Raw genomic sequence first — 230,686 nt, forward strand, 5'->3', positions numbered from 1 at the left:
AAGCGTGAATGAAGCCAATATCATTCAGGCTTTAAGTGGGGCGGTGGGGCTAGTGGGAGCGGTGCTAGTTACAGCGAGCCAAACCCCTAAAGTGATCTTAAGGAGGCATTTAAAACACATGCAAAAACAAGGGGTAGTGATAGACGTGGCTTGCGATTTAGGGGGGTGCATAGAGACCATACGCCAGACAAGCCATTCTAACCCGGTGTATGTGGAAGAGGATTTGTTGCATTATGGCGTGCCGAACATGCCAGGGATTGTCGCTAAAACGAGTTCTACGGCTTATAGCCATGCGAGCGTGCCGTATTTGTTGTATTATTTAGAGCATGGCTTGAAGGGTTTTTTAACAGCCAACACTAAGATCGTGGCGAACACCCTTGGAGGCTTGAGCGCTTATAACAGCTATATCACCCAAGAAGGCATCGCTAAAACCTTCAATCTAGCGTTCAAATCGCCTTTAGAGGTTTTAAAGGAGCTTTGAAGCGAGCTTTAAAAAGAGCATGGCGATAAACCATGCGTCTTAATGCGTAGAAATATTTCAAAAAAAAAAAAAAACACTTTTTAATGTTATAATCTATCCTAAATCATACAAGGGGTTTTTATGGCAAACGAAAGCATTAAAGGCGAAGCTTGTCAATTAAAAGGTATTTTAGCTACAGAATTTGATTGTTATTACCAAATCCCTATCTACCAACGCCCTTATCAATGGACAGAAGAAAACTGCAAAAAGCTTTTAGACGATTTGCTTTCTAGCTATGAATACTATAAAGAAAGCGGTTATTTTTGCGGCTCATTAGTTTTAATCGCAATTGGCACAGATTCCGAAACCAACGCTACAACCTATGATGTTGTAGATGGCCAGCAACGCTTAAGCACTTTCATTCTGCTGGCAAAAGTTTTAGCCACTCTCTATAATAATGAAGTTTTAAACAATAAAACTAGCAAAGATTTTTTAGAAAAGAGTTTGGGCGATACTGATGGAGAAAAAAGAAAGCGGTTGACTTTTAATACTATAGGGCTTAACGCTAAAGATGATTTTCAAGATGCCTTAGATTTTTTTGACGATCTTGATGCAAGCAAGGGTAAAAATAGCAAGAGCAACGACCCAAGCAAAGGTAAGAACAACTACTTAAAAAATGCGATTTGTTTAAAAAACTATCTTAAAGAGAAAGAGATTGAAAACATTAACGCTTTTATTAAGTGGCTGTATCTTAAGGTCACATTTATCAAAACCACTTGCCCCAATATAAGTATGGCGTTAAGGATTTTTAGTGTTTTAAACGCTAGAGGTTTGGCTTTGAATGCGACGGATATTTTTAAGGGAGAATTGTTAAAACACGCTAAAGAGCATGAGCGAGAAGAATTTGTGTCTCGTTGGAATGATTTAAGCCAAAAATGTTCAGATAATGATTTAAAAATAGAAACCTTATTCAGCTGGTATTTAACCTATCTCAATCCGGTAACTTCTAGAGAAAAAATGGAAAAAAGGCTCGTTACTTGGTTTAATAAGCTTAACAAAACCCCATTAGAATACCTTAAGGGCGTAGAAGATTTCTATAACGCTTATTGCGAGATATTAGAAATGCAAGATCGGCATGCCCATTTGCTCTCGTATAAAGACGATGATTATTTGTATGTTATTTTGTGCACTAGTTTGTTACACCGCTATAGCGATCAAGACATAGAGGCTTTAAAGGAATTGTTGGTCAAGTTTTACTACCAAGATTGGGTTGCAGGGCAGACAAAATCCACACGCAGCCAAACTTGTTGCAATATCATTGATGCCTTGAAAGAAAAGAAAAGCGTAAGATACATCGCTTCTATTGTTGTAAAAAAATATTTAGATGATAAAAATATCACGCAACGCTTTAAAGAAAACCTACAAGACAACAACTTATACACGAAATTCTACTTCGCTGGTAAATCCGTCAAAAAAAATTCATGGCTCAAACCCGTTCTCATTTTAGTGGAATATTTCGTGAGCGACGATCCTAAACCTAAACGCATTCAAATGGATAAAAATTTGCATGTTGAACACATTTTATCTCAACAACCTGGTCCTTCAAGCCAGTGGGTTAAAGACTTTAGCGAAGAAGAAAGAGGATTATACACGCATTCTTTAGCCAATCTCACGCTTTTAGGAGGCACGAAAAACGCTCAAGCTTCAAATTTGGATTTCAAAGAGAAAAAAGAAATCTATATGGGAAACGCTGTCAAGCTAGGTAAGGACAAGCGAGGTAGGGAACAAACTTTTAAGGTGATGACTTGCTATAAGATGACCATAGATGTTGCACAATACACAGAATGGACGCCCACAAGCTTAGAAAAAAGAAAAGAAGAGTTGATTAAACGTATTGAGAGCGTTCTAGCACTCTAGGGACGCACCCCTAGAAAGTGAACACATAATTCACATACCACGAATACACGCGCCTAAACCCTATATCCAAATTTTTTGCAGTGATATAGGGGTTTTTCTTTAGCATGGGGAATTTCACGCCCGCTTCAATACTGGAATGCTTTAAGATCCTTAAGCGAGCCCCCACATTGAATAAAAATTGGAAAGAAGTGGCTTTTTTGCTCACAAGGGCTTGTTCCACTAAAATGCCCTCAAAACTCGGTGTCGCCATAAGCCATGAATTGCCGGCCAATTGCACCCCACCAAAAGCCCCCAAACTCATGATGCCATTATTAATGACATTAACCATCACATCCATAGCCCCCCCATAAGTGAGCATGTTTGGCTCAAAAATTTTGGGATCGGCGAGGCTCGTTAAACGATTGATTTCTTGTTTCCCAAGAATTTGACCCGCCAATTGTGCCACTTCGTTGTTATAATTAGGATTTTTAAGCCTAATAGAATTAGCGTGGGCGTAATCAAAAAACCCATAAGCGCGCAAGCCAAAGTATTTCCCAAAGAAAAACTGATACCCTAAAAGCGCGTCAAAGCCCTTGATCGTAGCGTTAGTGGCTTGTTTTTGAGAATTAATATCCGCATGCATTTGGGCTTGTCCTTGCAAATAACCCGCCCCTAAAAAAACGCCATTGCCATCCATGGCTAATAGCGCGTTCATAGAAACAATCAAAGCTAACAAAGATTGAGAAAAAATTTTTTTCATGTGTGATTCCTTAACATAATGTTTACATTCCTAAAAAGAATACCCAAAAAACAATTAAAAACGATTAAAAAATGAAACATTAATAAAAATAAAAACTTTTCATGAATTTTACATAAGATGATAAAAAAGCGGATAAAATCCCCTTTTTTAAAATTTTGTTTCAAGCTTTAAGCTACAATATACGCATGAAAGATTCACATCAAACTATCGGCGTGTTTGTGCGGCCCACCCATTATCAAAACCCTCTTTTTGAAGAGCTAGAGCGAGCTAAAGAATGGGTTTTAAAGCTTTTAGAAGATGAAGGGTTTGGAAGCTTTATGATTGATAGCCTTGATGGAGCACAAGATGAACGATTGGTAGAAAAAGCTGATGCGTTTTTATGTTTAGGGGGCGATGGCACGATTTTAGGGGCTTTAAGAATGACGCATTCTTACAATAAGCCATGTTTTGGGGTTAGGATTGGGAATTTAGGGTTTTTGAGCGCGGTTGAATTGAATGGTTTGAAAGATTTCTTACAAGATCTCAAGCACAACAGGATCAAATTAGAAGAGCATTTGGCTTTAGAGGGCCGTATTGGAAAAACCTCTTTTTATGCGATCAATGAAATCGTGATCGCTAAAAAAAAAGCTTTAGGGGTTTTAGACATCAAAGCATGCGCGGGCCATACGCCCTTTAACACCTATAAAGGCGATGGGCTTATCATTGCCACGCCCTTAGGCTCGACCGCTTATAATTTGAGCGCTCATGGGCCTATTGTGCATGCCTTAAGCCAGAGCTATATTTTAACGCCCTTGTGCGATTTTTCTTTAACGCAACGCCCTTTAGTGTTAGGAGCGGAATTTTGTTTGAATTTTTGCGCTCATGAAGACGCTCTTGTGGTCATTGATGGGCAAGCCACCTATAATTTGAAAGCCAACCAACCCCTATACATTCAAAAAAGCCCCACGACTACCAAACTCTTACAAAAAAATTCAAGGGATTATTTTAAAGTGCTTAAAGAAAAGCTCTTATGGGGGGAAAGCCCTAGCAAAAAAAGATAAAAAAGGGTAAAAAACATGCGAGATTTCAATAACGCTCAAATCACACGCTTAAAAGTGCGTCAAAACGCTGTTTTTGAAAAATTGGATCTGGAGTTTAAAGACGGCTTGAGCGCGATTAGTGGGGCTAGTGGGGTGGGAAAAAGCGTTCTTATTGCGAGCCTTTTAGGGGCGTTTGGGCTTAAAGAGAGCAACGCTTCAAACATTGAAGTGGAATTGATCGCGCCTTTTTTGGACACTGAAGAATACGGCATTTTTAGAGAAGATGAACATGAACCCTTAGTCATCAGCGTGATTAAAAAAGAAAAAACGCGCTATTTTTTAAACCAAACAAGCCTGTCTAAAAACACGCTCAAAGCGTTATTAAAAGGTTTGATCAAACGCCTATCTAACGATAAATTCAGCCAGAATGAACTCAACGATATTTTAATGCTCTCCTTATTAGATGGCTATATTAAAAACGAAAACAAGGCGTTTAGCCCCCTTTTAGACGCACTTGAAGAAAAATTCACCCGCTTAGAGAAGCTAGAAAAAGAAAGGCGGTTATTAGAAGATAAAAAGCGTTTCCAAAAGGATTTAGAAGAACGTTTGAATTTTGAAAAAATGAAATTAGAGAGGCTGGATTTAAAAGAAGACGAATACGAACGCCTTTTAGAGCAAAAAAAATTGCTCTCTAGTAAGGAAAAATTGAACGATAAGATCGCTCTGGCGTTAGAGGTGCTAGAAAATACCCATAAAATCACGCATGCTTTAGAGAGCGTGGGCCATAGCGCAGAATTTTTAAAAAGCGCTTTGTTAGAAGCGAGCGCTCTGTTGGAAAAAGAGCAGGCTAAATTAGAAGAGTGCGAGCGTTTGGATATTGAAAAAGTGTTAGAAAGGCTTGGCATGCTAAGCGGGATCATTAAGGATTACGGGAGCATTGCGCATGCTAAAGAACGCTTAGCGCATGTTAAAAACGAATTGCATAATTTAAAAGAAATTGATAATTATTGCGAAACTTACCACAAAGAAATAGAGCAGCTAAAAACCGAATGCTTGAAATTGTGCGAAGAAATAAGCGGCTTTAGAAAAGAGTATTTAGCCGGTTTTAACGCTCTTTTAAGTGCTAAAGCGAAAGATTTGCTCCTAAAAAGCCCTAGTTTGATCTTAGAAGAAGCCCCCATGAGCGAAAAAGGCGCTCAAAAACTCGTTTTGAATTTGCAAAATTCCCAATTAGAAACCTTAAGCTCTGGAGAATACAGCCGTTTGAGACTGGCGTTCATGCTTTTAGAAATGGAGTTTTTAAAGGATTTTAAAGGCGTGTTGGTGTTAGATGAAATGGATTCCAACCTGAGTGGTGAAGAGAGTTTGGCGGTCTCTAAAGCCCTTGAAACCTTGAGCAGCCATTCGCAAATCTTTGCCATTTCGCACCAAGTCCATATCCCAGCGCTCGCTAAAAACCATATTTTAGTTTTCAAAGAAAACCATAAAAGCCTTGCAAAAACCCTTAATAACGAAGAAAGGGTTTTAGAAATCGCGCGCATGATAGGGGGGAGCGAAAATATTGAGAGCGCGATTTCTTTCGCTAAGGAAAAATTAAAGGCACAAGAATGAAATTTTTTCTTTTAAAGAAATTCAGCGAATTTTTAAACATTCAAACCCATTTCTCCCTCAAACGCTTGAGTGCGTCTAGTTTTTTATTAGAGACTTTTTCTAAAGAAAAACACGCCTTTGTTGTGGATTTGAATGCGCCTTATATCGGTTTGTCTAAAAAACCGCTAGAGAGCGTTTTAAAAAACACTTTAGCGTTAGATTTTTGTTTGAATAAATTCACTAAAAACGCCAAAATTTTACAAGCAAACATCATTGATAACGATCGGATTTTAGAAATCAAGGGCGCTAAAGATTTAGCTTATAAGAGTGAAAATTTTATTTTGCGTTTAGAAATGATCCCTAAAAAAGCCAATCTCATGATTTTAGATCAAGAAAAATGCGTGATAGAAGCCTTTCGTTTTAATGACAGGGTCGTTAAAAACGATATTTTAGGGGCATTGCCTCCTAATATTTACGAGCATCAAGAAGAGGATTTGGGTTTTAAGGGATTGTTAGACATTTTAGAAAAAGATTTTTTATCCTACCAGCATAAAGAATTAGAACACAAAAAAAATCAAATCATCAAGCGATTAAACGCCCAAAAAGAACGCTTGAAAGAAAAATTAGAGAATTTAGAAGATCCTAAAAATTTACAATTGGAAGCGAAAGAATTGCAAACTCAAGCCTCATTGTTGCTCACTTACCAGCATTTAATCCATAAGCATGAAAGCCGCGTGGTTTTAAAGGATTTTGAAGATAAGGAGTGTGCGATTGAAATTGATAAGAGCATGCCCTTAAACGCTTTTATCAATAAAAAATTCACTCTCAGTAAAAAAAAGAAACAAAAATCGCAATTTTTGTATTTAGAAGAAGAGAATCTAAAAGAAAAAATCGCCTTCAAAGAAAATCAAATTAATTATGTTAAAGGAGCGCAAGAAGAAAGCGTTTTAGAAATGTTTATGCCGGTTAAAAATTCTAAAATCAAACGCCCGATGAGCGGGTATGAAGTGCTGTATTATAAGGATTTTAAAATCGGTTTAGGGAAAAACCAAAAAGAGAATATCAAGCTTTTACAAGACGCAAGAGCGAATGATTTGTGGATGCATGTAAGAAATATTCCCGGATCGCATTTGATCGTTTTCTGCCAAAAGAACGTGCCCAAAGATGAGGTCATTATGGAATTAGCCAAAATGTTGATTAAAATGCAAAAAGATGCGTTTAATAGTTACGAAATTGACTACACGCAACGAAAATTTGTCAAAATCATCAAAGGAGCTAATGTCATTTACTCAAAATACCGAACTATTAGTCTAAAGGACACTTAAACACTTAAGGAGGTTAGCATGGGTGTTTCAGCTTTAGGCAATGTAACTTATATCAACCAAAACGCTCCTTTAAATTCTGCTATCCAACAGGGTGCAAGAAGTGATATGTTGGATTTAGCGCAAAGCTTTCAAAGCAAGCTTGAATTAGCCCAAGAAACAAGGGCGTTAGAAAACATGCAAGCTATTAGCGATAAAGACTCTAAAGAAGGCTCCAAAAACCGCTATCCAAACAGCCAAAGGGCTAAGGCGTTTGGCTTGGAAGAAGAAGAAATTGAATTGTGGCATGAAGAGCATTTGTTGGATATTGTGGGGTAAGGTATCGCAAATAATCCCCCTATCCTTTTATGGGTTTTTGCTATAAAACGATAAAAACAAAGCGGCTAAAACCCTACCTTTTAAACATTAAAGTTTTGAGCGTCAATACTGGTTACAAAGTGATATGAGCGTCAAAAAAGCGTTTTTTAAGGTTTTGTATTTGGGGGTGTTGTGTTCATGTGGGGGGTTAATGGCAGAACAAGACCCTAAAGAGCTTATGCTTTCAGGTATAACTATTTACACAGATAAAAATTCCACTAGAGCCAAGAAATATTTTGAAAAAGCTTGCGGATTAAACGACGCTGATGGTTGCATAATCTTAAGAGAGATTTATTCTAAAGCTATAACGAGAGAAAATGCAAGAGAAAGCATTGAAAAAACTCTTGAACACACTGCTACTGCTAAAGCTTGTAAATTAAACGATGCCAAAGGGTGTTCTAAAACAGGAGAGGCTTATTTTTTCGGTGAGGGCGTAACACAAAATTTTAAAAAAGCTTTTCAGTATTACTCTAAAGCTTGCGAGTTAAACGAGGCTCTGACATGCACGCTTGTAGGAGAGTTTTATCGTGATGGTGAAGGCGTAACAAAGGATCTTAAAAAAGCTTTTGAATATTCTGCCAAAGCTTGTGAATTGAACGATGCTAAAGGGTGTTACGCTCTAGCAGCGTTTTATAATGAGGGTAAGGGCGTAGCAAAGGATGAAAAGCAAACGACAGAAAACCTTGAAAAGAGTTGCAAGCTAGGATTAAAAGAAGCATGCGATATTCTCAAAGAACAAAAACAATAAAATCCTAGCCCTAACCAAGCCCCATTAAACAGCTTTCGTTTAACTGGTTGCTTTTATGATATTTAACAAGCCCTTTGTCCTCTCAAAAAGAGAAAACGGCGATGGAATCTCTTGGTATCTGGCTCTTGGGGGTCTTTTGATTAGGGTGTTAGCGCATTTGGAAAAATCAATCAAATCCATTGTCGTTTTGATGTAGCTGGGCAAGTTTAACAGGCATATTTCAAAGAGTTTATAGCTCGCTAAAGCGTCCGCATAGGCTCTGTGGCTGACTTCTATGCCAAACCCTAAAAGCTCTTTTAAAAAGCTCAAAGAATAACGCATGGACAAAATAGCGCGTTTGGATAAATCCAGAGTGCAAAGCTTTAAATTCAATAAAGGACAATGCAATTTTTCTACAAAATAACGCCCTAAAAAGTTGTAATCAAAATTAGCGTTGTGGGCCACAAACACGCTATTGCCTAAAAAAAGCCGCAGTTCTTGCAAAGCTTCATGCGCGCTTGGGGCGTTTAGGGTGTCTTCATAAGTGATGCCTGTAAGCTCATCGATATAATCAGGCACGCTTTTGACTTTCACAAGGGTTTCAAAACGATTGATGATTTCCCCCCCCTTCACTTGCACGGCCCCGATTTCTAAAATCTCATGTTTTAGGGGGCAAGAGCCGGTGGTCTCTAAATCAATAAAGGAAAAAACCTCATCTTTAAGGGGGGTTTTAAGGTTTTTGAGCGTGATTAAATTTTCGCTCGTTTCTACGAAATTAAGCCCACACGCTTTTAAATATTCCAAATTGATTTCATCATAAATAAGGCGAGAGAGCGATTTTTCTAGCATGCTTAAGCTTAAATCCTGGTGCTTTAAGCGAGCGATTAGGGCTTGAATGTCTTTATGCAAGAGACTGTCTGACATTCTGTAAGCCTTCAATAGCCAGCTTACGATCTTTAGATTTAAAAATATAACTCCCTGAAACCACCACATCCACGCCCGCTTGTTGGAGTTCAAAGATATTTTTATCATTCACGCCCCCATCCACTTCTAAAAGACAGCTAGGGTTGTAGCGTTTGATCAATCCTTTAACTTTCAAGCACTTTTCTAGCACCAGATCTAAAAACTTCTGCCCACCAAAGCCCGGATTCACGCTCATTAAAAGCACTAGCCCCACGCTTTCTAGCAAATATTTAATGCTTTCTTCATGCGTGTGGGGGTTTAGAACAATGCCTGGCGTGATGCCTAGATTTTTAATGAGTTGCAACACCCTGTGAGGGTGTTTTTCATTTTCTGCATGAATGCTAATGATTTGCGGGTTTAAAGGAGCGAATAATCCCACAAAAAAGCTCGCATTTTCTACCATTAAATGCACATCTAAAGGCACTTTGCTTATTTGAGTAACCTTCTCTAAAACCACAGGCCCCATCGTTAAATTAGGCACATAATGCCCATCCATCACATCCACATGCAAAAAATCAGCGTTACTCACGCTCTCTATCTCTTTGGCTAAATGCATAAAATCAGCGCTCAAAAGGCTCGGAGCTACTTTCAAAATACTTCCCTATTTTCAATGTTTTCAAGTAAAATATTAGCATCTTTAATCAAATCATAAAAGGGTTTTTATGGATTACAAACATTTTAAAGGCAAGCATGCAAACATCGTTATAGAAATCATCAGTCTTTTAGAAAAAGGGGTTAAAAAAGCCCAAGAGATTTTAGAAAAACCAGACGCTGGGAGTTACACTAAATTAGAAAACAGCAGTGGGGATACGCCTATTAAAGCGGATTTAGCCCTAGATAAGTTTTTAGAAGAAAATTTTTTGAGTTTAGAAAACATCAAAAGCGTTTTTAGCGAAGAAAAAGAAACGCCTGTTACTAAAGAAAACGGCTCTTATTTGATCGCTTATGACCCACTAGACGGGAGTTCAGTGATGGAGGCGAATTTCTTAGTAGGCACGATTATAGGGGTTTATGAAAAGGATTATAAGGCGCAAAATTTAGTTGCAAGCCTTTATGTGGTTTTTGGGCATAAAATAGAGTTAGTGGTGGCTTTAGAAGAAGTTTATCGTTACGCCTTTTACCAAAACAAGTTTCATTTTATAGAAACCATCGTTTTAGAAAATAAGGGTAAAATCATCGCTAGCGGAGGCAATCAAAAAGATTTTTCTTTGGGCTTAAAAAAGGCTTTAGAAGGGTTTTTTGCAGAAAATTACCGCTTACGATACTCAGGATCTATGGTGGCTGATGTCCATCATGTGTTGGTTAAAAAGGGCGGGGTGTTTTCCTACCCGCAAAAGAAATTGCGAAAGCTTTTTGAAGTTTTTCCTTTAGCCTTGATGGTTGAAAAAGCTAAAGGGGAGGCGTTTTATTTTGATAAGGGGGTTAAAAAGCGTTTGCTAGAACAAAGCGTGGAAAGCTACCATGAAAAAAGCGAATGCTATTTAGCCAGCCCGCATGAAGCTCACATTTTAGAAAAATATTTAAAGGGAGAATGATGCAAAATAGCGTTAAAAAATTAGAATATGAAGAGCGTTTTAATGACGCTCTTTTGAAATTGCAAGCATGCCAAGAAGAAAAACAAGTAGCGAGTTGTTTGAAATGCGAAAAGGTTTTGAATTGCAAGATCCGCAACAGCTATGTGGATGCGGCTTATGAGAGCATGAGTTTAGGCGAAGCGGGCGGGTTTGATTTCAACTAAAATGGGATTAAAATGGTTAGTAATACTACCTTGCAAAAGAATTTAGACGCTTTTTACACCCACCCCAAAATCGCGCGATTTTGCTTGGATTTACTAAAAGATCTCATCGCTCAAAATCTAGGGCTAGACTTAAACGCATTCCATTTTTTAGAGCCAAGTGCAGGGAGTGGGAACTTTGTTGATGCATTAAAAGAATTAGGGATTGCTGATTGGGACGCCCTTGATATTGCCCCTAAAGCTCAAGGCATTCAAAAAAAAGATTATCTGTTGGAATTGATTGAGTTTGATAAAAAGCGTGTCATTGTTGGCAACCCTCCTTTTGGGCATAGAGGGAAATTGGCTCTAGATTTTTTAAACAAATCTTTAAACGAAGCGCCTATCGTAGCGTTTATTTTGCCCAATTTATTCAAACGCTATTCCATTCAAAAACACATTGATAAGCGTGCAAAATTGGTTTTAAACGCTGATTTGGAGAAAAACGCTTTTATTTTTAATGAACGGCCCTATGACGTGAAATGCGTTTTTCAAATCTATATGCATAAAAATATCGCCCTAAATCTTAAAGACGAACGCATCATTGCACCCCCTAAAATCCGCCATAATGACTTTATTACTTATATTCATAACAACACGCCACACACCCTTAAATATTTCAACAAAGAAAAATACCAATGGGATTTTGCGGTGGTGAGACAAGGCTTTTATGATTACAACGAAAAGATCACCAATGCAAATTTACTGATTAAAAACCGACAATATTTTTTCATCAAAGCCCATTCTAAAGAAGCTTTAAGGATTATCCATAAAATTGATTTTAACAAACTCGCTCATAAAAACACGCAAGTTTTAGGGTTTTCTACTTATGATTTTGTGGAAGAATATTGCAAATTAAAGGAAATGCATGCTTGAAAAAGTGTTCCAAGAAATTACCAATAAAAGAAAGTTTTTTGCAAGTTCTAGCACAGGGGAGCAGTTTGAAAACCAATTTAGGAATGAATTAAAAAAACACTTTAGCGAAATCAATGGCGATTTAACAGAAAAATTAAGCCATATTGAAGAAAAGCCTAATAAAGAAATCAAAACCGCTTTTAACCAACTCAAAAAGCAAGTTTTAGAAAAAAACCACCCAGACACTCTTAAAAACCCTTTTTCAAACCTTACAAGCCATTTTTTGTACCAGCCTTTTGGCTCACAAAATTACCCTGATTTTTTGGTTTTTATTTTTGATTATGTGGTAGGGATTGAAATCAAGTTTTCTAAAAACGATAAGGGTGAAAAAAACCTTCAAACTTCTCGCCCCATGTGGAATTCAAACCTACCTAAACCCAATGCGATTTATGTGTATGGAGTCGCTAATGCAGACATCACTTTTTTTAAAGGCTCAGATATTTTGAGTTATGAAACCAGAGAGGTCCTGCTCAAGTATTTTGATACTTTAGATAAAGATGAAGAGAGTTTGAAAAACGCCTTAAAGGATTTAGAAAACCCTTTTGGGTTTGCCCCCTACATCAGAAAAGCTTATGAGCATAAAAAGGAATTTTCTAACCACCACCAGATTGAAAGCTTCTTTTCGCCTAACCACATTTTAAGAGAACAGAATGTCTTAGAATTTTTGAAAACGCTCACTCATTAGCATATTTATTTCCCATTTATCTATTTCTTGTAAAATACAAGTTTATTTTTAATATAAAGAAATTGATGATCAGTCTTAAAAACGAGATTAAATAAAGAAAGTTGAAAGGTTAGAAGAAACAACCTTTAAAGGTTGTTTGCTAAAATCTCACTTCATTTGCAAAGCCACTTCTTCAGCGAAATTTTCTGCCTTTTTCTCAATGCCTTCGCCCAATTCAAAACGCGCATACTCAGTGATTTTTAAATCATCATCCCACTCTTTGGAACAATCAGCGATGACTTGAGCGATAGTTTTTTTATCGTCCATGACATAGAATTGCCCTAAAAGGGTCAGGCGTTGATCAATAAGGGTGTTATCAGCGATAAATCTTTCCATTTTTCCAGGAACGATTTTATCCCAGATTTTTTCAGGCTTGCCTTGTGCTTTTAATTCGTCTTCAAAAGCTTTTTTTTGGTGTGCTAAAACTTCATCGCTCAATTCAATGCGGCTCCCAAAAGTGGGGATATTTTTCAAAGGTTTGCCCAAGCGTTTAGCCTCTTCATTGTCTTTTTCAATTTCAGCGATCAAGGCTAAAGTTTCTTTTTTGACAAAATCAAGGCTAAAGTCTTTGCAATCTAGCACTTGAGGTTTCATCGCTGCGGCATGCATAGCGATGTTTCGGGCTAATTCAACCACTTTTGGAGCGTTTTTCTCGTTATTGTATTTCATGGTGATTAGCACGCCCACTCTGGCGTTAGAATGCGCATAACCATTGATGATATGAGAGCTAGGGGCTTTTAAATGAGCGATTTTCCTCACTAAAATGTTTTCACCAATCACAGCGATTTGAGAGTGCAAATATTCTTCAAAAGGCTTGTTGTCTAACGGGCTTTTAAGCAGTTCTTCTGGGGTATGAATGTTATGGGCTTTGATCGTTTCTAAAGTTTTTTTAACCAATTCCTTAAAGCCCTCATTTTTAGCCACAAAATCCGTTTCGCTATTGATTTCCACCATCATTGCGCTTTTAAAATCAGGCGCAACTTCTAAAGCGACTACGCCCTCAGCAGCGATCCTATCGGCCTTTTTAGCGGCTTTACTCAAGCCTTTTTCGCGCAAGAAATCAATGGCCTTTTGCAAATCCCCAGCCACTTCTACAAGGGCTTTTTTGCAATCCATCATGCCCGCATCGGTTAAATCCCTTAATTTTTTGACTAATTGAGCGCTAATTCCTGACATTATTCGGCTCCTTGAGTGATTTCTTTTTGGATTTCAGCGAGCATTTCTTCTTTTTCTTCATTGCTCACGAACTCTATCTCTTCGCTATTCTCATCCGCATGGACGATTTCTTCTTGCATGAGTTCTCGCCCCTCTAAAATCGCTTCGCTCATTTCTTTACAGAACAATCTAATAGAACGGATCGCATCGTCATTTCCAGGAATGGGGTAATCCACTAAATCAGGGTCGCAGTTAGTGTCTAAGGGGGCCACGATAGGGATATGGAGTTTCCTTGCTTCAGCGACAGCGATTTTTTCTTTAGCCACATCAATCACAAAAATCATATCAGGGATTTTTTTCATGTGGCGCACCCCGCCAAGATACTTGTCCAGCTTTTCTTTTTTCCTTAAAATCATGAGCTTTTCTTTTTTAGTCAATAGATCAATTTGACCGCTATTTTCCATTTCTTCAATGATTTCTAATTTCCTAACCGATTTTCTAATGGTGCTAAAATTAGTCAGCATGCCACCAAGCCAGCGGTAATTGACATAAGGGACTTGAATGCTTTCAGCAAATTCTTTCAAAGTCTCATTGGCTTGTTTTTTAGTGCCTACAAACATGATGCTCTTGCCTTGAGCGCTCGCATCGCGCACGATATTATAGGTGTATCTAAAATAGCGCAAGGTTTTTTGCAAATCAATAATATGGATATTTTTCCTAACGCCAAAAATGAATTTTTTGGTTTTAGGGTTCCAACGCCTTGTTTGGTGTCCAAAATGCACACCGCATTCTAATAAATCTTTCATGGTTACCATGAGAATTCTCCTTAAAGTTATTTTGGTTCTCTTCCTCCATGCTCATTTGATTCTTAAATTTCTTAAGAACACCTAAATACAAGGATTAGCATGTGTGAATTTGACGCTGTCTTTGCCTTTGTTCCTATTAAAATGATAGAAAAAACGACAAAACCCTATGATTATAGCAAAAGATTAAGGTTTTTTAGCTTAAGTAAAAAAGGCTTTTAGGCTATAATAAAGACAAAATAGAAATTTGGGGTAGCTCTAATGGATACAAAAAGACAATGCATGGCTTTAAAGGCTTCAGCAGGGAGCGGGAAGACTTTCGCTTTGAGCGTGCGGTTTTTGGCCCTATTGTTTAAGGGGGCTAATCCTAGCGAGATTTTAACGCTCACTTTCACTAAAAAAGCCACCGCCGAAATGAAAGAGCGCATTTTAGACTATTTAAAAATTTTGCAACAAGAAAACCTTGAGAGCGAAAAAGAAAAATCCCAAAATATCCTAAAAGAATTAGAAGAAAAATACCATTTAGACCCTAGCTTGGTGCGAAATAGCGCTCAAAAAATCTACCAACGCTTTTTAAACGCTGAAATCAGAATCAGCACCATTGACGCGTTTTTCCAAAGCATTTTAAGGAAATTTTGCTGGTTTGTGGGGTTGAGCGCGAATTTTGAAGTCAATGAAGACACAGAAGCACACCAACGACAACTTAATGAGGGTTTTTTGAGCGCTTTAAATAACGAACAGCTTGAGGAATTGAGCGTTTTTATCGCTCAATGCTTAAGTTATGATAGTTACACGAGCGATTCTATTTTAGAGCGGTTGCGTTTTTTAAAAAACAAGCTCTATTTATTTGATCCTAATAAGAAAGAGCCTGTATTTGATGAAGAGGGTTTTTTAGAAAAACTAAGGAGCTTAAACAAACAAATTCAAAGCATAGAAACAGTGTCAGATAGGGCTAAAGAAGCCATTAAATGCGATAGTTTTAGGGGATTTTTAAACAGCTCTTTAACCTGGCTTGAAAAAAAGAGCGAATATCTCTATTTTAAAAAACTCAAAAATGAAATCCCTACCTTAGAGAGAGAGTGCGAAGAGATTGAAAACGATTTAAAACGCTATTATGAAGCCAAAGAAACCGCAATATTTAAAAAATTCCCTAAATTCATCCAGCTTTATGATAACGCCACTTCTAAAATCCAAGCCTTAGATTTTGACGCGATTAAAGATAAGGTCCATGTTTTATTGAATGGTTATGAAGAAATGCCGGCGGAGTTTTTTTATTTCAGGTTGGACAGCAAGATCGCACACATTTTGATTGATGAATTTCAAGACACGAGCTTGAACGATTATAAGATTTTAGCCCCTTTTATTGATGAGATTAAAGCCGGGATAGGGCAAGCTAAATGGCACAGGAGCGTGTTTTTTGTGGGCGATGTCAAGCAGAGCATTTATGCCTTTAGGGGGAGTTTTAGTTCCTTGTTTGAAAGCGTTTCTAAGGATTTTTACCACGATAATTTACAATTCAACCACCGCAGTGCGCCTTTGATCATTAATTATGTGAACACCATTTTTAAAAAGGCTTATCAAGATTCCCCCACCGCTTATTTGGAACAAAAATACCCTAAAACTTCTCAAAATAAACATGCTACAGACGGCTATGTTAAGGTCTCTTTAGTGGCTGATGAAAGAGAATTGTTATTAGACCAGGTCTTACAAGAAGCTAAAAATCTTTTAGAACATCGTATTGATCCTAAAAACATTACCATTTTATGCGCCACTAATGACGACGCTTTAGAAATCAAAAATTATTTGCAAGAGTATTTGAGCGAAATTTGCCCAAGCACGGAATCTAGCGCAAAATTGTCTCAATTTGTAGAGTCTAAAATCATTAAGAACGCTTTAGAATACGCTCTAGCGGAAGAACCTTACAAGCCCTTTTATAAGCACAGCGTTTTAAAACTCGCTGGATACTTGCATGATGATGCGATCGCTTTAGCTGGTTTTAACCCTAAAAAAGAGAGCGTGGCAGGCTTTGTGTGGAAGGTGATGGAGCAATTTGAGCTTTATGGAGAGCCTGCGCAAAGCTGTTTGGAATTGGCGGTTGGGTGCGAAGACGCCGATGGATTTTTAGAAAAATTAGAGGCTAAATCGATCGCTTCTTTCAATTTAAAAGGCGCGCAGATCATGACCATTCATAAATCTAAAGGCATGCAATTCCCTTATGTGATCGTGTGCGAACGCTTGGGCAAGCCTAATTCAAATCACTCCAATCAATTCCTTGAAGAATATGACGGCGCAGAGCTTCTTCGCCTTTATTACAGAACGAAAAATCGTGAGGTGGTGGATAAAGATTACGCTAGGGCTTTAAATAAAGAAGAAGCGGCCAAAGATTGCGAAGAAATTAATGTGTATTATGTCGCATTCACTAGGGCTGAGTTAGGGTTGATTGTCGTGGCCAAAGACAAAAAAGAAAGCAAAAAAGAAAGCAAAAACAAAACAATGTGCGAAAAATTGGATCTTTTGCCTTTAGAAGAGGGAGAAATCGCACCGGTTATTTCTTCTCAAAAAGAGCCTTTAATTACAAGCGCTCTCATCAAGCCCCATGCCTATGGCGAGCAAGTCCAAGAGATAGAAGAAGAGCCAGATAGCGATTATGAAAAGAATAACGACCAGGAAGCGATCAATTTTGGTATCGCTTTGCACAAGGGATTAGAATACCAATACGCTTATAATATTCCTAAAAAAAGCGTTTTAGAATATTTAAACTACCATCATGGTTTTTATGGTTTGGATTACCAAGCGTTAGAAGAGAGTTTAGAGCTTTTTGAAAACGATGCAGAGATACAAGCTCTTTTTAAAAATCATGCCTTAAGGGGTGAAACGGCTTTTTTATTTGAAGGGGTTGTGTCTAGGATTGATGTTTTGTTGTGGGATAAGGGGCAAAATTTGTATGTTTTAGATTATAAAAGCTCTCAAAATTACCAACAAAGCCATAAGGCTCAAGTGTCTCATTACGCTGAGTTTTTAAAAACTCAAGCCCCCCATTTTAAGATACAAGCGGGCATTATTTACGCTCATAAAAGACTGCTTGAAAAATTATGGGTCTGAAATTAAAAATTTTAAGGTTGTCTATGAATCTCAAAAAAACAGAAAACGCGCTCAGTTTGACGCTTAAGAACTTCATTAAAAGCGAGTCTTTTGGAGGGATTTTCCTCTTTTTGAACGCTGTTTTAGCGATGGTGGTGGCTAATTCGTTTTTGAAAGAAAGTTATTTTGCGCTATGGCACACCCCTTTTGGGTTCCAAATAGGGGATTTTTTCATCGGCTTTAGTTTGCACAACTGGATTGATGATGTTTTAATGGCGTTATTTTTTTTAATGATAGGCTTAGAGATCAAGCGAGAATTGTTGTTTGGGGAATTATCCAGTTTCAAAAAAGCTTCTTTCCCTGTGATTGCGGCTCTTGGGGGTATGATAGCTCCAGGATTGATTTATTTTTTTCTTAACGCCAACACGCCCTCTCAGCATGGTTTTGGGATCCCTATGGCGACGGATATTGCGTTCGCTTTAGGCGTGATCATGCTTTTAGGCAAGAGGGTGCCAACCGCTTTAAAGGTTTTTTTAATCACTCTAGCAGTGGCTGATGATTTGGGGGCTATTGTGGTGATCGCGCTCTTTTATACCACGAATTTAAAATTCGCATGGCTTTTAGGGGCTTTAGGGGTGGTTCTTGTTTTAGCCGTATTGAACCGCCTGAATATCCGCTCGCTCATCCCTTACTTGCTTTTAGGGGTGTTGCTTTGGTTTTGCGTGCATCAAAGCGGTATCCATGCGACGATCGCTGCGGTGGTTCTAGCTTTTATGATACCGGTGAAAATCCCTAAAGATTCTAAAAATGTAGAGCTTTTGGAATTAGGCAAACGATATGCAGAGACGAGTTCAGGAGCGCTTTTGACCAAAGAGCAGCAAGAAATCTTGCACTCTATTGAAGAAAAAGCGAGCGCTTTACAAAGCCCTTTAGAAAGATTGGAGCATTTTTTAGCCCCCATCAGCGGGTATTTCATCATGCCTTTATTTGCGTTTGCAAACGCGGGGGTGAGCGTTGATTCTAGCATCAATTTAGAAGTGGATAAGGTGCTTTTGGGGGTTATTTTAGGGCTTTGTTTGGGCAAGCCTTTAGGGATTTTCTTAATCACTTTTATAAGCGAAAAGCTTAAAATCACCGCGCGCCCTAAAGGCATCAGCTGGTGGCATATTTTAGGGGCTGGGCTTTTAGCAGGGATTGGCTTTACCATGTCTATGTTCATTTCTAATCTGGCTTTCACGAGCGAGCATGAGAACGCTATGGAAGTGGCAAAAATTGCGATTTTACTCGGATCTTTGATTTCTGGGATCATAGGGGCTTTGTATTTATTCGCACTAGACAAAAGAGTAGCTTTAAAGAAATAGTGAAAAATGCTATAATTTGAGATTAAAACATCTTTTAAGGAAATTAAATGGGACAAACTAAAGAAATTATAACGACGCTTTTACCCTTTTTGGTGTTGTTTCTTATTTTTTATTTTTTGATCGTTCGCCCGCAACGCCAGCAACAAAAAAAGCATAAAGAAATGATAGAGGGCTTGACTAAGGGCGATAAAATCGTTACTCAAGGAGGGTTCATCGTTGAGGTGCTTAAAGCGGAAGCGAATTTTTTTAACGTGAAGCTCAATGATGACACCACCGCTAAACTTTCTAAAAACTATGTAGCGTTCAAATTAGACGAATTGGATCAATTTGGTTTGGCAGAGCCTATAGTTATCCAACAAGGCAGAGAAGAAATTTCGGCAAAATTATCTGGTGCTAAGACTTTGAAACAACGCCAAATAACAACTGAATGAAACTTTTTAACCCTCGTTTAATCGTTTTTGTTTGCGCGCTTCTTTTAGGGGTAGGGTTTTCTGTGCCTTCTTTACTAGAGACTAAAGGCCCTAAAATCACTTTAGGTTTGGATTTAAGGGGGGGGTTAAACATGCTTTTAGGGGTGCAAACCGATGAGGCTTTAAAAAACAAGTATTTAAGCTTGGCGTCCGCTTTAGAATATAACGCTAAAAAACAAAATATCTTGCTTAAAGACATTAAATCCAGTTTAGAGGGGATCAGTTTTGAGCTTTTAGATGAAGATGAAGCGAAAAAATTAGACGCGCTTTTAGTGGAATTGCAAGGTCATAGTCAGTTTGAAATCAAAAAGGAAGCGGGGTTTTATAGCGTGAAGCTCACCCCTTTAGAGCAAGAGGAATTGCGTAAAAACACGATCTTGCAAGTGATAGGGATCATTCGTAACCGCTTGGATCAATTTGGTTTGGCAGAGCCTGTAGTTATCCAGCAAGGTAAAGAAGAAATTTCGGTGCAATTGCCCGGCATTAAGACTTTAGAAGAAGAACGGCGCGCTAAAGACTTGATTTCAAGATCCGCTCATTTACAAATGATGGCAGTGGATGAAGAACACAATAAAGATGCGATGAAAATGACGGATTTAGAGGCTCAAAAATTAGGCAGCGTGTTGTTGTCTGATGTGGAAATGGGGGGTAAAATCTTACTCAAAGCGATCCCCATTTTAGATGGCGAAATGCTTACGGACGCTAAAGTGGTGTATGATCAAAACAACCAGCCGGTGGTGAGCTTCACGCTGGATGCGCAAGGGGCTAAGATTTTTGGGGATTTTTCAGGCGCGAATGTGGGCAAACGCATGGCGATCGTTTTAGACAATAAGGTTTATTCAGCCCCGGTGATCAGGGAGCGTATTGGTGGTGGGAGCGGGCAAATTAGCGGGAATTTTAGCGTGGCTCAAGCGAGCGATTTAGCGATCGCTTTAAGGAGTGGGGCGATGAGCGCGCCCATTCAAGTTTTAGAAAAAAGGATTGTAGGCCCGAGTTTAGGGAAAGACAGCATTAAAACCTCCATTATCGCCCTCATTGGAGGTTTTATTTTAGTGATGGGCTTTATGGCGCTTTATTACTCCATGGCTGGGGTGATCGCTTGCATGGCGTTAGTGGTCAATCTTTTTTTGATCGTGGCGGTCATGGCGATTTTTGGAGCGACGCTGACTTTACCTGGAATGGCAGGGATTGTTTTAACCGTGGGGATTGCCGTGGATGCTAATATCATTATCAACGAGCGCATTAGAGAAGTGTTAAGAGAAGGAGAGGGTGTTGTTAAGGCGATCCATTTAGGCTATATCAATGCGAGTCGGGCGATTTTTGATTCCAATATCACTTCCTTGATCGCTTCGGTGTTACTATACGCTTATGGCACAGGAGCGATCAAAGGCTTTGCCTTAACCACAGGCATTGGGATTTTAGCCTCTATCATCACCGCTATTATAGGCACGCAAGGGATTTATCAAGCCCTTTTACCTAAATTAGCCCAAACGAAAAGCCTTTACTTTTGGTTTGGCGTGAATAAAAGAGCTTAGGAGGTTTTATGGAATTATTCAAACAAGTTAGAATCTTAAGCTTCATGCGTTATTCCAATTATGGGGTGGTTGTTTCAGCGATCTTGGTGCTTCTAGCGTTAGGGCTTTTGTTTTTTAAAGGGTTTTCTTTAGGGATTGATTTTGCGGGGGGGAGTTTGGTACAGGTGCGTTACACTCAAAACGCCCCCATTAAAGAAGTGCGCGATCTTTTTGAAAAAGAAGCTCGCTTCAAGGGCGTTCAAGTGAGCGAATTTGGCTCTAAAGAAGAAATTTTAATCAAATTCCCTTTTGTAGAAACGGCTGAAAATGAAGATTTGAACGCTATCGTGGCCAATATTTTAAAACCCAGCGGCGATTTTGAAATCCGTAAATTTGACACCGTGGGGCCTAGAGTGGGGAGCGAATTGAAAGAAAAGGGCATTTTGTCGCTGATTTTAGCCTTAATGGCGATCATGGTTTATGTGAGTTTCCGCTATGAATGGCGTTTCGCTTTAGCGAGCGTTGTTGCACTTGTGCATGATGTGATTTTGGTGGCAAGCTCGGTGATTGTTTTTAAGATTGATATGAATTTGGAAGTGATTGCGGCTTTGCTCACTTTGATTGGGTATTCCATTAATGATACGATCATTATCTTTGATCGAATCAGAGAAGAAATGCTCTCTCAAAAAACCAAAGATGCCACTCAAGCCATTGATGAAGCCATTTCCAGCACGCTCACGCGCACGCTTCTAACTTCTTTAACCGTGTTTTTTGTGGTGTTGATTTTATGCGTGTTTGGGAGTAAGATCATCATTGGCTTTTCATTGCCCATGCTAATAGGCACGATTGTAGGGACTTACAGCTCTATTTTCATCGCCCCTAAAGTAGCGTTATTGTTAGGCTTTGATATGGGTAAATACTATGAGAATGAGGCTAGAAAAATCAAAAAAGCTCAAGAGAAAGAAAAAATGCGCCGTCTGTATGAGGGCGGTCAAGTTTAAGGAGTTTCTATGGATTGGGGTCGGGTCATTCATGTGCTGTTCAGCCTTATTTCTTTAACGACCATTGCAGGGTTTTTGTATGAGCCTAATACGGTAGTATTATTTGTAGCGTTAGCTTTAAACCTTATTTCCGTTACGCTCAAAATTGGGGTGATCAAGCGTTTCGCTTCAGAGCTATTGGCCAGCTCTTTAGCTACCGTGTTGCACCTCATACCGGCGTTTGTGTTTTTACAGATTTTGAATAATTTGGTTACCGCTTACATGCTCATGATTGGGGCTTTGATTAGCAACGCTTTCAGCCTTATCTTTTTGTTGATTGAAAGCGTTGTAACGAGCGAAACGGATTAAGGGGTAGTTGATGGATTTTATCAATATAGAAAAAAAATGGCAAGAATTTTGGTGGAAAAATAAGAGTTTTGAGCCTAAAGACGATTTTAACCTCCCTAAAAAATACATTTTGAGCATGCTGCCTTATCCTAGTGGGGAAATCCACATGGGGCATGTGCGCAATTACACTATTGGGGATGCGTTGGCACGTTATTATCGTTTGCACCATTATAATGTGTTACACCCTATGGGGTTTGATTCTTTTGGGATGCCTGCAGAAAATGCGGCCATTAAGCATGGTATCCACCCTAAAACTTGGACTTATGAAAACATTGAAAACATGCAAAAAGAGTTTGAAACTTTAGGGTTTTCTTTTTCTAAAAACAGGGAATTTGCCACTTCAGATCCGGATTACACGAAATTTGAACAGCAATTTTTCATTGATTTGTGGGAAAAGGGGCTAATTTATCGCAAGAAAGCCATGCTCAATTGGTGCCCTAACGACAAAACCGTTTTAGCTAATGAGCAAGTCATTGATGGGAGGTGTTGGCGTTGCGACACAGAAGTCATTCAAAAAGAACTCTATCAATATTATTTGAAGATCACAAACTACGCTGAGGAATTGCTCAAAGACTTAGAGGCTTTAGAAAACCATTGGCCTTCTCAAGTCCTAATCATGCAAAAAAACTGGATAGGGAAATCTAGCGGGTTGCAATTTGGTTTTAAAATCGCTGATGAGTGCTTGAAGGCTTGCAATGGCATTCAAGAAATTGAAGTTTTTACCACAAGAGCGGACACCATTTATGGCGTAACTTACATTGCAATCGCCCCAGAACACCCTTTAGTAGAGCATGCCATTAAGCAAGTGAGCCAAGAAGATTCAAAGATGATTAAAGCGATTTTAAACACGACTCAAAGAGAAAGAGCCTTAGAGAAAAAAGGAGTATTTTTAGGTATTTATGCTATCCACCCTTTAACGAAGCAAAAAATCCCTGTTTGGGTGGCTAATTTCGCTCTAGCCAATTATGGCTCTGGAGCGTTAATGGGCGTGCCAGCCTGCGATGAAAGGGATTTTGAATTCGCTAATCTTTATCATATCCCTATTAAAGTGATCACCCAAAGTTCTCAAAGTTTGCCCCACACTAAAGAAGAGGTTTTAAAAAATAGCGGGGAGTGGAGCGATCTTTCTAGCTCAGTGGCCAGAGAGCAAATCATCGCTTATTTTGAAAAAGAAAATCTCGGTAAAAGGGTGATCAACTACCGCTTGCAAGATTGGGGGGTGAGCCGTCAAAGGTATTGGGGAGCGCCCATTCCTATGATTCATTGCAAAAATTGCGGGATTGTGCCTGAAACCCAACTGCCGGTAACTTTACCTGAAGACATTGTGATTGATGGGGAGGGCAATCCGTTAGAAAAGCATGCGAGTTGGAAATTCGCTCAATGCCCTAAATGCCACAAAGACGCTTTAAGAGAAACAGACACTATGGATACTTTCATCCAATCCAGTTGGTATTTCTTGCGTTACACCACGCCCAAAAATCAGCGTGAAAATCAAGCGTTTGATCAAAATTACTTGAAGTATTTCATGCCGGTGGACACTTATATTGGCGGCATTGAACATGCGATTTTGCACTTGTTATACGCGCGCTTTTTCACTAAGGCTTTAAGGGATTTGGGCTATCTTCATTTAGATGAGCCTTTCAAACAGCTTATCACTCAAGGCATGGTTTTAAAAAATGGCGCTAAGATGAGCAAATCTAAAGGCAATGTCGTCAGCCCTAAAGAGATACTTAAAAAATACGGGGCCGATGCCGCAAGGCTCTTTATCCTTTTTGCTGCCCCACCGGCTAAAGAATTGGAATGGAATGACAGCGCTTTAGAAGGTGCGCACCGGTTTATCAAGCGCTTATACGATAAGGCTAACGCCATTACCCCTACCACTTCTAAGCCTGAATTTAAAGAAGTGATCCTGAATGAAACGCAAAAACTAGCTCGTAAAAAAGTCTATGAAGCGTTAAAAAAATCGCATGAAATTTTCAATAAGACTGAAAGCGCTTACGCGTTTAACACTTTGATCGCAAGCTGCATGGAGGCTTTAAACGCTTTGAACGCACAAAATAATGAGCAAATTTTATGCGAGGGTTATTTTGTGTTGTTGCAAATCTTAGAGCCTATTATCCCGCACACCGCATGGGAGTTGAGCGAGAGGCTTTTTAAAAGAGAGAATTTCAAGCCTATAGCGATCGATGAAGACGCTTTGATAGAAGACTTTATGACTTTAGGGCTTACCATTAATGGCAAAAGGCGCGCGGAATTGAAAGTCAATATTAACGCCAGCAAAGAAGAAATTATTGTTTTGGCTAAAAAAGAATTAGAGAAATATTTAGAAAAGGCGAGCGTTAAAAAAGAAATTTATGTGCCTAATAAGCTTGTTAATTTTGTTATCGCATGAGGGCTTTACTTTTTTTTATTTTATTGCTTTGGTTCAAGGGCTGTGGGTATAAACCCATCGCCGCTTACGCTCAAAACGCTTTAGGCGATAGCGTATATGTGAAACTCATTGTGAATTTGCCTAACCCTGAAAACTCCGTAGAGTTTAAGGATTTGATGAATCGTTTAGTCGTGCAACGCTTCCAAAACCGCCTAGCGAGTGAAAAAGATGCGGATTCCATTATTATTATAGAAATCACGAACGTAACCGATACGAGTATCACGCAAAATAAAGAAGGCTTTACGACTTTCTATCGCGCAACCGTGTCTGTGAATTACACCTATGATAATAAAAGAGGCACACAAAAGACTTTTCAAAATAGCGGGTATTACAACTACGCTGTGAATTTGCAAGACCCCCTTAACACCTACCAGAACCGCTATTATGCTATCAATCAGGCTGTGGAACAAACTTTGACTAAATTTGTGGCTCAAATCGCTTATGAGGGGAAATTCAATAATGAAAAATAGCTCTTTGAATGGATTAAAGGCGTTTTTAGAAACAAAGCCTAAAGAATACCACAAGTTTGATCCTAGCCGTTTCATTCAAATTTATAAAGATTTTAAGAACGCTTTTTTTGAGATTCAAGCGAAAGTCATTCATGTGGTAGGGACTAATGGCAAGGGCAGCACAGGGCGGTTTTTAACTCTTTTATTGGCCGATCAAAATTTTAAGGTGTTGCATTTCACCTCCCCTCATGTTTTTGAATTTAGGGAGCGCTTTTTTTTGAATGATTCTATTGTTAAAGAAAGCGTTTTAGAAAACGCCCACCAGCAATTGCAATCGCACGCTTTCAGCAGCGCTTGCTCGTATTTTGAATACGCTACCTTACTAGCTGTCATGCTCGCTAAAGATTGCGATTATTTGGTTTTAGAAGCGGGGCTTGGGGGGGAGTTTGACAGCACGAACGCTTTAGAAAAAACCCTAAGCGTTTTCACTCCCATTGATTACGATCATAAGGAATTTTTAGGGGATAGTTTAGAAAGCATTGCGACTACTAAATTAAAAGCGATGGGCTCTCTTAGTATCATCGCTCCCCAACAAGAACTGGTTTTAAATATCGCTCAAAAGATCGCCAAAGAAAAACACGCGCAATTGATTGTGGTTCAAAATGAAATTTCAAAAGGAGTCATGGACTATATTGAACGCCACCATTTAGCCTATTTTTTAGCGATGAATTTAGAAGTGGCCCTAAAAGCGTTTGAAACGCTATTGCCATGCAATAAACAAGAAGTTTTAAAAAACCTAAAGCCCCTAAATTTAATCGGCCGTTGCGAGCTTTTAAGCCCTAATATTTTAATAGACGTGGGGCATAACCCCCATAGCGCTAAAGCCTTAAAAGAAGAAATCAAACGCATTTTTAACGCTAAAATCATTTTAATTTATAACTGCTATCAAGATAAAGACGCTTTTTTGGTGCTAGAAATTTTAAAGCCTGTCATTAAAAAGGTTTTGATTTTAGAATTGCATAATGAAAGAATTATCCAATTAGAAAAACTTAAAGGGATTTTAGAAACTTTAGGGTTAGAACACGCTTTGTTTGAAGATTTGGAAGAAAATGAAAATTATTTGGTGTATGGCTCATTTTTGGTAGCCAACGCTTTTTATGAACGCTATCCAAAGAAGAGGGATTGATGCCGCAAAACCAGCTTGTGATCACCATCATTGATGAATCAGGCTCTAAACAGCTCAAATTTTCTAAAAATTTAAAACGCAACCTCATCATTTCTGTTATCATTCTTTTATTGATCGTAGGGCTTGGCGTAGGGTTTTTAAAATTTTTAATCGCTAAAATGGATACGATGACAAGCGAGAGGAATGCGGTTTTAAGGGATTTTAGGGATTTGTATCAAAAAAATTACACTTTGACAAAAGAGATTAAAAACAAGCGAGAAGAGCTTTTTATTGTGGGGCAAAAGATTCGTGGGTTGGAATCCTTGATTGAAATCAAAAGAGGGGCCAATGGGGGCGTGCATCTCTATGATGAAGTGGATTTAGAAAATTTGAATCTGGCTCAAAAACATTTAGCGCTCATGCTCATTCCTAATGGCATGCCCTTGAAAACTTATAGCGCTATCAAACCCACCAAAGAAAGGAACCACCCCATTAAAAAAATTAAGGGCGTTGAATCCGGGATTGATTTTATCGCGCCATTAAACACGCCTGTTTATGCGAGCGCTGATGGGATTGTGGATTTTGTGAAGACCAATTCTAATGTGGGGTATGGGAACTTGGTGCGCATTGAACATGCGTTTGGTTTTAGCTCCATCTACACGCATTTAGATCATGTCAATGTGCAGCCTAAAAGCTTTATCCAAAAAGGGCAGTTGGTTGGCTATAGCGGGAAGAGCGGTAATAGCGGCGGTGAAAAATTGCATTATGAAGTGCGCTTTTTGGGTAAAATTTTAGACATGCAAAAATTTTTGGCATGGGATTTGGATCATTTCCAAAGCGCTTTAGAAGAAAATAAATTTATTGAATGGAAGAATTTGTTTTGGGTTTTAGAAGACATTGTCCAGCTCCAAGAGCATGTGGATAAAGACGCGCTAATAAGCCAGTAAGGATTTTGGTGTTTTTAGACAGGCGTTTGATTGTGATGGTTACGGACTCTAAAGGGAGCCGTTATATTAATGTTCATATCTTATTCCGTCAAATTGGCTTGTATGCGCTGTTGAGCGTTGTGGGATCTTTATTGTTTTTAGGCATTTCGTTACTGGTTTTAAATAAAGAGATTAAAAATATTGACAAGCAGCATGCTTTAATCACTAAAGAATTTGAGAAAAAAAAAGAGACGAATGAAAAGCTTTCTTTGCAAATGGATGAATTTTTAGACGATTTGCAACTTTCAGGGGAACGCATCAACGATTTAGAAGAAGTGGTGGGAGTGAATAAGCCTGAAGAAGAAAAAGAAGAGAGCAATTTTTCCAGCCGCCTGGATGTCGCTGGGATTACCGGGCTTCAAAAAAGCTTTATCATGCGCCTTATCCCTAATGACTACCCGCTAGAATCCTATCGGCGCGTTTCAGCCGCCTTCAATAAAAGAATCCACCCTATTTTGCATGTGTTGCACAACCATACCGGGCTTGATTTAAGCACCGCTATTAACACCCCTGTGTATGCGAGCGCGAGCGGGGTAGTGGGGTTAGCGAGCAAAGGGTGGAATGGAGGGTATGGGAATTTGATTAAAGTTTTCCACCCTTTTGGTTTTAAAACCTACTACGCCCATTTGAATAAAATCGTCGTAAAAACGGGCGAATTTGTCAAAAAAGGGCAGTTGATTGGGTATAGTGGTAATACAGGGATGAGCACGGGGCCGCATTTGCATTATGAAGTGCGGTTTTTAAATCAGCCCATAAACCCCATGAGTTTCACCAAATGGAACATGAAAAATTTTGAAGAAGTTTTTAATAAAGAAAGGAGCATCAGATGGCAATCTTTGATAACAATAATAAATCGGCTAATGCAAAAACAGGACCAGTGACTATCATCGCTCAAGGCACAAAAATAAAGGGTGAGCTTCATTTGGATTACCATTTGCACATAGATGGCGAATTAGAGGGGGTGGTGCATTCTAAAAGCACGGTGGTGATCGGACAAACCGGCTCGGTAGTGGGTGAGATTTTCGCTAATAAATTAGTAGTCAATGGCAAGTTTACTGGCACGGTGGAAGCGGAAGTGGTAGAAATCATGCCTTTAGGGCGCCTTGATGGTAAAATCTCTAGCCAAGAGCTTGTGGTGGAAAGGAAGGGGATTTTGATTGGGGAAACTCGCCCTAAGAATATTCAAGGGGGGGCGTTGTTAATCAATGAGCAAGAAAAGAAGATTGAAAATAAATAGGGAATGATCCAATCTAGCCTTTATAAAGCCTTAAATGAAGGCTTTGATTATCAAATACTCGCTTGTAAGGATTTTAAAGAATCCAAGCTCGCTAAAGAAGTCATAAGCTATTTTAAGCCAAATACCAAAGCCATTCTTTTCCCGGAGTTTAGGGCTAAAAAAAACGACGATTTGCGTTCGTTTTTTGAAGAATTTTTACAGCTTTTAGGGGGTTTGAGGGAGTTTTATCAGGCCTTAGAGAACAAGCAAGAAACTATCATCATTGCCCCTATTAGCGCTTTATTACACCCTTTACCCAAAAAAGAACTTTTAGAGAGCTTTAAAATCACTCTTTTAGAAAAATATAACCTTAAGGATTTGAAAGACAAGCTCTTTTATTATGGTTATGAAATTTTAGACTTAGTGGAAGTGGAAGGCGAAGCGAGCTTTAGGGGGGATATTGTGGATATTTATGCGCCCAATTCTAAAGCGTATCGCTTGAGTTTTTTTGACACGGAGTGTGAGAGCATTAAGGAATTTGACCCTACCACTCAAATGAGCCTTAAAGAAGATTTGTTAGAAATTGAAGTCCCCCCCACGCTTTTTAGTTTGGACGAACCATCTTATAAGGATCTGAAAACAAAAGTGGAGCAAAGCCCCTTAAATAGCTTTTCTAAAGATTTGACCAGTTTTGGTTTGTGGTTTTTAGGAGAAAAAGCGCAAGACTTACTAATCGTTTATAAAAGCGTTATAAGCCCTAGAGCTTTAGAAGAAATTCAAGAATTAGCGAGCTTAAACGAATTGGATTGTGAGTGTTTCAAATTTTTAAAGGTTTTAGAAAACGCGCAAGGTTATGAAGATTTAGAAATCCATGCGCATGCCCTAGAAGGCTTTATCGCTTTGCATTCAAATCATAAAATCACGCTCCTAGCCCCCAATAAAACGATTTTAGACAACGCGATAAGCACACTTGAAAAAAGCAGCATGGAATGCGTGATCGCCCCCTTTGTGTTAAATTTTAAAACCCCTGATAGGATTTTTATCTCGCTCAATTCTTTTGAAAGGAAGAAAAAACGCCAAAAATCCAAGCTCGCCTTGAACGAATTGAATCCGGGTGAATGGGTGGTGCATGATGATTATGGGGTGGGCGTGTTTTCTCAATTAGTCCAGCACAGCGTTTTAGGGAGCAAGAGGGATTTTTTAGAAATCGCTTATTTGGGCGAAGACAAACTGCTATTACCGGTAGAAAACTTGCATCTCATCGCTCGCTATGTGGCGCAAAGCGATAGCGTGCCGGTTAAAGACCGGCTAGGGAAGGGGAGTTTCCTCAAACTAAAAGCTAAAGTCAGGACTAAGCTTTTAGAGATTGCTAGCAAGATCATTGAATTAGCAGCTGAACGCAATTTGATCTTGGGTAAAAAGATGGATGTGCATTTGGCGGAGTTGGAAGTCTTTAAATCGCATGCGGGGTTTGAATACACCAGCGATCAAGAAAAAGCCATCGCTGAAATTTCAAGGGATTTAAGCTCTCACAAGGTGATGGACAGGTTATTGAGTGGGGATGTGGGTTTTGGGAAAACGGAAGTGGCGATGCATGCAATTTTTTGCGCGTTTTTGAACGGCTTTCAAAGCGCTTTAGTTGTGCCTACCACTTTATTAGCGCACCAGCATTTTGAGACTTTAAGGGCGCGTTTTGAAAATTTTGGCGTTAAAGTGGCTCGTTTGGATCGGTATGCGAGCGAAAAAAACAAGCTTTTAAAGGCGGTGGAATTAGGGCAAGTTGATGCGCTAATAGGCACGCATGCGATTTTAGGCGCAAAATTCAAAAACTTGGGCTTAGTGGTGGTAGATGAAGAGCATAAATTTGGCGTGAAACAAAAAGAAGCTTTAAAAGAATTGAGCAAAAGCGTGCATTTTTTAAGCATGTCTGCTACGCCTATCCCGCGCACTCTAAACATGGCGCTCTCTCAAATTAAGGGCATTAGCTCTTTAAAAACCCCACCCACAGACAGAAAGCCCAGCCGCACTTTTTTGAAAGAAAAGAATGACGAGCTTTTAAAAGAGATTATTCATAGAGAATTACGCCGTAACGGGCAAATTTTTTACATCCATAACCACATCGCTAGCATTTCAAAAGTCAAAACCAAGCTAGAAAATTTAATCCCTAAACTCAAAATCGCCATTTTGCATTCCCAAATTAACGCTAACGAGAGCGAAGAAATCATGCTAGAGTTTGCTAAGGGGAGCTATCAGGTTTTGTTATGCACTTCTATTGTGGAATCAGGGATTCATTTGCCTAACGCTAACACGATCATTATAGATAACGCACAAAATTTCGGGCTGGCTGATTTGCACCAATTAAGAGGGCGTGTGGGGAGAGGCAAAAAAGAAGGCTTTTGCTATTTCCTCATAGAAGATCAAAAAAGTTTGAACGAACAGGCTTTAAAACGCTTGCTCGCTTTAGAAAAAAATTCGTATTTGGGCAGTGGGGAGAGTATCGCCTATCATGATTTAGAAATCAGGGGGGGCGGGAATTTGCTTGGGCAGGATCAGAGCGGGCACATTAAAAACATCGGTTATGCGCTCTATACGCGCATGCTTGAAGACGCAATTTATGAATTGAGTGGGGGGAAGAAAAGGCTTGAAAAAAGCGTAGAAATCCAACTTGGCGTGAGCGCTTTTTTAAACCCTGAACTCATCGCAAGCGATAGTTTGAGGTTGGATCTATACCGCCGTTTGAGTTTGTGTGAGAATGTAGATGAGGTGGGGCAAATCCATGAAGAAATAGAAGACAGGTTTGGTAAAATGGACGATTTGAGCGCTCAATTTTTGCAAATCATTACGCTTAAAATCTTAGCCAACCAGCTTGGCATCCTTAAACTTTCTAATTTCAATCAAAACATCACCCTTACTTATAACGATGAAATAAAAGAAAGCCTGAAAGCCCCAAGCAAAGACGATAACGATATTTTAGAAACCCTTTTGAAACATTTGCGCGCTCAAATTTCTTTAAAACGGCGTTAAAAAGCGTTTGATTTTAGTCTCAATTTGTTATTTTAAAAAAATTATTAAGAGAGTTTGTTGTAAAATAGGGATTTGCTAGGCCTTTAGTCGTTAAAAGGTAATTATCATTAAGGAGTTTTTAATCATGGCAGATATTCAAAGGCGTGATTTTTTAGGAATGAGCCTTGCTAGCGTTACAGCTATAGGGGCGATAGCGAGTCTGGTAGCGATGAAAAAGACTTGGGATCCTCTCCCAAGCGTTGTTTCAGCTGGTTTTACAACCATAGATGTGGCGAACATGCAAGAAGGGCAGTTTTCCACGGTGGAATGGCGTGGGAAACCGGTCTATATCCTCAAGCGTTCTAAAAAAGAGGGCTTTAATGAAAAGCGCGATTTTAAAATTGGCGAGAGCGTTTTTACCACAGCCATTCAAATTTGCACGCATTTAGGGTGTATCCCCACTTATCAAGATGAAGAAAAAGGCTTTTTATGCCCATGCCATGGGGGGCGTTTCACGGCTGATGGCGTGAATATTGCCGGCACCCCCCCTCCACGCCCTTTTGATATTCCGCCCTTTAAAATTGAAGGCACTAAAATCACTTTTGGTGAAGCCGGGGCTGAATACAAGAAAATGATGGCTAAAGCGTAAGGAGAGTTCCATGGCAGAGATAAAAAAAGCGAAGAATTTAGGCGAGTGGCTAGACATGCGTCTTGGCACTAACAAGCTTGTTAAAGTGCTAATGACAGAATATTGGATCCCTAAAAATATTAATTTCTTATGGGCGATGGGGGTGATTTTATTAACCCTTTTTGGCGTGCTTGTGGTCTCAGGGATTTTCTTGCTCATGTATTACAAGCCTGATGCGAAAATGGCGTTTGATAGCGTGAATTTCACCATCATGCAAGAAGTGGCTTATGGCTGGCTTTGGCGCCACATGCATGCCACGGCAGCGAGCATGATTTTTGTCATCATTTATATCCACATGTTTGTTGGCATCTATTATGGCTCTTACAAAAAGGGCCGTGAGATGATTTGGATTAGCGGGATGATTTTGTTTGTGGTCTTTAGCGCGGAAGCCTTTAGCGGGTATATGCTGCCTTGGGGGCAGATGAGCTATTGGGCCGCGGCGGTTATCACGAATTTATTTGGGGGCATTCCTTTCATTGGGGCTGATGTGGTGGAGTGGATTAGGGGGAATTATGTTGTGGCGGATTCCACTTTAACGCGCTTTTTCATGCTCCATGTGTTTTTACTGCCCATTGCGATCATTCTACTTGTTGGGGTGCATTTTTATTCTTTGCGCATCCCGCATGTCAATAACCAAGAAGGCGAAGAGATTGACTTTGAATCAGAAGAAAAGAAATTCATTGAAGGCAAGAAAAAAGAATCCAAAGTCATTCCTTTTTGGCCGGTATTCTTGTCTAAAGATATTTTTGTGGTTTGCGCGTTCATGGTCTTTTTCTTTTACTTGGTGTGTTACCACTATGATTTTGCGATGGATCCTATCAACTTTGAAAGGGCTAACAGCCTTAAAACGCCGTCTCACATTTACCCTGAATGGTATTTCTTATGGAGCTATGAAGTCTTAAGGGGCTTTTTCTTTAGCGCTGATTTAGGGCTAATGGCCTTTGGCGTGGCGCAAGTGATTTTCTTCTTACTGCCCTTTTTAGACAGAAGCCCTGTGGTCGCTCCCGCACACAAACGGCCAGCGTTTATGGTGTGGTTTTGGCTTTTAATTATTGATATGATTGTTTTAACGATCTATGGTAAATTGCCTCCGCTTGGGATCGGTAAATACATCGGCTTATTTGGTTCAATCACTTTCCTAGCCCTTTTCTTTGTGGTATTGCCCATTATCACTATCGCTGAGAGCAAGAAACAAGGGGGTGTTAGATGAAAGAATTTAAAATTCTAATCATCCTTATTGTGGTGATAGGCGTGATTTATTATGGGGTTGAGCCCTATGCGCATTCGGTGATGCACCCTAAAGTCGCTCCGGCGGATTTTGCTTTCAAGGATTTAGAGCCGATGGATTTAAAAAATGGCGACGCTAATAAGGGCAAACAGCTTGTAGCCGAAAATTGCACCGCTTGCCATGGCATTAAATCCCAAAACATTCCAGCCCCTATGGATAGCCTTAGCGCGAGTAACTCTTTTGGGGTTGTGCCACCGGATTTAAGCCATGTGGCGGGGGTTTTGAATTTGAATTTCTTAGCCCACTTCATCAAAGATCCTGTGAAAACAGCGAAATTGAGCCATAAGTTCAACGATGAAAAGCCCTATCCTATGCCGGCGTTTTCTCAATTTAGCGATAAAGATTTGAGCGATATTGTGGCGTATCTCACTTCTATTTTGCCTAAAAATTTGAGCGATAAGGAAGTGTTTGCACAAAGCTGTCAAAGGTGCCATAGCCTAGATTACGCTAAAGATAAGGCCTTTAGCGATCCTAAAGATTTAGCCAATTATTTAGGCTCTCATGCGCCTGATTTGTCCATGATGATTAGGGCTAAGGGCGAACATGGCTTGAATATTTTCATCAACGACCCGCAAAAGCTTTTGCCTGGCACGGCTATGCCCAGAGTGGGATTGAGTGAACAAGCTCAAAAACAAGTTATCGCATATTTGGAAAAAGCAGGCGATAGGAAAAAACATGAAAGGAATACTTTAGGGATTAAAATCATGATTTTCTTTGCGGTGCTGTCGTTCTTGGCTTATGCATGGAAAAGAAAAGTTTGGAGCGAAGTGCATTGAATTAAAAAAAGGGGGGGAGTATCTTATAATCTTTTTATGGTCAGTCGTTTATTAGGGGAATGATTGGAACGCATTTTCTAGGCATGACGACAAAAAACTTATATCAAGGTTTATTGAAATTGATATGAGAAAACTCGCTCAAGTGGGGCTGACTTTAATCTCTTAATGGAGTGGTTTGATGATTTTAGATTCTAAATTTTTTGTGTTCATTCTTTTTAATGCGCTTTCAGCATGCTTTCTCTCTTCAGTGAGCGTTGGTTTTATTTTCAAAGCGCTCTTGTATAGCTTTATATGGCTTTTTATTGTTTATTATGCGATTAGTTTTATTAAGAACAGGTTTGTAACAGAAAGCCTAAAAAGTTTTATATTAGTTTTAGGGATTGTGTTTAGCTGTATAGATATTTTTGGTTCGTATTATTTTCATTTGCCTTTGTCTAATGAGCTGGGTAATATTTTATTCACCACGCATTATAAAGAGAGCTTAGAATTCCTCCATGCCTATGTTTATCCGCATTGGTATTTTGTGATAGGGTTTATTTTAATAGCTATAGGTTCTCTAAAACTATTCAGTCTCGTTCCTAACAAACCAATTCCTTTAAAAATGGCTAGTATTTTAAGCGTTTTATTTTTGATTGTAGAAGCGCCACACGCTATAAAAACCATCAAAAAATATAAAGAAGATGAAGCGTTGTTGAACGCTGATGGGACGATGGAATACATTGCTTTGGCTAAAGGAGCGTATTATTTTGGTAGGAATATTAGCAGTTTGAGAGAAAGCCACAACTCCAGTCAGGCTTTAGAAAAAGCTTCTTACCCTAAAGATTACTTAGTCAAAAATACAGGGAGTGTTGAAAATGTGGTGTTGGTTTTTGGCGAGAGTTTGAACAGAAATTTTATGGGTGTTTATGGCTATCAAGCCCCTACAACCCCTTATTTAAGCGCTTTAAAAGAAAAAGGTTCGCTTTTAGCGTTTGATAATGTGATCAGCCCGGCTTTTTATACGGATAAAAGTTTCACCATGCTTTTAACTTACGCCAATAGGGATAATCTCAACCAAAAAGCATGGTATCAATATAAAAATCTAGCCCATATCCTTAAACTGACCGATTACAAAAGCGTTTGGATCACCTCTCAAGGCTATGGACTCATGTGGGGCAATAGCTATTATCAAGTGGCTAAGCGTTTTGATACTTATATAGAAAATGATAAGCCTTATGATGAAAACCTGGTCGCTCTTTTCAAGCGCTATTATGATAACGAGAGAGAGAGAGAGTAAAAAGCGTAAAAATTTTGTTGTTTTTCATTTGATTGGCAATCATTTTGAATATAAAAACCGCTTTCCTAAAGAATTTTCCCGTTTCAATCCCAACAACACTTCTTACTTTTCAAAAAACAAGTCTTTGCGGGTTACAAACAATGCTGATAAGCAAGTTGTAACCGATTATATTAACAGCGTTTATTATAATGATTATGTTTTGCATTCTTTGATTGAATTGTTTAAAGATAAGGATAGTCTCGTTATTTATCTAAGCGATCATGGCGATGACATGTTTGAATTAAGCGCCTTTAATACCCATGAATGCTCAAATGCCAGCGTAGAAATCCCATTTTTAATCTATATGAGCGATGCATTCAAACAAAAACACCCCCAAATGGTAAAAAGTTTTGAAGAAGCTTTACACAAGCCTTTCATGAGCGATGATTTATTGCATACCTTGTTGCCATTGGCAGGAATCATAACCAAAGATCATGAAAAAACGAGGGATTTGTTTAATGAGAATTACAACGATAAACGCCCAAGGAAGCCATGCGATAATAAGGTTTATCCCATGAGTAAATGAGCGGTATTATAATGGTTTGATCTTTGAGCTTAAAAAAGCCATCAAGCCTTGCTTGTCATGGTATGGGTGGTTATGACTTAAAAACAGAGTCAATCTAATTTAAGCAGATTCTTTCGTATCCATTCCAACAAATTTGATACAAGTTTTCCTTATCTTTAAATTCACGCTCTTTTAAGTGGAGTAAAACGCTCTTTTTTTATCCCTTTGAATTGGCTTGAGCGATCCTTTAAAAAAGCTCAAAAATTCTTATTGATAAAATTTATTCCTTTTGAAAATCCGTTTTTGCTATCTTAAAAAGCTAAACACCTATTAAAAAACTTTAATCATTTATTCAACATTATATATGGTTAGTCTAAAGCTTCTTCTTTGGAGTTTGGGTTAAAAAGAGCCTTTTATTTTATTTTAAAGCGGTTTTTTTCCAAAGCGTTTTGAATCGCAATAGAGGGCGATAGATAATTGTAACGCACTAGAATTTCGGTGATTTCTTTAAAAATGGGGGCTGCAATCTTGCTGGCGTAATATTCTTCCTTGCCATGCGAGCCTAAGATAACCACGCCGATAGTAAAAACCTGCCTTTCATCTTCAGCGAACCCAAAAAAAGAGCTGTTGTAGGACTCTGCGCTATAACTCCCGTTTTTGGCAACCCTAGCCGTGCCGGTTTTTCCCCCTATGTATAGCCCTTCAAATTGAGCGTTTTTGCCTGTGCCATAACGCACCACTTTGATTAAGGTTTCTTTCATTTTCCTAGCGCTTTTGGGGCTAATGACTTGAAAAGTGGGTTTGGGGCTAGGGATGTAAATATCGCCATTAGGAGCGGTTTCTCGTTGCACTAAATAGGGGGTAGTCAATTTGCCTTCATTAGAAAACACCGCATAAGCCCTTAAAAGCTGCAAAAAAGTCGCGTTCAACCCATAGCCATAAGAGACGCTGCCCTTTAACACTTCACGCTTGAAAGCGGACAAAGGAGGGATCTTTCCTGTGGCTTCTAAGGATAAATCAATGCCGGTTTTTTGAGAAAATCCATAGCCTAAAAGCCCGTTATAGAAATCCTCCGGGTTGAGATTTTTGCTGATTTTTATCATGCCCACATTGCTAGATTGGATCAAAACGTCTTCCACAACGACTTTTTTACTAGGGATAAAGTCGTCTTTAATGGTGTATTTTCCTAATTGGTAATAGCCATGGTTTAAATCAATGCGTTCTTTGGGGTTGATTAAATTCTTGTCTAACAGCAGAGAATAAACAATGGGTTTGATCGTGCTGCCTGGCTCAAAAACCTTTTCGGCAACGCTCAAATTCAAGCTTTCATAATCGCTGGTTTTAATGGCGTTAGGATTGAAGCGCTTGCTTGAAGCTAGCGATAAAATTTCCCCGCTTTTAGGGTTAATGATACCCACTAGGATTTCTTTAGCCCTAAGTTTGTCTTTAGTTTTATCTAATAGGGTTTCAATTTCTCTTTGGAGTTTTAAAGGAATGCTCAAATACACCTCATAGCCATCAAGCCGTTCAACCTCTGTGTAAGAGTGGTTTTGGATAAAATTAAAACTCACATCTCTTTTGCCTGTTCTTATGCCATTTTGTTGGGCTTTAAGCAAGTGATCTTGAGATTTTTCAACGCCTTTTTTACCGGTAGTTAAAGTGAGTTTGTCTTCTTCTTGTTTTTGCACATAGCCAATGATTGGCTCTAGGCTATTTTGATAAGGGTAATGCCTAGAAACGCCGCTCATTTCAATGTTTAACCCTTGTTTTTGCCACACTTTATCGTGCGCGTCTTTGAAATTTTGAAAAACCCCAAAGGTTAAAAATTTCTTATTCAAGTCTCTAATATTAGCGGCCATATTGGGCGTGAGATCATAGGCTAGAATAATATAGCCTTTCGTATTGATGGCGTCTTTTAAGGACTTTTTAGGGATATTGCTATAAATAGAAAGGAAATCAATGAAAAAATCTTCTTTATCCGGGTTTAAAAACCTTGTATCAAAGCCCAGTTTGAAAAGGGTTTGCGAAGCGGCCAGGCTGTAGTTGTCTTGACTATAGATAGTCCCCCTAGCCGCAGTGTCTTGTTTGCTCATCACTAGATTAGGCATGTTGGCTTGCGCAAAAAAAGCTTTTTTAAAAGCGACCATCAAAAAAATAAAAAAAAGCAACAAAAAGATTAGTGCCGTAACCGCACCCTTGTCTCTTTGGATTTTTAGAAATTGCTCTGGGTTGAAGTAAGGATCAATATTCTTATTATCCATAAGCGCTTACTTGAAAATGGCGTGGCGTTGGATTTTCACAACGCACGGGAGTGTGGATTTTTGATGATGAAATCTATTAAAATGAGATGTAGCAACAACAAACCCTCTCTTTAAAAAAGACCAAGCGATCATTTAAAGAGACGCCACTTAAGAGATTAGATCTGCGTTCTCAAAAGTTCTTTATAAGCGCTGATCGCTTTGTTACGCACTTCAAGCATGAGTTTCATGCTCGTTTCGGCCTTCCCTATGGCGATAGCCGCTTGGTGTAAATCCTTAATCTGCCCTGTCGCCATGTCGGCTAAGGCTTTATCAGATTGCTCTTGAGTGTTGTTAAGCTCGTTGATAGATTGTTTCAAGAGCTTAGAAAACTCCCCACCTTTTTGTTCTTTAAAGGCGTTACCCGATTCTTCTCTTTTAGTCCTGTTGTCCGTGTTAAGCTCAGAGAAAGGACTCAATAAGCTTTTATCATTGTGTATGGCTTGCATAGAACCTCCTTAAGCTCTTTTTTAAAAATTTAACTCTATTAAATATCCTATTCATTTCTGTATTCTACGAATCTTTGGCTAATACTACCTAAATTCCCTTATACTACCATAAATTGTTACAAATCATTCAAGTTTGTAACATGCCAATCGCGTTTTGCGCCATGTTTTTAGCGCTTTGGAAAGCTGCAACATTGGCCTGATAGGCTCTGGTCGCTTCCACTAGATCCGCCATTTCAACCACCGCATTCACATTGGGGTAAGCCACATAGCCTTGAGCGTTAGCGTCAGGGTGGCTCGGATCGTATTTCATCAACGGCTCGCTATCATCGCGCACAATCTTATCCACCACCACGCTTGTAATGGGGATTAAGGGGTTATCATCGCCTTCATCTAAGGGGTCTTCATAGGGGGTGATTTGATTGTTTTGGGCGATTTTTTGGTTTAAAATCTCATTGAAATCAAAAGCCCTAAACACCGCTTCTTGTCTCCTATAAGGGCCTCCTTCGCTCGTGCGCGTGGTGTTAGCGTTAGCGATATTAGAAGAAATCAAATTAGCTCTTAAGCGTTGGGCGGACAAGCCATAACCGCTAATATCAAAAGAAGATAAAAACATGCTTTTCTCCTAATTATAAATTCTTACTAGAGTCAATGGCGTAATTGATCACGCCTCGATACTTTTTTAAGGCTGAACTCAAGGCTAAATACATGGTAGAGTTCTTGCCCATTTCGCTCGTTTCTATGTCTAAATCCACGCTGTTGCCATCATTTTTAGCCAAATGCCCGTCTCTAAAAAAAAGACTCGCCCCATCTTTAGCGCTATTTTCAAAGTCTAAATGCCTAGGGTTAGTGTGGGCTAAAGGCAAAACTTTACTGGATTGGTTTTCAAAAATTTCTGCTTTTTTCTCCGCTAAAACGCTTTCAAAATCCAAATCCTTTGGCCTGTAAAAAGGGGTATCCACATTAGCGATGTTAGAAGCGATCATATCCTGCCTTAAAGCCCTATAATCTAGCGCTTTATAAACCAATCCAAACGCTTTAGAAAAATCCATCAAAACCCCTTTTTAAACCCTTGCAAATTTTTAGCATGCAAAAAACATTCCAAAAATAGCTCATTTCCTCATCAAAGAATGCGATCAGCTCAAAGCATGCTCAAGCTTGAGCGATAAGCCAATTCAGAGCCATTATAGTGTAAAATACCCCTAAAATACCTTAAAATAACGCCTATTCAAAAAACCAAAATAAGGAAACCCTAATGACTACAGACAGAAACCTGTTTTTTTGCGCTTCGTTGTTAATTTTTTTAGGGGTATTGATGAGCTATTCGCTCTCAACTTACACCACAGTGGTGCTGTATCATTATGGAGAATTCCATTTTTTTATACGACAGCTTTTAAGCGCGATCATGGGCATTATTATCATGTGGGGGTTGTCTAGGGTTGATCCTAGCAAGTGGTTTAGCCATTTGGGGTTTTTTCTCCTTTTTGTCCCATCACTACTCATTATTGGCATGTTTTTTTTGCCAGAAAGCCTTTCCAGCAGCGCAGGGGGGGCGAAGCGCTGGATCCGTTTGGGATTTTTCTCTCTAGCGCCTTTGGAGTTTTTAAAGATTGGTTTTACCTTTTTTCTTGCGTGGAGTTTGTCCCGCACCTTTGTGGCAAAAGAAAAGGCTAATGTCAAAGAAGAACTCATCACTTTTGTGCCTTATTCGTTTGTGTTTGTGGCCTTAGCGATTGGGGTGGGGATTTTGCAAAACGATTTGGGGCAGATTGTTCTTTTGGGGGCGGTTTTAGCGGTGTTATTGGTCTTTTCTGGGGGGAGCGCGCATTTATTTGGCTTGATCGTTTCAGGGGCGTTTGCGATCAGCGTTTTAGCGATTGTTACAAGCGAACATAGGATTTTACGCCTAAAATTATGGTGGTCTAATTTACAAAATTCGCTTTTCACACTCTTGCCGGATAAATTAGCGAACGCTCTTAGAATAAGCGACTTGCCCGAATCCTATCAAGTCTTTCATGCAGGCAATGCCATGCATAATGGGGGGTTGTTTGGGCAAGGGCTTGGGCTAGGGCAAATCAAGCTTGGGTTTTTGAGCGAAGTGCATACGGACATGGTCTTAGCTGGGATCGCCGAAGAATGGGGTTTTTTGGGGCTATGCGTTTGTTTTATTTTGTTTTCTGTTTTGATTGTTTTGATTTTTAGGATCGCTAACCGCTTGAAAGAGCCAAAATATTCGCTATTTTGCGTGGGCGTGGTGTTGCTTATTAGTTTTTCTTTGGTGATCAACGCCTTTGGGGTGGGCGGGATTCTTCCGGTTAAAGGTCTAGCGGTGCCGTTTTTGAGCTATGGAGGGAGTTCGCTTCTAGCGAATTGTATCGCTATAGGGCTTGTTCTAAGCCTAGCGCGATACACGAAGGGCTAAAAATACCAGCCCCTTTTTAAAAATCAGTGCCATAAGAATGACTCAATTTCTGCATCATTCAAATCAAAAACCACCTTATAATAGTCTTTGACTATCGCATTAATATCCACGCCCTTAAAGGCTTCAGGGTGGGCTTTTAAGGCGATAAAAAGACTAATGAGCGGGGCTCTAGGACCGCCAATATCCATTGTGGGGAGTTTATAGACTTGTTTGTTTTTGATGGCTTTGATAGTAGCAAATTTGGGGTTGTTTAACACGTCTTCAGGCGTGAGTGGGCTTACCCACCAAATGAAAATGATTTCAGGGTTTTCTTTAACGATTTTTTCCACGCTAATATCAGCGCGCCCAAACTTAATGTATTTCAAGCCAAAATTGTCTATGCCCCCTTTTTCTAAAATGTCTGAGCTAATGGCCTGATGGCCGCTGATTTTATTGGCTTTGTGGAAAAGCTCCACCCCTTTTTTCTTTTTAACATTTTTCAAACGCTCAGCAATAAAGTCCAAAGTTTCTTGCATTTTGGCGAATTTTTTAGAAGCGTCAATTTCTAAGACCGCAGCTTGAGCTTGCATGGCCTGCATGGCCTCTGCGATCGTTGTCTCTTGGAAAGAAAGGAATGATATACCAAATTTTTTCGCATGCTCTACCGCTTTAGGGTTGCCCACAAAGGTTACCACAAGATCGGGGCTAAGTTTTTTTAAAAGCTCCACATTTAGCGCGGCTGTATGATCGGTGCTCATGTGTTTGACGCGTTTAAGATCTTCGCCTTTGAGAGTGGCTTTAACAATGTCATCCTTAAAAGCGTAATCCGAAACGCCTACAACCCTATTCCAAACATTAAGCATGGCAGGCACTTCTACATAACTCCCTATATAGGCTATTTTAGAAACAGGAAGCTTTATCGTTTGCTCCCCGAAATAATCCTTGACTTTGACTTCTTGCACTGAAGCGTTGCACACATTCAATAATAATGAAGCGACAAGCACGCCTAAAGAATAAGAAATGAAGGCTTTTTTAAAACGAGTAACTAACATAACGATCCTTTTGTATGATTTATAAAGCGATTATAACACCATTAAGAAAATAACAATAGTAAAAATGAAACTATTTTTCATAAAATCTTAAAAGATAAAGGTAAGATAAAAATAGGGAAGAAAATTTTAGTTACAAGGCTTGTTTTAAGCCTAGTGCGATACACAAAGGGCTAAAAAATATCAGCCCTTTTTAAAAATTAATGCCATAAAAAGGGTTCAACTTCTGCATCATTCAAATCAAAAACCACCTTATAATAATCTTTCACCATCGCATTAATATCCACGCCCTTAAACGCTTCAGGGTGGGCTTTTAAAGCGATAAAAAGGCTAATGAGCGGGGCTCTTGGCCCGCCAATATCCATTGTGGGGAGTTTATAAACTTGCTTGTTTTTAATGGCTTTAATAGTAGCAAATTTGGGGTTGTTTAACACGTCTTCAGGGCTAAGCGGGCTTATCCACCAAATAAAGATAATCTCAGGGTTTTCTTTAACGATTTTTTCCACGCTAATGTCAGCGCGCCCAAACTTAACGTATTTCAAGCCAAAATTGTCTATACCCCCTTTTTCTAAAATGTCTGAATCGAGGGCTTGATGGCCGCTGATTTTATTGGCTTTATGGAAAAGCTCCACCCCTTTTTTCTTTTTGACACCTTTCAAACGCTCAGCAATAAAATCCAAAGTTTCTTGCATTTTAGCCAGTTTTTTAGAAGCGTCAATTTCTAAGGCTTTAGCTTGAGCGTCAATATCTTCCATGACTTCTGCAATGGTTTTTTCTTGGAAAGAAAGAAATAATATACCAAATTTTTTCGCATGCTCTACCGCTTTAGGGTTGCCCACAAAAGTTACCACAAGATCAGGGCTAAGCTTTTTTAATAATTCCACATTCAACGCCGCCACATGATCACTGCTCATGGATTTAATGCGTTTAGGGTCTTTGAGGGTGGCTTTAACAATATCAGATTTAAAAGCGTAATCCGAAATGCCCACGACCCTATCCCAAGTATGGAACATAGCAGGCACTTCTGCAAAGCTACCCAAGTAGATTATTTTAGAAACAGGAAGCTTGATGGCTTGATCCCCAAAATAATCCTTGACTTTGACTTCTTGCACTGAAGCGTTAGCCACGCCTAATAAAAATGAAACAATGAGTGCACCTAAAGAACAAGAGATTAAAGCTTTTTTAAAGCGAGCGATTAGCATGACAATTCCTTTCGTATGATTTATGAAGCGATTATAACACTATTAAGGAAATACAAGCAGTGAAAATGAAACTTTTTTTCACAAAATCTTAAAATTTAAAAGGAAATATCCTTTCATTAACTTTTTAAGATTATACTCCACCATGTTTCCGCTGATTGAGTGGAAAGCATAGTTAAATTAAATCTGTTTTAGGTTTAATTTTGATCCAACAAAATTTTAAAACACTTAAGGAGTTGTATATGTTAGTTACAAAACTTGCCCCCGATTTTAAAGCACCTGCCGTTTTAGGAAACAACGAGGTTGATGAACACTTTGAGCTTTCTAAAAATTTAGGTAAGAGCGGTGCGATTCTTTTCTTTTGGCCAAAAGATTTTACTTTTGTATGCCCTACAGAAATCATTGCGTTTGACAAAAGAGTGAAAGACTTCCAAGAAAAAGGCTTTAATGTGATTGGCGTGTCTATTGACAGCGAACAAGTGCATTTCGCATGGAAAAACACCCCTGTGGAAAAAGGCGGTATTGGTCAAGTAACTTTCCCTATGGTGGCTGATATTACTAAGAGCATTTCTAGAGACTATGATGTGCTGTTTGAAGAAGCGATCGCTTTGAGAGGTGCTTTTTTGATTGATAAAAACATGAAAGTAAGACATGCAGTGATCAATGACTTGCCATTAGGTAGGAATGCAGATGAAATGCTTCGCATGGTAGACGCTCTCTTACACTTTGAAGAACATGGTGAAGTATGCCCAGCAGGCTGGAGAAAAGGCGATAAAGGTATGAAAGCGACTCACCAAGGCGTTGCAGAATATCTTAAAGAAAATTCCATTAACCTTTAATGGTTCAATTCGCTGTTTGATCAAGAGAAACTTCGTTTTTCTTGATTGAATCCTTTTCTTTTTATTCTTTGCCAGTTTCTAAAATTTTCGTATCGTTTTATCTTTTTATCATTTTTGAATTAATTTTTTAATAAAGGGGTTTTTATGAATGCATTCAAGCGTATTATTAGTGTAGGGGTAATTGCTTTAGGTTTGTTTAACCTTTTAGACGCCAAACACCACAAAGAAAAAAAAGAAGACCACAAAATCACTCGTGAGCTTAAAGTGGGCGCTAACCCTGTGCCGCATGCGCAAATCTTGCAATCAGTCGTGGACGATTTGAAAGAGAAAGGGATCAAATTAGTGATCGTGTCTTTTACGGATTATGTGTTGCCCAATTTAGCGCTCAATGACGGCTCTTTAGACGCGAATTACTTCCAGCACCGCCCTTATTTGGATCGGTTTAATTTGGACAGAAAAATGCACCTTGTTGGTTTGGCCAATATCCATGTGGAGCCTTTAAGATTTTATTCTCAAAAAATCACAGACATTAAAAACCTTAAAAAAGGCTCAGTGATTGCTGTGCCAAATGATCCGGCCAATCAAGGCAGGGCGTTGATTTTACTCCATAAACAAGGCCTTATCGCTCTCAAAGATCCAAGCAATCTATACGCTACGGAGTTTGATATTGTCAAAAATCCTTACAACATCAAAATCAAGCCTTTAGAAGCCGCACTATTGCCTAAAGTTTTAGGGGATGTGGATGGGGCTATTGTAACAGGGAATTATGCCTTGCAAGCAAAACTCACCGGAGCCTTATTTTCAGAAGACAAGGACTCGCCTTATGCCAATCTAATAGCTGCTCGTGAGGATAACGCGCAAGATGAAGCCATAAAAGCGCTGATTGAAGCCTTACAGAGTGAAAAGACCAGGAAATTTATTTTGGATACCTATAAAGGGGCGATTATCCCGGCTTTTTAAACGCAAAAACGCCTCTTTATCTTAAGATAAAGGGCGTTCATTCCCATAAAAATCTTGTGTGAGCCAGTTACAATTGGTTAAGATAGCCAAGTTCATAGAGCTTATTGCTCATTTCCACTAACAAGCCCCCCAGTTTTGACCCCCCTTCCCCATGTTCTACTAAAATAGTGATAGCGTATTTGGGTTTTTCATAAGGCAAAAATGCGGTAATCCACGCATGGGATCGATGGAAATATTCCATATCCTTTTCTTTCATGCGATTGACGATGTTTTGAGCGATTTCTACGACTTGCGCGGTGCCGGTTTTACACGCTAAAGTAACCTTAGAACCTCTTGTGGAATGATAAGCCGTGCCGTCTTTATGGTTGCACACTTCATACATGCCCACGCGCAAGGCTTGGAGCTTCTTTTTTTGAAAGCTATTCAGGGGATCTTTAAGCGGCTGTTTGTTGTTGATAGCAAAATGAGGCGTCGCCAGTTTGCCTGTCGCAATGAGTCCCGTATAGGCTAGCACTTGTAAGGGCGTGGCTAAAAAAGAGCCTTGCCCAATAGCGGTAATGAGCGTGTCCCCAACGCGCCAATCTTGATTGAAGCGTTTGAGTTTCCACAAATTATCCGGCACAATCCCCACAAATTCATTCGGCAAATCAACGCCCGTTTTTTCCCCAAAGCCCACTTCCCTTAAAGTTTTAGAGAGTTTTTCTATAGAGATTTCAAGCCCAAACTTATAAAAATACACATCCACGGACTCCCTAATGGCTTTATACAAATTGGAATTGCCATGCCCTGTTTTTTTCCAGTCCCTGAATTTGCGCTTACCCACTTCAATAAAAGGCGGTGTGGGTATGGTGGTGTTTTCTGTGATATGAAGGTTTTCTAAAAAGCTTAACCCCACGCCCATTTTAACCACAGATCCCGGCGGGTATAAAGCGTTAGCGAAGCGGTTTAATAAAGGGTTATAAATATCATCTTGAAGTTTTTGCCATTTGTCTTGACTGATCCCGCCTACAAAATCGTTCAAATTGTATTCAGGGTAACTCCCTGCAACGAGCAATTCCCCATTTTCTGCGTTCATCACTAAAATAGCCCCCCTTTTATTTTCAAAGAGCTTGTCCGCTTCTTTTTGCAAGCGTTTGTCTAAACTCAATTGCAAGTGGTTATTGGCACTTGGCGGCACGACTTCTAAGGTGGCTAATTCCTGATTGAGTGCATTGACATGCATGATTTTATAACCCACCTTGCCTTGTAAAAGCTTGTTGTATTCTTTTTCAATGCCGGTTTTGCCTACAATCTGGCTGTATTGATTCTCTTCATCGTCTTTTAAATCTTGCAAACTTGCCACCCCCACATAACCTAAAACATGCGAAGCTAAAGCGTTATTAGGGTAGTAACGCTTGTCTAAAGGGCGCACAAAAATGCCTTGAGTTTGGATGAGTTTGGTATAAAGGGATTGCATGGTGGCATAGGGAATGAAGCCCACCACTTTAATGAGGTTGTGGTTATAAAGCGAATTTTCTTTTTGGTAATTGTTTAAAAGCGTTTCTTTGGAAAAATTAGGGAAAAACTTTTGGATCACCTCAATTTTTTCTAAAAGCTCTTTTTGTTTCAATCTGCTGGGCAAAAACACGCCAAACACCAATTCATTAATGGCTAAAAACTCATGGTTTCTGTCTGTAATATTGCCCCTTGTAGGGACTAAAAATTCTTTTTTGGTCATGTTGCGTTCGGCCAATTTTTCATAGTATTCTTGATTTTTAACGCTTAGAATAAACAGATTTAAGATTAATAACCCCCAAACCCCTATAAAAACAAAGAGTAAAAGCTTATAGCGAAGACTTTTCATTTAAACCCCACAAAGCACCCTCTATGAGCGCAAAAAGAGCGAAAAGACCTAGCGTTTTCAAGCCCAAAGACACAGAAAAAAAGCGCGATAAATAAAGGTAATAAACCAAAAACGCATGCAAAGTTTTGAATAAAAAGCCGTCATTAAAAAGCTTTAAAGAGTTTTTATAGACGATTTGATGGTAGATTAAAAACAATAAAGCCAAAACGCCTAAAGTCTTTAAATGCATGCTCTCAAACCAAAACAAACAACCAAACACGCTCAAACTGGGTAAAAAATGATCGTATTTTTTCGCATAAAACAAGAATAAAAACCCAATCATCGGGGGCAAAAAAGGTATTAAGTCTCTCAAAAGGCTATAAAAATAAAAACCAAAGATCCCTAAACATAAGAAAAAAAAGGAATCTTGTTTTAAAGAGAGCATTCTTGTGGCTTATAAAGGGTTAGTGAGCAAGTATTTCAAAAGGGTTTGGCGCACTATTTCAAGGGTTGGGTATTTTGAAGAAAGAGCGTTAAAATGGGCGCTATTGATTAAAAAAGGTTTAGGAGCGTTTAAAAAAAGGCGGTGTTGATTGTTTTTATTCAACTTGTCAAATTTCGTAAAAAGAGAGAGGTAGGCTTGATCGGGTCTTAAAAGGGCTTGAATGCTTTCTTTAGCGTTTTTGTCAATTTCTAAATCCAAATGGCGCGCATCTATCAAATGGATAAAAAGCTTGATAGAAACCCTAACGCTCAACAATTCCCATAAAAACCCCTCCCATTCTTTTTTCAAGCTTTTAGAAACTTTAGCGTAGCCAAACCCGGGCAAATCAATCGCATTAAAGGTTGTCATTAAAGCGTTTTCTTTATCTTCCCAAGTGGTGGAAAAAAAATTCGCTAAACGGGTTTTTCCCGGCGTCGCTGAGCTTTTGGCGAGGTTTTTCCCTAACAAGGTATTAATAAACGAGCTTTTGCCTACATTGCTGCGCCCTAAAATGACCATTTCAGAAGTCAGGCTCGCAGGGCATTGCGAAAGATTGCTAGAAGAAGTGAGAAAATGAGCGTCTTTAATGACAATCATGGTTTTGCCTTAGCGCCTTTCTTCTTCAATTTAGCCTTACGATTTTCTTCATTAATGTCTTCCATATCAAACACAAATTTAGCGGGCCGTTTCGCGCTCCCCAACACATCAGCATAACCCTTGGTTTTGTTTAAAATGATTTCATCGCCGGTGATGACATTAGATTTCCCCACTTCTCTAACCACCGCATTTTGTAACAATTTGTATTCCCCATTCAGTGCGTTATAAATGAGCTTGTCAGCGCTCCCGCTGATTTCACGATTGTCCTCTGTAAAGATGTTAAAATGCGTGTTCCCTGTGGCTTCATAGCGCTCTGGCTTTCGTTTATCATTTAAAAACACGCTCACCTTATCCGCAAACAACCGGTCTTTACCTTTTTTGATCTGCACATTGCCTTGAATAACAGCAGTTTTGGTTTTGTCGTTCGCTACAAATTGGTTGCCGGTAATCTCTAAAAGCTCTCTTTCTTTTTTCAAGCCTTTATTCTCTAATTTTTGAGCGCTCATCACGCTTAAAATACCAAAACAACACACAAGAACACACCACCAACGCATTAAAATCCTCCTTTGAAAGTGGGGAGTTTTTTCTTTTCTTTTTGGCTTTGTTTGATTTCATCTAAAAACAAATTGGCTTGAATGCTTTGAGCTTCAATAATAGCTAATGCATGCGAATAAGAAATGTCAAGCCCTTCAACCTTGCTATCCTTTGAAGTGAGAATGAAACGGCCCTTGCCTTTAAAATTTTGCTCCTTATGGTTATAAATCCCTGTTTCACTCCAAAAACTAGAATCGTCGCTTCTTTTATAGGTAACCCCATTAGGGAAGAAATACAAATCCTGCTGCCGTTTGGCTTTGGGGGATTCAACGCTTTCTATCGTGTCTTCATCATAGCGCTTGATTTTAGAATCAAAAAAGATCTCATGATCATCGTATTGTAAAGCTTTTTTGCCCTCTATGGACAGATCAAGGATTTTATCGTTGACTTGAAACGCTTTAAAATTTTCTAATTCAATTTTAGGGATATTTTCTTTAGAGACCACGCTAGTGGGTTGGGAACGCAAAAAGAAAAAAACTAGCCCTATCGTGATGAAAGACAAAACCACAAAAAAGTTTAAAACGCTATTAGAGGTAAAGCTTGAGCGCTTCATCTTGCAAGCCTTCTAATGTTAAAAGATAATCAATCGCTTCCCTAACAGCCCCCTTGCCCCCTGAATTTTGTAACACTTTATAGGCCTTGCTTTTAAGCAAGGGGTGTGCATCAAAAGGAGCGAAACTCCAAGCGCATGCCTTAAACATGCCTAAATCGTTATAATCATCGCCTACGCATGCGATTTCTTGCGCGCTCAATTGCAAGTCTTTTTTGAGCCGCTCCACAACCACGCTTTTATTTTCAACGCCCATAAAAACAAACTGAACGCCCAAACTCTCCATGCGTTTTTTCACCATGATTGAAGTTCTTCCTGTAATGATAGCGATTTTTTTGCCTAATTTTTGCCATAGCGTCATGCCAAGCCCGTCTTTGACATTGAAAGCCTTGAACTCGTGAAAATTTTTATCAAAATACAACGACCCGTCTGTGAGCGTGCCATCCACATCTAAAAGCAATAACTTAATCATTCTCTCGTTAAAACCGCATTCTGGTTATATTTTTTCATAAAATCCCTAGCCTCTTCTTCACTTTGAAACCCTTGAACTAAAACTTTATACAAATCGTCTTTAAAAGCAACCTTGACGCTGTAATCTGGATTTTCTGCTTGCAATTTATCCGCTAAAGTTTGAGCGCCTATTTGGTTTCTAAAAGCCCCCATTTGCAAAGAAAATTTCCCTCCGCTCACGCTTTTTTCGCTCTCGCCGACTTTAAATTCCTTGTGTAAGATCTTTGAAGAGCTGGCGTTAAAAGATTGTTCGTATTGCGTGGAGATAACCCCACCAAAACCCAAAACAATGAGGCGCACGCTGGCCGTGCCTTTTTGAACCATATCAATATCCCTAGCGGCCGCATTAGACAAATCAATGATGCGATCGCTCACAAAAGGCCCTCTATCGTTGATGCGCACGATGGTGCTTGAATTGTTATCAACGTTAATGACTTTCACTACGGTGTTCATGGGTAAAGTCTTGTGCGCGGCGGTGTGGGCATACATGTTATAGATTTCCCCATTACTGGTTTTTTTGGCATGGAAGTTAGGGCCATACCAGCTCGCAATGCCATCAAATTTCTCGCCTAAATCCACTTTAGTGGGGTAATACCACTTACCCCCCACTTGATAAGGGCGCATGGTGGCTCTTTGGATCGCGCTAGAATCGCGCATGCCGTTATCTAGGGGTTGTTTTGTATTGTTACCTTGCGAATCGGTGTGGTGTTTGAAATGGCGTTCAAAAAAATTGCGTTTATAGGTGGCTTTTTTGGTTGTTGGGTCATAATCTTTAGCGTTTTCATAAGCGCGCAAGCTTTCATGCTTGTAAGACAAATTCTTTACCCCATTTTTTTTAACCGCGCAAGCGCTAATCAAAAAAATAACGCCTAAAAAACAAACTCTTTTCAACGCCCAACCCATTAAAATTCCCTTGTAGCGAGTAACTTTTTGTTAGTGGGGATGATTAAGCGCTGGTGGATAAAAATATTAGAATCTTTGAGGTTATTGGCTAATTGGATACTGGAAATGCTGACTTGATAGCGTTTAGCGATAGAAGATAAGGTTTCTTTAGGCAAGACCACATGGGTGATGAAAGGGTTTTTAGGATTAGCTTGAGCGTTTTTATTTTGTTTGAGTTGGCGTTGTTTGAAAAGGGCGAGTTTTTCATAAGGGATATAAATGGTATAAGTGGGGTCTTTAGAGGGCAGAATGTTATAACGGAATTGGTGGTTGTAGGATTTTAAGGTTTCTAAACTCAAGTTTAAATTTTTGGCTACTTGGATTAAAGAAGTGTGCCTTTTAAACGGGACGCCCACTAAACTCACCCTCGCCCCACGATTGAGCAAGTATTCTTTATCTTTGAGGTTGTCTAGGCTGTTGAATTTCAACGCTAGGCTTAGAATGGAGCGGATATACTCCCGTGTTTCTTTAGGGAGGTATTTCTTGTCTTCATCCAGCAAAATCTTAATGTCTGAAGTGCCGGCGGCTTTAATAGCGTTTTGAACCTTGCGTAAGCCGTAATTATACGCCATAGCGACCAAATACCACTCTCCGGTTTGCTTGTAGAGCCGTTTCAAATAAGTGATCGCCGCTTGAGTGCTTTTAATGGGATCTCTTCTTTCATCAATGTAGTGATTGACCTTAAGCCCTAATTCTTTAGCCGTGCTTGGCATGAATTGCCAAATCCCTACCGCTTTTTTCCTGCTATAAGCCCTTGATGAAAATTTAGACTCTGCCATGGCTAAAAATAAAAATTCTTGCGGCACGCTCGCTTCTATTAGCATGTTTTTAATGATGGGGATGAATTGGTAATTCGCGTCAAACCTTTTGACGAGCCTTTTCCATTCTTCTTTTTCATTCATTTTTTGTAAAACACCTGGCATCTGATACAAGAAACTCGCGTTAATTCCAAAGGCCTCTAGCGCTTTGGTGTCAATATTAGATTCAAAAGCAATCTTAGCGTGGCTTAAAGAAGTCAGTAAGAACCAATGAGTCATTAAAAAAAACAACCATTTGGTATTAAAATATTTCATTCTTTTTTAAAATCCTGATCATTTGATAAGTTCAATAATGGCTCTAATTATAACCAAACTTGAATAACGCTTTCTAACACAGCCTTATTTTTAGGGGAAACTAAAGAGCGTTTGAGCGTTATGCGTGCTTAAAGAAGCGAGCTCTTCAGTCTCTATGTTGATGATTTCGGCAATTTTTTGAGCGATTAAAGGGATATAAGTAGGGCTATTCCTGGTGCCTCTAAAAGGGTGTGGGGTCAAATAAGGCGAATCCGTTTCTAAAAGAAGCCTGTTTTTAGGGATTTTAGGGAGGATCTCTACCAGTCTTTTAGCGTTTTTAAAAGTGCTAACCCCTCCTATCCCATAATAAAAACGATCGCTTAATTCCAAAAGCATGCTATCAGCGTTAAAGCAATGCAACACCCCAAAAGCCTTAGGATAGCTTTTTAAAAGATTCAAACTATCAAAACTCGCTTCTCTAATATGGGTGATCAAGGGCTTGTTGTGCTGGATAGAAAACTCAATCTGTTTGGTAAAGATTTCTTTTTGCTTGCTTTTATAATTCTCTCTTTCATTCAATTCAGGCAAGCGGTAGTAATCCAGTCCGCATTCGCCTATCGCCACGCATTTTTGATGCCCAACAAATTTTTCAAACAGGCTTTCATCAAAGCTTTCCACATCATAAGGGTGAGTGCCTATGGCAAAAAACACGCCTTCAAATTTTTCGCTAATTTCTATTGCTCTGTTCAAATCCTTCATGTCCGCGCCAGGAATCACGCATTGCGTAACGCCTTTTTCTAGGCTTTCTTTCAACACTTCTTCTAAATCGTTTTCATAATCCCTATGATCCAAATGGCAATGCGTATCAATAAACATGCTTTTATCCTATGGTTTTATTTAATATGTTACAATACTTAAGCATTCTAACATAAGGAAAATAATCATTAACGATGTTCAGTGGTCTAATCCATCAAATAGCTAAAGTGAAAAGTTTCCACAACAATATTTTAAGCATAGAGAGCGATCTCAATCCCAAGCTTGGCGATAGCATTGCGATTAATGGGGCATGTTTGACCGCCATAGAAAGTTCAAAAACGCATTTTAGCGTGGAATTGAGCCAAAAAACCCAAAACAGCGTGGCGTTAGAAAATTACAAGGATTTAGTCCATATTGAGCCAGCCCTAAAAGCCGATGCGAGTTTGGATGGGCATTTTGTGCAAGGGCATATTGATGCTATCGGAGTGATTGAAAAAATCATTCACAACGCTAATCAAGTGGATTTTTTCATCAGCGCTTCTAAAGAAACGCTTTTATTGTGCGTTGAGCAAGGCTCTATCGCCATTGATGGGGTGAGTTTGACTTTAAGCAAGGTAGAAGAAAAGGGGTTTTGGCTAACGATTATCCCTTACACTTTAGAAAACACCCTTTTTAAGACTTATAAACTCAAACGGCGCGTGAATATTGAAACGGACATGTTAGTCCGCAGCGTTGCGTCTATTTTGAAAAAAACAAAAGGGTTTGAAAAAAATTTCTCTTGGAATGACGCGGATGCCTTGACTTTAGGGTATTAGATGAATAAAACCATAAAAGCCGCCGCTCTAGCCTATAACATGGGACAAGATCATGCCCCAAAAGTGATCGCAAGCGGGGTGGGCGAAGTGGCTAAAAGGATCATTCAAAAAGCTAAGGAATACGATATAGCACTCTTTTCTAACCCCATGCTGGTGGATTCGCTTTTGAAGGTGGAATTAGATTGCGCGATACCTGAAGAATTGTATGAAAGCGTGGTGCAAGTGTTTTTATGGCTCAATAGCGTGGAAAATAACGCGCAAATGTCCAAGTGATTGGGATGTAAAGTTAAAACGATGGTAGTAGAATTAAAAAACATTGAAAAGATTTATGAAAACGGGTTTCATGCTCTAAAAGGCGTGAATTTGGAATTAAAAAAAGGCGATATTTTAGGCGTGATAGGCTATTCAGGGGCGGGGAAATCCACGCTCATTCGCCTGATCAATTGCTTGGAGCGTCCTAGTTCTGGCGAGGTTTTAGTCAATGGGGTCAATCTGTTAAACTTAAAGCCTAAAGAATTGCAAAAAGCGCGCCAGAAAATAGGCATGATTTTCCAGCATTTCAATTTATTGAGCGCTAAAGATGTGTTTGAAAATGTCGCTTTCGCTTTAGAAATCGCCCGATGGGAAAAAACTAAGATTAAATCAAGGGTGCATGAATTGTTGGAATTAGTGGGGTTAGAAGATAAAATGCATTTTTATCCTAAACAGCTAAGCGGTGGGCAAAAGCAACGAGTGGCGATCGCTAGGAGTTTAGCGAATTGCCCTGATTTGTTGCTTTGCGATGAAGCCACATCCGCACTGGATTCTAAAACCACGCATTCTATTTTAACGCTTTTAAGCGGCATTCAAAAAAAGCTTGATTTGAGCATCGTTTTCATCACGCATGAAATTGAAGTGGTTAAAGAATTGTGCAACCAAATGTGTGTGATCAGCAGCGGCGAAATCGTGGAAAGAGGCTCGGTGGAAGAAATTTTTGCTAACCCTAAACATGCCGTTACTAAAGAATTGCTTGGTATCAAAAACGAGCATGCGGATCAAAAATCGCAAGACATTTATCGCATCGTGTTTTTAGGGGAGCATTTAGACGAGCCGATCATTTCTAATTTGATCAGGCGTTTTAAAATAGATGTGAGCATCATTTCAGGCAATATTGAAGAGCTTACGACTAAAGATATAGGGTATTTAGTGGTGCGGTTTTTAGGCAGTGTTGCAGAGACTCAAAGGGCTTTAGAGTATTTAAACGCTTTAGGCTTACAAGTGGAAAAATTAAAGGATTAAAATGATTTCTCAAATGCTCATTCAAGCCACGCTAGAAACGCTTTATATGGTGTTTGTGGCGAGCTTTTTGGCGGTTGTTTTTGGCTTGCCTTTGGGGGTTTTATTGTTAGTGAGTAAAAAAGGGCATTTGTTAAACAAACCCCTTTTGCATAAAATTTTAGACACTTCTATCAACATGACTCGCTCTTTCCCTTTTATCATTTTGATTATTTTGCTCTTGCCTTTATCGCGCTTTTTGATTGGCACAAGCATTGGCTCTAGCGCGAGCATTATCCCGTTAGCCATTTCAGCCATCCCTTTTGTCGCAAAGCTTTTTGAAAATTCTTTAATGGAAGTAGAGCATGGCAAGATTGAAACCACTTTAAGTTTGGGAGCGTCTCATTTGGAAGTCATTAAAATGATGCTTTTAGAGAGCCTGCCCTCTTTAGTGAACAATATCACCATTACCTTAATTTCTTTAATAGGCTATTCGGCTATGGCGGGAGCGTTAGGGGCTGGGGGCTTGGGGGATTTAGCCATTAGGATTGGCTATCAAAGTTATAGGGGCGATGTGCTTTTTTATGCGGTGGTCGTGATCATTGTTTTAGTGCAAATCATTCAAAGCGCGGGGGATTATGTGGTGAAACGCCTAAGAAAGCATAAGTATTAGGGATTTGGCTCTCATCAAATACGAATATTCAAAGCCAACTTTAATACGCTTTTTAAAGGGGATTTTTACGCTTTGTTTATGGTAAAACCCCACTTTCTAAAGAACGCTTTTAAAAGGTTATCATTCAAACTGAATTAGAGCCTTTTACGATGAATATTTAATTAAATTCTCATGCAACAATGGGCTTTATTTTGCGCCGTTGATAAATTTATCCATCTGTTTTTCTAAGTCTATGATTTGCGTTATCGCTCCTTCTAAAATTTCAAAATTTTTAGCGTTTTTTGGGGTAATGCATGCGAGTTTGTTGGAAGCTTTTTCTAACGATTGGATGTCTTTAAGCAAGGTTTTTAAAACTTCTACGCTTTTAAAATCCTTTTCAAAATAGTCATCAAATTGCCGTTCTGTTTGAGACAAGTTCTCTAAAAAAGCGCTTTGAAGGCGTATTTGAGTGCGATCATGCCCGGTTTCTATGCAGGTTTTATAAGCTTGATGGATCGCAGTCAAAACTTCTTGGGCTTTCAAAAAAGCCTTTGAAAGCCCAACGATGATTTCATAATGTTCGCCCTCTGCTCTTAAAAACCCTAAAAATAGTGAAATGAGCAATAACTTTTTTAGCATTTTATCCCTTTACCATTGATAAGAAAAGCTCACCCCATAGCGGCTACTGCCCTTAAAATCGCTAGAAATTTCAGGATAGAGCATCCATTGTTTGGGTTTGTAGCGTGAAGTGAATAAATAAGCAAACCCCCATGCGATAAGGCTGCCAATCGTAACTTGCAAGATCGTGTGTTGTCCTGCCACCACTCTGCTAGCATCAGTGAGTATTGCAAGAGCGATCACAGGAAGAGCCGGCTTCCACCCATAGCGGTAATACACAAACCCAGCCGCGCTAAACACCCCCCCAGCATGCCCGCTTGGCATGCCTCTCCAGGAATTACAGCACGGGCGTTTGGCAAATTCCACTCTAGCCCCATCTTTATGGGCGTTGCTAAAAGCTCCTTTAAGGCCATAAATCACTCCTTGAGTGACTAATGTGCCGACCGCTAATTCCCCTAAACCTCTATAATCGCGCATCGCTAAACTGACCGTGCCTACAAAAATAGGCAAAAACCTAAGCACATCGCCGATTTCTTCTAAAATGTATGCCCCCTCATTGATCGGCTCACTCCTTAAAGGATATACCCATAAGAGCAGGCTCAAAAAAAGACCTTTGAGCTTTTTCATTGAAACGCTCGCTTTTCTAAGGCAAAAACTTGCCTATTCAAATAAGCATAGCCTATTAAATAGCATGCGATAAAGACTAGGCTAATCACAATGAGCGCGTAAGAATTTAAACGAAACAAGACGCTCATTAAAATAAAAGGCAGGTTGCACAGAATAAGGATAAAAGCGCATAAAGGGTTAGGGCAATTGAAAGAGCGTTGTTGCAAGAATTGGAATAAAAGGGTGTGCAAATGCAAATTATCCGGCATGGTGGCTTTCTGGCGTTTTATTTTGCGCCTAAGGATACTAAAAAGCACCTCTATGACCGGATAAAGCATTAAATTGAGCCCAAAAAACACGCTGATTTTTTGCTCCAAACTCAAATGCAAGAGGGAAATCCCGCACACCAAACCCAAAAAATACGCCCCCCCATCGCCTAAAAAAATCTTTCCTAAAGGGAAATTTAACACCATAAACCCAAGCACCATGTAAGCGAGCAAACAAGACAAACTGCTAGGGTCTATATAGTGAATGACTAAAAGCGCGATCGCACAAATCCCAGATGCAAGCCCGTTAAACCCGTCAATGATATTAATAGCGTTACTGATACCCACCAGCATAAAGATAGCGAATAAAAAAGCGATAAAATAAGGCAAGCTAAAAAGGGGCGAAAAATCGCTCACCACTAAAGGCGTTGATGAAATGATGCAAACGACCCCTACGGCTTGTAAAATAAGGCGTATTTTAGGGCTTAATGAAAGGTTGATGTCTTCTAAAAAACCGCTTAAAAAGACTAACAACAACCCTAAGAAAACAAAAAACCCCTTAAAAGGCATTTCAAAAGGTTCAAAATAACAAGCCAACGCAAAAGAAAGAAAGATCCCAAGCCCCCCAGCTCGTGGGGTTCTGGCATGATGAAAGCCTTGTATTTTATTAGCGTTATCCACAAAGAGCATGGATTTTTTAGACCACAAAATAATCAAAGAGCAAATAAATAAACTGGTTAAAAAATATAGCACCCACAACACTTTTTATTGGATTTAATTGGCATTTTGTTTTGGGTATTATAGCAAAAGATAGCTTGATGATAAAATCTTATAGGTATAAGAGGCGGGTTTTATGTTACAATTCCAAAAATCATTATTATAAAATAAAGGATAGCCATGCGTTTTGGATTGAATATTGATCACATTGTTACTTTAAGAGAGATAAGAAAAACTTATGAGCCTGAGATTTTAGAAGCCCTATTCATCGCTAAAAACACCCATAAAGTGGATTTAATCACCATTCATTTGAGAGAAGACAAACGGCACATTCAAAATGAAGACGTTTTGAGATTGCTTGAAATTAGCCCCTTGCCTATCAACATTGAATGCTCTATCAATGCTGAAATCACTGATTTTTTATGCTCTTTGAAAAATAAGCCGAGTAAGGTTACGATCGTGCCTGAAAACAGAAATGAGGTTACGACAGAGGGGGGGTTGGATTGTTCATTAAAGGGTTTGGGGGAAGTTATTAGAGCGTATCACAATAAAGGCATTGAAGTGTCTTTGTTTATTGATCCTTTAAAGGACGCTTTGCATTTTGCAAGGGAGCATCAAGTCAAGCAAGTGGAGTTCCACACTGGGGTGTATGCGAATTTGCACAACGCTTTGTATTCTAACGCTAACAATCAAATCCATGCCATTAGCGCGCTCAAAGAAAAAAGCCCTAAAGAACTGAAAGAAGAATTGCACAACGCCTTTTTGCAATTAAGGAGAATGAGCAAAGAAGCGTTTTTTATGGGAATTGTGGTGTGCGCTGGGCATGGGTTGAATTATACTAATGTGAAAGAATTGTTAAAAATCCCCTCTTTAAGAGAGCTTAATATCGGTCATAGCGTGGTTTCAAAAGCGGTTTTAGTGGGCTTAGAAAAAGCGATTTTAGAAATGGCGCAACTCATTAAGCGATAAAATGGCTAAAAAGAAAATTGCGATCAGTTGCGGGGACATTCAAGGCGTAGGCTTAGAATTGATCTTAAAAAGCCATAAGGAAGTGAGCACACTTTGTGAGCCGTTGTATCTCGTTCATAGCGAACTTCTAGAACGAGCCAATCAATTGCTTGATAACGCTTATGAAACTAAAACGCTCAATGCGCTCGCTATCCATTCCCCCTTACCCTTATTGAACTCTAGCACGATAGGCAAAGTCAGCACTCAAAGCGGGGCGTATAGTTTTGAGAGTTTTAAAAAGGCTTGCGAGTTAGCGGATAGTGAAGAAGTGGATGGCATTTGCACTTTGCCTATCAACAAACTCGCATGGCAACAAGCTCAAATCCCTTTTGTGGGGCATACCGATTTTTTAAAGCAACGCTACAAAGATCATCAAATCATCATGATGCTTGGGTGTTCAAAACTCTTTGTGGGGCTATTTAGCGACCATGTGCCTTTAAGCGCGGTTTCTCAGCTCATTCAAGTTAAAGCGTTAGTTAAGTTTTTATTAGCGTTTCAAAAAAGCACTCAAGCTCAAATCGTTCAAGTGTGTGGTTTTAACCCCCATGCGGGCGAAGAGGGATTGTTTGGGGAAGAAGATGAAAAGATTTTAAAAGCCATTCAAAAGAGCAACCAAACGCTGGGTTTTGAATGTTTTTTAGGGCCACTGCCCGCTGATAGCGCTTTTGCCCCCAATAAACGCAAAATAACCCCTTTTTATGTGAGTATGAGCCATGATGTGGGGCTAGCCCCTTTAAAAGCACTCTATTTTGATGAAAGCATTAATGTGAGTTTGAACGCCCCCATTTTGCGTACCTCCACTGACCACGGCACAGCGTTTGATATTGCTTATCAAAACAAAGCGAACAACAAAAGCTATTTGAATGCGATCAAATACTTAGCTTAAAGGCTTTTTCTAAAAAGGGGGCTTATTTCATTCAAAGCTTTAATTTTAGATTTCATCTCTTTATTCTTCATGTTCAATGTTTAATTCTAGCTTTCTATTCATTGGTATTTTTGTCATTGGTATTTTTGTAAATCCACTTTTTAGTTTTGGTTTAAAGGCTTTAGAGTGTTGCTAACAAGGTATAATTCAAGCAAAAACACCACCCAAAGATAAAGACATGATTTTAAGCATTGAAAGTTCTTGCGATGACAGCTCTTTAGCCCTTACAAGAATAGAGGACGCTAAACTCATCGCTCATTTTAAAATCTCTCAAGAAAAGCACCACAGCTCTTATGGGGGCGTTGTGCCTGAGCTTGCATCGCGCTTGCATGCTGAGAATTTGCCGCTTTTATTAGAACGCATTAAAATCAGCTTGAATAGGGATTTTTCCAAGCTCAAAGCCATCGCTATTACTAATCAGCCAGGTTTGAGTGTTACCTTAATAGAAGGTTTGATGATGGCGAAAGCCTTGAGCTTGTCTTTGAATTTGCCCTTGATCTTAGAAGATCATTTGAGAGGGCATGTGTATTCGCTCTTTATCAATGAAAAACAAACCTGCATGCCTTTAAGCGTGCTCTTAGTCTCTGGGGGGCATTCTTTGATTTTAGAGGCTAGAGATTATGAAGACATCAAAATCGTTGCCACGAGTTTAGACGATAGCTTTGGGGAGAGTTTTGATAAGGTTTCCAAAATGCTTGATTTAGGCTATCCAGGAGGTCCCATAGTGGAAAAATTAGCCCTTGATTATGCGCACCCAAACGAGCCTTTAATGTTCCCTGTCCCTTTAAAAAACAGCCCGAATCTGGCTTTTAGCTTTTCAGGTTTAAAAAATGCGGTGCGTTTGGAGGTTGAAAAAAACGCCCATAATTTGAACGATGAGATAAAACAAAAGATTGGCTATCATTTTCAAAGCGCGGCTATTGAGCATTTAATCCAGCAAACCAAACGCTATTTTAAAATCAAACGCCCTAAAATTTTTGGCATTGTGGGGGGGGCGAGCCAAAATCTAGCCTTAAGAAAGGCGTTTGAAGATTTGTGCGTTGAGTTTGATTGCGAGCTCGTTTTAGCCCCTTTAGAATTTTGCAGCGACAATGCCGCCATGATAGGGCGATCAAGCCTAGAGGCTTATCAAAAAAAGCGCTTTGTCCCTTTAGAAAAGGCTAACATTTCGCCAAGAACGCTGTTAAAAAGTTTTGAGTGAATGGACACAAAAAGAAAGTGCATGATAAAACGCCTAAAATTCATCAATAGCGTCAAGTATCGGTTATTTTGAGGCAAGAGCTTAAAAAAGAGGGTGTTAAAAAAGAGCGTTTTAGTCAAATTTAATCTTATTTTGGTTACAATTCTAGGTTATTAAGTTTTAGTTTAAAGGGAAAAAATGCTCCGCTCTCTCTATAGCGCCACTTCAGGGATGCTCGCCCAACAAACGCACATTGACACCACTTCAAACAATATCGCCAATGTCAATACCACCGGGTTTAAAAAATCTCGTGCGGATTTTAACGACTTGTTTTACCAAGCGATGCAATACGCCGGCACCAACACAAGCAACACGACTTTATCGCCAGATGGCATGGAAGTGGGCTTAGGCGTGCGCCCTAGCGCGATCACTAAAATGTTTTCGCAAGGCAGCCCTAAAGAAACGGAAAACAATTTAGATGTCGCCATTACGGGTAAAGGTTTTTTTCAAGTCCAATTGCCTGATGGCACCACCGCTTATACAAGAAGCGGGAATTTTAAGCTAGACGAGCAGGGCAATCTTGTAACAAGCGAGGGCTATCTTCTCATCCCTCAAATCACTTTACCTGAAGACACCACGCAAGTAAATATCGGTGTGGATGGCACGGTGAGCGTGACTCAAGGCTTGCAAACGACTTCTAATGTGATCGGGCAAATCACGCTAGCTAATTTTGTCAACCCAGCGGGGCTTCATTCTATGGGGGATAATTTGTTTTCAATCACCAACGCTAGCGGCGATGCGATTGTGGGCAACCCGGATTCTCAAGGATTGGGCAAGTTAAGGCAAGGCTTTTTGGAGCTTAGCAATGTGAGATTGGTAGAAGAAATGACGGATCTAATCACCGCTCAAAGGGCCTATGAAGCCAATTCTAAAAGCATTCAAACCGCTGACGCCATGCTCCAAACCGTCAATTCCCTCAAACGCTAATTGGAGCGGTGTCGTTATTCTTTAATTCTTGTGGCTAGGGTTTTTAAGTTTTTCAACGCCGCTTTTTGGGTTATTGTTTGGTTGGTGTTTTCCTTTTATGAAAAAAACAGCCAAAACAGCTAGACCGATAAGAATGATAGAGATGATAGCCAGATACCACATTTTCTCAGTTTTATCCGCTTCTTGTTGCGCTTGTTCTGCTTTTAATTTTGTTTCTTGTTATGCTTTCAATTTTTTGCGTAAGGTGGCAACTAAAACGCATGCAGGCACGGTTACCCTATAAGCCGGCCAGCAAGATTGACGCTCACTAACGCGCCTGTAATGACCAATAGTGCCAGCTAAAATGCCTAGAGTTTTTTTAAGCGCTACTTTACCCACCACAGACGATAAACCATGCCCTAGAGTTTGTCTTACCATTGCATCTGCAACAGATACAGCCAATGCATAAGAATGAGAGCCGCCCGCTTTAAACAGCGTTAAAACAGATGCGATTAGAGCTTGTTTGTTTTCGCTAATCATTTTATCAATATTTGTCATGCCCAATTCATCGCAAAGTTCTTTAATCTCTCTCCCACTCATTTTTTCCAAACTATCTTTCAAAAGTTTAGAAAGCATGTTTTGCTCAATCAAAGAGGTTGGAGATTCTTCATGGTAATTAACCTTTAAATGATCGCACGCATCGCACAAAATCTCTTTGTATAAGACCCCTTCGTTTCTAAAAAATTAATAAAAGTATTGCCCCCATAACACTGCAATTCTTCAGCGATTCTTCTTGTGTATTTGGCGTAATCGCTACCATACCTTTGGTATTCTGTTGAACTTGTCAATTCTTCATTCATTCTTAGCGTGCCATCTTCATCATAGACAAGCGCATCAAACAAATCTTTCAAATCATTAGAGCTTAATCGCTTTAAAAATTCCAAGTCGCTATTTGTATGCCATATTCTTCCTTTAATTTTATTCCTACCACCGCTCAAATCCCACCAACCCCCTTTTTTAGCGATTAGCGATTAGTGATTAGTGATTAGTGATTAGTGATTAGTGCATCATTTTTTAAAATCATGTCTAACGCCCTAAAAGGCTCAAGCACACCCGCTAACTGCACATGAATATTGCGTTACAAATGCTAATGGGTTTTATTGATTTACAACCAAAGAATGATAATAATTAAAATGTTTTGATACGCTTTATCATTTTAAATAAGATAAATCCGATTTGAAAGTAGGAAACTATTGATTTTTCTTTAGGTATAATTTAACGAACCGCTATTTTGATTTTTGACACAAGGAAACCCCCTCCTTTAACTCTCTCTAACCCTTACTTTTTATCGTTTTTATGTTCGTGGTTAGCGTTGCATTGATTGGCTTGGTTTTGGCTATTTTTTTGACAACTTCCGTTGTTTTGATTTTTAGCATCACCTTTTTGATTGTGGTTTTGATTACTGTAGCTGTTACTCATTTTGTCTCCCTTTTAAATTAAAATAAAAACCAGATGCATTTTTGCATCTAGGTCTCCATTCTATACCTTTTTTTCTAAAAAAAAGCTTAAACGGATTCTATTTGCAACGACTTCTTATCTTCACTGGCTTGCTGTGTTTTTAGGCGTAAAGTGGCAACCACAATGCATGCCGGTATGGTTACCCTATAAGCCGGCCCTGCAATATCAATCGCTGTCCATACGCCTGTAATGATCCAACCAACAGGGCCTGTTAAAAAGCTCAGGGTTCTTGTAAGCACTTGATTGCCCGCAAGCGATAAACCACGCCCTAGAATGGTTTTTGCGACCGCATTCGCAACAATGACAGCTAATTGATAAGATTTAAAGCCTCCCATTTTAAACAGCGTTAAAGTCGCCGCGCTTAAGGCTTGTCTGTTCAAATTGTCCGTGTTTTTTATGGACAATTCATCGCACATTTCTTTCACTTCTTCATCATCCATTTCTTCCAAACTTCTTTCTAAGATTTTAGAAAGCATGTTTTGTTCAATTAAAGTCGTTTCAGTTTTCTTGTTGTAATTGACCTTTAATTTATCGCACACATCGCATAAAATCTCTTTGTATAAGACTCCTTCGCCTTTAATGAAACTCGCAAAACTATTGCTCCCATAGTATTGCAACTCTTCAGCGATTCTTTCTGCGTATTTAGCGTAATCATCGCCATGCCTTTTGTATTCTATGGAGCTTGTCAGTTTTTCATTGTGTCTTTTTTCGCCGTCTTTACCAAAAACAAGCACCTCAAACAAATCCAATAAATCACTAGATTCCAGTTGCTTTAAAAATTCCAAGTCTCTATCATATTTGTATGCCATATTATTCCTTTATATTGTTTTATCACTTATTAAAAACAAACGACTTTTCGCACCCCATCGCTGTTTTTCTAAAGTGGTTACTGATTTTAATATCATTTGTCTAAAACTACACTTAATTAAAAAGGCTTAAGTTCAAAAGCCCAACGCTCTTAACTCTATAGATTGATTTAAAGCGTCAATTCTTTTAAACGCTAAAAATAAAACCCAGACATTTTATAGCATCTAGGTTTATATTATATTTTTAAGAAAGGTTTAAAAAGCGTTAAAGAATATTTTTAATTTCGTTTGCTTGCGCTTTTAGGCGTAAAGTGGCAACCACAATGCATGCCGGTATGGTTACCCTATAAGCCGGCCCTGCAATATCAATCGCTGTCCATACGCCTGTAATGATCCAGCCAATAGGGCCTGTTAAAATGCTTAGCCCTCTTGTAAGAGCGGCATTTGCCCCTAGAGACAACCCTCTTTGAAAAATCGCCTTTATCACGGCGTTTGCAACAATTAAAGCTAATTGATAGGATTTGAAGCCACCCATTCTAAATAGCGTTAAAGCAGCTGTGCTTAGGGCTTGCTTGCCTAATTTATTAGTGTTTTTCACTCCTAATTCATCGCAAAGCTCTCTAATCTCCTCATCGCTCATTTTTTCCAAACTTTTTTGTAAAATGCTAGAGAGCATGTTTTCTTCAATCAAAGTTGTGTCAGACTTTTTGTTGTAGTTGACTTTTAATTTATTGCACACTTCATACAAAATTTCTCTGTATAAAACCCCTGTACCTCTCAACGCGCTCGCAAAACTATTGCTCCCATAGTATTGCAATTCTTCAGCGATTCTTTCTGCGTATTTAGCATAATCATTGCCATGTCTTTTGTATTCTTCTGAAAGCGTTAATCCTTCAGTAAATCTTTTTTTACCGTCTTTGTCATAGACAAGCACCTCAAACAAATCTTTCAAATCATTAGAGCTTAATCGCTTTAAAAATTCCAAGTCGCTATTTGTATGCCATATTCTTCCTTTAATTTTATTTCTACCGCTCACTCAAATCCCACCAACCCCCTTTTTTTAGTGAAGTGATTAGTGATTAGTGCATCATTTTTTAAAATTTAAGTATAAAACGCCCTCAATTCAAGGGTTTTTGAGCGAGCTTTTTACTCAAAGAATCCAAGATAGCGTTTAAAAATTTAGGGGTGTTAGGCTCAGCGTAGAGTTTGCCAAGCTCTATGCATTCATTGATGATGATAGGGTTTTGTGTGGGCGTGAAGCCAATTTCATACGCTCCTAAGCGTAAAATCGCCTTTTCCATGCTCCCTAATCGCTTGAAATCCCAGTCTTTTAAATGCGGCTCGATGAGAGCGTCAATTTCATTGATTCTTTCTAACACGCCATTAAAAAGGCTTAAAGCAAAAGCGAGCTGGTTGTTTTTAATCTTTTTTTCTTCCAACATGCTGGAAGCGATTTTTTTAATTTCTTCATTACCGCTTTCAAACGCATACAACAATTCAACCACAGCCCCCCTGGCTTGAGTTCGTGTCGCCATTTTAGCCCTTGAGAGTTTGGCACAAGCTCAATAATTCAATGAGGGTGCTCATCGCTTCAAAGCCCTTATTGCCGGCTTTACTGCCCGCTCTTTCAATCGCTTGTTCAATATTGTCTGTGGTCAGCACGCCAAAGCTTACCGGCATGCTGTATTTTAGCATCGCGCTGGCAATGCCCTTAGTCGCTTCCGCGCTCACGTAGTCAAAATGCGGAGTCCCCCCTCTAATGATCGCTCCTAAAACGCACACGCCATCGTATTTTCCGCTCTCTAACAATTTGTCTAAAATCAAAGGCAATTCATAAGCCCCAGGCACCAGCACGAGATCTAAAAGCTCCTCATCGCCCCCATGCCTTTTAAAGCAGTCAATCGCCCCTTCTTGTAATCTGTCTGTGATGATATGATTGAAGCGCGATGTTAAAATGGCGACTTTTTCATTCCCTTGTAATTGCAATTTTCCTTCTATGATTTGCATGAAATTCCTTTAAAATAAATTTTGGATTTTTAACATGTCGGTTACTAAGTGTTCTAACTCATCAGGTTTTAGCATGTTTGCTCCATCGCTTAGGGCGTTTTTAGGATCAATGTGTGTTTCAGCGAATAACCCATCAATCCCCACCGCAGCCGCCGCTCTGGCTAAAATAGGGGCAAAAGAGCTGTCTCCTGAACTTTTCCCATTCGCTCCCCCTGGCATTTGCACGCTATGGGTAGCGTCAAAAATCACCGGTGCAAACTCTCGCATGATTTTTAAAGAGCGCATATCCACCACTAAATTCCCATACCCAAAGCTGCTCCCCCTTTCACACAGCCACACGCCATTTTTCAACGCCGTTTCATAAGTGGGGCTTTGAATGCTTTTATCTCTCGTTTTAAGGGCTTTTAAGACAGAATATTGCATGTCTTTTGGGTTCATGAATTGCCCTTTTTTGATATTGACAATAGCGTTAGTTTGGCTCACTGCTACAATCAGATCCGTTTGGCGGCACAAAAACGCCGGGATTTGTAAAATATCCGCTACTTTGGCTGCCACGCTTGCTTGATAGCTCTCATGCACATCGGTTAAGATTTTATAACCAAATTCATCTTTGATGGTTTGCAACATTTCTAAGCCTTTTTCTAAACCAGGCCCTCTGTAACTCTCTAAACTCGTGCGGTTAGCCTTATCAAAACTCGCTTTAAAATAAAAATCCAACCGCTCGTTGTTGGCTAGGGGTTGCAATTTAATAGCGATACTTCTTAGATTTTCTAAACTCTCAATGACGCATGGGCCAGCGATTAAAACGGGTTTAGGGGTTTTTGTTTCAGGGGTTTTCATAACTTATCCTTTGTTTAATGGTTTCTTCAATCGGCTCAAAAAAATGGCTTTCAAAATTATAATTATAAATCCTGCCTGTTTCTATGATGTAGTGCCAACCAAAAATTTTTAATTCATTCTTGCTCGCTTTCTCTTGAATGAAATCATAGCTTAAGAGGTTGTTGAGTTGCAAGCGCACGCTCAAACGCTCTGTAAGCCATGAACGCTTGGCGGAATGGTTGCTGAATTGCGGGCGGTTTTTTAATTCTTCTTTAACAGGCTCTAAGAATTGTATCCAGTCTGCAATGTAAGGGGTTTTAGCCTTGGTGGTTTCATCATTGATCAAATGAATGCTCCCGCAAGCCCCACAATCGCTATGCCCGCAAATGATTAAATTTTGAACGCCCACATGCGCAATAGCGTATTCAACGCTCGCAATGGTAGAAAGGGATTCTTTACAGCTTGTTTTAGGGGGGATCACATTGCCCATGTTGCGGATCACATACAATTCGCCCGGTTTGGTGCCGGTGATTAGATTGGGCACGACTCGTGAATCCACGCAAGAAATGAACAGAGTGTGGGGCTTTTGCTTAGTCTTTAAACTCTCATAAAGCTCTTTAAGCTCTTCATATTCATTCTCTTGAAACTCTAACGCTCCTAAAAACGCTTTCACTCTTTAACCCTTAAATCTTATTTTCTTAAACTTGGTTTTTTTAAAACGCTTATCATAGCTAAAAATCTTGCATTTCTTTTTGTTATAATGGCGTTATTTTACACTTTAAAGGGCTTTCATGCAATTATGTGTCGCATTGGATTTAGAAAAAAAAGAGGACAATCTTTCCTTATTACAAGAATTGAAGGGCTTAGATTTATGGGCTAAGGTGGGGCTTAGATCTTTTATAAGAGATGGGGCTGTTTTTTTAGATGAAATCAGAAAGATTGATGAAAATTTTAAGATCTTTTTGGATTTGAAGCTCTATGATATTCCTTATACTATGGCAAATGCCGCGCTAGAATGCGCGAAATTAGAAATTGACATGCTCACCGTGCATTTGAGCAGCGCTAAAAGCGCGCTAACAGCTTTAATGCAACGCCTAAACGCTCTTAAAAAACGCCCCTTAATCATGGGCGTGAGCGCTTTAACCAGCTTTAGCGAAGAGGAATTTTTGATGGTGTATAACGCCCCTTTAAAAACGCAAGCGATCAAATTAAGCGCTATGGGTAAAGAGAGCGGGATTGATGGGGTGGTGTGTTCGGTGTTTGAAAGCTTAGCGATTAAAGAGGCTTTGGGTCAAGGCTTTTTGACTTTAACCCCTGGCATAAGGCTGGATAAAAACGACAAAGAAGATCAAGAACGAGTGGCGAACGCTAAAGAAGCCAAACAAAATTTAAGCGATTTTATCGTGGTAGGCCGCCCCATTTATCAAGCTAAAGAGCCTAGAGAAGTGGTTTTAGAGCTTTTAAAGGATTGTTAATGCGGGTGTTAGAAACGATTGCTACTTTAAGAGAATATCGTAAAAGTTTGAAAGAAAGCGTGGGGTTTGTGCCGACTATGGGGGCTTTACACAGAGGGCATCAAAGCTTGATAGAAAGGAGTTTAAAAGAAAATTCCCACACGATTGTAAGCGTTTTTGTCAATCCCACGCAATTTGGGGCTAACGAGGATTTTAGCGCTTACCCGCGCCCTTTAGAAAAGGATTTGGCTTTGTGTGAAAAATTAGGCGTTAATGCGGTGTTTGTGCCTAAAATTGGCGAAATGTATCCCTATGAAGCAAAGCAACGCTTAAAACTCTACGCCCCTACATTTTTATCCCGCTCTTTAGAGGGAGCCATGCGTAAGGGGCATTTTGATGGGGTGGTTCAGGTCGTGTTAAGATTGTTCCATCTTGTCAATCCCACTAGAGCGTATTTTGGCAAAAAGGACGCCCAACAGCTTTTAATCATCCAGCATTTAGTCCAAGATTTGCTTTTAGACATTGAAATAGCGCCATGCGAGATTATGCGAGATGATGATAATCTGGCTTTAAGCTCTAGGAATGTGTATTTGAGTGCCACAGAAAGAAAACAAGCCCTAGCCATTCCAAAAGCTTTAGAAAATATCCAGCAGGCCATAGATAAGGGCGAAAAAGCGTGCGAAAAACTGAAAAAACTAGGGCTTGAAATTTTAAAAAATTTAGAAGTGGATTATTTGGAATGTTGTAACCACAAGCTAGAGCCTTTAAAAACCATAGAGCCGGCTAACACGCTCATTTTAGTGGCGGCTCGTGTGGGTAAAACCAGGCTTTTAGATAATTTATGGGTGTAGTTTGAAATTTTTGTGGCGACCCTTGAAAGATTTGAACTTCCGTTTCCACCGTGAAAGGGTGGTATCCTTGGCCACTAGATGAAAGGGTCATTTTTAACGATTGACTATTATTTGAAGATAAAGCGTAGAAAATGATTTAAAAAGTTCTTGGTGGCGGAGCGGACGGGACTCGAACCCGCGACCCCCTGCGTGACAGGCAGATATTCTAACCAGCTGAACTACCGCTCCCTATCAAAACCCCATAGCCTAAAAACGCATGCTTGAAGCTAAGTCAAAAATGGTGGTCGCTATAAGACTCGAACTTATGACATCTACCTTGTAAGGGTAGCGCTCTACCAACTGAGCTAAGCGACCACAATATTGAGATAAAATCCAACTAAATTTAAAAGAGTGGTGACTCCTAGGGGATTTGAACCCCTGTAACCACCGTGAAAGGGTGGTATCCTAACCACTAGATGAAGGAGCCACTACGCTCAAATGGTGACCCGTGTTGGATTTGAACCAACGGCCCATTCCTTAAAAGGGAATTGCTCTACCAGCTGAGCTAACGGGTCTCACAAAAAGATAATGATACAATTTTTTTTAACGCTTGTCAAGAATAACTGAAAAATATTGCGGTTTTCATAGAAACGACACGCTCTTAAAACGGCATAACAGCTTTTTGCTTAAATAAAAAACTTGGTTGCGCTTTAATGCTATAAGGATCACAATAGATGCGTTTTGGTTATTGGCTAGTATTGTTTTTTTGGGGTTTTAAAAAAGCTTTATCAAGATCTAACAAATCTTATTAGGATTTAATGCTTTTTTGTTTAAAAAATTTCATTTTTAAAAAATGAGTTTTTAAAGCTTTGTTTTATCGTTTTAGATCTTATTTTGTTGTAAAACGCATTTTCTTTTATTTTATTTTCTTAAAGGGATAGGGGTGGATTTTGCACTTGACCCCCCAAAAAAGAAAATTCAAAAAAAGAAACCCCTTAAAAAGGGAGTTTCATAAAAGGTTTTAACGCTTTAATAAGCGAACACATAATTCAAATACACGCTATAGAGTCTGCGGTATTGGAGTTGGGTGCCTAGCAAAGAATAGTAATTCGTGTTGATCGTAGGGATCTTCACGCCCAATTCCACGCCATGCTGAGCCGCATGATCGCTCGCTTTCTTTTTGTTTTTAGCGAGGTTCATTCTCAAGCCCAAGTTGAATAAGAATTGGAAATTCGCCACATTCATTTTAGCGCTGTAAAAATTATTGAATGTCGCTAAATTCACGTATTGGGAATTAAGCCATGAAGTGCCCGCTAAGGCGATACCGCCAAACACCCCAAAAGAAATCTTATTGTTTTTGGTGGCTTTGTCATTGATGAAGTTATAAAGGACATCTGTCCCTACCCCATAAGTGAACACATCAGAGGCGGAGTTGAAAAAGCTGGATTTGATATAAGCATGGTTATAGTCAAAAAAGCCGTAATACCTTAACCCCCACCTTCTTTTTTCACCAAAGAATTGTTTATACCCTATTTGCACGCCGATCCCATTCATGGCACCATTGTTGGTTTGAGAGCTGATTAAGCCAACGCGTCTGAAAGGGTTATGCCCTAATTCTTGCGTGGCGCTTAATAATTGCGAATAAGCGCTCTGGTTGACTTGATAAACGGCCTGTAAGCCCCCGGGGTTATTAGGGTTAGTGGATTGGCTTATCAAATTTTTAAGGAATGGGGAATTAGGCGTGTTTGAAGCGGTCGTGGTGATGCTGTTATAAGTGTTGTTTAAAGTGCTAAGGCTGCCTCTAAAATCAAGTATGGTGCGTGCCAACAACTCAGATTGCTTGATTTGCTCGGCTTGAGTGCCAAAATGCGCAAGGCTGTTATCTAAAGCCGTTATCGTCTCTTCCACATACGCGCAACCGGCTCCCCAAGTGTTGTTAGTAACCCCTTGATTGGGCAATGTCCCACCCCCATTTCTGCAAGCTGCCAAGTAATTTGTGATAAATTGGCTTGGGATAGTGTTAAGGTCTTTTTTCATTTGATCGGCTAGTTCGAGCATCTTGGCTTGTGCTTGAGCGTGATTGAGCATGTTTTGAGCGAAAGCCCTATCAGCAGAGGTGTAAGGGTTGAAATCTTGCGGCGCGTTTTGATTGCTTTGCTGGTTAGTATTAAGGCTTTGAGCTTGCGCGACGATTTCTTGGGCGTTTTTGATCATGCTAGTAACGGCGCTAAATTCAGCACTAAAGATTTGGCACGCATTCCCATCTTTATTGATACCCCATGGGCTACCATTACCCGCACTGTTTTCATTATGCGTGGATCGCACCAAAGGGCATTGGGTGTTAAGGACATTCATGATCGTGCTGGCTTGTTCTAAAAGGTTTTGAGCGGTATTGGTGAATTTGAATGTTTGCGTTTCTTGGTTGTTATTACCACTGCTAGTTGCACTATTACTGCTATTATTTTTTCGACAGAATTGATCCACACCACCATTAATTTCAGCAGTTTGTTTGCATTCGTAGGTGTAGGTTACGGTCACTTCTGTGCCTTTCCCGTCCAAGACAGGAAACCCATTTCCCTCCTTTAAAGCTTGTTGGATAGCTTGATAGGCTTTATTGAGTTTTTCAAATTCTTGGATAGACATGGATTTACCAGGACCAGTCGCTTCATACCGGTTGCAAGTGATGTTCGTTGAATAGCTTCCTGGTTGGTTATTGAAAACAACGCTGCCAGGCCCACTCTCTGTGCCATTGCCATTCCCACACATTATCGCATAGCCTATCACATTCCACAGCCCCACCGCCGCATTCAACGCCAAAGAGACGGCTTGATACGCCGGGGAGTTGGTTTTTTCGCCAGTCAAACCTTGCGTGTTTGCTTTTAAATTATCGATCGCAGCATTGATTTCTGAAGGGCTGCTCGCGTTCGTTACCGCCTGATTGAGGTTGTTGAAATTGGTTAAAAAGTTGCTCAAATTCTCATAAGTGTCTGAGAGTTTTTTCAATTCGCCGGTGTTTTTCACCATTTGAGCGGCTTCGCCGATTTGATAGCCGGCGCTGATAAAAAAGCCGTTGTCTTCAGCGTTTAAAAGCGATGAAGCGAGAGAGAGAGAGAGAGTAAAAAGGTTTTTTTCATAAATTTTCTCCTTGAAATAAAATTGAGTGATTGAAATTTTATACATTAAGAATGTATTAAAAGCATTGTAGCATGAAATCGTTTTTTTTTTTTTTGTCATTTAGAGAAAATTTTAGAATTTTGCAAATTTTACGCGTTTGTTTGGGTGGTATTGGAAAGAATTTTTAGATTTTATTTTAATGGAACGCTAATGATAAAAGCTTAACAGAGATTTTTTGTTGCGCGTTTTTCAAAACGAGCGGTTTTGTCAAATGAAAAGCCCCCCAAAAGGGGGGATTCTAGAAGATGGATTTTAAAAGCAGATGATACTAAAAAGCAAGGGGGCTTACATCATGCCGCCCATGCCTCCCATTCCGCCCATGCCACCCATATCAGGCATTGCTGGGGCCGCTTTTTCTTCTTTGATTTCATGCACGGTGGCTTCTGTGGTTAAAAGCAGGCTTGAAACCGAAACCGCATTTTGTAAAGCGATCCTTTCTACTTTTAAGGGGTCAATAATGCCTTCTTTAAACATGTCCACATACTTGCCATTGCTAGCGTTAAAACCAAAATGCCCTTCGTGTTTTTCTACTTCATTCACGACCACACCGCCATCATAACCGGCATTGATAGCGATTTGAGCTAATGGGGCTTTAATGGCGCGCATGATGATTTCATAGCCCACTTTTTCATCATCGTGTAAATTCAAATGCACTTTTTGAGCCGCGCGAATGAGAGCCGCACCGCCGCCAATCACAATGCCTTCTTCAACCGCCGCTTTAGTCGCGCTCAACGCGTCATCCACCCGGTCTTTTTTCTCTTTCATTTCCACTTCACTCGCAGCGCCCACTTTGATCACAGCCACACCGCCAGAGAGTTTGGCCAATCTTTCTTGCAATTTTTCTTTGTCATAATCGCTTGTCGTGCTTGCGATTTGGGTTTTGATTTGCGCGACTCTGTCTTTAACGTCATCGCTATGGCCTTTGCCATCTACGATCGTGGTGTTGTCTTTATCAATCACAATCCTTCCGGCTTTGCCTAAAAACTCCACTTCAGCGTTTTCTAGACTCAAGCCTAATTCTTCGCTAATAACTTGACCGCCGGTTAAAATAGCGATGTCTTTGAGCATTTCTTTTCTTCTGTCCCCAAAGCCTGGAGCTTTAACCGCTGCGATATTCAACACGCCTCTTAATTTATTCACCACTAGAGTCGTTAAAGCTTCGCCCTCAATGTCTTCAGCGATGATTAAAAGCGGTTTGCCCTCTTTCATGGTTTTTTCTAGTAGCGGGAGAATGTCTTTCATGCTAGAGATTTTTTTATCCGTTAAAAGGATGTAAGCGTTATCCAATTGAGCGGTCATTTTCTCAGCGTTGGTTACAAAATAAGGGGAGAGATAGCCTCTATCAAATTGCATGCCTTCTACAACATCTAATTCGTCTTCAATGCCCTTAGCTTCTTCAACGGTGATCACGCCGTCTTTACCCACTTTTTCCATAGCGTCAGCGATGAGTTTCCCAATATTGTGATCGGAGTTTGCAGAAATGGTCGCTACTTGGGTGATTTCTTCTTTACCGCCCACTTTTTTGCTCGCTTTTTTAAGCTCATTAATGATCGCTTCAGCGGCTTTATCCATGCCTCGTTTCACTTCAATAGGGTTAGCCCCAGCCGTGATATTCCTCAAACCTTCTTTAAAAATGCTATAAGCCAGCACGGTCGCTGTGGTCGTGCCATCGCCGGCAGCATCAGCGGTTTTGCTCGCTACTTCTTTAACGAGTTGAGCGCCCATGTTAGCCACCGGGCAACTTAATTCAATCTCTTTAGCCACGCTCACGCCGTCTTTGGTGATGCTTGGAGCGCCATAGCTTTTTTGAATCAACACGTTCCTGCCTCTTGGCCCCATGGTAACTTTAACAGCGTCATGGAGTTGTCTCACGCCTTCAAATAGAAGGTTTCTTGCACTATCTGAAAATTTGATTTCTTTTGCCATTGTGTATCCTTAATAATAATGTTTTTTAGTGTTTTTTGTGATCATGACAGCAAGCTTCAGCATGTTTGTGATCTTTATGATCATGGCTATTGGCATGACAGCAAGATCCCGCGCCCACGATGCCCAGAACGTCTTCTAGTTCTAGCACCATGTATTCAGTGCCGTCTAAAACGATTTCTGCGCCTTTGTATTTGCCAAAAGCGATCACATCGCCTTCTTTAACGCATTTGCAACCCTCACTGATTTTATGGCTAACGGCTTTGACTACGCCCATTAAAGGCTTTTCTTTAGCGTTATCAGGGATGATGATGCCTGAACTGGTTTTGTTCTCTTCTTCAAGTCTTTCTACTAAGACCCTTTCTCCTAATGGTTGAAACTTCATTTCAGTTCTCCTAAGTTTTGATAAATAAAATAGAAATTTAGCGCTTAGTATTCTTAAGCGACATAACTATAGCGCATTTTTAGGGATAAGTCAAGCCATAAAACCAAAGCTAAGATTGTAATTATAAGGATTATTAAGTCTATTTATATCAAGTTTCATTAGTTTAAAAATATAAGGATTAGAAAAGGGGCGTTATCAACAAACCTTTTTGAAGATTTTATTTATTGAGTATAATCCCTTTTGAGAAAGTCAAACCAAGAAAGCACGATGAAGAAAGCATGAAAAATGATTCTTAAAAGTTCCATTGATCGCCTTTTGCAAACGATAGACATTGTAGAAGTCATTAGCTCTTATGTGGATTTGAGGAAATCAGGTTCGAATTACATGGCTTGTTGCCCTTTTCATGAAGAAAGGAGCGCGAGTTTTAGCGTCAATCAAATTAAAGGGTTTTACCATTGCTTTGGGTGTGGGGCGAGCGGGGATAGCATTAAATTTGTGATGGCGTTTGAAAAGCTTTCGTTTGTGGAAGCGCTTGAGAAATTAGCCCACCGATTCAATATAGCTTTAGAGTATGACAAAGGCGTTTATTACGATCATAAAGAAGATTACCACCTTTTAGAAATGGTGAGCTCGTTGTATCAAGAAGAGCTTTTTAACGCCCCGTTTTTTTTGAATTATTTGCAAAAAAGAGGGCTTAGCATGGAGAGCATCAAAGCGTTTAAATTAGGCTTATGCACGAATAAAATTGATTACGGCATTGAAAATAAAGGCTTGAATAAGGATAAACTCATTGAATTAGGCGTGCTAGGCAAGAGCGATAAAAAGGATAAAACCTATTTGCGCTTTTTGGATCGCATCATGTTCCCTATTTATAGCCCTAGCGCTCAAGTGGTGGGTTTTGGAGGGCGCACCTTAAAAGAAAAAGCGGCCAAGTATATCAATTCGCCCCAAAGTAAGCTTTTTGATAAATCCAGTTTGCTCTATGGCTATCATTTGGCTAAAGAACACATCTATAAACAAAAGCAAGTCATTGTAACAGAGGGGTATTTGGATGTGATTTTATTGCACCAGGCGGGTTTTAAAAACGCCATAGCCACGCTTGGGACAGCTTTAACGCCATCGCATTTGCCCTTGCTTAAAAAAGGCGATCCAGAAATCCTCTTAAGCTATGATGGGGATAAGGCAGGGCGGAATGCGGCTTATAAAGCGAGCTTGATGCTGGCTAAAGAGCAAAGGAGGGGGGGGGTGATTTTGTTTGAAAACAACCTAGACCCTGCGGAGATGATCGCTAATGGCCAGATTGAAACCTTAAAAGACTTGTTATCGCGCCCCATGGCTTTTATTGAATTTGTTTTAAGGTGCATGGCGGGTTCTTATCTTTTAGACGATCCTTTAGAAAAAGATAAGGCTCTTAAAGAAATGTTAGGGTTTTTAAAAAACTTTTCCTTGCTTTTACAAAGCGAATACAAGCCCTTAATCGCTGCACTTTTGCAAGCGCCTTTGCATGTTTTAGGGATTAGAGAGCGAGTCTCTTTTCAGCCTTTTTACCCCCAAACAGAAAAACCCAATCTTGCTCAAAAGTTCGCCCATGTTCCTAACACGATGAGTTTGGAATTTTTAGAAAAATTAGTGATCCGCTATCTTTTAGAAGACAGAAGCTTGTTGGATTTGGCGGTGGGTTATATCCATAGTGGGGTATTCTTGCATAAAAAACAAGAATTTGACGCTTTGTGTCAAGAAAAATTGGACGACCCTAAATTAGTTGCGTTATTATTAGATGCGAATTTACCCCTAAAAAAAGGGGGTTTTGAAAAGGAATTGCGTTTGTTGATTTTGCGCTATTTTGAGCGCCAACTCAAAGAAATCCCTAAAAGCTCGCTCCCTTTTAGCGAAAAAATGATCTGTTTGAAAAAGGCTCGCCAAGCCATTATGAAATTAAAACAAGGAGAATTAGTCGCCATATGAAACAAATAAAAGCTTTAGCCCTATTTAGTGGGGGGTTGGATAGTTTGTTGTCCATGAAATTACTCATTGATCAAGGCATTGAGGTAACCGCTTTGCACTTTAATATAGGGTTTGGGGGGAATAAAGATAAAAGAGAGTATTTTGAAAACGCCACCGTGCAAATTGGGGCTAAGCTCTTGGTGTGCGATATTAGAGAGCAGTTTTTTAACGATGTGTTGTTCAAGCCCAAATACGGCTATGGGAAGTATTTCAACCCTTGCATTGATTGCCATGCCAACATGTTTAGGAACGCTTTTTATAAAATGCTTGAATTGGATGCGGATTTTGTTTTGAGCGGGGAAGTGTTGGGGCAACGCCCTAAATCCCAAAGGAAAGAAGCGCTCAATCAGGTGAGGAAATTAGTCAGAGAAGTGGGCGAAGAGGCTCGTTTTGATCTTATTTTAGACCGAACGCAAGCAAGCGGTGAAAAACCGCAATTTTTAGATGAGTTGCTCTTAAGGCCCATGAGCGCTAAACTCTTAGAGCCTACTTTCATGGAAAAAAAGGGTTTTGTTGATAGAGAAAAGCTTTTAGATGTGAGTGGTAGGGGGCGCGCTAGGCAATTGCAAATGATCAAAGATTATGGCTTGAAATATTATGAAAAGCCAGGTGGAGGGTGCTTGCTTACGGACATTCAAGTGAGTAATAAGATTAAGAATTTGAAAGAATACAGAGAAATGGTGTTTGAAGACAGCGTGATCGTTAAAATTGGGCGCTATTTTGTCTTACCCCATAACGCTCGTTTGGTGGTGGCAAGGAATGAAGAAGAAAACCATAAATTGGATATTCAACACCCCTTAATGGATAAGATTGAATTACTGAACTGTAAAGGCCCTTTGAGTTTGGTGGATAAAAACGCCAGCAAAGAAGATAAAGAATTGGCCGGTCGTATCGCTTTAGGCTATGCTAAGACTTTAAAAAATCAAGCTTACCTCATTCAAATAGGGAATGAAAAACGCGAGCTTTACCCTTTGGATAAAGAGAGCGCTAGAGAGTATTTGTTCGCTTGAAAGGGGAGTTTTTGAGAATTTTAGGGGTTTTCTTTTTATGCTATAATGGAAAAAGTTCTGATCGGCGTTAAGCGATTTGCTAGGAGGTCTGTATGCAAGAGTTTTTAGGTTTTGGTGTGGTGGGGAATTTTGCAGGGCATTTGGAGCAAGCAGGAGAGAGTCATAGTTTTATTAACATGAAAAGCGAAGAAAAGGACGCCCCTAAGGGGTTGTTCCCTTTTTATATCCCGTATGAGAATTGCTATTTGGGGCGTTGTTGCATTAATAACCATAAGATTATTTTGCCTAGTGATTTGAATTTGAAAGTGCAAGCAGAGCCAGAAATCGCTTTAGAATGCGATGTTAAGTATGATGAAAAACATTTGGTAACCAAGCTTGTGCCTAATTTTTTCATGGCGTTTAATGACGCTTCTGTGCGTAATTTAGAAGCCACAAAGCTCTCCCAAAAAAAGAATTTTTCACCAGCTTCTAAAGGTATAGGGCAGAAATTGCCTATTGATAGGTTTGTTTATGGGGGGGTGTGCAACAATTTTTCTATCGCGTCTTTTTTGAAATACAATAATGTTTGGCACATTTACGGGGAAAACAGCAAATTGCTCAAATACGAGTTTTTTTATCAAAAACTTTTAGACTGGATCAAAGATAGACTCAATTACCAACAAGATGGCGACTCTTTAGAGGCTCTAAGGCCGTTTTTAGAGCGCCATAATTTCCCCACTAAAATGATTTTTGCGATTGGGGCTACCCCTTATATGCCCTTTGCTCAAGAGCATTTTTTGCAAAAAGGCGATGAGGTGGCGATTGTTGCTTACAACCATTTGCAATATAGTTTTGAAAAGATTCAAAACCTCTTAGAAGAAGACGCCCTACAAACCAAAGAACACGCTAATCTTTCTTATGTCTATCAAATCGTAGAGTAGTAAGGCTTTTTTCTCTTTAGCTTTGCTTTTTTACCCCTTTTAAAGATTAAATGCACCCCTTTTGACTCCCTTTTAGAGGATTTTAATGGTTTTTTTGAGATAATTAAACCTTAGAAAGTTAATTAAAATTAAACAAAAGGGTTATGATGTCCGCTCATTTTTTAAAAATCATTTTTTTAGTAGGCATGTGCGTTTCAAGTTTGTTCGCTGAAGGTTTAGAAGGGTTTTTTAACGCCCTAGAAGCCCAGCTCAAAAGCCCCATCGCTAAGGGGATTTTAATGGTGATTTTCATAGGGATCGCTATTTATGTGTGGAGGAATTTAGACCGGTGGAAAGAGATTTTATTCACGATCCTTGGCGTGGTGTTTGGGATTTTTTTATTCTTTAAAGCCCCGAGTTTGGCGAATTGGTTTATGGGAATTTTTTAATGATTATCCTCTCAGCGAGCGTGAAGAATTTGCGTGAAATTTCAGTTAAAGAAAAATTTTTATGGCTGAACGCTAAGTCTTATTTGATTTCTGTTTTTGCGCCTTTTATCTTGCTCCCTTGGATTGATTTATTGAGCGCTTTTTTATTGTATTTAGGGTTTTTAGCGCTCTTTAGCGTGCTGGAATTTTTTGATGAAGACATTGCAGATATTATCGTGGCTAAAAGCAAAATAAAGACTAAAACCAAATGTTATAGAGCGTAGGATGTTAGAAAAGTTTTTAGGCGCTATCAAACAAAAGGTTTCAAACTATTTTTTAGGGGCTTTGCCTAAAAGCTATTCAATGAGTGAAGAAAACAACATTTTAGGCTTGTATGATGAGCATTTTTTGCTCACTAAAAACGAAAACTTAGTGGGCATCCTCCGTTTAGAGGGGGTTAGTTACACCCATTTAAGCACAGAGCAATTGCAAGATCTTTTCACCGAGCGCCAAATGGCGTTGGATTCTTTGGAAAAAGTCGTGGCGCGCCTCGTGGTTAAAAGGCGTAAAATTGATTATAAACAAAGCATTCAATCTGATTCTCAATACTTGCAAGCGATTTTGAACCAGTTTGAAAACAAAGAAGTGTATGAAAATCAGTATTTTTTAGTTTTAGAAAGCACTCACTCTTTACAAGGTGTTTTGGAACATAAGAAAAAATCTCTCATGCATGCCAATAGGGAAAACTTTAAGGATATTCTCTCTTATAAAGCGCATTTTTTGCAAGAAACTTTAAAAAGCCTAGAAATCCAGCTCAAAAATTATGCCCCCAAACTCTTAAGCTCCAAAGAGGTTTTGAATTTTTATGCGGAATATATTAACGGGTTTGATCTCCCCTTAAAACCCCTAGTAGGAGGGTATTTGAGCGATAGCTATATCGCTAGTTCTACCACTTTTGAAAAAGATTATTTCATTCAAGAAAGCTTTAACCAAAAAACCTATAACCGCTTGATTGGTATTAAAGCTTATGAGAGCGAGCGCATCACTTCTATAGCGGTGGGAGCGCTTTTATACCAAGAGACGCCACTAGATATTATCTTTTCCATAGAGCCAATGAGCGCGCATAAAACGCTGAGTTTTTTAAAAGAGAGGGCCAAGTTTAGCATGTCTAATCTCGTTAAAAACGAGCTGCTAGAATACCAGGAATTAGTCAAAACCAAACGCTTATCCATGCAAAAATTCGCCCTAAACATTCTTATCAAAGCCCCCAGTTTAGAGGATTTAGACGCTCAAACCAGCTTAATTTTAGGGCTTTTATTTAAAGAAAACTTAGTGGGCGTTATAGAAACTTTTGGCTTGAAAGGGGGGTATTTTTCCTTTTTCCCTGAACGCATTTATTTAAACCACCGTTTGCGTTTTTTAACCTCTAAAGCCCTAGCGTGTTTGATGGTGTTTGAAAGGCAAAATTTAGGTTTTAAGGCTAATTCATGGGGGAATAGCCCTTTGAGCGTGTTTAAAAATTTGGATTATTCCCCTTTTTTATTCAATTTCCACAACCAAGAAGTGAGCCACAACAACGCTAAAGAAATCGCTAGAGTGAATGGGCATACTCTAATCATAGGGGCTACCGGGAGCGGTAAAAGCACGCTGATTAGTTTTTTAATGATGAGCGCTTTGAAATACCAAAACATGCGCCTTTTAGCCTTTGACAGGATGCAAGGGTTGTATTCTTTCACAAAATTTTTTAAAGGGCATTACCATGACGGCCAATCTTTTAGCATTAACCCCTTTTGTTTAGAGCCTAATTTGCAGAATTTAGAATTTTTGCAATCCTTCTTTTTGAGCATGTTCGACCTTGCCCCTTCAAGGGATAAAGAAGCCTTGGAAGATATGAATGCGATTTCTAGTGCGATTAAGAGCCTTTATGAGACTTTATACCCTAAAGCCTTTAGTTTGCTAGACTTTAAAGAAACGCTTAAAAGAACCTCATCTAACCAATTGGGCTTGAGTTTAGAGCCGTATTTGAATAACCCCCTTTTTAACGCTTTAAATGACGCGTTCAATTCCAACGCTTTTTTAAATGTAATCAACTTAGACGCTATCACCCAAAACCCTAAAGACTTAGGGCTTTTAGCCTATTACTTGTTTTATAAGATCTTAGAAGAGTCCAGGAAAAACGACAGCGGGTTTTTGGTTTTTTTAGACGAGTTTAAATCCTATGTGGAAAACGATTTGTTAAACACTAAAATCAACGCTTTAATCACGCAAGCCAGGAAAGCTAATGGCGTGGTGGTGTTGGCCTTGCAAGATATTTACCAGTTAAGCGGGGTCAAAAACGCCCATAGTTTTTTAAGCAACATGGGGACTCTCATTTTGTATCCGCAAAAAAACGCTAGGGAGTTGAAACACCACTTCAATGTGCCTTTGAGCGAAACTGAAATTTCATTTTTAGAAAACACCCCTTTGTATGCTAGGCAGGTTTTAGTCAAAAATCTGGGTAACGGGAGCTCTAACATGATTGATGTGAGTTTGGAGGGCTTGGGGCGTTATTTGAAAATCTTTAATTCGGATTCTAGTCATGTCAATAAAGTGAAAGCGTTACAAAAAGACTACCCTACAGAGTGGCGTGAGAAACTTTTGAAGAGTTAGTTTAAAAAAGTCAATATCATTTTGAAGCACTCCTATTCAGATGGCTAAGGCACACAAGAAATTAGGGGACTCTGCTGTATTCCTACCCTGAAGCGTTACCCTAAAATCCTATTGCATAGGTCTAAATAAGAGCTTAGGGATCATTTTAGCCATAAAAAGCTTATGTTTTCATTAAAAATGTTATGATACGCTCAAATAGTCAAGCAAAAAAATGTCAATTAAAAGGGTTAGATTGAAAATATTCGTTCTGTTGATGTCGGTAATTTTAGGAATATCATTAACAGGTTGCATAGGCTATCGTATGGACTTAGAACATTTTAACACGCTCTATTATGAAGAAAGCCCCAAACAAGCTTATGAATATTCTAAACAATTCACTAAGAAAAAAAAGAACGCTCTTTTATGGGACTTGCAAAACGGCTTGAGCGCTTTATACGCAAGGGATTATAAGACTTCTTTAGGGGTGTTAGATCAAGCCGAGCAACGCTTTGATAAAACCCAAAGCGCTTTTACAAGAGGGGCTGGTTATGTGGGCGCTACCATGATTAATGATAATGTGCGTGCTTATGGGGGGAATATTTATGAGGGCGTTTTAATCAATTATTACAAAGCGATAGACTACATGCTTTTAAACGATAGCGCGAAAGCTAGGGTGCAATTCAACCGCGCGAACGAACGCCAGCGCAGGGCTAAAGAATTTTATTATGAGGAAGTGCAAAAAGCCATTAAAGAAATCGATTCTAGCAAAAAGCACAATATTAATATGGAACGCTCTAGGGTGGAAGTGAGCGAGATTTTAAACAACACCTATTCTAATTTAGACAAATACGAAGCTTATCAAGGCTTGCTTAACCCGGCGGTTTCGTATCTTTCAGGGTTGTTTTACGCTTTAAATGGGGATAAGAATAAGGGGTTAGGCTATCTTAATGAAGCCTATGGGATCAGTCAAAGCCCTTTTGTAGCTCAAGACTTGGTTTTTTTCAAAAACCCTAACAGGAGCCATTTCACTTGGATCATCATTGAAGATGGTAAAGAGCCGCAAAAAAGCGAATTTAAAATTGATGTGCCTATTTTTATGATCGATTCGGTTTATAACGTGAGTATAGCCTTGCCCAAGCTAGAAAAAGGGGAAGCGTTTTATCAAAATTTTACTCTTAAAGATGGAGAAAAAGTAACTCCCTTTGACACTTTGGCCTCAATAGATGCGGTGGTCGCTAGCGAGTTTAGGAAGCAATTGCCCTACATTATCACCAGAGCCATTTTATCGGCTACTTTTAAGGTGGGCATGCAAGCGGTGGCGAACTATTATTTGGGGTTTGTTGGCGGGTTAGTAACTTCCTTGTATTCAGGTGTTAGCACCTTTGCAGACACCAGAAACACGAGCATTTTTGCCCATAAAATCTACCTCATGCGCATCAAAAACAAAGCTTTTGAAAGTTATGAAGTTCGAGCCGATTCCATTGACGCTTTTTCGTTTTCCTTAAAGCCTTGTAAAAGATCGCTTGAAAGCCCTAAAATCATTGACGCTAGGGAATTGCTTTCAGGGTTTGTAACAGCCCCACAAGTCTTTTGCTCTAACCGCCATAATATTTTATATGTGCGCAGCTTTAAAAACGGGTTTGTTTTGAGTCGTTTAAAATGATTTAAAAAAACCCCCCAAAGATAGTTTTTAAGTGTCGTTGGCATTAAACACAAACACGATATAATTATAAAACGATACGAAAACCTAAATTAAGGGGAAGTCATGGCTGATAGTTTAGCGGGCATTGATCAAGTTACGAGTTTGCATAAAAATAACGAGTTGCAATTGTTGTGTTTCAGGCTGGGTAAAAACAAGGATTTGTATGCGGTCAATGTCTTTAAGATCCGTGAAGTGGTGAAATACCATGGCAATCTCACCATCATTAGCCACGAAAACAATTCGCTCGTTGAGGGGCTAATCATTATAAGAGAGCTCACCATTCCCTTGATTGATATGAAAAAATGGTTTTATTATGACAGCCAGAACAAGAGCAAGGATTTACGCCCTTACAGGATAGAAAAAGAAAAAGGCGAAGACGATATTGTCATGATTTGTGAGTTTTCTCGCTGGACCATAGGGGTTAGGATCTATGAAGCGGATAGGATTTTGAGCAAGAAATGGACTGAAATGGAGCAAAGCGCTGGGCTAGGGGGATCTGCAGGCAATAACAAGCTCGTGAGCCGCACGCGCTATTTTGACGGGCGCTTGGTGCAAGTGGTGGATATTGAAAAAATGCTTATAGATGTGTTTCCTTGGATTGAAGATGAAAAACACAACGATTTAGAGACGCTTTCTAAAATCCATTCTAACCAATGCGTTTTGCTCGCTGATGACTCCCCAAGCGTTTTAAAAACCATGCAAATGATTTTAGACAAGCTGGGCGTCAAGCATATAGATTTTATCAATGGTAAAACCTTACTAGAGCATTTGTTCAACCCCACAACCGATGTGGGTAATATTGGTCTTATCATCACCGATTTAGAAATGCCAGAAGCGAGCGGTTTTGAAGTGATCAAACAGGTTAAAAACAATCCTTTGACTTCAAAAATCCCTATCGTGGTCAATTCTTCTATGAGCGGCAGCTCTAATGAAGACATGGCCAGGAGCTTGAAGGCCGATGATTTTATTTCTAAGTCTAACCCTAAAGACATCCAGCGGGTGGTTAAGCAATTTTTGGAATTAGCATGAAAAAATACAGCGCTATCCCCACCCCTTGCTATGTGCTAGAGAGCGAACGCTTAGAAAAAAACGCCAAGATTTTAGAAATCGTGCGCCAACAAAGTGGGGCAAAGGTTTTGCTCGCTTTAAAGGGGTATGCGTTTTGGCGTGAGTTTGGGATTTTGAGGCAAAAATTGAACGGGTGTTGCACGAGCGGTCTTTATGAGGCTAAGCTCGCTTTTGAAGAATTTGGGGGGCGAGAGAGCCATAAAGAAATTTGCGTTTATAGCCCAGCCTTTAAAGAGGCTGAAATGAGCGCGATTTTACCCCTAGCGACAAGCATTATTTTCAACTCTTTTCACCAATACGCCACCTATAAAGATAGGATTTTAGACAAAAACAAGCAATTAGAAAACTTGGGCTTAAGCCCCATTAAAATGGGCTTGAGGATTAACCCTCTTTATAGCGAAGTAACCCCAGCGATCTATAACCCATGCTCTAAAATGAGCCGGTTAGGGATTACGCCTAGCGGATTTGAAAAGGGGGTGAAAGAGCATGGCTTAGAGGGGGTGAGCGGGTTGCATTTCCATACGCATTGCGAGCAAAACGCTGACGCTTTGTGCCGGACTTTAGAGCATGTGGAAAGGCATTTTAAGCCTTATTTAGAAAACATGGCGTGGGTGAATTTTGGTGGGGGGCATCATATCACCAGGAGCGATTATGATGTGAATTTGCTCATCCAAACGATTAAGGACTTTAAAGAGCGTTATCATGATATAGAAGTGATTTTAGAGCCTGGGGAAGCCATAGGGTGGCAATGCGGGTTTTTAATCGCAAGCGTGATAGACATCGTTCAAAACAATCAAGAAATTGCGATCTTAGACGCTTCTTTCAGTGCTCACATGCCCGATTGCCTAGAAATGCCTTATCGCCCTAGTATTCTTAAGGTTTCTGTAGAAAACGATGAGGAAATTATTGAAGTTGAAAAGGGCGAAAATCAAGGGGCGTTTTCTTACTTTTTAGGCGGCCCCACTTGTTTGGCGGGGGATTTTATGGGGAGTTTTAGCTTTGAAACGCCTTTAAAAAGGGGCGATAAAATCGTGTTTCAAGACATGCTCCATTATACGATCGTGAAAAACAACTCGTTTAATGGCGTGCCACTGCCAAGCCTGGCTAAAATAGATTCGCAAGGTTTTAAGATCCTCAAAAGCTTTTCTTATGAAGATTACAAAAACAGGAATTAAAGCTTTAATTAAGTTTTTTTAATTAAGTTTTTTTAATTAAGTTTTTTTGATTAAGTTTTTTTGATTAAGTTTTTTTGATTAAGTTTTTTTGATTAATGTTTTTTGATTAAGGCTTTTTGGGGCTTGTAAAAAGAGCCACGCACAACATTCCAGTGCCAAGCCCAGCCAACACCGCGCCAATGGTGTGCATGTCTAAATAAATGCGAGCGAGCATGGTTAAAGGGATTAGGGGCAAGAGCCACAAGTATTTTTTAAAAGAATAACGGCGCATTAAAAACGCCACCGCCAAACCCACCATAGACGAATGCCCGCTTGGCATGTTGAAATTACCCCCATAAGGGCGCTCGCCCAAACGCTGATCATTGATCGTTACATGGTTTAAGGCTCTTTTGGTGGTGTGCGTGAGAATAGTTGTAGCGATAGAGGCGTTAGCGACTTGAAAAAGCCCTATCGCATCTCTTTGAATTAAGGGAATCGCCACAGATAAAATCGTAGGGATAAAGCGCGCGTAATGCTCGGTGAAATGAAACACCAAAGGCACGCTAGGCTGTTTAGGGACTTTTGGGAAAGGCGCAAAAACGCCTAATAAAATCAAGCCCAAACTGAGCGCCAACAAAGTTTTAGAAAAGCTTTTAGGCAGGCTTTCACAAAATTTTTGTTTAAATAAGAATCTTTTCATGCGTGTTATTTCACTCTTTTTTGTGTTTAAGCAGATCTAAAGAAGGGCGATAAACAGTGCTAGGGTTTTTAAAATCCAAAAACACCCCTAAAATGCTATGGAAAATAACGTTTTGATTAATGGGGGTTTGGGTTTGAATGATGGAATGCTTCTCTTTAAAAAGATCGTTGGCATAAACGATAAAGGGGATCTCGTATTGTTCTTTAGGGGCGATGCTTTTAGGAATGCCATGCAAATAGAACGCTTCTTCGCCCAAACTTTCGCCATGATCGCTTAAATAGATCATTAAGGCGGGCTGCTTGGCTTTTTTGAGCATGCTAATGATTTTATCTAACAGATAGTCGTTATAAAAAATGGTGTTGTCATAGGCGTTAATCAGGCTTTCTTTGGAGCAAGAAGATAAATCAGCGCTTGAGCAATAGGGCTTAAACACCCTAAAATTTAAAGGCACTTTGTTGTCATAGTTGGGGCCATGCGAGCCGGCAAGGTGTAAGATGAGCAAGACATTTTCATTAGAGTGTTCTTTTAAAAGGTCAGGCAAATTATAGAGTAAGGATTCATCATAAGGAGCGATCGCTTCGCAATTGGGGCATTTTTGAATCAATTCGTAGTTTTTACGATAGCTGGTAACCTTAACATTCTTTTCGCCGTCATTCGCGCTATACCAAAAGACTTTGATACCCGCTTTAGTCAAGTAAGTCGGCAAATTTTCATAAGCGTTGTTTTTAAAAGAAGAATCTAAGATGCATTCCAAACTCGCTGTCGTGTAAGTGGCGCAAGAAGTGGCGTTAAAAAGGGTGAGTTCATGATTTTCTAAGCGTTTGCTTAATCTTGGGGTGGTGGGTTTTTGATAGCCATAAAGGGCGTAATTGTGTTTCCTAGCGCTTTCGCCAATGACTAGCACCACAAACGAATGAGAATGGTTGGGCGAAAAGAGAGGGAGCGGCTTGATAGTGGGGGCGAAAAATTTAAGAGCGCTCACTCTAAAAGCGTTCACGCTATAAGCGAAGGGCAGGATTAAGCCCCCTATGAATTTCGCATGCTTGTCAAACCACAGCCAATTTTTAGCGTTAGCTAAAGCGCTAGCGATAAAAATAAACACTAACGCTAAGATCGCTAAAAAGGGTGCTTTTTTAGAAGAATTTTTAAGGGGGATTTTATAGATAATATAGCCAGGCAACACCCCAAAAACAACGATAAAAAGGAATAATTTAACGCTCAAAAAGCCTAAAACTTCATGCGTGTTGGTGTTTAAGACATTACCCATCATGCTCTTATTTAAAAACACCTTATAAGCGCTAATGAAATAGAAAGCGATGGAATTGAGCCAACTAAAAACTATTGCGCTCCAACGCATCAAAGAAGCAGAGATCAAGCCTAACGCCAAAAAAAGAGCGCCATTAACGCAAAAAAGCACCACAACCATCATGGCGATAAAACTAACCTGGTTGCTTTCTTTATAAACATAAGCGAACAAAGGGAAATGGTATAAAACGCCAAAAATAAGGCTATAAAGCAAACCGGCTTGCAGACAACTCAGGGGTTTTAAAAACTTCAGATGGAATAATGATGCCAAACACGCCCCTTAAAATCAATCAATCTTAAGATTATATCGTAGGTATGGGGATTTTATGGTTTATTTTAAAACTAGAGAAGCACTCTTGTTAGGGTAGCTTGCATTTAAGGGCTTAAAGCGCGTTGGTTGCAGGATTTTTAATGCCCCATAGTTAGGATATGGGGCAAATCCAAATAAGGAGCATGCCATAAAGCTAAAAGTGGGAAGCGTAAAAGTGGCAAACGCTCTTGGAAACTATTATACCTTGAAATTTCTTTTTCTTGGTTTAAGATAGTGTTTTTGATGAAACGCTAATTTCTAAGAGCGTTCCCCTAAGCCTAAAAAGCTTAGGGGTTTCCTTATGTGAAGCGGGTTTGTCCTTGACTTTGGGGCGTTTTTTGGTTAGTGGAGCGCGCGAACGCTAAAGATGTTTGGGGTTTCTTGCTTGGGTGGTTTAAAAGGATCGCTTGAATAACGCTAATTTTTATTTAGATTGTAAAAAACGCCTTTGAGTATTTTTTGTGATTAACGCTTGAAGTCAAAAAACTTTATTTGGTGGAAAAAATTAAAAAAGTTTAGAAAAATAAAAGCTTTATGAAAAGTTAAAAAGCGAGTGGGAAGTCAGCGAAAAAAGATTAAACCCCCTAAAAAAGAGAGGATCCCTTAAAAAGGGAGTTTTAAGCTTTTAGTAAGCAAACACATAGTTGAGATACACGCTATAAAGCCTTCTGTATTGCAAGGTAGTGCCTAGCAAAGAATAGTAATTCGTGTTGATCGTGGGGATCTTCACGCCTAATTCCATGCCATGTTGCGCGCTATGTTCAGCACCTCTTCTCTTATTCCTGGCGAGGTTGGTTCTTAAACCCAGATTGAATAAGAATTGGAAATTGGAGGTGTTGATTTTAGCCTTATAGTAGTTATTCACATTCGCCAAATTCACGAATTGAGAATTAAGCCATGAAGTCCCTGCTAGTTGGATACCGCCAAACGCGCCAAAAGAAATTTTATTGTGTTTAGTGGCTTTATCGTTGATGAAATTCACTAACAAATCGCTCCCTACGCCATAAGTCCAAACATCAGAATCGGAGTTGAAAAATTGGGATTTATTATAGGTGTGGTTGTAATCCACAAAGCCGTAGTATCTTGCGCCCCATCGTTTGTTTTTCCCAAAGAATTGCTTATAGCCCACTTGAAAGCCAATCCCATTCATCGCGCCGTTATTGGTGGTAGAAGCAGCGATTAAACCGGTGCGTCTGAAAGGGTTACTGCCGAGTTCTTGACTCCTAGATTGCACTTGAGAATGGATGTTGGAGTCAATGTAGTAGTTATCCTGTATGCCTTGTGGGCTGTTAGGGTTAGTCTTTTTGCTCACCACATTTTGTAAAGATTGAGCGTCAGGCAAGCTTGAGAGCGCTGCTGTGATGCTGTCATAGTGTTCGCCTAGCTTTTGATACTGGCCGCTGAAGTTCGCTAAAGTGTAGGCGAGGTTGCGCGCGTTATGGATTCGCTCCGCTTGGTCGCCAAAATGAGCGATGCTGTCTTTTAAATTCGTTACGGTCTCTCCCACATACGCGCAACCGGCTCCCCAAGTGTTAGAAGTAACCGTGCCAGATGGCGTGCCACGGAGATTGCCATCGCTACCCTTTTCATGGCACACCCCTAAAGAGTCTTTTACAAAGGCTTCAGGGATTCTTTCAAAGTCTTTCACCACTGCTTGGGCGCGGTTTAAAATCTCTGCTTGCGCTTTAGCGTTAGCAAACATGCTTTGGGCGAAGTTGGCGTCTTTATAGGGGTTGAATGTCTTCCCAGTGTCTAGGTTGCGCTGGTTTTGCGCGTTTGCAGCAACGATCTTGGATTGCTCTACGGCTATTGCAGCGTTTTTGATCATGTCTTGAATCGCGCTGATTTCATTTTTAAAAATCCCGCAAGCGCTCCCATCGCCTTTCAAATATATTCCTTCCCATAAACTACCACTACTCGCACCACCTGCACCACCATTATTGATCCATGGGCATGCGCTATTAAGGGTAGTTATAATGGTGCTAGCCTGTTTTAAAAGCTCTTGAGCGTTATTTGACACTTTGATGTCTTCTTTAATTTCTTTATACTCCCCATTCACCCACTTGACTGAAACAAATCCATTAGTCCATGGGAATTTCCATCTTTCTCCTGGCTGGACGCTATCATTTTTCTTCCCTTTAATTTCAAAATTAAGTTCTTTAGTGTCGCTTAAAGCAGGAATATCTTGCCCGCTTGCTCCAAAAGCCTTTTGGATGATTTGATAGGCTTTATTGATTTTCGCGTAATTTTCAGTGGATATACCGCTCCATGGTCCTGGTTCATAAAATGAATCGCAAGTAATGGTAGTCCCTCCATTTGACGGCACATTTTCAAAGGTTTGGACGCCCCCATTTTTATTTTTGTCAGAGCCAGGGCCACAAACGCTGATCGCATAGCTCATGACTTGCCACAACCCCGCTCAGCATTGAGTGCTAAAAGCACCGCTTGATACGCCGGGGAGTTGGTTTTATCATTGATTAAATTCTTCGCGCTCGCATTCAAATTAGTCCTTGCGTTATTGATAGCGTTCGGATCGGCGGACTGCCTGATGAGAGTGTTTAGGGTGCTGTAACTCGTTAAAAGATGGTTCAATCTTTCATAACTATCTGAAAGATCTTGAATGCCTTTAGTGTTTTTCACCATTTGAGAGGATTCACCGATTTGATAGCCCGCGCTCACAAAAAAGCCGTTGTCTTCAGCGCTTAAAGTGGAAACTAAAAGCGAACCTAAGGTTAATGACAGAAATTTTTTCTTCATGTTTTCTCCTTTACTTTATTAAAATAAGATTGATCTTGTCCGTAAACCTTGCGGAAGTGTGTCTTAAAGTAAGACCATACCGCAAGCTTTCGTTAATATAGTATAAATTAATGCGATTTTGATATTAATTAGGCGTTTTTGCCCTTTCAAAAAAAAAAAAAAGGTTTTTGTAGCGTTTCTAAACAAATATTAAACCAATAAAGGTCATTTTAAAAGAAATGAGGTTGTTTAATAGGGGTAGTTACAAAAAAGGGGTTTTTAACTTTGATCGTTTGGTTGTTTGAGATTTGTTTGTAATAAAGCGGTTTTAAAAGAAATGAGGTTGTTTGAATGGGGGTAGCTATAAAAAGGGGGGTTTAACTTTGATTGTTTGGTTGCTTTAGATTTGTTGTAAAAAGGATTTTCTTAAGGAGATAGAAAGGTTTTGCAATCATTTTCCTCAAAAACTCAAGGGTTTGCTTGTAAAAGCGGGGTTATCCTTGAGTTTTGGGGCGTTTGCATGCGGTTATTTAAAAATTACCGCTCACTTGGCGCGAGACGCTTATTCTTTTAAACAAGGCTTTGATTCGTTTCTTAAAGCTTAACCAACGCTCTGTTAGGGCAAAAATTAGGACAAAGCCTAATCCCCTACATAGACTTGTCTTGGGCGCGTGATCCTAGCTTGCGGGCTTTTGACATGCTCTAATAGTTGAGCGCACCAGCCCACGGTTCTGCCAATGACAAACACCGGCGTGAAAAAACGCACCGGGATTTTTAAAGCCCTTAAAATGGTGCCGGAGTAAAAATCCACATTAGGGTAGAGATTCCTTTCAATGAAATACTCGTCTTTTAGCGCGATTTCTTCCACTTTCGCAGCGATTTCGCTCAACCTCTCGTCCATTTTAACGCCTTTTTTATGCAGTTCGTCTTTCAAGCCTTTTAAGATTTTAGCGCGCGGATCGTAGCTTTTATACACCCTATGCCCAAAGCCCATGAGTTTGAAATTATCGTTTTTGTCTTTCACTCGCGCGATGTATTTATCCACGTTTTTCACATCGCCGATTTCTTCTAATTGGATAAGCACTTTTTCATTCGCCCCGCCATGCAAATGCCCCCATAAAGCGCTAATGCCAGCACTAATAGCGGCATAAGGATGCACGCCGGTGCTAGCGACATTCCTTACTGTGGTAGAAGAGGCGTTTTGGCTGTGATCAGCGTGTAGGGTTAGGATTTTATCAAAGGCTTCCACTTCTAGGGGCGTGATTTCCACCTCGCCTTGAGTGGTGTGTTTTAAACGGCTATAAGGATACCCTCTCAGCATGAAAAGGATATTTTCCACATAAGAGCGCGCGATATCCGGATAAATAATGGGTGCTCCCACTTCATTACGATAGCAAATAGCCGCAAGCGTGGGGATTTTAGCGACAATCCTTCTGGCCATCGTCTGGTAATCTTCTTCAGTGTGCATGTTTTGGTGCGTGGAATAAAGGGTGGATAAAATAGACACCCCGCTAGAGAGTTTCGCCATAGGGTGGGCGTTACTAGGGAAAGCTGAAAACATGTTCAACAAGCTCTCATGCACAAAGCTTCTGTGGCGTAGTTCCAATTCAAACTCTAGGCTTTCATCTTGATTTTTGGGCAATTCCCCTGTGAGGAGCAATTTGCACACATCTACATATTTGTATTTGGCGACTAAATCTTCTATTCTATGCCCTCTGTAATACAATTCGCCTTTTTTGCCATTGACATAGCTGATCTTAGATTGGCACCCAGCGGTAGAAGAATACCCTGGATCGTAAGAAAAAAACCCGGTCGTTTCAAAAAGCTTGGAAAAATCCACCGCTTTAGGCCCACGAGTGCTTTCAATCGTTTCAAATTCATAGCGTTCATTATTTTCATTATTGATTAAAGTAACAGACATTTGACTTCCTTAAGTTTTCAGAATGATAGCACTCCATTATAAGCCAAAAAATTAAATGATTTCTTTTTAAAAACATTCCGTTTTTTCAAGTTATTTCCAACCGCTACTTTTAAACACGCATTCAAAAAAAAGATTTTTAGGGGTTATATAGTATTTTTGCGCTAGTATAGTTACTCAAATTTTATAAAAAGGATTGAGAGATGGCTTACAACCCTAAAATTTTACAAAAGCCTAAAGAGGGCGAAGAAATTACGATTAAAGACAACAAATTGCATGTGCCAAATTACCCCATTATCCCTTTCATTGAGGGCGATGGCATTGGATCGGATATTACCCCTGCGATGATTAAAGTCGTGGATAGTGCGGTTCAAAAAGCGTATAAGGGCGAGAAAAAAATCGCATGGTATGAAGTGTTTGTGGGCGAAAAATGCTATCAACAATTTAAAGATCATAAAGAATTAAGCCCTGAAGAGCAATGGCTCTTACCGGACACTATTGAAGCGATCAACCATTATAAAGTCTCTATTAAAGGGCCTTTAACCACGCCGATTGGTGAGGGGTTTAGATCTTTGAATGTGGCGTTACGCCAAAAAATGGATTTGTATGTGTGCTTGAGACCGGTTCGGTGGTATGGGAGTCCTAGCCCGGTGAAAGAACCACAAAAAGTGGATATGGTGATTTTTAGAGAAAATTCTGAAGACATTTATGCGGGCATTGAATGGCAAGAAGGCAGTGCGGAAGCGAAAAAACTCATCCATTTTTTACAAAATGAATTAAAGGTTAAAAAAATCCGCTTCCCTGAAAGCAGCGGCGTAGGGATAAAACCCATTAGTAAGGAAGGCACAGAGAGGCTAGTGAGAAAGGCGATTGAATACGCTATTGATAACGACAAGCCAAGCGTAACTTTTGTGCATAAAGGCAATATCATGAAATACACCGAAGGGGCGTTCATGAAATGGGGCTATGCGCTCGCTCAAAAAGAATTTAACGCTCAAGTCATTGATAAAGGCCCATGGTGTTCTTTGAAAAACCCTAAAACCGGTAAAGAAATCATCATTAAAGACATGATCGCTGACGCGTTTTTGCAACAAATCTTATTACGCCCTAGCGAATACAGCGTCATTGCGACCATGAATTTGAACGGGGATTATATCTCTGATGCGTTAGCGGCGATGGTGGGGGGCATTGGTATCGCTCCTGGGGCTAATCTCAATGACACAGTGGGCATGTTTGAAGCCACCCATGGCACCGCTCCTAAATACGCTGGGCTGGATAAAGTCAATCCGGGGTCTATTATTTTGAGCGCGGAAATGATGTTAAGGCATATGGGCTGGGTGGAAGCGGCTGATTTGATCGTCTCTGCTATGGAAAAAGCGATTAAGAGCAAGAAAGTAACTTATGATTTCGCTCGTTTGATGGATGGGGCTAAAGAAGTCAAATGCTCTGAATTCGCTAGCGTGATGATTGAAAACATGTGAAAGAGCGTTTTTTAAGCTCTGGTGTTTGATGCGATTATTAGGCTAATACTATCATAAGGAATGAAATTGATAAAATTTGTGCGTAATGTGGTTTTATTCATTTTAACAGCGATCTTTTTAGCGCTCATGCTTTTGGTGAGCTATTGCATGCCCCATTATAGCGTGGCTGTCATTAGCGGGGTGGAAGTCAAAAGAATGAATGAAAATGAAAACACGCCCAACAATAAGGAAGTAAAAACCCTTGCTAGAGATGTCTATTTTGTGCAAACTTACGACCCTAAAGATCAAAAAAGCGTGACCGTTTATCGTAACGAAGACACGCGCTTTGGCTTCCCTTTTTATTTTAAGTTTAATTCGGCTGATATTTCAGCTCTCGCTCAAAGTTTAGTCAACCAGCAAGTGGAAGTGCAATACTATGGCTGGCGGATCAATTTGTTTAACATGTTCCCTAATGTGATTTTTCTAAAGCCCTTAAAAGAGAGTGCTGACATTTCAAAACCCATTTTTAGCTGGATTTTATACGCCTTGCTACTAGTGGGCTTTTTTATCAGCGCGCGTTCTGTTTGCACTTTATTTAAGAGCAAAGCTCATTAATTCTTTCAGGCTTTGTTGGAAAATCACAATGGGGTTATTGGAGCGTGTATTAAAAAGCTCAATATAGGGCAAACTGATGCTGTGAAAAGCGGTGTTGTTTCCTTTTAAATTGATAGCGATTTTATAATCTAGTTGGTGGGATTTCAATAAAAAGTCATTCAGCAAACAATCATTGATTAAGCCCAAATTGTCATGGCTAATCAAAAGCGTTTTGGCTTTTAATTTCAGGGCAAAATTTAGCATGTTTTCTTCTAAAGTGATAGGCACGCATAGCCCCCCAGCCCCTTCAACGATGACTAAATCATAAGTTTTGGTGAAATTTTGGAGGCGTTGGGTCAAATTGTCCGTGTCAATGGGGGCGTTTGGATCTTCTTCTTGTTGGGCGATGAGGGGGGCTGAAGCTTTATGATAACGATAGAATGAGATGTCTTTTAAGGTTAAAGAGCGATCCAAAAGGCGGTTATCTTGCAAGAACAAATGCGCGTCGCTAAAGTGGTTGGTTGCATCATTAACGCCTGTTTCAATGGGTTTTAACAAGATCGTTTTAACGCCACAAGCGTTGCAATATTGGGCTAATAGCCTAGCGCATGTGGTTTTTCCGGCATTGGTGTTAGTCGCGCTGATAAAGAGCATGGTTTAACTTTTAAACTGATAAGCGCCCTCAAAGATTTGAGAAGTCAATACATTTTTGATTTGTGGTAACTTCACATTCTTTAGCGCTTCTCTTGGGACTTCAACCACTAATTCCTCAAACGCTTGGTCATTTAAAGGGTTATCAATATCAAAAACGAAACTTAAGATATTGTGGAGCGAGTTATAGGTAACCTTGTCAATTAACGCATAAGTTAGTCTAATTCCCTCTGCTTGCTCTATGGCTGTTACGATGCTTTTAGATAGTCTAGGGCTGATGTTACCAAGTTGTGTCGCTAAATCTGAAATAAAGCAATACCCTGCATCGGTGTCTATGGTGTTAGCAAGCACTTTAGCAATCAATGTCCTACTCACTTTTTTACCTTGTCGCATAGCGTTGGCAACCTTGCGGATTTTAATATTGTGGTTATAGCTCTGTCTAAAGCTTTTGCTTGTGAGACATTTTAGTTTTTCTCTGTCAAAAATACCTTTTCGTTCCCAATCCTCTATCTCATCAATAGAGAATGATTGTTGATACCCATTAGCCCTAGAACTATTCTGTCTTGCTATAATACTAGATTTAACAAAGTCCATAACTCCTAACCCCTCTGTATCTCTAGGTAGTCTTATCGCTTTTATTTGTGTCTTAACGATGTTTTTAAAATACACACCATAATTGTCTTTGTCTTCTTTTTTAAAGAAAGTATAGACTTTGTCTTGTAATCTTGTGAGAGATTGTGGCAATTCATTAGGAGCAGAGAATGTGATGCCTGTAAAAGTCCAATCCACTTTACCAAAATCCTTTTCTGTCGCTAATACTAAATCTACTTTTCCAGTCTCGGCGTTGTCGCAATAACAAATCGCCTCTTGATTGAAATACTTCGCCAAATCTAATAATTGGTCTTTCAAGTCAAATGAGTTACTAGGTTCGTTTTGAAACACAAAGAAACTAACTTCTTTGCTTGGTAATAATGGGTCATCTAACCTATCTTTCCAATAACCTGTTACTTGTAGATAACCTAAAAAGTGTCTCTTTTGGTCTAATAGAGATTTTAGCTCTTGTGTCCTTTTAATATTGTCTTTTTGAGTGAAGCGGTATTTTTTGACAAATTTATCGCTAGACATAAAGTCTCTCATTGTCGCATTGCTGTTTATGAACTTATCAACATAGTCTTTACCTAACTTCCTACTCAATGTCTCATAAATTCCTTTAACTAAAATCTTATATTGGGGGATAACTTTACCTGTCGGTTTAAAGAACTCCTTAACTTTAATAGATTTTGTGGGGTCAATGTCATCAGTTGCCTCTCTAAATTTAGTCTTATTCTCTTTCATTTGAGCTAAATAAAGCTTTGATATTTTGTCTTTTTCATTAGGTCTTAATCCACTACTATAAGCTTTTTTTAACAAGGCTTGTTGGTCATTAGTGAATGTAGCTTCAAAATAAGGTTTAAAAACTCTAAACGCCGAGATAGTCCCAAAAGGTAGTCCGCTTTTGATTTTATTGACAATACCTCCAAGTCTAGTAGCTTTAATAGTCGTGTTTTGTTCGCTTTTAAGTCGTGAGAGTTCCTCACCAAACGCATCTAATGTCGCTCTTAAAGATAAGCCCCCTTTTATCCTCACTCTAGGTTTATTTTGTCTAGCTAGTTTCTTGTCCGCTAACGCCTTATCAATAGATGCTGTCAAAGAAGTGTTTCTATCATGTGGTTCATCAACCAATTCTAAAAAATCGTAATTCAATAACATTTTGTGTCCTTTTTCTAAGCGAGATTGTAACGCTTTATCTTTGAGCTTTCAGCGGGTCATTAGGGTTTATTTGGTATAATACCAAAACTTCATTTAAGGTTGGTTCTTATGAATATTTTATTTGGGATTAGCGACACGCAAGAATGTTATAACGCTATTAAATTCGCTGTCAAATTAGCCCATTCGCTTAAAGAGGTCCGTTTCACCTTGTTGCATGTGAGCATGGAAGTGTTTATTTATAGCGAAAGCGGGATGATGGATTATGGCCAGACAGAAGCTTTAGAGGAAGAAAAAGCTAAGGCTTTGTTAAAGCAATTTGAAGACGCTTTCAAAAAAGAAAATATAGAGTGTGAGAGCGTTCTAAAAAGCGGTGATTTGATTGATGTGGTTTTAGAAATGGCTAAGGATTATGATTTGTTATTGATTGGGGCGAGCGAGTCTAATTTGTTGTATCGTTTGTTCATTTCGCACCAAAATAGCCTTGTTGAACAATCCAGTATCCCTGTTGTGATCGCCAAGTAGCATGGATAAGCGGCATGAAAATGTATAACATACCCACCCCCACCATGTCGCAAGTGATCATGCTTAATGACTCCATTACGACAGCGGAATTTATGGTTTCTGCTTTAAGGGATTTTTTTGACAAGCCTTTAGAAGAAGCTCAAAAACTCATGCTAAGCATCCATCGTGATGGCGATGGGGTTTGTGGCGTTTATCCTTATGAAATCGCCATATATAAGGCGGTATGCGTGAGGGACAAAGCCAGAGCGTTAAAATTCCCTTTAAGATTAATGGTGCAAGAGGTAAAATAATGGACAAATTCAATAAAGATTTGAATGAAGTTTTATCTCATGCTTTAGATTTAGCCCTAGATTTTAACCATGTCCTTTGCACCACAGAGCATGTGCTGTTAGCCATTTTAGAGCATGGGATTGGAATAAGGATTTTTAATACTTTAGAAGAAGATAACTACCATAAAATGGAGCAAATCCTTAAAGATTACTTGCAACAATACATTCCTTTAAAAAACGATCCAGCCAAAATACCAGACAGGAGTCCCGTATTAGCAAGAGTGTTTAAAAAAATGTATGCGAGTTACTTGGATAGCGTTGGCGTGGAAGAATTGCTTATTTTCATTTTAGAATACGATGATTGTTACGCTTCAAAACTCCTGGATAGTTTTGGCATCACTCGTTCGTATTTCAAGTCCGCTTTATTGGATTTTGATAACCCTAATGATATTAATGGTAATGACATTAATAATGAAGAAGCGCCCAAAAGCACTCCCCTAAAAAAATACGCTAAAAATTTGAGCGCTTTAGCCCAAGACAACGCTTTAGATCCAGTCATTGGCAGAGAAGAAGAGATTTTAAGAGTGATAGAAATTTTAGGGCGCAGGAAAAAGAATAACCCGCTTTTAATTGGCGAAGCGGGCGTAGGAAAAACCTCCATCGCTGAAGCTTTGGCTTTAAAAATCGCTCAAAAAGAAGTGCCGGAGTTTTTGCAAGAATATGAAGTTTATTCTTTGGATTTGGCTTTAATGGTGGCTGGGGCAAAATACAGAGGGGATTTTGAAAAACGCTTGAAAAAAACGCTTAAAGAGATCCAACAAAACGGCCGTATCATTTTATTCATTGATGAAATCCACACCCTTTTAGGCGCAGGGAGCAGTAACGCTGGGAGCTTGGATGCGGCGAATATATTAAAGCCGGTTTTAACGGATGGGGGTTTGAAATGTTTAGGAGCGACCACTTTTGAAGAATACCGCAGCGTGTTTGAAAAAGACAAGGCTTTTAATAGGCGTTTTTCAGTCATAAAAGTTGAAGAGCCTTCCAAAGAAGCGTGTTACTTGATTTTAAAAAAGATCGCTCCCCTTTATGAAGAACACCACCAGGTGCGTTATGATGAGAGCGTGTTTAAGGCATGCGTGGATTTAACGAGTGATTACATGCATGATAAATTCTTGCCGGATAAAGCGATTGAATTATTAGATGAGGTGGGATCGAGGAAAAAAATCAACCCTAAAAAGGGCAAAAAAATCGGCGTTGATGACGTGAAAGAAACGCTCGCTCTCAAGCTTAAAATCCCTAAAATGCGTTTGAGCAGCGATAAAAAAGCCCTTTTAAGGAACTTGGAAAAATCGCTTAAAAATAAGATTTTTGCCCAAACCGAAGCGATCAGTCTCGTCAGCAATGCGATTAAAATCCAGCATTGCGGGCTTTCTTCTAAAAATAAGCCTGTGGGGAGCTTTTTATTCGTGGGACCTAGTGGGGTGGGGAAAACAGAATTGGCTAAAGAATTGGCCTTGAATTTGAATTTGCATTTTGAACGCTTTGACATGAGCGAATACAAAGAAGCCCATAGCGTGGCAAAGCTCATCGGGAGTCCTAGCGGTTATGTGGGGTTTGAGCAAGGGGGGCTGTTGGTGAATGCGATTAAAAAACACCCGCATTGTTTGTTGCTTTTAGATGAAATAGAAAAAGCCCATTCTAATGTGTATGATTTGTTGTTGCAAGTGATGGATAACGCCACTTTGAGCGATAATTTAGGCAATCAGGCGAGTTTTAAGCATGTGATTTTGATTATGACTTCAAATGTGGGGAGTAAGGATAAGGACACGCTAGGGTTTTTTAGTGCTAAAAACACCAAGTATGATAGAGCCGTTAAAGAGCTTTTGACCCCTGAATTACGATCTAGGATTGATGCGATCGTGCCGTTTAACGCGCTCAGTTTGGAGGATTTTGAACGCATTGTTTCTGTGGAATTAGACAAATTAAAAGCCCTAGCGCTAGAGCAAGACATAGCCTTAAAATTCCATAAAGAAGTTGTGAAATTCATCGCGCAAAAAAGCTACCAAACGACTTTAGGAGCGAGAGAAATTAAAAAAATCATTCATAATGAAATCAAAACCCAATTAAGCGATATACTGCTCTTACAATCGTTTAAAAAACCTTGTAAGATCGCTTGCTTGCTAGAAAAAAACCAATTGGTTCTAAAAGAAATCAAGCGCGCGCAAAAGGTGAAAGAAAATGACTTTTGAAATGCTTTATAGTAAAATCCATAGGGCGACTATCACAGACGCTAATCTCAATTATGCAGGCTCGATCACCATAGATGAGGATTTAGCCAAGCTCGCTAAGCTCAGAGAGGGCATGAAAGTAGAAATCGTGGATGTCAATAACGGCGAACGCTTCAGCACCTATGTGATTTTAGGGAAAAAAAAGGGCGAAATTTGCGTCAATGGTGCAGCAGCCAGAAAGGTGGCCATAGGCGATGTGGTGATCATTTTAGCTTATGCGAGCATGAATGAAGATGAAATCAATACGCACAAGCCAAACATCGTGCTAGTGGATGAAAAAAACGAAATTTTAGAAAAATAAGAGGTTTAGAGATGGACTTTAGTCAATTGGGCGGGTTAAGCGGGTTGTTAGACGGCATGAAAAAAGAGTTTTCCCAACTAGAAGAAAAGAATAAAGACACGATCCACACCTCCAAAAGCGGTGGGGGAATGGTGAGCGTGAGTTTTAATGGGTTGGGGGAATTAGTGGATTTGCAAATTGATGACAGCCTGTTGGAAGATAAAGAAGCGATGCAAATCTATTTGATGAGCGCTTTGAATGACGGGTATAAAGCCGTAGAAGAAAACCGAAAGAATTTAGCCTTTAACATGCTGGGGAATTTTGCCAAGTTGTGATGCTTTATAAAGCCCTTATCGTTTTTATCGCTCTGTTGGGTTTTTTGAATGGTTTAGGGGCTTATGATTTCAAGCATTGTCAGGTTTTTTTTAAAAAAGCGAGCCTTAAAAATGGGGGCGTGGCTTTAAAGGAATTGCCTAAAGGCGTGTATTTGTATTATTCCAAAACCTACCCTAAACACGCCAAAGTCATCAAATCCGATCCTTTTGTAGGGCTGTATTTGTTGCAAGGCGTGCCAAGCGAGTATGTTTATACCTTAAGGGATTTAGACAAAGACGCCCTGATAAGACCAATGGCTAGTATAGGGGAGAATCAAGCCCTAGAAGCGCGGTTGCTTTTCAAGCAAAAAGGCTATGACCGCTACGCTCAAATTTCGCAAAAGACTCAAAAAAATGGCGTTATCAGCAATATTTGCTATCAAATGCTAGGGCTAGGGGTAGGGGGGAATGGTTTTATAGAAACGAAATTCATCAAACGCTTTTTAAACCAAAAAGAGCCTTATTATGGGGATATTGGGGTGCGTTTAGAAGAACATCATAAGCGTTTAGTGGTAGCGCAATTTGATCCCTTTTTCCCTAAAAACCCTTTTTTAAAAAACGATGAAATCCTAGCGATCAATGATTACAAGATCTATTCGTTAGCGGAGTTTGAATGGGTGGTGAGCAATCTTAAATACCAAAGCCTTGCCAAAGTGAGAATCAAACGAAACCATAAAATCAAAGAAGTAATGCTCAAAGTCAATAAGCGTTATGGGGGGTTTTTACTCAAAGACACTTTTTTAGAGCGCTATGGCATCGCTTTAGATAGGCGTTTTATCATCACTAAAATAGGCACTCATTTGCCCAAAGGCCTAGATTTTTTAAAGCTTGGGGATAGGATTTTATGGGTGAATCATAAAAGCGTTTCGTTCAACCCGAAGGCTTTAAGAGAAGCGTTAAGCGCACCTAAAATTGAATTATTAGTTTGGCGTAAAGGCTTTGAATTTTACATTAAAGTCCGTTGAAGTATTGATGAAAAATGACGCTTATGAGATTATTCTTTCTTGGTTTATCACGCCTCTCACGGCGATTTTAGGGCGTTTCGCTGAATTTTTCCTCTACACTTTGCATGCGCAATTGGTGTTTAATAGCGTGGTCGCTTTGGCGTTCATGCTCTTTGCTTATAGGAGCTTGAAAGAACAGAATTTTTTCAGCACTAGCACGCTTTTAGAGACGTTATTATTTGTGGGGTTTTTTGCGCTGTTTAACTACGCTTTAAAAAACCCTTCGCGCTTTTATGAATTGTTTCAAAACGCTATTTTTATTGTGCCTAACATGATCACTCAAAGCCTCTCTCAAAGCTTGAGTAACTTTTCTAACCACGCGCTTTCTTTAGATTTTATCTTCAATCATGGTTTTTATGCCCTTAGTTTCATCAGCGATTTGAGCCATAATGAAATGTCTGTGTGGCTTTTTTTAAGCATTTTGCAAGCGCTTTTTTTGAGCGTGCTGTTTGCGATCATCATTTTAGTGTATTTAGAAGTGCATGTGTGGTGCTCTTTAGGGGCGCTGTTTTTAGCGTTTGGGTTTTTTAAAACCTGGAGGAGCGTTGTAATTATATGCCTAAAAAAATGCTTCGCTCTTGGGTTTTACAAGCCTTTTTTGTTGTTGGTGGGGTTTTTGAATGTGTCGGTTACTAAGGCGTTAATAGACGCTCATATGCAAGAAAAACAAGACTTAAGCCTTTTATTGGTGGTAGCGTTATTTTTGTGTTGCGTTTTTATCATAGGCGTGCCTTTTTTCATCAACGCTTTGTTTAGGGTGCAAAACAGCCTTAAAGAAACTTACAAACTCGCCACCAATTTGAGCACTAACCTCACTCAAAGCGCTTTGCAATCTTTACAATATACCACAACCTCGCCCGCTCCTTCTCATATTTCCTCTTCTGCAAGTCAAAGCGTTTCTAAAGAAAAAGAAACGCATTCCCCCACTTTTAAGGTAGAAACCACTCAATTAGATGTAAAAATCCCAAATTTCAAGCAAAAAAAGGTTAAAAAGGATACAATAAATACAAAAAATGAAATTTAAATAAATAGGAATTTAATGAGAATTTTTTTTGTTATTATGGGACTTGTATTTTTTGGTTGCACCAGTAAGGTGCATGAGATGAAAAAAAGCCCTTGCACCTTGTATGAAAACAGGTTAAATCTCGCATGAAAGAAAAGCCTTTCAATAGCGAGCAGTTGATCTATTTAGAAGAGCTTTTAAGCCACCAAGAAAAGCATTTAGAAAACAAGCTTTCTGGTTTTTCGGTGAATGATTTGGACATGCAAAGCGTATTTAGATTAGAGAGAAACCGCTTGAAAATCGCTTATAAGCTCTTAGGCTTGATGAGTTTTATCGCTCTTATTTTAGCGATCGTGTTAATCAGTCTTCTACCCTTACAAAAAACCGAACACCATTTCGTGGATTTTTTAAACCAGGACAAGCATTACGCCATTATCCAAAGAGCGGATAAAAGCATTTCTAGTAATGAAGCGTTGGCTCGTTCGCTCATTGGGGCGTATGTGTTAAACCGAGAGAGCATTAACCGCATTGACGATAAATCGCGCTATGAATTGGTGCGCTTGCAAAGCAGTTCTAAAGTGTGGCAACGCTTTGAAGATTTGATTAAAACCCAAAACAGCATTTATGCGCAAAGCCATTTAGAAAGAGAAGTCCATATCGTCAATATTGCGATCTATCAGCAAGACAATAACCCCATTGCGAGCGTATCCATTGCAGCTAAACTAACGAACGAAAACAAGCTGGTGTATGAAAAGCGTTATAAAATCGTATTGAGTTATTTGTTTGACACCCCGGATTTTGATTACGCTTCCATGCCTAAAAACCCTACCGGCTTTAAAATCACTCGCTACAGCATCACTGAAATCGCGCCGACTAACAGGGGCGATTGATGCGTAAGGTTTTATATGCCCTCATGGGCTTTTTATTGGCTTTTAGCGTTTTAAAAGCCGATGATTTTTTAGAAGAAGCGAACGAAACAGCCCCGGCGCATTTAAACCACCCCATGCAGGATTTAAACGCCATTCAAGGGAGCTTTTTTGATAAAAACCGCTCAAAAATGTCCAACACTTTGAACATTGATTACTTTCAAGGGCAAACCTATAAAATCCGCTTGCGTTATGCGATGGCGACCTTATTGTTCTTTTCAAAACCCATTAGCGATTTTGTTTTGGGGGATAAGGTGGGCTTTGACGCGAAAATCTTAGAAAGCAACGATCGCATTTTACTCATCAAACCCCTACAAATTGGCGTGGATTCTAATATCAGCGTGATAGATAGTGAGGGCAAGATTTTTTCTTTCTATGTGTTTTCTACCACTTTCACCAGCTCCAAACACCCTAATTTGCAGGTTTTCATAGAAGATAAAAATTATTATTCTAACGCTTTTTTGAAGCCCCAAAAAGAAAATAAAGAAAATGCCCTTGAAAACGCCCCCACAAACGACAACAAGCCCTTAAAAGAAGAACCCTTAAAAGAAGAAAAAGAAGAAACTAAAGAAAAAGAAGAGGTGATAATTATTGGCGATAACACCAACGCGATGAAAATTATTAAAAAAGACATCCAAAAAGGCTATAAGGCTTTAAAAAGCTCTCAAAGGAAATGGTATTGTTTATGGGCTTGTTCTAAAAAATCCAAACTCTCCTTAATGCCTGAAGAAATCTTTAACGACAAGCAATTCACTTATTTCAAATTTGACAAAAGATTAGCGCTCTCTAAATTTCCGGTGATTTATAAGGTCGTTGATGGCTATGATAACCCGGTGAATACAAGGATTGTGGGCGATTACATTATCGCTGAAGACGTTTCGGCTAAATGGACTTTAAGGCTGGGTAAGGACTATCTGTGCATCCGTTTTATCAAAAGGAGCAAAGGTGAATAAGTGGCTTAAGGGAGCGTTGATTGTTGCAGGGGGTTTTGCAACGATTACAACAATTTCTTTAGTCTATCATCAAAAGCCAAAAGCCCCCTTAAATAACCAACCTAGCCTTTTGAATGACGATGAGGTGAAATACCCCTTACAAGACTACACCTTCACTCAAAACCCACAGCCAACTAACACAGAAAGCTCCAAAGACGCTACCATCAAAGCCTTACAAGAACAGCTCAAAGCCGCTTTAAAAGCCCTAAACTCCAAAGAAATGAACCATTCCAAAGAGGAAACTTTTACTAGCCCTCCCATGGATTTAAAAACAAATACAACCCCCCCTAAAAAAGATTTTTCTCCAAAGCAATTAGATTTATTAGCCGCTCGCATCACCCCTTTCAAACAAAGCCCTAAAAATTACGAAGAAAACCTGATTTTCCCTGTGGATAACCCTAAGGGCATTGATGGTTTCACTAACCTTAAAGAAAAAGACATCGCTACTAATGAAAACAAGCTTTTACGCACCATTACGGCTGACAAAATGATACCCGCTTTTTTGATCACGCCCATTTCTAGCCAGATCGCTGGTAAAGTGATTGCGCAAGTGGAAAGCGATATTTTCGCTCACATGGGCAAAGCTGTTTTAATCCCCAAAGGCTCTAAAGTCATAGGCTATTACAGCAACAATAACAAAATGGGCGAATACCGCTTGGATATTGTATGGAGCCGCATCATCACTCCCCATGGGATTAATATCATGCTCACTAACGCTAAAGGGGCGGACATTAAAGGCTATAACGGCTTGGTGGGGGAATTGATTGAAAGGAATTTCCAGCGCTATGGCGTGCCGTTACTGCTTTCTACGCTCACTAACGGCCTATTGATTGGGATCACTTCGGCTTTAAACAACAGAGGCAATAAAGAAGAGGTGACTAATTTCTTTGGGGATTATCTTTTAATGCAATTGATGAGGCAAAGCGGTATGGGGATCAATCAAGTGGTCAATCAAATTTTAAGAGACAAGAGCAAAATCGCTCCTATTGTGGTGATTAGAGAGGGAAGCAGGGTATTTATTTCGCCCAATACTGACATCTTCTTCCCTATACCCAGAGAGAATGAAGTCATCGCTGAGTTTTTGAAGTGACTTAAAAAATCCCAAATTAAAAACGCTATAATAACCCTAAAAAACAAAAGAGAGCCTAACAAGAAAACCCATGAAAATTAAAAATATCTTACTGAGTGGGGGGAGCGGCAAGCGCTTATGGCCTTTAAGCCGTAGCCTATACCCTAAGCAATTTTTAAAGCTTTTTGACCATAAAAGCTTGTTTGAATTGAGTTTTAAAAGAAACGCTTCCTTAGTAGATGAAACGCTCATTGTGTGCAATGAAAAGCATTATTTTTTAGCCCTAGAAGAAATAGAGAATGAAATTAAAAACAAAAGCGTGGGTTTTTTATTAGAGAGCTTGAGTAAAAACACCGCTAACGCCATTAGTTTGAGCGCTTTAATGAGCGAGAGGGAAGATTTACTCATCGTTACGCCAAGCGATCATTTGATTAAAGATTTTCAAGCGTATGAAAATGCAATCAAAAAAGCGATTAATTTAGCCCAAAAAGGTTTTTTAGTCACTTTTGGCGTAAGTATTGACAAGCCTAATACGGAGTTTGGGTATATTGAAAGCCCTAACGCTCTAGATGTCAAGCGATTCATTGAAAAGCCAAGCCTAGAAAAAGCGATAGAGTTTCAAAAAAGCGGGGGTTTTTATTTCAATAGCGGCATGTTTGTTTTCCAAGCGGGCGTTTTTTTAGACGAACTAAAAAAGCATGCCCCTACTATTTTAAAGGGGTGTGAAAGAGCGTTTGAATCGTTAGAAAACACGCATTTTTTTGAACAAAAGATCGCTCGTTTGAGCGAAAAGAGCATGCAAGATTTAGAAGACGTGAGCGTGGATATTGCTTTAATGCAGCAAAGCCACAAAATCAAAATGGTAGGATTAAACGCCAAGTGGAGCGATTTAGGGAATTTTAACGCTCTTTTTGAAGAAGCGGCTAACGAGCCTAAAGAAAATGTCAGCCTGAATCAAACGCCCATTTTTGCCAAAGAAAGCGGAAATAATTTAGTGTTTTCTCATAAAGTGAGCGCTCTTTTAGGCGTTGAGGATTTAGCCATCATTGACACTAAAGACACTCTTTTAATCGCTCATAAAGACAAGGCTAAAGATTTAAAGGCTTTAGTGAACGAGATAGAAACAGACAACCAAGAATTGCTGCAAACGCACACTAAAGTGTATCGCCCTTGGGGGAGTTATGAAGTCTTGCATGAGAGCGGGTGTTACAAGGTTAAGATTTTAGAAGTCAAACCTAACGCCAGGCTTTCTTTGCAAAAGCATTTCCACAGGAGCGAACACTGGGTGGTGATTAGCGGGATGGCGAGCGTGGAGTTGGATCATCAATCGTTTGAATTGCAAGCTAATGAGTCCACTTATATCCCTAAAAACACCCTACACCGCCTGGCTAATTACGGCAAAATCCCTTTAATCATCATAGAAGTTCAAGTGGGCGAGTATGTCGGCGAAGACGATATTGTAAGGGTTGATGACGATTTTAACAGGCAGAATCAAAACGCCTAATAAAGGAAATTTAATAAAGGAACAATAATGAAGGAAAAAATCGCTTTAATCACCGGGGTTACCGGGCAAGATGGGAGCTATCTGGCTGAATACTTGCTGAATTTGGGTTATGAAGTGCATGGGTTAAAAAGGCGTTCTTCTAGCATCAACACTTCTAGGATCGATCATCTGTATGAAGATTTGCATAGCGATCATAAAAGGCGTTTTTTCTTGCATTATGGGGATATGACCGACAGCTCTAATCTCATCCATTTAATCGCTACCACTAAGCCTACAGAGATTTATAATCTAGCCGCTCAAAGCCATGTGAAAGTCTCTTTTGAAACCCCAGAATACACCGCTAACGCTGATGGTATTGGCACGCTAAGGATTTTAGAGGCCGTGCGGATTTTAGGCTTAGAAAATAAAACACGCTTTTATCAAGCCAGCACGAGCGAATTGTATGGTGAAGTCTTAGAAACCCCGCAAAATGAAAACACCCCCTTTAACCCACGAAGTCCCTATGCGGTCGCTAAAATGTATGCCTTTTACATCACCAAAAATTACAGAGAGGCTTATAACTTGTTTGCGGTTAATGGCATTCTTTTTAACCATGAAAGTAGGGTAAGGGGCGAAACTTTTGTAACCCGTAAAATCACACGAGCCGCTAGCGCGATAGCGTATAACTTAACGGATTGCTTGTATTTAGGGAATTTAGACGCTAAAAGAGACTGGGGGCATGCCAAAGATTACGTGAAAATGATGCATTTAATGCTCCAAGCGCCCACCCCACAAGATTATGTGATCGCCACAGGAAAGACCACGAGCGTGCGCGATTTTGTGAAAATGAGCTTTGAATTTATCGGCATTGGTTTAGAATTTCAAAATACAGGGATTAAAGAAATCGGTTTGATTAAAAGCATTGATGAAAAAAGAGCGAACGCTTTACAATTAAATTTAAGCCATTTAAAAGCAGGCCAAATCGTGGTGCGTATAGATGAACGCTATTTCAGGCCTACTGAAGTGGATTTGCTTTTAGGCGATCCCACTAAGGCTGAGAAAGAGCTAGGCTGGGTTAGGGAATACGATTTAAAAGAGTTGGTTAAGGACATGTTAGAATACGATTTAAAAGAATGCCAGAAAAACCTTTACTTGCAAGAGGGGGGTTATATTTTAAGGAATTTTTATGAATGAGATTATTTTAATCACCGGCGCTTATGGCATGGTGGGGCAGAACACGGCGTTGTATTTTAAAAAAAACAAGCCTGATGTTACTCTACTCACCCCTAAAAAGAGCGAATTGTATTTGTTGGATAAGGACAACGTTCAAGCCTATTTGAAAGAATACAAGCCTACAGGCATTATCCATTGCGCCGGGAGAGTGGGGGGCATTGTGGCGAACATGAACGATCTTTCAACTTACATGGTTGAGAATTTACTCATGGGCTTGTACCTCTTTTCTAGCGCTTTAGATTCGGGCGTGAAAAAAGCCATTAATCTAGCGAGCTCTTGCGCTTATCCTAAATTCGCCCCTAACCCTTTAAAAGAGAGCGATTTGTTGAACGGCTCTTTAGAGCCAACGAACGAAGGATACGCTTTAGCCAAACTCTCCGTGATGAAGTATTGCGAGTATGTGAGTGCTGAAAAGGGCGTTTTTTATAAAACCTTAGTGCCTTGCAACCTTTATGGCGAGTTTGACAAGTTTGAAGAAAAAATAGCGCACATGATACCAGGGCTTATTTCTAGGATGCACGCCGCTAAATTAAAAAATGAAAAAGAGTTTGCGATGTGGGGCGATGGCACGGCCAGAAGAGAATATCTAAACGCTAAAGATTTAGCCAGGTTCATTGCCCTAGCTTATGAGAATATCGCTTCAATCCCTAGCGTGATGAATGTTGGCTCTGGAGTGGATTACAGCATTGAAGAGTATTACGAAAAAGTCGCTCAGGTTTTAGATTATAAGGGCGTGTTTGTTAAGGATTTATCCAAACCAGTGGGCATGCAGCAAAAACTTATGGATATTTCCAAACAAAAGGCTTTAAAATGGGAATTAGAAATCCCTTTAGAGCAGGGCATCAAAGAAGCTTATGAGTATTATTTGAAACTTTTAGAGGGTTTGAAATAAAATCAAGGCTTTTATGGGGCTATAAAAACGCTCCGCTATTAGGCGTCAGGCTAGCGATTTTACGATATTGTAATTATCAATTCGCTTCAAACAAACTTGAGCCATTAAAAGGGGTTTGGTCGCTTTACTCTCAATCTCAAGCGTTTTCAAAAAGCAAGGTGTGTTGGTATTTTAATTTTTCATAAAGAGCTAAGGAGTGGGGGAAGTGGGGGGCTTTTTCTATGAGATTAACCACTGCTTGCTTTGCATGAAAAATAAACTCCCAAAGGGCTATGACAATAATTTCTAAATTGTATTGTCTGTTTTAGATTATCAGTTGGTTTTTATCTTCTTCCAATTCCAAAATCCCAAGTCCCTTTATCAGTCTCTATGCTAACTTCTTTTATATGCTGACACCTAAATGGAAGTAAATAAAATTGATAGCTATCGCCAAATCTTAGCGTTTTATTAATCTTGAAATAAGGAAATCCATCATTGTTAGCACAATTCCCACGATTGATTTTTGCACTCAATATAGTGATACTATCAACATTTGAAATGATGTCTATCCAATAAAGATGGTTCCTAAAAGCTACTTCAATGTCTATTGGTAGTTTTTCACTACCACTACACTCCATAAAAAACCCAAAAAACCCAAAAATGACCGCTAATATCAAGCCCGCTTTTTTATAACCCACCACTAACACTCTCTTATTGTAAGTTTTCTTTCAAATAGCTTGAGTATAGTAGACTTAGACTTAGCTTAGGCGATCTCTAAAAAATTTTAGAGATCAAAGGCGGTAGGGTTTTAAAAAGCGTCTTAGTGTTAACAAATCCTAGGCAACAATTCGCCCTCTGGCACCTCTAAAATCCTTTCAAAACCCCATGCGTTCTTTAAAACCACGCTAGGATAGGGGTTTTCAAACACCCCGCCGATCACGCAAGCGTTTTTAGCTTTTTCGTTACTTTTTAAAATTTCTAAGGCTTTAGGGGCGTCTTTTTGATTGAGCGCTAAAACAAACACCCCCTCATTGGCTAGCGCGTAGGGTTCTAGCCCTAAAATCTCACAAATCCCTTTCGTTTCTTCTTTTAAGGGGATTTTTTCTTCTTCTATAACGATTTTCACTCTGGAGCTGTTCGCCCATTCATTCAGCACGCTCGCTAACCCGCCCCTAGTCGCATCTCTTAAAGCATAAATTTTGAGATCGCTTAAAAATAGAGGTTTTAATAAGGGATAGAGCAGTTGGCAATCGCTTTCTAGATTCGTTTTAAGCTTGATTTCATGACGCATCGCAAACAAGCTTGCCCCATGATTGGCGATAGTATCGCTTATGATAATGGCTTGCCCTTGTTTTAAATGGCGCGAAGAAATCCCTGGCTTGATGATTTTACCAATACAGGTTGTGTTGATAAAAAGCTTATCCACGCTCCCCTTTGGCACGACTTTAGTGTCTAGGGAGAGGAGTTTCAGGTTGGCTTTAAATAATTCTTTTTGTATGGATTGTAAAATTTGTTTTAAAAGAGGGATTTCTAAGCCTTCTTCTAAAATAAAACCCATATTCAAAAATAGAGGTTCGCCCCCTTGCACGCTCACATCATTCGCGCTCCCGCAAACGCAAAGCTTGCCTATATCGCCCCCATTAAAAATCAAGGGCGTGATGACAAAACTATCCGTGCTCACGCAATATTCCCCACTAGCTTCAAATTTAGGGGCGTCTTCACCAAACGCAACAATCCATTCTTTTAAATAGGGCATAAAAACCCGCTCAATCAAAGCGTTTGTTTCTTTCCCTCCGTTCCCGCATGCTAGAGTTACGCTATCCATTTTTATCCTTTTTTGATGATTGTAGGGTTGAAATACGCCATTAAGGCCTGACCGACAGGGATACTGCTGTCATTAGGAGGGAAATGCTTGTGGAAAAAATACTCCCTTTGAAGCTTTTTCAATCGTTTGGCCAATTGTTCGCACAACAATTGGTTGCAAAACACGCCCCCACTGCACACCACCACATGCTCTTTAAAAGGCGCAATCAAAGCGGTAATGATTTCTACTAGGCTGTTAAAAAATTTCTTAGCGATGCGTTTGGGTTCTAAAACGCCCAAATCCTTTTCAAACGCTTGATAAAATTCTTTTAAACCCACCACGCTGTTTTTGATTGTAAAAGGGTAAAAAGCACTCTCATCGCTTTGTAGGGCTAGATTTTCTAAAACCTGCCCGCTCTCGGCTTCAAAACTGATCGTTCCCACTAGATCCAAACTAAACGCCACTATATCAAACAAACGCCCTATGGAATTGGTGGCGATGCTTTGAATTTTTTTGTCATGCATTTGTTGGAAAATTTCTAACTCGTCTTCTTTAAAATGTTTTTGAACGCGCTTTAAAAGCTTGTTGAGTTGGTGTTTTAAAGCGATTTCTAAAACCAAGCGTTTAGGCTCTTTGATCGCTTTTTGCCCCCCTAAAAGCCAAAATTCTTCAAACCTGGCGGTTTCTTCAATGCGTTCCAAATCCCCCACAAAACACTCCGCCCCATAAATCTTATTGTCATAAGCCCCACTCCCATCCCAGATGATACCTATAAAGGGGTGGTTTAAATGCGGATCTTGTAACAATGCGTCTAAGATACTCGCTAAAAAGTGGGCATGGTGGTGCTGGACTTGCAACAAGGGCGTATTAAAATCACAAGCCATTTGAGTGGTGGTGTAGTTTTTGTGCTTATCGCAAGCTAAGAGCGTGGGTTTAAAATCATAGGTTTTTAAGAAAAAATTCAAAGTTTCTTTAAAGTGTTTTTCATTTTCTAAAACGCTCAAATCCCCACAAAAAGGCGAGAGTAAAAGAATGGAAGTTTCGCTATCCAATAAGCTAAAATGCCCTTTTTGTTGTGCTCCAAGCGCTAAAATCTTTTTTGGCGAACCATTAGAGCGTTTAGGCAAAGTGAGGTAAAGGGGGGCAAACCCCCTAGCCAAACGCATGGGGCGAATGATATTATCCACACGCTGCACGATACTATCATCAATCCTGTGAATGATAGCGCGGTTATGCGTGAGTTTAAAATCAAAAATGAAACTCAAGGAATCAATCTCAGCCTCATCGCTCGCTAAAGGGAGGGAGCTGAAATTCGCGCTCGTGAACACAATAGGGAAATCTAATAAATCCAGTAATAAAGCATGCAAAGGGGTATAGGGCAAAATCACGCCATAAAAGGGGGAGTTTTTAGCGATATTGGGGGCTAATTGGGTGTCAGGTTTTTTACGCGCTAAAAGAATGGGGGCGCTTGCAGAAATTAAGCTTTCGCATTCTAACGCGTTCAAAAACGCATGCTGTTTGGCTGATTTTAAGTCTTTAAACATGAGCGCGAAAGGCTTTAAGGGGCGGTTTTTTAAAAGCCGTAATCTTTCTATGGTTTGAAAATTCCTCGCATCGCACAAGAGAGCAAAGCCTCCCAAACCTTTAAGAGCGATGATTTTACCCTTTTGAATGTCTTTAGCGCATTCTAAAAGAGCGTCATCATTTTTGAATCGCTTATAATTGAGCGCGATACCGCACTTTTTGCAGCTGATGCCTTGAATGTGGAAGCGCTTATTGGTATGGTCTTGATAAATAGAAGCACAAAATTCACAGAGTTTGAAAGGTTTTAAGGCGGAGTTTTCTCTGTCATAGGGCATGGCGTTTAAAAGGCTGTATCTCGCCCCGCACTTCGCGCAAGAATTGAAAGCGTAATGAAAATAGGGGGAGTTTTTATCTCTGATTTCGTGCAAGCAATCCTTGCACACGCCTAAATCTTTAGGGATTTGACTGAGCAGATTTAAAGGGTGGTTCTTGCTTTCTAAAATCCTAAAATCATTGAATTTGAGCGTTTTATCATAAGGGCTAATAATGATTTTTTCCACCAACGCTAAAGGGGGTAATCCTTTTTTTAGGGCGTTTAAAAAAGACTCTGTTTTGTGAGCGGGTAAGATGATTTCTAAAGCCGCTTGGGTGTTACGCGCAAAGCCTACAAGCTCTAATTTTTGAGCTAGGGTATAAACAAAAGGGCGCATGCCCACGCCCTGAACCACGCCAAAAAGCGTGATTTGATTCAATAAAATTGCATCGTTACACAATGCAAACTCCCATGCTGTTTGATTAAAGTATTACAATCAACCCCTACCACTTCTAAGGGCGTGTGTTGTCTTAAGGTTTCTAAAATGAGCGTATCATTAGGGTCGTTGTAAGTGGGGACGATTAAAGCGTTATTGCACAATAAAAAATTCACATAAGTCGCTGGCAAGCGTTGTTGGTTTTCATCATAAATGGCTTTGGGGATTTCTAGGGGGATGAGTTTATAAGGCGTGCCGTCTAGTTTTTTAAAGGTTTTTAATTCTTCTTGCATTTTTTTTAAGGCTGTGTAATGCTCATCGTTTTCATCTTCGCATGCACTATAAACAATGGTGTCTTTATCCAAAAAGCGAGCGAGCGTGTCGGTATGGCTATCGGTATCATCGCCTTTGAGATAGCCATAAGAATACCACAGCACTTGTTTAGCCCCTAATTCCTTTTTAAGCATGTTTTCTATCTCATTTTGATTCAAATGGGGGTTACGATTTTTTTCTAGCAGGCATTGGGTGTTGGTTAAAATGCTCCCAGCCCCATCGCTTTCTACGCTCCCACCCTCTAAAACATAGGGCATCGTTTTTAAAGGGTGTTTTAAAAACCCTAAACTTTTGAGCTTGAAATTCACCTGATTGTCTAAATTGGACGGGTATTTTAACCCCCAGCCATTAAAACCAAAATCCAAGCACTCTAAAACGCCCTGATTTTCAATACTGATCGCTCCAAAATCCCTAGCCCATGTGTCGTTAGTGTCGACCTTTGCGATCTCTACACCGGGTAAGTTTTTAAGCATCTCATAGCCGATAGTATCGCTAGTATGGACGCACACTAACACTTTAGCATGTTTGGCTATGGTTTGAATGATGTGTAAAAAGCTCTCCCTGGCCTCTTCAATACAATACGCCCAGTCGCCAAACTCGTGGGGGAAAGCCATTAGAATCGCTTGGATTTTTTCAAACTCCGCTAACATTCTTTTCATTCAAAATATCCTTTTAAATAACTATAACACAATCTCATTCAAATAGCGTTTTTAAAACAGATTCAAACGCTTTTGTGCGGTTTGAAAATATTCTTTTTCTGATTCTATACCGATAAAATTCCGTTCTAAATTTTTGCACGCTAAGCCGGTGGTGCCGCTCCCCATGAAAGGATCTAGAACGATGTCATTAGGGTAAACGCTAATGTGTAAATGCTTAATATCCTTTTTTTCTATAGCGATGTTGGTATTATTTAAAGTCAAACAATAAGCGTTCATTAGCGATACTCCTCTATGTGTTTGGCTAAATTAAAAACATTTTCTAACAAACCCTCATCGTTTATGATTTTTCTTAAAGCGATTTTAAGGTTTTTTTCTTTTTGATTATGCCCCACCCAATCGCCTTTTTTATTACCCCTAATGCATGCGTCTATTTCTAGGGCTAAGGCTTCATCTTCATCTAAATTATCATAGAGGGTTTTTAAAGCGTTAGTGTTGATCTTTTTAGGGTAATTTCTATTTTCTTTATTAATAACTTTTTTGGCTAAGTCGTGGATTTGTTGCAAGTATTCTAAATAGGTTAATTTCTTTTCCCTAAACTGGAGAATCAAATCGTTTAAAAGCGAAGATAATTTTTCGTAATACTTAGGATCGCTCGCTTCTTTTTCTATAATGCGTTTTTTAGTGTTGTTAGCGATGCTTTCTGCCATAGAGCTTTCATTTTTAAACGCTTGAGATAACGCCTTATTAAAATCATTAATATCCATTTGGGCTAAAACTTCGCACAGCCCTTGATCTTCTATTTGGAATAACACCTCGCTATCCGTGGTTTTAATGTAAGCGTCTAAAATCCGGCGCATGTCTTCGCTATAGCTTTTTAAATCCACGCTATCCCCACTACTCAAGCCAACCGCTTTTTGTAAATGCCTATAAAATTCCGCTTCTTGTTTGATTTTTTGCATTTCTTCTTTAGAATAAATGGGCTTTTCTAAATTATTCAATTCCACAAACATTCTTAAAAACGCGCCAACAAGCTGGTAAAACAACCGCCTTTTTTGAGTGTTTTTTTCTAAATCGCTCCCACAAAAATAAGCGATATAATCCTCTTCATCTTTTGGCTCTTTCACGCCTTCGCAAAGCGATTTTAACTGATCTCTAGTTTCTTCTAATCTTTTCTTAATCTTTTGGGATTTGTCAGAGATAAACCCTTGAATGTCTTCTCTTTCATAGTTTTCAAACGCTTTATTGGTGTAATCGCTGTGCGCTTCTTGTAGGCTATCAAACAAATCCTTATAGTCTATGATACAGCCAAAATCCTTATCTTCGCTATCTAATCTATTCACCCTGCACACCGCTTGAAAAAGCCCATGATCTTGCATTTTCTTATCCATGTATAAATAAGTGAGGCTTGGCGCATCAAAACCGGTCAATAGCTTATCCACCACGATCAACAGCTTCATTCTATTAGGCTCATTAATAAAACGCTTTTTAACTTCTTCTTCAAACTCTTTGATTTTATTAAGGGCTTTTTTCTCATCTTTTTCATCAAAAAAGTTTTGCAGCATTTTACAATAAATGCGGTATTTGTAACTCTCTTCGTTCTCATCGCTCCCGCAATCTTTAAGATCAGCGATATTGGGTTCATAGCTTGTGATCACAGCCACCTTATCCTTTAATTCTGTTTCTAAAAAGAGTTCAAAATACCGGCATGCGTTATACACGCTTTCAGCCACCAGCATGGCATTCCCCTTTCCATTCCTTAATCGTGGGAGTTTTGCCATATCCAATACAATATCTTGCACAATACGAGCCAATCTGTCTTTAGTGGAAAAAACCTTTTGCAAATTAACCCATTTCTTTTTAAGCTCTGTTTTAGCCGCCTCATTCAAGTTTTGGGTTTTTAATTCAAAATATTCGTCTAGCTTTTCAGGGCTACTGACATACTGATCCACGCTCCTAGCTTCATAATTTAAATCTAGCACCACCCTATCGCTAACGGCTTCATTAAATTTATAGCAATGGATATAATTCCCAAACACTTCCTGGCTTGTCTTTTTATCTTGTTTCAATAAAGGCGTGCCGCTAAAGGCTATAAAAATCGCATTAGGGAGCAGGCTTTTCATGGCTTTATGCAATTTAGCGCTTTGGGTTCTGTGGCATTCATCCACTAAAACAACCCATTCCTTTAAAACAGGTTGTTTTTTTAAATCTTCTAAGTCGTTGTCATCAAACTTATGCACAAGCGAGCCAACCAAAAATTCCTTATTTTCAAACAGCACGCTCAATAAATCCTTCTTGCTGTCTGTGCGATAAAGATCCTCGCCTATTCCCAAAAACACGCCTTGAATTTGAGCGTCTAATTCCCTCCTGTCTGTAACGATTAAAATCCTTGGCTGTTGGATATTCATTTTTAGCCATTGAGTAAGCCACACCATAGTCAAGCTCTTACCGCTGCCTTGCGTGTGCCAGATAATCCCCCCTTCTTTTCTTTGGATAAATTCTTGCGTTTTTTTAATTGCAAAATATTGGTGGAACCTGGCGCATTTCTTTTGCCCCTTATCAAAAATCAAAAAATCATGGATAAATTCTAAAAACCTTTCTTTTTTTAAAAAGCATTCAATCGTTTCAAACAAATTTTTTAAAACGCCCTCTTCTTTCCAAGAAAGGTAGTATTTTTCTTTAGTTTCTATGACGCCATATCTTAGCCCTTGACTTTCATTGCCCGCCATAACCAATTGGATCGTTTTGAAAAAATCTCTAATAAATTCTTTCTTTTGGTTGTCTAAATTTTGCCTGATACCGCTTTCCACGCTCACGCTGGATTTTTTCAATTCTAGCACCCCTAAAGCGATCCCATTAACATAAAGCACCACATCCGGCCGCTTCATGTTTGACCCTTTAACGCTCACTTCTTCAGCCACGCTAAATTCATTCTTAGAAACGTCTTTCCAATCAATGAGATAAGTCGTTTGGAAGTTTTCATTCTGGCTTATTTTAATTTTCACGCCATAAATCAAAAGCTCGTAAAATTTTTGATTCGCTTCGTATAAATCGTTTTTTTAAAGCGTTATGGATTTTCTGCTCAATTTTAGGCCACCTTTCAGGCTCAATTTTTTGATTTTTAATTAGCCATGCTTTCAAGCTTTCTTTATTGATGTTTTCATTATCGCTCTTTGTTAAATCCCCTAAATACGCATAGCCCATGCTTTTAAAAGTTTCTATGACTTGTTTTTGAACTTCTTTTTCTGTTTTCATCATAAACCCCTTAAGAACGCTTCTTACCGCTTTATATTATAATCCTAAAAACAAAATAGGGCGGTTAAAATGGCGATCAAAAAAAGCGAATTGTATAGCTCTTTATGGGCTGGAGCGGATAGCTTAAGGGGCGGAATGGATGCGAGCGAGTATAAAAACTACGTTTTGAACCTGCTTTTTTTAAAATACATCAGCGATAAAGCCAGAAACAATAACTTTAGCGAAATAGAAGTGCCAGAAGGGTGTTTTTATGAAGACATTCTCGCTTTAGAGGGCGATAAGGAAATAGGCGACAAGCTCAATAAAATCATCGCCAAGATCGCAAAGCGAAACGAGTTAGAAGGCGTGATTGACAGCGTGGATTTTAACGATAACACTAAGCTTGGAGAGGGTAAAGCGATGATGGACACCCTTTCTAATCTAGTTAAAATCTTTGCGGATTTGAGTTTGGGCGCGCATGGGGCTTTAGACGATGATTTACTGGGCGATGCATACGAATATTTAATGCGCCATTTTGCCAGCGAATCCGGTAAATCCAAAGGGCAGTTTTACACCCCTAGCGAAGTTTCGCTACTATTATCCCTTTTGCTTGGCATTGATGAAAATACCAGACAGGATAAAAGCATCTATGATCCCACTTGCGGAAGCGGTTCGTTATTGTTAAAAGCTTCTAGTTTGGCCGGCAAAAAAGGCTTAACTATCTATGGTAAAAAGACATTTCCACCACAGCCCTTTGTAAAATGAATATGATCTTACACAATAGCGCTACTGCTGATATTGCTAAAGGGGGTTCTAGCACCCTTTCTAACCCCCTTTTTACTACTGAAAATGGCATGCTAAAAACCTTTGATTATGTTGTAGCTAACCCTCCATTTAGCTTGAAAAACTGGACTGATGGGCTAACTATAGACCCTAAAAGCAAGCAAGTCATTAACGATCATTTCAATCGTTTTGAAGACGGCACACCCCCTGAAAAAAACGGCGATTTCGCTTTTTTACTCCACATCATCAAATCCTTAAAAAACACAGGCAAAGGGGCAGTGATTTTACCCCATGGGGTACTATTTAGGGGGAATGCTGAGGGTGTGATTAGAAAAAATCTTTTATTAAAAGGCTATATTAAAGGCGTGATAGGCCTAGCCCCTAATCTTTTTTATGGCACTTCCATTCCTGCATGCGTGATTGTTTTAGACAAAGAAAACGCGCGCGCCAGAAAGGGCGTTTTTATGATCGATGCGAGCAAGGATTTTAAAAAAGACGGCAATAAAAACCGCTTGAGGGAGCAAGATGTCCAAAAAATGATAGACACTTTTAACGCTTACAAAGAAATCCCTTATTACTCCAAAATGGTGAGCCTAGAAGAAATTAGCGCTAACGACTATAATTTGAATATCCCGCGCTACATTGCCTCTAAGCAAGAATTGGAAAAAGACTTGTTCGCTTTAATCAACAGCCACAAGGCCAGTTATTTGCCCAAAAACGAAATAAAAGCCTACGACCCTTATTTTAGAGTGTTTAAAGAGCTTAAAAACACGCTGTTTAAAAAGAGCGATAAAGAGGGTTATTACGCTTTAAAAACAGAATGCGAAAACATTAAAGAATTAATCACCCAAAGCTCAGAATACCAAACCTTCCACGCTTCTGTTTTAAGCGTTTTTGACCGATTGGATTTATTTGAAACTTTTAACCATTTAGAGCCAGGTTTTAACCCAAAAACCCTCATAGAGAGCGTTTGTTCAAGGGTTTTAAAAGAATTTGAAAAGGGTGAAATTTTAGACAAATACGGCGTGTATCAGCTCTTCAAAGATTACTATAACGAAGTCTTGCAAGACGATTGGTTCCTCATCTCATTCAATGGCTTTATAAGCGCTAAAAATTTAAGGAAATTAACCCCCCTAAAAGACAAAAACAAAAAAGCCAATTATTTAGAGGAGCCGGATTTTGTCATTCAAAAAACCTACTATAAAAGCGATCTAATCCCTAAAAACTTGATCAAACAACGCTTTTTTGAAAAAGAAACAAAAGAATTAGAAGAATTAGAAAACGCCCTCAATGAAAAAGAGGCCCTTTTAGATGAATTTATAGAAGAGCATTCTAACGAAGAGGGGCTTTTTGATGGATTGAAAATCAATGAAAACGTTTTGAAAAAAGAGTTAAAAAACGCCACCGATTTAGAAGATAAACAAATCCTAAAAACCGCTTTAGAGTTGCTAGAAGCTAAAAACAAGGCGCTAAAAATGAAAAATAAAGCTTATGAGGAGCTGGAATTAAAAGCGTTCCACCAGTATAAAAACCTTGAAATCAATGAAATTAAGGATCTCATCATCAAAGACAAATGGCTCAACAGCTTGAAAAACGCCCTAGAAAACAAGATCCAAAAACGCACCAACGCTTTTATTAGCGCTCTTAATGGAATCATTTCAAGCTACTCTAACAGCTTGTTAGAACTAGACAAAAAAGTCAAAGAGAGCGAATCAAAAGTTTTAGAGCATTTGAAAGATTTGGGGTTAATGGGGTGATAGAACGCATGGACGCATTAATGCTGCCCTTAAATTGGCAAAAAGTGAGACTTGGGGATATATGCGAAATCACAACCGGTTCATTAGATGCAAATGAAATGGTTCATTATGGAAAATATAGATTTTATACATGTGCAAAAGAATATTATTTTATAGATAAATACGCTTTTGACACAGAAGCAATTTTAATTTCTGGAAATGGTGCGTATGTAGGGTATGTGCATTACTATAAGGGCAAATTTAACGCCTATCAAAGAACCTATGTGTTGGATAATTTTAGCGAACATATTATATTTGTAAAATATTTTTTAACAATGTTTTTGCAATCCCATATTCAAACAAATAGAAATGAAGGTAATACCCCTTATATCGTAATGGCAACTTTAAAAGATTTTGAAATCCTTTTACCCCCTCTAAACGAACAAGCCGCTATCGCTAACATTTTAAGCGGTTTGGATAGTGAAATCATTAGCCTTAAAAACAAAAAACGCCAATTTGAAAATATCAAAAAAGCTTTAAACCACGATTTAATGAGCGCTAAAATCAGGGTTTTAAACAAATAAAACGCCCCAAAAGTCAAGGACAAACCCGCTTATAAAGGAAACCCCTAAGCTTTTAAACTCAGGGGAACGCTCTTAGAAAATCAGCGTTTCACAGAAACGATCACTTTAAGCCCCAAAAAAGCAAACTCAAAGTATAATGTTTTCCAAGAGCGTTTGTTATGTGTCTTTGGCATAACATGCTCCTTTATGTGGTTTGCCCCATAAAGCCACTTATGGGGCGTGATAAAATCCTACAACAAACCCCCTTAAAACTCCACCTCATCAAACACAAAAACAAGGCGTTTTTAAAACATTAAAGAATGAGCGTTATTAAGCGGTATTGTTTAAATCTAATGCTTCAAACAATCTTCAAACAGATATTGATGCTCGCCAGGTAAAGCGTCAAATAAGGCTTTGGCTAAATCTTGCATTTCTTTTAAGGCTTTATTACTGCTTCTTAAAGTCAATAAGTTTTGCAAACTCCTAGCGTTAATGCTATAGGCTAAATGCGTTTTATAGCTTTCAGGCATGGCGTATTTGGCTAAATCGTTTTTAATGTTATGCTCGCTCAATAAAACCCTGAGATTTTCCAAAGCTAAAACGCTCATTGCATCCACTTTTTCATTATCCACGAACACTAAAAACTCTTTCGCTCTTTCTAAATTCGTTTCATTAAGGGGTAAAAAGCTCTCCACTTCTTTCAATTCCCTTAAAGTGTAGCGGCTTGATTTCACGCTCAAGCTCGCTATTCTATGCCGGCTCAATTCTTGCAACGCCCCCCTGCTCAAACCCTTGATTTCAAAATTGTAATAAAGATGCTCTAAAGTGGAAGAATGCCTGAAAATATTCCCCACCCTGTGGATGAGTTCTTTATCCTTACAACCGCCATCATCGCTGTATTCAAAACTCTGCCAGCAAGTGCGGATCGCTTGGCTCGCAATGTCTAAAGGGGTGTAATGCTTACAAATCACTTCCATTATTTGACTCCTAATCGCTTTTTATTCCACAGTAACGCTTTTAGCTAAGTTTCTTGGGTGATCCACATCATGATTTAGGCGCATAGCGATTTCTAAGGCTAAAAGTTGCATCGCTAAATTCATGCGGAAAAATTCTTCCATGTAGCTTTCGCTCTCTTCTAATTGGATAAAATCATCAGCAATTTCTAAAATTTCAGAGCTTAACACGCAAATCGTAGAATCCCTAGCGCTCAATTCTTCAATATTGCTTTTGGTTTTATCAAATAACAGATGCTTAGACAATAAAGCAATGGTAAAAAGATTAGAATCCACTAGCGCAATAGGCCCATGCTTCATTTCCGCGCTCGCATACCCCTCAGCGTGCAAGTAGCTGATTTCTTTAAGTTTTAACGCTCCTTCTAAAGCGAGCGGGTAAAACACATCGCGGCCGATATAAAAAAAGCCATGCCCATGCAAGTAGCGTTTGGATAGGCGCTTGATTTTTTCATGCAATTTAGGCTCTACTTTCATCGCATTCACGCTATTGAGCATGTTTTTAGCCTGGATTCTTTCTTCTTCTTTAGAGATCGTCCCTAGCTGTTTGCCTAGATACACGCTCAAAAGCCATAAAAGCATCACTTGCGAAGAAAACGCCTTAGTGGATGCCACACTCCTTTCTACCCCCGCTCTAATCAAAAGCGTGTGATCGCTGATGCGGCTCATCATGCTAAAAGGAGCGTTACACAAACTAATGGTTTTAAGCCCTTGGGCTTTGGCTAATTTTAAAGCCTCCAAAGTGTCAGCGGTTTCCCCGCTTTGAGAAATCGCTATAAAAAGCTCGTTAGGGTTGCTTTTAAAATGGGCGTAGCGGTATTCGCTCGCTAAAATGGCCCTCGCTCTTATTTTGGCTAACCTTTCAAACAAATACACGCTCGCCAAACTCGCATGGTAGCTGCTCCCGCAAGAACACAGCGTGATTTCATTCACATTCTCTAAAAATTCAGGATCAATCTCGCAATACACATTCAAGGCTTCCAAGCGCCCCTCTAAACACTCTAGCAAACTGCTATGCTGCTCATAAATCTCTTTTTCTAAATAATTCCTAAAATCCCCTTTAGAATAATCTTTATCCTCAAAAGCGTAATCTTTCATGTTTTCAATATTGTTTAAATCTTTAAAATTTTCTAAAGAAATCCGCCCCACGCTGTTTTCTTCTAAAATGACAAATTGATCCACTTTAGGGGCTAACACGCTCAAACTAGACGCAAAAAACACCCCATCCTTGCCCTTACCCACGACTAAAGGTGAAGAAGATTTAGCGTAAAAGAGGCTCTCTTTAGCCCTTTTATGGAGCATTAAAATCGCATAACTCCCTTTTAAAAGGCTGATGCTTTTTTCAAAAGCTTTCAATAAATCGCTCTCGCTTTTAAGCGTTTCTTCTAATAAATGCGCAATGACTTCCGTGTCCGTTTGGCTTAAAAACGCATGCCCTTTGTTTTCCAATTCTTTTTTCAAACTTGCGTAATTTTCAATGATGCCATTATGCACTAAGGCTAAATTTTCTGTAAAATGCGGGTGGGCGTTTGCGCTGCTTGGCTTGCCATGCGTGGCCCATCTGGTGTGAGCGATACTCACGCCAAAATTTAAAAACTCTTTATTTTTAAGCTCTGTTCTAAGGTTTTCTAATTTCCCTTGAGTTTTAAACACTTCCAAACGATTGCCGCTCAATACGGCTAAACCCGCGCTGTCATAACCTCTGTATTCTAATTCCTTTAATCCCTCTAAAAGAACGGATTTTTTCTCGCTATCCCCTATATAACCTACAATCCCGCACATTTAAAACACCAATAACCCTTTTTTGATTTTATTTAAAGCGTTAATAAGCTCCTTCAATCGCTCCACTTCTTCGCTTAATTGCGTAAAAAACGCTTCATTCACGCCCTTTGGCATGTCCATGCTCCCTCTTTTAATTTCAATGAAATCCCCCAAACTCAAATCCGCTAATTTTAAAAGCATTTCAATTTCATTTTGCGAATCTTCAATATCCGCTAAAATCTTGCGTATTTTTTCAAACATGTGATCGCCTTTAATTTAGAATGCTCCATGATAGCTAAACTATTAAATTATTAAACTATCAATGATGTTTTCTAAAATCTGTTTGACTTTGGCGTGGTTTTCTTTAAATTGCTTATGCGCGTTAAGTCCTGCATGGTTACTCACGCAAAAAATCCCTTTAGCCTTTAAAGAAAACGCCTTAGCCACGCTTAAAACGCTAAAAAACTCCATGTTTTCTAATAAAACGCCCTTTTGAACCATTTTTTTAGCGAACATTTCGCCGGTGTGGATATAGTTACTGCTGTTGACGCACACCCTTTCAAACAGAGCCTGCTCTTTAGTTTCTATGTGAATGGAATTATCCAAAGGCGTGTAGCTGTTTAAATGACTAAAACTCTCTTCAATTTGATAGCCGCAAACGCTTTCAAACACGCTTAAAAGCTCCATTTCTGGGCTATAACTCCCCGCGCTCCCTATAAAAATAAGGCTTTCTGTATCAGGGTTTTTTAAACACATTCTCGTTAAATTAATCGCACTCTCTATCAAACCCACACCAATAGGCACCGCCCCTTTTAAAGTTTCATTCCTTCCCGCACAAAGCAGCATGAAAATCCTTTTTTTCGCATCTATTAGCTTATTATAAAGCAAACATTATAGACAAACCCTTAAAAGAAACACCTTAATTTTAAGGCTTCATTCACATTTCATTCACATGTTATTCCTTTTTCATTCACCACTTATTCACGCTATAATAACGCCATGGATACCAACAACAATATTGAAAAAGAAATCTTGGCGCTAGCCAAACAAAAAGTTAGTCTCATAGAGTATGAAAATTACTTTAGCCAACTCAAATACAACCCTAACGCGAGCAAGAGCGATATTGCCTTTTTTTATGCCCCCAACCAAGTCTTATGCACCACGATTACGGCTAAATACGGTGCGTTGCTTAAAGAAATTTTAAGCCAGAATAAAGTCGGCATGCATTTAGCCCATAGCGTGGATGTGCGTATTGAAGTAGCGCCTAAAATCCAAATTAGCGCCCAATCTAATATCAATTACAAAGCGGTAAAAACGAGCGTCAAAGACTCTTACACTTTTGAAAATTTTGTCGTAGGCTCATGCAATAACACCGTTTATGAAATCGCTAAAAAAGTCGCCCAAAGCGATACCCCCCCTTATAACCCGGTGCTTTTTTATGGCGGCACAGGGTTAGGCAAAACGCACATTTTAAACGCTATCGGTAACCATGCCCTAGAAAAGCATAAAAAAGTCGTGTTAGTCACTTCAGAAGATTTTTTGACAGACTTTTTAAAGCATTTAGACAACAAAACCATGGATTCTTTTAAAGCAAAATACCGCCATTGCGACTTTTTCTTGTTAGATGACGCTCAATTTTTGCAAGGAAAACCCAAGCTAGAAGAAGAATTTTTCCACACTTTCAACGAATTGCACGCCAACAGCAAACAAATCGTATTGATTTCAGACCGATCGCCTAAAAACATCGCCGGCTTAGAAGATCGCTTAAAATCGCGCTTTGAATGGGGGATAACCGCCAAAGTCATGCCCCCTGATTTAGAAACCAAACTTTCCATTGTCAAACAAAAATGCCAGCTCAATCAAATCACTTTGCCTGAAGAGGTGATGGAATACATCGCCCAACACATCAGCGACAATATCCGCCAAATGGAAGGCGCGATCATTAAAATCAGCGTGAACGCGAACTTAATGAACGCTCCCATTGATTTGAACCTCGCTAAAACCGTTTTAGAAGATTTGCAAAAAGATCATGCTGAAGGCTCAAGCTTGGAAAATATCTTGCTCGCTGTCGCGCAAAGCTTGAATCTCAAATCCAGCGAAATCAAAGTCTCTTCGCGCCAAAAAAATGTCGCTCTGGCTAGAAAATTAGTCGTGTATTTCGCCAGGCTTTATACCCCTAACCCCACGCTTTCGCTCGCTCAATTTTTAGATTTAAAGGATCATTCAAGCATTTCTAAAATGTATTCTAGCGTTAAAAAAATGCTTGAAGAAGAAAAAAGCCCTTTTATCTTAAGCCTTAGAGAAGAAATCAAAAACCGCCTGAACGAATTGAACGACAAAAAAACCGCTTTCAATTCAAGTGAATGAAAAAAGGCTTATCAAAAAGCGTTTCATTCACTTTTTTTCAAATCCTACAACCCCCATAAAAACGCGCACCTCTAAAGCTTTTTAATTTTTCATTCCATCCATTCACGCCCCTACTACTGTTACTAATTATTATTAATTAAAGTGTTACCTATCTATAACTTATTGATAACTTTTACTAAACCTTTTTTTAAGATATAATCCAAAAATCCAAAATAAAAAGGAATAAGCATGAAAAAAACCCTTTGTCTGTCTTTCTTTCTGACTTTCTCTAACCCTCTTCAAGCCCTTGTGATCGAGCTTTTAGAAGAGATCAAAACTTCCCCGCATAAAGGCACTTTTAAGGCTAAAGTCCTTGATTCTAAAGAACCAAGACAAGTTTTAGGCATTTATAATATCTCCCCACACAAAAAACTCACGCTCACAATCACTCACATATCTACTGCAATTGTTTATCAACCCCTTGATGAAAAACTTTCTTTAGAAACGACCTTAAACCCTAACCGCCCTACTATCCCTAGAAACACCCAAATTGTTTTTTCTTCAAAAGAATTGAAAGAAGCGCACGCACACCAAATGCTTTCTTTAAATGCACCCATGCAAAAACCACAAAATAAACCCAGCTCATCGCAACAACCTTCTCAAAACTTTTCTTACCCAGAGCCCAAACTAGGCTCTAAAAACTCTAAAAACAGCCTTTTACAGCCTTTAGCAATTCCTAGCAAAATAAGTCCTACTAACGAAACTCAAACGCCAACAAACGACACTAAACCCCCTTTAAAACATTCTTCAGAAGATCAAGAAAACAACCTCTTTATAACGCCACCCACTGAAAAAACGCTCCCTAATAACACCCCTAACGCTGATATTGATGAAAACAATGAAAGCAACGAAAATAGGGACAATGTGGAAAAACAAGCCGTTAGAGATGCTAATATTAAAGAATTTGCGTGCGGGAAGTGGGTTTATGATGATGAAAATTTACAAGCCTATCGCCCAAGCATTTTAAAACGCGTTGATGAAGACAAACAGACTGCGACAGATATTACCCCTTGCGATTACAGCACCGCTGAAAATAAAAGCGGTAAAATCACTACCCCCTATACTAAAATCTCTGTTCATAAAACAGAGCCTTTAGAAGAGCCACAAACTTTTGAAGCTAAAAACAATTTCGCCATTCTTCAAGCCAGAAGCTCTACAGAAAAATGCAAAAGGGCTAGAGCAAGAAAAGACGGCACGACTAGGCAATGCTATCTAATAGAAGAGCCTTTAAAACAAGCGTGGGAGAGTGAGTATGAAATCACCACGCAATTAGTGAAAGCCATTTATGAGCGCCCCAAACAAGACGATCAAGTAGAGCCAACTTTTTATGAAACCAGCGAATTGGCTTATTCTTCCACACGAAAAAGCGAAATAACGCGCAATGAATTGAATTTGAATGAAAAATTCATGGAATTTGTGGAAGTGTATGAGGGGCATTATTTGAACGATATAGTCAAAGAAAGCAGTGAATACAAAGAATGGGTTAAAAACCATGTGCGCTTTAAAGAAGGGGTGTGCATGGTTTTAGAAATAGAAGAGCAACCACGAGCCAAAAGCACGCCTTTGAGTATCGAAAACTCTCGTGTGGTTTGTGTCAAAAAGGGGAATTATTTATTCAACGAAGTTTAAGATGGTGGCTTGAGGCGGAATCGAACCACCGACACGAAGATTTTCAGTCTTCTGCTCTACCGACTGAGCTATCAAGCCAAGCAAAAGATAATTATTACATAAAAAAGGTAAAACAAAGCTTAATTTTTAAAAAAATGACTAAAAAGATATAATTCACTCAAAATCAAACAAGGATTAAAATGAAATTGATTTCATGGAATGTGAACGGGTTAAGAGCTTGCATGACTAAGGGCTTTATGGATTTTTTTAATAGCGTTGATGCAGATGTTTTTTGCATTCAAGAATCTAAAATGCAACAAGAACAAAACACCTTTGAATTTAAAGGGTATTTTGATTTTTGGAATTGCGCGATTAAAAAGGGCTATTCTGGGGTGGTAACTTTCACTAAAAAAGAGCCTTTAAGCGTGAGCTATGGCATTGATATGGAAGAGCATGACAAAGAGGGGCGCGTGGTAACTTGCGAATTTGAGTCGTTTTATTTAGTGAATGTTTATACCCCTAATTCCCAACAAGCCCTATCTAGGCTTAGTTATCGCATGAGTTGGGAAGTGGAATTCAGAAAATTTTTAAAAGCTTTAGAATTGAAAAAACCGGTCATTGTATGCGGGGATTTGAATGTGGCCCACAATGAAATTGATTTAGAAAACCCCAAAACCAACCGAAAAAATGCCGGCTTTAGCGATGAAGAGAGGGAAAAATTCAGCGAGCTTTTGAACGCTGGTTTTATTGACACTTTCCGTTATTTTTACCCCAACAAAGAAAAGGCTTATACCTGGTGGAGTTACATGCAACAAGCAAGGGACAAAAACATTGGTTGGCGCATTGATTATTTTCTATGCTCTAATCCTTTAAAAACACGCTTAAAAGACGCTTTAATCTATAAAGATATTTTAGGGAGTGATCATTGTCCGGTGGGGTTGGAATTAGTTTAAAGGTAGAAAGTGTGCGAAATAAAGACGGAAAAAAGCCTTACAAAGGGTGAGTCGTATTCAAAAGCAAAAGGCCATTTGACTCCCACTTCAATACTAGCGTCATGGTGGAATAGCACGGTTTGGAATTTAAACCCCACTAAACCTAGCATCCTAAAATTGGAAGTTTTGAGCGAAAACCCTTGAATGCTGCGCCAATCGTCAATGATGAAATTCGCGCTGTGTTTGGAAATCGTCCATGTGTTTTCAGCAACTTGCATGCCATAAAAAAGAGAAAATACATACAAGGGGTTCTTATTGTATTCTACGATCAAATCCCCTCCAAAGCCGTAAGTGAACATGTTCGCTTGAGCACCCGTTCTTTTATTGAGAATGACATTCCCATAATCCATAAAAAAATAATAGCGCGAATAAAACCAGTAGTTAGTGGGGTTAATCTCCCAGCCTAAAGAAAAGCTCGCCCCTTCAATCGTGCGTTTGAGATCGTTGTATTTTTTCATGATCATTTTCCCTACCTGGTATTGAGAAGCCACATAAAAACGGCTTTTGGCTTGCGTAAGGGTAGGGCTTAAAAAACAAACGCTTAAAAATAAAGGGGTTACTTTTTTAAATAAATCCTTTGAAAAAAATTTCACACTTTAATACTTCCTGTTGAGCGGGGAGTTAAGATTGTCTTGGTGGTTAGTGGCTCGTTGCAAAACATTGTTCGTTCTTTTTTGCGAAGGATCAGCGTTTTCTTCATTATTGATTTCATCAATTTTATTTTCGTTATTGATCAGATCATTCACCTCTTTAGTGGCTTTTTCATCTTCTTCTTCATGCTCAATCTTTTTTATATCCTTATTCGCTTGATTGATTGGATTGTTTTGAGTGGTTTTAGTGTTGTTTTGGTGCGATTGGGACGATTTTTTAGGCTCGTCTTTGCATGCGCTCAACAGGCTTAAAACAAAAGAGATAGCAATAAAATGAGTGATTTTAGATTTCATCAATTAAATTTCCTTAAGTCAATGTATAATTTGATTATCTTATCATAAAAACGATTAAGGATTGGCTAGGGTAAGAACAAATTGCAAGAAACAGATGACTTATTAAAAACATTGAACGTGAAATCGCTTTTAGAAGTCTTGCTTGTTTATACGCCCAAAGGTTATAAAGATTTGAATTTATTAGAGCGTTTTGAAACGGGCTTGAGCGGCGTTTTAGAAGTGGATATTTTAGAGAAAAGAAACTACGCCAAAGTTTTAAAGATTTTTGCCTATTCCAAACGATTTTACAAAAATTTAGAGCTTGTTTTTTTCAATTACAGCGCGTTCCATCACAGCCAGTTTAAAACCGGCGAGAGTTTGTTTATTTATGGTAAATTAGAGCAAAGCTCTTTTAATCAAGCTTATATCATTAACACGCCTAAAATCCTTACCGAATTTGGCAAAATTTCTTTAATTTTTAAAAAAGTTAAAAACCATAAAAAAATACAAGAAAATTTACAAAAACTCCTTTCATTAGAAAATTTAAAAAAGGAAGGCGTTAAAGAAAATATCGCGCATCTATTGTTGGAAATCTTTTTCCCCACGCCACATTTTGTCAAGGATTTTGAAACGAATAAAAATTTCCCTTCGCAACATTTAAATGCATTAAAATACATTGAAATGCTTTTTTATATGAAAAATTTAGATCGTAAGAAATTGCAATTCAACGCTAAAATCGTATGCCCTAATAACAGCGAACGCTTGGATAATTTCATCGCTTCTTTACCCTTTAAACTCACGCGCGATCAACAAAACGCCATTAAAGAAATCCAAAACGATCTCACCAGTTCTATAGCGTGCAAGCGTTTGATTATAGGCGATGTGGGGTGTGGGAAAACGATGGTGATTTTAGCGAGCATGGTATTAGCCTACCCTAATAAAACCCTTTTAATGGCGCCCACTTCCATTCTCGCTAAACAGCTTTATAACGAAGCCTTAAAATTTTTACCCCCTTATTTTGAAGTGGAATTACTGCTCGGCGGGAGCCATAAAAAGCGATCCAATCATTTGTTTGAAAAAATTACGCATGTTGTCATAGGCACGCAAGCTTTATTATTTGATAAGCGCGATTTAGATGAATTCGCTTTAGTGATCACTGATGAACAGCACCGATTTGGCACCAAGCAGCGCTACCAATTAGAAAAAATGGCGAGCAGTAAGGGTAATAAACCCCATTCCTTGCAATTTTCCGCTACCCCCATTCCTCGCACGCTTGCCCTAGCCAAAAGCGTGTTTGTGAAAACGACCATGATTAGAGAAATCCCTTACCCTAAAGAGATTGAAACTTTAGTCTTGCATAAAAGAGATTTTAAAATAGTGATGGAGAAAATCAGCGAAGAAATCGCTAAAAACCACCAAGTCATTGTCGTTTATCCGCTGGTGAATGAGAGCGAAAAAATCCCGTATTTATCGCTCAGTGAGGGGGCGAGTTTTTGGCAAAAACGCTTTAAAAACGTTTATACCACTTCAGGGCAAGATAAAAATAAAGAAGAAGTGATTGAAGAATTTAGAGAGTTAGGGAGCATTCTTTTAGCGACCACGCTCATTGAGGTGGGCATTTCTTTACCACGATTGAGCGTGATGGTGATTTTAGCGCCCGAAAGGTTAGGCTTAGCGACTTTACACCAGTTAAGGGGGCGCGTGTCTCGTAACGGCTTGAAAGGCTATTGTTTTTTATGCACGATCCAAGAAGAAAACGAACGATTGGAAAAGTTTGCTGATGAATTGGACGGCTTTAAAATCGCTGAATTGGATTTACAATACAGAAAAAGCGGGGATTTACTACAAGGGGGGGAGCAGAGCGGGAATAGTTTTGAATACATTGACTTAGCCAGAGATGAAAACATTATCGCTGAAGTGAAACAAGATTTTTTAAAAAACGCTAGCGTTTCACAAGGAACATTTGAAAATTGAAAATTAAGGCGGAATTGGGTAATTTAAATCATTTAAAAAAGGATAGAAATGCAAAATAAAGAAATGGATCAAGAAAAAAGCGTTAATGAAAAAAATTTAGAGGTTTTCAATCGTTATTTTCCCGGTTGCTTGAGTATAGAAAATGACAACCAACTCACGCTGGATGTGGGAAGATTAAAAGCGTTACTAGGGGATTTTAGCGGGATAAAAGAAGAGGGCTATGGGTTGGATTTTGTGGGTAAGAAAATCGCCTTAAATCAAGCTTTTAAGAAAAATCATAAGATTTTAAAGCCCTTAAATGAATCCACGAGCAAGCACATTCTCATCAAGGGCGATAATTTAGACGCTCTCAAAATCTTAAAACAAAGCTATAGTGAAAAAATCAAAATGATCTACATTGACCCCCCTTACAACACGAAAAACGACAATTTTATCTATGGCGATGATTTCTCGCAATCCAATGAAGAGGTTTTAAAAACATTGGATTATTCTAAAGAAAAGCTGGATTATATCAAGAATCTTTTTGGGTCAAAATGCCATAGCGGGTGGCTTAGTTTCATGTATCCTAGATTGTTGCTCGCTAGAGATTTGCTCAAACAAGACGGCGTGATTTTCATCAGCATTGACGATAACGAAGCCGCCCAGCTCAAACTTTTATGCGATGAAATTTTTGGGGAGGGGAATTTTGTGGCTGAAATGCCAAGATTAACAAAGAAAGCAGGAAAATCCACTAATCAAATCGCTAAAAATCATGATTATGTTTTGTGTTATCAAAAGAATAGTATCAATTTTAAACAGATTGATATTGATGAAAACGATTACTCTTTAAAAGATGAATTTTACAATGAAAGAGGTGGGTATAAATTAAATCAAAATTTGGATTACAATTCACTTCAATATAATAAAAAAATGGATTATGAAATTGTAATTGGTAATGAAAAGTTTTATGCTGGCGGATTGGAAACTTATACTGAAAGACAAAAAGGTAATTTTGGAACGATTGATTGGGTTTGGCGTTGGAGCAAAGCAAAATTTGATTTTGGATTAGCTAATGGTTTTATAGAAGTTAAAAATAATAGAATTTATACAAAAACTTACACAAAGGCTAAAATATCTGATAGCAAGCCTTATAAAATAGAATATTTTAACCGCACTAAAAATATTTCAAGTATAGAATTTTTAGATAATAAATACTCTAATGATATGTCAAATAAAAAATTGCAATCAATTTTTAATGTTAAGAATATTTTTGATTATTCTAAACCTGTTGAATTGATAAGTTTTCTCATAGATCAAACTACTGAAAAAGGCGATCTCATCTTAGATTTTTTCGCCGGGAGTGGGACGACCGCGCATGCCGTGTTAGAGAGTAATAAGAGCGATTATCAAAAATTAAGTGAGGGGGGGGGTTATTTAATGGCTTGAACGCCGCATTTAAAGAAAGGCGCTTCATTCTCGTCCAATTAGATGAAAAAATTGATCCCAAGAAAAACAAAAGCGCGCATGATTTTTGTTTGAACACCTTAAAATCCACCTCGCCGAGCATTTTTGACATCACCGAAGAAAGGATTAAAAGAGCGGGGGCTAAAATCCAAGAAGCTTGCCCCAATTTAGATGTGGGGTTTAGAGCGTTTGAAATCATTGATGATGAAACGCATGCTAACGATAAAAATCTCAGTCAAGCCCATCAAAAGGATTTGTTCGCTTATTCTAACCTTGATAGAATGGAAACCCAAACGATTTTAATCAAGCTTTTAGGCTGCGAGGGTTTGGAGCTAACCACCCCTATAATTTGCTTGATTGAAAACGCCTTGTATCTGGCTTTAAATACGGCTTTCATTGTGGGGGATATGGAAATGAGTGAGGTTTTAGAAAACTTGAAAGATAAAGGGGTGGAAAAAATCAGCATGTATATGCCCGCTATCAGTAACGACAGGCTGTGTTTGGAGTTGGGCAGTAATTTGTTTGATTTGAAATTAGAGAGCGGCGATTTAAAGATTAGGGGGTAGAGGTGAAAATCAAATTCAAACGATTGGATTATCAGGAGCAATGCCGGGACCAAATTTTAGGGGTGTTTAAGGGGATCTATTTAAAAGAGCCAGAAAATGACGCTCAAAGGATTGCTAACCCTGTTTTTGAAACAGAAGCGATCAAAGATGTTTTATTAGAAAATATTGAGAATTTACGATCGAAACAAAAAATAACCCAGGGAAGCGTGGGGATTGACAAGTCGTTAAACTGCGATATTTTAATGGAAACAGGCACCGGGAAGACCTTTTGCTTTTTGGAATGCGTTTATTCTTTGCACCAAAACTACCATTTGTCAAAATTTATCGTTTTAGTGCCAAGCAACGCCATTAAATTAGGGGTTTTAAAGAGTATTGAAATCACCAGAGAATTTTTTAAAAGCGAGTATTCTAACACGCATTTAGAAAGCTATGAAGATGTAGAAAGGTTTATTCTAGCGAGCAACCACAAATGCTGTGTGTTGGTGATGACTTTTTCCGCCTTTAATAAAAAAGATAACCTTATCAATCAATCATGCTTAGAAAATACGAATCTATTCAATGGCGCAAAAAGTTACATGCAAGCTTTAGCGAGTATGCGCCCTATCGTCATCATGGACGAACCGCACCGATTTTTAGGCGATAAAACAAAAAAATATTTGGAACAATTAAACGCTTTAATCACGCTCAGGTTTGGGGCGACTTTTAAAGATGATTATAATAATTTGATTTACGCACTAGACAGCAAAAAAGCGTTTGATTGCGCCCTAGTGAAAAGCATCAGCGTGGCGTCTGTGGGGGAGAGTAACGAGTATTTTTTAGAGCTTAAGGGGGTTGTAAAGACACAAAACGACTATGAAGCTGCAATTAACTACACGAATTTAGAAAATAAAACTCAAAGCGTCAAGGTCAAAAAGCACGATAATTTAGGCGCGCTAACTCAAATCAGCGCTTTAGAAGATTACATTGTAGAAAATATCACTAAAACTGAGGTTCGTTTTCTCAATGGCTTTAATTTGTTACTGGATCAAAAAGAGCCTTTTTCCCATCTTTTAGAGGGTGAGCAAGAAGTGATGCTGAAAGAAGCGATAAAAAGCCATTTTGAAAGAGAAGAAGGGCTTTTTAAAAAGGGGATTAAAGCCTTGTGCATGGTGTTTATTAGCGGGGTGAATAGCTATTTAAGCGAGAATGAAAAGCCGGCCAAATTAGCCCTTTTATTTGAAAAACTTTACCAACAAGAGCTTGAAAAAGTCTTAAAAAAGCCTTTAGATGAAAATTATAGAGCGTATTTAGAGCGTACTAAAGACGCTATTTACAAAGTGCATGGAGGGTATTTTGCTAAAAGCAAGAAAGAGGGCGATGAAACTAAAACGATCGAACTCATTTTAAAAGAAAAAGAAAAATTACTGAGTTTTGATTCCGATCTCAGGTTTATTTTTTCGCAATGGGCGTTGCAAGAGGGGTGGGATAACCCTAATGTGATGACGATTTGCAAATTAGCCCCTAGCTCTTCTAATATCACTAAATTGCAACAAATTGGTAGGGGGCTAAGGCTCGCTGTGAATGATAAGGGCGAACGCATCACTAAAGAGCATTCTGATTTTGATTTTGTCAATGAATTAGTCGTGATCGTGCCGCAAGTTGAGGGGGATTTTGTGGGAGCGATCCAGCAAGAGATAAGCGAACACAGCTTGATCAAACAAGCGTTTAGTGGGGGAGAGTTAGAAAAAAGCGGCATGGTTAAAAAAGGGTATTACGGGGTTTTATTTGAAAAGTTAGAGGGTTTGGGTTTTGGAGAAAAAACAGATGATGAAAACTTTAAACTCACCCTCAATCAAAACGAATTTTTAAAAAAAGAGCCGGAACTAGAAAATTTAAAAAATGAAACATACTTGGATCTTGAAAAATTAAAAGATTTTTTAGAAGATCGCTTGATTGGTAATTCTAGAGTGAGGAACAAAAACGAGCGAAAAACTGAAAAAATCAAAATCAATAAAGAAAATTTTAAAAAATTTGAAACCTTATGGGCGGGTTTGAACCATCAAGCCCGGATCGCTTATGCCATTGATAGCGAGAGCTTGATTGATGAGATTGTCAAAAAAATCAATGCTTCTTTTAAGGTCAGTTCAAAAATCGTTTCGGTTACGACGCATAAAAAAGTAGAAACTATGGGAAATAACGCCACAACAGAGATTTTTGAGCGAGAAAGCGCATGCGTGTGGAGCTTGCATGAATTTATCAGTGCCTTGTCTAATAAGGTGAAATTGAGTTTTAAAAGCGTGGCTAAAGTGTTGGAAAACATTGATGAAAACAAGTTTAATGAAATTAAAAAAAACGAACAAGAGGGCTTAAGGCGGTTAGAAGAGCTGTTTTTGGAAATCATTTATCAAAATATTAAAGATAAAATTTCCTATCAAATGCGCGAAACGACGATTAAAAACAGAAAAAACGATGCGTTTTATGATGAAAAAGGAGAAATTAGAGAATTTTTAGACGGGAGTTTGGGGGTGGATAAATATGAAATTAGAAATGCAAGCGCCCAAGAAAAATGCTTGTATGAAAATTTCATGCAAGTGGATAGCAAGATTGAAAAAGACACGATTGAAGAATCTAACGACACTAAAATCATTGTTTTTGGCAAGCTCCCTAGGGTTAAAATCCCAATAGGGTTGAATCAAACTTATAGCCCTGATTTTGGGTATGTGGTTGAAAACAACGATAAAAAAGTGTTGTTAGTGGTGGAAACTAAGGGGGTTGATAAAAAAAGCGAATTACGCCCTGAAGAAGAGCGGAAAATTTCAACCGCTAAGAAATTTTTTGAAGCTTTAAAAAAGCAAGGCGTGAATATTGAATACAAAACCAAAATGAAAAAAGATCAATTAAGCGCGTTGATCAATGAAATTTTAAATCGTAAAGATTAGAGCTAATAAGATCAATCTCTAATGTTTCACATGGAACAATTTCAAAGAAAAGCGTTTTATTTAAAATTCATACCACTTTTGTTATAATCGTTTTCATCCCATTTCAAAGGCGTTTTATGATTTGTTTCACTCGTATCCCACTCAAGGATTTCATTAAAAAATACAATCCTCCAACACCCACAAAAGAAACTATAGAAAATTTTGAAAAAGAAATAAACAGCTTATTAGAAAACGCGCCAAGACAAGATGATGAAGAATTTCAAAAAAATGAAATCAATAAGTTTTTAAAAAATACCTATGGCTATGACTGCAATACCTATGAAAAAGTGGATAGCGCGATCTATGTGGATGGGGAAGTCCAAGTGCTTATTGAAGTCAAAGCTCTAAATAAAAAGACAGAATTCCCTAAAAACAAAGAAAACCCACTCAGTAAGGCCTTTTGTCAAATGGTTTTGTATTTTTTAGAAGAGAGAGAAAAAGAAAAAAACAATTCCCTAAAACACACCATTATTTGCAATGCACATGAATTTTTTCTCTTTGATTGTAAGGATTTGCTCTTTTTAAAAGAAGATAAACGCATCAAAAAACTCCATAAAGATTGCGCTAAAAAAGAAGGCACAGACTCTAGCACCAAAAGATTCTACAGCGATTTAGAGGAATATTTAAAAAAGGATTTTAAAGGCGAACTCCGCTACACTCACTTTAATTTGAGCAACTATGATCCTAAAGAACTCCCTTTGATTTATCAAGTTTTAAGCCAAGAAGTCCTTTTAAAACAAAAGAAAACCCTTGACGCTAACACGCTTAACAAAGATTTTTATGAAGAATTGCTTTACATTTTAGGGTTAGAAGAGCAAAATGATAAAGGGAAAATTTTAATCAAGCCCAGCCGCACCCAAAACTCCCTAAGCGATGCTTTAAAAAAGAAATACAAAAATTTAGACGATGAAGAAGTCATGGCGTTGCTCATCGCTTGGAATAACCGCATCTTGTTTTTACGGCTTTTAGAAAGCCTTTTAATTTCTTTTAACCATTTTGAAAAATCTTTTTTAACCACAGAAAACTTTAAAGATTTCAACGATCTAAATACCCTCTTTTTTGAAGTCCTAGCCAAGAAAAATAACGAGCGTTTACCAGAAATTAAAGAAGACAAGATTTTAAGAAAAATCCCTTATTTGAATTCCAGTTTGTTTGATAAAACGCCTTTAGAATCAAAGGGGTATGAAATCAAATTACTCAATAACGAGCCTTTAGAGATTTATCCTAAATCCGTTCTCAAAAAAGATAAAGACTACCAAAAAGAAAAAGCTTTGCCATTGCTGGAATACTTTTTTAAATTTTTGCGCCTTTATAAATTCACCACCACCCCTAAAGACATTAAAGATAATACCGATACTAGCGAAAGCTGTTTGATTAACCCTAGCGTTTTAGGGCTTGTTTTTGAAAAACTCAACGGCTATAAAGAGGGGAGTTTTTATACCCCAAGCTTTATTACAAGCTACATGTGTAAAGAGAGTATCACGCCGATTGTGTTGGATAAATTCAATCAAAAATATAATATAGAATGTGAAAAATTAAAAGAATTAAAAAATTACCTCAAAAATAGCTATAAAGAGGATAAACGCAAAGAATACCTAAACACGCTTTTAACCTTACGCGTTTGCGATCCGGCGGTGGGGAGTGGGCATTTCTTGGTTTCAGCACTCAATGAAATGGTGTGGATCGCTTATAAACTGGGGCTTATTGCTTCCTTGTATCGCCACGAGCTTAGATTAGAAAACGATGAAATCATCATTCACACGCCAACGGGTGAAGTCTTTAACTACAAAAAACCGCATAGCGAAAACGACCCCCACCACCAAATCCAAAAAGAACTTTTTAATCTTAAAAAAGACATCATTGAAAACTGCCTTTTTGGCGTGGATATTAACCCCAATTCTTGCGAAATCACCAAGCTCAGGCTATGGATAGAGCTTTTAAAATACAGCTATTATATTTTTGAAAAGGGCAAGAACACTAATGCGCTTGAAACCCTCCCCAACATTGATATTAACATTAAGTGCGGTAATTCGCTCATTTCTAGGTTTGATTTCAAACAAAGCCTAACGCATTATCCTAATATCAAGGAAAAAACTCAGCAATATAAAAAATTAGTAAAAAATTACAAAGAAGGACTTTTTGATGATAAGACAAGACTAAGCAATCAAATTAAGGACTTATTGAAAACTTTTCAAAATTTTTGCCTTAACGACAAATACAAAAAAGAGATTAAGGCTTTTGTAACACAATGCGAGGAATATAGGAAGCTTTATGGAAACTATTTTGCAAAAGATGATGCCGATTTAGGAGCATTTATTTCAGAAAATCCTTTTCCAAAGCATGAGAATATTAGTGATAATGAAGAAATCCAACAACAAGCTTATCAATATTTTCTAAAACTCAAACAAACTTATAACATGATCTATAATTTCAATAATTCTCTTGAATGGCGCTTTGAATTCCCTGAAGTGCTAGACGATGAGGGGAATTTTTTAGGCTTTGATTGCATCATAGGCAACCCGCCTTATATCCGCCAAGAACACATCAAAGACTTAAAGCCTTTATTAGAAAAGCAATACCACGATTTCTATAACAGCACCGCTGACATTTACACCTACTTTTTTGCCCTATCTTTCCACCTTTTAAAAGAAAAGGGGTTTAGCACTTTCATCACTTCCAACAAATACGCGCGCGCCAAATACGGCGCCAAATTGAGAGAATGGCTGCTCAAAAAAACCACCATCGTCAGCTACATGGAACTAAACGCCTTAAAAGTCTTTGAAAGCGCTGCAGTGGATACCAGCATCATTCATTTCATCAAACAAACGCCCCCTAAAGAGAGCGATTTTAAATATTACGAACCCACCCCAAACGATAAGGAAAATTTGAAAAACACCCCCCACATCCCCATGAAACAAAACGCGCTTTCAACAGAAAGCTTTATTTTTGCCAACGCCACGCTTTTGGATTTGAGGGACAAAATAGAGAGCATCGGCACCCCGCTTAAAGACTGGGGTATTCAAATCAATTACGGGATAAAAACCGGCTGTAACGAAGCCTTTATCATTCCCACTGAAAAAAGAGACGCAATCTTAAACGCTTGCAAGACGCAAGAAGAAAGGGAGTGCACAGAGGGGCTTATCAAACCTATTTTAAGAGGGAAAGACATTAAAAGGTATTCTTATGAGTGGGCGCATTTGTGGGTTATTTTTATACCTTGGCATTTTCCAAATACTAATAACCCAAAAAACATGGAAGAAAATGAACAAGATTTTTCTATCCATTATCCTATTATCTATGCTCACTTGCTTTCACATAAAGATAAACTTTTAAAACGCAATAAAGATGAAACCGGAAAGAGATATGAATGGTATTGCTTGCAAAGATGGGCGGCAAGCTATTATCAAGATTTTGAAAAAGAGAAAATTGTGTATCCTTGTATTATGGCTAAAGAGCCTTGTTTTGTTTATGAAGAAAAAGGATTTTATGCTCCAGCACCTGCAAATATTATTACAGGCGATAAGACAGAAATAAAATACCTTACAGCTTTACTAAACTCTAAATGCATTTATTTTGCTATGCGTAAGTTTTATATGGGAGGGGGTATTGAGGGCGAGTTAAAAACAAATAATTTAGAAAAAATACCCATTCCTAAAATCACCACCAAAAACCAAGAATTAGCCGATAAAATCACCGATTGCGCGGAGCGGATCTTAAAATTAAAAGAAAAAGACCCTAAAGCCAACACTCAAGAATTAGAAAAAGAAATTGACGCCTTAGTCTATCAGCTCTACCACCTCACCGATGAAGAGATTAAAATTATTGAAGACGGGCAATGAAAAGCTGATTTCCACTTAAGGATAACCCCCTAATTTAGGGGGCAACTCTTTTTAAGAATTAGCGTTTGATCACTAAATCAAACTTTAAACCCAAAAAACTGATTTTTAGGTATAATTCTCTAAGAAGAGTGTTTACTACGATGATTTTTCATAGTAAGCTCCTAAAAGTGGATTTTACCCCCTAATCTCTAGCAAAATAAAAACTAGGGGGTGAGCGTTATTTTATCCTAATCTTACAAAAACGATTTTTATAACAGCTACAAACCACTAATTTAAAATCATATTAAAAAACTTCACAAGAAATAAAAACGATTCACCTTAAAGGAAACCCCTTAAATAGGGGAAACCTTTGGTTTTAATGGGTTTTTTTAACAACGATTTTAACCCTATACTTAAAAAAAGGTATTTTTAAGTATAATACAACCAAAGGCTTTTTACCATGTTTTTTGGACATAGTAATCCTTTGAAGGTGATTTACCCCCTAATCTCTAGCAAAAAAACTAGGGGGTAATCGTTATTTTATCCTAACCCTATAAAAACAAGCAAGAACAATCAAATGCGATTTAAAGATTAAAAAAGCTTTTTCTACCGCATGGTTTTGGACTAAAACCATAAATAGTAGGGATCGTGATGCTTAAAACAAACGCCTTAAAAATTCGGTGTAAAAAATACCATAGAATTGCTTTTGAATCTGTATATTGGCAACAGGAAAACTTTCAAAAAGAGGGTAATGTTAGTGGAAGAATTAAATAAAAAACGGCTCTTGTGTTAAAAGGATTGTTAAACAATGATCTAAAGCGTTGCGTAAATAAATCTCTAAATTAGAAATTTTAGGCGTGATAGAAGCAATGAGTTTTAAATTTTCTTTGTATTGCTCTAGGCTGTCATAAGTATCTAATCTGTCTTTGGATAGAATGAGCGTAATATCATTTTTAAAATCTTGTAAATCTTGCATAGTATTTTCTTAAAGTCCTTTTGATTAAGAACTCAATAAGTTTCACAGAAATCATTTCAATTCTTAAACAAAGACTCTAAAGCTTCTACCCCTACTTTTTGCGTTTCTTTTTCGCTTTCATTTTCTGCGTTTTCTTTCACGCTAGGAATGGTTTCAAACTCTATGTGATAGCCTGTAAGCATGGACGCTAGGCACACATTCACCCCGCCTTTACCGATAGCCTTAGATTTTTCAATGTCCAATAAACGCACTTTAGCCTTTTGCAAATGGTTGTTGACAATGAAACGCTCTTGAACGGATTCTTTTTCTTCAGCATTCAATTCTTCTATAGGGATTTTTTTAATTTCAACGCTTAAAATTTTGGCTGGAGCGAGCGCTAAAGTGATATAAATTTCAGGCACATTAGAATACTCTATGCAATCAATGTTTTCTTTATTCAATTCGTTGCTTATCGCATTAATGCGCACGCCCTTAACCCCCACCGCCGCGCCTATGGGATCAATCCTAGCGTTATGGGAAAAAAAGCTCACTTTCGCTCTGTTGCCTGGGATTCGCGTGCAATGGATGATTTCAATTTCTTTATCTTTAATTTCAGGGACTTCTAATTCCAACAAAGCTTCAAGCATTTTAGGGGTGGTGCGGCTCAGTTCTAATAGTAAGCCTTTTTTCGTGCGTTTGACTTGCGTTAAAACCGCCTTGATGCTATCGCCTATTTTAAAACTCTCGCCCTTGATGCGATGGCGCATGGAAAGAACGCCCTGAAATTGCTGCTCGATTTCAATAAAAGTGTTTTGATTTTTATCCACTAAAATCACTTGCCCCATTAAAACGCTGTTAAGGCGCTTTTGGAACGCTTCAAAGTGGCTGTCTTCTAACGCTTTTTCTAGCTGGTATTGCAAATCTTTAAAAAGGCGGTTGATCGCTCCTTGTTTCATGCTCTCCAAACTCAAGCTGTAAGACAATTCGTCTTTAATCTTAACGCTTGGATCCATTTCTTTGGCTTTAGACAGGCTGATGTATTTAGAAGGATCGTTAACCAACCTTTCATCATCGTCTTCTAAAACTTCTACCAACTGAATAAGCTGGAGTTGCTTGTTTTCTTCAATTACCGAGTAACGCGCTAGGGGGTCCAATTCGTTTTGCGCCATTTTTAACAAACAGCCTTGAATCACTTTTGAAATCATCTCTTTAGGCAAATTTTTTTCATACGCAATGCATTCTATAAGGTCGCTGATTTTTTCCATTCTTAAGTTCCTTTAAATTGATGTTCTATCGTTTTTTGTCATTCTCTATTGTGGGGGAGTGGCGCGTTTAAAAGAAATTTTATTATAGCGAATTTTTAAGCCTTGTTAAGGATTTCTTTTAAAACCAGAGCGATTTTTTCCAAATCTTCTTTATTCAAGCTAAAGACTTCAAAGCACACAAATTCGCATGAAATTCTTGTAATAACGCCTTTTTGAAAAAGCCTTAAATAAAGTTTCTCACCATTTAAAGCACGGGTGTTTTTGGGCTGGATTTTCACGCAAAAGGATTCTAATTCCCTACCAAACAAATTCCCTATTTTAGAAAAGCTAGAGGCTATGCTCACATTCAATTCTAAAGGCTTTAAAAGAGCGTAGAGTTTCAAGGCTTTTTGCAATAAGGCGTCTTTAGTTTGGTTTAGTAGCGCATGGATTGTGATTTCTTCTTGATGATTGACCCATGCGTTTAGGCTGCAAAAAAGCAAGGTGAGGGTGATTTTACCCACCCTCAAGGCTCTATAAAGGGGGTGGTTTTTTAACATTCCAACCCATTCTTTTTTGCCCATAATAATGCCCGCTTGCGTACCATTAAAGGATTTGTCCGCGCTAAAGCTTAAAAGCGATGGTTTTAAGGCTAAAACCTCTTCCAAAGCCGTTCTATTTAACAAATCCACATCCCCTAAATTGTAATAATCTATCAAACCATGCTCTTTAGCTAGGGCTTGCAAATCTTTAAAAGGCGTGTCTTTTTGAAAAGTGGGGTTGTGGGTTTTGAATAGCATTTTGCTGTTTTCATTCAAGGCTAAGCGGTAATCCCTTAAATAAGCGCGATTGGTATTCCCCACTAAATGCAGCCTAGCCCCACTACTCAATAAAATATCTTTAAGGTTAAAATCCCCCCCCACTAATTCGCCATAAGAAACAACGATTTCTTTTTGTTGCGCTAAAGCGTTAGCGATGAGAAAAATCGCGCTAGTGTTGTTATTCACAATCAAAACCTCTTCAGTGTCAAAACACGCCTTAAAAAGCTGTTTTAAAGGGGTTAAGCGGTTCGTTTTTTTAGCGGTGTTGAGATCGCATTCTAAACCAATGGGATGGGTTAAAACTTCTTTTAAATAAGGTTCAATCTTTTCATAAAATTGCGGGCTAAAAAACGATCGCCCATGAGTTTCATCAAAAACGCTTACGCTCGCATTGATGATTTTTTGATAAGGGCTTTTCAAAAGATCCGGGGTTGTTGGGGGCGTTTCTTTAGCCATAATAAGCGCGTTTGGTTCCTTTTTTGAGAGTTAAAATAAAGCGTTATTTTAATCTAAACCCGCTAAATTTTTGATAAAACTACTTTTTTAAAATCCTTAAGAGCGTTTTAATGAGTTTGTTGAGCGAGCGGAACTTTTTCCATAGAGTTTGGCGGTTCCTATAGGGCTTTTTCATGTTTGTTTCCATGTTCAAAATTCAAAAAGAAATCCTAAGATTTCTTTCATTTTAGAACTGATAGGATACCTCAAAACGCGCGTTAAATCCAGGAGCAGGGAGTGCCATGCGTTTATTTTTAGGGATCATATCGCTTGCTGGAGCGTCCGCGCTCGCTTGCCACACGGAAGCCTGGCTGACATATTGCTTGTTTAAGATATTGTTAAACACGGCTGAAATCCTTAAACCCTGCCATTTTTTAGAAGTGGGGGTCCAGTTGATAAAGACATTATGCACGCCATACCCAGGCTTATGGATTTTCATCAAGCCGTATTGAGGGTAGTAGATAGAATAGCCTTCATAGAACATGTTAGTTACAAAGCGTGAGAGCCAAGTTAAAGTAAGCCCCCATTTGTGGATATTGTAATCGGCTTTTAGGATAAACACATTCCCAGTCGTGGCAGCTAAAGCGTAAGTATCGGCTAATAAATGCCCCCTAGCTGTCGGCCAAGAGCGAGCCACTGAGAAAGTCCCTACGAAATTTTTATATTGCACATTCCCTGAAACTTCATAACCATAAATATTAATGGTTTCGGGTAAATTCCCTGACATGTTTTTTGCGGTCGCGTTACCCCCACCATTTTTAGAAGTATCTTGCCCATAGCTGTTGATGAAATTATTGATGACTTGATAGAACGCTGCCCCGCGCACATTGAAATACTTGCTGTTGTAATCCACATTAAATTCCACATTTTGACCGATCGCAGGGCGTAAATTCCTTTGATAAATCACCGTGGGATCGCGCATCAAAACGCCATCGCCAGGCAAAGCCCCCTTAGTCACATACGCATAACTCACTTTCAAGCCAATGCTTTCAATGGGGTTATAAAGCACGGTTGCAGAAGGCGAGAAACCAGAAGTTACATGCGTGCGGCCGTTTTTGTCTAGCAAGGTGTAAATATCATAACGAGTTCCCGCACCCACGATCACATTGCTTAAAATATTGTAGTTCGCTTGCATAAACCCACCGATGATATTCCCGATCGCATGCGAATTTTGGGGCATGTTACGATAGAGCGGGTTAGGCGCATTTAGATTTTGGGGGTATTGAGAGCTTTGATCGGTGTAGTAATGGCGGTAAGGCAAGCCCGGCCCATTAGGGTCGTTAGGATCAATGTTGTTTTTATAATAGCCGTTTTTGCCTTTATCCAGTCCAGAGAAAACGCTCAGGTTTTGATAGATCATGCCGTATTCAAACACGTTCCCATAATCTTCGCTAATGGGGTGGGTTACTTTAAAATTAACGCCTGAGTTGATTAAAAAAATCCTTCTGGCTAAAGTCCCCTCAGCGTCCGCATTCCCTAAAGTCCAATCGTTTGCGCTAGGGTTTTGAGCGTTAGGGGGGGTCATGTCATAATCAGGATTTTTAGGGACAAGCCCATGATAAATATTAGATCCTGTGGAAATTGCAGAAGCGCCTTGCCAGTTGATAGCGCCCGGCTGCCCATAGCCTATTTGATAGCCTCCATCAGAGGGTCTGATAGCTCCTTGCGTGCACTGGCTGATATTGTCCGGGTTGTTACACCAATCTTTAACTTCAGGGATGTAATCCGGGTTAGCTGGCTCATTAGAATTGTAAGCGAAAGGATTCACCACAGGGTTATAATCGCCTCCTCTTACCCCTAAAAAGGCAGTGGATTCAATGCGCGGCTGGTTAAAATTAGGGCCGCCCTCATGCTTGTATTTCAAGCTCAAATTGTGGTTGAAGTTGATCGTATGGGCTAATTCTTTCCCAAAGTCAATCACAAAAGGTGCTGGCTGGCTTCCTGGGTCGTTGGCTTTGGAGAGGGCTGAAGTGGTGTTAGGGCGTAAAAGCCTGGTGGAATTCTCCCTTGTCATGTTGTAGCTTAAGCTGATGATATCCGTGTCGTTGATATAGCCATTGACTTTACCTAAAACGCTATTGACTTCACTCGGAGTCCCTACGCCAATGTCGCTATTGCTCGGATCTTGCAAGTCAAAAGTAGGGTGGAAGAGATCCCTAAAAGCGTTGTTCCCGTCTCTGTAATAAAAAATATTTTGATGGTTGTAATAAGCGAGTATATCCCAATTCTTCCCACGATAGGCTGCAGTAGCGTTCATGCGATACCCGAAGTTGGTATAAAAGCCCGCTTCCGCTTTAGCCCCATAAGTTTGATTCTTCCTTAAGAAGTCGTTAGCGTCAATCGTGGTGAAAGACAATTTACCCGCAACCGCACCAGGGCCTGCTGAAGCGTTCGCTGCCCCCTTAATCACTTCCACTTCTTTAATCATGTTGGGATCGATCACGGTGTTAGCGTCATGGTGGAAAATGTTACCATTTTGAGCGACGCCATCTATGGTTACCCTTAAGAGACGGCTCTCAATCCCCCTAACATAGATTTTTTGCGCCATTAAGCCCCCACTGGCTACATTCACATCCGCTCGAGTCCTAAAAATATCACGGATTTGGTTACTTTGGCGTTGTTGGAGCTCTTTCCTTTCAATATACATTTTATTGTTGTATTCAAAAGTCCTTTCACCCTTAGTGGTTACCTTACCCAAAGTGTGGGTATTTTCTTGAGCTTGCAAACTGCTAGCGACAATACAAGAGACAAACACGATACGAAATTGATTTCTAAGCATTTCTTTTAGCCTTTTTATTTACTTTCTTCTAAAAATTTAGTCAAGTTTTAAACCTAAGGTTATTATTACATTATTCTATTTAATAATACCTTAAATTTGTTTTAGGATTAAGAAAATATGAAGAAAAATGTGATTAAAAAAGTTTTAGCATTTTATTGAGTGGCTGATTACTGAGCGACTGAATCGATCACTATGCGTGAAGAAGCGCTGCTGATCCCTCTTAAAAAAGTTTGAGAAGACACATTGATTTCAGCGTTCTGGCGGAAAATATCGCTTGGCTGGTTGCTTTGGCGCTCTTCTAAATCATGGCGTTTGATGATGATGGTATTCCCCCATTGAAAGGGTCTATAAGCGCGCTTTTTTTTAATGATAAAATGAGGTTCTAAATCTAAAAATTGCGCGTAACTGGGGAAAAATAACGGCTCTAATAAAGGGTTTATGGGGTTTGCTTTCAAAACAATAAAGAGAAAAAAGAGGCTAAAGATCGTTTTCATAGTAAATTTTCACGCTCGCCCCCACTTGAGAATTGGGAGAAATTTCTAACTTGCTGATTTTCAAAAAAAGCTCAGAGATCTCCTTGTAGTGCGTTTTTAAAGCATGGCTTAAATCTTTCAGGGCGTCTTCAATGAGAAGGTATTGTTTTTCTCGCATGGTGTTTTGAATGATTTCTTGGATTTCCATGTAGTCCAAATAAGCCTTATTGGGTAATTCCGTGTAGAAAAGATCCAAATTCACGCTTATTTTTTGGGGTTTTAAGCGTTCAAATTCTAAAATCCCCAAAATCGTTTCAAACACGAAGTTATGGATATGGACGGCTTGTTTAGTTTTCATAAGACTTTCTTTTCTTTACCGGTCAATAAATTAAAAATATTGCCCAAATGCTTGATAAGGGTAAAAATAAAAATAAGCACCATAGGCGTTTGCGTGCCGACTTCTTTAAGGATATTGACGCTATCTGGGATATGCATATAAGGCACAAAAAAGATAAGAACAGTCGCTGTGCCTACCCCTAAAATGCTAGCGAGTGAAGAGATTTTAAGCACCTTACCCACAAAAAACCACACCGTCAAGCCGATGAGGCTTTCAATAGGGATGAGCAACACCACAGAGCCCATGATTGTAGAAACGCCCTTACCTCCATTGAAATTCAAAAAAGGCGAATAACAATGCCCTAAAATGCTCGCAATAGCGACCATCCATTGCAAACTATAATCCAACCCAAACAATTTGCTTAAAAAAACCGCGAACATGCCTTTGAATAGATCCAAGATTAAGACTAATAAAGCCATTTGTTTAGCGTTACTCACGCCCTTACTTTGTAAAGCGCGTAAGACATTCGTTGCGCCAATACCCCCCGATCCGATTTTAGTAATATCCATGCCGTAAAAGATCTTCATTAACGCATAGCCAAAAGGAATCCCCCCAATCAAATAACCCAAAAGGGTGAAAATCACATTGATATTGGTTAGGAAATTTAAAACGCTTTCCATAAATACCCTTTCAAATAAAATAGCGATCATTATAACATGTTGCTTTTTAAGTGAAAGCGTTAAGTTGTTAGGGTATAGTGGCTTAAAAATTTTAGGATATTGAGAATGCTTGAAACTTCTAGCCATTTTTTAAAATCGTTTCGCTTGAAGCGTTATATAGGTTTTTTATTGATTTCTTTAGTGCTATTAATCACGCCCTTTGTTCGCATTGATGGGGCGCATTTGTTTTTGATCTCCTTTGAGCATAAGCAACTGCATTTTTTAGGCAAGATCTTTAGCGCTGAAGAATTGCAAGTCATGCCTTTTATGGTTATTTTGCTTTTTATAGGGATTTTTTTCATCACCACTAGCCTTGGGCGTGTGTGGTGCGGTTGGGCTTGCCCGCAAACCTTTTTAAGGGTGCTTTATAGAGATGTGATTGAAACCAAGATTTTCAAACTCCATAAAAAGATCAGCAACAAACAAGAAAGCCCTAAAAACACCCCAAGCTATAAGATCCGTAAAGCATTAAGCGTTTTGTTGTTCGCTCCTGTTGTGGCGGGGCTAATGATGTTGTTTTTCTTTTATTTCATCGCCCCAGAAGATTTTTTTATGTATCTTAAAAACCCTAGCGATCACCCTGTTGCTATGGGTTTTTGGCTTTTTAGCACGGCTGTGGTGCTATTTGATATAGTGGTGGTTGCGGAGCGTTTTTGCATTTATTTATGCCCTTACGCTAGGGTGCAATCGGTGTTGTATGACAATGACACCTTAAACCCTATTTATGATGAAAAGCGCGGCGGAGCGCTTTATAACAATCAGGGCCATCTCTTCCCCTTACCCCCCAAAAAACGCAGTGCAGAAAACGAATGCGTGAATTGCTTGCATTGCGTGCAGGTTTGCCCCACGCATATTGACATCAGGAAGGGCTTGCAATTAGAATGCATCAATTGCTTAGAATGCGTGGATGCATGCACCATTACCATGGCTAAATACAACCGCCCTTCACTCATCCAATGGTCTTCAACTAACGCTATTAACACGCACCAAAAAGTGCGCCTAGTGCGTTTAAAAACGATCGCTTACATGGGGGTTATCGCTGTTGTGATAGCTCTTTTAGCCATCACTTCGTTTAAAAAAGAACGCATGCTTTTAGACATTAACCGCAACAGCGATCTGTATGAATTGCGATCTAGTGGGTATGTGGATAACGATTACGTGTTTTTATTCCACAACACGGACAATAAAGACCATGAGTTTTATTTCAAAATTTTAGGGCAAAAAGACATCCAAATCAAAAAGCCTTTAAATCCTATCGCCATTAAAGCCGGGCAAAAGATTAAAGCGGTGGTGATTTTACGAAAACCCCTAAAAAGTAACGCCACAGAATACAAACGTGCTAAAGACGCTCTAATCCCTATTACCATACAAGCTTATAGCGCGGATGATAAGAATATTACGATAGAAAGGGAATCGGTGTTTATTGCACCCAGTGAAGATTGAAGCCTAAAACTAGCGCTCAATCACTTCATAAGGCAAGCCTTGTTTGATCAATTCTTCCATGAAAGGATCGGTGTTTAATTCTTCTATGTTAAACACCCCGGCCCTAAAATGATCCGTGCTCCAAGTGTCATTGCAAATCATTTTAGCCGCGCACATCGCTGGCACGCCGGTGGTGTAGCTTATGGCTTGCGAACCCACTTCTTCATAGCACTTTTTATGATCGCACACGTTGTAAATGTAGAGCGTTTTGTCTTGGTTGTTTTTAATGCCGGTCATATAGCACCCGATGTTGGTTTTACCGGTGGTGTCTTTGGCTAGAGTGGCCGGATCAGGAAGCAAGGTTTTTAAAAATTGTATCGGCACGATTTTTACGCCTTGATGCTCTATTTCTTTAATGCCTAGCATGCCGACATTTTCTAAGCATTTCATGTGGGTTAAATAATTTTGAGAGAAAGTCATAAAAAACCTCGCCCTCCTTAAGCCCTTAATGTTTTTGACTAACGATTCCAATTCCTCATGGTATAAAAGATACGAATCCATTTCGCCAATCTGCGGGTAAGCCCACACTTGCTTGATTTCTAAAGGCTTGGTTTCAATCCATTTGCCGTTTTCATAATAACGCCCTTTAGAGCTGACTTCTCTCAAATTGATTTCAGGGTTAAAATTCGTGGCAAAAGGGCGTTTGTGATCCCCAGCGTTGCAATCTAAAATGTCTAAAGTGTGGATAGTGTCAAAATGGTGTTTTTGAGCGTGAGCGACATAAGCGTTAGTTACGCCCGGGTCAAACCCAGCCCCTAAAACCCCTAAAATCCCCACTTCTTTATAAGCTTTATCAAACGCCCATTGCTCTTTGTATTCAAACTTCGCTAAATCCGGGTGCTCGTAATTGGCGGTATCAATGTAATGCGTTTTAGTCTCTAAACATGCTTGCATGATCGTTAAATCTTGATAGGGTAAAGCCACATTAACAACGACTTTAGGCTTGTATTTTTGGATTAAAGCGACTAAGGCTTGCGTATTATCGGCATCCACTTGCTCAACGCCAATTTCCCCCAAACCCTTTTTGAGCATGCTTTCTTTAATCGCATAGCATTTGTCTAAGCTCCTGCTCGCTAAAATGATATTTTTAAACACATCCCTGTTCATGCCCATTTTGTGCGCTACCACACTGCCTACGCCACCAGCTCCAATTTGTAATACTGTATGCAAGGAACACCTACTTTCTAACTAATCTCGTTCTTTTAGGGGGGTATTATATTATAATAAGATAAATTTGATTAATAAGGATGCAGGCTTGCAAGAAATTAAGTTGGATATTTATGCCACTTTGGTGTGCATGGTTTTAGTGCTGCTTTTGGGGCGTTATGTGATTTCTAAAGTCAAGTTTTTGCGCGATTATGATATTCCAGAGCCTGTTGTGGGCGGGGTTTTAGTCGCTTTTTTTATCATGTTAGCGCGTCAGTTTTACAATTTTGGTTTGCAGTTTGATTCTTCTTTAAAAGATCCTTTAATGCTGACTTTTTTTATCACCATTGGTTTGAGCGCGGATTTCAAATCTTTACAAAAAGGCGGCAAAATGCTTGCGGTTTTTTTGCTGGCTGTGGCGGGGTTTGTGGTGTGTCAAAATGCAGTGGGGATTTCTATCGCTAGCCTTTTAGGGGTCAATCCTTTAATGGGGCTTTTAGGGGGGTCTATCGCTTTAGTGGGAGGGCATGGCACTAGCGCGGCATGGGCTAATTTTTTCACCCAACCACCTTATAATTTTAGCTCCAGCTTAGAAGTGGGTATGGTGTGCGCGACTTTTGGCTTGGTGAGCGGGGGGATTATTGGAGGGCCTGTCGCTAAATATTTGATCTCAAAATACAAACTAGAGCCTAAAGACACTAAAGAAAAAGACACTTTAGAGGGCGTGGCGTCTAAAGGCTTTGAAACCCCTAAAGAGCAGCGCCTAATCACCGCATCCAGTTTTGTAGAAACTTTAGCTTTGATTGCGATCGCTTTATTGGTGGGGACTTTTTTATCGCATTTGATGCCTAAAAGCTTCACCTTGCCGACTTTTGTGTGGTGCTTGTTTGTAGGGGTTATTTTAAGAAACACCTTGTCGTTTTTTAAAATCCATAGCGTGTTTGACAGAGAGGTTTCAGTCATAGGGAACGTGAGTTTGAGCCTGTTTTTAGCCTACGCTTTAATGAGCGTGAATTTATTGGAATTGTTAAAACTCGCTGTGCCTTTAGCGGTTATTTTGAGCGTTCAAGTGGCGGTTATGATCCTTTATGTGGTGCTAGTAACCTTTAGGGTATGCGGGAAGGATTATGATGCGGCGGTGTTGTGCGCGGGGCATTGCGGTTTTGGGCTTGGAGCGACCCCAACGGCTATGGTGAACATGCAAACCATCACCAACCACTATGGGCCATCGCATGTGGCGTTTATTGTCGTGCCTTTAGTAGGGGCGTTTTTTGTTGATATTATTAACGCTTTAGCGATTAAAGGCTTTTTGCTCTTGCCTTTTTTCCCTAGTTAAACCATGAGACTTTATGAAAGTTTATTAGAAATTTGCTTAAATAAGGCATGGGAGTATCAAACCCTAGCCTTAGAAAACCCGAGCGTGGCTTGCATGGTGTTGGATAAAAACCATGAGATCTTGAGTTTAGAAACCCACAAAAAAGCCAAAACCCCGCATGCAGAAGTCTTAGCCGCTAAATCAGCGCTAAAGATTTTACGCCCCAGTTTGAAAAACGATTTAGAAAAATTAGAAGACCCTAAAACTTTAAGCGATTTTTTAAAAACACGCCACGATAACGCTTTTAAAGACTGCGTTTTTTTAATCACCCTAGAGCCATGCAATTCTTATGGCAAAACCCCAGCGTGCAGCGAATTGTTAGAAATTTTAAAACCTAAAAGAGTGGTCATTGCCACAGAAGAAAACGAAGCTAAAAAAGGGGGCTTAGCAAGGCTACAAAAGGCTCGTATTGAAACAATAATTTGTCGCAATTTAGAAAACAAGGCTAAGGACTTGCTCTTGCCTTTTAGGGTAATGGAACAAAAGGGGCGTTTTAATTTGTTCAAACTCGCTTTAAGGATGAATGGGGATTATTACCATGGCAAGATCACCGGGCAAAAAAGCGTTATTTTCACGCACAACCAGCGAGCAATATGCAACACTCTCATCATTTCTGGGAAAACCATAAGAACGGACAACCCCTTATTAGACTCTCGCTTTTGCGATAGCTTTTATCACAATAAAAACCCTAATATCGCTATTTTATCCAAGCACTCAATTAGCCCCCATTCAAAAGTTTTTTCTGCACCCAATCGTTTGGTTAATATTTTCAACAACCCTAAAGATTTACCCCTAGAGAAAGGGTTTAATTTCATTGAAGGGGGGTGGGGATTGTTTGAGAGCTTGAGAGACAAAATAGACGCATTGCTTTTGCATTCGCATGCGTCTATGATTAGCGAAGCGTTTAGTGCATTCGCTCTAAAAACCCCTTTTAAAGGGCGGTTGTTGCATGCGCAAATCTTAGAAAATGAAGCCCTTTTATGGATAGAAAACTCTTAAGATTATACCAGCCCTTAAACGCTTATTCTTACAATAGCGATTCGCTTTTTTTATACGATTTTTCACGCCCTTTTATCAAAAATAGCGGCGCGATTTTAGACATAGGATCAGGGTGTGGGATCTTAGGCTTGCTCTGCGCTAGAGACAACCCACTAGCGAGCGTTCATTTAGTGGAAAAGGATAGCAAAATGGCGTTTTGTTCCCAAAAAAACGCCCTTAAATTCCCTAACGCTCAAGTGTTTGAGGGCGATTTTTTAGATTTTAACCCTCCGATTTTGTATGATGCGATTGTGTGCAACCCTCCTTTTTATGCCTTAGGCTCTATTAAATCCAAAAACAAAGGGCATGCGAGGCACCAGAGCGAATTAGATTTCGCTTCTTTAGCGGCTAAAGTGAAAAAATGCCTGAAACCTAAAGGGTATTTTATTTTTTGCTATGAAGCCTTGTCGCTTTGCTTGGTGGTAGAAAGCTTAAAAAGCGTTAAGCTCACGCTAGAGGCTTTAAGGTTTGTCCAAAGTTTTAAAGACAAAAACGCCCATTTGATGCTTGGAGCGGCCAGGAATAATTCCAAAAGCGCTCTAAAAGTTTTGCCCCCTTTAATCACGCACAATTCCAAAAACCAAAGCGACAACACCAAAGAAGTTTTAAGCATCTATCAAACTTGTAACACTTATTCTATCAAAGCGCTTCTCAATTAGCGCCCTTAAATTAAGGATTCAAAAATGAAATGTTCGCATTGCCAGTTGGAGTTTAAAGAAAGTGAGCTTTTTAAAGAGGTGATCAATCACAAGGAATTGCATTTTTGCTGCACAGGGTGCGCTAGGGTGTATGCGTTATTGTTGGATTTGAATTTAGAGAGCTTTTATGACAAGTTAAACGATTCCACTCTAGCCCCCGTAACGCCCCAAGATCCAATGAATATTTTAGAATTAGAACAAGCCCTTGAAGAAAACAATAAGGGCGAATTAATCCTTAATCTTTTGCTAGAAAAAACGCATTGCAACGCTTGCTTGTGGCTCAATCAAAAGGTTTTAGAGCGCTTAAAGGGGGTTAAAAAAGTGAGCGTGAATTTCACCACCCACCACTTGCAAATCGTGTTTGAGAAGTCCTTAAACCCTAAAAAGATTGTTCAAAAAATTGAGAGTTTGGGCTATGGGGCTAAAATTTATAACGCACAAAATTACACCCTAAAAGCCCAAAAAGAGCAGCGTTCCTACTTGCTCACTTTGAGCGTGGGGTTTTTTGCCACCATGAATTTGATGTTTATTGCCATTGCCAAGTATGCGAGTTATGGTAGCGCGAGTTATGGCGGCATGGATAAGCTCATGCAAAGGAATTTGGATCTCGTATCGCTCTTTTTAAGCTTGTTAGTGTTAGTGGTGGTGGGGCGTTTTTTCATTAAGGGGGCGTTTTATGGGCTAAAAAATGGCGTTTTGGGCATGGATTTGAGCGTGTCTTTTGGGGCGTTGTCGGCGTTTGTTTATTCCCTTTATGCGATGTTGGTGTCTCAAGAGACTTATTTTGAAGCGAGCAGCACGATTTTAACGCTTGTTTTTGGCTCTAAGTTTTTGGAATTAAAAGCCAGGCTGTTTGCGAATGAAAAATGTCTGGCCTTAGAATCGCATGAGATCCATAGCGTGATTATTGTAGAAAATGGCAAACAGATAGAAAAACACCCTAAAGATGTGGCGATAGGCTCTGTTGTTTGGGTGCCAAGCGGGGCTAAAATCGCACTAGATGGCGTGCTTTTAAATAACGCGAGCGTGGATGCGTCTTTGATCAGTGGGGAGTTTAAGCCTTTGGAATTGGGGGTTAATGATCCAATTTTAGGGGGTTATGTGAACGTGGGCGTGCCTTTTAGCTATCAAGTGAGCGCTACTTTTCAAAACTCACGCCTTTCTAGTTTGTTAGAAACTTTAAAAAAGAGTTTTTTAGAAAAGCCCTTAATTGAGAGCAGCGCGAATCAAATTGCGGATATTTTTTCTAAAGCGGTGTTGTTTTTAGCCTTTGTGAGCTTTTTATTGTGGCAATTTGGTTTGGGGGGTAATTTTGAAAAAGCTTTAATGGTGTGTATTAGCGTGTTAGTCATAAGCTGCCCTTGCGCGTTCGCTTTAGCCACGCCCATTGCGTTAGTGATAGGGGTGTTTAAAAACCCTTTGATCGTGTTTAAAGAAGCGTTATTTTTAGAAACTCTGGCTAAAGTGAAAAAAATCTTTATAGACAAAACCGGCACTCTCACGCAAAAAGAAGTCCTTTTAAAAGAAAAAATCATTTACGAAGAATTTGATGAAAGGCTTTTAAAGAGCCTTTTAAAAACTAGGGAGCATTTAGTCCATAGCGCGATTCTTAAATCATTACATGGCGATGAGGTTGATTTAGAGAAGATAGAGTTTTTCGCTCATGGCTTAAAAGCGAGCTATCAAAACGAAACCTTGCTAGTGGGGAGTTTGAAATTTTTAAACGCTATGGGGGTTGGTATAAAGGCTAAAGAGAGTGCTAATATCATGGTAGGCTTTGCGAAAAACAAGACTTTATGCGCGTTATTCATTTTAGAAGAGCGTTTGAAAGCTAACGCTAAAGAAGTTATTCAGGCTTTACAAAATCAAGGCTTAGAATTAGAAATTTTAAGCGGGGATAATGAAAGATCGGTTAAGGAGTGCGCGAAAAAATTAGGGATTTCTAAGTATCATGCCCATTTGACCCCTGAAGATAAGGCTCAAATCATCAGCTCTTATAAGGGCGTGTGCGCGATGGTAGGCGATGGCAATAATGACGCGCTAGCCTTAAAAAAAGCGAGCGTTTCTTTGGGGTTTGAAAAAAGCGCTTTGAGTAAAAGCGCATGCGATATTTTGCTTTTAGAAGAGGATTTGAGTTTGCTAGAAAAAGCGTTTCATAACGCTCAAAAAGTCTATCAAGTGGTGCTGCAAAACATTGTTTTGAGCTTGATTTATAACGCTATTTTAATCCCGGTCGCTATGCTAGGATACATCAACCCTTTAATAGCGAGTTTGAGCATGAGTGCTAGCTCGCTCTTAGTGGTTTTAAATTCTTTGAGGTTGAAACGCTCTTAAACAAACCACATTGTTTTGGCTAAAATAGCGATTAAAAAGCCAAAAGTTAGAGCGATAGGGTGGATATATTTACCAATAGGGTTTTTCTTACCCAAAAACTTACATAATAAAGAAAAAAGCACCAAAAGAAAAATGCTTAACGCTAAGATCACTTTAAGCATGAGTATTTTTTGAAAAGGGGTTTCACACCAGCCTTTATCGCCCCCCATGTATTGACTAAGCATCATGCCCCCTGTTAAAACAAGCCCTAAAACGCATAAGGGCATGATTTTGATCGCTCTTTGAGTGATTCCTGTATTCGCTTTATTGGCAAACTCTTCGCCAAACATTTTCTTCACATTGGGGAAAATTACTCCATCAAAAAACAAGTAGCCAATAAAAATAATGGCGCACAATAAATGAACAACCAACACATAAGGATAAATCGCATCCATTTAAAATCCTTTATTCATGGGAAAATTAAAGAGTTTTTAATCTACTACAAAAGGTTTTTATTGTCAAGTATCCCACTATTATGGGAATTTTATGGGTGGTTTTTGTTTGACTTTTAAGATTGCAATTAGCTATAATAAAATAATTAAAAAAGTAACACTTAAGCGGAGACCCTAGAGAGTGGTGTTCAATTTTATGACAAAGAAGAAAAATAGAATGCAAGATTGCAAAATGGTTTGTAAAAATTTTAATCGTAAGGAATCTGTTTTGATAGCTCAATCTTTAGATATTTCTAAAAAAGGCTCGGTAATTTTAGGCGCTCTTTTGAGTTCGTTATGGCTGACAAACCCCTTAAATGCCCATGAAAAGAATGGCGCGTTTGTGGGGATTAGCTTGGAAGTGGGTAGGGCTGATCAAAAGACAAACGCTTATAAAAACGGCGAGTTGTTTCAAGTGCCTTTTGGCGATGTTTCGGCTAATGATGATGGCAAAGTTCCTGACGGGCAGACCGGTGGCTGTCAGCCAGCTTCAGGGACGCCAGGAACGCCAGGCTATACTAAAGCTAACTGCGTGGTCAATTGGACTTCTCGCACCATGCTTAGCACCAATAAAAGCATTCCTGGCCGTAACCAGCCGATGTATGGACTAGGCGTGATGACAGGCTATAAGCATTTTATCGGTAAAAAAAGGTGGTTTGGGTTGCGCTATTATGGTTTTTTTGATTACGGGCATACCAATTTCTCTAACTCCAGAGCCGCTAACGCTATATCGCCCTTTTATTTGAGCGATCAAAAAGCGGACATGTATACTTATGGTTTTGGCACAGACATGCTTTTTAACATTATAGGCAAGCCTAAAGCCACGGCGGGGTTTTTTCTAGGCGTGAATTTTGCGGGTAACACTTGGACTAATAATCGTGTGGGGTATTTTAAGGATGGGTATGTTTATGGCGTCAATACGGACGCTGACGCTTACATGACTAACGCTGATGGCACAATCACTTGCGGGGACACGACGCCGGCGAGTTGCAATGTGGGGATTAACCCTAATAGCGTCTATACCACAGGAAAATTAAACGCTAAGGTGAATCACACGATTTTCCAATTTTTAGTGAATGTGGGCATTAGAACCAATATTTTTGAACACCATGGCATTGAGTTTGGTATCAAAATCCCCACGCTCCCTAACCACTTTTTCAAAGGCTCTACTACTATAAGAGCGAAAAAACAAGGCCCGCTAGAGAATGGGAACCCGACTACTATCACCGGAGCAGAAACCAATTTCAGCTTGACCCAAACCTTACGCCGTCAGTATTCTATGTATTTGCGTTATGTTTATACTTTTTAAGTTTGGTAGGGTTTTGGGTAAGGCTTAGATAAGGCTTAGAGATGAAAGCTTGATGCTTTAAGCTTTCAAGTTGCCATTGAGCTGTAGCCATTCTGCACTATTTTCTACTTTTTTGATAAATCTACCATTATACCATACAATGAGTCCTTATGCTGTTGTAGGGATATTTTAGCGTGTTCTAACTCTTCATCGCTAAATATATACTCATTGGAGTCAAATTTTTCTTTCAATTCTTTATTTTGATTGAGAGATAGCTTTGCAAAGAGTTCAAATTAGACTAGGCTGGATTGTCTGAAATAAATACCTTTAGCGTCCTTTATACGAACGCCCTTTTGGTGTTAGAGCATAAAAACCTTTTTGCAATCTCTCAAAGAGTCCTAAACTTTGTTTTGAATGGCTATCTTTTTGATGGTGGTTGAGTTCGCCCCTAATGCTATTTTTAAAAGTATCGCTTTTGTATTTGTATCCCCACTCTTCTTTTTTTATTCTCTCTTCTAATGCCTGATAAATATCTTGTAATGCTACTTGTTTAACGCCTTTTTCCTCACAAGCGAAAATAAATTCCACTATCATTGCCTTGATAGAGGGGATAGTTCCAGGAAGCAATTTTTCTTGTTTTTCAATCTTTTTAATCTTTTCTTGAATGCTTTTATCTTTTGAGACTTTTTGTTCATTTTTAATAATGGCGCTAAAAACTTCATTATAGCTTTCTAAATACTCTTCATTAGGAGTGAACAGACTATCTGCATATTTTATAGAATTGTAGATAGCGTTTAGTTGTGAGTAATATAATGGTTTCTTTTCTGTAAAAATGGTATTGACTTCAAAATTATTCTCCAACCCTCCTTTGGTTAAATTAGCGCTACCTATAATGGAAGTTTTTTCTTTTCCGTTGTCAAACATATAAATTTTAGGGTGGAATACAATATCTGTTTTGTTATTTTCTTTGTCGCCGTAGCAGTAAAATTTTAATTTTTTATAAGTTTTATTTAAGTCTAGCAAAAATCGTATGGATTTTGAGTCGGTTGTTTTAAAATCAAGTCCTACAATAATCTCAAATTCTGCCCCCTTTTCTAAAGAATTGATCAAAGCATCTTGAATAATCTCAACCCCACTGTATTTTAAAAAAGCAACTGCAATATGAGTGTTTAAAGAATTCCTCAGTCCTTCGGTAATCACTTTGGGATAATTGAGATTAGATAGGATTTGAACAGAACTCACCAAAAACCTTAATAATTCTTTAGGCTATTTTACAAGTCTTAAGTTAATGTTGCATTGTAGGTCTTTTAATTTAGATCTCTAATGAGAGCTTGAGTTGCTATAGGTTTATAAATCCTACAACCTCTTATTAAGCTTTTTAAAATACCAAAGACTGAGGGCTAAGAATACGAAAAAGGGCGATAGAACGCCTATTTCAGGAATGAGTATCCCTGAAATGCTGAACTTCCCTAAAGCAAAGAATAGCCCCCAAACAACGAGCGTGATAATGATAAACTTTAGCCCTAAAAGAGCCAGGTTTTCATAGCGGGCGAGACTGGGCGAAAAATAAGCGATTAAAACGCTTAAAAACGGCACAAAAAAGGGCAAAATCGCAAACACATACAAAAACGAGCGCACTTTTTTCGTGTCCGCATTTTGGCGCACTAAAGCATGCAAGGATAAAAGAGCGTCTGTGATAGAAACCGCAGGCTTGTTTTGATAAATGGTGTCTAAAACTTTGGGGCGGAAATTTTTGAGCGTTTTAAAGGTTTCTAAACGCGTGGTGTTTAAAGCGTTTGCACCCAATTCAAAACTTAAGGGCATCTCATAGATAGTAGTGTCATGCAAGATCCAATACTTGTCTTCAAAAAAAGCTTCTTTAGCTTCAGCGTAAGATTCTAAAGTCTTATCTTTTAGGCGAAAAACCTTGATATTTTGGGCTTTTTGCAATAAGGGATTAATCTTATCAAAATACACGTAATCGTCATTATATTTCACTAACAAATGCTCTGAAACGCTCAAAGAATTGTCTTTATAAATTAAATTTTGCGTTTTTTCTTCCATATACACAAAAGGAGTTGCGTTCAACCCCACATAAACAGCCGTGAAAAACAGGCTAATCAAAAAAATAGGGCTTAAAATCTGGCATTTGGAAAAGCCAATGGAGAGCAGGGCGGTGTATTGGTTGGATTTAATGAAGGCGATATAAAATAAAACCATCGCCAAAAGCAAGGAAATGGGCAAGGTGTAATTGAGCGCGAATAAAATATCATAGGTGAAAAATAAAATGATCATGTTCGCAGAATCAGGCATTTTATCGGCGTATTTCAGGCTGTCAATGCCTACAAAAAACAATTCCAAAGCTAAAAGCACGATTAAAAAGTATTTGAAATAATACCACCCCACAAATCTAAACAAACGCACTTTAAACCCTTAACTTTCTATTTTTAAAGGTTTTTTAAGCGTGAAACGATTTTGCATAGCGTTAAAATCATGGCTTTCTATAAAAAATTTTAAGGCGTTTTTGGCATGTTCAAACGCAGCGTTTTTTAAAGGCTCTTCGTTTTTGTGGAATTTTGAAAGCACATGCTCAATCACACCAATCCCTTTAGAAATCCCCACCCTCAAGCGATAATAAGAATTAGAACATAAGGCATCAATGGATTTTAGGCCATTATGCCCCCCATTCCCCCCACCCTTTTTAAACCTCACAACGCCTAAAGGTAGATCCAAGTCGTCATGGACAATTAAAAGCTCTTTGGGTTTGTAAAAATTTTTAGCACTTAAAACGCTCTCGCCGCTTAAATTCATGTAAGTTTGGGGCTTGAGTAAGATAAAATCCTTATAAACGCATAAATAAGCGTTGTGTTTGGGAGAAAAAGCGAAAGAAAGATTCAATTCGCTAACGAGCGAATCTAAAATATCAAAACCAGCGTTGTGTCTGGTGTGAGCGTAACGCAGAGTAGGGTTGCCTAAACCTACTAAAAGCGTCATAGCCTAAAATCACTTCGCTTTAATCACACCGATCACAGCGATAGAATCATGATCTAAGATCTTCACATTCTCATGTTTTTCTAAATCGCGCACCAAAATAGACTCATTCACATCTAAAGGGGCCACATCCACTAAATAGTGATCGGGCAAATGCTCTGGAGTGCATTCCACGCTGATACGCTTTTTAGAGAGCATTAAAATCCCTTTATTTTTCAAGCCCACTGGAGTGCCTTGGTGTTTAACAGGGACTTTAAACTTATACTTCACGCCCTTAGTAACAGCGAGTAAATCCACATGGATAAGCTCGTTAGTAACGGGGTTTTTTTGGTATTCTTGAACCACGACTTCAAAAGTCTTATCCCCTAATTTCACCGGAAAAATCAAATGCTTTTTTTCCTTAAGGTATTTAATGAAAGGGTTTAATTTGAACGCGCCATTCACGTTTTCAATACCCTTTCCATAAACGTTTGCGATTAGATAGCCATCTTTTTTTAAAGCTTTAGCGTTAGCTTTAGTAATACTCTCTCTAATAACGCCTTCTAACATGTCAATCCTTTAAAATAAAATAAGGGCTTATTCTATCCAAAAAACCCTTAAAAATCAAAAACTGCTTAAAAGCTTTTCAAAGGATTGTTTGAACGCTATCAAGCCTTCTTTAAGGAGTTTTTGGGCGGTGTTTTCTAAATCAATGTTGTGCGCTTTTAATTCTTTTTTAAACGCTTCAATTTCTGTGATTTTTAAAGGGGTTTGATACTCGGTATTTGGGTCAAGCAAATAAGCGTTTAGGGCGTCTAGGGGGGCTGTGTTGATAGAGTTTTTAAAACACAGCGCTTTAATGTAGTAATCTTTAGCTAAAGCGTTGGATTTAACGCCGGTGGATGCAAAAAGGGTGCTTATCAGCTTATTAGCATGTTGGTTGATTTGATAATAACACTCCGTAGCGTTCATAATCCCGCTTTGAGCTTGCAAATTTTTTGGCGCTAAAGGGTCTATTTCTTTGTCAAATCGTGAGACAAACACGCTGATGACCGCTCTTTTTTGCGCTTCTTTGGCTAAGATTTGAGCGATTTCGCCGGCAATTTTAGGCGAAAAGACTAAAGTTACATTAATGGGGATAGAGGCTTGAGTTAAAGCGCTAATGACTTCAAAAGCGCTTTCACTCGCTGGGACTTTAATCATCACATTGGGGCGGTTTAATGCTTTGAACAACCGCTTGGCTTCATCAATGCTTTTAATCGCATCGTCTTCTAAAAAAGGGTCAATTTCTAGGCTAATGTAGCCATTATTAGGGTCTTTTTCATACAAAGGCATTAACGCGCTAGAGGCTTGTACAATATCCTTTAGCGCCAGAGTTTCATAAATTTCTTTAGCTTTTTTGCCTTTGAGTTTAGCGATTTCATCTTGATAAAACGCGCTTTTTGTGATCGCTTCATAAAACAAACTAGGGTTACTCGTCGCCCCGCAAATAGCCCCCTTATTAATGAGCTTTAAAAAATCGTTTTCTAAAAAATCCCTTTCTATAAAATCGCACCACAAACTAAATTCTTGCATGTTTATCCTTGTTTTAAATGTTGGTAATAGCTTTTAACGACCTCTTGGTCGCTAAAAAAAATCGTTTTGTCTTTAAAGATTTGAATGTTTTCATCGCCCTTGCCTAAAATCAACAACACCTCATCGTCTTTTAAATTTTCTAAAGCGTTTAAAATGGCCTTTTTTCGGTCTTTTTCTACAATGACTTTAGAAGAATTATTGATGCCTTTTAAAATATCCTTAATAATGTCTTCTTCGTTTTCGCTCCTAGGGTTGTCTGAAGTTAAGATGATTTGATGCGCATAACAGCTCGCTATGGCTCCCATTTTAGGGCGCTTGGTTTTATCCCTATCGCCCCCTGCTCCAAAAAGAGCGGTGATTTTTTGGTTTTTAAAGCTTTCAAAGACTTGTTGCATGCCGTCTGTGGTGTGGGCAAAATCCACGACCACTAAAGGTTTAGGATGCACAATTTCCAAACGCCCCTTAACCCCATAAAAGTTTTCTAATAACGGCACGATCGTTTCTAGCGGTAATTGAGTGAGCAATTTGACGCCCAAAACGCCCGCTAAAATATTATAAAGGTTGTAACGCCCTAAAAGGGGGGAATGCATAAGGGCGACTTCTTTGAGATTAGGATCTCTTAAATCTTGTTGGTAGCATAAAGACGCGCTAATGGAGGGGTTGAGCGAAAAGGCTTGAACGTTTAAATGCGCTTTTTTATCTAGCGCGTAAGTGCGCGCGTTAATGGGGTTAAAAAGGGCGTTTGCTTCATCTCTGTTAATCACTTTCAAGCCCTCATCTTTAAAAAAGCTGTTTTTAATATCTCTGTAATTTTCTATATTTTGATGGAAATCTAAATGATCGCTTGTGATATTGGTTAAGATTTTAAGAGCGAAATCAAGCCCAGCGATGCGCTTTTGGACAATTGCATGGGAACTCACTTCCATAATAAAGTATTCGCACCCCAAACGAATCGCTTCTTCTAAATCGCCATAAAGCTCTAAAAGAGTGGGCGTGGTCAAGCCCTTTTCTTTGATGCGTTCATCGTTGATAAAAAACCCCCTTGTGCCTAAAAGAGCGGTCTTTTTATTCAAATCTAAGAGCAAGGAATACATCAAGCTCGCTGTGGTCGTTTTACCATTAGTGCCAGTAATCCCTACAATTTTCATTTTAAAATCAAAGTAGTTTTTAAGCTCGTTAAAATCTAAAATAGCCAGGTTTTTTTCTGCAATTAAAGGAGAGTATTTTTCGTTTAAAGGCGTTTTGACAAAAAGGATTTCTTTAGGGTTTTCTAAAACTTCATGCGTGTTATCGCTTAAAAAAGAATAGGTGTGGTTTTGATAAGTCAGGGTTTTTTTAAGCTTCATTCTTTAAGCCTTATTGGATTTTAAGGCGTCTTCTAAAAGAGAACGCAAAAATTTATCGTAAATAAAAGAATCTTCATGCATGTTTTCAATGTAATTGATTGCTAATTCATAATAGCCATAATGGTTCAATTCTTTCAAAAATTCATAAAAATCCTCTTTATTGTCAAAAATCACCCTAGAGCTGAACATCAAATCTTCAAACGCCTCCTTAAAGCCGCGCTCCAAGCTCAAGCGTTTGAAATCCGCATACAAAATGCCGTTCAACTCCTCGCCTTTTTGAGAAATTTGCGCATCAATCTTTTCAGTCATTTGGTTTAGCCCTTCATCAAAAGAAGCGATCAAATTGATGATTTGCTCTTCAGCCTGGTTTTTTAAACTCCGTTTTTGCATAGCGATCAAGCTTTGATACAATTCATAAAAGCTATGGGCTTCTTTAGGGAAATCTTTAGCGATGTCGCTTAATAACGCCCCCACTTTGGCTTTTTGGTTGTCTTTATCCAAAAACAACACTTCAGAAAAAAGGCGTAACGCTTCAGCGTAATGGGCTTGCTTGAACGCTAAAAAGCCATCTTTGATCAACGCGCGCTTTTTAAATTCATAATCAAACTTTTGCATGCCTATAATCCTTAAAGCTTATCAAACTCCTTAGCGTTTTCTAAGCACACCACTTCTAAATTGGGGTGGATATCCATTTTAAGTTGCCTTTCAATGACATTTTTTAAAGTGATCTTACTGCTAGAGCAAGTCTTACACGCTCCCTCTAAAGCCACATAAATTTTCATGCTTTTCACCCCAAGCACTTCAATATTACCGCCATCTTTGAGCAAGTAAGGGCGGATCTTTTCTATCACAATACGCACCGGTTTTTGTAAATCTTCATCGCTAAATTCTATCATTTTTAAAAACCTTATTTTTAAAATTTTACTTTAAGATACCATATAATGAGCCATTTTTATCAAACAACGCTTTTTAAGAGTGGCTCAAGGGCTAATTGGATAGAATAGAGCCACTATTAGAATAAGGTTTTGATGACGGTATGGAAATTAAAAACATCAAAGAGTTTGAAAAAGCTTCCAAAAAACTCCAAAAAGACACTTTAAAGATCGCTCTCGCTCTTTTGTTTCTCATCGGTGCCGCTTTGCTCGCTCTCATTTTTGGGCAGGCTAATTCTAAGGGATTGTTGCTCATCTTTGCGGCTGTGATTGGGGGGTATATGGCGATGAATATTGGCGCGAACGATGTGTCTAATAATGTCGGCCCTGCCGTAGGCTCTAAAGCCATTAGCATGGGTGGGGCGATTTTGATTGCTGCGATTTGTGAAATGCTTGGAGCGATCATTGCTGGGGGGGAAGTGGTTTCTACGATTAAGGGTCGTATCGTTTCGCCTGAATTTATTAATGATGCGCATGTTTTCATTAATGTCATGTTGGCTAGCTTACTCAGTGGGGCGTTGTGGTTGCATGTAGCCACTTTAATTGGCGCTCCCGTTTCCACTTCACACTCTGTAGTGGGGGGGATTATGGGGGCTGGAATGGCAGCAGCTGGAATGGCAGCGGTCAATTGGCATTTTTTATCCGGCATTGTGGCTAGTTGGGTAATTTCGCCTTTAATGGGGGCTTTGATAGCCATGTTTTTTTTAATGCTCATTAAAAAGACTATCGCTTATAAAGAAGATAAAAAGAGCGCGGCTTTAAAGGTCGTGCCTTATTTGGTAGCGTTGATGAGCTTAACATTTAGCTGGTATTTGATGGTTAAGGTTTTAAAACGCCTCTATGCGGTGGGTTTTGAAATCCAGCTCGCTTGCGGTTGCATCCTTGCGCTTTTAATCTTTATCCTTTTTAAAAGATTTGTGTTAAAAAAAGCCCCGCAATTAGAAAACAGCCATGAAAGCATTAATGAGCTTTTCAATGTCCCTTTGATTTTTGCTGCTGCGCTTTTAAGCTTTGCGCATGGGGCTAATGATGTGGCTAACGCTATAGGCCCTTTAGCGGCCATCAGTCAAACTTTAGAAGATGCGAATAGCCCCATAGGGAATACTTTAAGCTCTGTGCCGTTGTGGATTATGGTAGTGGGGGCAGCTGGGATCGCTTTAGGCTTGAGCTTGTATGGGCCAAAGCTCATTAAAACGGTGGGGTCAGAAATCACAGAATTAGACAAAATGCAAGCTTTTTGCATCGCGCTTTCAGCAGTCATCACCGTGCTTTTAGCCTCTCAATTAGGCTTACCGGTAAGCTCTACGCATATTGTGGTGGGCGCGGTGTTTGGGGTGGGCTTTTTAAGGGAGCGTTTAAGGGAGCAATCAAGAAGGCGTTTTGCTAGGATCAGAGACAACATTGTAGCCGCACACTTTGGGGAAGATTTAGAAGAAATTGAAGGCTTTTTAGAGCGCTTTGATAAAGCCAATTTGAAAGAAAAATCGCTCATGCTAGAGAGCTTGAAAAAAAGCAAGAACACCGCCATCGCTTTGGAATTGAAAAAGAAAGAAAAAAAGTCGCTTAAAAAAGTGTATAAAGAAGAAGTGATCAAGCGTTCCATTTTAAAAAAGATTGTTACCGCTTGGTTGGTAACCGTGCCGGTTTCTGCACTTTTGGGGGCGCTTCTTTTTGTGGCTCTTGGTTTTATAGAAAAGTATTTCTAGGGTTTTTAAAGGCTTGATTTTTAAAGTTAGGCTTAATCTTTTATGTTAAAATTCTAAGATTTTATATATTTTATATTTATCGTTAGGTTTTAGGTTTAAATCATGGGGAGGAATCAAGGAGCTTATTTGGATCCGTCTGAATCAATTTTGATGTTGATGGTTGCTTTTTTATTGGTGCTGTTGAACGCTTTTTTTGTGCTTTCAGAGTTTGCCCTTGTGAAAGTGCGTAAAACCCGCTTAGAAGAGCTGGTTAAAATCGGTAATTCCAACGCTAAACTCGCTTTAAAGATGAGTCAAAGACTAGACACTTATTTGAGCGCCACGCAGTTAGGCATCACCCTTTCTTCACTAGCTTTAGGCTGGGTGGGTGAGCCCGCTATCGCAAAATTGTTAGCCGCGCTGTTTGAGTCTATGGATTTGAGAGAAAATCCTATTTTTATCCATTCAATGAGCGTGGTCATAGCGTTTTTAAGCATCACTTTTTTGCATGTCGTGTTGGGCGAGATTGTGCCTAAATCTTTAGCGATCGCTAAATCTGAAAAAGCCGCTCTTTTTGCCGCACGCCCTTTGCATGTGTTTTGGGTCGTGTTTTACCCGGTGGTGCGCTTGTTTGATGTGATCGCTCATTTCTTTTTAAAAAAAGTGGGCATCAATCCTAAAGAGCATGAGGGCACGCATTCTGAAGAAGAGTTAAAAATCATCGTGGGCGAGAGTTTGAGAGAGGGCATTATTGATTCAGTGGAGGGCGAAATCATTAAAAACGCGGTGGATTTTTCTGACACGAGCGCTAAAGAAATCATGACCCCACGAAAAGACATGGTGTGTTTGGACGAAGAAAACAGCTATGAAGAAAATATAGACATTGTTTTAAAAAGCCGCTTCACGCGCTACCCTTATTGCAAGGGTTCTAAGGATAACATTATCGGCATGGTGCATATCAGAGACTTGCTTTCTCGCTCTATTTTTACCCCCAAAATGCATGATTTCAATCAAATCGTTAGGAAAATGATCATCGTCCCTGAGAGCGCGTCTATTTCTCAAATCCTTATTAAAATGAAAAAAGAGCAAATCCATACCGCTTTGGTGATTGATGAATACGGCGGCACGGCCGGGTTGCTCACTATGGAAGATATTATTGAAGAAATCATGGGAGAGATTAGCGACGAATACGATTTAAAACAAGAGGGCGTGAACAAGCTTGAAGAAGGCGTGTTTGAATTAGAGGGCATGCTGGATTTAGAGAGCGTAGAAGAAGTGCTTCACATTGAATTTGACAAAGAATGCGAGCAGGTAACGCTTGGGGGCTATGTTTTCAGCTTGTTAGAGCGCATGCCTATGGAGGGGGATACAATCGTTTCGCATGGGTATGCTTTTGAAGTCTTAAGCGTGGATGGGGCTAGGATAAAACGCTTGAAAGCGGTTAAACAAGATCAGGGAGAAAATGAAGCATGAAAAAAACAACCCTCTTTGTATTGGGCTTATTATTCAATAGCTCTTTAAGCGCTGTTGATGGAGTTCCTAAAACCGAGCCTTCTTCTTTGAATTTGGCTGAAGATAGCCTGCCTTTGAACCACCCTAACGCTCAAAAACTCTCTTTAAAAAACGCATGGGCTAGGGTGTTATCCAATCATGAAGGCTTGCATGCGCAAGAATACGCCATTAAGCGAGCGAGTAAAATGAAATTAGCGGCCAAGCTTTCTTTTTTGCCTCAAATTGATTTGAGCGCGTTTTACGTGTATCTTTCTAACCCCATTAAAATGGATTTTGCCAGCCAAAAACAACCGGGCGTGCAAAAAGCCACCAACCAGATCCATCAAGGCTTGCAAAACATCCAGCAAAATATCCCCCCTCAAGTATTAACCCCTCAAATCCAAGCGGGCATGCAAGGGGTGATGCAAGGTTTTGGGGCTTTGAGCAGCACTTTAGAAGCCCCCTTATTGTTTTCTAAGCAAAATGTCGTGATTGGGGCGTTGAGCATTATTTACCCCCTTTATATGGGTGGGGCAAGATTCACGATGGTGCGCATTGCGGATTTGATGCAAAAAGACGCCAATGAAGTGTATCGTTTGAAAAAGCTTTCCACTTTTCAAGAGCTTGTGAGCGTGTATTATGGCATGGTGTTAAACGCAGAAGTGGCTGAAACTTTAGAAGAGGTAGAAAAAGGCCATTATAAGCATTTCCAAAACGCTTTAAAAATGCAAAAAGTAGGGCAAATCGCTAGGGTAGAAACCTTAGGCGCTCAAGTGGCTTATGATAAGGCCCATATCGCTAGCGTTAAGGCTAAAGACGTGTTAGAAGTTTCGCAGCTCTCGTTCAATTCCATTTTATCTAGCAAGGACGATCTAGCGCCTTCAAGCAAATTAGAGATCCACACCGAGAAAAATCTGCCCGATCTGAGCTTTTTTGTTTCTTCCACGCTCAATTCCTACCCGGTTTTAAAGACTTTAGAAAACCAGGTTCAAATTTCTAAAGAAAACACCAAACTACAGATCGCTAAATTCTTGCCCCAAGTGAGTTTTTTTGGCTCTTATATCATGAAACAAAACAATTCGGTGTTTGAAGACATGATCCCTAGTTGGTTTGTGGGCGTGGCGGGGCGCATGCCCATACTCTCCCCCACAGGGCGTTTCCAAAAATACCAAGCGAGCAAATTAGCGGAGTTGCAAGCCAGTAGCGAACAAATCCAAGCTAAAAAAAACATGGAATTATTAGTGAATAAGACTTATAAAGAGACGCTTTCTTATTTGAAAGAATACAAAAGCCTGCTTTCTAGCGTGGAATTAGCCAAGGAAAATTTAAAACTCCAAGAGCAGGCTTTTTTACAAGGTTTAAGCACCAACGCTCAAGTCATTGATGCGAGAAACACGCTTTCTTCTATCATCGTGGAGCAAAAAAGCGTGGCTTATAAATACATCGTTTCATTAGCGAATTTAATGGCGTTAAGCGATCACATTGATTTATTTTATGAATTTGTTTATTAAAGGAAAAAATCATGTCAAACAGCATGTTGGATAAAAATAAAGCGATTCTTACAGGGGGTGGGGCTTTATTATTAGGGCTAATCGTGCTTTTTTATTTAGCTTATCGCCCTAAGGCTGAAGTGCTGCAAGGGTTTTTGGAGGCCAGAGAATACAGCGTGAGCTCCAAAGTCCCTGGCCGCATTGAAAAGGTGTTTGTTAAAAAAGGCGATCACATTAAAAAAGGCGATTTGGTTTTTAGCATTTCTAGCCCTGAATTAGAAGCCAAGCTCGCTCAAGCTGAAGCCGGGCATAAAGCCGCTAAAGCGCTTAGCGATGAAGTCAAAAGAGGCTCAAGAGACGAAACGATCAATTCTGCAAGAGACGTTTGGCAAGCGGCAAAATCTCAAGCGACTTTAGCCAAAGAGACTTATAAGCGCGTTCAAGATTTGTATGATAATGGCGTGGCAAGCTTGCAAAAGCGCGATGAAGCCTATGCGGCTTATGAAAGCACTAAATACAACGAGAGCGCGGCTTACCAAAAGTATAAAATGGCTTTAGGGGGGGCGAGCTCTGAAAGTAAGATTGCCGCTAAGGCTAAAGAGAGCGCGGCTTTAGGGCAAGTGAATGAAGTGGAGTCTTATTTAAAAGATGTCAAAGCTACAGCCCCAATTGATGGGGAAGTGAGTAACGTGCTTTTAAGCGGTGGCGAGCTTAGCCCTAAGGGCTTTCCTGTGGTGCTCATGATTGATTTAAAGGATAGTTGGTTAAAAATCAGCGTGCCTGAAAAGTATTTGAACGAGTTTAAAGTGGGTAAGGAATTTGAAGGCTATATCCCAGCGTTGAAAAAAAGCGCGAAATTCAGGGTCAAATATTTGAGCGTGATGGGGGATTTTGCGACTTGGAAAGCGACGAATAATTCCAACACTTACGACATGAAAAGCTATGAAGTGGAGGCCATACCCTTAGAAGAGTTGGAAAATTTTAGGGTAGGGATGAGCGTGTTGGTTACCATTAAACCTTAAAAAGGATTGTTTTGTTCAGATTGATAAGCGCATGGGTTTTACAAGACAAGTTCTTGTTTGTCGTGTGTTTTATATTGCCTTTTTGTTTAGGGGTTTTAGGCACGCAAATCTTTAAACAAGAGACCCCAAGACAGCTCCCTATCGTGGTGGTGGATTTGGATAAGACCACTACAAGCCATCAAGTGGCGTTTGAATTAGGTGCAACGAGCGCGCTTCAAATCAAATACCAGGTTACTAGCCTTTTAGAAGCCAAACGCTTTTTAAACTCCGCTGAAGCGTATGGGGCGTTAGTTTTGCCTAGAGATTTAGAGAAAAAAATCAAAATGGGGCGAAAGGTGGATTTGCCCTTTTATTATAACGCTGAGTACGTTTTAGTGGGCAAAACGCTCAAAAACGCCTTTTTGCAAACCGCTTTGACCTTAGACGCTAAAACCTTAGCCACCAAAGCTTTAGTGCGAGATTCCAATTTGATTTCCGCTAAAGCCCAAGCAATGCCTATTGTTTTGAAATTGCATGCCCTATACAATGAAGAAAACAATTACACGCAATACCTTTTAAGCGTGATGCTGCCTTGCATGTGGCTCATTTTTATTGCGATTGGCATGCTCAATTTCATTCAAAAAATCTCTAACATGCGAGAGCTTTTAATCAGTATTTTAGCGAATGCGTGCGTGTTTAGCTTTTGGGGGATGGGCATGGCGTTTTATTTTAATCTCATTGGCATGGAGGGGCATTATGCACACTTGTCATTGGTCTTTTTAGCGGTAGTCTTGATGACGCTCATTATGAGCGGGTTTGTGGTGCTAGTTTATGGCGTTTCAAAAAGCGCTATTGAAACCGCTGGTGCGATTGGGGTCTATACCGCTCCAAGCTTTGCGTTTGCTGGGGTGACTTACCCGCAAAACAACATGGAAATTTTTGGGAGTTTTTGGAGCCATTGCTTGCCCATTAGCCATTTTATGAGATTCTTTTTACAAGAGGCCTATTATAAGACGGATTTAACAGAATCTTTAAATTCTTTAATGCCCCTTTTGTTCTTTTTAATCTTTTTAGCCTTAGGGCTTTTGGTTTTTTATTTTTCTTTTAAAAAAGACAAGGCTAGTGCATGAATTTTTTTAAAATCCTTTTAATGGAGTTAAGAGCCATTGTTTCTCATAAGGGCGTTTTATTGATCCTTATAGGCGCTCCTTTAATCTATGGCTTGCTTTATCCCTTGCCTTATTTGAAAGACATCGTAACGCAGCAAAAAATCGCCCTTGTAGATGAAGACAATTCATTTCTTTCTAGGCAATTAGCCTTCATGGCGCAAAGCTCCAACGAGTTAGAAATCGCTTTTTTTAGCCCCTCTATGCTGGAAGCTAAAAAGCTTTTAAAAGAAGAAAAAATTTATGGGATCTTACACATTCCCTCTCATTTTGAAGCCAATATTTATAAACAAGTGCCTGTAACGATAGATTTTTATGCGAACGCCAATTACTTTTTGATTTATGGCGCCTTAGCGAATGCGGTGGTGGAGAGCATCAACGCCTTAAATGATAAAATAAGGTTCAAACGCAACGCCCAAATAGAAGAAGCTGAATTAGGGACAGACGGGATTAAGATTAAGCCTATCGCTTTGTATAACCCTAGTGAGGGGTATTTGAATTACGCACTCTCTAGCGTGTTTATTTTCATCTTGCACCAGGTGATGCTCATTGCAAGCAGCATGTTTACTAGCTCCAGGCGTTTGGAATTAGCCCTTTTAGACAAGAAACAAATCGCTTTAAGGCTGTGCGCAAGACTCTTGGTGTTCATGGGGGCGTTTAGCGTTTTTATTTTATGGTATTTTGGGGCGCTGTTTTCTTTTTATGGGATCGAACGGCATGGGAGTGCTTTAATGGTGTTTTTGAACAGCTTGATTTTCATGCTTGCAACCTTGAGTTTGGGGTCGTTTTTAGGGGCATGGATTAAAAATGAAGCCCACACCACTCAAATCGTTTTGATTTCTTCTTTGCCCTTGATTTTTATGATGGGTTTTGTGTGGCCTTTTGAATCCTTGCCCTCTTATTTACAGGTTTTTGTTCAAATAGTGCCTGCTTATCATGGGATCAGTTTGTTAGGGCGATTGAATCAAATGCATGCGGAATTTATAGATGTTTCTGTGCATTTTTATGCGCTTATTGCGATTTTTATCGTGAGTTTTATAGGGTGCGTATTCAAACTCAGCTCTTTAAAGAAAGCTTGTGAAAACGCTTAAAAACCTCATCACCTCCAAGCACCAGACTAAAGCATCTCGCTTTTTAGGCTATCTCATGCCCTTTAGCGATTTTGAAAAAACCCTCACGGCTTTGAAAAAAGAGCATTTTAAAGCCGCGCATTTTGTAACGGCGTTCCGCTATTCTTTAGAGGGCAAAATCACGGAGGGTTTTAGCGATGATGGCGAGCCTAAAGGGAGTTCAGGCATGCCTATGCTTAGCGTTTTAAGGCGAGAGGATTTAATCAATATAGGATTAGTGAGCGTGCGTTATTTTGGAGGCACGCTTTTAGGGGTTGGGGGCTTGATGAAAGCTTATGCCACTAGTGCGTTATTGTGCGTAGAAAACGCTCAAAGAGAAAACGCTTTGAAGGATTTTGTGGAGTTGGAAACTTTAAGCGCTCATTATTCTTACAAAGAATTAGACGCTCTTCAGCGTGAAATTAAGAAATTTAGCTTACAATTAAGCAAAAAGAATTTTTCAAGTCAAAGCGTGGAAGTGGAAATCAGCGGCGAAAGAGAAAATTTGCAAGCGTTTTTACAACAAAATAAGATAAATTAGGGAGAGTGGTATGGGATTTTTGAATGGGTATTTTTTATGGGTTAAGGCTTTCCATGTGATAGCGGTCATTTCGTGGATGGCGGCGTTATTTTATTTGCCACGCCTTTTTGTCTATCATGCCGAAAACGCGCATAAAAAAGAGTTTGTAGGAGTGGTTAAAATCCAAGAAAAAAAGCTTTATTCCTTTATCGCTTCACCAGCTATGGGTTTCACGCTTATTACAGGGATTTTAATGCTGTTGATAGAGCCCACGCTCTTTAAAAGTGGGGGTTGGTTGCATGCTAAATTGGCTTTAGTAATCTTACTTTTAGCCTATCATTTTTATTGCAAGAAATGCATGCGCGAGCTAGAAAAAGACCCTACAAGAAGAAACGCAAGGTTTTATCGCGTGTTTAATGAAATACCCACGATTTTAATGATTCTCATTGTGATCTTAGTGGTTGTCAAGCCTTTTTAAAGACAAGTCATGAAAAAAGAAAAGTCATGAAAAAAGAAAATCGCCTCAAGCAAGAAAAAATCATCAACATGTTTGATGATATAGCCAGCTCTTACGATCAAGCCAACCGCTTGATGAGTTTTGGATTAGACGTTAAATGGCGCCAAAGGGCTTGCGAGCATGCGTTTTTGTTTTTGGAGAATAAAAAAGCGTTAAGGCTTGTGGATGTGGCATGCGGGACGGGGGATATGCTTGTGGCTTGGCAAAAAAGCGCTTTAAATTGCGGCATAGAGTTTAAGGAATGTTTGGGGATTGATCCCTCTAATAACATGCTTGAATTAGCCATTAAAAAATGTGAAGAGCTTGAAAACAAAGCTTCTTTCATTCAGGCTCAAGCCAAAGATTTAAAGGGCGTTGAAAATAACAGCGTGGATATCCTCTCCATTGCGTATGGCTTGCGTAATATCGTGGAAAGACAAGAAGCTTTAAAAGAGTTTTTTAGGGTGTTAAAGCCTAGGGGCGTTTTAGTGATTTTAGAATTTTTAAAAAAAGACAACCCCACATGGCTGGATAAAATCTCAGGGTTTTACACGAATAAGGTTTTGCCTTTAGTGGGAGGGACTATCAGTAAGAATTATGGCGCTTATTCTTATTTACCGCAATCCATTGAGGGGTTTTTGAGTTTAGAAGGTTTGAAACATGAATTAAAAAACGCAGGGTTTGAGATTTTAAGGACTGAAGATTCTATCGCTCAAATTTCAACGACCATGCTTGTTAGAAAAAGCTAAAGGAATGCCATGCAAGATGAATTATTTGAAACCGAAAAAATCCCCCCAAAAAACACTAAAAACGCTAAAAACGCCCCTAAAAAAAGCTTTGAAGAGCATGTTCATTCCCTAGAGCAAGCCATAGATCGCTTGAATGATCCTAACTTGTCTTTAAAAGACGGGATGGATTTGTATAAAACGGCCATGCAAGAGTTGTTTTTGGCTCAAAAGCTTTTAGAAAACGCTTATTTGGAGTATGAAAAACTCCAAACGCCAGACAAAAAGGCTTAAAGGATGCGAGTGTTTGCTTTGCAATTAGAGTCTTTTAAAGAAACCCTCATGCAATCCTTATTCAACTCCATACCCAAGCAAAGCGTGGTGGTGTTGCCTGAATACGTGATCAACCCCTTTTTCCACCATAACATGGGATTGGATTTGAATGAAATCAGTGCACAGTCTGCACGATCGGTTGAGTTTTTGTCTCAAAAATGCGAAGAATTGGATTTGATCATTTCAGCCCCGGTGCTTTTAGAAGAAAATTCTAAAATCTATAAAAAAATCGCTCTCATTTCTAAGGAAAATATCCAGTATTACGCGCAACAACGCTTAATCCCCTATCCACACTGGGATGAAGAGAGCTTTTTTGACAATGAGAAAAGCGCTTTTAAAGAATTGCTCGTCTTTGAAAGAGACGGCTTAAGAATCGCCCCTTTGTTTGGCTTTGAAGCGCATTTTGATGAAATATGGGTTCAGGCTAAAAATCAGGGCGTGGATGTGGTGCTTTTAAGCAGCGTGGCCACTTTTGAATCCAATGAAAGGTGGCGGCTTTTGTGCCAGATGCGTGCTTTTTGCGCTTCTTGCGTGGTGGTTAGGGCTAATAGGATCGGAGCGTATCGCCAGATCATTGTAGAAGAAGATCAAAAAAACGAATTTTTGTGGAAATTTTATGGGGATAGTTTTGTGGCTTTGCCTAATGGCACCATTGAAGATTCTTTAGAGGGTAAAATGGGGGCTTTGAGCGCTCAAATGGATAAAAATGAAATTGATGAATGGGCTAAATTGTGGCATTTTAGAACGATTAAAGAGGGTTGAATGATTGATAGAAAACTTTTATTGCAAGATTTTGACAGGGTGGCTCTTTCTTTAAAAAAGCGTAACCATGCGATGGGTGATGAATTAGAGCGTTTGCGCGAAGTCATCACGCATTATAAAAAGCGACTCATTGAATTAGAAGGCTTGCAAGCCTTTCAAAACAAGGTTTCTAAAGAATTTGGTATCAAAATGGCTCAAAAAATGGATACAAGCGATCTCAAAAAAGAGCTAGAAAACAATAAAATCAAACTGAATGATCTTTCTAAAAGCGTGGGCGAATTGGAGCAACAAATTGATTTGAAGCTTTCCATAATCCCTAATTTAGTGGATGAAAAAACCCCTTTAGGCGTGAATGAAGAAGACAACATAGAAATTAAAAAAATCCTAACCCCAAGAAATTTTACTTTCAAACCCAAAGAGCATTTTGAACTCGCTCAACAAAATGGCTGGATTGATTTTGAAAGCGGCGTGAAACTCGCCAAAAGCCGTTTTTCGGTCATTAGGGGTTTTGGGGCGAAAATTTATCGCGCACTCATTTATTTGATGTTGGATTTTAATGAAAAAAATGGCTTTGAAATCGTCTACACGCCGGCGTTAGTGAATGAAAAAATGCTTTTTGGGACTGGGCAATTACCCAAATTCAAAGAAGATGTTTTTAAAATAGAAAATGAAAATTTGTATTTGATCCCCACCGCTGAAGTAACGCTCACCAATCTCTACAACGACACCATTATTAGCGTTGAAAACCTCCCCATTAAAATGACCGCGCACACGCCTTGTTTCAGGAGCGAAGCAGGGAGCGCTGGCAAGGATACAAGGGGGATGATAAGACAGCACCAGTTTGATAAAGTAGAACTAGTGGCTATCACGCACCCTAAAGAAAGCGATGCGATGCAAGAGTGCATGCTAGAGAGCGCGAGCGAAATTTTAAAGGCTTTGGAATTACCACACCGGTTTGTGCAATTGTGCAGCGGGGATTTAGGCTTTAGTGCGAGCAACACGATAGATATTGAAGTGTGGCTGCCTGGGCAAAATTGTTACAGAGAGATCAGCTCCGTGTCTAACACGAGGGATTTTCAGGCTAGGCGTGCCAAAATCCGCTTCAAAGAAAATCAAAAAAACCAATTAGCGCACACCTTAAACGGCTCTTCTTTAGCGGTAGGAAGGACGATGGTCGCTTTAATGGAAAACCACCAGCAAGCGGATGGGAGCATCCATATTCCTAAGGCGTTAGAAAAATACCTTTAAGGCTAGTTCGTGCTGAATGAAGAGCAAAATTCATTAGAAGAAAAAGGGGGCGAAAATAAGAACGAAAAAGAACCCCCCCTAAAGGGCATTCATTCTAAAATCCCCTCTTTGAAGCAGGCTTTAGAGCAAACGATTAGTAAAATCAAAAGCTCTAAAGAGTTTTTCAAACAGCTTTCACGCAATAAAAAAAAGCTTTATATCGCGCTTGGAATATTGCTTTCACTCATCGCGCTCATTGTGGCTTTGAGCTTGTTATTAGGGCATAAAAAAGAAAATAAACAAACTTCTTTACAAACTAATACCGCCACCACCAATAACGAAACGCCTAACGACACCAATAACGCCAACAATACAGAAGCCGAGGGGCAAATAGAAAATTTAGACTTGCCTGATTTAATCGGCAAAGACTCTTTGAAAAGAAACGATGAAAGCCAAGTGGATGCGATGATGCAAAAAGCGAGCCTCTTGTATGAGCAAGGGCAAAAAGATGAAGCCCTGCATTTGTTTGATAAGATCGCTTCTTTTTCGCAAGGGATTGCGAGCCATAATCTAGGAGTGATTAAATTCAAAGAAAAGGACTTTAACGGGGCGTTGGATTTGTTTGATTCCAGTATCGCCTCTAAAGAAAACGCGAGCGTGAGCGCGATTGATGCGTTAGTTACGGCTTATCATTTGCAAGATGAGGATTTATATTATCATTATCTAAAAATTGTGAGAGAAACTCTATATAAAGATTACAAAAAGTCTTTTTATTCCTACGCTTACGCACTCAAATCCTATTACGCTGGAGAGTATTTTGAAGCCCTTTCGCCCTTAATGCACCCTAATTCCAACGCTTTTTTAAAGCCTAACGCGCGCTTGGCGTCTAAATTGTTTTTGATGTTTAAAGATGAAACGAACGCTTATAAGCAATTACAAAAAAGCGCAAACGCCCAAGATGAGCTTGCTTTAGGGCTTTTGCAGGCGCGTTTGGGCCATTACAAGCAGGCTTTGGAGCATTTGCAGCATTATTTGCACAACTACCCTAAAGATTTAAACGCTTTAATGGCTTTGGAATTGGTGAGTTTGAAAAAAGGCGACATCCTTAAAGCGAGCGAAGCCTTAAAATTAGCCAGCCACACCAAAGAAGATAGCGCGCTAGCCAACTCTTTTTACCCCATCAAGCCCACTATCAACCCTATTTTTTTAGACAAAGAAAGGGCCAAAGAGCGTTTTTGGAACACGCAATATTTTGAAGGCAAAAGGGATTTTATCTACCGCTTGCTGTTTTATTACGCTCCTTTTAAGGTTTTAGACTCTAAAGAAACCTTAGGCGTGATTGAAGAGGGGCTGTTTCTTTTGGATTCTGATGCACAAAAGGATTTAGAGGGGGCAAGCCTTGCTTTTAAAAGGGGGCGTTTGATGGCGATAGCGGATAAAAACGCGCTCAAAGGGTTGAAAGAATTAGAAAAGAAGCGCCTAAAAAAAGCCCTTTCTTTTTTTGATTTGTCTTTAAAAAATAGCCCCAATAACGCACTCCTCCATTATAATACGGGTTTGATTTATGCGCAATTGGAAAATTACCACAAAGCTTATTTCCATTTTTTAAGGGCTTTCCATTTGAACTCTGCGGATTATTTGAGCGCGATTTTTGCGGTTTTAGCCTCGCATTTCACCCATGAAGACACCACGGAGTTTTTAAGAGAAATCACCGAGAATTTTTATAGTCATGATTTTTCTAGCCCCACGCAAAAAGCCTTACTCTCTTCGCTCATCGCTTATTTGAATTACCGCACGAATTGGGATATGGACTGGCTTAAAAACGCCCCTAAAAAACTCCCTTTTTATTACGCGCTAGAAGCGGTGTTCGCTAAAGAGAGCAAGGATAAAAAATTGATGGTGCAAGCTTTTGGGAATTTAAAAAAAATGCTCCCTAAAGATCTCATCTCTAATATCTTTTATGAAATCGTCTCGTATTATGATGCGAGCATCCGCCACACTTTAAGCATTTACACCCTTTTAGATTCGCGTAAAATCAGCTGGGATCAAACCATGCAAGGGCCCATTTTAGGGCGTCATTTCTACACTTACATGGGATTTATGGTTAATGATTTAGACCATCAAGAAAGATTACTAGAGCAAAAAATCGCCAGTTTAGAAGAGAGCGAAGCCCCTAACGATTGGTTAGAAAATTTAGCGTTAGTGAGTTTGTTTCAAGGCCAGTATGAAAAAGCAAGCGCGTTGTATCAAAACCTAATTAGCGGGCTTAAGGACAATGAGACGCGCTTAAAAATCCTAGCGGGTTTGACTTATATCGCGCAGAATAATTACAATAACGCCGCTTTATGGCTAGAGCTTGGGAAATTAGACGATCCTAATAATGAAAATATCCGTTACGCTTTGGGGTTGTTGTATCAAAGAAAAGGGGACTTGAAATCAGCGTTAAACCATTTTTTAGCCATTAAAACCTCTGATTTTTCGTCGCCTTATTTTGATTTTGAAATTGATGCGAACCTTTTAAAAGAGCGTTTGAACCAAGAAGAAAAGGGCGAGTTTTTAGAATGATGGATTTTGAAAAAAGCATTTTAGGCAATTTAAACGAAGCGCAAAAAATCGCTGCAAGCCACATTCAAGGGCCATTGCTCATTTTAGCAGGAGCTGGGAGCGGTAAGACTAAGACTTTAACGAGCCGTTTAGCGTATTTGATTGGCGCTTGTGGCGTGCCTAGCGAGAACACTTTAACGCTCACTTTCACCAATAAAGCGAGTAAGGAAATGCAAGAAAGGGCTTTGAAATTATTGAACAATCAAGCGTTTATCCCCCCCTTGCTTTGCACTTTCCATCGTTTTGGTTTGCTGTTTTTAAGGCAACACATGAATCTTTTAAAAAGGGTGTGCGATTTTTCGGTGTTAGATAGCGATGAAGTCAAAACGCTGTGCAAGCAGCTCAAAATTTCAAACTTTAGAGCCAATATTTCTCAAATCAAAAACGGCATGATGGATTTAAGCATGCAAGATAGCGAATGCTATAAAGCGTATGAGCTTTATCAAAACGCACTCAAAAAAGACAATTTAGTGGATTTTGACGATTTGCTTTTTTTAAGCCTTAAGATTTTACAAGATAATGAAAAACTCGCCAAAGAGACTAGCGAACGCTACCATTACATTATGGTAGATGAGTATCAAGACACGAACGCCCTGCAATTGGAATTTTTAAAACAATTGAGTTGTACGCACCATAATTTGTGCGTGGTGGGCGATGACGATCAGAGCATTTATGGTTTTAGGGGGGCTGATATTTCTAATATTTTAAATTTTTCCAAGCATTTTAAAGGGGCTAAAATAGTGAAATTAGAGACCAACTACCGCTCTAGCGCTGAAATTTTAGCGTGCGCTAATTCTCTCATCAGCCATAACCAACACCGCCACATTAAAACGCTTCAAAGTTTCAAAGGTTCGCATAAAAGCGTGATTTGTAAAGAATACCCCACGCAAAAAGAAGAGAGCCTGGATGTGGCTTATCAAATCAAAGCCCTTTTAAAGAAGGGCGAAAATTTAGAAAATATCGCTATTTTGTACCGCTTAAACGGGCTTAGCCGCAGCATTGAAGAGAGCTTGAACGCTTTGAATATCCCTTATAGGCTCATTGGAGCGGTGAGTTTCTATGAAAGAGCCGAGATTAAAGACGCTTTGGCGTTCATGCATTTAGTGGCTAAAAAAGACGATCGCTTTTTTATCAAGCGCGTTTTAAACAAGCCCCCAAGAGGCCTTGGCAAGATCACTCAAGAATGGATTTTTTCTCTTTTAGATGAAGAGGATTTGAATTTAGAAGAAGCGCTAAAACTTGGGGCGTTTAAAGACAAATTAAACCCTAAAAACGAATACGCTTTAAAGAAATTCACCGCTATGATAGGGCGTTTGAGGGAGGCTTTTGAAATTTCAGTAGAGAAGTTTTGCGAGCGGTTTTTAGAAGAGACTAATCTTTTAAAAAGCTATGAAAAAGAAGACAATTACGAAGAAAGAGAGGGCTTTGTTAAAGAGCTTTTAAGTTTAGTGAAAGAATATTTTAAAACTAACCCCACGCATTCTTTGTTGGATTTTTTGAATGAAAGCGTTCTGGATGCCCATAATACAGAAAACGCGCAAAAAGTGAGCTGCATGAGCGTGCATATGAGTAAGGGGTTAGAGTTTAAGCATGTGTTTGTGATCGGGTTAGAAGAAGGGTTTTTCCCGCATAGGGGATTCAATCAAGAAAGCGATTTAGAAGAAGAAAGGCGCTTGGCTTACGTAGCGATCACTAGGGCTAAAGAAGGATTGCAGCTCTCTTATGTCAAAGAGCGTTCGTATTTTGGGAGGAAAATTTCTTGCTCGCCCTCTGTGTTTTTAGAAGAAGCCAAGCTGCTCAAAAGCGATCAAACCCCTAAACAAAATCACCAAAAAGACACGCCCATTAAAGTGGGGGATTTGATCAAACATAAGATTTTTGGCACCGGGAGGGTTTTAGGCGTAGAAAAAGGCTTGAGCGGTTTGTGCTTGAAAATCAATTGCGGAGGGAATGTCTATGATAAAATCTCAGAAAAATTTGTAGAAAAAGTGGATAACGAGTTTTGAAAATTTTAACCCTTTTTTTGATAAGTTTAAACGCGCTCTTCGCCCTAGATTTGAACGCGCTTAAAGCAGAGATTAAAGAAGCTTACCTTAAAGAATACAAAGACTTAAAATTAGAAATTGAAACCATTAACTTAGAAATCCCAGAGCGTTTTTCTAACGCTTCCATTTTAAGCTATGAATTGAGCGCTTCCAATAAGCTTAAAAAAGATGGGGTCGTGTTTTTAAGATTGGAAAATGAGCCTAATTTACGCTTGCCGGTGCGTTATAGCGTGATAGGCAGCATGCAGGCTTTTAAAAGCGCTAGCGCGATTAAAAAAGATGAAAACATCACCGCTAACAACACCAAAAAAGAGCGCGTTTCGTTTGGCACGCTTTCTAATCCTTTATTAGAGGGCGCAATCGATAAAGTGAGCGCGAAACATTTTATCCCCCCTAACACGCTTTTAAGCATGGATAAAACCCAAGCTTTAATCATCGTGCGTAAAAACGACATCATCACCGGGGTGTATGAAGAGGGGCAAATCAGCATAGAAATAAGCCTAAAAGCCCTAGAAAATGGCGCACTTAATCAAATCATTCAAGCCAAGAATTTAGAAAGCAATAAAATACTTAAAGCAAAAGTGTTGAGCAGATCTAAAGCGCAAATCTTATAAAGGATATTCATGAAATTAGTTTTAGGCATCAGTGGAGCAAGCGGGATACCCCTAGCCTTGCGGTTTTTAGAAAAATTACCCAAAGAAATTGAAGTTTTTGTCGTGGCGTCTAAAAACGCGCATGTCGTGGCGTTAGAAGAGTCTAACATCAACCTTAAAAACGCCATGAAAGACTTACGGCCTAGCGCGACTTTTTTTAACGAGCAAGACATCCATGCGAGCATCGCTTCAGGGAGTTATGGTATCCATAAAATGGCGATCATTCCAGCGAGCATGGACATGGTGGCTAAAATCGCGCATGGCTTTGGGGGGGATTTGATTTCTAGGAGCGCCTCTGTCATGCTTAAAGAAAAGCGCCCCTTACTCATTGCTCCTAGAGAAATGCCTTTAAGCGCTATCATGCTGGAAAATTTGCTCAAACTCGCCCATTCTAATGCGATCATCGCGCCGCCGATGATGACTTATTACACCCAGAGCAAGACTTTAGAAGCGATGCAAGATTTTTTAGTGGGGAAGTGGTTTGACAGCCTAGGGATAGAAAATGACTTATACCCACGATGGGGAATGAACTGATGCAAAAAATCGGCATTTACCCGGGCACTTTTGATCCGGTAACGAATGGGCATATAGACATTATCCACCGCTCTAGCGAATTGTTTGAAAAGCTCATTGTCGCTGTGGCGCACTCAAGCGCTAAAAACCCCATGTTTAGTTTAAAAGAGCGTTTAAAAATGATGCAACTGGCCACTAAAAGTTTTAAAAATGTAGAATGCGTTGCGTTTGAAGGGCTATTAGCCAACCTGGCTAAAGAGTATCATTGTAAGGTGTTAGTTAGGGGCTTAAGGGTGGTGAGCGATTTTGAATACGAATTGCAAATGGGCTATGCGAACAAATCCTTAAACCACGAATTAGAAACCTTGTATTTCATGCCCACTTTACAAAACGCTTTCATCAGCTCTTCTATCGTGCGATCCATTATCGCGCATAAGGGCGATGCGAGCCATTTAGTGCCTAAAGAAATTTATCCTTTGATTTCAAAGGCTTAAAATGTATGTGGTGTTAGAAGGCGTTGATGGCGCGGGCAAAAGCACTCAAGTAGAATTATTAAAAACCAGGTTTAAAAACGCCCTTTTTACCAAAGAGCCAGGAGGGACGAGAATGGGCGAGAGTTTAAGGCGTATCGCTTTGAATGAGAATATCAGCGAGTTGGCTAGAGCGTTTTTATTTTTAAGCGATCGGGCTGAGCATGCAGAAAGCGTGATCAAACCGGCATTGAAAGAAAAAAAGCTCATCATTAGCGACAGGAGTTTGATTTCTGGCATGGCTTATAGCCAATTTTCAAGCTTAGAATTAAACCTGCTCGCCACTCAAAGCATCTTGCCTGCAAAAATCATTCTTTTACTCATAGATGAAGAGGGTTTAAAACAGCGCTTAAGCCTTAAAAGTTTAGACAAAATAGAAAACCAAGGCATAGAAAAATTACTCACAATCCAGCAAAAGCTCAAAACCCACGCTTATGCGTTAAGAGAAAAATTCGGGTGCGAAGTTTTGGAATTAGACGCTCAAAAAAGCGTTTGGGATCTGCACCGCCAGATCGTAGCCTTTATTGAATGCGTTGTTTAACTTGTTTGAAGCTTTCTTTTAAGCCTCTTTGCCCAAATTGCCTAAACGATCTGCCCTTAAGCTTAAAGGTAAGGGTTTTAGAGGGCGTGAGCGTGTATAGTTTTTACGCTTATAGCGAGATAGAAGAGCTCATTAAAAGCAAATACGCGCTGATTGGATCTCGCATTTTGCCCTTGCTTTCTCAAAAAGCCGGTGCGGAATTTGTGAAAATCTTACAAGAAAAAGGCTTGAATATCCCCCTTTATGGCATCGCCGTTGATGATAAAATCAAATCCTTTTACTCGCATTCAGCCGCGCTTTTAAAAGGCTTTTGCCAAGGCAATTTAAAACCCACTTATGGGACTTTAAGGGCGACTAATGCTGTTTCGTATGCCGGTAAAAGCTTAGAATTTCGCGCCAACAACCCACGGAATTTCATCTTCAAAGGCGATGAGAATTTAGATTATTTTTTACTAGATGACATTATCACCACCGGCACCACCCTAAAAGAAGCCCTAAAATACCTTAAAACTCTAAACACAAAAGTGCACTTTGCGATCGCGCTTTGCAGCGCGGATGAATGAGTTATAATTTTGTTTTTTAAAAAGGATAAAAATATGCTAGCTTTTCGGTTAGAAGATGATGTTGATGACTATGTCAAAAAAGAATTGACCAATTTAGGGCTTATGAAAAATACGGATTTTAATGTTAAAAGCCAAATGAGTTCTAGCCTTAAAAACGCCCTTTTAAATGCGAGTAAAACCAAAGATAAAACTTCTTATGGCGAGCCAGATTTCAGCTTAGAAAAATACACGCACCCTAAAAATAAAGGGAGCGTTATCCCTATAATCATAGAAAACAAACTCTACGCTAAAAATTTAAAAAAGCTCAAAAACAGCGCGCTTGCAAACGATGACAATTCCATTTCAAAATACGCCGTGAATGGGGCTTTACACTACGCTCAAAACATCTTAAGAAACAAAGAAAAATATAAAGAATGCATCGCCATAGGCATAGCCGGCGATGATGAAGAAAGCCTTTTGATAGAAGTGTATTATGTTTTTGCAAGCGGGATCAATTCGCACAAACTCACTAATACAAAAAACTTGCATTTTTTAGAAAATCAAGAATCGTTTAACGCTTTTTATAAAGAATGCACGCTCACTGAAGAAGAAAAGCATTCTATTTTAATCAAAACCAAAGCCGATCTAAACGAAACCGCTAAAAAACTCAACCGCCTGATGCATAACCACAACATCACCGCGCCTCAGCGCGTGCTATACGTGAGCGGCATGCTTTTGTCCATGCAAGAAATTAAGGGCAAAAAAGGGGGTTTAAAACCAAGCGATTTAAAAGGCGAATTGACTGATACTAGCCGTGATGGCGTTTTAGTGTTTAACCAAATTAGCGAATTTTTAAAAACCAAAAACTTGAGCGAAGAAAAACGAGATCTCATGCTCGCTAGTTTTAAAGAAATCAGTAAAGACCCGCAGCGCGATAAAATAACGAGCCTGGATAAAGCCATAAGCATGCTTTTAGAAAAAGATTCAAGCATCACCAAGCAAATTTTTACCTTTCTTTATGAATTTGTCCATAAGCCCATTAATGAAAGCGACAATACCGGTCATTTAGACATCATGGGCGAACTTTATAGCGAATTTTTAAAATACGCTTTAGGGGATGGTAAGGAATTGGGCATTGTTTTAACCCCGCCTTATGTAACTAAAATGATGAGCGAACTTTTAGGGGTTAATGCGAAATCCTTTGTGATGGATTTAGCCGCAGGGAGCGCGGGCTTTTTAATTTCTTCTATGGTGCTAATGATTGAAGACATTGAAAAAACCTATGGTAAAAACACCACTAAAGCGAATGAAAAAATCAAAGCCATGAAAACCACGCAACTTTTAGGCGTGGAGCTTAACGCTGAAATGTTTTCTCTAGCCACCACTAACATGATTTTAAGAGGCGATGGCTCAAGTTTAATCATCAAAGGCAACACTTTTGAAACCAATAAAAGGATTTATGAAGATTTTAAGCCCAATATCCTTTTATTAAACCCTCCTTTTAGCTACGAAGAAAACGGCATGCCTTTTATCAAATTCGGGTTAGAGCATATGCAAAAAGGCGGTTTAGGCGCGATCATTATCCAAGATAGCGCAGGGAGCGGGCAAGCGTTAAAATCCAATGTGGAAATTTTAAAAAAACATTCGCTTTTAGCGAGCGTTAAAATGCCCACCGATTTATTCATGCCTCAAGCCGGGGTGCAAACAAGCGTTTATATTTTTAAAGCCCATGAGCCGCATGATTATGAAAAGCCCGTTAAATTCATAGACTTTAGAAACGACGGTTTCAAGCGCACCAAAAGAGGCTTAAATGAAACCTCTAACCCCACCAAACGCTACGAAGAAATCATTAAAATTTACAAAGCCGGCTTAAACGCTAAGGTTTCTAAAGAGCTGTGGGGCGATTTAGAAACAATCTATATTGAAGACTTTATCGCTAAGCCGCGCGAAAACAAGCATGCTAAAGACTTTAATTTTGAAGCGCACCAAAAGAATGAGGCTAAACCCGAATTAGAGGATTTTAAAAGAACGATAGCTGATTACCTTTCTTATGAAGTGGGCTTGATTTTAAAAAACCAAACGCCCCCAAAGTGATTGGCCCCCTTAGCAGCCAACTCAACGCTATTAAGTGGGGCGAGTTCAGATTAGGGGATTTGTTTGAAGTGTTGTCAAGTAAGAAAATTTATCATGCTAACACGATAAAAATCCATGACACACAAATAGAAAACAGCTACCCTTATGTCGTGCGCACTGCAACCAATAATGGTATAAAAGGCTTTATTATAGATGACCCTACATTTACTAATGAAAAAAATACCCTTTCGTTCGCACAAGACACTTTCACCGTGTTTTATCAAAAACAACCTTATTTTACAGGCAATAAGGTTAAAGTTTTAAAACCAAAATTTGCTTTCAAAAGCCCTAAAATTTTACATTTTATAAGCGCGATTTTACAATTTATTTTAAAACCCTTGACTTGGGGGCTAGGCTCTACAACAGAAAGTATTGCGGAGTTTAAATTTTCTCTACCCCTAAAACCCACCGCTAAAACTCAAACCCTTGAGGATATTGATTGTGATTTCATGGAAAAATTCATAGCCGAACTTGAGCAGTGTCGGCTCGCCGAACTTGAGGCTTATTTAAAAGCTACAGGGCTAGAAAACACCACCCTTTCTAGCGCTGAAGAAAACGCCCTTAACGTTTTCAATAACCAAAATTCTGGGGGGGGTAATACCCCATGCGGCTTAACATGGCAACACTTCAAACTAGGGGATTTGTTTGAAATACGCCCCACAAAAGCCTATAATCTCACAAACCCTCATTTATTTGATAGTAACGCAAAAAATCCAGTCGTTACCAATTCTAGTTTGAATAATGGGATAAGCGGTTATTCTTCTTTAGAACCCACCGAAAAGGGCAATCAGATCACTTACAGCGATACCACGACTTCAGAGGGTATTTTTTATCAAAAAAGACCTTTTATAGGGTATTCGCATGTGCAAGGGCTATACCCTTTAAAATACCATGAGTTTTGGAATGAAAAAACTTTACTCTATATCGTTGTGGCTTTTAAAAAAGTAGCTTGTGGGCGTTTTGATTATGGCAATAAATTCAATCGTAAAATTGCTAGTGAAATGTTAATTTCACTCCCCACCAACCCACATGGCGGTATTGATTTTGATTTCATGCGCACCCTAATTAACGCCCTGATGAAACAAACCATTCAAGGCGTGGTTCAATACTGCGACGCTCAAATCCAGGCCGCAAAAGAAGTTATTAACCAAGAAACGCCTATTCAAAAAGACTCGTTATTTTAAAAGGGGTTTTTAAGCGCGCTCGCTTGTGTTACAATAAACTTAAAATTCGCTTGATTGAAGAGGGTTGAATAATGGAACAGCCGGTTATTAAAGAAGGGACTTTAGCTTTAATTGATACTTTTGCATATTTGTTTAGAAGCTATTACATGAGCGCTAAAACAAAACCCTTAACCAACGATAAGGGCTTTCCTACAGGGCTTTTAACGGGGCTTGTGGGCATGGTTAAAAAATTTTATAAAGACAGAAAAAACATGCCTTTTATCGTGTTCGCTCTAGAAAGCCAGACTAAAACTAAAAGAGCTGAAAAATTAGGCGAATACAAACAAAATCGCAAAGACGCCCCTAAAGAGATGCTTTTACAAATCCCTATCGCCTTAGAATGGTTGCAAAAAATGGGTTTTACTTGCGTGGAAATAAGCGGGTTTGAAGCCGATGATGTGATCGCAAGCTTGGCTACGCTAAGCCCTTATAAAACGCGCATTTATTCTAAAGATAAGGATTTTAACCAGCTTTTGAGCGATAAGATCGCGCTTTTTGATGGCAAAACGGAGTTTTTGGTGAAAGATTGCGTGGAAAAATACGGGATTTTGCCGAGTCAATTCACGGATTATCAAGGCATTGTAGGGGATAGCAGCGATAATTACAAGGGGATTAAAGGCATTGGGAGCAAGAACGCTAAGGAATTGTTACAGCAATTGGGGAGTTTGGAAAAAATCTATGAAAATTTAGACTTGGCGAAAAATTTACTCAGCCCTAAAATGTATCAAGCCTTGATACAAGACAAAGGAAGCGCGTTTTTAAGCAAAGAATTAGCCACTTTAGAAAGAGGGTGTATTAAGGAATTTGATTTTTTGAGTTGCGCTTTTCCTAGCGAAAACCCCCTATTGAAAATTAAAGATGAATTGAAAGAATATGGTTTTATTTCTACCTTAAGGGATTTAGAAAATTCCTCTTTGATTGCAGACAACGCCTCCGCCTTAGACAACGCCCCTAAAAAATCGCGCATGATCGTTTTAGAAAGCGCCGCATCTTTTAGCATGTTTTTAGAAAAATTAAAAAATCCTAACGCAAGGGTTTTTATGCGTTTGGTGTTAGATAAAGAAAAAAAAGTTCTGGCCCTAGCGTTTTTATTACAAGATCAAGGTTATTTTTTACCCTTAGAAGAGGCGTTATTTTCGCCCTTTTCTTTAGAGTTTTTGCAAAACGCTTTTTCTCAAATCTTACAGCATGCGTGTATCATTGGGCATGATTTAAAACCCTTACTGAGCTTTTTAAAAGCCAAATATCAGGTGTCTTTGGAAAACATTCGCATCCAAGACACTCAAATTTTAGCGTTTTTAAAAAATCCGGAAAAAGTGGGATTTGATGAGGTTTTAAAGGAATATTTAAAAGAAGAATTGATTCCGCATGAAAAAATCAAAGATTTTAAAACAACAAGCAAGGCGGAAAAATCAGAGCGATTGAGTTTGGAATTAAGCGCTTTAAAGCGTTTGTGCGAGTATTTTGAAAAAGGGGGGTTAGAAGAGGGTTTGCTCACTTTAGCTAGAGACATTGAAACGCCCTTTATGAAAGTCTTAATGGGCATGGAATTTCAAGGCTTTAAGATTGATGCGCCTTATTTCAAGCGCTTAGAGCAGGAGTTTAAAGATGAATTAAAAGTTTTAGAGCGCCAAATTTTGGATCTAATCGGCGTGGATTTTAACCTCAATTCGCCCAAACAACTCAGCGAGATTTTGTATGAAAAATTAGAGCTTCCTAAAAATAAAAGCCATTCTACCGATGAAAAAAATTTGTTAAAAATCCTAGACAAGCACCCAAGCATCGCTTTGATTTTAGAATACAGAGAATTGAACAAGCTTTTTAACACTTATACCACCCCCTTATTGCGCCTAAAAGACAAAGACGATAAAATCCATACCACTTTCATCCAAACCGGCACAGCTACCGGGCGTTTAAGCTCGCATTCGCCTAATTTGCAAAATATCCCGGTGCGATCGCCTAAAGGCTTACTCATTCGTAAGGGCTTTATTGCCAGCTCTAAAGAATATTGTTTGTTAGGGGTGGATTATTCGCAAATTGAATTGCGCTTGTTAGCCCATTTTAGCCAGGATAAGGATTTAATGGAGGCGTTTTTAAAGGGGCGAGACATCCATTTAGAAACTTCTAAGGCGTTGTTTGGTGGAGATTTGGCCAAAGAAAAACGATCCATCGCTAAAAGCATTAATTTTGGGCTAGTGTATGGCATGGGGAGTAAGAAATTGAGTGAAACTTTAAACATCTCTTTAAATGAGGCTAAAAGCTACATAGAAGCGTATTTCAAGCGATTCCCTAGTATTAAAGATTATCTAAATGGCATGAAAGAAGAGATTTTAAAGACTTCTAAAGCCTTTACTTTGCTGGGGCGTTATCGGGTGTTTGATTTTAATGGCGTGAATGATTATATCAAGGGCAATTATTTGCGAGAGGGCGTGAATGCGATTTTTCAAGGGAGTGCCAGCGATTTATTGAAATTGGGCATGCTCAAAGTGAGCGAGCGTTTCAAAAACAACCCTTCAGTGAGGCTGCTTTTACAAGTGCATGACGAATTGATTTTTGAGATTGAAGAAAAAAACGCCCTAGAGTTGCAGCAAGAAATCCAACGCATTCTTAATGATGAAGTGTATCCTTTGAGAGTGCCGCTAGAAACGAGCGCGTTTATCGCTAAGCGTTGGAATGAACTAAAAGGTTAGTTTTTTAATTGAGTTTAAGAAAAAATATATTATTATTTCTTTATAAGTAATACTTAACCATGTTAAGCTAATATAATATAAAGTGGTTATCAAAAAATAAAGGGAAAAGACTGAATGCTGAAAAGAATTATATTATTAGGGGCTTTGGGTGTTTTAGCGAACGCTGAAGAGAGCGCGGCTTTTGTGGGAGTCAATTACCAGGTGAGCATGATACAAAATCAGACTAAAATGGTGAATGAAAATGGCTTGCAAAAGCCTTTGATAAAGTTCCCGCCTTATGCAGGAGCGGGTTTTGAAGTGGGCTATAAGCAATTTTTTGGTAAGAAAAAATGGTTTGGCATGCGTTATTATGGGTTTTTTGACTACGCGCACAACCGCTTTGGCGTGATGAAAAAGGGTATCCCGGTGGGCGAGAGCGGGTTTATTTACAATAGCTTTAGTTTTGGAGGGACGACTTTAACGGAAAGGGATTCCTATCAAGGACAATACTATGTCAATTTATTCACTTATGGCGTGGGGTTGGATACGCTGTGGAATTTTGTGAATAAAGAAAACATGGTTTTTGGTTTTGTGGTGGGGATCCAATTGGCTGGGGATAGTTGGGCAACGAGCATCAGTAAAGAAATCGCTAATTATGCAAAACACCACAGCAATTCCAGTTATAGCCCAGCGAATTTCCAGTTTTTATGGAAGTTTGGGGTCCGCACCCATATTGCTAAACACAATAGCTTGGAATTAGGGATTAAAGTGCCTACGATCACGCACCGGCTTTTCTCTATCACCAACGAAAAGGGATACACCTTACAGGCTGATGTGCGCCGAGTTTATGCGTTTCAAATCAGTTACTTGAGGGATTTTTAACCCCTTTTTAGATACAATCACACCTGAAACTATCCATTTAAAGGTGTGAAATGCCAAATTTAGAAAATTTAGACTGGAAAAATCTAGGCTTTAGCTACATTAAAACGGATTTTCGCTTCATCGCTAGTTATAAAAACGGCTCGTGGTCGCAAGGCGAATTGGTGAGCGAAAATGTGTTGCAAATCAGCGAAGGCTCGCCGGTCTTACACTATGGGCAGGCTTGTTTTGAAGGCTTGAAGGCTTACCGCTCTCAAAAGGGGAAAGCGTTACTTTTTCGCCCTTTAGAAAACGCCAAACGCTTGCAAACTTCATGCGAAAGACTGCTCATGCCCAAAGTGAGCGAAGAGCTGTTTTTAAAGGCATGCGCTGAAGTAGTTAAAGCGAATCAAAAATGGCTCGCTCCTTACAAAAGCGGGGCGAGTTTGTATTTGCGCCCTTTTGTCATAGGCGTGGGGGATAATTTGGGGGTGAAGCCGGCTAATGAATACCTTTTTATCGTTTTTTGCGCGCCTGTGGGGGCGTATTTTAAAGGGGGTATAGAAAAAGGAGGGGCTAGGTTTATCACTACGATTTTTGATAGGGCCGCGTCTAAAGGCACCGGTGGGGTGAAAGTGGGGGGGAATTATGCTGCAAGCCTGTTAGCCCATAAAATGGCTGTAGAGCAAGGCTATGATGATTGCATTTATTTAGATCCTACCACGCACACTAAAATTGAAGAAGTGGGGGCGGCGAATTTTTTTGGCATAACGCATGATAATGCCTTTATCACCCCGCATTCGCCAAGCATTTTACCAAGCATTACCAAAAAAAGCTTGATGGTTTTGGCTAAAGAATATTTGAATCTCAACATAGAAGAGAGGGAAATCTTAATGGATGAGTTGGGCGCGTTTAAAGAAGCTGGAGCGTGCGGGACAGCTGCAATCATTACGCCCATTAAAGAAATCACGCACAACAACAAGTCTTATTTTTTTGAAACGCCGGGCCATATTACTAAACGACTCTATGACTTGCTTTTATCCATCCAACAAGGCGAACAAGAAGCCCCTAAAGATTGGATTTTTGAAGTTGGCTAAAAGGTTAAAATTTATAGCTGTATGCCGCATAAAATAAGGGCGAAGTCTCAAAGCGTTTGGAGCTAGAAAGCAATCTGGCGGTGGGTAAGATTTTAAACCCTAATTCAATGCGGTGTCTTAAAAAAAGCGTGAGCATAACCCCCCCATTAATCGCTAAGCCCCCTGAAACCACCGAATGTTTAAAAAACTTGAAATTTTGCTTGTCCGTATAAACGACTAAAGCCCCCCTAGCTCCCCCAAACGCCCCCAAATAATGCTTATAACTCCCTAAAGGGAATTCCATAATCACATCCAAACCCACCGCAAGCATGGTAAAAAAAGAGTTTGTAGGATCTTTATGGCTTTGGTAATTCACTTTTCCTGACCCAAGATCCCATGCAAAAACCCCCCTGATCCCAATGTATTTTTTAAAAAAACTTTGCACGCCGGTTTTTAAATTGAGCGTGGCGATCCAATCTTTCATTTCCTTGCCTTGATAGTCCTTAATGGCCTCTACAGCGCCAAACCCTCCTAAAAAATACCATCCGCTTTTTTTGTGTGTGAGCTTTTGGCGGTTAATGATGCTTCTATAGAGCTTTTCATGGGCTTCTTGGTAATTTTTTTTAGGGGTTTTATTATGCAAAATAGGCATGGCTTCAAGGGGCGGAATAACAAATCCCCCTATTAAGAAAACGCCAAAAAAAATGATTTTTTTAAACATTTTAAAAATAATCAATCCTTTATTAAACAGAATATTGTTTAACCTTTTGTTTTATCATTGTGTTAAAATAGCCGTTTTAACAAACAAAATTTTGTTAATAGATTTTACCTAATCTAAGAGAGAATATATTTTAATGAAGACAGAGAAACAAAAATTTTTAGAGATGCGTAAAGATGGGGCTAACTCTGTGCTGATTTTAAGAGGGGATTGGGATTTTAAAACGAGCGTCTTTCGTTTAGATGAGTTGAAAAAAAATTTATTAGATCATCAAGGGCCTTTAAAAATGGATTTTTCAGGGTGCCAAAAAATAGATTTTGTTTTTGGCATGTTTTTATTTGATCTCATCAAGGAGCGTTCTTTAAACATTGAATTGTGTAACGTGAGCGAGAATAACGCTTGCGCTTTGAAAGTGGTTAAAGACTGGCTTGAAAAAGAAGACGATTTGGAATCTAAAAAAGCGGGCAAAAAATACGAACTCATGATCACTAAGTTGGGTAAGAGTCTTGTAGAGACTTATAACACCTTTTTAAACGCGTTCAATTTTTGCGGCATGATTTTATTTTACTTCATTAAAAGCGTTTTCAACCCCAAACGCTTTTGCATCACTCCTTTACTCTATCATATTAATGAATCCGGGTTTAAGGTTTTGCCGGTGAGTATTTTAACGGTGTTTATCGTGGGGTTTGCCGTTGCTTTGCAAGGGGCTTTACAATTGCAAGACATGGGCGCGCCTTTGATGTCGGTGGAAATGACGGCCAAACTCGCTTTAAGAGAGATCGGCCCTTTCATTTTAACCCTTGTGGTGGCCGGGAGGAGTGCGAGCAGTTTTACCGCCCAAATTGGGGTGATGAAGATCACTGAAGAATTGGATGCGATGAAAACCATGGGCTTTAACCCTTTTGAATTTTTAGTGTTGCCTAGGGTGTTAGCCTTAGTGATTGTTTTGCCTTTATTGGTGTTTATCGCTGATGCGTTCGCCATTCTTGGGGGCATGTTTGCGATTAAATACCAATTGGATCTAGGCTTTCCAAGCTATATAGACAGACTGCATGACACAGTGGGTTGGAATCATTTTTTGGTAGGGATTGTCAAAGCCCCTTTTTGGGGGTTTGCGATTGCGATGGTGGGGTGCATGCGCGGGTTTGAAGTCAAGGGGGATACCGAGAGCATTGGGCGCTTGACCACCATTAGCGTCGTGAACGCTTTGTTTTGGATCATTTTCTTAGACGCTATTTTTTCTATTCTCTTTTCTAAGTTGAACATATAATGAACGCTACTAACAATCAAGTCTTAATTGAAGTGAAGGATCTCCATAGCGCTTTTGGGAGTACCATTATCCATAGGGGCGTGAGTTTTAGCGTGCATAAGGGCGAAGTGATGGCGATTTTAGGGGGTTCAGGGAGCGGTAAAAGCACGCTTTTAAGGTGCATGATCTTACTCAATCGCCCCACAAAAGGGGAAGTGCTGCTTTTTGGGGAAGATATATGGAAACTCAAAGAAGCAGAGCAGCAAAAGATTTTTAACCGCTGCGGCATTTGCTTCCAGTTTGGGGCGCTCTATAGCTCTTTAACGGTTTTGGAAAATGTGGGTGTCATGCTAGAGCAATACGGCGCTTATTCTAAAAAAATTGTTGAAGAAATTTCTAAAATGTGGATTGAAAAAGTGGGTTTGCCCCCTAGGGCTTACCACCTTTACCCCTATGAATTGAGTGGGGGGATGAAAAAGCGCGTGGGTATAGCTAGGGCTATGGCAACTAACCCGGAAATCTTATTTTTAGATGAGCCAACAAGCGGGCTAGATCCTTATAGCGCGGGCAAATTTGACGAACTCATCATGACACTCAAAGAGAGCTTGCAGCTTACGGTGGTGATGATCACGCATGATTTAGACTCCGTGCATGATTGCGTGGATCGATTTATCATGCTCAAAGACGGGCTATTAGAATTTAATGGGGATTTAAAAGATTTTATTAAAAAAGCTCAAACTCAAGGGCTAGATGAAGGCAATTTATTCAATTCAACACGAGGAGAGAAATTTTGGAAAGGCATGTGAATTACACTTTAATCGGCGGGCTCTTCTTTTTATGCTTAGTGTGCATGGTAGGCTTTATTTTATGGCTAGGCCATTTGGGATTAGATGACGGGAAGTATTATGAATACGTGGTCTATACGGACAAAGACTTGGGAGGCATTGCGACCAATTCGCCCATTAATTACAAAGGGATTCAAGTGGGTAATGTCATCAAAGTGGGTTTTGCAAAGGATAAAGTGGGGGTGGTCCGTTTAGATTTGATGATTAAATCCAGCGTTAAGATCCGTAAAGACTCCAAAGTGGCGGTTTCTTCTAGAGGGTTTATGGGGTTAAAATTTTTAGCCTTAGAGCAAAGCCACAATGAAGAATTTTATGGTAGTGGCGATAAGGGGGAGCGGATTTTAATCTTTAAAGAAGGGCTTATGGATCGCTTGAGCGGTGATGCTAATCAAGTGGTGCAAGAAGTGATGAAAGCAATCAGGAATGTGAATAGGATTTTAGACGATGAAAATGTGGAAAAATTCAAGCACATTCTCGCTTCAGTGGATGATCTCATCGCTAATTTGGATTCAAAAAAGACTCAATTTGATGCCTTAATCAAAAACGCTAACAACCTCGTTTCTAATGTCAATAATGTGGCTTTAAATGTGGATAAGCGCTTAAAAGAGGGGCAATACGACTTTAAAGCGATGTTTACTCCCTTAATCATGCAAGCGCAGTTGAGCCTAAGAAACATTGATAATTTTGTGGAAAAAGGCTCTGCTTTGATAGACAAATTTGACGCTAACCCTTATAAAACGATTTTTGGAGAAAGGAAATAATCATGAGAGCTACGGCGATAAAAATCTTTTCACTCTCATCAGCATTAGCGTTGTTGCTTCAGGGTTGCTTGAGCATTAATTTAAAACAAATGCTGCCAGAAATCAGAACTTATGATTTGAATGCGAGTTCTTTTGAAATGACGCAATGCCCTAAACCTTTGACTGAAGTGAGGCTCATTAGCATTTTGAGCGCGGATTTATTCAACACTAAAGAGATCGTGTTTAAAGCCCAAGACGGGCAGATCACGCATGGGAAGCACCAAAAATGGATAGACTTGCCTCGCAACATGTTAAAAACCATGTTCATGCAAGAAGCGCAAAAAGCATGCTTAGGCGTGGCTTTGCCCCCTTATGGTGCGGGCGCGCCCACTTATGCGGTTCGTTTTACGATTTTATCGTTTTCTCTTTTAGAAAAAGAAAATTCTACCTATAGGGCGGAATTTGCACTAGGCTATGATATTAGCGTGAAAGGCGATTCGCATTCTGGAGTGATCATTAAGCATGAAAATATTTCTAGCTTGGAAAATAAAACGACCAAAACGAGTAAAAATGGCAATCAAGATTTTCAAGAAAGCGCGATACAATCCCTCCAACATGTAAGCGTGCAAGCGATGCAAGAAGCGGTTTCTTTGATTAAAAAAGCCATTGAAGCGCAAAGCGTAAGCCCGTTAAAAAAATAAAAAATAAGGAGAATTGTTTGAATTTACGATTGGCTGGAGCAAGCGTTTTAACGGCTTGTGTTTTTTCGGGGTGTTTTTTTTTAAAAATGTTTGATAAAAAACTTTCTAGCAACGATTGGCATATCCAAAAAGTGGAAATGAACCATCAAGTGTATGACATTGAAACCATGCTCGCTGATAGCGCTTTTAGAGAGCATGAAGAAGAGCAAGATTCCTCTCTAAATACCGCTTTGCCTGAAGATAAAACAGCGATTGAAGCCAAAGAGCAAGAGCAAAAAGAAAAAAGAAAACGCTGGTATGAGCTTTTTAAAAAGAAGCCAAAGCCCAAAAGCTCTATGGGAGAGTTTGTGTTTGATCAAAAAGAAAATCGTATTTATGGGAAAGGCTATTGCAACCGGTATTTTGCCAGCTATGTATGGCAGGGCGATAGGCACATTGGGATTGAAGACAGCGGGATTTCAAGGAAAGTGTGTAAAGATGAGCATTTAATGGCGTTTGAATTGGAATTTATGGAGAATTTTAAGGGTAATTTTACGGTAACTAAGGGCAAGGACACGCTTATTTTAGACAACCAAAAAATGAAAATTTATTTGAAAACGCCATGAGTTTATGTTTTAATATAATCTAAAATCAAAAAACATTCTAAATGATAAAGGGATTAAAAAGAATTTTAAGAATAGGGGTAAAACTCATTCTTTTAAGGGGATAGGGGGTATTTTGAAACAATCCTCCCCTACAACCCTCCAACTAAATCCCTCTAAACCCCATAAAGATCGCTTTTTAAGGGATTATCGCTTGTTTTTTGAAAGCTTTTTATTATTTTGATCGCAAAAGATGCTTTGAGCGTTTTTAGATTTAGCGCCAAAAGCCCCCTAAAAGGACTTTTTTAAATCAAAAAGAGGGTTTAGGGGTTTTGTCTGTCATTATAGGGAGCTCTGGATAGATTATTTTAGGTTTTTTACCCTTTAAGGCTCCAAAGAAGGTTTCAATTTTTTTCGCTTCTTCATCGCTGATTTCAATGCCTAACTTGATAGAGCCCATTTCTTTAATCGCATCCTTGACATTCCAAAATTGCCCGTTATGGAAATAAGGCATCGTTTCGGTGATATTCCTTAAAGTAGGCACTTTCACAAGCCCGTTTTTATCGCCTTTGAAATCGCCCACATTAGCGAATTTATAAGGTTTGACCACCCCAAAAGGCTGCATCGTTCCCCCAAGATTGATGCCGTTATGGCAAGCCACACAGCCTTTAGAAATGAATAAATCCAGCCCTTCTTTTTCGGCTTTACTGAGCGCTTTAGGATTGCCCCTTAAAAAATCATCGTAACGGCTTGGGGTGATGAGCGTGGCTTCAAACATAGCGATACTATCAGCGATCAATTTAAAATCAATTTTGACTTTAGAGCCATAGGCTTTTCTAAAGAGCTTGACATAGCCTGGCATGGAATTGATTTTTTCTACCACCACTTTAGGGTCAGCCCCCATTTCAAAAGAAGATTGGATCGGCCCTTGCGCTTGCTCGTTTAAATGCGTAACCCTGCCATCCCAAAACTGCACATCATTAAACACAGAGTTATACACCGTTGGGGAGCTTAAAAGGTGGGGGTTTTTCTTCCATTGAGAGCCTACCGCGCTTGGGACTAAATCCACCCCGCCTAAGCCCAAATTATGGCATGTGTTGCAAGACACGAGATAGGAAGTGGAAATCCTAGGGTCAAAATAGAGCATTTTGCCTAATTCCACTTGAGCGGAGGTCATGATTTCGCTGTTTTTAGCACCAATACCCACATCTCTGGTTTTTTTGATTTGGTATTCTTTGAGCGCTTTGCCCATAGGCATGGGTTCTAACTGGCTTTCCCTCGCTTTTTTGATCAATTCTAAATCGTTTAGGGCATGAGTGCAAGAAAAAGCCAAGCAAACGCCCAATAAAACGGATTTTTTCATGATGAACTCCTAAAATAGCGTTAAAAATAAGACAAAACTTTCTTATTATATCCACCATTTTAAAATAATTCACCACTAAATAATCTAATAAAGAGTTTTTTAAAGAGCGATAGGTATAATGGCATTAAATCCAAATAGGGGTTAGACAATGAAAGAGAATAAAGCCTTCACGCATTTGCACTTGCACACAGAATATTCGCTTTTAGACGGGGCGAACAAGATTAAAATTCTAGCCAAACGCGTTAAAGAATTGGGCATGAAAAGCGTGAGCGTAACTGATCATGGGAACATGTTTGGAGCGATTGATTTTTATACGAGCATGAAAAAAGAAGGCATTAAGCCTATTATCGGCATGGAAGCGTATATCCATAACGATGACAACCTTTCTAGCAAAGAAACCAAGCAGCGTTTCCATTTGTGCCTATTCGCTAAAAACCAAGAGGGCTATGAAAACTTGATGTTCTTAAGCTCTATGGCGTATTTAGAAGGGTTTTATTATTTCCCGCGCATCAATAAAAAGCTTCTAAGGGAGCATTCTAAAGGCATTATCGCTTCTAGCGCGTGCTTGCAAGGGGAAGTCAATTACCATTTAAATACCAATAATGAGAGAAACCGCAGGTATGGGGCTAAAGGCTATGATGAAGCCAAAAAAATCGCTTGCGAATACCAAGAGATTTTTGAAGACGATTTTTATTTAGAGATCATGCGCCATGGCATTTTAGATCAGCGATTCATTGATGAGCAAGTCATTAAAATGTCTTTAGAAACGGGGTTAAAAATCATTGCCACCAACGACACCCACTACACCATGCCTAATGACGCCAAGGCTCAAGAAGTGGCGATGTGCGTAGCGATGGGTAAAACCCTAAACGATAAGGGGCGCTTGAAACACTCCGTGCATGAGTTTTACATTAAGTCCCCTGAAGAAATGGCAAAGCTCTTTGCAGATATTCCAGAAGCTTTAGAAAACACCCAAGAAATCGCTGATAAATGCGTTTTAGAGATTGATTTAAAAGACGATAAAAAGAACCCCCCAACCCCCCCAAGCTTCAAATTCACTAAAGCTTACGCTAAAGAAGAGGGGCTGAATTTTGAAGATGACGCTTCTTATTTCGCTTATAAGGCCAGAGAAGGCTTGAAAGAGCGCTTGATCTTAGTGCCAAAAGAAAAGCATGATCAATACCAAGAACGCTTAGAAAAAGAAATTGAAGTTATTACGAACATGAAATTCCCAGGGTATATGCTGATCGTGTGGGATTTTATCCGTTACGCTAAAGAAATGGGCATTCCTGTAGGGCCTGGTAGGGGGAGCGCGGCCGGGAGTTTGGTGGCTTTTGCTTTAAAAATCACGGATATTGACCCCTTAAAATACGATTTGCTCTTTGAAAGGTTTTTGAACCCTGAAAGAGTCAGCATGCCTGATATTGATACGGATTTTTGCCAGCGCCGGCGTAAGGAAATCATAGAATACATGATTGAAAAATACGGCAAATACAATGTGGCTCAAGTCATCACCTTTAATAAGATGTTGGCTAAAGGCGTGATCAGAGATGTCGCAAGGGTTTTAGACATGCCTTATAAAGAAGCCGATGATTTTGCCAAACTCATCCCTAATCGCTTAGGCATCACGCTTAAGGGCTATGAAAAAAATGGCGAGTTCATAGAGGGGGCGTGGGAATTAGAGCCTAAAATCAAAGAATTAGTAGAGAGTAATGAATTAGCCAAACAGGTGTGGGAGTATTCGCTCAATTTAGAGAATTTAAACCGCAACGCCGGCGTGCATGCCGCAGCCTTAGTGGTGGATAGCCAAAAAGAGTTGTGGCACAAAACCCCTTTGTTTGCCTCTGAAAAAACCGGCGGTATCGTTACGCAATATTCCATGAAGTATTTAGAGCCGGTGGATTTGATCAAGTTTGACTTTTTGGGGCTTAAAACCTTGACCGTGATTGATGATGCGCTTAAAATCATTAAAACGCAACATAAGATTGATGTGGATTTTTTATCGCTGGATATGGACGATCCGAAAGTGTATAAAACGATCCAAAGCGGGGATACGGTGGGGATATTCCAGATTGAATCCGGGATGTTTCAAGGGCTTAACAAGCGCTTAAGGCCTTCAAGCTTTGAAGACATTATTGCCATTATCGCGCTAGGCAGACCAGGACCCATGGAATCAGGCATGGTAGATGATTTTGTCAATAGAAAGCATGGCGTTGAGCCTATCGCTTATGCGTTTAAAGAATTAGAGCCGATTTTAAAGCCCACTTACGGCACGATCGTCTATCAGGAGCAAGTGATGCAAATCGTGCAAACTATCGGCGGTTTTAGCTTGGGTGAAGCAGATCTCATCCGCCGTGCTATGGGGAAAAAAGACGCTCAGATCATGGCGGACAATAAGGCCAAGTTTGTAGAAGGCGCTAAAAATTTAGGGCATGATGGCCAAAAAGCGGCTAATTTGTGGGATTTGATCGTTAAATTTGCCGGCTATGGTTTCAACAAATCGCATTCAGCGGCTTATGCGATGATTACTTTCCAAACGGCGTATTTAAAGACTTATTACAAGCATGAGTTCATGGCAGCGATGCTCACTAGCGAATCCAATAAGATTGAATCCGTGGCGCGCTATATTGATGAGGTTAGGGCTTTAGAGATTGAAGTGATGCCTCCGCACATCAATTCTTCTATGCAAGATTTCAGCGTGGCGGAGTTTAAAAATCAAAAGGGCGAATTAGAAAAGAAAATCGTGTTTGGTTTGGGAGCGGTTAAAGGGGTTGGGGGTGAGCCGATTAAAAACATCATTGAAGAAAGGGCTAAAGGGGATTATAAGAGTTTGGAAGATTTCATTTCACGGGTGGATTTTTCCAAACTCACTAAAAAATCTTTAGAGCCATTAGTGAAATCAGGGAGCTTGGACAATTTAGGCTACACTAGAAAAACCATGCTCGCTAACTTGGATTTGATCTGCGATGCCGGGCGCGCTAAAGACAAAGCTAATGAAATGATGCAAGGGGGTAACTCCCTTTTTGGAGCCATGGAAGGCGGAATTAAAGAGCAGGTTATTTTAGACATGATTGATTTGGGCGAACATGACGCTAAAACGCTTTTAGAATGCGAATACGAGACTTTAGGCATCCATGTTTCAGGCAACCCTTTAGACGAGTTTAAAGAAGAAATTAAGGGCTTTAAAAATTTAGTCAAAAGCATTGATATTGAAGAATTAGAAATCGGCTCGCAAGCTTATTTGCTGGGCAAAATCATGGAGGTTAAAAAGAAAATTGGCAAACGAAGCGGTAAGCCTTATGGCACAGCGGACATTTTGGATCGATACGGCAAGTTTGAACTCATGCTTTTTGAAAAGCAATTGAACGCTTTAGAAGAGTTGGATATTAATAAGCCTTTAGTGTTTAAATGCAAGATTGAAGAGCAAGAAGAAGTGGCGCGATTAAGGCTTTTTGAAATCTTGGATTTAGAGAGCGCCAAAGAGGTTAAAATCCCTAAAGCCCGTTATAAAGACCCTGACAAGCAAAAAGAAGAGGTGCGCGAAATCCCCCCCATGGAAATGCTCGCTTCCAGCTCTTGCTCTTTAGCGATCGTGTTAGAAAACGACGTGAAAAAAGAGTTTTTAAGACAAATCAAAGAGAGCGCTCTAAAACACCAGGGCAAACGCCCCTTGTATTTGATCATCAAAGATAAGGATAAGCAATTCAAAATCCAAAGCGATCTAATGGTGAATGAAAAGATCAAGGACGATTTTAAAGAATTAGAGTGGAGGGATTTAGCTTGAGGATCAACCAATTTTTAGCCCATTACACCAAGCACTCTAGAAGAGAAGCTGAAAAATTGGTTTTAGAGGGGCGGGTGAAAATCAATCATGAGCATGCCAAACTCGTTAGCGTGGTTAGAGAAAACGACAAGGTGTTTTTAGACAAACGACTCATCAAGCCCTTAAAAAACAAAAAATTCAGCGTGCTAATTTATCACAAGCCAAAGGGCGAATTAGTGAGCAAAGCCGATCCCTTAAAACGGCGCGTGATTTATGAAAGCTTGGAGAAAAAATACGCCCATTTCGCGCCGGTGGGGCGTTTGGATTTTGCGAGCGAGGGGGTGCTACTCTTAAGCGATAGTAAGGCGGTGGTGAGCGCTTTAATGCATGCGAATTTAGAAAAAGAGTATCTTGTTAAAATTCAAGGCTTTGTTACAAGAGAGATGGAAAACGCCATGCAAGAGGGCTTGAAATTAGAAAACGCCACTAAGGGAGCGCACCAAAAAACCCCCATTAAAAGCATGGAATTTGCCCCCTTTATTGGTTATGAAATCATCAAAAACCATGCCAAATATTCTAAACTTAGAGTCGTTATCAATGAGGGGAAAAACAGAGAACTAAGGCGTTTTTTTGCGTTTTTTAACGCTGGGGTGTTGGATTTAAGGCGCGTTCGTTATGGTTTTGTGAATTTGAATGCCTTGCCGGTAGGGAAAATGCGTTTTCTAAACCGCCAAGAATACAATGAGTTGCATGCGTTTATGGCTAATAGGGCTAATGTTAAAGGGGATTAGCGCTTGAAATATGCTATACTTCGGCGGTTGGGGGAAATAAAAAATAAGGATTATCATGTCAGAAATTATTAACGGGAAGAATTATGCAGAGAAAATCGCTCATCAAGCGGTGGTGGTTAATGTGGGGGCGAGTTGGTGCCCGGATTGCAGGAAGATTGAGCCGATCATGGAAAATTTAGCCAAAACTTACAAAGGCAAGGTGGAATTTTTTAAAGTTTCTTTTGATGAGAGCCAGGATTTAAAAGAGAGCTTAGGCATCCTCAAGATCCCTACTTTGATTTTTTACAAAAACGCCAAAGAAGTGGGTGAAAGGCTTGTAGAACCTAGCTCCCAAAAACCGATTGAAGACGCCTTAAAAGCGCTATTATAAAGGGCGTTAAAGAGTCTTATTGTCAAAATAAGAGCTTGTAAAAATCTTTTTTAGCCCTTTTTTGATAGGGGGCTAACTTCAAATAGCTTTTATATTATTTCTTTAATCTCAAAAAATCGTTTTTATCGTTTTTAAATCAGCATGTTTGTTAAAAAAGTTCCTTTAATTAAGCTAAAAATGAGCGAATATGTGGTATTAATGCTTGCAGTGTGAAATTTGTAGGGCTAAAACTTGTAAAATGTGAAAAAAAAGACGCATAAAATGCTAAAATCCGCAAAGACACTGTGTGTTTAGATTAGAAGTTTAAAATTAGGAACGGAAGTATCTGTTTTAAATTTTGAATAGGGAGTTTCTATCATTATGGTATTGAAAACAAAATTAAAAATTATAAGCTCGGTGATTTTGAGTACTTTATTGTGGGTGGGTTGCTCAAGCGAAATGGCGACTTATCAAAATGTGAACGATGCCACTAAAAATACGACTGCAAGTATTAATAGCACGGATTTATTGCTAACCGCTAATGCGATGTTAGATTCCATGTTTAGCGACCCTAATTTTGAGCAGCTCAAGGGCAGGCATTTGATTGAAGTTTCAGATGTGATTAACGACACCACGCAACCCAATTTGGACATGAATCTTTTGACGACCGAAATCGCGCGGCAGTTGCGGTTGCGATCTAATGGGAGGTTCAATATCACAAGGGCGAGTGGAGGGAGTGGCATTGCAGCGGATAGCCGAATGGTGAAACAGCGCGAAAAAGAACGAGAGAGCGAAGAGTATAATCAAGACACCACTGTAGAAAAAGGCACTTTGAAAGCCGCTGATTTATCTTTAAGTGGTAAAGTATCCAGTATCGCAGCCTCTATTAGTAGTTCTAGGCAGCGCTTAGACTATGACTTCACCCTAAGCCTTACCAATAGGAAAACGGGTGAAGAGGTATGGAGCGATGTTAAGCCTATTGTGAAAAATGCTAGCAATAAGCGTATGTTTTAAATTTATATTTGAAAGGATGAACAATGAAAAATCAAGTTAAAAAAATTTTAGGGATGAGTGTGATAGCAACGATGGTGATCGTAGGTTGTAGCCATGCCCCAAAATCAGGTATCAGTAAAAGCAATAAGGCTTACAAAGAAGCGACTAAAGGTGCTCCTGATTGGGTTGTAGGGGATTTGGAAAAAGTGGCGAAGTATGAAAAATATTCAGGGGTCTTTTTAGGAAGGGCTGAGGATTTGATCACCAATAATGATGTGGATTATTCCACTAACCAGGCTACAGCGAAGGCTAGGGCTAATTTAGCGGCGAATCTAAAATCCACTTTACAAAAAGATTTGGAAAATGAAAAAACTAGAACGGTAGACGCTTCTGGTAAAAGGTCCATAAGCGGCACTGATACTGAAAAAATTTCTCAATTGGTGGATAAGGAATTGATCGCTTCTAAAATGCTTGCCCGCTATGTCGGTAAAGATAGGGTTTTTGTTTTAGTGGGCTTGGATAAGCAAATTGTGGATAAAGTGCGCGAAGAGTTGGGCATGGTTAAAAAGTAGGGTTTTAATGAAACGCCTTGCTATCGCGCTTGTTTTGGTGTTGGGAGTGGCGTGGGGGAAGTCCTTGCCTAAATGGGCTAGGGATTGCTCAAAAGAAGTGCAGATTGAAAAGACCCAAACCAAAGACGAAAAAATTTTAGTGTGCGGGATGAGCGATATATTGCTTTCAGATATGGATTATAGCTTGTCCTCAGCCAGACAAAACGCCTTAGAGAAAGTGATGGAAGCTTTCAAGGGGGATAAGATAGAGATTAAGGCTAGTGAGCTAAAGGCCACTTTTATTGATACGGATAAAGTTTATGTGCTTTTAAGGATTACTAAGAAGCATGTCGCTTTAATGAATGAGTGAGGATTAATAATGAAAAAGATTATTCTTGCATGCCTTGTGGCTTTTGTGGGTGCCAATTTAAGCGCAGAGCCTAAGTGGTATGGCAAGGCCTATAACAAAACAAACACCCAAAAAGGCTATCTTTATGGGAGTGGTTCAGCCACTTCTAAAGAGGCTTCTAAACAAAAAGCGTTAGCGGATTTAGTGGCGTCTATTAGCGTGGTGGTCAATTCACAAATCCACATTCAAAAAAGTCGTGTGGATAATAAGTTAAAATCCAGTGATTCGCAAACGATTAACTTAAAAACCGATGACTTGGAATTGAATAATGTAGAAATTGTCAATCAAGAAGCACAAAAAGGGATCTACTACACTAGAGTAAGGATCAACCAAAACTTGTTTTTGCAAGGTTTAAGGGATAAGTATAACGCTCTTTATGGGCAGTTTTCCACCTTAATGCCTAAGGTTTGTAAAGGGGTTTTTTTACAGCAATCCAAGAGCATGGGGGATTTATTGGCTAAAGCGATGCCTATAGAAAGGATTTTAAAAGCGTATTCTGTCCCGGTGAGTTCGTTAGAAAATTATGAAAAAATCTATTATCAAAACGCTTTCAAACCTAAAGTGCAAATCGCTTTTGATAACAACAGCGATACAGAGATTAAAAACGCTCTCATAAGCGCTTATGCCAGAGTGCTAACCCCTAGCGATGAAGAAAAACTCTATCAAATCAAAAATGAAGTTTTCACAGACAGTGCTAATGGCATCACACGCATTAGAGTGGTTGTTAGCGCGAGCGATTGCCAGGGCACGCCTGTGTTGAATAGGAGCCTTGAAGTGGATGAAAAGAATAAGAATTTTGCTATCACGCGTTTGCAATCTTTGCTTTATAAAGAACTGAAAGATTATGCCAATAAAGAAGGGCAAGGCAATACAGGGCTATAAGTAGGGTATTAATCCTGCTTTGCGCTTATTGATTCAGTCTTACAGCGTTGTTGTTTTGTGTGGTGTTTTGCACCCATTAAAATAATTCTCTGAAAGTTTGTGGCTTTTGTTCTCGCCAAATAAACTAAAACATCATTCAACACTCTTTATCCCACAAGCTCATCTAAAACCACACCCGCTAAAAACTAAAATCCGTAAAAACTAAAATCTTTTTTTAGGAGCCAACGCAAGCGAGCTTATTTGAAAAAACCGAATGGTTTTGGGCGTTCAAATACCCAAGCTAGGGTCTATCTTTTCACCCCACAAACCAACAAACTTTTTTAAAAGCTGACGCATTTTTAAACTAACTAAACGCCTAAAAAAGGGCGTTTGAGAACGAAAGGAAAAGAAAGCAGAAAACAAACAAACGAGATGCAAAAAAGCTTCAACGAGTTTAAAGAAATCACGCAAGCGATACAAGAACAAAAAGAGCGAACACTAACGCCCACGCTTAAAATAGTGCACAAAACAGAACCAAAACCGCCTAGCAATATAACAGACGCTAAAAAGAGCGTTTTAGAGCCAGAGTTAAAGAATATTTTTAACCCCTAGAAAATCCACCCGTAATTAAAAAACACTTTAAAATGGCTGCCCCCTTCATTCAGGGTGATAGAATTGGTGGTTATGCCATTACTAGAAACGACCCTAGATTTCAACTGGACTAAAGGAACGCTAATGCCTACAGAATATTTAGAATGCTTGTAGCGGTAATTCAACCCACCGGTCACATTTAAATTACCGCTCCCTTTGTATTGGTTCAACAAATAATAACTGTTGTATAAGCCCCTTAACCCCCCAAACACCCCAAGAGAGGAAGTGAACACTTTTTTGGTTAGATTGTTTTTAGGGTTCTTTTCGTTGGTGTAATTGGTGATGAAATCAAACAACACATCCATCCCCACGCCATAGCTTAATTGTTGGATTTTTTCGTTATTGGCTTGAGCGTAGTTGTATTTGATGATGCCATAAGAAGATAACCCTAGGTAATCGTTAAAATATTTTTGATAGCCCATTTTAAGATTAACGCCTAATAGGGGGGCTCCAAAGGGCCGTGAGGTTTTTGAAGTGCGATAGGTAGTGGTGCTAGATTTAGTAGATGAAAGGCTTTGACTGATCGCGCTAAGCATAGTGGTCGCAAAATCTTGCGTGTTCAAACTAGCGTTTAAATAGTTGGTTTGGCTGCTCAAATTAGTGTAATCCACCGGTAGGGCGTTTTGATCAATGAGTTGCTGCCAAACCGCGCTGGTAACGCCTATAAGCCCGGCGGGGACTTGAGAGCAATCGGTATAAATGGAATTGGGGTAACTGCTAGGGAAAGCGGGCTGATTTTGGCCGCCAAAACGAGAACACACATCATAGGTAGAGCCATCGGTGTCTCGCACTTCATGCCCGTTGTCAAACACTTGCACTTCTTGTCCATTCACTTGCTCTATTTTCCCGCCCTGACAGCGCTCTTCTGGCCCATTGTTTTCTTCACACATGCGCACCCTTTGATAAGTCATGTTCCCGTTATGCGTATAGCCTAAAGTATGCCCGTATTCATGGATGATGTCTCTTAATTGCATGATGGCGACTTTATTCAATTCTTTGCCAAACAGTATTTCAGGGTCTAAGAAAGGAGACAATATCCCTAAAGCGCCAAAATTGGTGCCATCATCGCCTGGGCCATTCGGGCCGCCATATTGAGATCCTAGCCCTAAATCCCCTCCTCTTGGGGGCAAGAGATTCACATAAAGATTATTCGTAACTCTATAGCTATAGATAACATCTTGCGGCGTTAAAATCACTGAGCCTGTTTGCCCGTTTTCTATATTGTATTCATCTCCAGCGTTTTTAGCGATCAATTTAGGATCAACAAGCCCATCGTTGTAAGGATTCACGCATGTAGAATAATTAGAATAACATGGCTTTGACAGGTTGTTGTCGCTAAACTGAAAGGGGGCGTTTTTAACGGCATCTTCCCAAGATTTAGAATCAAACACCGCCATCATGTTCAGCATTAAATTGGTCAAATTTTTAGCGTCTTGAGAGGTGAAAGGCGGCACTTTAGCCACGCAATTTGCTTGGTTTTCGTATGGGGGGCATGGGGGTTTAGAGCCAGTGCCGTTACCGCTAGAAAATTGGTTGTAATTGATATAAGTCATTTGAAGATTGGTTGTAACCTTGCTGAGCTTGTTAAACAGATTCTGCGTGCTGGCATCAGAAAATCGTGTGGTGTTGGTTTGGAGTTGCTGGAAGCCATCGGCGTTAAGCTGTGGGTCGTTAAACAAGCTTGCGGGCAGAATGATTTGAGATTGTTTAGGGATAGTCTCTATCACGCCCAAACTGACCACATTGCCTTGATCGTCCGTGTAACTCAGCTCAATGTTGTTCAAGTTATAAGGCAAGAAGTTTTGTATCATAATCAAGCTGTTATTGCCATAGCCAGCTTCTTCAGCGCTTTCTTGGTTGTAAGCGGTTACATACACAGGGGTTAAAGAATAAAAGGTTAGGTTGGTGATATTGTCCTCTGCAAATAACTCAGTCGCATTCTTTAAAATGGTGCTTTGGGAGATGTAGTATTTCCCATAGGTGCTTTGAGGGGTAATGGGTTTTGGTTTAGGTTTGGTTTTTGTTGAGTGGTGGCTTATGGTTTGTTCTTGAGTTTGTGTGCCTTGTAATAGCCCGGTTTCAAACCCAGCTTCTATGAAAAAGCCGTCTTTTTGGTGTTTTTGGTAGGCTTCTACAGCGGTAAATGAGCTGATTAGGGACAAACAAATCGTTTTGCTGGCGAGTTTTAACATGAAATCTCCTTAATGGTCTTTTTTAACATTTTTACTCAAAAGTAGTTGATAGCATGTATATATTTTAAACTAGCTTATTTTACCCCTTTTTGAAAAATGGCAGTATTGTTTTTGCAAATACGGATACTAAACGGCGCTAATGGGTAAAAAAGTCTTAAAAAGTAGCGCTAAAAGGGGTTTTAATCCATGCTTTAAGCGGTTTCATTTGCCTAAGCAAAATTCGCTGAACATGCTATCAAGCATCTGGCTGGTTTCATAAGGGCGGGTGAGCAAGTTCAAGTTTTCTATCGCGCTTAAAATATGATAAGAAAAAAGCTCTAAAGTGTCTAAATGGCTTTTAGCGTTTTGCAATTCAATAATGGCGTTTTCTAGGGCGGTTGTTTGGGCTAGGGAAGTGAGCAAGAGCTTGTTTTGGGTGTCTAGTTTGGGGAAAAAGGCACTGATTTTTTGGCTCAAATCTTTCAAGCAAGTCTTGGAATTTAGGGTGTTGGTTTCTAGGATAGAATAAGGGATTTTAAGATAAGATTTTAAAATTTCAAACTCTAGTTTAGGGGCTAAATCGTTTTTATTCAAAACGACAATGCAAGGCTTTTTAGCGCGATTAAGGGTGTCCATAAGATTAAAATCTTCTTTTTCTAGGGGTTTAGAAAGATCAAACACGCCTAAAATGATGTCGCAATTTTCTAAACTTTTAAGGCTTTTTTCAATCCCTAAACGCTCTATTTCATCCGCGCTCTCTCTAATGCCAGCGGTGTCAATCAAGCGCACCTTATGCCCTTTTAGTTCGATGACTTCTTCTATGGTGTCTCTTGTCGTGCCTTTAATATCGCTCACCAAAGCCCTTTCTTCTAAAAGCATGGCGTTTAATAGGGAGCTTTTGCCGGCATTGGGTTTGCCAACAATGCTTAAAGCATGCCCCTTATTCCTTTGTTTTTGCGCGTTAGAAAAATCCAATAAATCTTTAAAAGAGGCGATTTGTTTTTCTAAATTAAAAGACACTTCCTTTAAAAAATCGCTAGGAATGTCTTCTTCGCTATAATCAATCAAAACTTCTGAACTCGCCAAAAGCTTTAAAAGATCGTTCCTAGCCTCTTCAATAAAAATTTTTAACTCGCCCTTAAGCTGCCTGGCTAGAGCGTTTAAAACGCTTTCATCTTCACAAAGGATGAGCTGAACGCTCGCTTCAATCTCGCTCAAATCCATTTTATGGTTTAAAAAGGCTTTTTTACTAAATTCCCCCGCTTTAGCAAGCCTAGATCCTAAATTCAAACAAGCTTGTAAGATATTTTGCGCTAAAAGGGGGCTTCCATGGCATTGGATTTCGCACACATCTTCACCGGTGAAACTATAAGGGGCTTTGAAATAAATGACTAACGCTTTGTCTAATAAAACACCATTAGAAAAAATATCGCACACATAAGCGTATCTGGGGGTGAAGTCTTGTTTTTGGGTGAGTTGTTTGAGGATGTTCAGGGCGTTATGGCCGCTGATTTTAATGATGCTAATCGCTCCCTTGCCTAAAGGGGTAGCGATAGCGGCGATGGTGTCATTCATTGTTAAAGTCGTTGATGACGATGTATTTTTCATCGTTTAAATTGGTTTTGATGGAAACATATTTATTAGGGAACGCTTTTCGTAATTTCTTTAAAGCGATATAGGTTAAAACGCCATCAGGGGCTTTCATCTGCCCTTTACCCACTTCATGCACGGTCATGATCACGCTTTGGAGCTGCGTTTCCATAACCTTTTCTTGGTTTTGTAAAAAAGTGGAGATTTCTAAGCGGATACTATAGCCATAAGCAGGGTGGATCCAATTAAAAAGCAAGTAAGAAAGGGCTTTGTAACGATAACCCTTTTCGCCAATTAAAAGAGCGGAATCTTCGCCATCAATATCAATCAATAAAACCCCCGGTTCATAAAGGCTGACTTCCACTTTATTGATTTTATAAGGCAAATGGGAGAATAAGTCTTTCAATTCTTGCTTAATTTCATGGAGTTTGTCCCCACTATGAGATTCTTCTTTAGGGTTTTTTTTAGAGGGTTTAGGGGTGATTTTTTCTTCTTGAGGCGTTTCTGTTTCTAATTTTTGTTTTTTTTCTTCTATATTGTTTTGATGGATTTCTTTCGTGTTGGTTTCTTTAACACTCTCTTCTTTAACCTCTTTAACGCTTTCTTTAACGCCCACTAGAATAATGGCTTCTTTTTTACCGATATTTAAAAAACCTTTAGAGGGCGTTTGAATGACTTCATATTGCAAATTGATAATGGGGCAATTCAAGGCGATAGAAGCTTGAATGAGAGCCTCTTCTAAGGTTTTAGCTTTGATTTCAATAGGATTTTGCATCAATGTTCCTTTTTGTTTTGCGCATGCATGCGTTTTTTATTCTCTAAGACTTTATTAATGATGAGTTGTTGCAACACCGAAAGGATGTTGTTTGTGGTCCAATACAAGACTAACCCTGCAGGGAAAGTGATTAGAAAGATCGTGAATAATAGGGGTAAGAGTTTAAAAATCTTCGCTTGCATGGGATCGGTCATGGTGTTTGGCGTAACGCTTTGGTGCCAATACATAGACGCCCCCATAAGAAGCGGTAAAATAAAATACGGATCCATGATGGATAAATCATGGATCCATAAAACCCACTCTGAGCTTTTCAATTCCACGGCGTTATAAAGCACTCTATAAATCGCAAAAAACACCGGGATTTGTAAGATTAAGGGCAGACAACCCCCTAGCGGGTTAGCCCCATGTTTTTTGTAAAGCTGCATCATGTGGGCTTGCAACTTTTGGGGCTCGCCCTTGTATTTTTCTTGGAGCTCTTTCATTTTGGGGGCTAATTCTTTGAGCTTTTGCATGCTCACCATGCCCTTATAGCTTAAGGGGTAGAGGACAATGCGCACGATAATCGTTAAAAGAATGATAGCCCAACCCCAATTACCCACAAATTGATACAAATAATCCAGTAAAACAAACACGCCTTTAGCAAAGAAAGTGATCAAGCCATACTCTATCACATCAGTGAGCATGGGTGAAATCGCTTTCAAAGAGCGGTAATCTTTAGGGCCAATATAGCCATGCAAATTCGCTTCATTTTTAAGGGAAATGAACCCTAAGGGGTTTTTAGTGCCGATTTCTGAATCAATTAAGGCTTCAAAACCTTGAGGATCTTTAGTGAAAAGCAAGGTGGTGAAATACCTATCCACGCTAGATAAAAAAAGGGTGTTAGAAAAGCGTTTGATTTCTTTAGCGTCTTTATCTTCAATTTTTTCAATTTTTTTGTCGTTGTTTTCTAAAAGCACGCCTGAAAAGGTGTAGCTGTCCAAATCAGCCACCGGCCTGTAACCATTGGTGATCACATAGCTAGGGATAAGGTTATTGGGCGATTTGAATGCGATTTTTAAATCATAATGCAAATCATCATAGAAAGTCAGGGTTTTAATGATGCTAAGAGCGCCTAAATCTTGGGTTAAAACAAGCTGTTCATTAGGCCCAAGAGTGGTTTTTGAAGCGCTATAAGGGGTGTTGAACGCTTTGTTATTGAGTGTGGGGTCTAAAAAACGCACTTCTAAAGGCTTGAGTTTATCGGCCGCTAAAAGGGGGAGCTCTTTTAGGGGGGGTTGCACGTTTTCTTTGGAGCTAAAAAGATGGCCCACATGCTCTAAAAAGCCCTTTTGTTTAGGGGTTAGATACTTTTTATCCTTGAGATAAACCTGTTTGATGCGCCCTAAAAAGTCAATTTCAATCCTGGCATGCTCAAAAGAAATGGTGCTTAACAAATTCTCTTGTGGGGTTGTTTGAGTAGCGCTAAAAGCGTTGGGCGCGTTAGGACTTGTTGTTGTGTGGTTGTTGGTTGTTTCTTGCTTTGTGGTTTGGGTTGTTGTTTTGTTTGGTTTTTGGAAAAAATAGCTATAAAGAGCGATAAACAAGAAAGACAGAGCGATCGCTAAAATCAAGCGGAGATTATTATTGTTGTTTTTATCCATTGTGATTAAACCTTAATGATGTAGTAAGTTGCGTGGCTTTTTGTGGGAACGAGCCAAAAAGTGATGGTTTTAAAATTGCGATTAGAATCTTTATGAGATTGGAGCAAACTAGGGCGTTTCAAGCGAGTGATAGGGTAAGCAATGCCCCCAGAGCAAAAAGGGTTGCATGAGAGTATCCTTATAGCGATTTTACCCATAGCGATTAGGGGGTTTTCAAAACAGAGCAACCACAGAGCGTAGTTGGAGCAAGTGGGGTAAAACCGACAGCTTGAAAAAGTGAAAGCCGAAAAAAAGCGTTGGTAACCCCTAATTGATGCCGTAAAAATCGCGCTCAAAAAAGGCATTTTATTGTTTCGCATAGGTATGAGTCATTCCTTTTTTCAAGTCTTTTAAGGCTTTGTTCATATAGTTTTTAATGGAAGTTAGCATTTCTAAAAAATGTTTTTCTAAAGCCCAAAAATCCAAATGGCAACAATCGCTTCTAGGCACAAACACCAAAGCAAGCCCTTGACAAAGTGCAGCATGCTTTAATGTAAGCGAACGCAAACGGCGTTTGATAAGGTTTCGTTTCACGGCGTTGCCGACTTTTTTGGACACGCTCAAGCCTAATAAATAAAGCGTTTTTTTGTCTTTAAACCTACAAAAGAGCGGATCTTTAAAACCCTCTTTTCCTTTTGGCGGCTCTTTTGACAAATCCAAAACAAAGAGCGAAAAAAAAGGGTTGTGTTTTTTAAACCCCTTTTGATAAACCCTGTCAAACTCACTCTTGTTTTTTAAAGAGTCATAGGGTTTAGACGGAAAGCTTTTTTCTGCCCTTAGCTCGTCTGGCATTAATCACCTTGCGCCCGTTTTTGGTTTTCATTCTCACAAGAAAGCCATGGGTTCGCTTTCTTGGTGTGTTGTGTGGTTGGTAAGTGCGTTTCATTTAAAACTCCCTTGATAAAAATTAAACATAAACACAGATTTTAGCTAAAGAATGCTAAAAATTGACTAAAACTAATTTTTTTGATTCTTTTTATCTTCAACAAGAATGTAAAGCTGCTTCAAATTGTTCGTTTGCAATAAATCCACGACTTTGATAAAGTTATCCAAATTGCTTTTCTTATCGCCTTGCAAGACAATAGGGGTGTCTTTAGCCAAAGTGGAAACCTTGTGTTTTAAATTTTCAAAGCTGATTTCTTTATCGTCAAAATAAAAAGAACCCTTATTAGAAATAGCGATCGTAACTTGTTTTTTGTCCAACACGTCTTTAGAATCAGTGCTGTCTTTATCCACTTGAGGAATGCTAATAGGGAGCTTTGAAGTTTGCACAAAAGACGCCGTTGTAAGCACGATCACTAACAACACAAGCATGATGTCAATGAAAGGCACCACATTCATGGATTCTACTTTTTTCACCGCTCAATCCTTAGGCTTTGTTGTAAATCTCATGGGATTGCGTGTCAACCGGGTGGTGGAAAATATCCCATTTAGTGACTAAAATCTCGCTTTTTCTCACTAGCAAGTTATAGATCACAATCGCAGGGATCGCTACCAATAACCCCATGCCAGTCGCTTTTAAAGCAAGGGCTAAATTAGTCATGATCGCTTTAGTGTCAATGCCAGAAGCGGATCCTAAATCCATAAAAGTGAGCATGATCCCCATAACCGTTCCTAAAAGACCGATATAAGGGGCGTTAGAGCCAATCGTGGCCACTAAAGTCAGTCGTTTGTGTAGGGCTAGCTCTAACTTGCGCCTGTCTGTGTAGTCATCCACACGAAGAGTGGCAAAAAACCACAACCTTTCTATTGCGATCGCTATAACGATGACGGATAAGAAGATCAAAAACCCTATAATCCCATAATCTACCATTTCTTTCATTATTATCCTTTAAAGTGGTGTTTTAAATCAGCAAGAATTTCTTTATTGAGTGCTTTTTCTTTAAGACTTTGTCTTTTGTCGTGCAATCTTTTTCCTTTCACTAAAGCAATTTGGATTTTAGCTCTATTTCTTTGGTTAAAATACAATTTCAACCCTACGATACTCAAGCGTTCTTTAGACGCTTCCATTTGCCATTTCAATAATTGCTTTTTGTGTAAAAGCAACTTACGCTCTCGCCTTTCATTGGGCTTGTAATACGCATGGATTGTATCTAAATATGATATATGAACACCAAATAAAAAAGCTTCTCCTTTGATTATTTTAACAAAATTATCTTTTAAATTCACCCTAGTTTGCCTCAAAGCCTTCACTTCAGAGCCTAAAAGCGCTAATCCTGCTTCTAAAGTTTCCAAAATTTCATAATCAAAATAGGCTTTTTTATTACTGGCAATGAGTTTCATTCGCCCCCTTTTTGTGCAGGCTTGAGCCTAAAAAACGCGCTCCCGCTCCCGCTAAAAAACCACTCCTTACTGAGTTGGCTTTCTATATCTTTGAGGGCAGGGTTAGCGCATAAAGCTGGCTTTAAAAGATCGTTTAATTCGCTTCTGTCATAAGTCTTTAGGCATTCTAAACTCGGTTTTTTAAGCCACTCTTTAGCTTGAGAAAAGCAAGTTTCAGGCTTATAAGCTTGATAGATGGCTTTGGTGTTGCAAAAAACATGATTTGGCGCATAGATTTCTAGGCGATTTTCTAAAGGCTCTTCTTCAAAATTTTCAATGACTTCGCCATAAGAAGTGGCGTTAGCGCTTTTGTATTGCGAGATGAAAAAGTTGGTGTCCGCGCCCACTAAAGATCCCATGCTATAAAGCTCTTTTAAACTCAAACGCCAGTCAAAAATGCGATTTAGATGATACAACAGCCCCCCAGCATCAGCGCTCCCACCGCCTAACCCGGCTTGAGTGGGGATGTTTTTTTCCACTTCAATCGCTAGGGTGTCTAGGGATTTGATGACAGAATGAGAGAAATTTTTTGATTTTAAAAAATTCTTTAAAATTTGGAGGGCTTTAAAGAGCGAGTTTTTTTCTAAAGGGCAGTCAAAATCCCCTTTTAGTGAAAAGGAAAGCGCGCTTTTGACGCTAATAATATCCTTTAGCTTATCTTTGACTAAACACATGCGAGAAATAAGCTTATGATAAGCCCCTTCTTTGTGAAGGATCTTTAAAAAAATATTGACTTTAGGATAAACTTCAAAAACATGCATCAAGGCTTAATGACCTTTTTGATGTTTTCTAACAAGCTTTCATCTACGCACACAGAAGCTTTTTGGTTTTCGCTCACAATGGCTTCTTTGAGTTCAGCGCGCAAAATAAGGGTGCTTTCAGGCGCTTCAAACCCTAAACGCACACTCCCTCTATCTATGGAAATGACTTTAATGTGGATGTTATCATCAATGACAATCCCTTCATTAACTTTGCGGCTGAGTATGAGCATGTTTAATCTCTTATTCCTTTTATAGAGAAGAGCTAAACACAACGCTCTCTATAATATCGCCTTGTTTGATTTTGTCCAAAACGCTAAGGCCTTCTGCACTAGTGATCTTGCCAAACACGGTGTGTTCGCCATCTAAATGGGGCAAATCCACAAAACACAAGAAAAATTGACTCCCCCCTGTGTCTCTCCCAGCATGCGCCATAGAAATAGAGCCTCTTTTGTGCTTGTTGGGGTTATGGGCCACTTCGCATTTAATGCGGTGTCCTGGCCCACCTGTGCCTGTGCCATGAGGGCAACCTCCTTGAGCCACAAAGCCGGCGATCACACGATGGAAGTTAAGCCCGTTATAAAAACCCTCTTTAGCCAAAGTTACAAAGTTACTGACCGCTTGGGGCGCGTCTTTGTAAAAAAGCTCTAGAGTGATATGGCCTTTATTGGTTTTGATCGTAGCGTAAGCGGTTTTTGCAAGCTCTTCTTCTTTAATATCATAAGTTTTAATTGGATCCATCATAAACCTTTGCGATAAGCTTTTGTCATTCAAATGCTCTATTATAGCAATAAATTAAAACAAATGGTATTTTAGCCGATAGTGTTGTAGGATACTTTTAAAATTTAAGCGGTAAGTTGGATAATGGCGTTTTGGCATAAAAGATTAGCGGTTGGTTGTTGTATCGTTTTATTCTCATGCATGATGAACGCTAATAACATTCAAATCGTTAGAGACGATCCGCCCCTTGATCCAACGCTCCCTGCATGGGTTTATTCTGTTGCGTTATTGAAAGTGTATTTTAGCGATGGGACTTATAAAGAAGGCTATGCGACTTTGCTCAAAAACGGGCGTTATATCGCTTCTTCTGAAACGCTTTATTCTAATGGCTTGTACCCTAAAATGATTTTAGCCAAAATGCAAGACAGCAGCGCTAAAGAGCTGATTTGTATAGCCAGCTTACACCTTGAGGCGATGGATAGGGATCAAGGGCTTTCGCTTTTAAAAACCGCCGATTTTAGAGACGATTATTGCCATAAAAGAGAAGAGAGCTATTATCATGCAAGGATTTACACAAAATACGCTCAAACTTTTCATTCAAATCCCTATACCAATCAAAAAACACCCAATTCTGATCTCTACTACCCAGCGTTGAATGAGGGGAATTCTTTTTCTATACAGATAACGGGCATTTCTGTGGCTGAACTTTTAAAATCTAAAAAGTTTCTTTCGCTTGATAGTTCTTTTAAAAAGGGGAGCGTGTTGTGGGGAGGGAGGCCTTATTTTAGCGAAGTGGGGGAGTTTATGGGAATGGCTAGTAGCACTTTAGAAAACCAAAAAAGTTTAGTGATTATCCCTAAAGAAAAGATCGTGCAATTTTTAAACGCTCTAAAAAATCAAAATATTTTTCAAAACATTCCCTAGATTTAAGCAAACCTTAAGCTTTCTATGACTATAATTTCATTTCCTTGTTTCAGCAAGGGCTTTTAAAAAGCCGCTTGNGAGATTGTGAAATCCTAGCGTTTAGCCAAATTTTTAAAATTCTTGGCACTTATAGAGTGAAAAGCAACGCTTTTTTAGTAAGACTAGGCAGTCATAGCGAGTTGTTTTGAACCGCCCACACCACTCATAACGCTTAAACTAATCGCTCACCAACTACCCCTTTTTTAGGGGTAAATTTAGGGTTAAAACACCGCTTACGCTTTTTTGCTTTTTAAACACCCTCGTGTTTGCCGCTTTTCAAATACCCTCGTGTGCGCATTTCCTTGCGCTTCAAAGCCCCTTCATAACGGCGGATTTCAACCTCTGTTTTAGGCTCGTATTTGGGCATGGGGGTGGGTTTGCCATTTTCCACAGCCACCATCGTGAAATAGCAAGAATTAGTGTGCGTGATTTCACGAGTTTTAATATCTTCGCTCAAAACCTTAATCCCCACTTCGCACGAGGTGTTGCCCACATAATTGATACTGGCTAAAAAAGTGAGCAAATTCCCTACAGGAATGGGGTATTTAAAAGTAACCCCATCCACGCTTAAAGTGACCGTTCCTTTAGCGCAATAACGAGTCGAACACACATAAGCCACTTTATCCAACAAATTCAATAATTCCCCCCCATGCATGACATTGTTGAAATTAGCGGTTGTAGGCACGACTAAATAGCTCATCAATAATTTAGTGCGATCCGCTGTGTCTATAGTAAAATCAAAATGGCTAGAATGCGATGATTGTATTTGAGGCATTGCTTCTCCTTAATTAAAATTGGTGTTAAAAATGTTTTTTGTAAAAAACATTCCAAGAACTATATGTTAGTAAAAATTAAGTAATATTGAGTGAATATTAGAGGAATTATAAAAATAATAAGAGGGTTAGCGTTAGATAATGGGCGTTGGAGAGAAAAAAGAAAGCCAAAAGGTGGCAATTATCACTGGGGCGAGTTCTGGGATTGGGTTAGAGTGTGCATTAATGCTGTTAGATCAAGGGTATAAGGTCTATGCGCTCTCTAGGCATGCGACTTTGTGCGTAGCCTTAAACCATGCGTTATGCGAGAGCATTGATATTGATGTGAGCGATTCTAACGCTTTAAAAGAAGTGTTTTCAAACATCAGCGCTAAAGAAGATCATTGCGATGTTTTGATCAATTCCGCCGGTTATGGAGTGTTTGGGAGCGTAGAAGACACGCCTATTGAAGAGGTTAAAAAGCAATTTAGCGTGAATTTTTTCGCCCTTTGTGAAGTGGTGCAACTCTGTTTGCCCTTACTAAAAAACAAGCCCTACTCTAAGATTTTCAATCTTTCTTCCATAGCAGGGCGTGTGAGCATGCTCTTTTTAGGCCATTACAGCGCGAGTAAGCATGCCTTAGAGGCTTATAGCGATGCCTTGCGTTTAGAGCTTAAACCCTTTAACGTTCAAGTGTGTTTGATTGAGCCAGGCCCGGTGAAAAGCAATTGGGAAAAAACCGCTTTTTCAGTTGAGAATTTTGAGAGCGAAAACAGCCTTTATGCGTTAGAAGTGAATGCGGCTAAAAGCTTTTATGCGAGCGTGTATCAAAACGCTCTAAGTGCTAAAGCCGTGGCGCAAAAAATCGTTTTTCTTAGCATGAGTCAAAAGATCAAGGCTCGTTATTTGATCGGCTTAAAAACCCAATTATTGTTAGCGTTGTATAGAATCCTCCCGAGTAGCTGGTATGATTCTTTGTTCAGATTAATCGTTCTTAAAAGGAAGCGTGATGCTTAAAACCTATCATATTGCATTAGCTTGCGTGATTTTAGCGGTGGTGGTGCTGTTGTTTGGAGGGGAGTCCTTGAGTTTGGAAGAATGGCAAGAAGTGTGCCTGAATGTGAAAAACCACTTTTTGCACAATGAAGAACTGAGCTCTTTAAGTGTTATTATTTTAGAAATACGACTACCACGAGTGATCTTAGCGCTTTTAGTGGGGGCGAGTTTGTCCGGGAGTGGGGTGGTGATGCAAACGATTTTTAGAAACCCCTTAGTCGATCCCTTTTTACTAGGGATTTCTAGCGGGGCGATGCTAGGCGTGGCGATGGCGATAGCGGTAGTGGAGTCTAACATTGCGATTTTAGCGTTTTTTGGGGCGATTTTAGCCAGCCTTGCTGTCTTAGCGATGAATAGGGTTTTGGGTAATTCCGTCCTTTCGTTGGTGCTTTCAGGGGTGGTGTTGAGCGCGTTTTTGAGCGCACTAGCTGGGGCGATAAAATTCTTTGTGATCCCCCAAAAAGCGCAAGCGATTGTCGTGTGGCTTTTAGGGAGCTTGTCTTTAAGCAGTTATAAGGATTGCTTGATCGCTTTCATAGGGCTATCTTTAGGCTTTATCCCGCTTTTTTTGTTAAGGTGGCGTATTAATTTATTGAGCTTGAGCGATGCGCAAAGTTTGAGCTTGGGGATTAACCCGGTGTTATTGCGATCGCTTTGTTTGGTGTGCGTGAGCGTTGCGAGCGCTTTAGCGGTGAGCGTGTCCGGCACGATTGGCTGGATTGGGTTAGTCATTCCGCATGTGGCGAGGTTGTTTTTTGGGGCGAATTTACAAAAATTGCTTTTAAGCTCTTTGTTAATGGGGGCGTTTTTCTTGCTTTTGGCGGATGTGGTGGCTAAAACCATTACCCCCTATGATTTACCGGTAGGCATTGCGACAAGCGTTTTAGGAGCGCCTTTCTTCTTGTGGCTTTTATTCAGGACTAGGGGGGTGTGATGGTATTAGAAGTTAAAAACCTGTCCTTTAAATATTCTCAAAAACTCATTTTGGATAAGTTGAGTTTTAGCGTGCCAAAAAACAGCATCACCAGCATTTTAGCGCCTAATGGCTCGGGTAAAACCACGCTTTTAAAATGCCTTTTAGGGCTTTTAAAGCCTTTAGAAGAAACCGAAATTAAAGCGTGTAACAAAGACATTTTACCCTTAAAGCCTTATGAAAAAGCCAAACTAATCGCTTATATCCCCCAAGTGGAATATTATGCGTTTAATTTCAGCGTGCTAGATTTTGTTTTAATGGGGAAGGCGACGCATTTGAATCTGTTCGCTATGCCTAAAGCTAAGCACATTAAAGAAGCCACTAGCGTTTTAGAGCGCTTGGATTTAGAATCCTTAAAAGATCAAGGCATTAACGATTTGTCCGGCGGTCAAAGGCAAATGGTGCTTTTAGCCAGAAGTTTGTTGCAAAGAACGCCCTTATTGTTACTAGATGAGCCTACGAGCGCTTTAGATTTAAAAAACCAAGCCCTTTTTTTTGATGCGATTAAAGATGAGATGAAAAAACGAGAATTGAGCGTTTTAGTCAATATCCATGATCCGAATTTGGTTGCCAGGCACTCCACGCATGTGGTCATGCTCAAAGATAAAAAACTTTTTTTGCAAGCTTCCACGCCAATCGCTATGACTTCACACAATTTAAGCGCGCTTTATGACACGCCCCTAGAAGCGATCTGGCATGATAACAAGCTTGTCGTGTATGCGTTGTAGGGGTTGAATTGCCCAATCGCTAAAAATGATTAGGACTTTTAGGCTGATGTTGAGAAGAGGGTTTGGTTCTCGCTCTGTGTCCCTATCATAGGGATTTTACAGAGTTTAGTCATCTAGGGCATTCGGTCTTTGCATATCATCTCCAAAGGCGTAACTCCCCAACACTTCTTGCCGTAGATACGAATGTTTGGGGATATTATACGATATTACGCTATGAATTGGTGGCGTTCATTCTAAACGCTAAAGGCGTTTGGGATTTCTGCTTGAGTGGGTTAAACTTTTTCTTTTGTAAGATTTCTTAACCCCCATGCCAAAGCATGGGTTTTAGAGCGATACTTAGATCGGTGTTAGAAACTATACCTCATTCCTAAATTGGAAGCGAAATGGCTTGCGTTGGAAATCAAATTGTGCAAATAAACCACGCCCAAATTCAAAAACACTTCTTTAGCCAATCGCAATTCCCCACCCATCATCGCTCTTGCATAGGTGCTTAAAGGACTGCGAGCGGCATTGATTTTAAAGGTGTTTAAAGACGCCACATCATTCGATCCAAAGTGAGCGAACTCTTGTAAAACTCCAGCGTTCATATAGAAGTATGAAGTGTCCCCATAATAATAGCGCGCTTCCACATTAGCACTAGCGTTGAATAAATGCTGACTGCTAGAGCCATTACTCAAAGCCACTTGATTGGTGCTGTTGCTTTTAAAGTTGGTTGAACCTAAATGGTTATAGCTCACGCCCACGCTTGGTTTTAACACTAAAGCGTTCCTAAAAAACGCGAAGTCATAACCATAGCTCGCTCTTGCTGCAGCACTATAGGCTAAGTAATTATAGCTTTGATTCAAATCTCGCAGTAGAGCGCTTTTGAAATTCAAGCTTGATTGATCGCTCCCTAGCGCCCCTTGAGCTTCAAAGTCAAATTCATGCTGGTTGGCAAAAATACGGCTATACACGCCAAAATTAGCGTTATTGGCCCCAGAGTTAAGAGAGTTCGCTTGATTGCTAAAAGAGCTATAACCATAGCTTCCAAACCCGCCCACAATGGCTTCCACTTCCCCATTAAGATAAGCGTCTACCCCTGCGCTTGTGCCATACAATGAAGCGTTGCCACCGCTATTCAAGCTCGCTCCCCCAATAGCGTTAGCCCAAACATTGGTGGGTTTTTCATATTTGGGGGCAAATTGATACAACACTTCCGCCGCGCTTTCTAAAGAAGCGAATTTTTGACCTTTTAAAGCTTGTAAGCGTTGAGCGAACGAGTTAATATGGTTGGTGTGTCTCCTGGAGAGATTGACTAAACGAGAATTTAAAATCATCGCATTGCTCAAGCTCAAAGTTTGTAAGCCGCTTTGTTTATGCTCTAAACTGGCTACGTTGTTTAAAGTGGTAGTGGCCGCATTCAATTGCTTGGTGATTTCACCGGTGCTTGTGTTATCAATCATTTGTCTGGCATAACCCGCATCATGGCTATCAATCAATAAGGTTTGTAAGAGATCCCTGCCTTGCGCGCCTGAATGAGTATAAAGCGTGTCAATATCTTTAGAGCGGTTAGCCAATTCAAACACGCTTTCAATAGTGCCAAAATCATGCTGATTGATAGCGACTAAATTAGGAGTGGCGCTGTGAGCGAAAGGAGCGTTCTTTACGAGGGCGTAGTTAGCAGAACGCGCATTATTAGTGGTGTTTGTAGGTAAGTTGGTGGTATTATCACCATTCTCAGTAGGCGTAGAATTGCCTAAATAATACACCGAAATTTTAGAGCCGTTAGCCGTTTTACTGATGCCTATATTTTTCCATGCCTTACCGATAAGATACTTGTAATTGTCAGGGTTGTTCACCATGCTTTGATTGCCGATAGCCATACCGCATGCTTTAATGTCATCAGTATTTCGCACCACACAAGTATCCATGCGGTTATTGTTGTTATAAAGGGCTAGGCGCTCTTTGAATTGCTCTTCTAGATTAACATTACTAATGCCATTGGTACCTGTAGAAACATTACCATAACCAATGATTTTCGCTTTCAATAAAACATGCTCTGTATTTTTAATGAGATCTTGAGCGCTGTTAATCTTGATGAGCGGTTTGTAAAATCCGGTCGCGCTGTCTATATCATTATTAAACATCATAGCTGCTGCATTGCCTACGCTTAAGGTTGCCACTTGCCCACCTCGGACCAGATAGTTGATAGTGCCTTGATTGTTGATAAAATCCCCCTGAATGGTTAAATTTGAAAATTGACTATAGTCCATGACCGCATTTTGACCCAGGGTTAGATTATTAAACATAAGCTTTGATGTGCCCCAAGGGTTTTCTGGGGTTGAAGAAGCGAATTTTCTGGTGATTTCAACATTTTTAATATTCCTAGCGTCAAAATAATTCCAAGGGCTATAATAAAACTCATTGATAACCAATTTTTCGCCGCTTTTAAATTTAACACCCCCAGAAAAGATTGACCTAGTGCCAGTTTCCAAACGCACGGTATTGATGTGCGATTGACTGCCTATATCTTCGCTAAAATGAGTGTATTCCCCCACACTCACCCCATTGGTTTTAACAATCAATTCATTAATGTTGAAGTTTTTAACGGCCACATTAGTGGAAGCCGTAATGAGCTTGTTGATATTGACCTTACCTGTAACACCACTAAAATCTAAGGTGTTGAAACCACCATTACCCGTATCAATACCTTTAAAATTAGCTGTATGAGCATCCACCTTTAAATTCACAAATCTTCCCAAACTAATATCGTTATTAAAAGTGGCTGTGCCGTTTTTAGTATCCGTACCAGCCTTAAATTCAAAATTCGCGCTTGATCCTGCCAAAGCATAGCCACCCACTTGATTATTCACTCTTAAAGGCCCATCAACGGTGATATTCCCAGTTAGATTTTCCACTAAAAGAGAGCGCCCACTCGCTTGATTGGACAGATTGACACCGCCTTTGCCGATATGCAAATGAGCCGCATTGGTGGTAAGAGAAGCTTTATACCCTCCCACTCTAATCGTGCCATCAGCGTTAGTGTTGATGCGATCAATATTGACAACCGTGTCTTTGCCACCAGCAAAAGGCCCATCAATGACTTGCGTGGGTTGAATTTCTGTTTTTTGCGCACTATTGGGTGGGTTAATGACCTGAGTGTTACTATTGTTTTGAGCGCTGTTTTGTTGGTTGTTGTTAGCATTATTTTGCGTGGTGTTACTAGGTTTATCCTTATAACCGCCTTCTGGAGGGGCGATAATGTTTAGCCCCGCACTTTGCCACAAATCCAATGTGCCAATATGAGTCTTGTTACTAGCGATAATGCCCGCTTGAGCAGCGTTTTTATCGCCCACAGTGAGATGGTTAAAATCCACTTCCCCTGTTACTTTTGAAGTGTTGATCGTGCTGTATGAAGGGGCTAAATACGCTCCCACATATTGCAAACGGCCCATCCACACATTACCATTTAATTTAACGCTGCTTGAAGCCAAATTGAGCGTGGCGCCATCATAAAGAGAAATTTCAGCGTTTTTACTGCTAGTGATCCCTTCTGAAGCTTGCAAAGTCAAAACCGTAGAGCTGGCTTTCCTCCCGGCTCCAGAACCCACACGATTATTGATTTCTACAAAATTATCAATTGAAATATTTTTAGCGTTGAAATTCACTCTCGTGGTGCGATCGGCGCTATCCTTATAGCTTGTGAAAGAATTGCCATTGAATTGGCCCAAGCGTAAAGTGGCTTTTTGCATATTCACGTCTAAATCCCCACCAGTAAAGTTTCTAAGACCTGATAGTTTATAAGTCCCTACAGCGTCTTTCATATCCACTTCAAGCTTGTTCTGCTGCCCGCCTTTGACCCAATAATGCGTAGCGGCATTCCCCCAATCCCAACCTCCATCAATCTTACTGGATAAAAGGGATCTGTATAAGTCGTATTCCTTGTTGGGGAATTCATTAAAGCCTTTTCCTGCTTGAATGCGCCAAACTTTATCGGGTTTATCTGGGGTTTTATTGGCTTCTTCGGCTTGTTTGAGCCCCCAGCTAAGAAGCCCTGAGACCGTTCCTACAGCAGTGCCTGTAGCGATACCTCCAACAATGGCTGGAATGATCACGGTTGTGAAAAAGGCGGCATGACTTTGTTGCGGTATGGCGCTAATCAACGCTCCTGCTAAAACGAGAGAAACCAAAGGGCGATTCATTTTGCGGTGTGTTTGTTGTATTTCCATTTTCTTTCCTTTCTTTTTGTAAAACGATTTTTGCACAAAGGGTGCGACTTTAGACTAGAAAATTTCTGTTGCATTTACGATTAAGGCTATAAATATATAGTATCTACAACCGATATTCAATTTTTATCAAATTAAAGTAAATGAACATAAAACTTAACAGGATTAAAAAGTAATATGGCTGAAATTTTGGGCTAGAATGTGTAAAAAAGTAAAATTTGAAAAGCTTAAAAAAGCTTCTCCCAAATCGTGCCTTGTGGGGTGTCCATCAAAGCGATTTTGTGGTTTAAAAGCTCTTCTCTGATGCTATCGGCTTTTAAAAAATCTTTTTGCTCTTTGGCGCGTTTTCTTTCTTCTATCTTATTTTCAATTTCTTGTTTTTCGCTCTCGCTCACGCCTAATTGGAAATACGCGCTAGGGTCTTTAAACCCGATGCCAAGCAGTTCTTCTATGAATTTCAAATTCGCTAAAATTTCGCCTTTTAAAGCCTTGTTTTTGGGGTTTTGATCCAGTTTTTCATTCGTAGAAGAAAGCATGCTTTCTAAAACGCTCAACGCTTTAGAAACGTTTAAATCATCTTGCATGCACTCTAAAATTTCTTTTTTAAAATTTGGATTTATTCCTCCTAAAGTCCCTAAAACGCGCTGTTTCAAGCGATAGATTTTATCCAAGCGTTTTTTACTCACTAACAAGTCTTCTTCATTGAAATTCAAAACAGAGCGATAATGCACCCCTAGTAAGTAATTGCGCAAAATCTCGCCATCATAGTTTTTGAGAGCGTCTTTAATAAAAAAGCTATTCCCTAAACTTTTAGACATTTTTTCATTATTGATATTCACAAAGCCATTGTGCATCCAGTATTTAGCGATCTCCACGCCAAAGGCGCAACGGGTTTGGCACGCTTCATTTTCATGGTGGGGGAATAACAAATCCGCTCCGCCTGCATGAATATCAATTTGATAAGGGGCGTTAGCGAGCGCTAAAGTTTCAAAAACCATGCTAGAGCATTCTATATGCCAGCCAGGGCGCCCTTTGCCTAAAGGGCTATCAAAGCCCACATCATTATCCCCCTTATAGCTTTTCCACAACACAAAATCCTGCTCAAGCCGTTTTTCTTGCACCAAACCGATACGGCTAAATTCCACACTGCTATTATGCACGCTCAAAGAGCCGTAATCTTTATCCTTGCTCGTGTCTAAATAAATATCCCCATTAGAGACTCTATAAGCGAAATTTTTTTCTAAAAGCGTTTCAATCATGCCCACCATAGCGTCTAAATACTCGCTCGCTTTAGGCTCTAGGCTGGGTTTTTTCACGTTCAAAGCGTTTAAATCCCTCGTGTAAGATTCAATATAGATACTGCTTAATTCTTGAATGCTTTTGTTTTCTTTTAGGGCTTTGTTGATGATTTTATCGTCAATATCCGTGAAATTCCTTACTAGCACCACTTCATAGCCGCTCAATTCAAGCGTGCGCCTTAACAAATCAAAAGCAATCGCGCTCCTAGCATGCCCTAAATGAGCGTCATCATACACCGTAGGCCCGCACACATAAATATTCGCCTTTTTTTCAACTAAAGGCTCAAAAGGGACTTTTTGTTTTAATTTGGTATCATAAATAAACATTTAAAAACCTTGAAAATAATAAAATAAATATAAATGTGTAACCCACGATTTGAACGCTAAGAGTAATAAGATTTCCACGCAAGCGAGGAAAAGAATTACAAGCCATGATTTTAAATTCTTGATTATACCCAAGAATAATTGAAAGCCAAACGCTTTTATCGTTAAAACGAATAAAAATAACCCGCTCAAACTATTCGCTAAAGCCAAACCTAAAACCCCTAACAAAGGCATCAAACTCAAAGAAGCCGCTAAACCTAAAAAAAGCGAAATTAAAGAGATTTTAGCCGCTTTTTTTTGCTCTAATTTCGCATAAAGCCACAAAGAAAAGAGTTTGGTTAGCCCAAAAGGGAGCAAGCCTAAAAGATAGAGCGAAAAGACTTGCGAAGTGATTAGGGTGTCTTTAGGGCTAAATTGCCCCCTTTCAAATAAAAGCTCTGTGATTTCTTTGCTTAACATGATCCCCCCAATGCTGCAAAGAAGCAAAACCCCCACCAAAAAAAACCATGCTTTTTGCAAGCGCTGTAAGATCAAATCCTGCTGATTGTTTTTAATAGCGATCGCAATGCTAGGGAAAAGGGCTGTGGATATGGCTATGGCAAATAAAGCTAAAGGGAGCTGGAAGACTCTATTAGCGTAATACAAATAAGACACGCTCCCGCTCGCCAGAAAAGAGGCTATCGTGGTGTCTAAAAAAGAAGCGATCTGAGCGCTAGAATTGCCTAAAACGCTGGGGAAAAATTGCTTGAAAAACGCTTTTAGGTCTTTTTTAACTCTTTGAGAGCGGTATTTTTTTTTGGCGGCACTTTTGGTCTTAAAGCTCAAAAATCCTTTCCATAATAAATTCAATAAGCCCAATTTCACTAAAGGATAAAAGTGCAATAAAATTTGAGCCACGCCCCCTAAAAGCACGCCATAGCTCAAATAATACAACGCTTCTAAGTGCGTTTTTTCTTTAGAAATGAAAAGGGCTAAAATCATGCATACATTGAGCAAGCTTGTGCTATAAGCGCTGGCAAAAAAGCTGTGTTTGTATTGTAAAAGCGCGCCTAAAAAAGTGGTGATAAACACCAATAAAAGATACCAAAAATTGATCGCTACAATAGGGGCGCATAGCTTGATTGTTTCTTCATCAAAGCCGTAAGCTAGGAGTTTGGTGAGCCATAAGGGATTGAGCGCTACTAATAAGCACCACATGAATAAAACGCCACAAAAAATAAGCCCCACCAAACTAGCAAAGCTCCCTTTAATGGAACTCCGTATGAAGCTCGGTAAAAAGCTTTGAGAAAAAGAACCCTCTGCAAAAATACGCCTGAATAAATTAGGCAATTTGAAAGCCACAAAGAAAATATCGCTATACACCCCAGCCCCTAGAATATTGGCCATCATCAAATCCCGCAAAAAGCCAAAAATCCTAGAGCATAAAATCCCTAAGCTATTGGTTAAAAATATTTTTTTTAGCATACTAGTTGTATTTATTACCTAATTTTCAGTGTTTTTTTGTTAGCATATTCCTTTTTCTAAATCTTTATAATACCATTTAAGGATTAAAAAATGAGCTTGGAGCGTTTTGCCCCTATAAAAGTTGAGCGGTGCAAAGACATTCAAAAAGAATTAAAAAAAGCGGCCGCTGAAAATAAATTACAAACAGAAGATCTGTGGTTTGAGATTTTAAAAACTTCTATTTTTATCAAAAACAGCGCTAAAGACGATTTTAGCGAGGCTTTTGGTGGGGAATTGCAGCAATTAGAAGAAGAGGAATACTATGAAAAAAAAGAGCTAACCCTTTATCAAACCCACGACATTAAGATCAAATCAAACGCTTACAAACGCTTTTTTGAAGTGCAAGTGGATGAAGATTTAAGCAAAATAGAAATTATTTTAGACGAGTGCTTTATTGTCTTAGACACTGAAGAGCATTACCAAGAAATGTTTGCGTATATTAAAGAGCGTTTGGCTTTTGAGGGCGTGGTGTTTAGGCATTTTTCACAAATGTATGAAAATTTAAAAACAGAATTAAGAAAATATCAAAAAGAAGCCCAAAATAAGCACTTTATTTTATACGCTTCTTTAACCTTTATCCCTAATACAGAAGAAAAATCCCATTTTTTATTAGAAGAAGAATACCTTCCAACGCATACCATTCCCTTAAGCGATCAAGAAGAATCTTTTGTTAAAGAAAATTACTATATCGCTAAAGAAAATCAAAAAGTCGCTTGCGTGAATTACCCCAAGCAAGGCAGAGACGGCCGTAACCTTAAAGGCCTTTATATTGAATTGCCTAAAGTTGCCCATTCGCCCACCCCCATAGGGCATGACAAAAACGCTTTTGAAGAAAGAGAAGAAAATAACGCTTTAGTGTATTACTCCAAAGCCTTACAAGGGGTTAAAATGGAAAAAGGGCGTTTGGTTTCTAAGCAAAATTTTATCTTTAAAAACGGGATCAAATCCATTGAAGTGCCTAATCTTTTAGGGGGAGTGGAGAGCGGGTTAGTTTTAGAGATTCAAGCTAAAGATGAATTGAGCGATGCGATTGATTCTAACCTCATTTTAGAAGCGAGTGCGATTAACATTAGGGGCAATGTGGGCAAGAATGCGATCTTAGTGGCTAAAGAAATCACTATAGAGGGGCAAATCCACCCTGAAAGCTATGTCTATGCCAATCAAGCGCGTATCACTAACCATAAGGGCGTGTGCTACGCTAAAGAGTTTGAGTGCAAGTATTTAGAGCGCGCTAAAGTGTATGCCAATAGCGTTAAAGTGGAAGCGAGCGCGGGGAGCGTGGTCTATGCGAAAGAAATCGCTTTAGAAAAGCTTAAAAGCGATAACAAGCTGTATTTTTCCAAGCAATGTTGGATTGATGAGGTGGATGGCAATGGCAACCGCTTTATTTTTTACGCTTTTGGGGGGCGAGAAAACCAAGAAGAATTGAAGATCGCTAAACAAAAACTCAATGCGTTAGGGTTAAAATCCAAAAAAATCATCGCTCAGCACCAGTCCTTAAACCATTTGGTTAAAAATAATCAAGCCATCATGGAAAAGCTTAAAAACGCCACTGAAGAAATCAAACGCTCTTTAATGCAACAAGAAAGCGTGAAAGACGCTTATAGCGAGTTTATGTTTGCTTTAAAGCGTTTGAAAATCTTAAAAGCCCAAATGCTAGAATTGCAAAAAATCAATAACGAATGTTACGCTAAACTCATCAGCATAGAAAACAGCTTCCAGCATGCAAGCATTACAACTAAAAACCCTTTCAAGCAAGAAAATATCGTGATTTATCATCGCAATTACCCCAAAGTGAGTAACTTGAGCGCTATGTTAAGCCATAATGAAAGCGTGGATGTGATCTATGAAGATCATAAAATCAAAAAAATCCCTAAAAGCGCTATAAAAGGCTAGAACAAGAAATAAAAAAAGGGATAAAAATGATAGTGGGTTTGATAGGGATTGTGGAAAAAATCTCTGCTTTAGAAGTGCATATAGAAGTGCAAGGGGTTGTTTATGGGGTGCAAGTTTCTATGCGAACGGCTGCTTTGCTTCAAACGGGCCAAAAAGCGCGTTTGAAAATCTTACAAGTGATTAAAGAAGACGCGTATCTTTTATACGGATTTTTAGAAGAGAGTGAAAAAATCCTCTTTGAAAGGCTTTTAAAAATCAATGGGGTAGGGGGGCGTATCGCTTTAGCCATTCTCTCAAGCTTTTCACCGAACGAATTTGAAAACATTATCGCCACTAAAGAAGTCAAAAGACTCCAGCAAGTCCCAGGCATTGGCAAAAAGCTCGCTGATAAGATCATGGTGGATTTGATTGGCTTTTTCATTCAAGATGAAAATAAACCCGCACGCAATGAAGTCTTTTTAGCCCTAGAGAGTTTGGGCTTTAAAAGTGCTGAAATCAATCCAGTTTTAAAAACCCTAAAACCCCATCTCAGCATAGAAGCAGCGATTAA

At 39.4% G+C, this 230,686-nt stretch carries 211 protein-coding genes, 6 tRNA genes, 1 other RNA gene and 7 pseudogenes (2 of these 225 running past the window's edge); 126 read left to right on the forward strand and 99 right to left on the reverse strand.

Features of this window, described 5'->3' with window-relative positions; all coding sequences use genetic code 11:
• Positions 1 to 481 carry the end of an alanine dehydrogenase gene (locus J5F42_RS01345; RefSeq protein WP_283491423.1) on the forward strand. The gene continues 662 nt to the left of window position 1, outside the view, so the window shows 481 of its 1,143 coding nt (coding positions 663-1,143); its start codon lies beyond the left edge, outside the window; its stop codon occupies positions 479 to 481.
• Positions 482 to 601: 120 nt separating this feature from the next.
• A complete protein-coding gene (locus tag J5F42_RS01350; protein WP_283491424.1) occupies positions 602 to 2,377 on the forward strand; it encodes a DUF262 domain-containing protein in 1,776 nt (591 codons plus the stop codon).
• 10 nt (positions 2,378 to 2,387) lie between these two features.
• Here the strand turns inward: J5F42_RS01350 and J5F42_RS01355 are convergent, their stop codons facing one another.
• The gene (locus J5F42_RS01355) at positions 2,388 to 3,116 is read right to left on the reverse strand and encodes an outer membrane protein (RefSeq protein WP_283491425.1); all 729 of its coding nucleotides are present in this window, start codon (positions 3,114 to 3,116) and stop codon (positions 2,388 to 2,390) included.
• A gap of 185 nt (positions 3,117 to 3,301) precedes the next feature.
• Here J5F42_RS01355 and J5F42_RS01360 point away from each other — a divergent pair, with 185 nt between their 5' ends.
• The 5 genes from J5F42_RS01360 to J5F42_RS01380 all read left to right on the forward strand — a co-directional run bounded on the left by J5F42_RS01360 (position 3,302) and on the right by J5F42_RS01380 (position 8,152).
• Positions 3,302 to 4,156, forward strand: coding sequence for an NAD(+)/NADH kinase (locus tag J5F42_RS01360; protein ID WP_283491426.1), 855 nt, complete (start codon positions 3,302 to 3,304; stop codon positions 4,154 to 4,156).
• A gap of 15 nt (positions 4,157 to 4,171) precedes the next feature.
• A complete protein-coding gene (locus tag J5F42_RS01365; protein ID WP_097699860.1) occupies positions 4,172 to 5,746 on the forward strand; it encodes a DNA repair protein RecN in 1,575 nt (524 codons plus the stop codon).
• On the forward strand, positions 5,743 to 7,050 hold the full coding sequence (locus J5F42_RS01370) for a putative RqcH family protein (RefSeq protein ID WP_097699859.1): 1,308 nt from the start codon (positions 5,743 to 5,745) through the stop codon (positions 7,048 to 7,050). The genes J5F42_RS01365 and J5F42_RS01370 overlap by 4 nt, the downstream gene beginning before the upstream one ends.
• 18 nt (positions 7,051 to 7,068) lie before the next feature.
• Positions 7,069 to 7,365 (forward strand): hypothetical protein, encoded by a 297-nt coding sequence (locus J5F42_RS01375; protein WP_000539108.1) that lies wholly within the window; start codon positions 7,069 to 7,071, stop codon positions 7,363 to 7,365.
• Positions 7,366 to 7,489: 124 nt separating this feature from the next.
• Positions 7,490 to 8,152 (forward strand): tetratricopeptide repeat protein, encoded by a 663-nt coding sequence (locus J5F42_RS01380; protein WP_097699858.1) that lies wholly within the window; start codon positions 7,490 to 7,492, stop codon positions 8,150 to 8,152.
• 39 nt (positions 8,153 to 8,191) lie between these two features.
• On the opposite strand, the gene J5F42_RS01385 is transcribed toward J5F42_RS01380, so the two are convergent.
• Complete coding sequence (locus J5F42_RS01385; protein ID WP_283491427.1) at positions 8,192 to 9,055, reverse strand: 3'-5' exonuclease; 864 nt, start codon at positions 9,053 to 9,055, stop codon at positions 8,192 to 8,194.
• Positions 9,033 to 9,686 carry a ribulose-phosphate 3-epimerase gene (gene rpe, locus J5F42_RS01390; RefSeq protein ID WP_097699856.1) on the reverse strand — a complete coding sequence of 218 codons (654 nt, stop codon included), beginning with the start codon at positions 9,684 to 9,686 and terminating at the stop codon, positions 9,033 to 9,035. Before rpe ends, J5F42_RS01385 begins: the two co-directional genes overlap by 23 nt.
• Positions 9,687 to 9,756: 70 nt before the next feature.
• On the opposite strand from rpe, the gene J5F42_RS01395 reads away from it, so the two are divergent.
• The 4 genes from J5F42_RS01395 to J5F42_RS01410 are packed head-to-tail and all read left to right on the forward strand — an operon-like array spanning position 9,757 to position 12,465.
• Positions 9,757 to 10,629: a class 1 fructose-bisphosphatase gene (locus J5F42_RS01395; RefSeq protein WP_078252746.1), complete on the forward strand. Its 873-nt coding sequence runs from the start codon at positions 9,757 to 9,759 to the stop codon at positions 10,627 to 10,629.
• A complete protein-coding gene (locus J5F42_RS01400) occupies positions 10,629 to 10,832 on the forward strand; it encodes a hypothetical protein (protein ID WP_162966170.1) in 204 nt (67 codons plus the stop codon). The genes J5F42_RS01395 and J5F42_RS01400 overlap by 1 nt, the downstream gene beginning before the upstream one ends.
• A 12-nt stretch (positions 10,833 to 10,844) precedes the next feature.
• Positions 10,845 to 11,741 (forward strand): SAM-dependent methyltransferase, encoded by an 897-nt coding sequence (locus J5F42_RS01405; protein WP_097699855.1) that lies wholly within the window; start codon positions 10,845 to 10,847, stop codon positions 11,739 to 11,741.
• Complete coding sequence (locus J5F42_RS01410) at positions 11,734 to 12,465, forward strand: type II restriction endonuclease (protein ID WP_143429355.1); 732 nt, start codon at positions 11,734 to 11,736, stop codon at positions 12,463 to 12,465. The genes J5F42_RS01405 and J5F42_RS01410 overlap by 8 nt, the downstream gene beginning before the upstream one ends.
• A gap of 147 nt (positions 12,466 to 12,612) precedes the next feature.
• Here J5F42_RS01410 and tsf read toward each other — a convergent pair whose 3' ends face one another.
• Both tsf and rpsB read right to left on the reverse strand, forming a co-directional pair.
• Positions 12,613 to 13,680 carry a translation elongation factor Ts gene (tsf, locus tag J5F42_RS01415; protein ID WP_097699854.1) on the reverse strand — a complete coding sequence of 356 codons (1,068 nt, stop codon included), beginning with the start codon at positions 13,678 to 13,680 and terminating at the stop codon, positions 12,613 to 12,615.
• Positions 13,680 to 14,474, reverse strand: a complete 795-nt coding sequence (rpsB, locus tag J5F42_RS01420; RefSeq protein ID WP_000258276.1) for a 30S ribosomal protein S2 — start codon at positions 14,472 to 14,474, stop codon at positions 13,680 to 13,682. Before rpsB ends, tsf begins: the two co-directional genes overlap by 1 nt.
• A 249-nt stretch (positions 14,475 to 14,723) precedes the next feature.
• Between rpsB and J5F42_RS01425 the strand changes: the two genes are divergently transcribed.
• The 18 genes and pseudogenes from J5F42_RS01425 to J5F42_RS01510 all read left to right on the forward strand — a co-directional run bounded on the left by J5F42_RS01425 (position 14,724) and on the right by J5F42_RS01510 (position 36,119).
• The gene (locus J5F42_RS01425) at positions 14,724 to 17,564 is read left to right on the forward strand and encodes a RecB-like helicase (protein WP_283491428.1); all 2,841 of its coding nucleotides are present in this window, start codon (positions 14,724 to 14,726) and stop codon (positions 17,562 to 17,564) included.
• 23 nt (positions 17,565 to 17,587) lie between these two features.
• Entirely contained in the window at positions 17,588 to 18,904 is a 1,317-nt protein-coding gene (nhaA, locus tag J5F42_RS01430; RefSeq protein ID WP_283491429.1) for a sodium/proton antiporter NhaA, read from the forward strand.
• A 47-nt stretch (positions 18,905 to 18,951) separates the two neighbouring features.
• A complete protein-coding gene (yajC, locus tag J5F42_RS01435) occupies positions 18,952 to 19,335 on the forward strand; it encodes a preprotein translocase subunit YajC (RefSeq protein WP_097699851.1) in 384 nt (127 codons plus the stop codon).
• Positions 19,332 to 20,909, forward strand: a complete 1,578-nt coding sequence (gene secD / locus J5F42_RS01440) for a protein translocase subunit SecD (protein ID WP_097699850.1) — start codon at positions 19,332 to 19,334, stop codon at positions 20,907 to 20,909. The genes yajC and secD overlap by 4 nt, the downstream gene beginning before the upstream one ends.
• 8 nt (positions 20,910 to 20,917) lie before the next feature.
• Complete coding sequence (gene secF / locus J5F42_RS01445; RefSeq protein ID WP_097699849.1) at positions 20,918 to 21,889, forward strand: protein translocase subunit SecF; 972 nt, start codon at positions 20,918 to 20,920, stop codon at positions 21,887 to 21,889.
• A 9-nt stretch (positions 21,890 to 21,898) separates the two neighbouring features.
• Positions 21,899 to 22,237: a DUF6394 family protein gene (locus J5F42_RS01450; protein ID WP_000383764.1), complete on the forward strand. Its 339-nt coding sequence runs from the start codon at positions 21,899 to 21,901 to the stop codon at positions 22,235 to 22,237.
• A gap of 10 nt (positions 22,238 to 22,247) precedes the next feature.
• Positions 22,248 to 24,668, forward strand: a complete 2,421-nt coding sequence (gene leuS, locus J5F42_RS01455) for a leucine--tRNA ligase (RefSeq protein WP_097699848.1) — start codon at positions 22,248 to 22,250, stop codon at positions 24,666 to 24,668.
• Entirely contained in the window at positions 24,665 to 25,177 is a 513-nt protein-coding gene (lptE, locus tag J5F42_RS01460) for an LPS assembly lipoprotein LptE (protein WP_001202123.1), read from the forward strand. The genes leuS and lptE overlap by 4 nt, the downstream gene beginning before the upstream one ends.
• Positions 25,167 to 26,342 carry a bifunctional folylpolyglutamate synthase/dihydrofolate synthase gene (locus J5F42_RS01465; protein WP_097699847.1) on the forward strand — a complete coding sequence of 392 codons (1,176 nt, stop codon included), beginning with the start codon at positions 25,167 to 25,169 and terminating at the stop codon, positions 26,340 to 26,342. The genes lptE and J5F42_RS01465 overlap by 11 nt, the downstream gene beginning before the upstream one ends.
• Positions 26,342 to 27,268 carry a M23B family cell shape-determining DD-metalloendopeptidase Csd2 gene (gene csd2, locus J5F42_RS01470; protein ID WP_283491430.1) on the forward strand — a complete coding sequence of 309 codons (927 nt, stop codon included), beginning with the start codon at positions 26,342 to 26,344 and terminating at the stop codon, positions 27,266 to 27,268. The genes J5F42_RS01465 and csd2 overlap by 1 nt, the downstream gene beginning before the upstream one ends.
• Positions 27,269 to 27,276: 8 nt before the next feature.
• On the forward strand, positions 27,277 to 28,188 hold the full coding sequence (csd1, locus tag J5F42_RS01475; protein WP_283491431.1) for a peptidoglycan DD-metalloendopeptidase Csd1: 912 nt from the start codon (positions 27,277 to 27,279) through the stop codon (positions 28,186 to 28,188).
• Entirely contained in the window at positions 28,134 to 28,544 is a 411-nt protein-coding gene (locus J5F42_RS01480; RefSeq protein ID WP_283491432.1) for a bactofilin family protein, read from the forward strand. The genes csd1 and J5F42_RS01480 overlap by 55 nt, the downstream gene beginning before the upstream one ends.
• A 3-nt stretch (positions 28,545 to 28,547) precedes the next feature.
• Entirely contained in the window at positions 28,548 to 31,547 is a 3,000-nt protein-coding gene (mfd, locus tag J5F42_RS01485; protein WP_283491433.1) for a transcription-repair coupling factor, read from the forward strand.
• A 124-nt stretch (positions 31,548 to 31,671) separates the two neighbouring features.
• Positions 31,672 to 32,175: a ubiquinol-cytochrome c reductase iron-sulfur subunit gene (petA, locus tag J5F42_RS01490; RefSeq protein WP_000763638.1), complete on the forward strand. Its 504-nt coding sequence runs from the start codon at positions 31,672 to 31,674 to the stop codon at positions 32,173 to 32,175.
• A 10-nt stretch (positions 32,176 to 32,185) separates the two neighbouring features.
• Positions 32,186 to 33,424: a cytochrome b gene (locus tag J5F42_RS01495; protein ID WP_283491434.1), complete on the forward strand. Its 1,239-nt coding sequence runs from the start codon at positions 32,186 to 32,188 to the stop codon at positions 33,422 to 33,424.
• The gene (locus J5F42_RS01500; RefSeq protein WP_283491435.1) at positions 33,421 to 34,278 is read left to right on the forward strand and encodes a cytochrome c1; all 858 of its coding nucleotides are present in this window, start codon (positions 33,421 to 33,423) and stop codon (positions 34,276 to 34,278) included. The genes J5F42_RS01495 and J5F42_RS01500 overlap by 4 nt, the downstream gene beginning before the upstream one ends.
• 178 nt (positions 34,279 to 34,456) lie before the next feature.
• A pseudogene (locus tag J5F42_RS01505) lies at positions 34,457 to 35,586 on the forward strand (sulfatase-like hydrolase/transferase).
• Entirely contained in the window at positions 35,583 to 36,119 is a 537-nt protein-coding gene (locus J5F42_RS01510) for a sulfatase-like hydrolase/transferase (protein WP_097639439.1), read from the forward strand. The pseudogene J5F42_RS01505 and the gene J5F42_RS01510 overlap by 4 nt, the downstream one beginning before the upstream one ends.
• 392 nt (positions 36,120 to 36,511) lie before the next feature.
• Here the strand turns inward: J5F42_RS01510 and J5F42_RS01515 are convergent, their stop codons facing one another.
• From J5F42_RS01515 to flgB, 5 genes are all read right to left on the reverse strand, one after another.
• Positions 36,512 to 38,359: a peptidoglycan D,D-transpeptidase FtsI family protein gene (locus J5F42_RS01515; RefSeq protein ID WP_283491437.1), complete on the reverse strand. Its 1,848-nt coding sequence runs from the start codon at positions 38,357 to 38,359 to the stop codon at positions 36,512 to 36,514.
• Positions 38,360 to 38,365: 6 nt separating this feature from the next.
• Positions 38,366 to 38,491: a transcriptional regulator gene (locus J5F42_RS01520; protein ID WP_078249530.1), complete on the reverse strand. Its 126-nt coding sequence runs from the start codon at positions 38,489 to 38,491 to the stop codon at positions 38,366 to 38,368.
• Positions 38,492 to 38,514: 23 nt separating this feature from the next.
• On the reverse strand, positions 38,515 to 38,844 hold the full coding sequence (gene fliE, locus J5F42_RS01525) for a flagellar hook-basal body complex protein FliE (RefSeq protein WP_001147916.1): 330 nt from the start codon (positions 38,842 to 38,844) through the stop codon (positions 38,515 to 38,517).
• 127 nt (positions 38,845 to 38,971) lie between these two features.
• Positions 38,972 to 39,457 carry a flagellar basal body rod protein FlgC gene (gene flgC / locus J5F42_RS01530; protein ID WP_000480116.1) on the reverse strand — a complete coding sequence of 162 codons (486 nt, stop codon included), beginning with the start codon at positions 39,455 to 39,457 and terminating at the stop codon, positions 38,972 to 38,974.
• A gap of 13 nt (positions 39,458 to 39,470) precedes the next feature.
• Complete coding sequence (gene flgB, locus J5F42_RS01535; protein WP_000347746.1) at positions 39,471 to 39,893, reverse strand: flagellar basal body rod protein FlgB; 423 nt, start codon at positions 39,891 to 39,893, stop codon at positions 39,471 to 39,473.
• Positions 39,894 to 40,096: 203 nt separating this feature from the next.
• Between flgB and J5F42_RS01540 the strand changes: the two genes are divergently transcribed.
• On the forward strand, positions 40,097 to 41,263 hold the full coding sequence (locus tag J5F42_RS01540) for an FtsW/RodA/SpoVE family cell cycle protein (RefSeq protein WP_097699686.1): 1,167 nt from the start codon (positions 40,097 to 40,099) through the stop codon (positions 41,261 to 41,263).
• Between the two features lie 23 nt (positions 41,264 to 41,286).
• Here the strand turns inward: J5F42_RS01540 and J5F42_RS01545 are convergent, their stop codons facing one another.
• Positions 41,287 to 42,294 (reverse strand): ABC transporter substrate-binding protein, encoded by a 1,008-nt coding sequence (locus J5F42_RS01545; RefSeq protein WP_097699687.1) that lies wholly within the window; start codon positions 42,292 to 42,294, stop codon positions 41,287 to 41,289.
• A 197-nt stretch (positions 42,295 to 42,491) separates the two neighbouring features.
• The gene (locus J5F42_RS01550; protein ID WP_097699688.1) at positions 42,492 to 43,493 is read right to left on the reverse strand and encodes an ABC transporter substrate-binding protein; all 1,002 of its coding nucleotides are present in this window, start codon (positions 43,491 to 43,493) and stop codon (positions 42,492 to 42,494) included.
• Positions 43,494 to 43,732: 239 nt separating this feature from the next.
• On the opposite strand from J5F42_RS01550, the gene J5F42_RS01555 reads away from it, so the two are divergent.
• The gene (locus tag J5F42_RS01555) at positions 43,733 to 44,329 is read left to right on the forward strand and encodes a peroxiredoxin (RefSeq protein WP_000961664.1); all 597 of its coding nucleotides are present in this window, start codon (positions 43,733 to 43,735) and stop codon (positions 44,327 to 44,329) included.
• A gap of 144 nt (positions 44,330 to 44,473) precedes the next feature.
• Positions 44,474 to 45,289 carry a MetQ/NlpA family ABC transporter substrate-binding protein gene (locus J5F42_RS01560; RefSeq protein WP_033762214.1) on the forward strand — a complete coding sequence of 272 codons (816 nt, stop codon included), beginning with the start codon at positions 44,474 to 44,476 and terminating at the stop codon, positions 45,287 to 45,289.
• A gap of 67 nt (positions 45,290 to 45,356) precedes the next feature.
• Here the strand turns inward: J5F42_RS01560 and mrdA are convergent, their stop codons facing one another.
• The 9 genes from mrdA to J5F42_RS01605 form a co-directional block, all read right to left on the reverse strand.
• Positions 45,357 to 47,132, reverse strand: coding sequence for a penicillin-binding protein 2 (mrdA, locus tag J5F42_RS01565; RefSeq protein ID WP_283491438.1), 1,776 nt, complete (start codon positions 47,130 to 47,132; stop codon positions 45,357 to 45,359).
• Entirely contained in the window at positions 47,113 to 47,556 is a 444-nt protein-coding gene (locus J5F42_RS01570; protein ID WP_097699661.1) for a hypothetical protein, read from the reverse strand. The genes mrdA and J5F42_RS01570 overlap by 20 nt, the downstream gene beginning before the upstream one ends.
• A gap of 9 nt (positions 47,557 to 47,565) precedes the next feature.
• Entirely contained in the window at positions 47,566 to 48,192 is a 627-nt protein-coding gene (gene yihA / locus J5F42_RS01575; RefSeq protein WP_097699662.1) for a ribosome biogenesis GTP-binding protein YihA/YsxC, read from the reverse strand.
• Positions 48,189 to 48,746 carry a lipopolysaccharide transport periplasmic protein LptA gene (gene lptA / locus J5F42_RS01580; protein ID WP_097699663.1) on the reverse strand — a complete coding sequence of 186 codons (558 nt, stop codon included), beginning with the start codon at positions 48,744 to 48,746 and terminating at the stop codon, positions 48,189 to 48,191. The genes yihA and lptA overlap by 4 nt, the downstream gene beginning before the upstream one ends.
• The gene (locus tag J5F42_RS01585; protein WP_078241350.1) at positions 48,746 to 49,339 is read right to left on the reverse strand and encodes a hypothetical protein; all 594 of its coding nucleotides are present in this window, start codon (positions 49,337 to 49,339) and stop codon (positions 48,746 to 48,748) included. The genes lptA and J5F42_RS01585 overlap by 1 nt, the downstream gene beginning before the upstream one ends.
• Positions 49,314 to 49,808, reverse strand: coding sequence for a KdsC family phosphatase (locus J5F42_RS01590; RefSeq protein ID WP_078241351.1), 495 nt, complete (start codon positions 49,806 to 49,808; stop codon positions 49,314 to 49,316). The genes J5F42_RS01585 and J5F42_RS01590 overlap by 26 nt, the downstream gene beginning before the upstream one ends.
• The gene (locus J5F42_RS01595) at positions 49,805 to 50,749 is read right to left on the reverse strand and encodes a septal ring lytic transglycosylase RlpA family protein (protein WP_097699664.1); all 945 of its coding nucleotides are present in this window, start codon (positions 50,747 to 50,749) and stop codon (positions 49,805 to 49,807) included. The genes J5F42_RS01590 and J5F42_RS01595 overlap by 4 nt, the downstream gene beginning before the upstream one ends.
• Entirely contained in the window at positions 50,749 to 51,861 is a 1,113-nt protein-coding gene (locus tag J5F42_RS01600; RefSeq protein ID WP_097699665.1) for a lytic transglycosylase domain-containing protein, read from the reverse strand. Before J5F42_RS01600 ends, J5F42_RS01595 begins: the two co-directional genes overlap by 1 nt.
• Positions 51,862 to 51,951: 90 nt before the next feature.
• The gene (locus J5F42_RS01605) at positions 51,952 to 52,716 is read right to left on the reverse strand and encodes a TatD family hydrolase (protein WP_097699666.1); all 765 of its coding nucleotides are present in this window, start codon (positions 52,714 to 52,716) and stop codon (positions 51,952 to 51,954) included.
• 74 nt (positions 52,717 to 52,790) lie between these two features.
• Between J5F42_RS01605 and ribE the strand changes: the two genes are divergently transcribed.
• The 4 genes from ribE to metI are packed head-to-tail and all read left to right on the forward strand — an operon-like array spanning position 52,791 to position 55,338.
• Complete coding sequence (ribE, locus tag J5F42_RS01610; protein ID WP_097699667.1) at positions 52,791 to 53,411, forward strand: riboflavin synthase; 621 nt, start codon at positions 52,791 to 52,793, stop codon at positions 53,409 to 53,411.
• Positions 53,412 to 53,684, forward strand: a complete 273-nt coding sequence (locus J5F42_RS01615) for a FlhB-like flagellar biosynthesis protein (protein ID WP_001044047.1) — start codon at positions 53,412 to 53,414, stop codon at positions 53,682 to 53,684. It abuts the gene before it with no gap.
• A 21-nt stretch (positions 53,685 to 53,705) separates the two neighbouring features.
• Positions 53,706 to 54,689 (forward strand): methionine ABC transporter ATP-binding protein, encoded by a 984-nt coding sequence (locus J5F42_RS01620; RefSeq protein ID WP_078241356.1) that lies wholly within the window; start codon positions 53,706 to 53,708, stop codon positions 54,687 to 54,689.
• A gap of 1 nt (position 54,690) precedes the next feature.
• Positions 54,691 to 55,338 (forward strand): methionine ABC transporter permease, encoded by a 648-nt coding sequence (gene metI, locus J5F42_RS01625; RefSeq protein ID WP_000625450.1) that lies wholly within the window; start codon positions 54,691 to 54,693, stop codon positions 55,336 to 55,338.
• A gap of 186 nt (positions 55,339 to 55,524) precedes the next feature.
• Here the strand turns inward: metI and J5F42_RS01630 are convergent, their stop codons facing one another.
• The 3 genes from J5F42_RS01630 to wecA are packed head-to-tail and all read right to left on the reverse strand — an operon-like array spanning position 55,525 to position 57,569.
• Positions 55,525 to 55,956 carry a hypothetical protein gene (locus tag J5F42_RS01630; RefSeq protein WP_078241357.1) on the reverse strand — a complete coding sequence of 144 codons (432 nt, stop codon included), beginning with the start codon at positions 55,954 to 55,956 and terminating at the stop codon, positions 55,525 to 55,527.
• A 9-nt stretch (positions 55,957 to 55,965) separates the two neighbouring features.
• Positions 55,966 to 56,562, reverse strand: a complete 597-nt coding sequence (gene lpxF, locus J5F42_RS01635) for a lipid A 4'-phosphatase (protein WP_029649468.1) — start codon at positions 56,560 to 56,562, stop codon at positions 55,966 to 55,968.
• Positions 56,559 to 57,569 carry an undecaprenylphosphate N-acetylglucosaminyl transferase WecA gene (wecA, locus tag J5F42_RS01640; RefSeq protein ID WP_283491439.1) on the reverse strand — a complete coding sequence of 337 codons (1,011 nt, stop codon included), beginning with the start codon at positions 57,567 to 57,569 and terminating at the stop codon, positions 56,559 to 56,561. The genes lpxF and wecA overlap by 4 nt, the downstream gene beginning before the upstream one ends.
• A 135-nt stretch (positions 57,570 to 57,704) precedes the next feature.
• Here wecA and pdxJ point away from each other — a divergent pair, with 135 nt between their 5' ends.
• From pdxJ to flgG, 4 genes are all read left to right on the forward strand, one after another.
• Positions 57,705 to 58,493, forward strand: coding sequence for a pyridoxine 5'-phosphate synthase (gene pdxJ, locus J5F42_RS01645; RefSeq protein ID WP_283491440.1), 789 nt, complete (start codon positions 57,705 to 57,707; stop codon positions 58,491 to 58,493).
• Position 58,494: 1 nt separating this feature from the next.
• Entirely contained in the window at positions 58,495 to 59,418 is a 924-nt protein-coding gene (gene pdxA, locus J5F42_RS01650; protein WP_283491441.1) for a 4-hydroxythreonine-4-phosphate dehydrogenase, read from the forward strand.
• Positions 59,419 to 59,635: 217 nt separating this feature from the next.
• Positions 59,636 to 60,658, forward strand: a complete 1,023-nt coding sequence (gene tsaD / locus J5F42_RS01655) for a tRNA (adenosine(37)-N6)-threonylcarbamoyltransferase complex transferase subunit TsaD (RefSeq protein ID WP_283491442.1) — start codon at positions 59,636 to 59,638, stop codon at positions 60,656 to 60,658.
• A gap of 177 nt (positions 60,659 to 60,835) precedes the next feature.
• Positions 60,836 to 61,624: a flagellar basal-body rod protein FlgG gene (gene flgG / locus J5F42_RS01660; protein WP_000946437.1), complete on the forward strand. Its 789-nt coding sequence runs from the start codon at positions 60,836 to 60,838 to the stop codon at positions 61,622 to 61,624.
• A gap of 219 nt (positions 61,625 to 61,843) precedes the next feature.
• Here flgG and J5F42_RS01665 read toward each other — a convergent pair whose 3' ends face one another.
• From J5F42_RS01665 to J5F42_RS01705, 9 genes are all read right to left on the reverse strand, one after another.
• Positions 61,844 to 62,311, reverse strand: coding sequence for a ubiquinol-cytochrome C chaperone family protein (locus tag J5F42_RS01665; RefSeq protein WP_242002617.1), 468 nt, complete (start codon positions 62,309 to 62,311; stop codon positions 61,844 to 61,846).
• A complete protein-coding gene (locus J5F42_RS01670) occupies positions 62,287 to 62,601 on the reverse strand; it encodes a DUF3944 domain-containing protein (protein ID WP_198972988.1) in 315 nt (104 codons plus the stop codon). The genes J5F42_RS01665 and J5F42_RS01670 overlap by 25 nt, the downstream gene beginning before the upstream one ends.
• A gap of 340 nt (positions 62,602 to 62,941) precedes the next feature.
• Entirely contained in the window at positions 62,942 to 63,082 is a 141-nt protein-coding gene (locus tag J5F42_RS01675; protein WP_198972986.1) for a hypothetical protein, read from the reverse strand.
• A gap of 86 nt (positions 63,083 to 63,168) precedes the next feature.
• Positions 63,169 to 63,930 carry a YaaW family protein gene (locus tag J5F42_RS01680; RefSeq protein ID WP_000323697.1) on the reverse strand — a complete coding sequence of 254 codons (762 nt, stop codon included), beginning with the start codon at positions 63,928 to 63,930 and terminating at the stop codon, positions 63,169 to 63,171.
• Positions 63,931 to 64,192: 262 nt separating this feature from the next.
• On the reverse strand, positions 64,193 to 64,912 hold the full coding sequence (locus J5F42_RS01685) for a YaaW family protein (RefSeq protein WP_198972984.1): 720 nt from the start codon (positions 64,910 to 64,912) through the stop codon (positions 64,193 to 64,195).
• Positions 64,913 to 65,045: 133 nt separating this feature from the next.
• Positions 65,046 to 65,462 (reverse strand): transcription antitermination factor NusB, encoded by a 417-nt coding sequence (nusB, locus tag J5F42_RS01690; RefSeq protein WP_000235749.1) that lies wholly within the window; start codon positions 65,460 to 65,462, stop codon positions 65,046 to 65,048.
• Between the two features lies 1 nt (position 65,463).
• Positions 65,464 to 65,934 (reverse strand): 6,7-dimethyl-8-ribityllumazine synthase, encoded by a 471-nt coding sequence (gene ribH, locus J5F42_RS01695; RefSeq protein WP_283491443.1) that lies wholly within the window; start codon positions 65,932 to 65,934, stop codon positions 65,464 to 65,466.
• A 9-nt stretch (positions 65,935 to 65,943) separates the two neighbouring features.
• A complete protein-coding gene (kdsA, locus tag J5F42_RS01700) occupies positions 65,944 to 66,774 on the reverse strand; it encodes a 3-deoxy-8-phosphooctulonate synthase (protein ID WP_283491444.1) in 831 nt (276 codons plus the stop codon).
• Positions 66,761 to 67,426 carry a carbonic anhydrase gene (locus J5F42_RS01705; RefSeq protein ID WP_283491445.1) on the reverse strand — a complete coding sequence of 222 codons (666 nt, stop codon included), beginning with the start codon at positions 67,424 to 67,426 and terminating at the stop codon, positions 66,761 to 66,763. The genes kdsA and J5F42_RS01705 overlap by 14 nt, the downstream gene beginning before the upstream one ends.
• A 118-nt stretch (positions 67,427 to 67,544) precedes the next feature.
• Between J5F42_RS01705 and pyrF the strand changes: the two genes are divergently transcribed.
• Both pyrF and panC read left to right on the forward strand, forming a co-directional pair.
• On the forward strand, positions 67,545 to 68,228 hold the full coding sequence (gene pyrF / locus J5F42_RS01710) for an orotidine-5'-phosphate decarboxylase (protein WP_078272772.1): 684 nt from the start codon (positions 67,545 to 67,547) through the stop codon (positions 68,226 to 68,228).
• Positions 68,228 to 69,058, forward strand: coding sequence for a pantoate--beta-alanine ligase (gene panC, locus J5F42_RS01715; protein ID WP_001264317.1), 831 nt, complete (start codon positions 68,228 to 68,230; stop codon positions 69,056 to 69,058). The genes pyrF and panC overlap by 1 nt, the downstream gene beginning before the upstream one ends.
• Positions 69,059 to 69,071: 13 nt before the next feature.
• Here the strand turns inward: panC and J5F42_RS01720 are convergent.
• The 8 genes from J5F42_RS01720 to groES all read right to left on the reverse strand — a co-directional run bounded on the left by J5F42_RS01720 (position 69,072) and on the right by groES (position 74,519).
• Positions 69,072 to 69,147 (reverse strand) — tRNA-Glu (locus J5F42_RS01720).
• Between the two features lie 62 nt (positions 69,148 to 69,209).
• A tRNA-Asp gene (locus J5F42_RS01725) sits at positions 69,210 to 69,286 on the reverse strand.
• Positions 69,287 to 69,336: 50 nt separating this feature from the next.
• A tRNA-Val gene (locus J5F42_RS01730) sits at positions 69,337 to 69,412 on the reverse strand.
• 37 nt (positions 69,413 to 69,449) lie between these two features.
• Positions 69,450 to 69,524 (reverse strand) — tRNA-Glu (locus tag J5F42_RS01735).
• A gap of 12 nt (positions 69,525 to 69,536) precedes the next feature.
• A tRNA-Lys gene (locus J5F42_RS01740) sits at positions 69,537 to 69,612 on the reverse strand.
• 454 nt (positions 69,613 to 70,066) lie between these two features.
• A complete protein-coding gene (sabA, locus tag J5F42_RS01745; RefSeq protein ID WP_283491446.1) occupies positions 70,067 to 72,217 on the reverse strand; it encodes a Hop family adhesin SabA/HopD in 2,151 nt (716 codons plus the stop codon).
• Between the two features lie 279 nt (positions 72,218 to 72,496).
• Entirely contained in the window at positions 72,497 to 74,137 is a 1,641-nt protein-coding gene (groL, locus tag J5F42_RS01750) for a chaperonin GroEL (protein ID WP_001040278.1), read from the reverse strand.
• A gap of 25 nt (positions 74,138 to 74,162) precedes the next feature.
• Positions 74,163 to 74,519: a co-chaperone GroES gene (groES, locus tag J5F42_RS01755; protein ID WP_078261238.1), complete on the reverse strand. Its 357-nt coding sequence runs from the start codon at positions 74,517 to 74,519 to the stop codon at positions 74,163 to 74,165.
• A gap of 285 nt (positions 74,520 to 74,804) precedes the next feature.
• On the opposite strand from groES, the gene dnaG reads away from it, so the two are divergent.
• The 6 genes from dnaG (at position 74,805) to J5F42_RS01785 (ending at position 81,509) form a co-directional block, all read left to right on the forward strand.
• Positions 74,805 to 76,484 (forward strand): DNA primase, encoded by a 1,680-nt coding sequence (dnaG, locus tag J5F42_RS01760; RefSeq protein ID WP_283491447.1) that lies wholly within the window; start codon positions 74,805 to 74,807, stop codon positions 76,482 to 76,484.
• Positions 76,481 to 77,533, forward strand: coding sequence for an MnmA/TRMU family protein (locus tag J5F42_RS01765; protein WP_120892657.1), 1,053 nt, complete (start codon positions 76,481 to 76,483; stop codon positions 77,531 to 77,533). The genes dnaG and J5F42_RS01765 overlap by 4 nt, the downstream gene beginning before the upstream one ends.
• Positions 77,534 to 77,625: 92 nt before the next feature.
• Positions 77,626 to 78,453 (forward strand): DUF5718 family protein, encoded by an 828-nt coding sequence (locus J5F42_RS01770; protein WP_283491448.1) that lies wholly within the window; start codon positions 77,626 to 77,628, stop codon positions 78,451 to 78,453.
• A 146-nt stretch (positions 78,454 to 78,599) separates the two neighbouring features.
• Complete coding sequence (locus tag J5F42_RS01775) at positions 78,600 to 78,881, forward strand: TrbC/VirB2 family protein (RefSeq protein WP_001272686.1); 282 nt, start codon at positions 78,600 to 78,602, stop codon at positions 78,879 to 78,881.
• The gene (locus J5F42_RS01780; RefSeq protein WP_000584956.1) at positions 78,881 to 79,144 is read left to right on the forward strand and encodes a hypothetical protein; all 264 of its coding nucleotides are present in this window, start codon (positions 78,881 to 78,883) and stop codon (positions 79,142 to 79,144) included. Before J5F42_RS01775 ends, J5F42_RS01780 begins: the two co-directional genes overlap by 1 nt.
• Position 79,145: 1 nt before the next feature.
• Positions 79,146 to 81,509, forward strand: coding sequence for a VirB4 family type IV secretion/conjugal transfer ATPase (locus J5F42_RS01785; RefSeq protein WP_097699091.1), 2,364 nt, complete (start codon positions 79,146 to 79,148; stop codon positions 81,507 to 81,509).
• A gap of 30 nt (positions 81,510 to 81,539) precedes the next feature.
• On the opposite strand, the gene ffs is transcribed toward J5F42_RS01785, so the two are convergent.
• Positions 81,540 to 81,637: signal recognition particle sRNA small type (gene ffs / locus J5F42_RS01790), an RNA gene on the reverse strand.
• Between the two features lie 173 nt (positions 81,638 to 81,810).
• Between ffs and J5F42_RS01795 the strand changes: the two genes are divergently transcribed.
• From J5F42_RS01795 to nspC, 3 genes are all read left to right on the forward strand, one after another.
• On the forward strand, positions 81,811 to 83,151 hold the full coding sequence (locus tag J5F42_RS01795) for a COG3014 family protein (RefSeq protein ID WP_187882842.1): 1,341 nt from the start codon (positions 81,811 to 81,813) through the stop codon (positions 83,149 to 83,151).
• A gap of 102 nt (positions 83,152 to 83,253) precedes the next feature.
• Entirely contained in the window at positions 83,254 to 84,219 is a 966-nt protein-coding gene (cheV1, locus tag J5F42_RS01800; RefSeq protein ID WP_000785487.1) for a chemotaxis protein CheV1, read from the forward strand.
• The gene (gene nspC, locus J5F42_RS01805; RefSeq protein WP_283491449.1) at positions 84,216 to 85,433 is read left to right on the forward strand and encodes a carboxynorspermidine decarboxylase; all 1,218 of its coding nucleotides are present in this window, start codon (positions 84,216 to 84,218) and stop codon (positions 85,431 to 85,433) included. Before cheV1 ends, nspC begins: the two co-directional genes overlap by 4 nt.
• A gap of 106 nt (positions 85,434 to 85,539) precedes the next feature.
• Here nspC and lpxE read toward each other — a convergent pair whose 3' ends face one another.
• The 4 genes and pseudogenes from lpxE to J5F42_RS01825 form a co-directional block, all read right to left on the reverse strand.
• Positions 85,540 to 86,073 (reverse strand): lipid A 1-phosphatase LpxE, encoded by a 534-nt coding sequence (lpxE, locus tag J5F42_RS01810; RefSeq protein ID WP_283491595.1) that lies wholly within the window; start codon positions 86,071 to 86,073, stop codon positions 85,540 to 85,542.
• Positions 86,074 to 86,122: 49 nt separating this feature from the next.
• Positions 86,123 to 87,688, reverse strand: a complete 1,566-nt coding sequence (eptA, locus tag J5F42_RS01815; protein ID WP_283491450.1) for a phosphoethanolamine--lipid A transferase EptA — start codon at positions 87,686 to 87,688, stop codon at positions 86,123 to 86,125.
• Between the two features lie 664 nt (positions 87,689 to 88,352).
• A pseudogene (gene labA / locus J5F42_RS01820) lies at positions 88,353 to 90,484 on the reverse strand (Hop family adhesin LabA).
• Positions 90,485 to 91,103: 619 nt separating this feature from the next.
• Complete coding sequence (locus J5F42_RS01825) at positions 91,104 to 92,384, reverse strand: citrate synthase (RefSeq protein WP_283491451.1); 1,281 nt, start codon at positions 92,382 to 92,384, stop codon at positions 91,104 to 91,106.
• Positions 92,385 to 92,584: 200 nt separating this feature from the next.
• Between J5F42_RS01825 and icd the strand changes: the two genes are divergently transcribed.
• Together icd and J5F42_RS01835 are read left to right on the forward strand one after the other, a co-directional pair.
• A complete protein-coding gene (icd, locus tag J5F42_RS01830) occupies positions 92,585 to 93,862 on the forward strand; it encodes an isocitrate dehydrogenase (NADP(+)) (RefSeq protein WP_164531607.1) in 1,278 nt (425 codons plus the stop codon).
• Between the two features lie 66 nt (positions 93,863 to 93,928).
• Positions 93,929 to 94,456, forward strand: coding sequence for a DUF1523 family protein (locus J5F42_RS01835; protein ID WP_163497930.1), 528 nt, complete (start codon positions 93,929 to 93,931; stop codon positions 94,454 to 94,456).
• Here the strand turns inward: J5F42_RS01835 and bioD are convergent.
• Positions 94,433 to 95,089 (reverse strand): dethiobiotin synthase, encoded by a 657-nt coding sequence (gene bioD, locus J5F42_RS01840; RefSeq protein WP_283491452.1) that lies wholly within the window; start codon positions 95,087 to 95,089, stop codon positions 94,433 to 94,435. The two genes, J5F42_RS01835 and bioD, sit on opposite strands and share 24 nt — an antisense overlap.
• A gap of 3 nt (positions 95,090 to 95,092) precedes the next feature.
• A complete protein-coding gene (locus tag J5F42_RS01845; protein WP_283491453.1) occupies positions 95,093 to 96,835 on the reverse strand; it encodes a hypothetical protein in 1,743 nt (580 codons plus the stop codon).
• Positions 96,836 to 96,943: 108 nt separating this feature from the next.
• Between J5F42_RS01845 and J5F42_RS01850 the strand changes: the two genes are divergently transcribed.
• The 14 genes from J5F42_RS01850 to J5F42_RS01915 all read left to right on the forward strand — a co-directional run bounded on the left by J5F42_RS01850 (position 96,944) and on the right by J5F42_RS01915 (position 109,170).
• The gene (locus J5F42_RS01850) at positions 96,944 to 97,357 is read left to right on the forward strand and encodes a universal stress protein (RefSeq protein WP_001023008.1); all 414 of its coding nucleotides are present in this window, start codon (positions 96,944 to 96,946) and stop codon (positions 97,355 to 97,357) included.
• A 14-nt stretch (positions 97,358 to 97,371) separates the two neighbouring features.
• Positions 97,372 to 97,647 (forward strand): ATP-dependent Clp protease adaptor ClpS, encoded by a 276-nt coding sequence (locus tag J5F42_RS01855; RefSeq protein ID WP_078245951.1) that lies wholly within the window; start codon positions 97,372 to 97,374, stop codon positions 97,645 to 97,647.
• Positions 97,647 to 99,875, forward strand: a complete 2,229-nt coding sequence (locus tag J5F42_RS01860; protein ID WP_097699080.1) for an AAA family ATPase — start codon at positions 97,647 to 97,649, stop codon at positions 99,873 to 99,875. Before J5F42_RS01855 ends, J5F42_RS01860 begins: the two co-directional genes overlap by 1 nt.
• A complete protein-coding gene (panD, locus tag J5F42_RS01865) occupies positions 99,865 to 100,215 on the forward strand; it encodes an aspartate 1-decarboxylase (RefSeq protein WP_283491454.1) in 351 nt (116 codons plus the stop codon). The genes J5F42_RS01860 and panD overlap by 11 nt, the downstream gene beginning before the upstream one ends.
• An 11-nt stretch (positions 100,216 to 100,226) precedes the next feature.
• A complete protein-coding gene (locus J5F42_RS01870; protein ID WP_000347926.1) occupies positions 100,227 to 100,529 on the forward strand; it encodes a YbaB/EbfC family nucleoid-associated protein in 303 nt (100 codons plus the stop codon).
• A complete protein-coding gene (locus J5F42_RS01875) occupies positions 100,529 to 101,533 on the forward strand; it encodes a PDZ domain-containing protein (protein ID WP_283491596.1) in 1,005 nt (334 codons plus the stop codon). The genes J5F42_RS01870 and J5F42_RS01875 overlap by 1 nt, the downstream gene beginning before the upstream one ends.
• Positions 101,534 to 101,540: 7 nt before the next feature.
• Complete coding sequence (locus tag J5F42_RS01880; RefSeq protein ID WP_283491597.1) at positions 101,541 to 102,596, forward strand: type IV secretion system protein; 1,056 nt, start codon at positions 101,541 to 101,543, stop codon at positions 102,594 to 102,596.
• A gap of 15 nt (positions 102,597 to 102,611) precedes the next feature.
• Positions 102,612 to 102,725 (forward strand): hypothetical protein, encoded by a 114-nt coding sequence (locus tag J5F42_RS01885; protein ID WP_001217873.1) that lies wholly within the window; start codon positions 102,612 to 102,614, stop codon positions 102,723 to 102,725.
• Positions 102,722 to 103,465 (forward strand): VirB8 family type IV secretion system protein, encoded by a 744-nt coding sequence (locus J5F42_RS01890; protein WP_097699076.1) that lies wholly within the window; start codon positions 102,722 to 102,724, stop codon positions 103,463 to 103,465. Before J5F42_RS01885 ends, J5F42_RS01890 begins: the two co-directional genes overlap by 4 nt.
• The gene (locus J5F42_RS01895; protein WP_097699075.1) at positions 103,465 to 104,454 is read left to right on the forward strand and encodes a TrbG/VirB9 family P-type conjugative transfer protein; all 990 of its coding nucleotides are present in this window, start codon (positions 103,465 to 103,467) and stop codon (positions 104,452 to 104,454) included. The genes J5F42_RS01890 and J5F42_RS01895 overlap by 1 nt, the downstream gene beginning before the upstream one ends.
• Positions 104,447 to 105,583 carry a DNA type IV secretion system protein ComB10 gene (locus J5F42_RS01900; protein WP_283491455.1) on the forward strand — a complete coding sequence of 379 codons (1,137 nt, stop codon included), beginning with the start codon at positions 104,447 to 104,449 and terminating at the stop codon, positions 105,581 to 105,583. Before J5F42_RS01895 ends, J5F42_RS01900 begins: the two co-directional genes overlap by 8 nt.
• 70 nt (positions 105,584 to 105,653) lie before the next feature.
• Positions 105,654 to 107,066, forward strand: a complete 1,413-nt coding sequence (locus tag J5F42_RS01905; RefSeq protein WP_097699073.1) for a mannose-1-phosphate guanylyltransferase/mannose-6-phosphate isomerase — start codon at positions 105,654 to 105,656, stop codon at positions 107,064 to 107,066.
• A gap of 27 nt (positions 107,067 to 107,093) precedes the next feature.
• Positions 107,094 to 108,239, forward strand: a complete 1,146-nt coding sequence (gene gmd, locus J5F42_RS01910; RefSeq protein ID WP_097556117.1) for a GDP-mannose 4,6-dehydratase — start codon at positions 107,094 to 107,096, stop codon at positions 108,237 to 108,239.
• Positions 108,232 to 109,170, forward strand: a complete 939-nt coding sequence (locus J5F42_RS01915) for a GDP-L-fucose synthase family protein (protein WP_078262517.1) — start codon at positions 108,232 to 108,234, stop codon at positions 109,168 to 109,170. The genes gmd and J5F42_RS01915 overlap by 8 nt, the downstream gene beginning before the upstream one ends.
• A 22-nt stretch (positions 109,171 to 109,192) precedes the next feature.
• Here the strand turns inward: J5F42_RS01915 and J5F42_RS01920 are convergent.
• The 7 genes and pseudogenes from J5F42_RS01920 to J5F42_RS01950 form a co-directional block, all read right to left on the reverse strand.
• Positions 109,193 to 109,405: pseudogene (locus J5F42_RS01920) on the reverse strand (anthranilate synthase component I); the annotation flags it as partial.
• 88 nt (positions 109,406 to 109,493) lie between these two features.
• Positions 109,494 to 109,787 carry a hypothetical protein gene (locus J5F42_RS01925; protein WP_283491598.1) on the reverse strand — a complete coding sequence of 98 codons (294 nt, stop codon included), beginning with the start codon at positions 109,785 to 109,787 and terminating at the stop codon, positions 109,494 to 109,496.
• A gap of 188 nt (positions 109,788 to 109,975) precedes the next feature.
• Positions 109,976 to 110,974 carry a hydrogenase expression/formation protein HypE gene (gene hypE, locus J5F42_RS01930; RefSeq protein ID WP_283491456.1) on the reverse strand — a complete coding sequence of 333 codons (999 nt, stop codon included), beginning with the start codon at positions 110,972 to 110,974 and terminating at the stop codon, positions 109,976 to 109,978.
• 2 nt (positions 110,975 to 110,976) lie between these two features.
• Positions 110,977 to 113,229, reverse strand: a complete 2,253-nt coding sequence (hypF, locus tag J5F42_RS01935; protein WP_283491599.1) for a carbamoyltransferase HypF — start codon at positions 113,227 to 113,229, stop codon at positions 110,977 to 110,979.
• Positions 113,226 to 114,218, reverse strand: a complete 993-nt coding sequence (locus tag J5F42_RS01940; protein ID WP_283491457.1) for an agmatine deiminase family protein — start codon at positions 114,216 to 114,218, stop codon at positions 113,226 to 113,228. The genes hypF and J5F42_RS01940 overlap by 4 nt, the downstream gene beginning before the upstream one ends.
• Before the next feature lie 51 nt (positions 114,219 to 114,269).
• On the reverse strand, positions 114,270 to 114,494 hold the full coding sequence (locus J5F42_RS01945) for a DNA methyltransferase (protein ID WP_283491458.1): 225 nt from the start codon (positions 114,492 to 114,494) through the stop codon (positions 114,270 to 114,272).
• A pseudogene (locus J5F42_RS01950) lies at positions 114,494 to 117,473 on the reverse strand (type I restriction endonuclease subunit R). Before J5F42_RS01950 ends, J5F42_RS01945 begins: the two are co-directional and overlap by 1 nt.
• A gap of 66 nt (positions 117,474 to 117,539) precedes the next feature.
• Between J5F42_RS01950 and J5F42_RS01955 the strand changes: the two are divergent.
• Positions 117,540 to 119,989, forward strand: a pseudogene (locus J5F42_RS01955) (type I restriction-modification system subunit M).
• A gap of 35 nt (positions 119,990 to 120,024) precedes the next feature.
• Positions 120,025 to 120,552 (forward strand): annotated as a pseudogene (locus J5F42_RS01960) (restriction endonuclease subunit S); the annotation flags it as partial.
• Between the two features lie 80 nt (positions 120,553 to 120,632).
• On the opposite strand, the gene aapA3 reads toward J5F42_RS01960, so the two are convergent.
• The 5 genes from aapA3 to J5F42_RS01980 all read right to left on the reverse strand — a co-directional run bounded on the left by aapA3 (position 120,633) and on the right by J5F42_RS01980 (position 124,148).
• Complete coding sequence (gene aapA3 / locus J5F42_RS08000; protein WP_001126950.1) at positions 120,633 to 120,725, reverse strand: hypothetical protein; 93 nt, start codon at positions 120,723 to 120,725, stop codon at positions 120,633 to 120,635.
• A gap of 156 nt (positions 120,726 to 120,881) precedes the next feature.
• Complete coding sequence (gene thyX, locus J5F42_RS01965; RefSeq protein ID WP_000451917.1) at positions 120,882 to 121,508, reverse strand: FAD-dependent thymidylate synthase; 627 nt, start codon at positions 121,506 to 121,508, stop codon at positions 120,882 to 120,884.
• A 21-nt stretch (positions 121,509 to 121,529) separates the two neighbouring features.
• Positions 121,530 to 123,323: a glutamine--fructose-6-phosphate transaminase (isomerizing) gene (gene glmS, locus J5F42_RS01970; protein WP_283491459.1), complete on the reverse strand. Its 1,794-nt coding sequence runs from the start codon at positions 123,321 to 123,323 to the stop codon at positions 121,530 to 121,532.
• The gene (locus J5F42_RS01975) at positions 123,324 to 123,563 is read right to left on the reverse strand and encodes a DUF2443 domain-containing protein (protein ID WP_000461832.1); all 240 of its coding nucleotides are present in this window, start codon (positions 123,561 to 123,563) and stop codon (positions 123,324 to 123,326) included. It abuts the gene before it with no gap.
• A 42-nt stretch (positions 123,564 to 123,605) separates the two neighbouring features.
• Positions 123,606 to 124,148, reverse strand: a complete 543-nt coding sequence (locus J5F42_RS01980; protein ID WP_283491460.1) for a phosphorylase family protein — start codon at positions 124,146 to 124,148, stop codon at positions 123,606 to 123,608.
• 153 nt (positions 124,149 to 124,301) lie between these two features.
• Here J5F42_RS01980 and dnaA point away from each other — a divergent pair, with 153 nt between their 5' ends.
• Both dnaA and J5F42_RS01990 read left to right on the forward strand, forming a co-directional pair.
• On the forward strand, positions 124,302 to 125,669 hold the full coding sequence (gene dnaA, locus J5F42_RS01985; protein WP_283491461.1) for a chromosomal replication initiator protein DnaA: 1,368 nt from the start codon (positions 124,302 to 124,304) through the stop codon (positions 125,667 to 125,669).
• Positions 125,670 to 125,897: 228 nt separating this feature from the next.
• A complete protein-coding gene (locus J5F42_RS01990; RefSeq protein ID WP_283491462.1) occupies positions 125,898 to 127,337 on the forward strand; it encodes a competence protein in 1,440 nt (479 codons plus the stop codon).
• Positions 127,338 to 127,339: 2 nt separating this feature from the next.
• Here the strand turns inward: J5F42_RS01990 and J5F42_RS01995 are convergent.
• A tRNA-Phe gene (locus J5F42_RS01995) sits at positions 127,340 to 127,415 on the reverse strand.
• Positions 127,416 to 127,516: 101 nt separating this feature from the next.
• Between J5F42_RS01995 and J5F42_RS02000 the strand changes: the two genes are divergently transcribed.
• Positions 127,517 to 128,269, forward strand: coding sequence for an exodeoxyribonuclease III (locus tag J5F42_RS02000; protein ID WP_000767534.1), 753 nt, complete (start codon positions 127,517 to 127,519; stop codon positions 128,267 to 128,269).
• Here J5F42_RS02000 and J5F42_RS02005 read toward each other — a convergent pair.
• A complete protein-coding gene (locus J5F42_RS02005) occupies positions 128,266 to 128,901 on the reverse strand; it encodes an outer membrane protein (RefSeq protein WP_000668039.1) in 636 nt (211 codons plus the stop codon). The genes J5F42_RS02000 and J5F42_RS02005 overlap by 4 nt on opposite strands.
• A gap of 3 nt (positions 128,902 to 128,904) precedes the next feature.
• A complete protein-coding gene (locus J5F42_RS02010) occupies positions 128,905 to 129,252 on the reverse strand; it encodes a hypothetical protein (RefSeq protein ID WP_000837047.1) in 348 nt (115 codons plus the stop codon).
• Positions 129,253 to 129,333: 81 nt separating this feature from the next.
• Between J5F42_RS02010 and recG the strand changes: the two genes are divergently transcribed.
• From recG to J5F42_RS02035, 5 genes are all read left to right on the forward strand, one after another.
• A complete protein-coding gene (gene recG / locus J5F42_RS02015; protein WP_283491463.1) occupies positions 129,334 to 131,205 on the forward strand; it encodes an ATP-dependent DNA helicase RecG in 1,872 nt (623 codons plus the stop codon).
• Positions 131,206 to 131,253: 48 nt separating this feature from the next.
• Positions 131,254 to 132,630, forward strand: a complete 1,377-nt coding sequence (locus J5F42_RS02020; RefSeq protein WP_283491464.1) for a site-specific DNA-methyltransferase — start codon at positions 131,254 to 131,256, stop codon at positions 132,628 to 132,630.
• Positions 132,627 to 133,214: a site-specific DNA-methyltransferase gene (locus J5F42_RS02025; RefSeq protein WP_283491465.1), complete on the forward strand. Its 588-nt coding sequence runs from the start codon at positions 132,627 to 132,629 to the stop codon at positions 133,212 to 133,214. Before J5F42_RS02020 ends, J5F42_RS02025 begins: the two co-directional genes overlap by 4 nt.
• Before the next feature lie 2 nt (positions 133,215 to 133,216).
• Positions 133,217 to 136,132, forward strand: a complete 2,916-nt coding sequence (locus J5F42_RS02030; protein WP_283491466.1) for a type III restriction-modification system endonuclease — start codon at positions 133,217 to 133,219, stop codon at positions 136,130 to 136,132.
• Between the two features lie 116 nt (positions 136,133 to 136,248).
• A complete protein-coding gene (locus J5F42_RS02035) occupies positions 136,249 to 140,010 on the forward strand; it encodes a class I SAM-dependent DNA methyltransferase (RefSeq protein ID WP_283491467.1) in 3,762 nt (1,253 codons plus the stop codon).
• Between the two features lie 751 nt (positions 140,011 to 140,761).
• Here J5F42_RS02035 and J5F42_RS02040 read toward each other — a convergent pair.
• The 7 genes and pseudogenes from J5F42_RS02040 to plsY all read right to left on the reverse strand — a co-directional run.
• Positions 140,762 to 140,965, reverse strand: a pseudogene (locus J5F42_RS02040) (hypothetical protein); the annotation flags it as partial.
• Positions 140,966 to 141,021: 56 nt separating this feature from the next.
• Positions 141,022 to 142,209, reverse strand: coding sequence for a transcription termination factor NusA (gene nusA / locus J5F42_RS02045; protein WP_283491468.1), 1,188 nt, complete (start codon positions 142,207 to 142,209; stop codon positions 141,022 to 141,024).
• A gap of 95 nt (positions 142,210 to 142,304) precedes the next feature.
• Complete coding sequence (locus tag J5F42_RS02050) at positions 142,305 to 143,465, reverse strand: aminotransferase class V-fold PLP-dependent enzyme (protein WP_097562682.1); 1,161 nt, start codon at positions 143,463 to 143,465, stop codon at positions 142,305 to 142,307.
• 226 nt (positions 143,466 to 143,691) lie between these two features.
• Positions 143,692 to 146,283: a TonB-dependent receptor gene (locus J5F42_RS02055; RefSeq protein WP_283491469.1), complete on the reverse strand. Its 2,592-nt coding sequence runs from the start codon at positions 146,281 to 146,283 to the stop codon at positions 143,692 to 143,694.
• Between the two features lie 167 nt (positions 146,284 to 146,450).
• On the reverse strand, positions 146,451 to 146,777 hold the full coding sequence (locus J5F42_RS02060; protein WP_283491470.1) for a Plug domain-containing protein: 327 nt from the start codon (positions 146,775 to 146,777) through the stop codon (positions 146,451 to 146,453).
• Entirely contained in the window at positions 146,761 to 147,114 is a 354-nt protein-coding gene (locus J5F42_RS02065) for a FolB domain-containing protein (RefSeq protein WP_283491471.1), read from the reverse strand. The genes J5F42_RS02060 and J5F42_RS02065 overlap by 17 nt, the downstream gene beginning before the upstream one ends.
• Positions 147,111 to 147,773, reverse strand: a complete 663-nt coding sequence (plsY, locus tag J5F42_RS02070) for a glycerol-3-phosphate 1-O-acyltransferase PlsY (protein WP_025451121.1) — start codon at positions 147,771 to 147,773, stop codon at positions 147,111 to 147,113. Before plsY ends, J5F42_RS02065 begins: the two co-directional genes overlap by 4 nt.
• Before the next feature lie 105 nt (positions 147,774 to 147,878).
• Between plsY and ccoG the strand changes: the two genes are divergently transcribed.
• Entirely contained in the window at positions 147,879 to 149,255 is a 1,377-nt protein-coding gene (ccoG, locus tag J5F42_RS02075) for a cytochrome c oxidase accessory protein CcoG (RefSeq protein WP_283491472.1), read from the forward strand.
• A gap of 9 nt (positions 149,256 to 149,264) precedes the next feature.
• Here the strand turns inward: ccoG and J5F42_RS02080 are convergent, their stop codons facing one another.
• On the reverse strand, positions 149,265 to 150,464 hold the full coding sequence (locus J5F42_RS02080; RefSeq protein ID WP_283491473.1) for a saccharopine dehydrogenase family protein: 1,200 nt from the start codon (positions 150,462 to 150,464) through the stop codon (positions 149,265 to 149,267).
• An 85-nt stretch (positions 150,465 to 150,549) separates the two neighbouring features.
• On the opposite strand from J5F42_RS02080, the gene gltS reads away from it, so the two are divergent.
• Genes gltS through J5F42_RS02100 form a run of 4 tightly spaced genes read left to right on the forward strand, consistent with a single transcriptional unit; the run spans position 150,550 to position 155,885 of the window.
• Positions 150,550 to 151,776 (forward strand): sodium/glutamate symporter, encoded by a 1,227-nt coding sequence (gene gltS / locus J5F42_RS02085; RefSeq protein WP_078246341.1) that lies wholly within the window; start codon positions 150,550 to 150,552, stop codon positions 151,774 to 151,776.
• 3 nt (positions 151,777 to 151,779) lie between these two features.
• Positions 151,780 to 152,814 carry a dihydrofolate reductase family protein gene (locus tag J5F42_RS02090; protein ID WP_097699270.1) on the forward strand — a complete coding sequence of 345 codons (1,035 nt, stop codon included), beginning with the start codon at positions 151,780 to 151,782 and terminating at the stop codon, positions 152,812 to 152,814.
• Positions 152,796 to 153,512: a tRNA1(Val) (adenine(37)-N6)-methyltransferase gene (locus tag J5F42_RS02095; RefSeq protein ID WP_097699271.1), complete on the forward strand. Its 717-nt coding sequence runs from the start codon at positions 152,796 to 152,798 to the stop codon at positions 153,510 to 153,512. The genes J5F42_RS02090 and J5F42_RS02095 overlap by 19 nt, the downstream gene beginning before the upstream one ends.
• Before the next feature lie 24 nt (positions 153,513 to 153,536).
• The gene (locus tag J5F42_RS02100) at positions 153,537 to 155,885 is read left to right on the forward strand and encodes a heavy metal translocating P-type ATPase (RefSeq protein WP_097699272.1); all 2,349 of its coding nucleotides are present in this window, start codon (positions 153,537 to 153,539) and stop codon (positions 155,883 to 155,885) included.
• On the opposite strand, the gene J5F42_RS02105 is transcribed toward J5F42_RS02100, so the two are convergent.
• The gene (locus J5F42_RS02105) at positions 155,882 to 156,319 is read right to left on the reverse strand and encodes a CopD family copper resistance protein (protein WP_000338871.1); all 438 of its coding nucleotides are present in this window, start codon (positions 156,317 to 156,319) and stop codon (positions 155,882 to 155,884) included. The genes J5F42_RS02100 and J5F42_RS02105 overlap by 4 nt on opposite strands.
• A 178-nt stretch (positions 156,320 to 156,497) precedes the next feature.
• Between J5F42_RS02105 and J5F42_RS02110 the strand changes: the two genes are divergently transcribed.
• Entirely contained in the window at positions 156,498 to 157,664 is a 1,167-nt protein-coding gene (locus J5F42_RS02110) for an outer membrane protein (protein ID WP_097699273.1), read from the forward strand.
• A gap of 306 nt (positions 157,665 to 157,970) precedes the next feature.
• Here the strand turns inward: J5F42_RS02110 and J5F42_RS02120 are convergent, their stop codons facing one another.
• From J5F42_RS02120 to J5F42_RS02155, 8 genes are all read right to left on the reverse strand, one after another.
• Positions 157,971 to 158,885 (reverse strand): phospholipase D-like domain-containing protein, encoded by a 915-nt coding sequence (locus tag J5F42_RS02120; RefSeq protein WP_198973037.1) that lies wholly within the window; start codon positions 158,883 to 158,885, stop codon positions 157,971 to 157,973.
• A gap of 114 nt (positions 158,886 to 158,999) precedes the next feature.
• The gene (locus tag J5F42_RS02125; protein ID WP_001236103.1) at positions 159,000 to 160,067 is read right to left on the reverse strand and encodes an LptF/LptG family permease; all 1,068 of its coding nucleotides are present in this window, start codon (positions 160,065 to 160,067) and stop codon (positions 159,000 to 159,002) included.
• 9 nt (positions 160,068 to 160,076) lie between these two features.
• Complete coding sequence (gene pth / locus J5F42_RS02130; RefSeq protein ID WP_283491474.1) at positions 160,077 to 160,637, reverse strand: aminoacyl-tRNA hydrolase; 561 nt, start codon at positions 160,635 to 160,637, stop codon at positions 160,077 to 160,079.
• 9 nt (positions 160,638 to 160,646) lie between these two features.
• Positions 160,647 to 161,183, reverse strand: a complete 537-nt coding sequence (locus J5F42_RS02135) for a 50S ribosomal protein L25/general stress protein Ctc (protein ID WP_097699275.1) — start codon at positions 161,181 to 161,183, stop codon at positions 160,647 to 160,649.
• Positions 161,184 to 161,237: 54 nt separating this feature from the next.
• Complete coding sequence (gene tal / locus J5F42_RS02140) at positions 161,238 to 162,188, reverse strand: transaldolase (RefSeq protein WP_283491475.1); 951 nt, start codon at positions 162,186 to 162,188, stop codon at positions 161,238 to 161,240.
• 2 nt (positions 162,189 to 162,190) lie between these two features.
• The gene (locus tag J5F42_RS02145; RefSeq protein ID WP_283491476.1) at positions 162,191 to 163,534 is read right to left on the reverse strand and encodes a UDP-N-acetylmuramoyl-L-alanyl-D-glutamate--2,6-diaminopimelate ligase; all 1,344 of its coding nucleotides are present in this window, start codon (positions 163,532 to 163,534) and stop codon (positions 162,191 to 162,193) included.
• Between the two features lie 3 nt (positions 163,535 to 163,537).
• Positions 163,538 to 164,149 carry a hypothetical protein gene (locus J5F42_RS02150; protein ID WP_001168590.1) on the reverse strand — a complete coding sequence of 204 codons (612 nt, stop codon included), beginning with the start codon at positions 164,147 to 164,149 and terminating at the stop codon, positions 163,538 to 163,540.
• Between the two features lie 11 nt (positions 164,150 to 164,160).
• Positions 164,161 to 164,430, reverse strand: coding sequence for a NifU family protein (locus J5F42_RS02155; RefSeq protein ID WP_000569296.1), 270 nt, complete (start codon positions 164,428 to 164,430; stop codon positions 164,161 to 164,163).
• A 140-nt stretch (positions 164,431 to 164,570) separates the two neighbouring features.
• On the opposite strand from J5F42_RS02155, the gene J5F42_RS02160 reads away from it, so the two are divergent.
• From J5F42_RS02160 to ilvE, 24 genes are all read left to right on the forward strand, one after another.
• Positions 164,571 to 166,172, forward strand: coding sequence for an inorganic phosphate transporter (locus J5F42_RS02160; protein WP_000403638.1), 1,602 nt, complete (start codon positions 164,571 to 164,573; stop codon positions 166,170 to 166,172).
• A gap of 102 nt (positions 166,173 to 166,274) precedes the next feature.
• Entirely contained in the window at positions 166,275 to 167,624 is a 1,350-nt protein-coding gene (locus J5F42_RS02165; protein ID WP_283491477.1) for a hemolysin family protein, read from the forward strand.
• Entirely contained in the window at positions 167,621 to 169,153 is a 1,533-nt protein-coding gene (locus J5F42_RS02170; protein ID WP_097699280.1) for a TolC family protein, read from the forward strand. Before J5F42_RS02165 ends, J5F42_RS02170 begins: the two co-directional genes overlap by 4 nt.
• Before the next feature lie 11 nt (positions 169,154 to 169,164).
• On the forward strand, positions 169,165 to 170,154 hold the full coding sequence (locus J5F42_RS02175; protein WP_000071819.1) for an HlyD family secretion protein: 990 nt from the start codon (positions 169,165 to 169,167) through the stop codon (positions 170,152 to 170,154).
• Between the two features lie 20 nt (positions 170,155 to 170,174).
• Positions 170,175 to 171,263, forward strand: a complete 1,089-nt coding sequence (locus J5F42_RS02180; protein ID WP_025447267.1) for an ABC transporter permease — start codon at positions 170,175 to 170,177, stop codon at positions 171,261 to 171,263.
• On the forward strand, positions 171,260 to 172,390 hold the full coding sequence (locus J5F42_RS02185; RefSeq protein ID WP_078265281.1) for an ABC transporter permease: 1,131 nt from the start codon (positions 171,260 to 171,262) through the stop codon (positions 172,388 to 172,390). The genes J5F42_RS02180 and J5F42_RS02185 overlap by 4 nt, the downstream gene beginning before the upstream one ends.
• Entirely contained in the window at positions 172,377 to 172,949 is a 573-nt protein-coding gene (locus tag J5F42_RS02190) for a YigZ family protein (protein ID WP_283491478.1), read from the forward strand. The genes J5F42_RS02185 and J5F42_RS02190 overlap by 14 nt, the downstream gene beginning before the upstream one ends.
• 10 nt (positions 172,950 to 172,959) lie before the next feature.
• Positions 172,960 to 173,406, forward strand: coding sequence for a protoporphyrinogen oxidase HemJ (gene hemJ, locus J5F42_RS02195; protein WP_000506448.1), 447 nt, complete (start codon positions 172,960 to 172,962; stop codon positions 173,404 to 173,406).
• Between the two features lie 26 nt (positions 173,407 to 173,432).
• Positions 173,433 to 174,173, forward strand: coding sequence for a bifunctional demethylmenaquinone methyltransferase/2-methoxy-6-polyprenyl-1,4-benzoquinol methylase UbiE (gene ubiE / locus J5F42_RS02200; RefSeq protein WP_000712017.1), 741 nt, complete (start codon positions 173,433 to 173,435; stop codon positions 174,171 to 174,173).
• 9 nt (positions 174,174 to 174,182) lie between these two features.
• The gene (locus J5F42_RS02205; RefSeq protein WP_001150342.1) at positions 174,183 to 174,443 is read left to right on the forward strand and encodes an exodeoxyribonuclease VII small subunit; all 261 of its coding nucleotides are present in this window, start codon (positions 174,183 to 174,185) and stop codon (positions 174,441 to 174,443) included.
• A gap of 3 nt (positions 174,444 to 174,446) precedes the next feature.
• Positions 174,447 to 175,244, forward strand: a complete 798-nt coding sequence (locus tag J5F42_RS02210) for a carbon-nitrogen hydrolase family protein (protein WP_097699285.1) — start codon at positions 174,447 to 174,449, stop codon at positions 175,242 to 175,244.
• A complete protein-coding gene (serS, locus tag J5F42_RS02215) occupies positions 175,245 to 176,492 on the forward strand; it encodes a serine--tRNA ligase (protein ID WP_097699286.1) in 1,248 nt (415 codons plus the stop codon).
• Between the two features lie 9 nt (positions 176,493 to 176,501).
• Positions 176,502 to 179,036, forward strand: coding sequence for a tetratricopeptide repeat protein (locus J5F42_RS02220; RefSeq protein ID WP_283491479.1), 2,535 nt, complete (start codon positions 176,502 to 176,504; stop codon positions 179,034 to 179,036).
• Positions 179,036 to 181,081, forward strand: coding sequence for a DNA helicase UvrD (uvrD, locus tag J5F42_RS02225; RefSeq protein ID WP_283491600.1), 2,046 nt, complete (start codon positions 179,036 to 179,038; stop codon positions 181,079 to 181,081). Before J5F42_RS02220 ends, uvrD begins: the two co-directional genes overlap by 1 nt.
• Entirely contained in the window at positions 181,078 to 181,734 is a 657-nt protein-coding gene (flgA, locus tag J5F42_RS02230) for a flagellar basal body P-ring formation chaperone FlgA (protein ID WP_283491480.1), read from the forward strand. The genes uvrD and flgA overlap by 4 nt, the downstream gene beginning before the upstream one ends.
• Positions 181,735 to 181,743: 9 nt before the next feature.
• Positions 181,744 to 182,307 (forward strand): UbiX family flavin prenyltransferase, encoded by a 564-nt coding sequence (locus J5F42_RS02235; RefSeq protein ID WP_000780111.1) that lies wholly within the window; start codon positions 181,744 to 181,746, stop codon positions 182,305 to 182,307.
• Positions 182,307 to 182,780, forward strand: coding sequence for a pantetheine-phosphate adenylyltransferase (gene coaD / locus J5F42_RS02240; protein ID WP_001169275.1), 474 nt, complete (start codon positions 182,307 to 182,309; stop codon positions 182,778 to 182,780). Before J5F42_RS02235 ends, coaD begins: the two co-directional genes overlap by 1 nt.
• A 1-nt stretch (position 182,781) precedes the next feature.
• Positions 182,782 to 183,357, forward strand: coding sequence for a dTMP kinase (gene tmk / locus J5F42_RS02245; RefSeq protein WP_283491481.1), 576 nt, complete (start codon positions 182,782 to 182,784; stop codon positions 183,355 to 183,357).
• Positions 183,345 to 183,920 (forward strand): ComF family protein, encoded by a 576-nt coding sequence (locus J5F42_RS02250; RefSeq protein WP_283491482.1) that lies wholly within the window; start codon positions 183,345 to 183,347, stop codon positions 183,918 to 183,920. Before tmk ends, J5F42_RS02250 begins: the two co-directional genes overlap by 13 nt.
• Before the next feature lie 33 nt (positions 183,921 to 183,953).
• Positions 183,954 to 185,993 (forward strand): HsdM family class I SAM-dependent methyltransferase, encoded by a 2,040-nt coding sequence (locus J5F42_RS02255; protein ID WP_283491483.1) that lies wholly within the window; start codon positions 183,954 to 183,956, stop codon positions 185,991 to 185,993.
• Entirely contained in the window at positions 185,990 to 187,216 is a 1,227-nt protein-coding gene (locus tag J5F42_RS02260) for a restriction endonuclease subunit S (RefSeq protein ID WP_283491484.1), read from the forward strand. The genes J5F42_RS02255 and J5F42_RS02260 overlap by 4 nt, the downstream gene beginning before the upstream one ends.
• 71 nt (positions 187,217 to 187,287) lie before the next feature.
• Complete coding sequence (gene polA / locus J5F42_RS02265) at positions 187,288 to 189,945, forward strand: DNA polymerase I (protein ID WP_283491485.1); 2,658 nt, start codon at positions 187,288 to 187,290, stop codon at positions 189,943 to 189,945.
• A gap of 114 nt (positions 189,946 to 190,059) precedes the next feature.
• Positions 190,060 to 190,806, forward strand: a complete 747-nt coding sequence (locus J5F42_RS02270) for an outer membrane protein (RefSeq protein ID WP_097683178.1) — start codon at positions 190,060 to 190,062, stop codon at positions 190,804 to 190,806.
• 50 nt (positions 190,807 to 190,856) lie between these two features.
• Complete coding sequence (ilvE, locus tag J5F42_RS02275) at positions 190,857 to 191,879, forward strand: branched-chain-amino-acid transaminase (protein ID WP_283491486.1); 1,023 nt, start codon at positions 190,857 to 190,859, stop codon at positions 191,877 to 191,879.
• A gap of 4 nt (positions 191,880 to 191,883) precedes the next feature.
• Here the strand turns inward: ilvE and J5F42_RS02280 are convergent, their stop codons facing one another.
• Positions 191,884 to 192,579, reverse strand: a complete 696-nt coding sequence (locus J5F42_RS02280; RefSeq protein ID WP_283491487.1) for an outer membrane protein — start codon at positions 192,577 to 192,579, stop codon at positions 191,884 to 191,886.
• 133 nt (positions 192,580 to 192,712) lie between these two features.
• Between J5F42_RS02280 and J5F42_RS02285 the strand changes: the two genes are divergently transcribed.
• Genes J5F42_RS02285 through J5F42_RS02305 form a run of 5 tightly spaced genes read left to right on the forward strand, consistent with a single transcriptional unit; the run spans position 192,713 to position 196,716 of the window.
• Positions 192,713 to 193,846 carry an ABC transporter permease gene (locus J5F42_RS02285; RefSeq protein ID WP_283491488.1) on the forward strand — a complete coding sequence of 378 codons (1,134 nt, stop codon included), beginning with the start codon at positions 192,713 to 192,715 and terminating at the stop codon, positions 193,844 to 193,846.
• Complete coding sequence (locus J5F42_RS02290) at positions 193,846 to 194,631, forward strand: ABC transporter ATP-binding protein (protein ID WP_000994578.1); 786 nt, start codon at positions 193,846 to 193,848, stop codon at positions 194,629 to 194,631. Before J5F42_RS02285 ends, J5F42_RS02290 begins: the two co-directional genes overlap by 1 nt.
• Complete coding sequence (locus J5F42_RS02295; RefSeq protein WP_283491489.1) at positions 194,616 to 195,431, forward strand: MlaD family protein; 816 nt, start codon at positions 194,616 to 194,618, stop codon at positions 195,429 to 195,431. Before J5F42_RS02290 ends, J5F42_RS02295 begins: the two co-directional genes overlap by 16 nt.
• A 2-nt stretch (positions 195,432 to 195,433) precedes the next feature.
• Positions 195,434 to 196,111, forward strand: a complete 678-nt coding sequence (locus tag J5F42_RS02300) for a hypothetical protein (RefSeq protein ID WP_079371253.1) — start codon at positions 195,434 to 195,436, stop codon at positions 196,109 to 196,111.
• A gap of 17 nt (positions 196,112 to 196,128) precedes the next feature.
• Positions 196,129 to 196,716, forward strand: coding sequence for an META domain-containing protein (locus J5F42_RS02305; RefSeq protein ID WP_001053529.1), 588 nt, complete (start codon positions 196,129 to 196,131; stop codon positions 196,714 to 196,716).
• Positions 196,717 to 197,002: 286 nt separating this feature from the next.
• On the opposite strand, the gene J5F42_RS02310 is transcribed toward J5F42_RS02305, so the two are convergent.
• Entirely contained in the window at positions 197,003 to 198,055 is a 1,053-nt protein-coding gene (locus J5F42_RS02310) for a cytochrome-c peroxidase (RefSeq protein ID WP_283491490.1), read from the reverse strand.
• Between the two features lie 148 nt (positions 198,056 to 198,203).
• Between J5F42_RS02310 and dnaE the strand changes: the two genes are divergently transcribed.
• The 8 genes from dnaE (at position 198,204) to J5F42_RS02350 (ending at position 206,384) form a co-directional block, all read left to right on the forward strand.
• Positions 198,204 to 201,839, forward strand: coding sequence for a DNA polymerase III subunit alpha (gene dnaE, locus J5F42_RS02315; RefSeq protein WP_097699028.1), 3,636 nt, complete (start codon positions 198,204 to 198,206; stop codon positions 201,837 to 201,839).
• Positions 201,821 to 202,609, forward strand: coding sequence for a pseudouridine synthase (locus J5F42_RS02320; protein WP_097548221.1), 789 nt, complete (start codon positions 201,821 to 201,823; stop codon positions 202,607 to 202,609). The genes dnaE and J5F42_RS02320 overlap by 19 nt, the downstream gene beginning before the upstream one ends.
• Before the next feature lie 55 nt (positions 202,610 to 202,664).
• Complete coding sequence (locus tag J5F42_RS02325; RefSeq protein WP_078297023.1) at positions 202,665 to 202,979, forward strand: thioredoxin family protein; 315 nt, start codon at positions 202,665 to 202,667, stop codon at positions 202,977 to 202,979.
• 360 nt (positions 202,980 to 203,339) lie between these two features.
• Positions 203,340 to 203,972 (forward strand): penicillin-binding protein activator LpoB, encoded by a 633-nt coding sequence (gene lpoB, locus J5F42_RS02330; RefSeq protein WP_001962338.1) that lies wholly within the window; start codon positions 203,340 to 203,342, stop codon positions 203,970 to 203,972.
• Between the two features lie 23 nt (positions 203,973 to 203,995).
• Positions 203,996 to 204,523 (forward strand): LPP20 family lipoprotein, encoded by a 528-nt coding sequence (locus J5F42_RS02335; protein ID WP_000795976.1) that lies wholly within the window; start codon positions 203,996 to 203,998, stop codon positions 204,521 to 204,523.
• 7 nt (positions 204,524 to 204,530) lie between these two features.
• On the forward strand, positions 204,531 to 204,872 hold the full coding sequence (locus J5F42_RS02340) for a hypothetical protein (protein ID WP_000824771.1): 342 nt from the start codon (positions 204,531 to 204,533) through the stop codon (positions 204,870 to 204,872).
• Positions 204,873 to 204,881: 9 nt separating this feature from the next.
• Positions 204,882 to 205,793 carry an LPP20 family lipoprotein gene (locus J5F42_RS02345; RefSeq protein WP_097699029.1) on the forward strand — a complete coding sequence of 304 codons (912 nt, stop codon included), beginning with the start codon at positions 204,882 to 204,884 and terminating at the stop codon, positions 205,791 to 205,793.
• Between the two features lie 411 nt (positions 205,794 to 206,204).
• Positions 206,205 to 206,384, forward strand: a complete 180-nt coding sequence (locus J5F42_RS02350; protein ID WP_097699030.1) for a hypothetical protein — start codon at positions 206,205 to 206,207, stop codon at positions 206,382 to 206,384.
• Here the strand turns inward: J5F42_RS02350 and J5F42_RS02355 are convergent.
• The 13 genes from J5F42_RS02355 to J5F42_RS02415 all read right to left on the reverse strand — a co-directional run bounded on the left by J5F42_RS02355 (position 206,381) and on the right by J5F42_RS02415 (position 216,459).
• Positions 206,381 to 208,615 carry an outer membrane beta-barrel protein gene (locus J5F42_RS02355; RefSeq protein ID WP_283491491.1) on the reverse strand — a complete coding sequence of 745 codons (2,235 nt, stop codon included), beginning with the start codon at positions 208,613 to 208,615 and terminating at the stop codon, positions 206,381 to 206,383. The two genes, J5F42_RS02350 and J5F42_RS02355, sit on opposite strands and share 4 nt — an antisense overlap.
• Positions 208,616 to 208,816: 201 nt before the next feature.
• Complete coding sequence (mnmE, locus tag J5F42_RS02360) at positions 208,817 to 210,169, reverse strand: tRNA uridine-5-carboxymethylaminomethyl(34) synthesis GTPase MnmE (RefSeq protein WP_198972976.1); 1,353 nt, start codon at positions 210,167 to 210,169, stop codon at positions 208,817 to 208,819.
• The gene (locus J5F42_RS02365) at positions 210,162 to 210,959 is read right to left on the reverse strand and encodes a Jag N-terminal domain-containing protein (protein ID WP_001180787.1); all 798 of its coding nucleotides are present in this window, start codon (positions 210,957 to 210,959) and stop codon (positions 210,162 to 210,164) included. The genes mnmE and J5F42_RS02365 overlap by 8 nt, the downstream gene beginning before the upstream one ends.
• Positions 210,959 to 212,599 (reverse strand): membrane protein insertase YidC, encoded by a 1,641-nt coding sequence (gene yidC, locus J5F42_RS02370; protein ID WP_097699033.1) that lies wholly within the window; start codon positions 212,597 to 212,599, stop codon positions 210,959 to 210,961. The genes J5F42_RS02365 and yidC overlap by 1 nt, the downstream gene beginning before the upstream one ends.
• A gap of 5 nt (positions 212,600 to 212,604) precedes the next feature.
• On the reverse strand, positions 212,605 to 212,958 hold the full coding sequence (gene yidD, locus J5F42_RS02375) for a membrane protein insertion efficiency factor YidD (RefSeq protein ID WP_097699034.1): 354 nt from the start codon (positions 212,956 to 212,958) through the stop codon (positions 212,605 to 212,607).
• On the reverse strand, positions 212,945 to 213,430 hold the full coding sequence (gene rnpA / locus J5F42_RS02380; protein ID WP_078246504.1) for a ribonuclease P protein component: 486 nt from the start codon (positions 213,428 to 213,430) through the stop codon (positions 212,945 to 212,947). Before rnpA ends, yidD begins: the two co-directional genes overlap by 14 nt.
• The gene (gene rpmH / locus J5F42_RS02385; protein ID WP_001847286.1) at positions 213,390 to 213,524 is read right to left on the reverse strand and encodes a 50S ribosomal protein L34; all 135 of its coding nucleotides are present in this window, start codon (positions 213,522 to 213,524) and stop codon (positions 213,390 to 213,392) included. Before rpmH ends, rnpA begins: the two co-directional genes overlap by 41 nt.
• A gap of 71 nt (positions 213,525 to 213,595) precedes the next feature.
• Complete coding sequence (locus J5F42_RS02390; RefSeq protein ID WP_000755082.1) at positions 213,596 to 213,997, reverse strand: ExbD/TolR family protein; 402 nt, start codon at positions 213,995 to 213,997, stop codon at positions 213,596 to 213,598.
• A 10-nt stretch (positions 213,998 to 214,007) separates the two neighbouring features.
• A complete protein-coding gene (exbB, locus tag J5F42_RS02395; protein ID WP_000661837.1) occupies positions 214,008 to 214,460 on the reverse strand; it encodes a TonB-system energizer ExbB in 453 nt (150 codons plus the stop codon).
• A gap of 2 nt (positions 214,461 to 214,462) precedes the next feature.
• Positions 214,463 to 214,921, reverse strand: a complete 459-nt coding sequence (gene smpB / locus J5F42_RS02400; RefSeq protein WP_000766487.1) for an SsrA-binding protein — start codon at positions 214,919 to 214,921, stop codon at positions 214,463 to 214,465.
• Entirely contained in the window at positions 214,918 to 215,721 is an 804-nt protein-coding gene (locus J5F42_RS02405; protein WP_283491492.1) for a 4-(cytidine 5'-diphospho)-2-C-methyl-D-erythritol kinase, read from the reverse strand. Before J5F42_RS02405 ends, smpB begins: the two co-directional genes overlap by 4 nt.
• Entirely contained in the window at positions 215,721 to 215,951 is a 231-nt protein-coding gene (locus J5F42_RS02410) for a carbon storage regulator (protein WP_000906447.1), read from the reverse strand. The genes J5F42_RS02405 and J5F42_RS02410 overlap by 1 nt, the downstream gene beginning before the upstream one ends.
• A 19-nt stretch (positions 215,952 to 215,970) precedes the next feature.
• Positions 215,971 to 216,459 carry a peptidylprolyl isomerase gene (locus J5F42_RS02415; protein WP_198929817.1) on the reverse strand — a complete coding sequence of 163 codons (489 nt, stop codon included), beginning with the start codon at positions 216,457 to 216,459 and terminating at the stop codon, positions 215,971 to 215,973.
• A gap of 123 nt (positions 216,460 to 216,582) precedes the next feature.
• Here J5F42_RS02415 and J5F42_RS02420 point away from each other — a divergent pair, with 123 nt between their 5' ends.
• Positions 216,583 to 217,362: a hypothetical protein gene (locus J5F42_RS02420; protein WP_097699036.1), complete on the forward strand. Its 780-nt coding sequence runs from the start codon at positions 216,583 to 216,585 to the stop codon at positions 217,360 to 217,362.
• 289 nt (positions 217,363 to 217,651) lie between these two features.
• On the opposite strand, the gene J5F42_RS02425 is transcribed toward J5F42_RS02420, so the two are convergent.
• Positions 217,652 to 218,176, reverse strand: coding sequence for an acyl-CoA thioesterase (locus J5F42_RS02425; RefSeq protein WP_001135623.1), 525 nt, complete (start codon positions 218,174 to 218,176; stop codon positions 217,652 to 217,654).
• Between the two features lie 139 nt (positions 218,177 to 218,315).
• On the opposite strand from J5F42_RS02425, the gene J5F42_RS02430 reads away from it, so the two are divergent.
• Genes J5F42_RS02430 through J5F42_RS02440 form a run of 3 tightly spaced genes read left to right on the forward strand, consistent with a single transcriptional unit; the run spans position 218,316 to position 220,910 of the window.
• Positions 218,316 to 219,170 carry an SDR family oxidoreductase gene (locus tag J5F42_RS02430; protein WP_097699345.1) on the forward strand — a complete coding sequence of 285 codons (855 nt, stop codon included), beginning with the start codon at positions 218,316 to 218,318 and terminating at the stop codon, positions 219,168 to 219,170.
• Positions 219,163 to 220,143: a FecCD family ABC transporter permease gene (locus J5F42_RS02435; protein ID WP_000921461.1), complete on the forward strand. Its 981-nt coding sequence runs from the start codon at positions 219,163 to 219,165 to the stop codon at positions 220,141 to 220,143. Before J5F42_RS02430 ends, J5F42_RS02435 begins: the two co-directional genes overlap by 8 nt.
• Positions 220,143 to 220,910 (forward strand): ABC transporter ATP-binding protein, encoded by a 768-nt coding sequence (locus J5F42_RS02440; protein WP_000242349.1) that lies wholly within the window; start codon positions 220,143 to 220,145, stop codon positions 220,908 to 220,910. The genes J5F42_RS02435 and J5F42_RS02440 overlap by 1 nt, the downstream gene beginning before the upstream one ends.
• 347 nt (positions 220,911 to 221,257) lie before the next feature.
• Here the strand turns inward: J5F42_RS02440 and J5F42_RS02445 are convergent, their stop codons facing one another.
• From J5F42_RS02445 to murJ, 3 genes are all read right to left on the reverse strand, one after another.
• Positions 221,258 to 225,118 (reverse strand): vacuolating cyotoxin family protein, encoded by a 3,861-nt coding sequence (locus tag J5F42_RS02445; RefSeq protein WP_283491493.1) that lies wholly within the window; start codon positions 225,116 to 225,118, stop codon positions 221,258 to 221,260.
• A gap of 224 nt (positions 225,119 to 225,342) precedes the next feature.
• A complete protein-coding gene (gene cysS, locus J5F42_RS02450; RefSeq protein ID WP_283491494.1) occupies positions 225,343 to 226,740 on the reverse strand; it encodes a cysteine--tRNA ligase in 1,398 nt (465 codons plus the stop codon).
• Positions 226,741 to 228,201, reverse strand: a complete 1,461-nt coding sequence (murJ, locus tag J5F42_RS02455) for a murein biosynthesis integral membrane protein MurJ (RefSeq protein ID WP_283491495.1) — start codon at positions 228,199 to 228,201, stop codon at positions 226,741 to 226,743.
• A gap of 90 nt (positions 228,202 to 228,291) precedes the next feature.
• Between murJ and J5F42_RS02460 the strand changes: the two genes are divergently transcribed.
• A complete protein-coding gene (locus J5F42_RS02460) occupies positions 228,292 to 230,136 on the forward strand; it encodes a FapA family protein (protein WP_097699349.1) in 1,845 nt (614 codons plus the stop codon).
• Between the two features lie 26 nt (positions 230,137 to 230,162).
• Positions 230,163 to 230,686, forward strand: the 5' portion of a protein-coding gene (gene ruvA / locus J5F42_RS02465; protein ID WP_283491496.1) for a Holliday junction branch migration protein RuvA. 28 nt of this gene lie beyond the right edge of the window; 524 of the gene's 552 nt are visible here — the first part of the coding sequence; it begins with the start codon at positions 230,163 to 230,165; its stop codon lies beyond the right edge, outside the window.

It is taken from the genome of Helicobacter pylori (genome assembly GCF_030062585.1).
Lineage (GTDB): Bacteria > Campylobacterota > Campylobacteria > Campylobacterales > Helicobacteraceae > Helicobacter > Helicobacter pylori_CN.

Bases quoted from the DNA above. Each gene is read 5' to 3' on its own strand.
- J5F42_RS01350 (WP_283491424.1), top strand. From the start codon at position 602: ATGGCAAACGAAAGCATTAAAGGCGAAGCTTGTCAATTAAAAGGTATT.
- J5F42_RS01355 (WP_283491425.1), bottom strand. From the start codon at position 3,116: ATGAAAAAAATTTTTTCTCAATCTTTGTTAGCTTTGATTGTTTCTATG.
- J5F42_RS01360 (WP_283491426.1), top strand. From the start codon at position 3,302: ATGAAAGATTCACATCAAACTATCGGCGTGTTTGTGCGGCCCACCCAT.
- J5F42_RS01365 (WP_097699860.1), top strand. From the start codon at position 4,172: ATGCGAGATTTCAATAACGCTCAAATCACACGCTTAAAAGTGCGTCAA.
- J5F42_RS01370 (WP_097699859.1), top strand. From the start codon at position 5,743: ATGAAATTTTTTCTTTTAAAGAAATTCAGCGAATTTTTAAACATTCAA.
- J5F42_RS01375 (WP_000539108.1), top strand. From the start codon at position 7,069: ATGGGTGTTTCAGCTTTAGGCAATGTAACTTATATCAACCAAAACGCT.
- J5F42_RS01380 (WP_097699858.1), top strand. From the start codon at position 7,490: ATGAGCGTCAAAAAAGCGTTTTTTAAGGTTTTGTATTTGGGGGTGTTG.
- J5F42_RS01385 (WP_283491427.1), bottom strand. From the start codon at position 9,055: ATGTCAGACAGTCTCTTGCATAAAGACATTCAAGCCCTAATCGCTCGC.
- J5F42_RS01395 (WP_078252746.1), top strand. From the start codon at position 9,757: ATGGATTACAAACATTTTAAAGGCAAGCATGCAAACATCGTTATAGAA.
- J5F42_RS01400 (WP_162966170.1), top strand. From the start codon at position 10,629: ATGCAAAATAGCGTTAAAAAATTAGAATATGAAGAGCGTTTTAATGAC.
- J5F42_RS01405 (WP_097699855.1), top strand. From the start codon at position 10,845: ATGGTTAGTAATACTACCTTGCAAAAGAATTTAGACGCTTTTTACACC.
- J5F42_RS01410 (WP_143429355.1), top strand. From the start codon at position 11,734: ATGCTTGAAAAAGTGTTCCAAGAAATTACCAATAAAAGAAAGTTTTTT.
- tsf (WP_097699854.1), bottom strand. From the start codon at position 13,680: ATGTCAGGAATTAGCGCTCAATTAGTCAAAAAATTAAGGGATTTAACC.
- rpsB (WP_000258276.1), bottom strand. From the start codon at position 14,474: ATGGTAACCATGAAAGATTTATTAGAATGCGGTGTGCATTTTGGACAC.
- J5F42_RS01425 (WP_283491428.1), top strand. From the start codon at position 14,724: ATGGATACAAAAAGACAATGCATGGCTTTAAAGGCTTCAGCAGGGAGC.
- nhaA (WP_283491429.1), top strand. From the start codon at position 17,588: ATGAATCTCAAAAAAACAGAAAACGCGCTCAGTTTGACGCTTAAGAAC.
- yajC (WP_097699851.1), top strand. From the start codon at position 18,952: ATGGGACAAACTAAAGAAATTATAACGACGCTTTTACCCTTTTTGGTG.
- secD (WP_097699850.1), top strand. From the start codon at position 19,332: ATGAAACTTTTTAACCCTCGTTTAATCGTTTTTGTTTGCGCGCTTCTT.
- secF (WP_097699849.1), top strand. From the start codon at position 20,918: ATGGAATTATTCAAACAAGTTAGAATCTTAAGCTTCATGCGTTATTCC.
- J5F42_RS01450 (WP_000383764.1), top strand. From the start codon at position 21,899: ATGGATTGGGGTCGGGTCATTCATGTGCTGTTCAGCCTTATTTCTTTA.
- leuS (WP_097699848.1), top strand. From the start codon at position 22,248: ATGGATTTTATCAATATAGAAAAAAAATGGCAAGAATTTTGGTGGAAA.
- lptE (WP_001202123.1), top strand. From the start codon at position 24,665: ATGAGGGCTTTACTTTTTTTTATTTTATTGCTTTGGTTCAAGGGCTGT.
- J5F42_RS01465 (WP_097699847.1), top strand. From the start codon at position 25,167: ATGAAAAATAGCTCTTTGAATGGATTAAAGGCGTTTTTAGAAACAAAG.
- csd2 (WP_283491430.1), top strand. From the start codon at position 26,342: ATGCCGCAAAACCAGCTTGTGATCACCATCATTGATGAATCAGGCTCT.
- J5F42_RS01480 (WP_283491432.1), top strand. From the start codon at position 28,134: ATGGCAATCTTTGATAACAATAATAAATCGGCTAATGCAAAAACAGGA.
- mfd (WP_283491433.1), top strand. From the start codon at position 28,548: ATGATCCAATCTAGCCTTTATAAAGCCTTAAATGAAGGCTTTGATTAT.
- petA (WP_000763638.1), top strand. From the start codon at position 31,672: ATGGCAGATATTCAAAGGCGTGATTTTTTAGGAATGAGCCTTGCTAGC.
- J5F42_RS01495 (WP_283491434.1), top strand. From the start codon at position 32,186: ATGGCAGAGATAAAAAAAGCGAAGAATTTAGGCGAGTGGCTAGACATG.
- J5F42_RS01500 (WP_283491435.1), top strand. From the start codon at position 33,421: ATGAAAGAATTTAAAATTCTAATCATCCTTATTGTGGTGATAGGCGTG.
- J5F42_RS01515 (WP_283491437.1), bottom strand. From the start codon at position 38,359: ATGGATAATAAGAATATTGATCCTTACTTCAACCCAGAGCAATTTCTA.
- J5F42_RS01520 (WP_078249530.1), bottom strand. From the start codon at position 38,491: ATGATCGCTTGGTCTTTTTTAAAGAGAGGGTTTGTTGTTGCTACATCT.
- fliE (WP_001147916.1), bottom strand. From the start codon at position 38,844: ATGCAAGCCATACACAATGATAAAAGCTTATTGAGTCCTTTCTCTGAG.
- flgC (WP_000480116.1), bottom strand. From the start codon at position 39,457: ATGTTTTTATCTTCTTTTGATATTAGCGGTTATGGCTTGTCCGCCCAA.
- flgB (WP_000347746.1), bottom strand. From the start codon at position 39,893: ATGGATTTTTCTAAAGCGTTTGGATTGGTTTATAAAGCGCTAGATTAT.
- J5F42_RS01540 (WP_097699686.1), top strand. From the start codon at position 40,097: ATGACTACAGACAGAAACCTGTTTTTTTGCGCTTCGTTGTTAATTTTT.
- J5F42_RS01545 (WP_097699687.1), bottom strand. From the start codon at position 42,294: ATGTTAGTTACTCGTTTTAAAAAAGCCTTCATTTCTTATTCTTTAGGC.
- J5F42_RS01550 (WP_097699688.1), bottom strand. From the start codon at position 43,493: ATGCTAATCGCTCGCTTTAAAAAAGCTTTAATCTCTTGTTCTTTAGGT.
- J5F42_RS01555 (WP_000961664.1), top strand. From the start codon at position 43,733: ATGTTAGTTACAAAACTTGCCCCCGATTTTAAAGCACCTGCCGTTTTA.
- J5F42_RS01560 (WP_033762214.1), top strand. From the start codon at position 44,474: ATGAATGCATTCAAGCGTATTATTAGTGTAGGGGTAATTGCTTTAGGT.
- mrdA (WP_283491438.1), bottom strand. From the start codon at position 47,132: ATGAAAAGTCTTCGCTATAAGCTTTTACTCTTTGTTTTTATAGGGGTT.
- J5F42_RS01570 (WP_097699661.1), bottom strand. From the start codon at position 47,556: ATGCTCTCTTTAAAACAAGATTCCTTTTTTTTCTTATGTTTAGGGATC.
- yihA (WP_097699662.1), bottom strand. From the start codon at position 48,192: ATGATTGTCATTAAAGACGCTCATTTTCTCACTTCTTCTAGCAATCTT.
- lptA (WP_097699663.1), bottom strand. From the start codon at position 48,746: ATGCGTTGGTGGTGTGTTCTTGTGTGTTGTTTTGGTATTTTAAGCGTG.
- J5F42_RS01585 (WP_078241350.1), bottom strand. From the start codon at position 49,339: ATGAAGCGCTCAAGCTTTACCTCTAATAGCGTTTTAAACTTTTTTGTG.
- J5F42_RS01590 (WP_078241351.1), bottom strand. From the start codon at position 49,808: ATGATTAAGTTATTGCTTTTAGATGTGGATGGCACGCTCACAGACGGG.
- J5F42_RS01595 (WP_097699664.1), bottom strand. From the start codon at position 50,749: ATGGGTTGGGCGTTGAAAAGAGTTTGTTTTTTAGGCGTTATTTTTTTG.
- J5F42_RS01600 (WP_097699665.1), bottom strand. From the start codon at position 51,861: ATGAAATATTTTAATACCAAATGGTTGTTTTTTTTAATGACTCATTGG.
- J5F42_RS01605 (WP_097699666.1), bottom strand. From the start codon at position 52,716: ATGTTTATTGATACGCATTGCCATTTGGATCATAGGGATTATGAAAAC.
- ribE (WP_097699667.1), top strand. From the start codon at position 52,791: ATGTTCAGTGGTCTAATCCATCAAATAGCTAAAGTGAAAAGTTTCCAC.
- J5F42_RS01615 (WP_001044047.1), top strand. From the start codon at position 53,412: ATGAATAAAACCATAAAAGCCGCCGCTCTAGCCTATAACATGGGACAA.
- J5F42_RS01620 (WP_078241356.1), top strand. From the start codon at position 53,706: ATGGTAGTAGAATTAAAAAACATTGAAAAGATTTATGAAAACGGGTTT.
- metI (WP_000625450.1), top strand. From the start codon at position 54,691: ATGATTTCTCAAATGCTCATTCAAGCCACGCTAGAAACGCTTTATATG.
- J5F42_RS01630 (WP_078241357.1), bottom strand. From the start codon at position 55,956: ATGCTAAAAAAGTTATTGCTCATTTCACTATTTTTAGGGTTTTTAAGA.
- lpxF (WP_029649468.1), bottom strand. From the start codon at position 56,562: ATGAAAAAGCTCAAAGGTCTTTTTTTGAGCCTGCTCTTATGGGTATAT.
- pdxJ (WP_283491440.1), top strand. From the start codon at position 57,705: ATGCGTTTTGGATTGAATATTGATCACATTGTTACTTTAAGAGAGATA.
- pdxA (WP_283491441.1), top strand. From the start codon at position 58,495: ATGGCTAAAAAGAAAATTGCGATCAGTTGCGGGGACATTCAAGGCGTA.
- tsaD (WP_283491442.1), top strand. From the start codon at position 59,636: ATGATTTTAAGCATTGAAAGTTCTTGCGATGACAGCTCTTTAGCCCTT.
- flgG (WP_000946437.1), top strand. From the start codon at position 60,836: ATGCTCCGCTCTCTCTATAGCGCCACTTCAGGGATGCTCGCCCAACAA.
- J5F42_RS01675 (WP_198972986.1), bottom strand. From the start codon at position 63,082: ATGAGTAACAGCTACAGTAATCAAAACCACAATCAAAAAGGTGATGCT.
- J5F42_RS01680 (WP_000323697.1), bottom strand. From the start codon at position 63,930: ATGGCATACAAATATGATAGAGACTTGGAATTTTTAAAGCAACTGGAA.
- nusB (WP_000235749.1), bottom strand. From the start codon at position 65,462: ATGGCGACACGAACTCAAGCCAGGGGGGCTGTGGTTGAATTGTTGTAT.
- ribH (WP_283491443.1), bottom strand. From the start codon at position 65,934: ATGCAAATCATAGAAGGAAAATTGCAATTACAAGGGAATGAAAAAGTC.
- kdsA (WP_283491444.1), bottom strand. From the start codon at position 66,774: ATGAAAACCCCTGAAACAAAAACCCCTAAACCCGTTTTAATCGCTGGC.
- pyrF (WP_078272772.1), top strand. From the start codon at position 67,545: ATGCAATTATGTGTCGCATTGGATTTAGAAAAAAAAGAGGACAATCTT.
- panC (WP_001264317.1), top strand. From the start codon at position 68,228: ATGCGGGTGTTAGAAACGATTGCTACTTTAAGAGAATATCGTAAAAGT.
- sabA (WP_283491446.1), bottom strand. From the start codon at position 72,217: ATGTATAAAATTTCAATCACTCAATTTTATTTCAAGGAGAAAATTTAT.
- groL (WP_001040278.1), bottom strand. From the start codon at position 74,137: ATGGCAAAAGAAATCAAATTTTCAGATAGTGCAAGAAACCTTCTATTT.
- groES (WP_078261238.1), bottom strand. From the start codon at position 74,519: ATGAAGTTTCAACCATTAGGAGAAAGGGTCTTAGTAGAAAGACTTGAA.
- dnaG (WP_283491447.1), top strand. From the start codon at position 74,805: ATGATTCTTAAAAGTTCCATTGATCGCCTTTTGCAAACGATAGACATT.
- J5F42_RS01765 (WP_120892657.1), top strand. From the start codon at position 76,481: ATGAAACAAATAAAAGCTTTAGCCCTATTTAGTGGGGGGTTGGATAGT.
- J5F42_RS01770 (WP_283491448.1), top strand. From the start codon at position 77,626: ATGCAAGAGTTTTTAGGTTTTGGTGTGGTGGGGAATTTTGCAGGGCAT.
- J5F42_RS01775 (WP_001272686.1), top strand. From the start codon at position 78,600: ATGTCCGCTCATTTTTTAAAAATCATTTTTTTAGTAGGCATGTGCGTT.
- J5F42_RS01780 (WP_000584956.1), top strand. From the start codon at position 78,881: ATGATTATCCTCTCAGCGAGCGTGAAGAATTTGCGTGAAATTTCAGTT.
- J5F42_RS01785 (WP_097699091.1), top strand. From the start codon at position 79,146: ATGTTAGAAAAGTTTTTAGGCGCTATCAAACAAAAGGTTTCAAACTAT.
- J5F42_RS01795 (WP_187882842.1), top strand. From the start codon at position 81,811: ATGGACTTAGAACATTTTAACACGCTCTATTATGAAGAAAGCCCCAAA.
- cheV1 (WP_000785487.1), top strand. From the start codon at position 83,254: ATGGCTGATAGTTTAGCGGGCATTGATCAAGTTACGAGTTTGCATAAA.
- nspC (WP_283491449.1), top strand. From the start codon at position 84,216: ATGAAAAAATACAGCGCTATCCCCACCCCTTGCTATGTGCTAGAGAGC.
- J5F42_RS01825 (WP_283491451.1), bottom strand. From the start codon at position 92,384: ATGTCTGTTACTTTAATCAATAATGAAAATAATGAACGCTATGAATTT.
- icd (WP_164531607.1), top strand. From the start codon at position 92,585: ATGGCTTACAACCCTAAAATTTTACAAAAGCCTAAAGAGGGCGAAGAA.
- bioD (WP_283491452.1), bottom strand. From the start codon at position 95,089: ATGCTCTTTATCAGCGCGACTAACACCAATGCCGGAAAAACCACATGC.
- J5F42_RS01845 (WP_283491453.1), bottom strand. From the start codon at position 96,835: ATGTTATTGAATTACGATTTTTTAGAATTGGTTGATGAACCACATGAT.
- J5F42_RS01850 (WP_001023008.1), top strand. From the start codon at position 96,944: ATGAATATTTTATTTGGGATTAGCGACACGCAAGAATGTTATAACGCT.
- J5F42_RS01855 (WP_078245951.1), top strand. From the start codon at position 97,372: ATGAAAATGTATAACATACCCACCCCCACCATGTCGCAAGTGATCATG.
- J5F42_RS01860 (WP_097699080.1), top strand. From the start codon at position 97,647: ATGGACAAATTCAATAAAGATTTGAATGAAGTTTTATCTCATGCTTTA.
- panD (WP_283491454.1), top strand. From the start codon at position 99,865: ATGACTTTTGAAATGCTTTATAGTAAAATCCATAGGGCGACTATCACA.
- J5F42_RS01870 (WP_000347926.1), top strand. From the start codon at position 100,227: ATGGACTTTAGTCAATTGGGCGGGTTAAGCGGGTTGTTAGACGGCATG.
- J5F42_RS01875 (WP_283491596.1), top strand. From the start codon at position 100,529: ATGCTTTATAAAGCCCTTATCGTTTTTATCGCTCTGTTGGGTTTTTTG.
- J5F42_RS01880 (WP_283491597.1), top strand. From the start codon at position 101,541: ATGAAAAATGACGCTTATGAGATTATTCTTTCTTGGTTTATCACGCCT.
- J5F42_RS01885 (WP_001217873.1), top strand. From the start codon at position 102,612: ATGAGAATTTTTTTTGTTATTATGGGACTTGTATTTTTTGGTTGCACC.
- J5F42_RS01890 (WP_097699076.1), top strand. From the start codon at position 102,722: ATGAAAGAAAAGCCTTTCAATAGCGAGCAGTTGATCTATTTAGAAGAG.
- J5F42_RS01895 (WP_097699075.1), top strand. From the start codon at position 103,465: ATGCGTAAGGTTTTATATGCCCTCATGGGCTTTTTATTGGCTTTTAGC.
- J5F42_RS01905 (WP_097699073.1), top strand. From the start codon at position 105,654: ATGAAAATTAAAAATATCTTACTGAGTGGGGGGAGCGGCAAGCGCTTA.
- gmd (WP_097556117.1), top strand. From the start codon at position 107,094: ATGAAGGAAAAAATCGCTTTAATCACCGGGGTTACCGGGCAAGATGGG.
- J5F42_RS01915 (WP_078262517.1), top strand. From the start codon at position 108,232: ATGAATGAGATTATTTTAATCACCGGCGCTTATGGCATGGTGGGGCAG.
- J5F42_RS01925 (WP_283491598.1), bottom strand. From the start codon at position 109,787: ATGGAGTGTAGTGGTAGTGAAAAACTACCAATAGACATTGAAGTAGCT.
- hypE (WP_283491456.1), bottom strand. From the start codon at position 110,974: ATGGATAGCGTAACTCTAGCATGCGGGAACGGAGGGAAAGAAACAAAC.
- J5F42_RS01940 (WP_283491457.1), bottom strand. From the start codon at position 114,218: ATGAAAAGAATGTTAGCGGAGTTTGAAAAAATCCAAGCGATTCTAATG.
- J5F42_RS01945 (WP_283491458.1), bottom strand. From the start codon at position 114,494: ATGAACGCTTATTGTTTGACTTTAAATAATACCAACATCGCTATAGAA.
- aapA3 (WP_001126950.1), bottom strand. From the start codon at position 120,725: ATGCCAAAGACACATAACAAACGCTCTTGGAAAACATTATACTTTGAG.
- thyX (WP_000451917.1), bottom strand. From the start codon at position 121,508: ATGGAAGTGATTTGTAAGCATTACACCCCTTTAGACATTGCGAGCCAA.
- glmS (WP_283491459.1), bottom strand. From the start codon at position 123,323: ATGTGCGGGATTGTAGGTTATATAGGGGATAGCGAGAAAAAATCCGTT.
- J5F42_RS01975 (WP_000461832.1), bottom strand. From the start codon at position 123,563: ATGTTTGAAAAAATACGCAAGATTTTAGCGGATATTGAAGATTCGCAA.
- J5F42_RS01980 (WP_283491460.1), bottom strand. From the start codon at position 124,148: ATGCTGCTTTGTGCGGGAAGGAATGAAACTTTAAAAGGGGCGGTGCCT.
- dnaA (WP_283491461.1), top strand. From the start codon at position 124,302: ATGGATACCAACAACAATATTGAAAAAGAAATCTTGGCGCTAGCCAAA.
- J5F42_RS01990 (WP_283491462.1), top strand. From the start codon at position 125,898: ATGAAAAAAACCCTTTGTCTGTCTTTCTTTCTGACTTTCTCTAACCCT.
- J5F42_RS02000 (WP_000767534.1), top strand. From the start codon at position 127,517: ATGAAATTGATTTCATGGAATGTGAACGGGTTAAGAGCTTGCATGACT.
- J5F42_RS02010 (WP_000837047.1), bottom strand. From the start codon at position 129,252: ATGAAATCTAAAATCACTCATTTTATTGCTATCTCTTTTGTTTTAAGC.
- J5F42_RS02020 (WP_283491464.1), top strand. From the start codon at position 131,254: ATGCAAAATAAAGAAATGGATCAAGAAAAAAGCGTTAATGAAAAAAAT.
- J5F42_RS02035 (WP_283491467.1), top strand. From the start codon at position 136,249: ATGATTTGTTTCACTCGTATCCCACTCAAGGATTTCATTAAAAAATAC.
- nusA (WP_283491468.1), bottom strand. From the start codon at position 142,209: ATGGAAAAAATCAGCGACCTTATAGAATGCATTGCGTATGAAAAAAAT.
- J5F42_RS02050 (WP_097562682.1), bottom strand. From the start codon at position 143,465: ATGGCTAAAGAAACGCCCCCAACAACCCCGGATCTTTTGAAAAGCCCT.
- J5F42_RS02055 (WP_283491469.1), bottom strand. From the start codon at position 146,283: ATGCTTAGAAATCAATTTCGTATCGTGTTTGTCTCTTGTATTGTCGCT.
- J5F42_RS02060 (WP_283491470.1), bottom strand. From the start codon at position 146,777: ATGAAAACGATCTTTAGCCTCTTTTTTCTCTTTATTGTTTTGAAAGCA.
- J5F42_RS02065 (WP_283491471.1), bottom strand. From the start codon at position 147,114: ATGAAAACTAAACAAGCCGTCCATATCCATAACTTCGTGTTTGAAACG.
- plsY (WP_025451121.1), bottom strand. From the start codon at position 147,773: ATGGAAAGCGTTTTAAATTTCCTAACCAATATCAATGTGATTTTCACC.
- ccoG (WP_283491472.1), top strand. From the start codon at position 147,879: ATGCTTGAAACTTCTAGCCATTTTTTAAAATCGTTTCGCTTGAAGCGT.
- J5F42_RS02090 (WP_097699270.1), top strand. From the start codon at position 151,780: ATGAGACTTTATGAAAGTTTATTAGAAATTTGCTTAAATAAGGCATGG.
- J5F42_RS02095 (WP_097699271.1), top strand. From the start codon at position 152,796: ATGGATAGAAAACTCTTAAGATTATACCAGCCCTTAAACGCTTATTCT.
- J5F42_RS02100 (WP_097699272.1), top strand. From the start codon at position 153,537: ATGAAATGTTCGCATTGCCAGTTGGAGTTTAAAGAAAGTGAGCTTTTT.
- J5F42_RS02105 (WP_000338871.1), bottom strand. From the start codon at position 156,319: ATGGATGCGATTTATCCTTATGTGTTGGTTGTTCATTTATTGTGCGCC.
- pth (WP_283491474.1), bottom strand. From the start codon at position 160,637: ATGACGCTTTTAGTAGGTTTAGGCAACCCTACTCTGCGTTACGCTCAC.
- J5F42_RS02135 (WP_097699275.1), bottom strand. From the start codon at position 161,183: ATGTTAGAAGGCGTTATTAGAGAGAGTATTACTAAAGCTAACGCTAAA.
- tal (WP_283491475.1), bottom strand. From the start codon at position 162,188: ATGCAAGAATTTAGTTTGTGGTGCGATTTTATAGAAAGGGATTTTTTA.
- J5F42_RS02145 (WP_283491476.1), bottom strand. From the start codon at position 163,534: ATGAAGCTTAAAAAAACCCTGACTTATCAAAACCACACCTATTCTTTT.
- J5F42_RS02150 (WP_001168590.1), bottom strand. From the start codon at position 164,149: ATGCAAAAGTTTGATTATGAATTTAAAAAGCGCGCGTTGATCAAAGAT.
- J5F42_RS02155 (WP_000569296.1), bottom strand. From the start codon at position 164,430: ATGATAGAATTTAGCGATGAAGATTTACAAAAACCGGTGCGTATTGTG.
- J5F42_RS02160 (WP_000403638.1), top strand. From the start codon at position 164,571: ATGGAAATTAAAAACATCAAAGAGTTTGAAAAAGCTTCCAAAAAACTC.
- J5F42_RS02165 (WP_283491477.1), top strand. From the start codon at position 166,275: ATGGGGAGGAATCAAGGAGCTTATTTGGATCCGTCTGAATCAATTTTG.
- J5F42_RS02170 (WP_097699280.1), top strand. From the start codon at position 167,621: ATGAAAAAAACAACCCTCTTTGTATTGGGCTTATTATTCAATAGCTCT.
- J5F42_RS02175 (WP_000071819.1), top strand. From the start codon at position 169,165: ATGTCAAACAGCATGTTGGATAAAAATAAAGCGATTCTTACAGGGGGT.
- J5F42_RS02185 (WP_078265281.1), top strand. From the start codon at position 171,260: ATGAATTTTTTTAAAATCCTTTTAATGGAGTTAAGAGCCATTGTTTCT.
- hemJ (WP_000506448.1), top strand. From the start codon at position 172,960: ATGGGATTTTTGAATGGGTATTTTTTATGGGTTAAGGCTTTCCATGTG.
- ubiE (WP_000712017.1), top strand. From the start codon at position 173,433: ATGAAAAAAGAAAATCGCCTCAAGCAAGAAAAAATCATCAACATGTTT.
- J5F42_RS02205 (WP_001150342.1), top strand. From the start codon at position 174,183: ATGCAAGATGAATTATTTGAAACCGAAAAAATCCCCCCAAAAAACACT.
- J5F42_RS02210 (WP_097699285.1), top strand. From the start codon at position 174,447: ATGCGAGTGTTTGCTTTGCAATTAGAGTCTTTTAAAGAAACCCTCATG.
- serS (WP_097699286.1), top strand. From the start codon at position 175,245: ATGATTGATAGAAAACTTTTATTGCAAGATTTTGACAGGGTGGCTCTT.
- uvrD (WP_283491600.1), top strand. From the start codon at position 179,036: ATGGATTTTGAAAAAAGCATTTTAGGCAATTTAAACGAAGCGCAAAAA.
- J5F42_RS02235 (WP_000780111.1), top strand. From the start codon at position 181,744: ATGAAATTAGTTTTAGGCATCAGTGGAGCAAGCGGGATACCCCTAGCC.
- coaD (WP_001169275.1), top strand. From the start codon at position 182,307: ATGCAAAAAATCGGCATTTACCCGGGCACTTTTGATCCGGTAACGAAT.
- tmk (WP_283491481.1), top strand. From the start codon at position 182,782: ATGTATGTGGTGTTAGAAGGCGTTGATGGCGCGGGCAAAAGCACTCAA.
- J5F42_RS02250 (WP_283491482.1), top strand. From the start codon at position 183,345: ATGCGTTGTTTAACTTGTTTGAAGCTTTCTTTTAAGCCTCTTTGCCCA.
- J5F42_RS02255 (WP_283491483.1), top strand. From the start codon at position 183,954: ATGCTAGCTTTTCGGTTAGAAGATGATGTTGATGACTATGTCAAAAAA.
- polA (WP_283491485.1), top strand. From the start codon at position 187,288: ATGGAACAGCCGGTTATTAAAGAAGGGACTTTAGCTTTAATTGATACT.
- J5F42_RS02270 (WP_097683178.1), top strand. From the start codon at position 190,060: ATGCTGAAAAGAATTATATTATTAGGGGCTTTGGGTGTTTTAGCGAAC.
- ilvE (WP_283491486.1), top strand. From the start codon at position 190,857: ATGCCAAATTTAGAAAATTTAGACTGGAAAAATCTAGGCTTTAGCTAC.
- J5F42_RS02280 (WP_283491487.1), bottom strand. From the start codon at position 192,579: ATGTTTAAAAAAATCATTTTTTTTGGCGTTTTCTTAATAGGGGGATTT.
- J5F42_RS02285 (WP_283491488.1), top strand. From the start codon at position 192,713: ATGAAGACAGAGAAACAAAAATTTTTAGAGATGCGTAAAGATGGGGCT.
- J5F42_RS02290 (WP_000994578.1), top strand. From the start codon at position 193,846: ATGAACGCTACTAACAATCAAGTCTTAATTGAAGTGAAGGATCTCCAT.
- J5F42_RS02300 (WP_079371253.1), top strand. From the start codon at position 195,434: ATGAGAGCTACGGCGATAAAAATCTTTTCACTCTCATCAGCATTAGCG.
- J5F42_RS02310 (WP_283491490.1), bottom strand. From the start codon at position 198,055: ATGAAAAAATCCGTTTTATTGGGCGTTTGCTTGGCTTTTTCTTGCACT.
- dnaE (WP_097699028.1), top strand. From the start codon at position 198,204: ATGAAAGAGAATAAAGCCTTCACGCATTTGCACTTGCACACAGAATAT.
- J5F42_RS02325 (WP_078297023.1), top strand. From the start codon at position 202,665: ATGTCAGAAATTATTAACGGGAAGAATTATGCAGAGAAAATCGCTCAT.
- lpoB (WP_001962338.1), top strand. From the start codon at position 203,340: ATGGTATTGAAAACAAAATTAAAAATTATAAGCTCGGTGATTTTGAGT.
- J5F42_RS02335 (WP_000795976.1), top strand. From the start codon at position 203,996: ATGAAAAATCAAGTTAAAAAAATTTTAGGGATGAGTGTGATAGCAACG.
- J5F42_RS02340 (WP_000824771.1), top strand. From the start codon at position 204,531: ATGAAACGCCTTGCTATCGCGCTTGTTTTGGTGTTGGGAGTGGCGTGG.
- J5F42_RS02345 (WP_097699029.1), top strand. From the start codon at position 204,882: ATGAAAAAGATTATTCTTGCATGCCTTGTGGCTTTTGTGGGTGCCAAT.
- J5F42_RS02350 (WP_097699030.1), top strand. From the start codon at position 206,205: ATGCAAAAAAGCTTCAACGAGTTTAAAGAAATCACGCAAGCGATACAA.
- J5F42_RS02355 (WP_283491491.1), bottom strand. From the start codon at position 208,615: ATGTTAAAACTCGCCAGCAAAACGATTTGTTTGTCCCTAATCAGCTCA.
- mnmE (WP_198972976.1), bottom strand. From the start codon at position 210,169: ATGAATGACACCATCGCCGCTATCGCTACCCCTTTAGGCAAGGGAGCG.
- J5F42_RS02365 (WP_001180787.1), bottom strand. From the start codon at position 210,959: ATGCAAAATCCTATTGAAATCAAAGCTAAAACCTTAGAAGAGGCTCTC.
- yidC (WP_097699033.1), bottom strand. From the start codon at position 212,599: ATGGATAAAAACAACAATAATAATCTCCGCTTGATTTTAGCGATCGCT.
- yidD (WP_097699034.1), bottom strand. From the start codon at position 212,958: ATGCGAAACAATAAAATGCCTTTTTTGAGCGCGATTTTTACGGCATCA.
- rnpA (WP_078246504.1), bottom strand. From the start codon at position 213,430: ATGCCAGACGAGCTAAGGGCAGAAAAAAGCTTTCCGTCTAAACCCTAT.
- rpmH (WP_001847286.1), bottom strand. From the start codon at position 213,524: ATGAAACGCACTTACCAACCACACAACACACCAAGAAAGCGAACCCAT.
- exbB (WP_000661837.1), bottom strand. From the start codon at position 214,460: ATGAAAGAAATGGTAGATTATGGGATTATAGGGTTTTTGATCTTCTTA.
- smpB (WP_000766487.1), bottom strand. From the start codon at position 214,921: ATGAAACTCATTGCCAGTAATAAAAAAGCCTATTTTGATTATGAAATT.
- J5F42_RS02405 (WP_283491492.1), bottom strand. From the start codon at position 215,721: ATGCATGTTTTTGAAGTTTATCCTAAAGTCAATATTTTTTTAAAGATC.
- J5F42_RS02410 (WP_000906447.1), bottom strand. From the start codon at position 215,951: ATGCTCATACTCAGCCGCAAAGTTAATGAAGGGATTGTCATTGATGAT.
- J5F42_RS02415 (WP_198929817.1), bottom strand. From the start codon at position 216,459: ATGGATCCAATTAAAACTTATGATATTAAAGAAGAAGAGCTTGCAAAA.
- J5F42_RS02420 (WP_097699036.1), top strand. From the start codon at position 216,583: ATGGCGTTTTGGCATAAAAGATTAGCGGTTGGTTGTTGTATCGTTTTA.
- J5F42_RS02425 (WP_001135623.1), bottom strand. From the start codon at position 218,176: ATGCCTCAAATACAATCATCGCATTCTAGCCATTTTGATTTTACTATA.
- J5F42_RS02430 (WP_097699345.1), top strand. From the start codon at position 218,316: ATGGGCGTTGGAGAGAAAAAAGAAAGCCAAAAGGTGGCAATTATCACT.
- J5F42_RS02435 (WP_000921461.1), top strand. From the start codon at position 219,163: ATGCTTAAAACCTATCATATTGCATTAGCTTGCGTGATTTTAGCGGTG.
- J5F42_RS02440 (WP_000242349.1), top strand. From the start codon at position 220,143: ATGGTATTAGAAGTTAAAAACCTGTCCTTTAAATATTCTCAAAAACTC.
- J5F42_RS02445 (WP_283491493.1), bottom strand. From the start codon at position 225,118: ATGGAAATACAACAAACACACCGCAAAATGAATCGCCCTTTGGTTTCT.
- cysS (WP_283491494.1), bottom strand. From the start codon at position 226,740: ATGTTTATTTATGATACCAAATTAAAACAAAAAGTCCCTTTTGAGCCT.
- murJ (WP_283491495.1), bottom strand. From the start codon at position 228,201: ATGCTAAAAAAAATATTTTTAACCAATAGCTTAGGGATTTTATGCTCT.
- J5F42_RS02460 (WP_097699349.1), top strand. From the start codon at position 228,292: ATGAGCTTGGAGCGTTTTGCCCCTATAAAAGTTGAGCGGTGCAAAGAC.